Annotated in this window: 184 protein-coding genes and 6 pseudogenes; 115 read left to right on the top strand and 75 right to left on the bottom strand. The window is 58.1% G+C overall.

Annotation, left to right across the window (positions count from 1 at the left end):
- Positions 1-241: 241 nt before the first annotated feature.
- From ACWKV9_RS13655 to ACWKV9_RS13645, 3 genes are all read right to left on the bottom strand, one after another.
- Entirely contained in the window at positions 242-1,090 is an 849-nt protein-coding gene (locus ACWKV9_RS13655; protein WP_483836641.1) for a sugar phosphate isomerase/epimerase family protein, read from the bottom strand.
- Positions 1,091-1,172: 82 nt separating this feature from the next.
- The gene (locus ACWKV9_RS13650) at positions 1,173-2,594 is read right to left on the bottom strand and encodes a sugar porter family MFS transporter (protein ID WP_483836640.1); all 1,422 of its coding nucleotides are present in this window, start codon (positions 2,592-2,594) and stop codon (positions 1,173-1,175) included.
- A 318-nt stretch (positions 2,595-2,912) separates the two neighbouring features.
- Positions 2,913-3,155 carry a hypothetical protein gene (locus ACWKV9_RS13645; protein ID WP_483836639.1) on the bottom strand — a complete coding sequence of 81 codons (243 nt, stop codon included), beginning with the start codon at positions 3,153-3,155 and terminating at the stop codon, positions 2,913-2,915.
- A gap of 109 nt (positions 3,156-3,264) precedes the next feature.
- Between ACWKV9_RS13645 and ACWKV9_RS13640 the strand changes: the two genes are divergently transcribed.
- Both ACWKV9_RS13640 and ACWKV9_RS13635 read left to right on the top strand, forming a co-directional pair.
- Positions 3,265-4,278 (top strand): GlxA family transcriptional regulator, encoded by a 1,014-nt coding sequence (locus ACWKV9_RS13640; RefSeq protein ID WP_483836638.1) that lies wholly within the window; start codon positions 3,265-3,267, stop codon positions 4,276-4,278.
- Between the two features lie 76 nt (positions 4,279-4,354).
- Positions 4,355-5,236 (top strand): DMT family transporter, encoded by an 882-nt coding sequence (locus ACWKV9_RS13635; protein ID WP_483836637.1) that lies wholly within the window; start codon positions 4,355-4,357, stop codon positions 5,234-5,236.
- Between the two features lie 24 nt (positions 5,237-5,260).
- Here the strand turns inward: ACWKV9_RS13635 and ACWKV9_RS13630 are convergent, their stop codons facing one another.
- From ACWKV9_RS13630 to ACWKV9_RS13615, 4 genes are all read right to left on the bottom strand, one after another.
- Positions 5,261-5,692 carry a hypothetical protein gene (locus tag ACWKV9_RS13630; RefSeq protein ID WP_483836636.1) on the bottom strand — a complete coding sequence of 144 codons (432 nt, stop codon included), beginning with the start codon at positions 5,690-5,692 and terminating at the stop codon, positions 5,261-5,263.
- A gap of 112 nt (positions 5,693-5,804) precedes the next feature.
- On the bottom strand, positions 5,805-7,109 hold the full coding sequence (locus ACWKV9_RS13625; protein WP_483836635.1) for a CitMHS family transporter: 1,305 nt from the start codon (positions 7,107-7,109) through the stop codon (positions 5,805-5,807).
- Between the two features lie 103 nt (positions 7,110-7,212).
- Positions 7,213-7,926, bottom strand: coding sequence for an ABC transporter substrate-binding protein (locus ACWKV9_RS13620; protein WP_483836634.1), 714 nt, complete (start codon positions 7,924-7,926; stop codon positions 7,213-7,215).
- Between the two features lie 13 nt (positions 7,927-7,939).
- On the bottom strand, positions 7,940-8,986 hold the full coding sequence (locus ACWKV9_RS13615) for an Ldh family oxidoreductase (RefSeq protein ID WP_483836633.1): 1,047 nt from the start codon (positions 8,984-8,986) through the stop codon (positions 7,940-7,942).
- Between the two features lie 188 nt (positions 8,987-9,174).
- Between ACWKV9_RS13615 and ACWKV9_RS13610 the strand changes: the two genes are divergently transcribed.
- Together ACWKV9_RS13610 and ACWKV9_RS13605 are read left to right on the top strand one after the other, a co-directional pair.
- Complete coding sequence (locus ACWKV9_RS13610) at positions 9,175-10,062, top strand: LysR family transcriptional regulator (protein WP_483836632.1); 888 nt, start codon at positions 9,175-9,177, stop codon at positions 10,060-10,062.
- A 136-nt stretch (positions 10,063-10,198) separates the two neighbouring features.
- On the top strand, positions 10,199-10,354 hold the full coding sequence (locus tag ACWKV9_RS13605; RefSeq protein ID WP_483836631.1) for a hypothetical protein: 156 nt from the start codon (positions 10,199-10,201) through the stop codon (positions 10,352-10,354).
- A 129-nt stretch (positions 10,355-10,483) separates the two neighbouring features.
- Here the strand turns inward: ACWKV9_RS13605 and ACWKV9_RS13600 are convergent, their stop codons facing one another.
- Entirely contained in the window at positions 10,484-11,971 is a 1,488-nt protein-coding gene (locus ACWKV9_RS13600; RefSeq protein ID WP_483836630.1) for an MmgE/PrpD family protein, read from the bottom strand.
- A gap of 108 nt (positions 11,972-12,079) precedes the next feature.
- Between ACWKV9_RS13600 and ACWKV9_RS13595 the strand changes: the two genes are divergently transcribed.
- The gene (locus ACWKV9_RS13595) at positions 12,080-12,991 is read left to right on the top strand and encodes a LysR family transcriptional regulator (RefSeq protein ID WP_483836629.1); all 912 of its coding nucleotides are present in this window, start codon (positions 12,080-12,082) and stop codon (positions 12,989-12,991) included.
- Between the two features lie 167 nt (positions 12,992-13,158).
- Here the strand turns inward: ACWKV9_RS13595 and ACWKV9_RS13590 are convergent, their stop codons facing one another.
- The 8 genes from ACWKV9_RS13590 to ACWKV9_RS13555 form a co-directional block, all read right to left on the bottom strand.
- Positions 13,159-14,529, bottom strand: a complete 1,371-nt coding sequence (locus tag ACWKV9_RS13590) for an LLM class flavin-dependent oxidoreductase (protein ID WP_483836628.1) — start codon at positions 14,527-14,529, stop codon at positions 13,159-13,161.
- A gap of 48 nt (positions 14,530-14,577) precedes the next feature.
- Positions 14,578-15,546, bottom strand: coding sequence for an ABC transporter substrate-binding protein (locus ACWKV9_RS13585; protein WP_483836627.1), 969 nt, complete (start codon positions 15,544-15,546; stop codon positions 14,578-14,580).
- Positions 15,547-15,554: 8 nt separating this feature from the next.
- Positions 15,555-16,388 (bottom strand): ABC transporter permease, encoded by an 834-nt coding sequence (locus ACWKV9_RS13580; protein ID WP_483836626.1) that lies wholly within the window; start codon positions 16,386-16,388, stop codon positions 15,555-15,557.
- Positions 16,385-17,167, bottom strand: coding sequence for an ABC transporter ATP-binding protein (locus ACWKV9_RS13575; RefSeq protein ID WP_483836625.1), 783 nt, complete (start codon positions 17,165-17,167; stop codon positions 16,385-16,387). Before ACWKV9_RS13575 ends, ACWKV9_RS13580 begins: the two co-directional genes overlap by 4 nt.
- Positions 17,164-17,724 (bottom strand): carboxymuconolactone decarboxylase family protein, encoded by a 561-nt coding sequence (locus ACWKV9_RS13570; RefSeq protein ID WP_483836624.1) that lies wholly within the window; start codon positions 17,722-17,724, stop codon positions 17,164-17,166. Before ACWKV9_RS13570 ends, ACWKV9_RS13575 begins: the two co-directional genes overlap by 4 nt.
- Positions 17,725-17,885: 161 nt before the next feature.
- A complete protein-coding gene (locus ACWKV9_RS13565) occupies positions 17,886-19,484 on the bottom strand; it encodes an ABC transporter substrate-binding protein (RefSeq protein ID WP_483836623.1) in 1,599 nt (532 codons plus the stop codon).
- 26 nt (positions 19,485-19,510) lie between these two features.
- On the bottom strand, positions 19,511-20,362 hold the full coding sequence (locus tag ACWKV9_RS13560) for an ABC transporter permease (RefSeq protein WP_483836622.1): 852 nt from the start codon (positions 20,360-20,362) through the stop codon (positions 19,511-19,513).
- Positions 20,359-21,348: an ABC transporter permease gene (locus ACWKV9_RS13555; protein ID WP_483836621.1), complete on the bottom strand. Its 990-nt coding sequence runs from the start codon at positions 21,346-21,348 to the stop codon at positions 20,359-20,361. The genes ACWKV9_RS13560 and ACWKV9_RS13555 overlap by 4 nt, the downstream gene beginning before the upstream one ends.
- Positions 21,349-21,624: 276 nt before the next feature.
- Between ACWKV9_RS13555 and ACWKV9_RS13550 the strand changes: the two genes are divergently transcribed.
- From ACWKV9_RS13550 to ACWKV9_RS13530, 5 genes are all read left to right on the top strand, one after another.
- Positions 21,625-22,866: an acyl-CoA dehydrogenase family protein gene (locus tag ACWKV9_RS13550; protein WP_483836620.1), complete on the top strand. Its 1,242-nt coding sequence runs from the start codon at positions 21,625-21,627 to the stop codon at positions 22,864-22,866.
- Between the two features lie 188 nt (positions 22,867-23,054).
- Positions 23,055-25,592, top strand: coding sequence for a TonB-dependent receptor plug domain-containing protein (locus ACWKV9_RS13545; protein WP_483836619.1), 2,538 nt, complete (start codon positions 23,055-23,057; stop codon positions 25,590-25,592).
- Positions 25,593-25,678: 86 nt separating this feature from the next.
- Complete coding sequence (locus ACWKV9_RS13540; protein ID WP_483836618.1) at positions 25,679-26,845, top strand: LLM class flavin-dependent oxidoreductase; 1,167 nt, start codon at positions 25,679-25,681, stop codon at positions 26,843-26,845.
- 170 nt (positions 26,846-27,015) lie between these two features.
- On the top strand, positions 27,016-28,077 hold the full coding sequence (locus ACWKV9_RS13535) for an LLM class flavin-dependent oxidoreductase (RefSeq protein WP_483836617.1): 1,062 nt from the start codon (positions 27,016-27,018) through the stop codon (positions 28,075-28,077).
- Positions 28,070-29,254 carry a JmjC domain-containing protein gene (locus ACWKV9_RS13530; protein WP_483836616.1) on the top strand — a complete coding sequence of 395 codons (1,185 nt, stop codon included), beginning with the start codon at positions 28,070-28,072 and terminating at the stop codon, positions 29,252-29,254. Before ACWKV9_RS13535 ends, ACWKV9_RS13530 begins: the two co-directional genes overlap by 8 nt.
- Here the strand turns inward: ACWKV9_RS13530 and ACWKV9_RS13525 are convergent.
- The 3 genes from ACWKV9_RS13525 to ACWKV9_RS13515 all read right to left on the bottom strand — a co-directional run bounded on the left by ACWKV9_RS13525 (position 29,251) and on the right by ACWKV9_RS13515 (position 34,033).
- Positions 29,251-30,843 (bottom strand): ABC transporter substrate-binding protein, encoded by a 1,593-nt coding sequence (locus ACWKV9_RS13525; protein WP_483836615.1) that lies wholly within the window; start codon positions 30,841-30,843, stop codon positions 29,251-29,253. The genes ACWKV9_RS13530 and ACWKV9_RS13525 overlap by 4 nt on opposite strands.
- Positions 30,844-31,162: 319 nt before the next feature.
- Complete coding sequence (locus ACWKV9_RS13520) at positions 31,163-32,395, bottom strand: SfnB family sulfur acquisition oxidoreductase (protein WP_483836614.1); 1,233 nt, start codon at positions 32,393-32,395, stop codon at positions 31,163-31,165.
- 48 nt (positions 32,396-32,443) lie between these two features.
- The gene (locus tag ACWKV9_RS13515) at positions 32,444-34,033 is read right to left on the bottom strand and encodes an ABC transporter substrate-binding protein (RefSeq protein WP_483836613.1); all 1,590 of its coding nucleotides are present in this window, start codon (positions 34,031-34,033) and stop codon (positions 32,444-32,446) included.
- A 308-nt stretch (positions 34,034-34,341) separates the two neighbouring features.
- On the opposite strand from ACWKV9_RS13515, the gene ACWKV9_RS13510 reads away from it, so the two are divergent.
- Genes ACWKV9_RS13510 through ACWKV9_RS13495 form a run of 4 tightly spaced genes read left to right on the top strand, consistent with a single transcriptional unit; the run spans position 34,342 to position 39,240 of the window.
- Positions 34,342-35,361, top strand: a complete 1,020-nt coding sequence (locus tag ACWKV9_RS13510; protein ID WP_483836612.1) for an ABC transporter permease — start codon at positions 34,342-34,344, stop codon at positions 35,359-35,361.
- A gap of 3 nt (positions 35,362-35,364) precedes the next feature.
- The gene (locus ACWKV9_RS13505) at positions 35,365-36,384 is read left to right on the top strand and encodes an ABC transporter permease (RefSeq protein WP_483836611.1); all 1,020 of its coding nucleotides are present in this window, start codon (positions 35,365-35,367) and stop codon (positions 36,382-36,384) included.
- Positions 36,381-38,171 carry an ABC transporter ATP-binding protein gene (locus ACWKV9_RS13500; RefSeq protein WP_483836610.1) on the top strand — a complete coding sequence of 597 codons (1,791 nt, stop codon included), beginning with the start codon at positions 36,381-36,383 and terminating at the stop codon, positions 38,169-38,171. The genes ACWKV9_RS13505 and ACWKV9_RS13500 overlap by 4 nt, the downstream gene beginning before the upstream one ends.
- 46 nt (positions 38,172-38,217) lie before the next feature.
- Positions 38,218-39,240, top strand: a complete 1,023-nt coding sequence (locus ACWKV9_RS13495; RefSeq protein ID WP_483836609.1) for an aldo/keto reductase — start codon at positions 38,218-38,220, stop codon at positions 39,238-39,240.
- Positions 39,241-39,417: 177 nt separating this feature from the next.
- Here ACWKV9_RS13495 and ACWKV9_RS13490 read toward each other — a convergent pair whose 3' ends face one another.
- Positions 39,418-40,641, bottom strand: a complete 1,224-nt coding sequence (locus ACWKV9_RS13490) for an MFS transporter (protein ID WP_483836608.1) — start codon at positions 40,639-40,641, stop codon at positions 39,418-39,420.
- Positions 40,642-41,035: 394 nt separating this feature from the next.
- Here ACWKV9_RS13490 and ACWKV9_RS13485 point away from each other — a divergent pair, with 394 nt between their 5' ends.
- The 28 genes and pseudogenes from ACWKV9_RS13485 to ACWKV9_RS13350 all read left to right on the top strand — a co-directional run bounded on the left by ACWKV9_RS13485 (position 41,036) and on the right by ACWKV9_RS13350 (position 67,101).
- Positions 41,036-42,028: an ABC transporter substrate-binding protein gene (locus ACWKV9_RS13485; RefSeq protein ID WP_483836607.1), complete on the top strand. Its 993-nt coding sequence runs from the start codon at positions 41,036-41,038 to the stop codon at positions 42,026-42,028.
- Complete coding sequence (locus ACWKV9_RS13480) at positions 42,021-43,745, top strand: FAD-dependent oxidoreductase (RefSeq protein ID WP_483836606.1); 1,725 nt, start codon at positions 42,021-42,023, stop codon at positions 43,743-43,745. The genes ACWKV9_RS13485 and ACWKV9_RS13480 overlap by 8 nt, the downstream gene beginning before the upstream one ends.
- Positions 43,746-43,770: 25 nt before the next feature.
- Positions 43,771-44,193 carry a 2Fe-2S iron-sulfur cluster-binding protein gene (locus tag ACWKV9_RS13475; protein WP_483836605.1) on the top strand — a complete coding sequence of 141 codons (423 nt, stop codon included), beginning with the start codon at positions 43,771-43,773 and terminating at the stop codon, positions 44,191-44,193.
- Positions 44,194-44,254: 61 nt separating this feature from the next.
- A complete protein-coding gene (locus ACWKV9_RS13470) occupies positions 44,255-45,322 on the top strand; it encodes an ABC transporter substrate-binding protein (protein ID WP_483836604.1) in 1,068 nt (355 codons plus the stop codon).
- A 106-nt stretch (positions 45,323-45,428) separates the two neighbouring features.
- A complete protein-coding gene (locus ACWKV9_RS13465; protein WP_483836603.1) occupies positions 45,429-46,250 on the top strand; it encodes an energy transducer TonB in 822 nt (273 codons plus the stop codon).
- A gap of 84 nt (positions 46,251-46,334) precedes the next feature.
- Positions 46,335-47,054, top strand: a complete 720-nt coding sequence (locus tag ACWKV9_RS13460) for a MotA/TolQ/ExbB proton channel family protein (protein WP_483836602.1) — start codon at positions 46,335-46,337, stop codon at positions 47,052-47,054.
- Between the two features lies 1 nt (position 47,055).
- Positions 47,056-47,457 carry an ExbD/TolR family protein gene (locus ACWKV9_RS13455; protein ID WP_483836601.1) on the top strand — a complete coding sequence of 134 codons (402 nt, stop codon included), beginning with the start codon at positions 47,056-47,058 and terminating at the stop codon, positions 47,455-47,457.
- Positions 47,458-47,957: 500 nt separating this feature from the next.
- A pseudogene (locus tag ACWKV9_RS13450) lies at positions 47,958-48,077 on the top strand (homocysteine S-methyltransferase family protein); the annotation flags it as partial.
- A 1-nt stretch (position 48,078) separates the two neighbouring features.
- Positions 48,079-48,744 carry an amino acid ABC transporter permease gene (locus ACWKV9_RS13445; protein WP_483836600.1) on the top strand — a complete coding sequence of 222 codons (666 nt, stop codon included), beginning with the start codon at positions 48,079-48,081 and terminating at the stop codon, positions 48,742-48,744.
- Positions 48,725-49,384 (top strand): amino acid ABC transporter permease, encoded by a 660-nt coding sequence (locus ACWKV9_RS13440; RefSeq protein ID WP_349797238.1) that lies wholly within the window; start codon positions 48,725-48,727, stop codon positions 49,382-49,384. Before ACWKV9_RS13445 ends, ACWKV9_RS13440 begins: the two co-directional genes overlap by 20 nt.
- On the top strand, positions 49,381-50,142 hold the full coding sequence (locus ACWKV9_RS13435) for an amino acid ABC transporter ATP-binding protein (RefSeq protein WP_483836599.1): 762 nt from the start codon (positions 49,381-49,383) through the stop codon (positions 50,140-50,142). The genes ACWKV9_RS13440 and ACWKV9_RS13435 overlap by 4 nt, the downstream gene beginning before the upstream one ends.
- Positions 50,139-50,975 (top strand): transporter substrate-binding domain-containing protein, encoded by an 837-nt coding sequence (locus ACWKV9_RS13430; RefSeq protein WP_483836598.1) that lies wholly within the window; start codon positions 50,139-50,141, stop codon positions 50,973-50,975. Before ACWKV9_RS13435 ends, ACWKV9_RS13430 begins: the two co-directional genes overlap by 4 nt.
- Before the next feature lie 505 nt (positions 50,976-51,480).
- On the top strand, positions 51,481-51,846 hold the full coding sequence (locus ACWKV9_RS13425; RefSeq protein WP_483836597.1) for an avidin-fold protein: 366 nt from the start codon (positions 51,481-51,483) through the stop codon (positions 51,844-51,846).
- 150 nt (positions 51,847-51,996) lie between these two features.
- Positions 51,997-52,077, top strand: a pseudogene (locus tag ACWKV9_RS13420) (hypothetical protein); the annotation flags it as partial.
- Positions 52,078-52,336: 259 nt separating this feature from the next.
- Positions 52,337-52,725, top strand: a pseudogene (locus ACWKV9_RS13415) (DUF4113 domain-containing protein); the annotation flags it as partial.
- Between the two features lie 55 nt (positions 52,726-52,780).
- Positions 52,781-53,068 (top strand): hypothetical protein, encoded by a 288-nt coding sequence (locus ACWKV9_RS13410; RefSeq protein WP_483836596.1) that lies wholly within the window; start codon positions 52,781-52,783, stop codon positions 53,066-53,068.
- A gap of 90 nt (positions 53,069-53,158) precedes the next feature.
- Positions 53,159-53,761: pseudogene (locus tag ACWKV9_RS13405) on the top strand (acyl-CoA dehydrogenase family protein); the annotation flags it as partial.
- Positions 53,762-53,976: 215 nt separating this feature from the next.
- On the top strand, positions 53,977-54,963 hold the full coding sequence (locus ACWKV9_RS13400) for a nitrilase-related carbon-nitrogen hydrolase (protein WP_483836595.1): 987 nt from the start codon (positions 53,977-53,979) through the stop codon (positions 54,961-54,963).
- A 92-nt stretch (positions 54,964-55,055) separates the two neighbouring features.
- Positions 55,056-55,574 carry a carboxymuconolactone decarboxylase family protein gene (locus ACWKV9_RS13395; protein WP_483836594.1) on the top strand — a complete coding sequence of 173 codons (519 nt, stop codon included), beginning with the start codon at positions 55,056-55,058 and terminating at the stop codon, positions 55,572-55,574.
- A 152-nt stretch (positions 55,575-55,726) separates the two neighbouring features.
- Positions 55,727-56,230, top strand: a complete 504-nt coding sequence (locus ACWKV9_RS13390) for a DUF1993 domain-containing protein (RefSeq protein WP_483836593.1) — start codon at positions 55,727-55,729, stop codon at positions 56,228-56,230.
- Positions 56,231-56,561: 331 nt separating this feature from the next.
- Positions 56,562-57,143, top strand: coding sequence for a Rossmann-fold NAD(P)-binding domain-containing protein (locus ACWKV9_RS13385; RefSeq protein ID WP_483836592.1), 582 nt, complete (start codon positions 56,562-56,564; stop codon positions 57,141-57,143).
- A gap of 211 nt (positions 57,144-57,354) precedes the next feature.
- Positions 57,355-58,332 (top strand): nitrilase-related carbon-nitrogen hydrolase, encoded by a 978-nt coding sequence (locus ACWKV9_RS13380; protein WP_483836591.1) that lies wholly within the window; start codon positions 57,355-57,357, stop codon positions 58,330-58,332.
- A 155-nt stretch (positions 58,333-58,487) separates the two neighbouring features.
- The gene (locus ACWKV9_RS13375) at positions 58,488-58,775 is read left to right on the top strand and encodes a helix-turn-helix domain-containing protein (protein WP_483836590.1); all 288 of its coding nucleotides are present in this window, start codon (positions 58,488-58,490) and stop codon (positions 58,773-58,775) included.
- 74 nt (positions 58,776-58,849) lie between these two features.
- On the top strand, positions 58,850-59,785 hold the full coding sequence (locus tag ACWKV9_RS13370) for a GlxA family transcriptional regulator (RefSeq protein ID WP_483836589.1): 936 nt from the start codon (positions 58,850-58,852) through the stop codon (positions 59,783-59,785).
- Positions 59,786-59,978: 193 nt separating this feature from the next.
- Positions 59,979-61,223: pseudogene (locus tag ACWKV9_RS13365) on the top strand (efflux RND transporter periplasmic adaptor subunit).
- Positions 61,224-61,235: 12 nt separating this feature from the next.
- Positions 61,236-64,427 (top strand): efflux RND transporter permease subunit, encoded by a 3,192-nt coding sequence (locus ACWKV9_RS13360; protein WP_483836588.1) that lies wholly within the window; start codon positions 61,236-61,238, stop codon positions 64,425-64,427.
- Positions 64,427-65,845 carry an efflux transporter outer membrane subunit gene (locus ACWKV9_RS13355; protein ID WP_483836587.1) on the top strand — a complete coding sequence of 473 codons (1,419 nt, stop codon included), beginning with the start codon at positions 64,427-64,429 and terminating at the stop codon, positions 65,843-65,845. The genes ACWKV9_RS13360 and ACWKV9_RS13355 overlap by 1 nt, the downstream gene beginning before the upstream one ends.
- A gap of 323 nt (positions 65,846-66,168) precedes the next feature.
- A complete protein-coding gene (locus ACWKV9_RS13350) occupies positions 66,169-67,101 on the top strand; it encodes a GlxA family transcriptional regulator (RefSeq protein WP_483836586.1) in 933 nt (310 codons plus the stop codon).
- A gap of 113 nt (positions 67,102-67,214) precedes the next feature.
- On the opposite strand, the gene ACWKV9_RS13345 is transcribed toward ACWKV9_RS13350, so the two are convergent.
- Positions 67,215-67,943: a cysteine hydrolase family protein gene (locus tag ACWKV9_RS13345; RefSeq protein ID WP_483836585.1), complete on the bottom strand. Its 729-nt coding sequence runs from the start codon at positions 67,941-67,943 to the stop codon at positions 67,215-67,217.
- A 140-nt stretch (positions 67,944-68,083) separates the two neighbouring features.
- Between ACWKV9_RS13345 and ACWKV9_RS13340 the strand changes: the two genes are divergently transcribed.
- The 4 genes from ACWKV9_RS13340 (at position 68,084) to ACWKV9_RS13325 (ending at position 71,405) form a co-directional block, all read left to right on the top strand.
- A complete protein-coding gene (locus ACWKV9_RS13340; RefSeq protein WP_483836584.1) occupies positions 68,084-68,905 on the top strand; it encodes a helix-turn-helix domain-containing protein in 822 nt (273 codons plus the stop codon).
- A gap of 517 nt (positions 68,906-69,422) precedes the next feature.
- On the top strand, positions 69,423-69,971 hold the full coding sequence (locus ACWKV9_RS13335; protein WP_483836583.1) for a carbonic anhydrase: 549 nt from the start codon (positions 69,423-69,425) through the stop codon (positions 69,969-69,971).
- A 33-nt stretch (positions 69,972-70,004) separates the two neighbouring features.
- A complete protein-coding gene (locus ACWKV9_RS13330) occupies positions 70,005-70,511 on the top strand; it encodes a hypothetical protein (RefSeq protein WP_483836582.1) in 507 nt (168 codons plus the stop codon).
- 54 nt (positions 70,512-70,565) lie between these two features.
- On the top strand, positions 70,566-71,405 hold the full coding sequence (locus ACWKV9_RS13325; protein ID WP_483836581.1) for a class I SAM-dependent methyltransferase: 840 nt from the start codon (positions 70,566-70,568) through the stop codon (positions 71,403-71,405).
- An 85-nt stretch (positions 71,406-71,490) separates the two neighbouring features.
- On the opposite strand, the gene ACWKV9_RS13320 is transcribed toward ACWKV9_RS13325, so the two are convergent.
- Positions 71,491-72,456 (bottom strand): GlxA family transcriptional regulator, encoded by a 966-nt coding sequence (locus ACWKV9_RS13320; RefSeq protein ID WP_483836580.1) that lies wholly within the window; start codon positions 72,454-72,456, stop codon positions 71,491-71,493.
- A 121-nt stretch (positions 72,457-72,577) separates the two neighbouring features.
- Positions 72,578-73,450, bottom strand: coding sequence for a LysR family transcriptional regulator (locus tag ACWKV9_RS13315; RefSeq protein ID WP_483836649.1), 873 nt, complete (start codon positions 73,448-73,450; stop codon positions 72,578-72,580).
- Between the two features lie 335 nt (positions 73,451-73,785).
- Here ACWKV9_RS13315 and ACWKV9_RS13310 point away from each other — a divergent pair, with 335 nt between their 5' ends.
- The 10 genes from ACWKV9_RS13310 (at position 73,786) to cynS (ending at position 84,019) form a co-directional block, all read left to right on the top strand.
- Positions 73,786-74,529, top strand: a complete 744-nt coding sequence (locus tag ACWKV9_RS13310; protein ID WP_483836579.1) for an SDR family NAD(P)-dependent oxidoreductase — start codon at positions 73,786-73,788, stop codon at positions 74,527-74,529.
- Positions 74,530-74,557: 28 nt separating this feature from the next.
- A complete protein-coding gene (locus ACWKV9_RS13305; RefSeq protein WP_483836578.1) occupies positions 74,558-75,097 on the top strand; it encodes a carbonic anhydrase in 540 nt (179 codons plus the stop codon).
- 301 nt (positions 75,098-75,398) lie between these two features.
- Entirely contained in the window at positions 75,399-76,991 is a 1,593-nt protein-coding gene (locus tag ACWKV9_RS13300) for a sigma-54 interaction domain-containing protein (protein WP_483836577.1), read from the top strand.
- Between the two features lie 245 nt (positions 76,992-77,236).
- Positions 77,237-77,785: an OsmC family protein gene (locus tag ACWKV9_RS13295; RefSeq protein ID WP_483836576.1), complete on the top strand. Its 549-nt coding sequence runs from the start codon at positions 77,237-77,239 to the stop codon at positions 77,783-77,785.
- A 60-nt stretch (positions 77,786-77,845) separates the two neighbouring features.
- Positions 77,846-78,991, top strand: coding sequence for an acyl-CoA dehydrogenase (locus ACWKV9_RS13290; protein WP_483836575.1), 1,146 nt, complete (start codon positions 77,846-77,848; stop codon positions 78,989-78,991).
- Entirely contained in the window at positions 78,988-80,319 is a 1,332-nt protein-coding gene (locus tag ACWKV9_RS13285; RefSeq protein ID WP_483836574.1) for an FAD-dependent oxidoreductase, read from the top strand. The genes ACWKV9_RS13290 and ACWKV9_RS13285 overlap by 4 nt, the downstream gene beginning before the upstream one ends.
- Positions 80,320-80,346: 27 nt before the next feature.
- Positions 80,347-81,744: a CmpA/NrtA family ABC transporter substrate-binding protein gene (locus tag ACWKV9_RS13280; protein WP_483836573.1), complete on the top strand. Its 1,398-nt coding sequence runs from the start codon at positions 80,347-80,349 to the stop codon at positions 81,742-81,744.
- Between the two features lie 12 nt (positions 81,745-81,756).
- Positions 81,757-82,608: a nitrate ABC transporter permease gene (gene ntrB, locus ACWKV9_RS13275; RefSeq protein WP_483836572.1), complete on the top strand. Its 852-nt coding sequence runs from the start codon at positions 81,757-81,759 to the stop codon at positions 82,606-82,608.
- Complete coding sequence (locus tag ACWKV9_RS13270; RefSeq protein ID WP_483836571.1) at positions 82,598-83,521, top strand: ABC transporter ATP-binding protein; 924 nt, start codon at positions 82,598-82,600, stop codon at positions 83,519-83,521. The genes ntrB and ACWKV9_RS13270 overlap by 11 nt, the downstream gene beginning before the upstream one ends.
- A 48-nt stretch (positions 83,522-83,569) precedes the next feature.
- Entirely contained in the window at positions 83,570-84,019 is a 450-nt protein-coding gene (gene cynS, locus ACWKV9_RS13265; RefSeq protein WP_483836570.1) for a cyanase, read from the top strand.
- Positions 84,020-84,084: 65 nt separating this feature from the next.
- Here the strand turns inward: cynS and ACWKV9_RS13260 are convergent, their stop codons facing one another.
- Entirely contained in the window at positions 84,085-84,702 is a 618-nt protein-coding gene (locus tag ACWKV9_RS13260; protein WP_483836569.1) for a glutathione S-transferase family protein, read from the bottom strand.
- An 85-nt stretch (positions 84,703-84,787) separates the two neighbouring features.
- On the opposite strand from ACWKV9_RS13260, the gene ACWKV9_RS13255 reads away from it, so the two are divergent.
- Together ACWKV9_RS13255 and ACWKV9_RS13250 are read left to right on the top strand one after the other, a co-directional pair.
- Positions 84,788-85,672: an MBL fold metallo-hydrolase gene (locus tag ACWKV9_RS13255; protein ID WP_483836568.1), complete on the top strand. Its 885-nt coding sequence runs from the start codon at positions 84,788-84,790 to the stop codon at positions 85,670-85,672.
- 99 nt (positions 85,673-85,771) lie between these two features.
- Positions 85,772-86,590 carry a sulfite exporter TauE/SafE family protein gene (locus tag ACWKV9_RS13250; RefSeq protein ID WP_483836567.1) on the top strand — a complete coding sequence of 273 codons (819 nt, stop codon included), beginning with the start codon at positions 85,772-85,774 and terminating at the stop codon, positions 86,588-86,590.
- 67 nt (positions 86,591-86,657) lie between these two features.
- Here ACWKV9_RS13250 and ACWKV9_RS13245 read toward each other — a convergent pair whose 3' ends face one another.
- Entirely contained in the window at positions 86,658-87,566 is a 909-nt protein-coding gene (locus ACWKV9_RS13245; RefSeq protein WP_483836566.1) for an NmrA family NAD(P)-binding protein, read from the bottom strand.
- A gap of 314 nt (positions 87,567-87,880) precedes the next feature.
- Between ACWKV9_RS13245 and ACWKV9_RS13240 the strand changes: the two genes are divergently transcribed.
- The 5 genes from ACWKV9_RS13240 (at position 87,881) to ACWKV9_RS13220 (ending at position 91,916) form a co-directional block, all read left to right on the top strand.
- Positions 87,881-88,765, top strand: coding sequence for an NmrA family NAD(P)-binding protein (locus ACWKV9_RS13240; protein ID WP_483836565.1), 885 nt, complete (start codon positions 87,881-87,883; stop codon positions 88,763-88,765).
- A gap of 87 nt (positions 88,766-88,852) precedes the next feature.
- Positions 88,853-89,482, top strand: coding sequence for a cysteine hydrolase family protein (locus ACWKV9_RS13235; protein WP_483836564.1), 630 nt, complete (start codon positions 88,853-88,855; stop codon positions 89,480-89,482).
- Between the two features lie 413 nt (positions 89,483-89,895).
- Positions 89,896-90,231 (top strand): hypothetical protein, encoded by a 336-nt coding sequence (locus tag ACWKV9_RS13230; RefSeq protein ID WP_483836563.1) that lies wholly within the window; start codon positions 89,896-89,898, stop codon positions 90,229-90,231.
- Positions 90,232-90,777: 546 nt separating this feature from the next.
- Positions 90,778-91,203, top strand: a complete 426-nt coding sequence (locus tag ACWKV9_RS13225) for a hypothetical protein (RefSeq protein ID WP_483836562.1) — start codon at positions 90,778-90,780, stop codon at positions 91,201-91,203.
- A 221-nt stretch (positions 91,204-91,424) separates the two neighbouring features.
- Positions 91,425-91,916, top strand: coding sequence for a hypothetical protein (locus tag ACWKV9_RS13220; protein ID WP_483836561.1), 492 nt, complete (start codon positions 91,425-91,427; stop codon positions 91,914-91,916).
- A gap of 510 nt (positions 91,917-92,426) precedes the next feature.
- Here the strand turns inward: ACWKV9_RS13220 and ACWKV9_RS13215 are convergent.
- From ACWKV9_RS13215 to ACWKV9_RS13205, 3 genes are all read right to left on the bottom strand, one after another.
- A complete protein-coding gene (locus ACWKV9_RS13215) occupies positions 92,427-92,966 on the bottom strand; it encodes a hypothetical protein (RefSeq protein ID WP_483836560.1) in 540 nt (179 codons plus the stop codon).
- 224 nt (positions 92,967-93,190) lie between these two features.
- Positions 93,191-93,493, bottom strand: a complete 303-nt coding sequence (locus tag ACWKV9_RS13210; protein WP_483836559.1) for a DUF1883 domain-containing protein — start codon at positions 93,491-93,493, stop codon at positions 93,191-93,193.
- 103 nt (positions 93,494-93,596) lie between these two features.
- Positions 93,597-94,187, bottom strand: a complete 591-nt coding sequence (locus ACWKV9_RS13205) for a cupin (RefSeq protein WP_483836558.1) — start codon at positions 94,185-94,187, stop codon at positions 93,597-93,599.
- 205 nt (positions 94,188-94,392) lie between these two features.
- On the opposite strand from ACWKV9_RS13205, the gene ACWKV9_RS13200 reads away from it, so the two are divergent.
- From ACWKV9_RS13200 to ACWKV9_RS13185, 4 genes are all read left to right on the top strand, one after another.
- On the top strand, positions 94,393-96,939 hold the full coding sequence (locus tag ACWKV9_RS13200; protein WP_483836557.1) for an HWE histidine kinase domain-containing protein: 2,547 nt from the start codon (positions 94,393-94,395) through the stop codon (positions 96,937-96,939).
- 114 nt (positions 96,940-97,053) lie between these two features.
- On the top strand, positions 97,054-98,907 hold the full coding sequence (locus ACWKV9_RS13195) for an ABC transporter ATP-binding protein (RefSeq protein ID WP_483836556.1): 1,854 nt from the start codon (positions 97,054-97,056) through the stop codon (positions 98,905-98,907).
- Between the two features lie 76 nt (positions 98,908-98,983).
- Positions 98,984-101,386 carry a DUF3772 domain-containing protein gene (locus tag ACWKV9_RS13190; protein ID WP_483836555.1) on the top strand — a complete coding sequence of 801 codons (2,403 nt, stop codon included), beginning with the start codon at positions 98,984-98,986 and terminating at the stop codon, positions 101,384-101,386.
- Positions 101,387-101,640: 254 nt separating this feature from the next.
- A complete protein-coding gene (locus ACWKV9_RS13185; RefSeq protein WP_483836554.1) occupies positions 101,641-102,867 on the top strand; it encodes an MFS transporter in 1,227 nt (408 codons plus the stop codon).
- Between the two features lie 135 nt (positions 102,868-103,002).
- Here the strand turns inward: ACWKV9_RS13185 and ACWKV9_RS13180 are convergent, their stop codons facing one another.
- The 3 genes from ACWKV9_RS13180 to ACWKV9_RS13170 form a co-directional block, all read right to left on the bottom strand.
- Positions 103,003-103,308 (bottom strand): antibiotic biosynthesis monooxygenase family protein, encoded by a 306-nt coding sequence (locus ACWKV9_RS13180; RefSeq protein WP_483836553.1) that lies wholly within the window; start codon positions 103,306-103,308, stop codon positions 103,003-103,005.
- A gap of 19 nt (positions 103,309-103,327) precedes the next feature.
- Entirely contained in the window at positions 103,328-104,323 is a 996-nt protein-coding gene (locus ACWKV9_RS13175; protein WP_483836552.1) for a zinc-dependent alcohol dehydrogenase family protein, read from the bottom strand.
- A gap of 62 nt (positions 104,324-104,385) precedes the next feature.
- Positions 104,386-104,688 (bottom strand): ArsR/SmtB family transcription factor, encoded by a 303-nt coding sequence (locus ACWKV9_RS13170; RefSeq protein WP_483836551.1) that lies wholly within the window; start codon positions 104,686-104,688, stop codon positions 104,386-104,388.
- A gap of 162 nt (positions 104,689-104,850) precedes the next feature.
- On the opposite strand from ACWKV9_RS13170, the gene ACWKV9_RS13165 reads away from it, so the two are divergent.
- Positions 104,851-105,099, top strand: coding sequence for a hypothetical protein (locus tag ACWKV9_RS13165; protein WP_483836550.1), 249 nt, complete (start codon positions 104,851-104,853; stop codon positions 105,097-105,099).
- 110 nt (positions 105,100-105,209) lie between these two features.
- On the opposite strand, the gene ACWKV9_RS13160 is transcribed toward ACWKV9_RS13165, so the two are convergent.
- The 3 genes from ACWKV9_RS13160 to ACWKV9_RS13150 form a co-directional block, all read right to left on the bottom strand.
- Positions 105,210-106,445 carry a type II toxin-antitoxin system HipA family toxin gene (locus ACWKV9_RS13160; protein ID WP_483836549.1) on the bottom strand — a complete coding sequence of 412 codons (1,236 nt, stop codon included), beginning with the start codon at positions 106,443-106,445 and terminating at the stop codon, positions 105,210-105,212.
- Positions 106,438-106,683 (bottom strand): helix-turn-helix domain-containing protein, encoded by a 246-nt coding sequence (locus ACWKV9_RS13155; RefSeq protein ID WP_483836548.1) that lies wholly within the window; start codon positions 106,681-106,683, stop codon positions 106,438-106,440. Before ACWKV9_RS13155 ends, ACWKV9_RS13160 begins: the two co-directional genes overlap by 8 nt.
- Before the next feature lie 113 nt (positions 106,684-106,796).
- The gene (locus ACWKV9_RS13150; protein ID WP_483836547.1) at positions 106,797-107,708 is read right to left on the bottom strand and encodes a LysR family transcriptional regulator; all 912 of its coding nucleotides are present in this window, start codon (positions 107,706-107,708) and stop codon (positions 106,797-106,799) included.
- Positions 107,709-107,915: 207 nt separating this feature from the next.
- Here ACWKV9_RS13150 and ACWKV9_RS13145 point away from each other — a divergent pair, with 207 nt between their 5' ends.
- The 4 genes from ACWKV9_RS13145 (at position 107,916) to paoC (ending at position 112,826) form a co-directional block, all read left to right on the top strand.
- Positions 107,916-108,752, top strand: coding sequence for an SDR family oxidoreductase (locus ACWKV9_RS13145; RefSeq protein WP_483836546.1), 837 nt, complete (start codon positions 107,916-107,918; stop codon positions 108,750-108,752).
- Between the two features lie 284 nt (positions 108,753-109,036).
- A complete protein-coding gene (gene paoA / locus ACWKV9_RS13140; RefSeq protein WP_483836545.1) occupies positions 109,037-109,678 on the top strand; it encodes an aldehyde dehydrogenase iron-sulfur subunit PaoA in 642 nt (213 codons plus the stop codon).
- Positions 109,675-110,631, top strand: a complete 957-nt coding sequence (locus tag ACWKV9_RS13135) for an FAD binding domain-containing protein (protein WP_483836544.1) — start codon at positions 109,675-109,677, stop codon at positions 110,629-110,631. Before paoA ends, ACWKV9_RS13135 begins: the two co-directional genes overlap by 4 nt.
- Positions 110,628-112,826, top strand: coding sequence for an aldehyde oxidoreductase molybdenum-binding subunit PaoC (gene paoC, locus ACWKV9_RS13130; protein ID WP_483836543.1), 2,199 nt, complete (start codon positions 110,628-110,630; stop codon positions 112,824-112,826). Before ACWKV9_RS13135 ends, paoC begins: the two co-directional genes overlap by 4 nt.
- A gap of 82 nt (positions 112,827-112,908) precedes the next feature.
- Here the strand turns inward: paoC and ACWKV9_RS13125 are convergent, their stop codons facing one another.
- Entirely contained in the window at positions 112,909-113,313 is a 405-nt protein-coding gene (locus ACWKV9_RS13125; protein ID WP_483836648.1) for a (R)-mandelonitrile lyase, read from the bottom strand.
- Positions 113,314-113,569: 256 nt separating this feature from the next.
- Here ACWKV9_RS13125 and ACWKV9_RS13120 point away from each other — a divergent pair, with 256 nt between their 5' ends.
- Positions 113,570-114,463: a LysR family transcriptional regulator gene (locus ACWKV9_RS13120; protein ID WP_483836542.1), complete on the top strand. Its 894-nt coding sequence runs from the start codon at positions 113,570-113,572 to the stop codon at positions 114,461-114,463.
- A gap of 444 nt (positions 114,464-114,907) precedes the next feature.
- The gene (locus ACWKV9_RS13115; RefSeq protein ID WP_483836541.1) at positions 114,908-115,786 is read left to right on the top strand and encodes a hypothetical protein; all 879 of its coding nucleotides are present in this window, start codon (positions 114,908-114,910) and stop codon (positions 115,784-115,786) included.
- Positions 115,787-115,865: 79 nt separating this feature from the next.
- Here the strand turns inward: ACWKV9_RS13115 and ACWKV9_RS13110 are convergent, their stop codons facing one another.
- On the bottom strand, positions 115,866-116,876 hold the full coding sequence (locus tag ACWKV9_RS13110) for a zinc-dependent alcohol dehydrogenase family protein (RefSeq protein ID WP_483836540.1): 1,011 nt from the start codon (positions 116,874-116,876) through the stop codon (positions 115,866-115,868).
- Between the two features lie 178 nt (positions 116,877-117,054).
- On the opposite strand from ACWKV9_RS13110, the gene ACWKV9_RS13105 reads away from it, so the two are divergent.
- Positions 117,055-117,954 (top strand): LysR family transcriptional regulator, encoded by a 900-nt coding sequence (locus tag ACWKV9_RS13105; RefSeq protein WP_483836647.1) that lies wholly within the window; start codon positions 117,055-117,057, stop codon positions 117,952-117,954.
- Between the two features lie 30 nt (positions 117,955-117,984).
- Here the strand turns inward: ACWKV9_RS13105 and ACWKV9_RS13100 are convergent, their stop codons facing one another.
- Complete coding sequence (locus ACWKV9_RS13100) at positions 117,985-119,004, bottom strand: DNA-binding protein (RefSeq protein WP_483836539.1); 1,020 nt, start codon at positions 119,002-119,004, stop codon at positions 117,985-117,987.
- 177 nt (positions 119,005-119,181) lie between these two features.
- Between ACWKV9_RS13100 and ACWKV9_RS13095 the strand changes: the two genes are divergently transcribed.
- Entirely contained in the window at positions 119,182-120,153 is a 972-nt protein-coding gene (locus tag ACWKV9_RS13095) for a site-specific integrase (RefSeq protein ID WP_483836538.1), read from the top strand.
- A gap of 4 nt (positions 120,154-120,157) precedes the next feature.
- On the opposite strand, the gene ACWKV9_RS13090 is transcribed toward ACWKV9_RS13095, so the two are convergent.
- A complete protein-coding gene (locus tag ACWKV9_RS13090; RefSeq protein ID WP_483836537.1) occupies positions 120,158-120,931 on the bottom strand; it encodes an SDR family oxidoreductase in 774 nt (257 codons plus the stop codon).
- A 213-nt stretch (positions 120,932-121,144) separates the two neighbouring features.
- Here ACWKV9_RS13090 and ACWKV9_RS13085 point away from each other — a divergent pair, with 213 nt between their 5' ends.
- The gene (locus ACWKV9_RS13085) at positions 121,145-121,537 is read left to right on the top strand and encodes a glyoxalase superfamily protein (RefSeq protein ID WP_483836536.1); all 393 of its coding nucleotides are present in this window, start codon (positions 121,145-121,147) and stop codon (positions 121,535-121,537) included.
- Between the two features lie 195 nt (positions 121,538-121,732).
- Positions 121,733-122,911 carry a GGDEF domain-containing protein gene (locus ACWKV9_RS13080; protein ID WP_483836535.1) on the top strand — a complete coding sequence of 393 codons (1,179 nt, stop codon included), beginning with the start codon at positions 121,733-121,735 and terminating at the stop codon, positions 122,909-122,911.
- Between the two features lie 50 nt (positions 122,912-122,961).
- Here ACWKV9_RS13080 and ACWKV9_RS13075 read toward each other — a convergent pair whose 3' ends face one another.
- On the bottom strand, positions 122,962-123,507 hold the full coding sequence (locus ACWKV9_RS13075) for a glutathione peroxidase (protein ID WP_483836534.1): 546 nt from the start codon (positions 123,505-123,507) through the stop codon (positions 122,962-122,964).
- 253 nt (positions 123,508-123,760) lie between these two features.
- Between ACWKV9_RS13075 and ACWKV9_RS13070 the strand changes: the two genes are divergently transcribed.
- Positions 123,761-124,114 (top strand): hypothetical protein, encoded by a 354-nt coding sequence (locus tag ACWKV9_RS13070; protein ID WP_483836533.1) that lies wholly within the window; start codon positions 123,761-123,763, stop codon positions 124,112-124,114.
- An 89-nt stretch (positions 124,115-124,203) separates the two neighbouring features.
- Here the strand turns inward: ACWKV9_RS13070 and ACWKV9_RS13065 are convergent, their stop codons facing one another.
- Entirely contained in the window at positions 124,204-124,536 is a 333-nt protein-coding gene (locus ACWKV9_RS13065) for a hypothetical protein (RefSeq protein WP_483836532.1), read from the bottom strand.
- 392 nt (positions 124,537-124,928) lie between these two features.
- On the opposite strand from ACWKV9_RS13065, the gene ACWKV9_RS13060 reads away from it, so the two are divergent.
- The 3 genes from ACWKV9_RS13060 to ACWKV9_RS13050 all read left to right on the top strand — a co-directional run bounded on the left by ACWKV9_RS13060 (position 124,929) and on the right by ACWKV9_RS13050 (position 128,826).
- Entirely contained in the window at positions 124,929-127,925 is a 2,997-nt protein-coding gene (locus ACWKV9_RS13060) for an ATP-binding protein (RefSeq protein WP_483836531.1), read from the top strand.
- Positions 127,922-128,335, top strand: coding sequence for a response regulator (locus tag ACWKV9_RS13055; protein WP_483836530.1), 414 nt, complete (start codon positions 127,922-127,924; stop codon positions 128,333-128,335). The genes ACWKV9_RS13060 and ACWKV9_RS13055 overlap by 4 nt, the downstream gene beginning before the upstream one ends.
- 122 nt (positions 128,336-128,457) lie before the next feature.
- Positions 128,458-128,826: a hypothetical protein gene (locus ACWKV9_RS13050; protein ID WP_483836529.1), complete on the top strand. Its 369-nt coding sequence runs from the start codon at positions 128,458-128,460 to the stop codon at positions 128,824-128,826.
- A 97-nt stretch (positions 128,827-128,923) separates the two neighbouring features.
- On the opposite strand, the gene ACWKV9_RS13045 is transcribed toward ACWKV9_RS13050, so the two are convergent.
- From ACWKV9_RS13045 to ACWKV9_RS13035, 3 genes are all read right to left on the bottom strand, one after another.
- Positions 128,924-129,133: a hypothetical protein gene (locus tag ACWKV9_RS13045; protein WP_483836528.1), complete on the bottom strand. Its 210-nt coding sequence runs from the start codon at positions 129,131-129,133 to the stop codon at positions 128,924-128,926.
- A 71-nt stretch (positions 129,134-129,204) separates the two neighbouring features.
- Positions 129,205-130,107, bottom strand: coding sequence for a manganese catalase family protein (locus tag ACWKV9_RS13040; RefSeq protein WP_483836527.1), 903 nt, complete (start codon positions 130,105-130,107; stop codon positions 129,205-129,207).
- A gap of 327 nt (positions 130,108-130,434) precedes the next feature.
- Entirely contained in the window at positions 130,435-131,457 is a 1,023-nt protein-coding gene (locus ACWKV9_RS13035; RefSeq protein ID WP_483836526.1) for a hypothetical protein, read from the bottom strand.
- 376 nt (positions 131,458-131,833) lie between these two features.
- Here ACWKV9_RS13035 and ACWKV9_RS13030 point away from each other — a divergent pair, with 376 nt between their 5' ends.
- Complete coding sequence (locus tag ACWKV9_RS13030; RefSeq protein ID WP_483836525.1) at positions 131,834-132,760, top strand: glycosyltransferase family 2 protein; 927 nt, start codon at positions 131,834-131,836, stop codon at positions 132,758-132,760.
- Here ACWKV9_RS13030 and ACWKV9_RS13025 read toward each other — a convergent pair.
- From ACWKV9_RS13025 to ACWKV9_RS13010, 4 genes are all read right to left on the bottom strand, one after another.
- Positions 132,741-133,781 carry a hypothetical protein gene (locus ACWKV9_RS13025; protein ID WP_483836524.1) on the bottom strand — a complete coding sequence of 347 codons (1,041 nt, stop codon included), beginning with the start codon at positions 133,779-133,781 and terminating at the stop codon, positions 132,741-132,743. The two genes, ACWKV9_RS13030 and ACWKV9_RS13025, sit on opposite strands and share 20 nt — an antisense overlap.
- Positions 133,774-134,871 (bottom strand): glycosyltransferase, encoded by a 1,098-nt coding sequence (locus ACWKV9_RS13020; RefSeq protein ID WP_483836523.1) that lies wholly within the window; start codon positions 134,869-134,871, stop codon positions 133,774-133,776. Before ACWKV9_RS13020 ends, ACWKV9_RS13025 begins: the two co-directional genes overlap by 8 nt.
- A gap of 58 nt (positions 134,872-134,929) precedes the next feature.
- Positions 134,930-135,466 (bottom strand): cytochrome b, encoded by a 537-nt coding sequence (locus tag ACWKV9_RS13015; protein ID WP_483836522.1) that lies wholly within the window; start codon positions 135,464-135,466, stop codon positions 134,930-134,932.
- Positions 135,467-135,576: 110 nt separating this feature from the next.
- On the bottom strand, positions 135,577-136,782 hold the full coding sequence (locus ACWKV9_RS13010; RefSeq protein WP_483836521.1) for an MFS transporter: 1,206 nt from the start codon (positions 136,780-136,782) through the stop codon (positions 135,577-135,579).
- A gap of 110 nt (positions 136,783-136,892) precedes the next feature.
- Between ACWKV9_RS13010 and ACWKV9_RS13005 the strand changes: the two genes are divergently transcribed.
- A complete protein-coding gene (locus tag ACWKV9_RS13005) occupies positions 136,893-137,504 on the top strand; it encodes a TetR/AcrR family transcriptional regulator (protein WP_483836520.1) in 612 nt (203 codons plus the stop codon).
- A gap of 101 nt (positions 137,505-137,605) precedes the next feature.
- Here the strand turns inward: ACWKV9_RS13005 and ACWKV9_RS13000 are convergent, their stop codons facing one another.
- Positions 137,606-138,355, bottom strand: a complete 750-nt coding sequence (locus tag ACWKV9_RS13000; protein ID WP_483836519.1) for an IclR family transcriptional regulator — start codon at positions 138,353-138,355, stop codon at positions 137,606-137,608.
- A gap of 107 nt (positions 138,356-138,462) precedes the next feature.
- Between ACWKV9_RS13000 and ACWKV9_RS12995 the strand changes: the two genes are divergently transcribed.
- The 4 genes from ACWKV9_RS12995 (at position 138,463) to ACWKV9_RS12980 (ending at position 142,438) form a co-directional block, all read left to right on the top strand.
- Entirely contained in the window at positions 138,463-139,611 is a 1,149-nt protein-coding gene (locus ACWKV9_RS12995; protein ID WP_483836518.1) for an MFS transporter, read from the top strand.
- Between the two features lie 335 nt (positions 139,612-139,946).
- Complete coding sequence (locus ACWKV9_RS12990) at positions 139,947-140,573, top strand: hydrolase (protein ID WP_483836517.1); 627 nt, start codon at positions 139,947-139,949, stop codon at positions 140,571-140,573.
- 205 nt (positions 140,574-140,778) lie between these two features.
- Positions 140,779-141,693 carry a LysR family transcriptional regulator gene (locus tag ACWKV9_RS12985; protein WP_483836516.1) on the top strand — a complete coding sequence of 305 codons (915 nt, stop codon included), beginning with the start codon at positions 140,779-140,781 and terminating at the stop codon, positions 141,691-141,693.
- A gap of 157 nt (positions 141,694-141,850) precedes the next feature.
- Positions 141,851-142,438, top strand: coding sequence for a LysE family translocator (locus ACWKV9_RS12980; protein ID WP_483836515.1), 588 nt, complete (start codon positions 141,851-141,853; stop codon positions 142,436-142,438).
- On the opposite strand, the gene ACWKV9_RS12975 is transcribed toward ACWKV9_RS12980, so the two are convergent.
- Positions 142,380-143,240, bottom strand: a complete 861-nt coding sequence (locus tag ACWKV9_RS12975; protein ID WP_483836514.1) for a helix-turn-helix transcriptional regulator — start codon at positions 143,238-143,240, stop codon at positions 142,380-142,382. The genes ACWKV9_RS12980 and ACWKV9_RS12975 overlap by 59 nt on opposite strands.
- A 194-nt stretch (positions 143,241-143,434) precedes the next feature.
- Positions 143,435-144,958 carry a nucleobase:cation symporter-2 family protein gene (locus tag ACWKV9_RS12970; RefSeq protein WP_483836513.1) on the bottom strand — a complete coding sequence of 508 codons (1,524 nt, stop codon included), beginning with the start codon at positions 144,956-144,958 and terminating at the stop codon, positions 143,435-143,437.
- Between the two features lie 372 nt (positions 144,959-145,330).
- On the opposite strand from ACWKV9_RS12970, the gene ACWKV9_RS12965 reads away from it, so the two are divergent.
- Both ACWKV9_RS12965 and ACWKV9_RS12960 read left to right on the top strand, forming a co-directional pair.
- A complete protein-coding gene (locus ACWKV9_RS12965; protein ID WP_483836512.1) occupies positions 145,331-145,555 on the top strand; it encodes a hypothetical protein in 225 nt (74 codons plus the stop codon).
- Positions 145,556-145,617: 62 nt separating this feature from the next.
- A complete protein-coding gene (locus ACWKV9_RS12960; protein ID WP_483836511.1) occupies positions 145,618-146,229 on the top strand; it encodes a M15 family metallopeptidase in 612 nt (203 codons plus the stop codon).
- Between the two features lie 226 nt (positions 146,230-146,455).
- Here the strand turns inward: ACWKV9_RS12960 and ACWKV9_RS12955 are convergent, their stop codons facing one another.
- Both ACWKV9_RS12955 and ACWKV9_RS12950 read right to left on the bottom strand, forming a co-directional pair.
- Positions 146,456-147,781 carry an APC family permease gene (locus ACWKV9_RS12955; protein WP_483836510.1) on the bottom strand — a complete coding sequence of 442 codons (1,326 nt, stop codon included), beginning with the start codon at positions 147,779-147,781 and terminating at the stop codon, positions 146,456-146,458.
- A 154-nt stretch (positions 147,782-147,935) separates the two neighbouring features.
- Complete coding sequence (locus tag ACWKV9_RS12950; RefSeq protein WP_483836509.1) at positions 147,936-148,754, bottom strand: carbon-nitrogen hydrolase family protein; 819 nt, start codon at positions 148,752-148,754, stop codon at positions 147,936-147,938.
- Between the two features lie 111 nt (positions 148,755-148,865).
- Between ACWKV9_RS12950 and ACWKV9_RS12945 the strand changes: the two genes are divergently transcribed.
- Positions 148,866-149,624 carry a helix-turn-helix transcriptional regulator gene (locus ACWKV9_RS12945; RefSeq protein WP_483836508.1) on the top strand — a complete coding sequence of 253 codons (759 nt, stop codon included), beginning with the start codon at positions 148,866-148,868 and terminating at the stop codon, positions 149,622-149,624.
- A 157-nt stretch (positions 149,625-149,781) separates the two neighbouring features.
- Positions 149,782-151,440 carry a sensor domain-containing diguanylate cyclase gene (locus ACWKV9_RS12940; protein ID WP_483836507.1) on the top strand — a complete coding sequence of 553 codons (1,659 nt, stop codon included), beginning with the start codon at positions 149,782-149,784 and terminating at the stop codon, positions 151,438-151,440.
- 148 nt (positions 151,441-151,588) lie between these two features.
- On the opposite strand, the gene ACWKV9_RS12935 is transcribed toward ACWKV9_RS12940, so the two are convergent.
- Both ACWKV9_RS12935 and ACWKV9_RS12930 read right to left on the bottom strand, forming a co-directional pair.
- Positions 151,589-152,272, bottom strand: coding sequence for an HAD hydrolase-like protein (locus ACWKV9_RS12935; RefSeq protein ID WP_483836506.1), 684 nt, complete (start codon positions 152,270-152,272; stop codon positions 151,589-151,591).
- Between the two features lie 271 nt (positions 152,273-152,543).
- Positions 152,544-153,032 carry a GlcG/HbpS family heme-binding protein gene (locus ACWKV9_RS12930; protein ID WP_483836505.1) on the bottom strand — a complete coding sequence of 163 codons (489 nt, stop codon included), beginning with the start codon at positions 153,030-153,032 and terminating at the stop codon, positions 152,544-152,546.
- Between the two features lie 111 nt (positions 153,033-153,143).
- Here ACWKV9_RS12930 and ACWKV9_RS12925 point away from each other — a divergent pair, with 111 nt between their 5' ends.
- Complete coding sequence (locus ACWKV9_RS12925) at positions 153,144-154,025, top strand: LysR family transcriptional regulator (protein ID WP_483836504.1); 882 nt, start codon at positions 153,144-153,146, stop codon at positions 154,023-154,025.
- A gap of 252 nt (positions 154,026-154,277) precedes the next feature.
- Here ACWKV9_RS12925 and ACWKV9_RS12920 read toward each other — a convergent pair whose 3' ends face one another.
- Entirely contained in the window at positions 154,278-156,209 is a 1,932-nt protein-coding gene (locus tag ACWKV9_RS12920) for a UvrD-helicase domain-containing protein (RefSeq protein ID WP_483836503.1), read from the bottom strand.
- The gene (locus ACWKV9_RS12915; protein ID WP_483836502.1) at positions 156,206-158,608 is read right to left on the bottom strand and encodes an AAA family ATPase; all 2,403 of its coding nucleotides are present in this window, start codon (positions 158,606-158,608) and stop codon (positions 156,206-156,208) included. Before ACWKV9_RS12915 ends, ACWKV9_RS12920 begins: the two co-directional genes overlap by 4 nt.
- Positions 158,609-158,868: 260 nt before the next feature.
- Between ACWKV9_RS12915 and ACWKV9_RS12910 the strand changes: the two genes are divergently transcribed.
- Positions 158,869-159,177: a hypothetical protein gene (locus ACWKV9_RS12910; RefSeq protein WP_483836501.1), complete on the top strand. Its 309-nt coding sequence runs from the start codon at positions 158,869-158,871 to the stop codon at positions 159,175-159,177.
- A 457-nt stretch (positions 159,178-159,634) separates the two neighbouring features.
- Here ACWKV9_RS12910 and ACWKV9_RS12905 read toward each other — a convergent pair whose 3' ends face one another.
- The 5 genes from ACWKV9_RS12905 to ACWKV9_RS12885 form a co-directional block, all read right to left on the bottom strand.
- Positions 159,635-160,510 (bottom strand): substrate-binding periplasmic protein, encoded by an 876-nt coding sequence (locus tag ACWKV9_RS12905; protein ID WP_483836500.1) that lies wholly within the window; start codon positions 160,508-160,510, stop codon positions 159,635-159,637.
- Positions 160,500-161,279, bottom strand: coding sequence for an ABC transporter permease (locus ACWKV9_RS12900; protein ID WP_483836499.1), 780 nt, complete (start codon positions 161,277-161,279; stop codon positions 160,500-160,502). The genes ACWKV9_RS12905 and ACWKV9_RS12900 overlap by 11 nt, the downstream gene beginning before the upstream one ends.
- Positions 161,280-161,281: 2 nt before the next feature.
- Positions 161,282-162,163 carry an ABC transporter ATP-binding protein gene (locus ACWKV9_RS12895; protein WP_483836498.1) on the bottom strand — a complete coding sequence of 294 codons (882 nt, stop codon included), beginning with the start codon at positions 162,161-162,163 and terminating at the stop codon, positions 161,282-161,284.
- Positions 162,164-162,227: 64 nt separating this feature from the next.
- Positions 162,228-163,262, bottom strand: a complete 1,035-nt coding sequence (locus ACWKV9_RS12890; protein ID WP_483836497.1) for an ABC transporter substrate-binding protein — start codon at positions 163,260-163,262, stop codon at positions 162,228-162,230.
- Between the two features lie 66 nt (positions 163,263-163,328).
- Entirely contained in the window at positions 163,329-164,351 is a 1,023-nt protein-coding gene (locus ACWKV9_RS12885) for an aldo/keto reductase (protein WP_483836496.1), read from the bottom strand.
- 388 nt (positions 164,352-164,739) lie between these two features.
- Here ACWKV9_RS12885 and ACWKV9_RS12880 point away from each other — a divergent pair, with 388 nt between their 5' ends.
- The 7 genes from ACWKV9_RS12880 to ACWKV9_RS12850 all read left to right on the top strand — a co-directional run bounded on the left by ACWKV9_RS12880 (position 164,740) and on the right by ACWKV9_RS12850 (position 173,845).
- Complete coding sequence (locus tag ACWKV9_RS12880) at positions 164,740-165,888, top strand: LLM class flavin-dependent oxidoreductase (RefSeq protein ID WP_483836495.1); 1,149 nt, start codon at positions 164,740-164,742, stop codon at positions 165,886-165,888.
- A gap of 22 nt (positions 165,889-165,910) precedes the next feature.
- A complete protein-coding gene (locus tag ACWKV9_RS12875) occupies positions 165,911-167,539 on the top strand; it encodes an ABC transporter substrate-binding protein (protein ID WP_483836494.1) in 1,629 nt (542 codons plus the stop codon).
- Positions 167,532-168,518: an ABC transporter permease gene (locus ACWKV9_RS12870; RefSeq protein ID WP_483836493.1), complete on the top strand. Its 987-nt coding sequence runs from the start codon at positions 167,532-167,534 to the stop codon at positions 168,516-168,518. The genes ACWKV9_RS12875 and ACWKV9_RS12870 overlap by 8 nt, the downstream gene beginning before the upstream one ends.
- 24 nt (positions 168,519-168,542) lie before the next feature.
- On the top strand, positions 168,543-169,421 hold the full coding sequence (locus ACWKV9_RS12865) for an ABC transporter permease (protein ID WP_483836492.1): 879 nt from the start codon (positions 168,543-168,545) through the stop codon (positions 169,419-169,421).
- Positions 169,418-171,121 carry a dipeptide ABC transporter ATP-binding protein gene (locus ACWKV9_RS12860; RefSeq protein ID WP_483836491.1) on the top strand — a complete coding sequence of 568 codons (1,704 nt, stop codon included), beginning with the start codon at positions 169,418-169,420 and terminating at the stop codon, positions 171,119-171,121. Before ACWKV9_RS12865 ends, ACWKV9_RS12860 begins: the two co-directional genes overlap by 4 nt.
- 27 nt (positions 171,122-171,148) lie before the next feature.
- Positions 171,149-172,522: an LLM class flavin-dependent oxidoreductase gene (locus ACWKV9_RS12855; protein WP_483836490.1), complete on the top strand. Its 1,374-nt coding sequence runs from the start codon at positions 171,149-171,151 to the stop codon at positions 172,520-172,522.
- Between the two features lie 96 nt (positions 172,523-172,618).
- On the top strand, positions 172,619-173,845 hold the full coding sequence (locus ACWKV9_RS12850) for an acyl-CoA dehydrogenase family protein (RefSeq protein ID WP_483836646.1): 1,227 nt from the start codon (positions 172,619-172,621) through the stop codon (positions 173,843-173,845).
- A 131-nt stretch (positions 173,846-173,976) separates the two neighbouring features.
- Here the strand turns inward: ACWKV9_RS12850 and ACWKV9_RS12845 are convergent, their stop codons facing one another.
- On the bottom strand, positions 173,977-174,459 hold the full coding sequence (locus ACWKV9_RS12845) for an N-acetyltransferase family protein (RefSeq protein ID WP_483836489.1): 483 nt from the start codon (positions 174,457-174,459) through the stop codon (positions 173,977-173,979).
- Between the two features lie 196 nt (positions 174,460-174,655).
- On the opposite strand from ACWKV9_RS12845, the gene ACWKV9_RS12840 reads away from it, so the two are divergent.
- Both ACWKV9_RS12840 and ACWKV9_RS12835 read left to right on the top strand, forming a co-directional pair.
- Positions 174,656-175,102, top strand: a complete 447-nt coding sequence (locus ACWKV9_RS12840) for a GNAT family N-acetyltransferase (protein WP_483836488.1) — start codon at positions 174,656-174,658, stop codon at positions 175,100-175,102.
- A gap of 34 nt (positions 175,103-175,136) precedes the next feature.
- Positions 175,137-175,326 (top strand): annotated as a pseudogene (locus tag ACWKV9_RS12835) (nucleotidyltransferase family protein); the annotation flags it as partial.
- 797 nt (positions 175,327-176,123) lie between these two features.
- Here ACWKV9_RS12835 and ACWKV9_RS12830 read toward each other — a convergent pair.
- The 8 genes from ACWKV9_RS12830 to ACWKV9_RS12795 all read right to left on the bottom strand — a co-directional run bounded on the left by ACWKV9_RS12830 (position 176,124) and on the right by ACWKV9_RS12795 (position 185,280).
- Entirely contained in the window at positions 176,124-176,936 is an 813-nt protein-coding gene (locus tag ACWKV9_RS12830) for a DUF1206 domain-containing protein (RefSeq protein WP_483836487.1), read from the bottom strand.
- Positions 176,937-177,069: 133 nt separating this feature from the next.
- The gene (locus tag ACWKV9_RS12825) at positions 177,070-178,338 is read right to left on the bottom strand and encodes a Zn-dependent hydrolase (RefSeq protein ID WP_483836486.1); all 1,269 of its coding nucleotides are present in this window, start codon (positions 178,336-178,338) and stop codon (positions 177,070-177,072) included.
- A gap of 39 nt (positions 178,339-178,377) precedes the next feature.
- Positions 178,378-179,559 carry an amidase gene (locus ACWKV9_RS12820; RefSeq protein WP_483836485.1) on the bottom strand — a complete coding sequence of 394 codons (1,182 nt, stop codon included), beginning with the start codon at positions 179,557-179,559 and terminating at the stop codon, positions 178,378-178,380.
- Complete coding sequence (locus ACWKV9_RS12815; RefSeq protein WP_483836484.1) at positions 179,556-180,563, bottom strand: ABC transporter ATP-binding protein; 1,008 nt, start codon at positions 180,561-180,563, stop codon at positions 179,556-179,558. The genes ACWKV9_RS12820 and ACWKV9_RS12815 overlap by 4 nt, the downstream gene beginning before the upstream one ends.
- Entirely contained in the window at positions 180,560-181,603 is a 1,044-nt protein-coding gene (locus tag ACWKV9_RS12810; RefSeq protein WP_483836483.1) for an ABC transporter ATP-binding protein, read from the bottom strand. The genes ACWKV9_RS12815 and ACWKV9_RS12810 overlap by 4 nt, the downstream gene beginning before the upstream one ends.
- Before the next feature lie 2 nt (positions 181,604-181,605).
- Positions 181,606-182,499 (bottom strand): ABC transporter permease, encoded by an 894-nt coding sequence (locus ACWKV9_RS12805; protein WP_483836482.1) that lies wholly within the window; start codon positions 182,497-182,499, stop codon positions 181,606-181,608.
- Positions 182,500-182,501: 2 nt separating this feature from the next.
- On the bottom strand, positions 182,502-183,455 hold the full coding sequence (locus ACWKV9_RS12800; protein WP_483836481.1) for an ABC transporter permease: 954 nt from the start codon (positions 183,453-183,455) through the stop codon (positions 182,502-182,504).
- Between the two features lie 151 nt (positions 183,456-183,606).
- A complete protein-coding gene (locus ACWKV9_RS12795; protein ID WP_483836480.1) occupies positions 183,607-185,280 on the bottom strand; it encodes an ABC transporter substrate-binding protein in 1,674 nt (557 codons plus the stop codon).
- A gap of 324 nt (positions 185,281-185,604) precedes the next feature.
- Between ACWKV9_RS12795 and ACWKV9_RS12790 the strand changes: the two genes are divergently transcribed.
- Positions 185,605-186,624 carry a LacI family DNA-binding transcriptional regulator gene (locus ACWKV9_RS12790; protein ID WP_483836479.1) on the top strand — a complete coding sequence of 340 codons (1,020 nt, stop codon included), beginning with the start codon at positions 185,605-185,607 and terminating at the stop codon, positions 186,622-186,624.
- A gap of 28 nt (positions 186,625-186,652) precedes the next feature.
- Here the strand turns inward: ACWKV9_RS12790 and ACWKV9_RS12785 are convergent, their stop codons facing one another.
- Positions 186,653-187,051 (bottom strand): nuclear transport factor 2 family protein, encoded by a 399-nt coding sequence (locus ACWKV9_RS12785; protein WP_483836478.1) that lies wholly within the window; start codon positions 187,049-187,051, stop codon positions 186,653-186,655.
- A 185-nt stretch (positions 187,052-187,236) separates the two neighbouring features.
- Here ACWKV9_RS12785 and ACWKV9_RS12780 point away from each other — a divergent pair, with 185 nt between their 5' ends.
- From ACWKV9_RS12780 to ACWKV9_RS12765, 4 genes are read left to right on the top strand one after another with little or no spacing between them, the layout of a single operon-like run.
- Entirely contained in the window at positions 187,237-188,430 is a 1,194-nt protein-coding gene (locus ACWKV9_RS12780) for an ABC transporter substrate-binding protein (protein ID WP_483836477.1), read from the top strand.
- Between the two features lie 3 nt (positions 188,431-188,433).
- Positions 188,434-189,303: a branched-chain amino acid ABC transporter permease gene (locus tag ACWKV9_RS12775; RefSeq protein ID WP_483836476.1), complete on the top strand. Its 870-nt coding sequence runs from the start codon at positions 188,434-188,436 to the stop codon at positions 189,301-189,303.
- Complete coding sequence (locus ACWKV9_RS12770) at positions 189,300-191,792, top strand: branched-chain amino acid ABC transporter ATP-binding protein/permease (RefSeq protein WP_483836475.1); 2,493 nt, start codon at positions 189,300-189,302, stop codon at positions 191,790-191,792. Before ACWKV9_RS12775 ends, ACWKV9_RS12770 begins: the two co-directional genes overlap by 4 nt.
- Positions 191,789-193,012, top strand: a complete 1,224-nt coding sequence (locus tag ACWKV9_RS12765) for an amidohydrolase family protein (protein WP_483836474.1) — start codon at positions 191,789-191,791, stop codon at positions 193,010-193,012. Before ACWKV9_RS12770 ends, ACWKV9_RS12765 begins: the two co-directional genes overlap by 4 nt.
- 266 nt (positions 193,013-193,278) lie before the next feature.
- Here the strand turns inward: ACWKV9_RS12765 and ACWKV9_RS12760 are convergent, their stop codons facing one another.
- Positions 193,279-193,971 (bottom strand): GntR family transcriptional regulator, encoded by a 693-nt coding sequence (locus ACWKV9_RS12760; RefSeq protein ID WP_483836473.1) that lies wholly within the window; start codon positions 193,969-193,971, stop codon positions 193,279-193,281.
- A 105-nt stretch (positions 193,972-194,076) separates the two neighbouring features.
- On the bottom strand, positions 194,077-195,654 hold the full coding sequence (locus ACWKV9_RS12755; RefSeq protein ID WP_483836472.1) for a gamma-glutamyltransferase family protein: 1,578 nt from the start codon (positions 195,652-195,654) through the stop codon (positions 194,077-194,079).
- 120 nt (positions 195,655-195,774) lie between these two features.
- On the opposite strand from ACWKV9_RS12755, the gene ACWKV9_RS12750 reads away from it, so the two are divergent.
- Together ACWKV9_RS12750 and ACWKV9_RS12745 are read left to right on the top strand one after the other, a co-directional pair.
- Positions 195,775-196,047, top strand: a complete 273-nt coding sequence (locus ACWKV9_RS12750; protein WP_483836471.1) for a type 2 periplasmic-binding domain-containing protein — start codon at positions 195,775-195,777, stop codon at positions 196,045-196,047.
- 104 nt (positions 196,048-196,151) lie between these two features.
- Positions 196,152-196,535: a GFA family protein gene (locus tag ACWKV9_RS12745; RefSeq protein ID WP_483836470.1), complete on the top strand. Its 384-nt coding sequence runs from the start codon at positions 196,152-196,154 to the stop codon at positions 196,533-196,535.
- A gap of 69 nt (positions 196,536-196,604) precedes the next feature.
- On the opposite strand, the gene ACWKV9_RS12740 is transcribed toward ACWKV9_RS12745, so the two are convergent.
- On the bottom strand, positions 196,605-197,519 hold the full coding sequence (locus ACWKV9_RS12740) for a LysR family transcriptional regulator (RefSeq protein WP_483836469.1): 915 nt from the start codon (positions 197,517-197,519) through the stop codon (positions 196,605-196,607).
- 219 nt (positions 197,520-197,738) lie between these two features.
- Here ACWKV9_RS12740 and ACWKV9_RS12735 point away from each other — a divergent pair, with 219 nt between their 5' ends.
- Genes ACWKV9_RS12735 through ACWKV9_RS12725 form a run of 3 tightly spaced genes read left to right on the top strand, consistent with a single transcriptional unit; the run spans position 197,739 to position 200,596 of the window.
- Positions 197,739-198,917 (top strand): M20 aminoacylase family protein, encoded by a 1,179-nt coding sequence (locus ACWKV9_RS12735; protein WP_483836468.1) that lies wholly within the window; start codon positions 197,739-197,741, stop codon positions 198,915-198,917.
- A gap of 34 nt (positions 198,918-198,951) precedes the next feature.
- Positions 198,952-199,731 carry an ABC transporter substrate-binding protein gene (locus tag ACWKV9_RS12730; RefSeq protein WP_483836467.1) on the top strand — a complete coding sequence of 260 codons (780 nt, stop codon included), beginning with the start codon at positions 198,952-198,954 and terminating at the stop codon, positions 199,729-199,731.
- A 4-nt stretch (positions 199,732-199,735) separates the two neighbouring features.
- Complete coding sequence (locus ACWKV9_RS12725) at positions 199,736-200,596, top strand: phytanoyl-CoA dioxygenase family protein (RefSeq protein WP_483836466.1); 861 nt, start codon at positions 199,736-199,738, stop codon at positions 200,594-200,596.
- A 120-nt stretch (positions 200,597-200,716) separates the two neighbouring features.
- Here ACWKV9_RS12725 and ACWKV9_RS12720 read toward each other — a convergent pair whose 3' ends face one another.
- Complete coding sequence (locus ACWKV9_RS12720; protein WP_483836465.1) at positions 200,717-201,505, bottom strand: transporter substrate-binding domain-containing protein; 789 nt, start codon at positions 201,503-201,505, stop codon at positions 200,717-200,719.
- A gap of 502 nt (positions 201,506-202,007) precedes the next feature.
- Here ACWKV9_RS12720 and ACWKV9_RS12715 point away from each other — a divergent pair.
- Together ACWKV9_RS12715 and ACWKV9_RS12710 are read left to right on the top strand one after the other, a co-directional pair.
- The gene (locus ACWKV9_RS12715) at positions 202,008-203,135 is read left to right on the top strand and encodes a metallophosphoesterase (protein WP_483836464.1); all 1,128 of its coding nucleotides are present in this window, start codon (positions 202,008-202,010) and stop codon (positions 203,133-203,135) included.
- A gap of 267 nt (positions 203,136-203,402) precedes the next feature.
- Positions 203,403-204,161, top strand: a complete 759-nt coding sequence (locus ACWKV9_RS12710; RefSeq protein ID WP_483836463.1) for an aspartyl/asparaginyl beta-hydroxylase domain-containing protein — start codon at positions 203,403-203,405, stop codon at positions 204,159-204,161.
- The last annotated feature ends 197 nt before the right edge of the window (positions 204,162-204,358 follow it).

Here is a 204,358-nt window from a genome sequence, read left to right as displayed (position 1 = left end):
GCGCGCTTGCCCGCGAATGATGTCGGCCAGTCTGCCCGCCGGGGACTGAAGGAATGCTTTCGCGGGCAAGCGCGCTCCTACAGGATTTGGGTCGGATCGAAAACTCAGCAGCGCCGCAGATCCAGTGTGGGAGCTAGCCTGTTCGCGAAGGCGATGTTCGGTGGGAAGGCTCATAGGCTGCGGAGATCTCTTCGCGGGCCGGTCCGCTCCCAAAGTTTTTTGTAGACCAGAGCATAAAACCTCAGGCGTGGAGTTTCGTGCGGATGTGGTCATACGTCTTGATGCTTCGCTCCACCGCATCAATAACCGTGGCCTTGCTTTCCCACAAAGAGTCGGGCACCGATTCGGAAAATATCTCCAGCACGCAATCGCCGGTATAGCCTGTGTCCGCGATGTGTTGCAGCAGGCTTTGTAGCGCAATTTCGCCATCCCCCAGTACTCCACGGTCGTGGAGGGAGCGTGGTCTGTGCCAATCGGCCAACTGCACGATGAACAGCTTTTTGCAGCGTTCGATGGCGAGCGGGAGAGCGGGGTCCTGCCAGCTGTTGTATAGATCCAGGCACAGGCCAAAGGCTTGGTGATCGACTTCGTTGACCATTTCCTGTGCCTGACCAAAGGTGAACAATATGGAATTCCTGTTCATCAGCGAGGGACCCAAGGCTTCCAGCGCAATGCGCATACCGCACTCGTGAGCATGTGCTGCCAGTGTCCTATAGTGCTCGACGCAGCCCGACCACACCCGCGCTTCGTTGCCGCTGGCATCGGCACCAGTGTTGGTCACCAGTGGCAGGCCCGGCCAAAACTCGCTGAACACGTCCACCGAGGCCATCACCTGCGCCAGGCGTGATTCAGGAGATGACGGCTCGGGCGCGGACGCCGAGGGGAATATCGTCAGCGTGCGCGGCTGGATCGAAGTGATCCGCACGCCGCTGTCCCTGATCCGCGCCAGTTGATCCCGCGCCTGGAAAGGGTCGGCCGACAGTTTTTTCTCCGCGATTTCCATTGCGCAGCCAAGACGTTGACATAGCGCCAGATCGTCCTCGATCGACAGCGGCGAAGTGGTGATTTGACTGATGGCCAGTGCTTGCATGGATACCTCTCATTTCGTCGTGGATCGATCGTTCCCACTCTCGTGGGAACGCAAGCCCCTGACGTTCCGTGTCCCTAGGGCTTCAAAGCTCCTTCTTCATGTGCTTTTCGATTTCTTCCAGGGATTTGCCTTTTGTTTCCGGCAAGCAGAAAAACACAAACAGCAGCGAGCCGACGTTGATCACTGCAAACGCGAAAAACGTGGGGTTGCCCAAGTATTCCAGGGCGATCGGGAAGGTGAACGCTACGGTGGCGTTGAAGATCCACTGCATCGACACCGCGGTGCCGGTCAACAAACCACGGGCCTGCATCGGGAACAGTTCGGACATCAACAGCCAGTACACTGGCGAAATGCACATCTGCATAAACAGCAGAAACAGCAGGATGCAGGCGAGGGCTGCGTAGCTCTGGACCAGGTTCTGCGGCATGAATTCAAGTACGCAACCCAGTGCCAGCTGCGCCAGTACCACAGCAACCAGCCCGGTCATCAACAGGTGACGACGGCCGTAACGGCCGATGGCCCAGATCCCCAGCAGCGTAGCGACCACTGAAACTACGCCATTGCCGATAGTGGCGGTCAGCGCGGCGTTGGTGCCCATGCCAGTGTTCTTGAGAATGATCGGGGTGTAATACATGAACGCATTGACCCCAGTGAACTGCGCGGTGAAGCCCAGCCCGATGCCAATCAACAGCAGCTTGAGCACCCAGCTCTGGCGCAACAGTTCTTTGACCGACGGACGCTCACGGTTCTTTTTGTCCTGAGCCTTCATTTCCTCGATTTCACGCTGGGCGTCGGCCTTGGTGTCGCGCAGTTGCTCAAGAACTTCCTCGGCCTCATCAAAGCGGCCTTTGGACGCCAGCCAGCGCGGCGAAGCGGGGACAAAGAACGTCCCGACCAGCAGCAAGATGCCCGGCACCATGGCAATCGCCAGCATGTAGCGCCAGATGCCGGGCGTGTGCAGCAAGGCCGCCATCAGGGCGCTCAGCACATACGCGAGCAATTGGCCGCTGACGATCATCAGCTCGTTACGGCTGACCAGTCGGCCCCGTCGCGATGGGCCGGCGATCTCGGCGATGAACACTGGAACGGTGGCCGAGCCGCCGCCCACCGCGATGCCCAGCAGAAACCGCGCAGCGATCATGAACGGAATCGTCGGCGCAGTGGCGGTGCCCAGCGCGCCAATGATGAACAGCAAGGACAGCATGCGCAGGGTCAGGCGACGGCCGAAGCGATCGGAAATATAGCCGCTGGCAAGGGACCCGACCGCTGCACCGAGAATCAACGAGGCTGTGACCAGCCCTTCGCTGAAGGCATTAAGCCCTAATCCGCCCTGATCGACGGGCAGTGTCATGAAGGGCAGGGCACCAGCGATTATTCCGGTGTCGTAGCCAAAGGCCAGAGCGCCCATTGTGGCGACCAGCACGGAGATGAAGACCAGACGGCCCGCTGAGGCGGGTTTGGCATCCTGACGAGCCGGGTTTGCCGACGGGGAAATCGAAGACATGAAATGCAGATCCTAGATGAGCGCAATGGTGGGTAAAACGCAGGAGCGGGTGTTGGCGATAACGCTTTTGCCAGGAGCGTGCGAGTCGCGAGAAGCGGGGAGAAGCGTGATGCCATTACGCCAACGTGGCTTAGGGCGATGTTGCGCGGTCTAGTTCCGTAGCAAGGGGAAAATTGATACAGATGATTACATCAATCCTGTCTGATGCAGAATGAAAAAAGCCAGGGACGCGACAAGGTTCGCGTCTCTGGCGTTGGGATTACAGCGCGGATCGGCTTCAAGCGCGGCATTCAGCCAGCTCAAATACCATTAGCCAGCTCAGTTACCATCGGCCACCTTGCGCTCGATCTCCGCAGTTTTCTGCTTGAGGGTTTCGACATCCTGCTCTTTGGCGCGGGTCGAGCTCGGTGTGATGACTTCATCGACCGCCCGAGTGTCGTCGTCAGTGTCTTCGATGTCGCGCTCGACTACGTTGACCGGCTTGCCGGATGAGTCAATTGCCACGCCTGCGCGCGCATCTTCTGCAGGTGTTGTATTGCGAGTGCTTTCGTTGGTGCTCATGTTGTTTTCCTCGGTTGACCTGAGGTTTGGATAACGCTGCCATGGCCAAGTTCGAGGTTTTTTTGCTCCACAGCTTTATCACTTCCCGAAACAGATCCCTGAGGCAGACATGATCGAACGGCGGCAATTCAGCGGTGGCATGAAGGGCAAGAATCTTCGTTACGTGGACGATGATCGCAAACAGCCCAGCACCCATGGACGCGCCGGATTTCTGTTGCTCGAACATTTCTCCCTGCCCGCATTCACTCAGGCGCTGGATACGATTGTCACGGCCAACCTGCTGCGGCCTGGCTTGTTTTCGACACGCACCTTCGGATTGCACGACGGCGAGGTGGTCAGCGACCTGGGGCTGGTCATTCGCCCGGACTCACGGATTGACCTTGCGGCGATCAATGATCTGCACCTGTTGGTGATCTGCGGCGGATACCGGACAGAACTCAAAGCCAGCGAGCAACTGACCCAGCTGCTACAGGCCGCCGCGCAAAACGGTACTGCTCTTGCCGGGCTGTGGAACGGCTCATGGTTTTTGGGAATGGCCGGGTTGCTCGATGGCTATCGCTGCGCGATTCATCCTGAGCATCGTCCGGCGCTGGCGGAGATTTCCAAAGTGACGCGAGTGACCAGCGAGGCGTTCGTGATCGACCGTGACCGACTCACCGCTTCGAGCCCTGCGGGTGCATTCCATATGGCGCTGGAGTGGATCAAAGGCCTGCACGACAAAGCTCTGGTGGAAGGCATTGAGGACATTTTGTCCTTTGAAGAGTCACGCTATCGCCGCATCAAGACGTCAGCGCATCTGTCCCTCAGCGCGCCGCTGCGCGAAGTCGTCAACCTCATGGAGGCCAACCTTGAGGAACCGCTGGAAATGGATCAACTAGCCACGTATGCCGGTCGCTCGCGGCGTCAGATCGAACGCCTGTTCAGAGAACAACTGGGCACGACGCCGCAGCGTTATTACCTGGAGCTGCGCATCACTGAGGCCCGCCGACTCTTGCAGCACACCGAGATGTCCCAAGTGGAAGTGCTGGTGGCGTGCGGTTTCGTATCACCGAGCCATTTCAGCAAGTGCTACAGCGCATTCTTCGGCTATCGGCCGTCCAGGGAAAAAAGACTCGCCTGCTGACAAGCGCTGGATCAGCGATAGCGCTGTGATAACTTCGCCGTCCGTTTTGTTGAAACTCTAAATGCCAGGGCCCGCAATGACCGCTTCCAGTCTTTCTCACCGTCATGTCATCGGTATGTGGTTGATGGCAAGCGTGGCGCTGGTATTTGCCAGCCATGATGCAATTTCCAAAACGCTGATTTTTGCGCTGCCGGTGATTTTCGTCGCGTGGGTGCGGTATCTGGTTCACACCCTGCTGGTCACAGCGGTCATCCTGCGCAGTAAAGGCACCAGGATTTTTCATACACGGCGGCCGTGGCTGCATGTGCTCCGTGCGGTTTGTTTGCTGGGGGATAGCCTGACTTTTCTATTTGGTCTGACCCATGTGCCGCTGGCTGAATCAACCGCGCTGGTGTTTCTGGCACCGGCCTTCGTGACGATACTGTCCCCACTGTTGTTCGGCATCAAAGCCGACCGCATGCAATGGCTGTCAGTGGTGGTGGGCTTTATCGGCGTGCTGGTGATCATCAACCCGGCGAGCGAGGCGTTTTCGCTGTGGATGTTGTTCCCGCTGGCTTCCGCCTTCTTCTTCGCTATCTATCAACTGTTGACCCAACTGGCTGGTGAGTCCGACAGCCCGTCGGTCTGCAGTTTTTACGTGGGGGTTTTCTGTACGGCGATTCTGAGCGTGGTGGTGCCTTTTTATTGGGCCGCGCCCACAGGGTTTCAGTGGTGCCTGCTGCTGGTGCTGGGGTGTTTCGGGCTGTCGGCGCATTTTCTGTTGGCAAAATCCTACACCTACGCGTCGTCGACGGTGTTGGCCCCGCTGGGCTATCTGCAAATCATCTTCGCGACGGCGTTCGGCGTATTGCTGTTCGGCGGCTACCCCGTGGTTTCGTCGGTGTTCGGCATGGCGCTGATCGTGCTGAGTGGGTTGCTGGTGTATGGCAAGCGACGCTCGCAAGTGATTGCTGGTTAGTTCGCCTGGCTGACAGATGCGATCTCAGTCCGGCAGTTTTCTGATCACCGGCCATCGGTCGTGTATCCCGGCATATTCAGCAGGCGGGGCCGCTGTCACGACATAGGCCCGACGTTCATCGCCTTCGCCGATCACCAGGCATTCCAGACCGTAGCTGTCATTGACGTCGAACCAGTGGGAAACACGTTCAGCGTCCTTTTCCATGTACCGGCTGACTAATGCCAACGCCCGTTGCGGGTGGTACTGCGCCCAGCCGCCACGCTCCACCGTTTCGCGTTTGGCCCAGCCACCCTGCGGACTGTTGCCAGGTTGTTCCTTTCTGCGGCCCCAAGGCACCCAACCCAGGTCCGTGCCGTCTTCAAGCATCACCGGAAAGGCTGCTTTGGGATTGGGAAAGTAGATTTTGAACGCTTCATACGCCCGCTCTTTGTCTTTGGCTTCAACACCGCCGCACATACAGATCACCCACCGAATTGACTGAAATACCCCGCGTGATGAAAGCTCGGGCTCCAATACTGTATATAAATACAGTAATGACCGGCAAGGTGGTATAGGCCCCGTTCATCGATCAGGTGATAAGCGTTATGGCCCCCGTCAGCAACGAGATGCAGGTCATCAGCAGCGAAAGCAAAACCGCCCATTTGATGGTGGTCTTCTGAAAGTCACCAAGGTCGCGGTCGATCATACCGACCAGCAACAACGTGGAAGCCACCAGCGGACTGATCTGGTGAACCGGCTGGCCGAGGACCGAGGCCCGGGCTATTTCTATTGGGCTTATGCCATAAGCCGCTGCTGCGTTCGCCAGGATGGGTACTACGCCGAAATAGTAGGCGTCGTTCGAGAGTAAGAACGTCAGCGGCATGCTGGTGATCGCGACCACGAGCGGGAACAAGTGGCCCCAGGATGGAGGAATGGTATTCACCAATAACTGGGCAATCGCATCGACCATCTTGGTGCCGGAAAAAATGCCCGCAAACACCCCCGCCGCAAACACCAAAAGCACTACGACCATGGCGTTGCCTGCGTGGGCGAGCATTCGCTCTTTCTGCAGGTTCAGGCGCGGATAATTCATCACCAGCGCGATGACGAACCCCAGCAGGAAGCTGATCACCGAATGCAGCGCGCCGGTCACCAGGCACACCATCACCGTCAGCACCAGGATCAGGTTGGGGATCACCATTTTCGGTTTCTTGTTTTCACCGTGGCCGACGATGGATTCGATATAGCAGTTGTCGCCACCGCTGGACAGGTTCACCACACCAATGCGTCTGCGCTCACGCCGGCCCAACAGGTACGCGGTATACAACACGCCCAGCGCGCCGAAAGCCATGGTCGGCAGCAATGGAATGAAATACTCCGCTGCATCCAGTCCCAGCACTGCGATCACGCGCGTCGCCGGGCCGCCCCAGGGTGTCATTCCGCCCATGACGCTCAGCGACAGCACACAAATGCTCGCCAGGATCATCGGGTTCATACCGATGCGTTTGTAGAGTGGGAGCATGGCCGCGCAGGTGATCATGTAGGTGGTGGTGCCGTCGCCATCCAGAGCGGTGGTCAGTGAAAGAAGCGCCGAACCGATGGCGATCTTGACGGGATCGCCGTTGACCTTTTTCAGGATCATTTTGATCATCGGATCGAACAGGCCGGCATCGAACAGCACGCCGAAGAACAGGATCGCGAACAGCAGCAGGGCGGCCGATGGCGCAACCATTTTGATGCCGTCGAGCATCATCTTGTCGGTGGTCAGGGCGAAGCCTGCGATGACCGAAAACGCCACCGGCACCACGATCAACGCAACGATGGGCGAAAGCCGTTTCGCCATGATCAGGTACGTAAATACCACGACCATTGATAAGCCGAGAAATGCCAACATGTCAGTTACTCTTGTTTTTATTGGGTTTGTCGCTGGCCTGCAGCCGCCGCGCTAGAGGCAGCGTTGCCGCAGGGGATTGAAGATCAGTTGACGGGCAGGGCGTTTAGCTGGCGACAGTGGCGCCGACAATGCCGTGACGTTCGAGGGCGTTTGCGACAAAGCCGCTGGCCTTTGACCGCTCGACGAATTGCCGTAATTGTTCGGCGGCGTCGTTACCGTAGCTATGAGGCACGCCCATCGCCTGGCGGATCTCCATGAAGCGGCCTGGCAATAACCGCAGACCGCCAAACCGGGCCGCGTCGAACTCAAGCTGCTGCTTCACACCCGCCGCGACGTCGGCGGACTCGGCCAGGAATGTGTCGACGACGGTGGGCGAAGTCGGGGAGCGAATGATCGTGGCAGCCGTCAATTCGCGTGTCAGGTACAAGTCATAGGCGCTGCCTTTGCCGACCACGACTCGGTTTCCTGCCTGATCAACCTCGGCGTTGTGGTGCAGAGGCGACTCGTCGCGCACCAGGTAGCAGCCTTCGATCAACACGTAGGGCTCGGTGAAGGCCAGGTGCTCCCCTCGAACCGGATCAATGGCGAAGAACCCGAAATCGGCCTGGCCTTCCGATACCGCCGCAACCGACTCCCCCGCGCTTTTGAAGACGCGCAACTGCAGCGGCAATCCGAGCTCGGCCGCAAACGCATACGCCAGATCCACAGAGACACCCACCGCAGTGCCGGTCTCGTCCAGTCGGGCGAGGATCGGATTGCCGACGTTGATGGAGGCCCGCAGTGCGCCTGTGGGCGCGAAGTTATTCAGTACAGTCATGTTTTTATTCCCCTCACGCCGTCCGGCTTGCGTAGTGATCCAGCAGCAGTTTTGTGGCAGAGTCAACAGGCACGCCTTCCTGCAAATAACGCTGCATCTTCTTGAGTTCTATTTCGCCCGGCACAATCACGGGCGATGCACTGACCACGGGCGGACTCTGATGCAGAATGGCCGCGAAGTCGCTCATCCGCTCTTTTAACCACTCACCTGAGCCGAGGCGTGAGGTGTCGATCAGGATAAAGAAGTGGCCGAGATTCTGCGGCTCATCCGGTGCATCGACCCACGACTTTACATGGGTGAGATAGGCCGCATTGGACAGAAGTCCTGCCAACAGATCCACGACCAGTGCGAGGCCGTAACCCTTGTGGCCGCCGATGGGCAGGAGGAAGCCGTCCAATGCAGCGCGGGGGTCCGTGGTGGGTTTGCCACTCGCATCGGTCGCCCAGCTGTCCGGGATGCTTTCTCCACCCTTGAGCGCATTACGAATTTTGGCTCGGGCTACCACGCTCATCGCCATGTCCAGCATGAAGTGGCTGCCGTCAGGGTTGGGTACACCGAAGCCCAACGGGCTGTTTCCCAAACGGGCGTCACTGCCACCGGAGGGCGCAATCGTCGTGGTTGCGTTGCTGCCGATGATGCTGGCAAAACCCTGTTCAGCGGCGATATAGGAATACGGTGAAATCGGCCCGAAATGGTTGCTACCCCGAGCCAGTACCAGACTGATGCCGAACTGCCTGGCAAGCTCCATACCGGCTTGCAGCGCAGCCATGCCTACCAGCGGGCCGACCGCATTGCGCCCATCGATGCAAGCGATGGCAGGTGCGACTGTTTCCAGCGATGGCTCGGCCGAGGCGCTGATGCCGCCGGATTCAAGCCGCTCGCCATAGGATTCGATACGGCTCAAACCATGGGTGGTCAAGCCAAATAGATCCGCCAGCACTAGCACGCTGGCAACCTTTTCGGCAGCGCCAAGGGTCAGCCCAAGGCCCTGAAAAGCCCGGCGTCCGAGTTGACGAAGGTCATCAACTGCGACGGTGTGTAGTTCTTTTTTATTGTTCATTTAATACGCTCGTGTTCATCCGGACAGGCAGGTACCTGCGCAATGACCTGCCTCGATGATTGAAAATTGTGACCGTGGGGCATGGCACTTTCGGAGAAGTAGCTGCGAGGTGCCTGCGAGTTGACAGAGTGGAGAGCGTCGATTAAAAAGTAAATTGCAAATAAAAGTTGGATCTATGAGTAAAGCGCATGAATTTTGATTTGGCTGATTTGCGTGGTTTTCTTGCCGTGGCTGACCTTGGCAGTTTCAGCGCAGCGGCAAAGGCGTTGCATCTTTCCCAGTCGGCGTTATCTCGACGGGTCGATAAACTTGAGCAAGCGCTGGGCGTGCAGCTGTTCGAGCGCACCACGCGCCGGGTGGAGCTTTCAACGATCGGGCGGGGGTTCGTTCCCAGGGCCAGAAACGTACTGAATGAGCTTGAAAACGCGTTGATCGGTTTCCATGACTTGTCACATCGGCTGTCCGGAGAAGTGACGATCGCCTGTGTGCCTTCGGCGGTGGCATACTTTCTGCCCGACGTCATCCGGCAATACCACGCTAAATATCCCGGCATCCGCCTCCGGGTTATCGATGAGTCGTCGTCCGCCATCCTTACCGTCGTGGCCAGAGGGGAAGCTGACTTCGGGCTGACCTACATTGGCACCCAAGACTCGGAGGTGGTGTTCCAGCCGTTATTGGAAGAAGCGTTCGTCGTGGCGCTCAAAGTCGGTCATCCCCTCGCCGAGCGCGCATCGCTGACGTGGGACGACCTGTCGAATACGGATTACATCAGCCTGGCGCAGGGTAGCGGCAACCGGTTCCTGATTGATCAGGCGCTTGCCCATCGCGATGTCCGGCCCCGATCGTTCTGTGAAGTGAAACACGTGCCGGCATTGGTCAGTCTGGTTGAAGCAGGGCTGGGAATCGGCGTCGTACCTAAATTGGCGATGCCTGCAAATGGGCATGCCACGTTGGTAACCCGGCCGCTGACTGATCCTTCGATCAGCAGAACATTGGGGCTGATATCACGCAGGGGCAGGGCGTTGTCACCGGTGGCGCAGCTTCTCTTCGAGCTGTTGATGGATGTCCGTACTTAGCGCCGGGCGAAAACCGCAGGTCAAGAATCACTGAACGCCTAAGCCCAGGGCGACTCCAAATCTTGCCCCGACGCTCACATTCAACCTATCGAGCGTCGGGGAGTATTCGAATCATCTGCCAATTCAAGGAAATCCCATGACCGATCCACGTAACGTCGCCCACGACAAAAAAGTTCAGCAAGAGAAAAAGAATCACGGCGAGGAAATCGCACCCAATGCCGAGCACGCTCCTCAGCCAGGCCTGAAGCCTGCACTCAAGCACGACGATGAGGAGCACGACGAGCAAGCGTGACCCAGGCGCCGTCTTGGCCTGAAGTTTGCCATTTGGCGGCGCTGGCTGAAGTCAGTCGCCGCCAAATCCTCTGGTCTGGTTGATCCGAGCTGTGTCGACTATCGCAATGAACAGCTCACATTGGCGAGGTCAGGCGCCTGAAGTGGCCGCCTTCGCAATATCGCCTGCCGACGCCAACGTCTCCACGTCCCGGCAAAGCTGAATCAGTTGTTTAGCCTTACTGTCTGGCAAAATTCCCTTGGCCAGATCGAGAAATTTTGCCTCCAGCTGCGCATCGGTCATGGGCACTTCGACGCTGCCGATGGCGTGCTCGATAAACTTGTGAAGCGTGCGGCCGTCATTGAGCGTAATGGTCATATCGACTTGTTCAGGCTTGATGGCAGGGTCGATCGTTGCTACTACATGATCACGCAGTTTCACGACTGTAGGATCGAGCACCGCCTGATCGCTGTATTGCCGTTCGCCCGCAGCCCCTTGAATGATCGCCACTGCGACAGAGTGGTAAATGCTGAACTTGCCCTCCAGACCTATTTTCGGGGTTTTCTTGCCGGTCAGCTCGATCACCAGCGGATGCACCTTCAACTCCACCTTGGCGATCTGGTCAGGGGTCAGCTTGTATTCATTGCGTAACTGAATGGCCGCATCGATTGCCGGGTGAATCACGATGCCGCAGGCGAAAGGCTTGTAGGTGTTGAGCGCGGACTCGTAGTGGCTGCCCAAGCCATCGGTGATTTGGCTGAAGTCCTGCTTGGTACTGATGGTATGGGCCCAGCCTCGCTTGGCTTCGATCATTGCGTCTGAGCTAGTGTAATCCTGAGCCGCGAGCAAGGCGGCAAACAAGCCATTGCTGGCCGCGCGGCCTGGGTTGAAGCTTTTGTTCATCGATCCGAATGACTCTCGCAGGCCTACCGGTTGCGAGGCCGCCAAGCCCAGTGCCCAAACCATCTGCTGTTCGGTCAATCCGAGCAATTTGCCGGCTGCCGCAGCCGCGCCAAATACACCGGCGGTCCCCGTGATGTGCCAGCCGACATCGTAATGATTGGGATAAACGGAGTTGCCGATCCGGCACTCGGTTTCAACTCCAAGGATCAACGCGTTGAGAAAGTCTTTGCCGGAGACCGGACGGTACTCCGACAGTGCCAGAATCGCCGAAACCACTGGGCCGGCGGGATGGATGATGGTCTTTAAGTGAGTGTCGTCGAAATCAAAGATATGGCTTGAAACACCATTCAAAAAAGCGGCATTCATGATGTCGAAGCGGTCGGTTCGCCCAAGCAGACTCGCCTGGCCCGGCCCGGAAAAAGGCTTGAGTGCGACGATAGCTCTCTCAACCGTTTCATGATGGGAGCCGCCTACCGCGACGCCCACCCAGTTCAGCAGAGTGCGGCAACCTTCCTTGCGAACGTTGGCTGGCAGATCCTCGTATCGGGCTTTCACCAGATAGGCAGCAAGCGTGCGTGTTACGCCTTTGCCGTCGGCTTCAGTTGAAGCAGTGGCAAGATTGGAAGTTGTGGCCTGTGTGCCAGGCTCAGCCGAAAACACCAGGCCGGGTGCGGCAGCAGCAACGGTAGTAACAGCGCCGGCTTTGAGCAATGTGCGGCGGTTGAATGAAGACATGGGTGCCCCTGTGTTTTTAGTTGTATGGATGCACGTGCTGGTACGCACCGAGTGATCATGAAGCACAATGTCTGCTAAGTTAATTGCAATAATATTTGGTACTTATGCATGGCTAACATGAATGTCGAGATGGGCGATCTGCGCGCGTTGGTGGCAGTTGCAGAACTGGGCAGCTTCAGTGCAGCAGCCAAAGAGCTGCACCTTTCACAGCCAGCGTTATCCAGACGGATATCGAAACTGGAAGCCAGCCTGGGTGTTCGGTTGGTGGAACGTACGACTCGCCGCGTTGAGCTCACGGCAACGGGGCGAGACTTCTCGCGCAAGGCGCGGCAGGTGGTGAACACCTTTGAAGAGTCTTTGTTCGGGATCAGCGAAGGCGCTGGAAAAATCAGGGGCGAGGTGACCGTAGCTTGCGTACCGACGGCGGTTAATCATTGTCTGCTGGATATATTGAAAGAATATCAACGTCTGTACCCGCGCATTTTGGTACGGGTTCTCGACGACGGCGCAAGTGACGTCCTGTCGACTGTGGTACGCAATGAGGCCGACTTTGGTATCAATTACATTGGTGTGCAGGAAGCCAATCTAGAATTCATACCGATCTTCAAAGAGCATTTTGTCGTGGTTTGTCGTCCCGACCATGCCTTGGCTTCGCGCCAGTCTGTCGCTTGGTCGGAGTTGAACAAGTACGACTACATCGCGGTGGCCAAAGCCAGTGGTAATCGCCTGTTACTTGACCTTGCCTTAGCTGATGTAGCAGGTCTGCCCGAGCCTGTTTTCGAAGCGCGGCACGTCCGAACCGTAGTGGACATGGTAGCCGCCGGGCTTGGAATAGCAGCAGTTCCCCAACTGGCCGTGCCCAGTCACGGTGCTCAGAAACATTTGTGTGTCGTGCCGCTGACAAGGCCAGTGGTTAACCGCACGATTGGATTGATCAAACGCCGGGGCAGGGTGCTTTCGCCGGCTGCGCAACGCTTGTATCAAATGATCGTGGAATCGAACAACGATACGAATGGCTAGCATGTTGGCGCGGCATGGCATTTCCTTGCAGGAAGCGATGATAGGGCCTCAAAGCATCGACGATGACTCATGTCCGTTGCTACCAGAATGAAAGCATCAGGCTATGCCCAACGGTTATTTTCGCCGCGAGGGTTAAACCGATCCGCAAAGCCCGTTGCGACTACCGCTCACGGCCTGCCGGCGCGGTACTGGTAGCCCGAATGGGTTGTTGCCAATCTTGGCCCTTTTCCCAATAGCTTTTCACGCAGGGTGCCCGGCGTATAGGCAGCCTTGTAAGCGCCACGTTTCTGCAGTTCGGGTACGAGCAGTTCAACGATGTTTTTGAAAGTCCGGGTGGACTCGACATAGGCCAGATTGAAGCCATCGATGCCGGTGTCGTCCATCCAGCTCTGCAACGCATCGGCGACTTCCTGCGGATTGCCCGCGACGACAGGGCCTCGCCCGCCTAGCGCGACAAACTCCACAGCATCTTTGACGGTCCAGACGTGTGTAGGGTCGAGCTTGCTGAAGGAGGCGAGGGCTGATTGTCCGGCTTCGGTGTCGACATAGGTCAGCGTGTCCCCCGGCGCATAGCGAGACAGATCGATGCCTGTCCAGCCGGACAGCAACGCCCGGGCACCTTCGTAACTGATCCGGCCTTGCAGCTGGGCCAGACGTTGCGCCGCAAGAAGGCTGGTGGGTTCAACGATGACCGTAAACATGGCGAAGAAGCGAACGCTGTCGGCAGGTCGGCCCTGCGCTGCAAGCGCCAGACGCAATTGGTCGACACTGCGCTTGAGGCCATTGCGCGTTGGCGCGCCGACGAAGATGCATTCGGCGTGCGTCGCCGCGAAGGCTTGCCCTCTGCGTGACCCTCCCGCCTGAAACAACAGCGGTGTGCGCTGCGGCGACGGTTCGCACTGGTAGATGCCTTCGCTTCGGTAGTAAGGGCCGTTGTGCTGGATGCGATGGACTTTTCCAGGGTCTGCATACTGTCCCGCGTCGCGGTCGATCTGCACGGCGCTGTCTTCCCAGCTGCCTTCCCACAGTTTGTAGCACAGCGTCAGGTAGTCCTCGGCGCGCTCGTAACGATCGTCGTGGCCGACCTGCGCATCAAGCCCCAGGCTGCGTGCGCCACTCTCCAGATAAGACGTCACGATGTTCCACGCCACGCGGCCACGTGTCAGGTGATCGAGGGTGGTCAATCGCCGCGCGAGCAAGTAGGGCGGCTCATAGGTCGCTGACGCGGTGATGCCAAACCCTAGATGAGTGGTGACCTGCGACATCAGCGGGATCAAAGGAAACGGATCATTCATCGGCACCTGCGCGGCATTGCGCAGCGCAGGATCGGCCGATTGCGAATCTACGTCGTAAACCCCCAGCACATCCCCCAGGAACAGCGCGTCAAACAGACCGCGCTCCAGCAAACGAGCCAGCTCAGCCCAGTAATCGGGGTCCAGATAACGAACCGAGTCGTCGCCGTCGGCGGTCCATTGACCGGGAGCCAGGTGTCCGACGCAGTTCATCATGAACGCATTGAAGCGGATCTCTTTGCTCATGGATTTTCCCTGGCGCCTGACACCGGCAATCGTGGCAGGCGCGTTCACTCAGTAGTGCTTGGCGGCCTGCTGGTCCGCCCACTGCAGATCGATCCAGCTTTGGTCTTTCGGCACCTCAGGCAGATTGCCCAGGTCGACCTGGGTTTGCAGCGCGTCTTGCAACGCCTTGGGGTCGACCGCAACCGATTCTGCGAACACGTCGTCGCTGATCAGGCGCAGCACCGAGGCGCGCACCACGGCAGCGTCCAGATTGGGGAACAGTTTCAGGCCGCTGGCGACTGCCGCCTCAGGATCGTTATGAATGGCTTTGAGCGCGCGATCGATGCCGCTGACCAATTTGTGCGATACGGCCGGATCGATGTCCTTGCGGGTGGAAATCGCCGAGAAGGTGTAGGGACCCATCTGTTTGGAAAAGGCGGCCACGACCTTGTAACCCTGGGCCTCGGCCTGGGACGCGCCAGGTTCATAGAGCACGGCGCAGTCGGCCTGACCGGAACTGAGCGGGCCGATCTCGTTACCCATCGGGACTTCCAGCAGTTTGATGTCTTTCTTCGGGTTCAACCCGGCCTGCTGCACCAGCCGCAGGAATGCCGAGGTGCTGGTGGTGGGCATGGTGCCGGTGGAGATGGTCTTGCCCGCCAGGCTGGCAAAGCCGTTGAACGGCACGTCGGCCTTACAGGTCAGCCAAACGCCCAGACGATTGAGGGTGCCGCCAACGATTTTCACTGGAGCGCCCCGGCTAAAGGAAATGGCTGTCCACTCAGGGCCGTGCAGGGAAAAGTCGGCGCTGCGCGAGATCACGGAGGCCAGTGCATTGGTCGAAGACGATGCGACATCGATGCGCACATTCAGACCTTCGTCCTTGAAGTAACCGTGCTCCTCGGCGAAATACACCGGCAGGTAAAACACGGATTTGAATGCTGCGGAGACCACGGTCTGGTCTTCGGCGAGGGCGCTCAAGGACAGTGAAGAGGCCAGGGCCAGAGTTGCCAGTTGAGCAGGCAGGGACAATTTCATGCTGATTCCTAGAGTTTGAAATGAGTGGCGTAGGTCTGGTCTTTCCAGCGCAGCAACTTGCGCTCGGCGAGTTCAACACCGGCGTAGAGCACAAACCCCAGCGCCATCAGGCTGAAAATCCCGACCCAGACGGTGTTCAGGTCGTACAGCGAAGACGCGACGAAAATCACATGGCCGATGCCGTAGCTGGACGAAATGAACTCGCCGACCACGGTGCCGACCAGCGCGAAACCAATGTTGATGCGGAAGGTACTGATCACGTAGGGCAGCGACGAAGGCACGACCACTTTGGTGAATATCTGCCACTTGCTCGCCCCCAGCGAGATCAGCATTTTCTGCAGGTCCGGGTCTGTGTCTTTGGCCGCCTGAAACGCCGCCAGCAAAGCCACGATCGAGGTCAATGAAATCGACAGCGCGATCTTGGAGATCAGGCCGGTGCCGAACCAGAGAATCACCAACGGCGCGAAGGCTATTTTTGGCACACTGTTGATGGCCACCAGGAAGGGCTCGATTACCCTGGCTACGTACGGGGAATACCACAGCAGCAAACCTGGCGCGGTGCCCAGCACAGTGCCCGCGACGAAGCCGACAATCGAAGCCCACAGCGTGTAGTAGGCGTGTTCCCACAGTTCGCCCGATTGAATCAGCTTCCAGCCCGCCAACACGGTGCCGCTGGGGGAGCCGAACAGGAATGCAGAAATGAATCCCGCCCGTACGCCGTACTCCCATGTACCCACGACGATCAGCAGAATCGCCAGTTGCACCAGTCCCACGGGGATACGTCGAGGCGGCGATGGTGGGGCCTTGATCGGCAGGGTCGCGGTCGAAGATGACTGGCTCATGAGGCGTGGGTCCTGGCAGCGGTCTGGATGTCCAGCTCTCGACACAGCAGGTCGAAGTAACCGGCAAAGCGGGGATCGTGGCGCGCTTCCAGCGGGGAACGGGTTTGCAGATCGATACGTTGCTCGCTTTTGACCCGGCCGGGGCGCGCGCTGAGCACGTAGATGCGCTGGGAAAGGGCGATGGCCTCATCGATGTCGTGAGTGACCAGCACCACCGTTTTACCTTGCTGGCTGGCGGTCTCCACCAACATGGCTTCCAGATAGAGACGGGTCTGGTAATCCAGCGCCGAGAACGGTTCGTCCAGCAGCAGGATGTCGGGATCGGGCAACAAGGTTCTCGCCAGCGCCACCCGCTGACGCATGCCGCCGGACAGCTCTTTGGGGTAGCTGTTCTGAAAGGGCAGCAGACCGAAACTCTGCAGATACTGACGGGCCCGCTCGACGGACTCCGCTCGTGGCGTGCCTTTGACTTCCAGACCTACGATTACGTTTTCCAGCACCGTGCGCCACGGCATCAACAGGTCGCGCTGCAGCATATAGCCGACGCGTCCGCGTAGATGCGGCACCTCTTGACCGTCCAGTGCGATACGTCCGCTGTCGTGTTCAAGCAGGCCAGCGAGGATGTTGAACAAGGTTGACTTCCCGCAGCCGGAAGGGCCGATGATGCTCACGAACTCGCCGGCCTGGACCTGCAGGTTGATGTCGTCGAGCACCGGTACGGCCTGAGCGTTAGTGTTGAAGGTTTTGCATAACTGACTGATCGCCAGTTTGGCGGTCATGCCGAGTGATCCTCATGCAGTTCGGCGGCGACGATGTCCTCGTTCGGCACTTCCAGGGCTTCGTTGAAGCGCTTGAAAAAACTGCACAGCGCGATGCGGATGGTCAATTCCACAACCTGTTCTTCGCTGTAGTACTCGCGCAGTCGGCGATGCACATCATCGCTGATACGGTCAGGCGTCAGCGTGACAAGCCGCGAGTAGTCGCGCACCAGCAGGTCCTGTGCGTCCAGGCCGGGTACATGCTCATCGAGCAAGTGCTCGATCGCCTCAAGGCTGATGCCCTGCGCCGCAAGCTTGGGTTCATGCAGAGTGATGCAGTAATGGCAGGCGTGGGCCTTGGACGCGGTGAGCAGGGCGATTTCCAGGTGCCGGGGTGAAATCAGCCCATCGTGCTTGGACTGAACCAAATAGCCGAACAGATGCTCCAGCGCCGGAGGGCGATGGGCGAATGCGCCGAGCAGACTGGCATATGGGCCATAGTCTTGCAGCAGGCGATCAAGGGTGTTGGCAGTGGTGGGTTCAAGGTTCTGGCGATCCAGGACGGTAAGGCGAGACATCGTGACGTCAATCCGCGAACAATAGGGGAGGCGATTTTAGGTAGAGCATGGCCAAGTGCTAAATACCGAGTTGGAATGAGCTTATACGTTTGATTTCAACCCCATCGACGCAGTGCAAAGCCAACGTTCGCCAATTTAAACGACCCATTAGACCGCAGCTGTCACGCCTTGAAGTATATCTGCGCGGCATTACCACCCAGCCCCTCGGCCCCGACAAAGAAGTCGCTCACGCGTTTGTCGTAGACGATGGGGTTGACCACGGTCGAAATGCCCAGATCGGGCAAGTCCTCGACGATGGTTTTCTGGAACTCGGCAAACAGCGCAAAACGTTTGGGCACATCGGTCTCCACCGCAGCCGCTTCCAGCAGCTGGTCGACCTTTGGATTGCTGTAGTGAGCGCCGTTGGAGAACGGCACGCCGGGCTGGAAGTTCTTCGACCAATACAGCCGCTGCACGCCCACGGTCGGGTCAAACAGGTTGCTCATGCCGTTGAGGGTGAAATCGAAATCGCGGTCGGTGTAGACGCGTTTCACGTAGGTCGCAAAATCCTGTGAGCGCAGGGTCACCTGAATGCCGATCTTCGCCAGCGCCTGCTTGATGTAGTCGGCGGTGCGTCGATAGGTTTCAGGGCCAGGCAATGGGTCCAGCGTAAGCTTGAAGCGTACGCCGCTGCCATCGCGGGCAAATCCTGCGTCGTCGAGCAGCTGATTAGCCTTGGCCACGTCGAACGCGTAACGCGGCAAGTCCGGTGCATAGAACGCTTTCATGTCCGGACTGATCGGCCCGTAAAGCGGCTGTCCGTAGCCGAGGAAAATGGTCTTGCGGATGAACTCAAGGTTGATCGCGTGGGCAATGGCGGTGCGCACCTCATGTTTTTGCAGGTACTGATTGTCGAAGTTGAATTCCACGCGGGTGATGCCGTTGATGTACGGCTCGCCGCGGTCCTCGATGCTCAGGCGCGTATTGCTTTTGATCCGGTCGATATCACTGAGCGGCACGCCGCCGGTTGAGATATCGATTTCACCGGCCTCCAGCGCAGCGACGGTGGCCGCCGAGTCGGCAATGAAACGCACAATAATGCGATCCAGATACGGTTTGGGCGCGTCCCAATAGTTGGGGTTGCGCTCCAGAATCACGTGGCTGCCGCGCACCCATTCCTTGAACACGAAAGGCCCGGTGCCGATAGGTGCGGTGGCGTTGGCGTGGGTTTCCGGGCGCGCGTCGCCGTACACATGTTTGGCCACGATCGGTGATTCGCATGCAGCGAGTGCCGTGAGCAGATACGGCGCGGGCTTGCTCAGCTTGAGCTGCACCAGATGCGGGTTGATTGCCGTGACGCTCGCGACGTTGGCGAAGGTCGCGCGGCCTCGCGGGTTGGAGGCCTTGAGGGTTTGCAGCGAATACACCACGTCGTCAGCGGTAAAATCCTGACCGTCGTGCCACTTCACCCCTTCGCGCAATTTGAAGCTGTATTCCAGGCCGTCATCGCTCACGGTCCAGGCGGTGGCGAGTTGCGGCAGCGGCTTGAGGTCCAGATCGTAGGTCAACAAGCCTTCGGTGACCTTACCGGTGATGTACACCGCAGCACCCGCCGTGTGAGTCAGGTTCACCAGAATCGGCGGTTCGATGGCGATGTGCATTTTCAGGGTGCCGCCGCGCACGGGGGTGCCGTCGGCGAACGAGAAGCGCGGCGTCAGTTGCAGGAGGGTGCCGCTGGCGCAGGCGTAGACCAGCAGTTGGCGTCGAGTCAGGGTCATCATGGGTTTCCGTCAGGGCTGGGCCGAAGTCATTTACGGCCTTGAGCGTGAGTGGGATTGAACGCGTCGGTGAGGCCGTCGCCGATCAGATTGAAAGCCAGCACCGTGAGAAAGATCGCAAGGCCGGGGATCGCCGTGAGGTACCAGGCGGTACGAATCTGTTCGCGACCGCTGCCGATCATGCTGCCCCAGCTCACCTGATTCGGATCGCCCAGGCCCATGAACGACAGTGCCGATTCCATGAGTACTGCCGAGGCGACCATGATCGAAGCGGTGACGATCAGCGTCGGCAAGATGTTCGGCAGGACCTCCAGCACGATGATTCGCAGATGCGTGTAACCAACGCTGCGAGCGGCGAGGATGTACTCGCGTTCGCGGATCGAGCGCACTTCGGCGCGCACGAGACGAGCGACCGTCGGCCAGGAAATGATGCCGATGGCGAAGATCAGGGTCGGCACCGAAGGCTGCGCAATGGCGACCAGCGCCACCAGCAATACGAAGCTGGGCATGGTCTGGAAGATCTCGATCAGGCGTTGCAGGCTGTAGTCGATCCGGCCACCAAAATAGCCGGCGAGGGCGCCAATGCTCAGCCCCAGCGAAACGCCGAACAGGCTCGCCAGAATCCCCACTTGCAGCGACACGCGCCCGCCGTGAACCACGCCGGCCATCACGTCGCGGCCCAGAGCGTCGGTCCCCAGCGGGTAATGCCAATCCTGTCCCGGCCAGAGCAAGGCGTCGGCTTCCATACCCAGCGGATCACCGGGATAGAGCAGGGGCGCAAACACGGCGAGGGCGGTGATGGCGATCAAGAAAATCAGTCCGGCCAGCGCGGTGGGGTTACGCATAAAGCGCTTTAAGGCAGGGCTGCGGCGCGTACTCATCGACGGCTCCGGATGCGCGGGTCGAGCCAGGTTTGCAGCAGATCCACCAGCACGTTGGTGATGATCACCAGCAGTGAGGAGATCAACAGAATGCCCAGCAGCACGTTGTAGTCACGCGCCATCACCGCATCGTAGGCCAGGCGTCCGAGACCGGGGAGGCTGAACACGGTTTCGATCACTACCGCGCCCCCCAGCATGCCGCCAAAATGCAGCCCGGCCATGGTGGTGATCGGCAACAGCGCGTTGCGCAGTACATGCTTGAACGTGATGACCCAGGGCGACAGGCCCTTGGCGGCAGCAGTGCGCACGTAGTCTTGAGCGCCTGCTTCGAGCATTGAAGCGCGTGTTAGCCGCGCGTAGATCGCGATGTAAATCAGCGCCAGGGAGCTGGCCGGGAGCGCCATGTAGCGCAAGGTGTCGAGGATGCCCGCCCAGCCGTGCAGGTCTGCGCCGATCGTGCCGGCTCCACCTGTGGGCAACCAGCCCAATTTGACCGAGAACACCACGATCAGCATCAGGCCGATCCAGAAACCGGGCACTGAATAAAAGAACTGCGAACACACCGACAGCACGCGATCGGGCCAGCGCCCGTGCCAGTGGGCCATGAGCATGCCCAGCGCGATGCCCAGCACCAGCGAGAAAAACAGCGCCAGCAGCATCAAGGTCAGGGTGGTACCCAGACGCTGGGAGATCAGGGCTTCGACGGTTGAGCCGTAGCGTGGCGAATAACCCAGGTTCAAGTGCGCCAGATTGTTCAGGTAATGCCAGAGTTGCACGGGGATCGACTGGTCCAGACCAAACTGGGAGCGCAGTGCGGCGAGACTTTCTTTGGTCGCTGATCCGGATTCGCCAGCCATGACGTCGGCTGCATCGCCGGGGGCCAGTTGCAACAGAAGAAAGTTGATCAACAGAATACCGAGCATGGTCGGCAGGGTGTGCAGCAAAGTGCGCCAGACGGCGTTGCTTAATGTCAGCAATATCTTCATCGAATGATCCCGGGAGGTGCGGCGCTATTAACTATTTGCTTATAACCTTTGTCAATGAAGGAAAAAGTAATAACGTTATGCTTTTGCACTTATCTAAGCATAGATAAAAAGGATATACCTTGGTCAATGCCCGGAGATTGACGGGCCGCAGTTGGATCATTACTGTCAGCCTCCAACCTGTTACATGCGCTGTACATTTTTTGCATATTCCGAAAAGTTATAGGGGCCACCAAAGTGGGTGGAACGCTTGTCCCTGCTTAATTAAATGAGGCTAGTGTGGCGCTTAATCATTCTATTGATGTTGACTCGACCCGTTTCGACACTTCGCCCGCCGACCGTTTGCAGCGCTTGCTGGCAAAAGTACCCGCATTGGTCGAAGAAATAGCCAAAGACGCTTCCCGGCGTGATCTGGAGCGGGAACTGCCGTTTGCAGCTTTCAAACTTATCAGCGCTGCCGGGCTTGGCGCGTTACGGGTGCCTAAAGATTTGGGTGGCCCAGGCGGCAGTGTCAGTCAGTACATTGAGCTGATCGCCACTCTGGCAAGCGCCGACCCTAATGTTGCACACGCGCTGCGCTCACACTTCAATTTCAGCGAAGCTGTGATCCATAGCGCTGACAGCCCGGAAAAACGCGATTACATCAGCAAGATTCTTGACGGCAAGCTTTTCGCCGGCGCACACACTGAAGTGGGGGCGCCGCTGGGGACAATTCTGACGAGGCTGACTCAGGACGGCGCCAGTTACCGTCTGAACGGCAAGAAGTGGTACGCCACGGGCTCTGCGTACGCGGACTTTCTGTCTTTTTCCGCCACCGACGACAGCGGCAAATTGATCTCAGTCCTGCTCCCCGCTGACCGGGCTGGCATTCATGTGTTGGACGACTGGGACGGCATGGGCCAGCGCCTGACGGCCAGTGGCGGTGTGCTGCTCGACAACGTCGAGGTGTTCGCCAGCGAGATCAAGACCCGCAGCCACAACGCCGACGTCGGACGCCATTGCTCAAGCCTGCGCCAGCTGCACCTGGCGGCCTGCGCTGCGGGGGTGGTGCGCAACATTCGCGCGGACGCGGTCAGTTATGTGCGCAAACAGGCGCGGGCCGCGATGCACAGCCCGGCGGATATCGCCCGTGACGATCAGTTCGTGCAACAAGTGGTCGGCGAAATAGCCGCTAATACCTATGCTGTGGATGCATTGATTGCCAATACCGCGCGCATTCTTGATCAAAGTTCGGTTGCGTTGTTTGTTGCTCCAGCAACACTTGATCAACAGTTGATAAATGCATCGATCAGCAATGCTCAAATGCAAGTGGTCGTCGCCAAACTTGCCCTGCGTTCGGCTGAAGTGTTGTTTGAAGTGGGCGGCGGGTCCGCCACGTCACGTAAATACAATTTTGACCGGCACTGGCGAAACATCAGGACAGTGCTCAATCACAACCCGTTATTGCACAAAGCCCGTGTCGTGGGTGATTACTATTTGAATGACAACACCACACACTTGCGTGAAGGACTGGTCTTTTAGTCGTGATCGGTAGTCCAAGTGTGCAACACAGTTCAATGTTTCAACCCGGTTCACCGTTTCAACACCGTGTCAGCTAACACCTATAAACGCGCAAGACCCCGCCAGGTACCGCTCTTTTAATAATCCTTGTTCGATGGCCAGGAACGTCCACCACGCCAGCAATAAATTGATTTTTTGCAGGTAGTCGCATGAATGCTCGTTTGAATACCCCACGCTCGCCCCTTGGACTGATGGTGTCCATCGGCGTCATGACGCTGTGCGGCAGCGCCGCCGTGTTTGCCGATGACGCCAGTGCCCCCCGCAACTCCGCCCAGTCCGGTAAAGGCGACGATGCCCTGGAAACTGTCGTGGTCACCGGGTCCCGCGCCGAGAAGCGCACTGTGGCGCAAAGTCTGGCGCCGATCGATGTGATCAGTGCCGACGACCTGGCGCGCTCTGGCAAACAGAACTTGCGCGATGCCTTGGCTGCGCAAGTGCCGTCGTACACCAACGACGCAGGTTTTACCGGTGCCAGCGGCATCGCAGTGAAGTCAGCGACCCTGCGTGGGCTGGGTGGTAACGCGGTGTTGGTGCTGGTCAACGGCAAACGCCGGCACAACACCGCGCAGATTTTTCACCAGTCTTCGGCGACCTCCAACGGCCAGTCGCCGGTGGATCTGGACCTGATTCCGATCAGCGCAGTCGATCACATTGAAGTGCTGCGCGACGGTGCCGCCGCCCAGTACGGTTCCGATGCGATCGCAGGGGTGATCAACATCATCCTCAAGCGCAACAAAAGTGGCGGGCAGGCCACCGCGCTCTACGGCCAGTACGGCGAGCGGGAAGGGCACAAGGGCTTTTACGGCGCCACCGGTCAGACCTCGCTCAATCAGGGTTTCGAGCTGCCCAACGATGGTTTCTTCAGCTTGAGCGGCGACGTCAAAATCCAGGAGACCAGCAACGCCGCGGGCTCAGTACCCGATCGCACCAAGATCTACGCTGGCAACGACCCGCGCGAATACGGTGAAAGTCGCTACCGGCAGACCATGGGTCAGCCGAGGGTTCAGACCTATAACGCCGCTTACAACATGGAACTGCCGCTCAACGACGAGCTGGACTTCTACTCGTTCTCGACCTTCAGCCACCGTGATTCAACAGGCTTTGGCACATTCCGTACTGCGGTCTCGGCCCAGAACGTTCCAGAAATTTATCCCGATGGTTTCCAGCCCAAATTTCGTTCGGTAGAAGACGACTTCCAGGGCGCGTTCGGCCTCAAGGGCAAGGACGTTCTGGGGTGGGACTGGGACGCTTCGACCAACTGGGGCCGCAACGACGTCAACCTGCGCAACGACGATTCGCTCAACGCCTCTTTCGGCCCCGCCAGCAAAACAGATTTCGATAACGGCGATGCCATCTTCAGCCAATGGACCAATAACCTCGACATCAATCGTGGCTTCGATACGGGCCTGTTCAAAGATCCGTTGCGCGTTGCGGCAGGCGTCGAGTACCGGGTCGACAGTTATCAGATCCGCAAAGGGGAATTCCAGTCCTATGCCGATGGCGGTTACGTCTACCCGGTTGGATCGCCAAATGCAGGTAAGCGTCCCAACTCGGGCTCCGCAGGATGGGGCGGCTTCAGTCCCGCCGCCGAAGGCAGCTGGGATCGCAGCAACACCGCAGGTTACGTCGACTTTACGCAGAAGCTCACCGACAAATGGGAGGCGAGTCTGGCCGGGCGCTTCGAGCATTACAGCGATGTGGGCGACACCACCAGCGGCAAGCTGTCCACGCGCTATCAGCTCACACCTGAGTTCGCCTTGCGCGGTGCGGTCAACAACGGCTTCCGCGCACCGTCCCTGCAGCAGCAGCACTTTTCGTCCAGCACCTCGGCTTGGGGCGTCAGCCCGATTACCGGCCAGTTGCAGCAGCAGGTCACCAACTACGCCGTGCCGGGTTCAGTGGCCGCCTCGGCGCTGGGTTCCAAGGAACTCAAGCCGGAGAAGTCACGTAACTACAGCGTCGGCTTCGTCGCGACCCCAACCAAGAACCTGGACCTGTCGGTGGACTTTTACCAGATCGACATCAAGGACCGCATCCTCCAGACCAGTTCCCTGAGCGGCCTGAACGACCCCAACGTCGCCAGTCTTCTCGCCGCCGCCGGTTTGAGCACCAGCCAGGCAGTCTCCTACTACGGCAACCTGGCCGACACCCGCACCCGCGGTATCGATCTGGTGGGGGATTACCGTATTGATTACGGGCCATACGGTCGCGGCAAGTGGACCCTGACCAGCACCCAGAGTCTTCAGGAAATACGTGGCATCAATGAGCCCGACTCATTGGCGGGTACCGGCGTGAGCGTGCTCGGTCGCGACAAGCAGGGCAACCTGACCAGCGCGTTCCCGAAGAACAAGACGGCATTGCAGCACACCTGGTTCATCGATGACTTCGAGGTCACCCTCAAGGAAACCCGCTATTCGGCGGTGACTGGCAAGAACTACTACAACGAAAACCGCGACGAGAAGATTCGGCCCGCGTTCATCACCGATCTGGACGTTGGTTTCAATGTCAGCGACCAGATGAAGGTATCGATTGGCGGCCTGAACATTTTCAACAAACGGCCCGAGCAGCTCTCCGAACAGGCCAAGCTTTACTACCTTTTTCCAGTCGATAACCCGGCCTACAGCTGGTACTCGCCCTACGGCGTGGACGGCGGCTACTACTACGCGCGACTCGACTATTTCTGGTAATCGCGGCGGCGGTCGGGTCTATCCAGACCTGGCCGCCTCAGCCTTTCATTCGCGCTCTTTCAACCGATCCAGAACAGGACACCGAAATGGCTCAGCCACAACTCAACCCATCGTTTGAACGGTCGGCCTTTCCTGCACCGCTGGACCATGCCGACAGCCCGTTGAGCAAAGCCCTCAAGCAACCGTTGTTGCTGGGGGTGTTTCTCAACATGCAGGACATCCGCCTGACCAATCACCCGACGTCCAACACCTGGACGTTCGACTACAACGCCAAAATCGTTCAGCAGGCGGAAGCGCTCGGGTTCGAGCTGGCGTTCAGTCGCACGCAGTGGCTGCCCAAGGGCGGTTATGACGGCGAAGCGTCGCTGGACTCGTTCATTGCTCTCGGGGCCATGGCGGCGATCACCAAAAGCATCATGCTGGTCTCGACCATTCATGTGCTGTACGGACCGCTGCATCCGCTGCACATCGCCAAATACGGCGCGACGCTGGACCACATCGCCAAGGGCCGCTGGGGCATCAACATTGTTACCGGGCACCGGCCTGTGGAGCATGAGATGTTCGGTCGTCCGCAAATCGAGCACGACCAGCGCTATCAGCTGGCGGGTGAGCTGTTCGACGTGTTGAACACGTTGTGGAGCAGCAACGAGAATTTCACCTACGAGGGGCAGCACGGCTGGAAAATCAAGGACGGGTTCATCACGCCCAAGCCGTTGTATGGCCGACCGATACTAGTCACCGCCACCGGTTCCGAGGCGGGCATTGATTTCGCTACCAGCCAGTCCGACCTGATCTTCATCACCAATTCATCGGGTTCGGGCATTCGCGAAACCTTGGAAGACATCCCGGCCCACGTGCAGAAGATCAAGGCCCGCGCCCGTCATTTTGGACGTGAAGTGCGCACGATCATCAATCCGATCATCGTCAGCCGCGACACCGAACAGGAGACCCGGGAGTACCTGGAAGGCATCGTCGGCAACAAAGTACCCGGCGCGTTCGGCAACCACAAGGCGTACGCCAGCGACGCCCACGCCTGGCGCGGCCGCGCGGAAGGCTCGCGCAATACCGGGTTGGGGCTGGGCGGCAACATCGAAATCGTCGGCACCCCGGAGCAGGTGGTCGAGCAACTGGTGGCGCTCAAAGCGGCAGGGATCGACGGCGTGCAGTTGAATTTCCACGACTTCGCGGTGGACCTGAAGCACTTCGGCGAACGCATCTTGCCGCTGCTCAAGGAAGCGGGTTTGAGGGTGTGATCGTACGGGTCACAGCGGCGCAGCTGAACTGTAGGAGCGAACTTGTTCGCGAGGCGGTTTTGGCTGAATGACCATTTCCAGTCGCCTCGCCAACGAGTTGGCTCTACAGAAGATGCGGCGGCGGTGATCCACTGAAAAATGGTCAATCATCTATTCATCAGGAGCACATCATGAGTCTGGAGTTCATCGGCCATACCAGCAGCCGCAGCGGTGCCGAGGTGATCGAGGCCAGCGGCCCGATCATCGACAAGGCGTATATCAAGAACCTGGCGCAGATTGCCGAAGCCAACGGTTTTGATCGCTTGCTGATCGGCAGTTTCGCGACCTGGCCGGACAACAACCAGATCGCCGCCTACGTGCTGCACAACACCGAACGGCTGGGGGTGATGCTTGCCCATCGGCCGGGCTTCGTCGCCCCGACCGTGGCCGCGCGGCAATTGGCAACGCTGGATCAGTTCAGCGACGGTCGGCTGGCGGTGCATGTCATCAGCGGCGGCACCGATGCCGATCAACAGCGCGACGGTGATTTCCTCGCCCACGACGAACGTTATGCGCGCACCGCTGAGTACCTGACGGTGGTGAAAAAGGTCTGGCACAGCGATCAGCCCTTTGATCATCAGGGCGATTACTACCGCGTGAAAGGCGCGCTGTCGACCGTCAAACCGGTGCGTCCAGAGGGCGTGCCAATCTTCTTCGGCGGTTCATCGGCAGCCGCGTTCGAGGTCGCAGGCCAGCATGCCGAGGTGTATGCGTTGTGGGGCGAGTCTCTGGCGCAAACGGCGGAAACCATCGCCAACGTGCGTAGGGCGGCCGCCAAATACGGACGCGAGGATCAGATCAAATTCCTGCTGGCGTTTCGGCCGCTGGTGGCCGACACCGAAGAGGCCGCTTGGGCCCGCAGCCGCGAGCTGTTAGCTGCGGCGAAGGCCAAATATCCACCGGCGCCGACGCTGAATGAAAACGTCGGCTCCCAGCGATTGCGCGACGCCGCAGCCCAAGGCGCGGTACTGGATCAACGCCTGTGGACCGAATTTGCCGCTGCCACCGGCGCTCACGGCAACTCGACCGCACTGGTCGGCACCCCGCAACAGGTGGCCGATGCGTTGCTCGAATACCACAAGATCGGCGTCGATAAATTCCTGATTCGCGGTTTCGATCCGGTGCCGGACACGCTGATTTTCGGCCTTGACGTGATTCCTCTGGTGCGCTCCGCTGTGGCCAGACATGCCTGAATCAAGCCTCATTGGGCAGATGTTCGGCGTTAACACCTTGATACCGGAAGGCGCGGCGTGGCCATCGGCGATTCGGGTCGAGCACGGGCCGTTGAGCCGATTGCCTGCGCTGTTTCAACAGCCGCTGTTGAACAGCCTTGAGTCGTTGGCCGACCGCTATCGAGGCCCGCTGTCGTTTGGTCGTGGCTTACGCTCGCCGCAGACCTTTGACAGTCATGCCAACGCCGCCAGCCTGGTGCACTTGGGGCTCACCGTGTACCTGCAGGACGTGGCTGGCACCCTCAATGGCGCGCCGGCTTTTCTGCGTCAACTGGAGCGTGAACTCGGGGTCGCGACCGGCAGCGCCAGGCTCAGCGCGTTCGCCTCTGCCGGTGACGACGGCGTGTCTTGTCACTACGACGCCGAAGAAGTGATTTCCATCCAGCTGCTGGGCCGCAAGACCTTTCACTTCGCGCCCATGACCGAGATCCCGCTGCCCTATGGCGCCCAGTTCGGGCCGGACATGGTGGCCGTGGAAAACCTCTACGAACAGGCGCGTGACGGCTTTCCCGATCCAGCGCATGCGACCTTTGAAACCCAAGAGATGCAGCCAGGCTCGGTGCTGTATCTGCCGCGCGGGACCTGGCATAAAACCGAGGCTCAGGCGCCATCACTGTCGCTGAGTATCGTGATCCGCCCGCCCGTGGTGGCTGAGGTACTGCTGGGCTGGTTAAAGCCGTGGCTGATTGGAGATCCGCGCTGGCGTCTGCCGCTGTATGGCGACGTCGACAAAGCTGACGTGCAAGCGCTGTTCTCGGAGCTGGCAGGGCGATTGAGCGAGAACGCCGTCACCCCTGTTTTGCGCTGGAACGCAGAGCCTTCGGCCGAGGAGTCGGAATTACTGCGAGTGCCTGGCTCGCATCTCACGTGGACCGACAGCCCGCAGGCGTCAAATGGGTTGTTGCGACCGCGATTGCAGGTCAATGCCCTTGATCAGGACTGGCGCCCGCGCGTCACGCTGGACAGTGAAATGCCTGATGTGCTGCGGCCTGCCATCGTTTGGCTGCAGCAACGACAAACCGTGTTCAATCTGCACTGCCTCAGTGACGCGTTGCCGCAGATTGCCGGTCGCGATCTGCGTCAGTTGCTGGACCTGCTGGTCAAGGCCCACGCGCTGAGGCCATTGGTGCCGCGTTAGGCCAGACGCACTTCAGACAGATTGCCAATGAAGCCGCCGCCTGTGGAGTCCGTCAGGTTGAGCACGGTGCTGCGCGCCAGCAATGCGTCTTCGCTTGAGATGATCGGAATGCGCGGCAGGTCCTCCAGTACTTTGGTCTGCACCTGGTGATAGAGATCCCAGCGGCGTTTCGGATCATTGTCGACTTGCGCCTGCTCCAGCAAGCCATCGACTTCGGCGCTGGAATAGTGGGTGGCGTTGGAATATGCAACGCCTGACTGGATGTTTTTGGACCAGTAAAAACGCTGCAGGCCGATGGCTGGGTCCGGCGCGGTGGAGGCGGGGGACAGGTTGGTGTCGAAATCGTACCGGCCGTACACGCGGTCGATGAACTGGGCGTAATCCTGATTGCGGATCTCCAGCTTGATGCCGATCTTGGCGAAGGTGCTGCGCAGGAAGTTCGCGGTCTGTTGATACACCGCTGAAGGACTGGGGTCATTCTTGATGCGCAAGCGAATGCCGTCCTTGTCCTTTGTCAGGCCGGCGGCTTCCAGCAGCGCTTCGGCACGTTTCAGATCGAAGGGGTATTGCGGCACATCGGCGCTGTAGAACTGCGGAAAGTTCTTCGGGATCGGCGAGTCAGCGGTGGTGCCTTGCCCCAGCAGGATATTTTTCAGAATAAACTCCTTGTCGATGGCGTGGGCGAAGGCCTGACGGACGCGAATGTCCTGGAATTCCGGCCGTTGCAGGTTGAATTCCAGCGCCATGATGCCGGTGCCGCCGTAGGTGTTCAAACGGTCGTAAACAGTCAGTACCGGGTTGGTTTTCAGGCGTTTTATTTCGCTATTGGACAGGGTGTCGGCGTAGGCCACCTGCACGGCGCCGGTTTCCAGCGCCGCCGATACCGAAGACGGGTCGGCGATGAAGCGATAGATCACCTGATCCAGCAGCGGTTTGCCTGACTGCCAGTAATGGGGGTTACGCTCCAGGGTCAGGTAGTTGCCGCGCACCCACTCTTTGACCCGAAACGGTCCGGTGCCGATGGGTGCGGTGTTGGCCGGATTGTTGAGGATGTCGGTGTCAGCGTAGAGATGTTTGGGCAGCACTTGCGAGTCGCGGGCGTTGAGAGCACTGAGCAAATATGGCGTGGGTTTGGACAGGTTCCAGACGGCGGTGAGCGGGTCCGGGGTGTCGACGCTTTGCACGTTGGGGAACGCCGAGCGGCCCCGGGAGCTGTATTTCTTCCACACCTCCATGACCGAAAACGCGACGTCCGCCGAGGTGAACGGCTTGCCGTCGTGCCACAGCACGCCGGGGCGCAGCTTGAAGGTCACCTGCAAGCCATCGGGGCTGAAACTCCAGCTTTCGGCGAGCTGGGGCTGCGGGCCGTTGGTGGGACTGAGGTAGAGCAGGCCGTCGAAAATCTTCGGCGAAATCAGCTGAGTTGCCGGCGCCGTGGTCAGGCCGGTCGTCAACACCGTGGGTTCAGGGTTTTGCGCAATAATCAGTGTGCCGCCTGCGCTGTCTGCGAAAGCCAGGCGCTGTCCGAGCAAACCGACCGCAGCGGTGGAAGCCAGCGAATAGCCGAGAAATGTACGTCGCGTCACCATGTGGGTTGATTCCTTATTGATCGTTAGTCATGACGTTTCTGCCCGGAAGGCGTAGGAGTCCAGCTGTAGACGATCTGCTGGGTACCGGCAGCAACACCTGAGAACACGGTATGTCTGAAGTACCGAGGTGCCAGGATTTGGGGCCGCTGCGCAGCCCATCGTCGGCAAGCCAGACTCCTACGCCCTCCGGGCAGAAGCGGCATCGCGACGCGCGCAAACTCCGTTGGAGCGAGGCTTGCCCGCGAAGCTGAGCGTCCGGTGTGTCAGGCATACCGAGGAGTCAGCTTCGCGGACAAGCCTCCAACATGAATACAGGCCGTCAACCCTGCCCAAGCAAATGGTATTTGCCGATCAAATTGAATTTCCACGCCACTGGGTCGTGAACGGTGTGAGTACGGGCGTTGCGCCAGTGGCGATCGAAGCCGTATTCAAGGCGCGTAGAGCTGGCGCCGCCGAGCTGGAACAGTTTGTTGCTGGCCAGCAACGCGGCTTCGGTGGTGAGGATTTTTGCCGCCGCCAATGCCGAGGACACCTTCGCCGACGGCCCCGGTCCTTGCTCGGCCGTGACCTGATCGAACAACGCCGCCGCCCGTTCCAGCACGGCTTCTCCGGCATGAATCCGGGTGTGCAGGTCACCGATGATTTCCAGCACATACGGATCTTGAGCCACATCGGTCACGCCAGTGCGCGCATAAGGCCTGGCATGCTCGCGGACGTAACTCAGGGTGTCGGCAAACGCAGCGCGGGCGATACCCAGGTCCAGCGCGCTGTGAAACAAGTCAGGAATGCCGTAGGTATTGGCTTGGGTTTTACCCAGTTCGGTGTTCAGTACATGGCTGTGCTCGACGCGTACGTTGTCCAGCAGCAGTGTGCCGCTGGCAGTGGTGCGCTGACCGAAACCATCCCAGTCATCGATGATGGTCAGGCCAGGGGCATAACGGTCCAGCACGGCAGTTTTCGACAGACCGTCCTCGTCCACACAACCGATGGAAATCAGCTGCGAAAACAGCGCCCCTGTGGAATACGCCTTCGAGCCGTTGACCCGGTAGTGATCGCCTTCGCGAGTGATCTGAGTGCGCGTGGTGCCCGCCGGCAGACTGCCGCCCTCCGCATGGCCGTTGCCCCAGCGATAGCCCTGGAGAATCTTGCCAAAGAACAGCTGCTTCTGTTCTTCGCGGCCCACCGCTTCGATTACGCTGCACGCCAGAATAATGCTCAGCAACAACTGGCCAATGGAGGCGTCGGCCTCGCCGATGATCGCCACCACTTTGGTCAACGTCAGGTACGACACTTCAACGCCGCCATAGGCACGCGGCACGCGGATCGCCAGCAAACCGCTGCGCGCGCAGTCTTCCAATTCCTGCCACGGCAATTGGCGCTCGATGTCACGCAGCTGCGCAGTGTTTTTGAATCGCGCCGCCAGTCGCTGGGCGATTTCCACCGCCTCATTCTCACTGGCAATCACGTGCGCCGCCGTTGTCGGTGCAACCACCGGTCGGTGCTGCGGTTCGGAGGATATAAAGCGTGGTGCGGCAAATCCGGTATCGGTCATGGGTGAGTCCTGTTCCTTGGGAGCATCAACGGTTCAGCCGCAGGTCATTCAGGCCTGATAGCTTGCGTCGGCGAAATTTCCGTACAGCGCTTCCGATGAGTTGAAAAAATCCTTCAACTGCTTCTGCGTAACCACCACTACGGTGGGGGATACGAGCGGGATCTTCGGCAGGTCGGTGAGCACGATCTGCTGAAATTCGCCGTACCAGGCTTTGCGCTTGACCGGGTCCAGCTCTCCCTGGCCCAGATCGAGTAATTGATCGACCCTGGGGTTGGCATAACGCGCGCCGTTGGAGAACGCGATACCGGGTTTGAAGTTCGAGGAGTGATAAAACCGTTGCGTGCCCATCACCGGATCGGGCCCGGCGGTGGCGCTGATCAGCGTGGTGTCGAAGTCGCGGCGGGTGTAGACGCGATTGACGTACTCGGGGAAGTCCTGGGAGCGAATCACCAGCTTGACTCCAATCTTCGCCAGATTGCTGCGCAGGTAATGGGCGATCTGCTGGGTTTCATTGGCTGGGTTGGGGTCGTTGAACACGGTCAGGCGTATGCCGTCGGCGCCTTTCTTCAGGCCTGCTTCTTCAAGCAGGGCTTCGGCTTTGGCCAGGTCGAAGGGGTAACGCGGCACACTGTCGTCGTAGAAGTCGCTCATGCTGGCGGGGATCGCGCTGACCGCTGGCTGGGCAAAACCGAAGTAGATGTTTTTGACGATGAAATCGCGGTCCACGGCGTGGGCGAACGCCTGACGCACCCGCACGTCCTGGAATACCGGCTTTTCCAGATTGAATTCGAAGCCCACCAGGCCGGGTGAGTAGGGCGCGCTGATTTCGCTGACCTGCAATTGCGGCACGCCGCGCAGGCGCTTGACGTTGCTCAGCGCCACCGACGCCAGTTGTACGGCTTGGGTTTCCAGTGCCGCCGACGCCGCCGTCAGGTCGGGAATGATGCGAAAAATAAGCGCGTCCAGATGCGGTTTGCCGGTGTCCCAATAGTTCTCGTTTTTCACCAGATTGATCGACACGCCACGGTCCCAGCGCTCGAACTTGAACGGGCCGGTGCCCACGGGTTTGATGTTGTTGGGGTTCGCCAGCGGGTTGCCGCTGTCGTAGAGGTGTTTGGGCAAGACTTGTGCATCGGTGGATGACAGCGCGCTCAGCAGATAGGGCGCAGGTGTCGACAGCGTCAGGACCACCTGCAATGGCGTCGGCGTTTCCACCTTGCTCACCGGGGCAAACGTGGTGATGCCTCGGGAGTTGAATTTGCGCCAGATATTTTGCAGGGAGAACGCGACGTCCTCGGCACCGAAGGGCTGGCCGTCGTGCCATTTGACGCCCTGACGCAGATTGAAGGTGTAGACCAGGCCGTCGGCACTGACCTGCCAGTCGGTGGCCAGTCGCGGTACGGGCTGGCGTTGTGCGTCGTAGGACAGCAGGCCGTCAAACAGCTTACTGGTCACGGTGTAAATGGTTCCGTCGGTGGTCAGCGCGTTGGTCAGGACAGTGGGTTCGGGGTATTGCGATACCACCAGCGTCTGTTTGCCATCGACGGCGGCGAACACCCCTGACACATGCCCCGACATTCCGATACCGGCCGCGAGGATCATCGAGTCCTTGATAAACGTCCTTCTGGTTAACGACATGCTGCACCTTTGGTAAAACGAGTCAGTAAGAAGCGCACGGCTATTGAGTTCTATGTTTAGAACCGAACCGGCGTTTTATAAAAAGGAGGGTAGGGCGATGTTCTGTTGGGCGTCAGAACAGAATCGCGAGCCTAGCGGATAGTTTCGGCGTTATTCAAGTGCGGTCTTATAACGTTAAGTGCAGTTTCAATACCTGAGGAGATAATAAGTTTAGAACTTTTTTGCTGGTGTTCGGTTTATCAAATTCCTGTATTAGTGTTCGCCGTTAAAACAGTACCCGCTCAATGCGATTGTTTGTAGAGAACCCGATGCCGGCCAGTATTTTCTATCAGCGTATTAATCACATCCTTCATTCAGGATTTCGCGGACCATTGTTTCGGGCTGTTCCAACCGCGGTCGGGGTGATTGTTCTGAACTTCATCCTGCTCCAGATGGTGCCGGGCGATGCGGTAGATGCACTGGTCGCGGAAGCTGGGTCGGCGACGGCGGAAACCACCGCCTTGCTGCGCCAGCAATACGGGCTGGACAAGTCTTCGCTGGCGCAATTTGGCGATTACCTCAACCAACTCGGCCATTTGAGCCTCGGTGATTCGCCGCGCTATGGCATCCCGGTGATGGACGTGATTACCCAGCGACTGCCCAACACCCTGTTGTTGATGGGGCTGGCGCTGGTGATCTCGTTGGTGGTCGGTGTCAGCCTGGGAGTGGTCATGGCCCTGTGGAAGGGCAAATGGCCGGATCGGGTGCTGTCGTCGATCGCATTTGTACTGTATTCGACCCCGGGCTTCTGGATCGGCCTGATGGCGATCGTGTTGTTCGCGGTCAAGCTTGAGTGGCTGCCAAGCGGCGGCGACGGCACTATCGGCGCGGGCCTGACCGGCGTGGACAAGTTCGTGGACAAGTTGCAGTACGCGATTCTCCCGGCTTTGACCCTTGCCAGTTTCTTCGTCGCCATTTACGCCCGTCTGACCCGCGCCTCGGTGCTTGAAGTACTGACGCAGGATTACGTGCGTACCGCGCGGGCCAAGGGGTTGTCGCCGTGGCGTATCACTTGGCGGCACGTGTTGCGCAATGCCCTGTTGCCCTTGACCACCATCGCCGGCGCGCACCTTGGCGGGCTGTTGGGCGGGGCGGCGGTGGCGGAAACGGTATTTGGCTGGCCGGGTATCGGGCGGCTGACGCTCGAAGCCGTGCAGGCACGCGAATACAAGGTGCTGCTGGGTATTCTGCTGATGTCGTCGTTCATTGTGATCGTCGCCAATATTCTGGTGGACCTGCTCCACGCCCGGCTCGATCCGCGCATCGCCGCCCGCACAAAGGGGGCCTGATCGATGAGCGCCCACACCCCCAACCCGATTCTCGACCGCGCGCCTTCTGCACCGGTCAGCCTGCCGGACAGCTCATGGCGCCAACAGCTGAGTGTGGCGTTGCTCGGACGTTTCGCGCCGGCTGGCAAAGGTTCGTCGGCCGAAGATGATTCCCTGGCCCAGGAACAGCGTTCGCCCCAGAGCCGCTGGCCCATCACCTATGCATTGTTGCATTCCCCTGGCGCGGTGGCGGGCATCAGCGTCCTGACCCTGATCGTGCTGGTGGCGCTGGCGGCAGGCTATCTCTACCCCGGCGATCCGCTGGACATGGCCGCGCAACCGCTGTTGGCACCCGGCGAAGACTGGCAGTTTCCACTGGGCACCGACGCATTGGGACGAGATCTGGCGGCAGGCCTGGCCCACGGTGCGCGTGTTTCGCTGCTGGTTGGCGTGACGGCGGCGCTGGTCAGCGTGTTGATAGGCACCCTGATCGGCGCGCTCGCCGGTTATTTCGGCGGACGGGTCGACCGCGCGCTGACCTGGCTGATCGAGCTGTTCCAGACCACCCCCTCGTTTTTGCTGGTCGTGGTGGTGGTTTCGATTACCCAGTCGACCGTCAGCATCATCGCGGTGGTGATTGGTCTGACGTCCTGGGACACCGTCGCCCGACTGGTCAGGGCAGAGTTTCGTGCGCTGCTCAGTGCCGATTTCGTCCTGGCGGCGCGCACGGTGGGTTACAGCACCCGCTGGATCATCTTTCGTGAAGTCCTGCCCAACGCATTGCCGCCGATCATCATCACCGCTTCGGTGATCGTGGCGTCTGCGATTCTCACGGAATCCTCGCTGTCGTTCCTGGGCGTGGGCGATCCGAACAAAATCAGCTGGGGCAGCATGATCGGCAGCGGTCGGGACATGCTGCGCAGCGCGCTGTACCTCACCGCGATCCCCGGCCTGACGCTGGTAATCACTGTTTTTAGTTTGAATCTGGTGGGTGACGCCCTGATCAGCGCCCTGAACCCAAGACTGCGCGGGAGAACAGCATGAACGCTGTAGCCAATATCGATGACCACAGTCAGCCGTTGCTGAGCGTTTCCAATCTGCGCGTCAGTTACGGCGACTATCAGGCCGTCAAAGGCGTGAGTTTTACGGTGGCGCGCGGTGAAACTCTGGCGCTGGTGGGCGAGTCCGGTTGCGGTAAATCCACAACGGCCATGGCCATCATGCGCCTGCTGGGCGGGCGCGCCGGGATCTCGGGCAAGGTCGATTTCGACGGGCTGGACTTGTCGGTGATCAGCGATCCGGTGATGCGCGGGCTGCGCGGCAACGACATTTCCATGGTCTTTCAGGACCCGATGACCTCGCTCAATCCGGTGCTCAGCGTGGGCGAGCAGATCGGCGAAGTGTTGCGTCGCCATCGTGGTCTTTCGCGTAAAGACGCACGCATCGAAGCCCTGAGCCTGTTAAGGAAAGTGCGCATTCCCAACGCGGCGGCGCGTCTGGATGACTTCCCGCACAATCTGTCGGGCGGGCAGCGCCAGCGGGTGATGATCGCCATTGCCGTGGCGTGTAACCCGCGCCTGCTGATCGCCGACGAACCGACCACCGCGCTGGACGTCACGGTGCAGGCGCACATTCTGCAATTACTCAAGGACCTGAGCGAAGAGTACGCCATGGGCCTGCTGCTGATTACCCATGACCTGGGCGTCGTCGGCCAGTGGGCGGATCGGGTGGCGGTGATGTACGACGGCCTGATCGTCGAGTCCGGCACCACGGAAGCGATCTTCACCGCGCCGCAGCACCCGTACACCAAAGGATTGCTGGGTGCGTCCCTGCGGCTCGACACCGACTCGCACTACGCCAATGCCTCGCTGCCGGAAATCAACGTGCGCAAGGGTAACAGCGGCATCATCGAGTTCGATCTGCACAGCCATCCGCGCTATTTCACTACCCGTGACGCCCACACCGGGGCGCTCGACCGGCCAATTCTGGAGGTGCGCAACTTGCGCACCGAATACAAGAGCAGTCAGGGCGTCGTGACGGCGGTCGATGATGTGTCGTTCCAGATACGGCCCGGCGAGACGCTTGGCCTGGTGGGTGAGTCAGGCTGCGGCAAGTCGACGCTGAGCAAAACCATTTTGGGCCTGATCCGCTCAAGTGCCGGGCAGATCCTGCTCAATGGCACCGATATCGCTCATTTATCCGAGAAACAGCTGCGTACACACAGGCCATTTGTGCAAATGGTGTTTCAGGACCCCTATGGATCGCTCAACCCCAAGCACAGCGTGTACCGCATCCTCGACGGCGTGCTGAGAAACCACGGCGAAAAAGAGGCGCAGACTCGCAGTCAGCGCATCTTCGACATCATTCATCGAGTGGGGCTGCCAGCCTCAGCGGTGTGGAAATACCCCCACGAATTTTCCGGCGGCCAACGGCAGCGCATCGGCGTGGCGCGGGCATTGATCCTGCGGCCATCGCTGGTGATTCTCGACGAAGCGGTGTCTTCGCTGGATGTGTCGGTGCGCGCGCAGATTCTCAATCTTCTCGCCGACCTCAAGCAGGAATTCGGACTGTCGTACCTGTTCATTTCCCACGATCTGTCGGTGGTCAAGTACATGGCCGATCGCGTGCTGGTGATGCACGACGGCAAGATTGTCGAGGAGGGCGCCCATGACGCGATCTGGAAAAACGCCCGCCATGCTTACACTCAAAAACTGATTGGCTCGGTGCCCGTGCCCCGTTACTCGGTGGCTGACGAAGAAACCGTGCCCTATGCCGATTCGGCCTGGCAGGAACTGCCGGTGGCCATGTTGCTGTCGCGTTTTGCGATTTAGTTGTGTTGCTTTCAATAAACGATGAAAAACCATTAAGGGAGTGAATATGAGCGCTATCGAGTACCGAAATCTGGGCCGCAACGGCATCAAGGTCTCGCCCATTACCCTGGGCACCATGATGTTCGGCGGGCAGACCGACGACAGCGTTGCCAAACGCATTGTCGACAAGGCGTATGAGCAGGGCATCAACTTCATCGACACTGCCAACGGTTACAACGGCGGGGCCTCCGAGGAAACAGTCGGCCGCCTGATTGCCGACCGCCGTTCGCAGTGGGTGTTGTCGACCAAGTTCGTCAACCCCAACCCTGGCGCTTTGGGCCCGAATGATCGCGGCGCCTCGCGCAACAACGTGATCCAGTCGGTGGATGCCAGCCTCAAACGGCTGAACACCGATTACATCGACCTGTTTTATCTGCACCGCGAAGACCACAGCACGCCGGTTGAAGAAACCTTGCGCGCGTTGTCGGACCTGATCCGCGCGGGCAAGATCCGCTCCTATGGCCTGTCTAACCACCGTGGCTGGAAGCTGGCCGAGTTCAGCCGCACTGCGGATTTGCTGGGGATCGAGCGTCCGGCGGCGAGCCAGCCGTTGTATAACCTGGCCAACCGTCAGATTGAAAACGAGCATTTGCCGGCCGCCGAGTACTACGGCATTGGAGTGGTGTCCTACAGCCCGCTGGCCCGTGGCGTACTGACCGCCAAATACGACCCGAACCAGCCGCCGTCCGAGGGCACACGTGCCGGTCGCAACGACAAGCGTCTGCAGCAGACCGAATGGCGTCCGGAGTCGTTGAACCTGGCGCAGCGCGTCAAGGATCACGCCGAGGCCCGTGGCATTACGCCGGGTCAGTTTGCGCTGGCTTGGGTGCTCAACAATCAGCTGATCACCTCAGCCATCGCCGGGCCGCGTACCGAAGAGCAATGGAATGACTACGTACCGGCGCTGAATTACGCGTTCACCGCAGAAGATGAAGCGTTCATCGACGATCTGGTCATCACCGGGCATTCATCGACACCGGGTTACAACGACCCAAGCCACCCGTTTGCCGGCCGTAAATCGCGGGTTTAATGCGCCGATCACAATCGTTCCCGCGCGTTTGGGAACGGTCCCTCTGTAGGAGCCAACTTGTTGGCGAGCGCTTGATGCGGTGTGTCAGGCATGACGCTTCGCGAACAAGTTCGCTCCTACTGGGGTTTGCGCTTGCAGCGAACATGAGGACCGGGCAGGCGGCGACGCAACCCGCACTCAGGTTTTTGCCAAGTTCCAGCTGCGCCACTGCGGTTGTGCCAGAAGCAAGCTGGCAATTGTGACTGCCACCAGACCCCACAAGGAAATGGTGGTGGCCACTCCCAGGCGATCGGCCATGTAGCCACCGATCAGCGTTGCCAACGGCTGCAAACCAAAGCCAATGATGCTGAACAACCCCATTAATCGTCCGCGCATGGCCGGCGGCGAGAGAATTTGCACCATGCTGGTACAGGTCACCATGGCCTGCGACGTTGCAAGCCCGAACATGAACAGCGCGATCAACTGCAAAAACAGCCACTGCGTCAGCGCTGACACCACCAGCCACGCGCCCATCCAGATCAGCGTCAACGACAGCGTCAGGCCCATGCGCTTGATGTGGCTGATCACCGGCGACAGAAAAAACGCGTACACCAATGAACCGGACGCAGCCGCCCCCAGCAACAGGCCGGTGCGTTGCGGATCTCCATGCGCCACGGCGGGCAGCAGTGCCAGGCTCCCTAGGCCAAACATGGTCAGCGCCGCGCAGCAGATGTAGATATTGCGCAAGGTCAGGGTGTCGCGAATGTGCCTGATGGCTTCGCCCAAAGTCGCCTGCTCGCTGGCATTGGGGCGGGTCTGCTGGATGGCATGCAGCGACAGCAGAGAAATAATCACCACCCAGTATGAAAAGCCGTTGGCCCAGAACGCTGCAGACATTCCCACCTGGGCCACCAGATAACCGGCCAGGGTCGGCCCCAGCGTGCGGCAGACATTGAGGATCATCGAGTTGAGGCTGATCAGCTTGCGGATATTGTTCAGGCCCGCCAGATCGAACAGAAAGGCTTGCTGCGTCGGGAAGTACACCGAGTTGACGCACCCCATCAGAAAGGCGAACACGAACAGATGGCTCAGTTGTACCTGCTCGGTGTGAATCATCGCGGCAATGATGAAGGTCAGCACGATCTCCAGCAGATGACAGCCAATCAACAGTTTGCGGCGGTCGTAGCGATCCGCCAGGCCGCCGGTGAACATGCTGAACAACAGGATTGGTACGCTCGAACAGAGCGCGCTGATCCCAAGCGCAAAAGCCTGCCCGCCGGACAGTTGATAGACCAGTAGCGCCATGGCGGTCTGCTGCAACCAGATGCCGATCATGGAAATCGCCTGTCCCGACAGATAAATGCGGGTCGGTGCAGATCGCAAGGGGGCGAAGTTATCCAACCACAGCGTGAGGGCAGACATTTAATCAATATATCCGGCAGGCGATACGAGACAATAAGAGTTGCGGTATTAACCACTATTGTTGAACTGCTGTTGAGCCAGCAACACTTTCGGGTTTCGTTGTCCGCGGTGTTTGATTTCGGCGCACAGGCTGCTCAATCAACTGTGTACTGTCAATCAGCGCCCCGTCATAAACTCAGAACGTAACGATCTATGTGGACGAAATTAGTTTCCATTACACTCGCTGCACCTCGCGCGGGGCGTTGGATTATTAGTTGAAACGTTATTAAGTCTCTCATCAATGTCGTGCGACCACGTCCGCCATTAATAATAGTTTGATAGTTGCAGTTCAGGCCGCTTTAGCGGGACCTGCCGTGACTGTTTACGCACTCATTTTATTGAATGGCGCCTACCCATGACGGACCTTAGTCTCTGGTACACCCGCTGTCCGACGCCGACACCTCTTGGTCTGGCGGTGAAGTTGGGATTTCTGGAAACGGCACTCTCCCGGCATTCGGTCGGGCTGCAGTCACTGCAAAGCTCGACCGACGAAAAGGTCCGGGCCAGTCATTTCGATCATTCGCAACCCTGGTCATTTCGCCAGGGCGGCAACATTCCGCCGATTCATGCCCGCGCCAGTGGACGCGACACGCGCCTGGTCGGGATCAACTGGATCGACGAATTCCAGGCCGTGATCACCTTGCCGTCATCAGGGCTGCGTGATGCATCGGATCTGGCTGGCAAGCGTCTGGGTCTGCCTCGACAACCGCCCGGCATCATCGACTTCCAGCGTGCGACGTCACTCAAGGGTTTGCTGTCGACGCTCGAGGCGGCGGGTATCCCTCGTGAGCGTGTGACCTTCGTCGATATCGTTATCCAGGCCCCGCAGTTAGCCGCCTTAACCCCGGGGTATCCCGCCGAACTCAAGCGCCGGTTGCCCTATGCCGCAGAGATCACTCAGCTGATCAAAGGCGAGATCGATGCGTTCTTCGTCAAGGGCGCGGAAGGCCTGAGCGTCGCTCACCAGTTTGGCGCGATCATCCTCAGCGAAACCGGTAATCACAGTGACGCCGCCATCCGCATCAACAATGGCACCCCGCGCTTGTTGACGGTGGACGGTACGCTGTCCCGCGAACGGCCGGACCTGGTGCAGGCACTGCTGGCGTCGGTGCGTGAAGCCGGGCAATGGGCAGCGCAAAACCCTGATCAGACCCGACGCTTCGTCGCACAGGAAATCGGCGTCTCTGAAGAGTCCGTCGAGGCCGCCTTCGGACCTGAGCTGCACCTGAAATTCGGCACCTCCCTGGAAGCACCCGGTGTCGAAGCCATCGACACGTTCAAGCACTTCCTGCTGCGAGAAGGTTTCATCGATCATGACTTTTCGGTCGAGGGCTGGCTGCATGTCTGAGTTGTCCACCCCGTGGGACGTGATAGTGCTGGGCGGTGGCGCGGCGGGTCTAGTGGCGGCGTTTCATGCTCGGCAGGCCGGGGCCTCGGTGCTGGTTGTCAACAAAGGGTTGGTCGGTCGCAGCGGCGCGACGATTACCTCCGGTGGCGGGGTATCGATTGCCGGTGAAAGCCTGCGGGCGATGGGGCTTGAGGCCGACGCCAGCGATACCGAAGAACGGTTTTTGCAGGACACCATCACCGCTGGTTCATGGCTCAACGATCAGCGCCTGGTCGAAAGTATGGTCACCGGCATTGGTCCGGAGCTGAATCGCCTGGTGGACTGGGGTATCAAATTTACCGTCAATCGCCGCGCGCCCGGTCACAGCAGTGGGCGAGGCGTGCACATTAGCGGTGTCGACATGCAGCGCGCGTTGACGCGGATTGCGGTGCAGGCAGGCGTCAGCTTTCGTGAGGACTTTCAGTCCACCCAATTGCTGCGTCGCGACGGTGCGGTGATTGGCGTCCTCGGGCTGGATAGGCGTAGCGGGGTGGTTGAAAGCCTGTTTGGCCACAGCACGGTGCTCGCCACCGGCGGCGCGACGTCCAACTGGAGCCTGCGCACCGCGCCCGAGGAATTGTCGGGGGAGGGACAGCGCATGGCGGTGGAGGCGGGCGCTACGCTGATCGACATGGAGATGATGCAGTTTTTGCCGTGCTGCCTGGCCGCCCCGGCGATTTGGCGCGGCCTGCAATTCCCCTGGATTCTCGGCCCGCAGAGTGGCGTACATGCCTGGCTGATGAATCGCTTCGGCGAACGCTTCATGGCGCGCTGGGACCCGGCGCGCATGGAGTTGGCAACCCGCGACATGGTGTCGGCGGCCTGCGCCACTGAAGTCTACGAAGGACGGGGCAGTCCCAATGGCGGCGTGTACCTGTCCTGGAAACACCTGCCCAACGACATCATCGACAACTTCCCGGCCTCGTCGCGTTCCATCAGCGCCGGTTGGCAGTGGGAAGGTTTTGATATGACGCCATTGGTGGAGCGCATCAAGCAGGGCTATGCCATCGAAGTCGCGCCTGCCGCGCATTTTTCCCTGGGCGGCGTGCGCGTTGATCCGGGCGCCTGGACCGGTGTGCCGGGATTGTTCGCCTGCGGTGAAGTGACTGGGGGGCTACACGGCGCGAACCGGCTATCCGGCAACGCCGGGGCGCAGGTGTTGGTGCAAGGGCGGATTGCCGGTCAGGCGGCAGCGCTGGATGCATTGCAGCGCAGGTCTCAGGATCGTCTGGCCGACAACGCTGACGCGGCGTTCGCCGTCACCGTTTCGCCCTTCGAACGCACGCACGGGATCGCGCCGTTCGAGCTCAAGGAAACGCTGTCTCAGCTCGCCGAAAAATCCCTCGGTCCGATACGCACTGCCCAAGCTCTGGACGAGGGGCTAACAACGCTGGCCACGCTGAAAAACGATGTGCTGCCGAAATTGGCGTGTCGCACCCGGAACCGCATGTGGAACCGTGACTGGAGCGATGCGCTTGAGTGTCAGGCTGCTTTTACCGTTATCGAATCGGCGCTGCTCGGCGCTTCCGGGCGCGATCATTCTATCGGCGCGCACCAACGCCACGACCACAAAGGCGTACATAGCGGGGTATTGAGCCATTCATTGGTGAGCCTGAATGCAGGTGCGCTGGCACGTCATACGGTGCCAGTCGCTTTTCCTTTTCTGGCGCGGCCATGAGCGATTTTTCTTTCAGGAGTTTTAAATGCTGATGCACCTGACGCTGTTCCGCGAAGGCCAATTCCGGCAACTGGATGTGCAACTGCCGCCCCCGGCAGGTTTGGGCCTGGGCATCGATAGTTGGGAAGGCGCGTCGGTCAGCACCGCGCTGCAATACGCGCAGCGGGTGTTCGAACCGAATCTGGGTTACTCGCTGTCCTGCCGGCGCGGGCTGTGCAAGCTGTGTGCGATGCGCATCGACGGCGAAGTCAAACTCGCCTGCACCGTGCCGCTGCACGACGGCATCCGCATCGAACCGGCCAAGCCCAAGCTTGCGCTACATGACACGGTGGTCGAGCTGAGTCTGGTCCGCGTCAAGCCGCCCCGGGAAAAGCCTGCGGCCCCTGTTTTCCGGTCGGCCAGCGACACCGGCACGCCGACGATTGCCTTTATCCCAACAACCACCTGACTGCGTGTCGGGCTTTGCCTTTTTTTTATCGCCAAGCGAACCCATTCAGGAGTGTGACCCCATGTCCGAAGCACTGCTTAAAGAAATATCACAGACCTCAAACGAAACCGCACCTACCACCATCTGGTACACCCGCTGCCCAGTGCCGACCACGTCCGGCATCGCTCAGCACAAACACTGGCTGCAAAACGAGTTTGCACGTCACGGCATTACCCTGGATTCGATCCGTGCCTCACAGGATCGCGCCGTGCGTGAATCCCATTTTCGCCACAGTCTGGCGGGCAGCTTCCGTGAGGGCGGTAACGTGCCGCCGATCTGGGCGCGGGCGCAAGGCCAGGACACCGTAGTGGTCGGCATCACGTGGGTCGATGAGGAGCAACTCGTGTTCGTGCGCGGCGACAGCGATATCAAGACTGTCGCTGACCTGCGCGGTCGCAAGCTCGGCGTGGTGCGCAAGGCCGCCAGCGATCTGGTGGACGTCGGGCGCGCGGAAGGTCTGCGCGGGCTGTTGACCGCGTTGCACCTGGGCGGCGTGTCCCGGGATGACGTCGAGTTCGTCGATATTGCGGCACCGGAGTGGGACCTCAAAGAAGTCACGAAACCCCGTGAAGACCACCACGCCATTCCGACCCTGGCGTTGCTCAAAGGGACTGTGGACGCAATTTTCATCAAAGGTGCGGGCAGCGCCCGGGCGCTGGCTCAAGGCTTGCGGCCGATCATCAATATCAACGAGCAGGAAGATCCGCTGCTGCGCCTGAGCGCCGGTTCTCCACGGCCGATCACAGTGGATCGCCAGACCCTGATCGACTCGCCAGAAATCGTGGCGCGATACCTCGCCGTGCTATTGAAGACGTACGAGTGGGCCAGCGAGCATCCACAAGAAGTCGTGACCACCATCGCCGCTGAAACCGCAACGGATGAAGAAAGCGTTCTGCTGGCGTTCGGTAGTCAGCTGCATTTGTCATTCGAACCCAAGCTGTCCGAGGTGTATGTCGAAGGCCTGCGTCGGCAAAAGGATTTTCTGCTGGCCGAAGGATTCATCGACAAGGACTTCGACATCGACAGCTGGATCGATCCGCTCCCACTGCAACAGGCGTGGGCGATCAAGGACGAAATCGAGTTGCGTTGACGTTATCTGGCAGCGGGGGCTCGCTGGCACAAAGGCGTGTCGGCGATCAGCCCCGTTGCGATGCCGGGACTTGAATACTGAATATGACGTTGCGCAGGAGCATTCGATGAATAACGCCAAGGCCGCACCTAAGGTGCGCTGGCAGCCAACGCCGGGCGAGTTGCTCGATCTCGGCCAGGTGTTTCATGCGCCGCTTGGGGTTTTGCGCTTGCACACTACCCCCAAAGGCGTACTGAGCCGTCGTGAAGCCGTGTTGTTGGGCGTCTTCGCGCTGGTGCTGCATGGCGCGGTGATCTACTGGGTCAACAGCTCGCCGACCCCGGCATTGCCCATCGTGCCGCCGGAAATTCCTCCGATGACCATCGAGTTTTCGCAGCCCGCGCCGCCCGTAGTGCCGGTGGTGGAACCGCCACCGCCACCGCCTGAGCCGACCCCCGAGCCAGTGGTCGAGCCCCCGCCGCCCGTGGAGGACGAACTGGCGACCAAACCGCCACCGCCCAAGCCGATTCCCAAGCCCAAACCCAAACCCGTCGTGAAACCGGTGCCCAAGCCTGTCGCCAAACCGGTCGAACAACCGCCGGCGCCGCCCGTTGCGCCGCAACCGGTGGCCGCTCCGGCAGCGCCCGCACCTCCTGCACCGTCGCCCGTGACACCCGCTTCGGCCAACGCCGGTTACCTGCACAACCCGGCCCCGGAATACCCGGCGCTGGCGATGCGCCGCAATTGGGAAGGGACGGTATTGCTGCGGGTGCATGTGCTGGCCAGTGGCAAACCCGGCGAGGTGCAGGTCCAGAAGAGCAGCGGCCATGAACAGCTCGATGACGCTGCATTGGCGGCGGTCAAGCGCTGGAGTTTCGCCCCGGCCAAACAGGGTAATAACCCGATTGATGGCTGGGTCAGCGTGCCGATCGATTTCAAGATCCAGTAATGCTCAACCTATCGATACACCGCGGGCCACCTGACAAAAGGCGCATCGCTCCAAAACATTTTGACGCCCTGTTGGAGAGCTCACATGAACCTCATCGCTTCCCCCTTTGATTCCATCGAACACGCGGTCATCTGGCTGCTGATTGTTTTCTCCGTCGCGACCTGGGGCCTGGCCCTGCTCAAGGGCGTGCAGTTCACCCGCCTGAAGACGCAGGATCGGCGTTTTCATAAGCAGTTCTGGGCCGCTTCGAGCCTTGATTCCGCCGCCGAGCTCGCCCAAAGCAAACCGGGTGCGGCAGCTCGTGTGGCGCTGGCCGGATATGCCGCGATTCAAGTGCCGGACGGTACGCATGCCAACGATTTGAGCCAGTCGATCAATCATCAGGATCGCCTTGAGCGTTCTCTGCGTCAGCAGATCGTGCGCGAACGCCGCTCGCTGGAAACCGGCCTGGCGATCCTCGCCAGTATCGGCAGCACCTCGCCGTTCATTGGTTTGTTCGGCACGGTGTGGGGGATCATGTCGGCGCTCAAGGGCATCAGCGCGGCAGGTTCCGCAAGCCTTGAAACCGTGGCTGGGCCGATCGGTGCAGCACTGGTCGCGACCGGTGTCGGTATCGCCGTCGCGGTCCCGGCGGTGCTGGTTTACAACTACTTTTTGCGTCGCCTGAAACTCACCGCCGCTGATCTGGATGACTTCGCCCACGACTTCTACAGCCTGGCGCAGAAGAGTTCGTTCCGCGTGCTGCTGCACCCGGTGCTGAACAAAACCGCCGCGACCGGCCAGAAAGTGAAGGAGGCATCCTGATATGGCTTTCTCGACCCAGGACAGCGACGAAGTCATGAGTGAAATCAACGTCACGCCGCTGGTGGACGTGATGCTGGTGCTGCTCGTGGTGTTTATCGTCACCGCGCCGCTGCTGACCAACTCAATCCCGATCAACCTGCCCAAGACCGAAGCGGTCGCGCCGCTGGAGCAAAAAGACCCGCTGGTGGTGAGCATCGACGACAAGGGCAAGTTGTTCATCAACAAGGACGAAGTACAGCCTGATCTGCTGGAAACCAACCTCAAGGCTGCCAAAGACAAAAACGCCGACGTACGCGTGCAATTGCAGGCCGACAACGGCGTGAACTACGGCGAAGTCGCCAGGGCCATGGCCTCGATCGAGCGGGCGGGGATTACCAAATTGTCGGTAGTGACCGCCAAGTAAACTGGGCCAATGGTCCTGTGTGTGGGCGCCCGAACGCTGTGGTGCCCGATTCACTGTGACTGCAAAGTGCGCCCTGAAAGCCGTCGCGGAATACGTTGCCCGTACAGATCAACAGCCAGTCCCAACACAATAAGCACGACGGCGACAACTTTGTTGAGTGACAGGTTCTCATCGAAAAAACGATGGCAGAACCAATGAGTTCTGGTGGACAGCATGAAACTCGGTGACGGCCTGGCCGATCACCGATCGGCCAGCTCACGGACTTCACTGTTGCTGGAGCAACACCGGGTTAGCAGCTTTCATTAAAAACAAACAGTTACGAGAAGTTTGTGCTGCCGCCAGGCGCGTTTCAGCGGCTTTTGCCGAGTGGCATAAAGCCTGCAATCACTGCTGATGAACCAATGCTGACGTTGCGATCTTTTGTCGGGCGTTACAGCAATTTGTCAGGAGTCATCGTGTCCACAGCCATTTCACCTCAACCCCGAAACGTCCCTCAGGCGGTAGAGCAGGGCGCGAGCATCGTCGGCGGCTGCTGCGGCATCGGTCCCGAGCACATCGCCCGGCTACACCGCGACCTTCTACCAGCCGCCAACGCCACGCTGTCGCAAGGCAACGGATGACATGAATTTCGATGTTGATTTCGCCTTGTCCACGCTACCAGCGTTCCTCGTTGCAGTCGGCGTCACGCTGCAGGTTGGTCTGATCGCGATCGCCGCCTCGCTGTGCGTGGCGCTGATCAACGCAGCGATTGCGACGTTTCGCGTTCCGTTCCTGCAACCGCTGGTGCGTGTCTACGTTGAGCTGGCACGCAACACGCCGCTGTTGATTCAGCTGTTTTTCATCTACTTCGCGCTGCCTGTGCTAGGCATCAGGATCTCCGGGTTCGCATCGGCGATTATCGCCATGACCTTTCTAGGCGGCGCGTACCTGACCGAGATCCTGCGTGCCGGGATCGAGGCCGTGCCCAAATCGCAGATCGAGTCGGGGCTGTCGATTGGCTTGTCGCGCTGGCAGCTGCTGCGTCACGTGATCCTGCCTCAGGCCGGGATTCTCAGCCTGCCGGCGCTGTTCGCCAACTTCGTGTTCCTGCTCAAGGAAACCACGATTGTATCGGCTGTGGCGGTGCCGGAAATTCTCTACACCACCAAGAGTTACATCGCTCTCTATTACAAGACCTACGAGATGCTCACGGTCATGACGGCGCTGTGCGTCCTGCTGTTCGTGCCTCTGTCGTTGCTGCTGCGGGTAGTGGAAAGGAGGCTCCAGCATGGCCAGTTCGGGTCTTGAGTTGTTATGGGTGTCGGCGCCGCAACTGGCGCAGGGCATCGGTCGCACGTTAGGCATCTCCTTGCTGGCGATTGCGTTCAGCAGCGTCGGCGGTCTGATCTACGGCGTGTTGCGCAATCTGGGGATCCGCTGGATCGACTGGGTGCTGCTGGTGTACCTGGAGTTGTTCAGGGCGATCCCGGTGCTGGTCTGGCTGTACCTGTTCTTTTTCGGTCTGCCGATTTTCTTCGGCTGGAGCATTCCGGGTTTCTGGTGCGCGGTGCTGGTGCTGTCGCTGTGGGGCGCCAGCGAAACCGGCGAAGTCGTGCGTGGCGCTTTGCGTTCGATACCCCGTGGCCAGCGCGAGGCGGGTCTTTCAATCGGTCTGGGGCTGGTGCAGCTCTACAGTCGCGTGTTGCTGCCCCAGGCGTTGCGGCGGATGACGCCGCCCATGATCAACGTCTTCACCCGGCTGATCAAAACCAGCTCGCTGGCGGTGCTGATCGGCGTGGTCGACGTGATCAAGATCGGCCAGCAAATCATCGAACGGACCTACGAGTCGGTATTGATCTACGGCTTCCTGTTTGTGTTTTTCTTTCTTGCCTGCTACCCGCTATCGGCGGCGTCGCGGGTGCTTGAGCGGCGTTGGAATCATTCATGAGCGCATTGATAGAACTGTCCGGTTTCAGCAAGAGCTTCGGCTCGGTGCCGGTCTTGCTGGACGTCGACCTGAGTGTCCGCGAGGGCGAAGTGGTGGTTATTCTTGGCCCCAGCGGCTGCGGCAAAAGTACCTTGCTGCGCTGCCTCAACGGGCTAGAGCTGGGGCAGGCCGGGCATTACCGTTTTGCCGGTCGCGAGCTACCGGCCAATGCCGACTGGCGCCTGATTCGCCAGCAAATCGGAATGGTCTTTCAGAGCTATCACCTGTTCCCGCACATGACCGTGCTGGACAACATTCTGCTAGGGCCAGTGAGCGTGCAGAAGCGCTCCCGCGCCGATGCGCTGTTGCAGGCCGAAGCGCTGCTGACGCGGGTCGGCCTACTGGACAAACGCGACGCGTATCCCCGCGAACTCTCCGGCGGCCAGCAGCAACGCATCGCCATTGTTCGTTCGTTATGCATGAACCCCAAAGTCATGCTGTTCGACGAAGTCACTGCCGCCCTTGACCCGGAAATGGTCAAGGAGGTGCTGGAAGTCATTCTGGATCTGGCGCGCACTGGCATGACCCTCTTGATCGTTACCCACGAAATGGCCTTTGCCCGTGCGGTGGCGGATCGAATCCTGTTCATGGACGGCGGCCGAATCGCCGAACAGAGCGACCCTGAAACATTCTTCAGCTCCCCGCAGACCGCACGCGCGCAGCAGTTCCTGGAGAAGTTCTCCTACGTAGAAAACATGCCAAAAAGGAAAGCATCGTGACGTTTAAATCTGCCCTCGTTCTACCTCTGCTTGCCCTCGGATTGCTGGCCGGCACTGCCGCCGCCCATGCCGAAGGCTACCTGGACAAAATCAAGGCCCGTGACAAGCTGATCGTCGGGGTCTTCAGCGATAAGCCTCCATTTGGTTTCGTCAATGAAAAAGGTGACTACGTCGGCTTCGACACTGACCTGGGTCGTCGTTTCGCCAAGGACCTGCTGGGCGACGAGAAGAAAATCGAGTTCGTCGTTGTCGAACCGGCAAGCCGCATCCCGTTCCTGCAAAGCGACAAGGTCGACCTGATCCTGGCCAACATGACCGTGACCCCGGAGCGTGCTCAGGTAGTCGACTTCACTCACCCGAACCTGCGCGTCGCCGTGCAGGCGCTGGTGCCTGAAAAGAGCGACGTGAAAAGCCTCGACGACCTGGCGAAAAAAACCACCATCGTCACCACCGGCACTACCGCTGATATCTGGCTGACCAAGAATCACCCGGACTGGAAGCTGCTCAAGTTCGAGAAGAACTCCGAGTCGCTCCAAGCGCTGGCCAACGGTCGTGGCGATGCCTACGCCCAAGACAACCTAGTGCTGTTCAGCTGGGCGAAACAGAACCCGGGCTACCGCGTGCTGGCGCAGAAACTGGGCGACGAAGCGCCGATTGCTCCGGCAGTCAAAAAGGGCAATACCGAACTGCGTGACTGGGTGAACACCGAGCTGGAGACCCTAGGTCAGGAGAAATACCTGCTCAAGCTCTACGACCAGTACGTGCGTAGCCAACTGGCTGAAGGCACCGATCCTGCGGCAGTGATTGTTGAGGGTGGCGCCTGGAAGCCGTAATCGGTATTAGCGTTTGATCCCGTCCCAGGACGCGTGACAAAACGGCCTGTCGGTAATGGCGCTTTCAACGGCGCCATTGTCGGCAGGCCGTTTTCATGACGGCTTGTCCGGAGCGCGCCACGCATCGCGACAACATTTCCATTCAGGCATCTTCGGTTCAGATAGCCGTATCCTGCTTCCTGTGTTTGAAACGATGACTGCATCGCTTGCACCAGAAGGGAGTCAAGGCGCTTGCTTGGGCGTATTGAACGCGGCGGGAGAACTGGGAGGCAGTGCGGGGTACTACGTCGGAAGCTGGCTGGTGTTAAATCGAAGTCCTGTTGAGACATGGTTATCTTTCGGGGCAGTAGGTCTGCCGGATTATTGCTGTCCTTCTTTCTACTGCGCTCGTACGACGTGTTGGATGCCCGAACGAGTCTTGCAGAAAGCCGAGAGCGGAGCTAAAGGAATGGTCTCGATGTAGCGATCCGCAGTTACCGAATATAGAGCGAAGGACACAACATTCATGGAAATTCCTTGTTCGCCAATCAACGAGCGTTTGAACAATCGCCGATTCACCGTAGCGGACAACACCCACGGTCTATCCAGCGCCGGTACCGTCTTCCATTACCAGGTCGAGGATGATGCCGTTTGGGGCACTTACCAAGGCGGCCGCATCCGCATGGGTCATCAAGTCGGACGTGTAACAGGGCCCGATACCATCGAGCTTCTTTATCACTGCTTGACCATGGACGGTCAGATTCTTGCGGGCTGGTCTCGCGGTCCGGTAGGTATTGACCCCGACGGACGTACTACTTTGAGCTTCGTATGGGGTTGGTTGTCCGGCTCATCTGGAGGTGGGGAATCGAGCTACGTCGAGCTGATCGTCTAGCCGGTCGGATCCACAGTCCAAGGCAGCTGTCCACAACAGGCAGTTATTGGCCGCTAGCTGCCGTTTCCCGGCGTCAGATCCTGTCGTAAGAGTTTGCGCAGCTTTTCGGCTACCGAATCTGCAAAGCGACTCCAAATTCCGCAACAGGAATCGGGCTTGGGTCGAGAAGGCTCGAAGTACGGGCTGGATGACTACCTGGAAATCAAATACCTGTTGATGGGCGGTTTGTAACAGCGCCCTCTGCAAGAGCTATCTGGCGCGCGATGGACGTCAACGATTACGCCGGTAACCTGACTCAGCCGGCGTCTTAAGTTCTTCGCGAGCAAGCTCCCTCCCACGGACCCCGTTCGATGCGCAACGGCGCGGCGTCTGCACGACGAGAAATCTCCTGCAGAAGATGGCAAACGCAACGATTTCATTTCTCCGTCAATAACAACAATTGGAGACGAACATGCCCACTCAATCGATCCAGATCGACGACCTGCCCATGGGGATGTTTAACCCTGAAGAAGCAAATATGCGAATGGCGTCCTGGTGGATCTGCCATATCCAACTGACGACGTGCGTTTGATGACAAAAGTCGCTGTGGAAGCTGTCGATCAAGTTTTTCGACCCGCCTTTAACTACAGCAAAGCGGAGGTCCTTCTGCTCAATCTCTGTCAGCGCAATGAGTACACCGAGGATCTATTCACCGTTTCGCAGCCCGATGCGGCCGAGAAGGTCATGGACGTTCTGGACGAAATCAACGCCAAGTGGGGCAGGGGAACGCTGAGGGTGGCGAGCGTGCCGACGAATCCTGATTGGGGAATGCGGCGGGAAATGAAAAGCCCCAGCTTTACCACACGGATGGATGAGCTATGGACTGTGTACTGCAAATAGAAAAACCATCATCAGAATGGCGAAAGATCGTTTTTGTCGCAGGAGGCATGAACAAATGATGGCAACAGACACTAGCGCTCAAACGCGGCGCGACTTGCAGGGCATCAGCTCTGACTTGAAGTGGTCAGCGGTTGAGCTCGCTCGAATCGCCGACCGCCTTGAAGCTGCTGGAAACTCACCTGACGCGCAGGCGGTACTTCCGATGATCCAGACTTTCCAGCAGGGAGAAAAGCGGCTGAACATGATCGCTAACCTGATAAGCGATGCTTTGGCGACATCAAGGTGCGACCAGAATGGAAGCGCCAGCAAGATATGTCGGCTTTCGAAGCCTCCTGAAGGGTGACGGGTATGACCGTCTTGCCGAATTCCTGCACAAGGGGCGCTACCGTCTGCGGCCCGCGAGTATTGGCAATGCCTATGGTGATGCCGCTGCGCCAAAGAGCTGACACTAATCTGCGTTGAAGAACAGACCCCCGGATTCTCCAAGGGCCGGTTGCTGGAAAAGATCGGCCTCAAGGGCCAGGACACCTCTGAGCTGTTCTTCGATCAGGTCCGCGTCCCGGTGGACAACCGGTTGGGCGAGGAGGGCATGGGTTTCAAATACCTCACCCACCAACTGGCCTGGGAGCGCCTGATTATCGCGATCCGTGCAGCGCAGTCCATCGACACGCTGCTCGAAGAAACCATCGCCTACACACGCGAGCGCAAAGTGTTCGGCAAGCCGGTCCTGGATTTTCAGAACACCCGTTTCAAGCTGGCTGAAGCCAAAGCCCAGGCGACCATGCTGCGAGTATTTGTCGATGATTGCCTGGACAAAGTCATGCGCGGCGAGCTGACCCCGGAAATCGCTGCAATGGCCAAACTGCTGGGCTCCGAGATGCAAGGCAAGCTGCTGGACGAGTTTCTGCAGCTGCACGGCGGCTACGGTTTCATGAGCGAGTACAAGATCAGCCGAGCCTGGGTCGATGCCCGTGTAGCGCGGATTTATGGCGGCACGTCGGAAATCATGAAGGAAATTATCGGCCGCACGCTTTGAGGTGTTACCGGATAACAACCGTTGACGACCGACTACCCGTTGGACAAATCACTTCCCGTAGGCGGGGGAGTGGTCGGTGTCAATTTTCGGATTCAGAAATGTCGTAGAAACTCAAGATGACCGAAAAGGAGGGAGCTTCGACATACCGTCATAGAATTTCGTCTGTAATCTCAACCTCACTGAATCACCAACCCCCCATCAGTGAGGAACTAGATATGACCATTGTCAAAGCAGCAGCCGTTCAGATCGCCCCGGTGCTTTACAGCCGTGAAGGTACCGTGGCCAAGATCGTCGACAAGATCAAAGAACTCGGTGAAAAGGGCGTTGAGTTCGCAGTTTTTCCGGAAACCATCGTTCCGTACTATCCCTACTTTTCGTTCGTGCAGACCCCGTTCGAAATGGGCCGCGAGCACTACAAATTGCTAGAGAACGCGGTCGTTGTGCCATCGGCGACCACCGATGAAATCGGCAAGGCTGCCAAGGCCGCTAACATGGTCGTTTCCATTGGCGTCAATGAGCGCGATGGCAGCACCTTGTACAACACACAGCTGCTGTTTGATGCCGACGGCACTCTGATCCAGGCGCGCCGCAAGCTCAACCCTACCTACCACGAACGCATGATCTGGGGCATGGGCGACGCATCTGGCCTGCGAGCCGTTGATAGTAAGGTCGGTCGCATTGGCCAATTGGCTTGCTGGGAGCACTACAACCCGCTGATCCGCTATGCGCTGATCGAAGACGGCGAGCAGATTCACGCGTCTATGTACCCAGGTTCGTTCGCGGGTGACCTGTTCACCCGTCAGATGGAAGTGAGCATCCGCATGCACGCCCTGGAATCGGCTTGCTTCGTGGTCAACTCCACCGCCTGGCTGTACCCAGAGCAGCAAGCACAGATCATCGCTGACACCGGCTGTGACATTGGCCCGATTTCGGGTGGCTGCTACACCGCGATCATCGACCCACAGGGCGAAGTCTTGGGCGAGCTCACTGAAGGCGAAGGCGAAGTCATCGTCGATATCGACCTGTTCCAGATCGAAATTCGGAAGCGCCAGATGGATTCGCGCGGTCACTACAGCCGTCCGGAACTGTTGAGCCTGAACATCGACCGCACTGCTCACCGTCACGTTCACGAGCGTAATTCGCATCCAAAAGTAGCGGAAGCCGCGAAATTGGCTGACAACAAATCAGCCTCTGAGGCCTAACCCTTATTACACCTTTGTCGCGACGGCCCTTCGGGAAGTTTTTATCGAGGAGCTGTTTCGATGCCATTGCCAACCCCATAGGAGTTACATGTATGTCACGTATTGAAGTGCTTACCGATGAAAAAACCCCAGAGGCCTCTCGCCCGATGCTTGATGGTGTGAAAAAGGCATTTGGCATGGTGCCGAACGTATTCAAAGTACTGGCTCACTCGCCTGCGTCGTTGAATACCTATTTGCAATTCAATCAAGCCAACGAAGCCAGTTCGCTGACCGCTCAGCAACGTGAGGTTGTGGCATTGGCCACCTCGCAGTTCAACGCCTGTGAGTACTGTACCGCCGTCCACTCCATGATGGGTGGCAAAGTAGGCCTGACGCCTGAGCAAGTCCATGCCGCTCGCGATGGCAGCCTTAATGCATATGCGAAGCTTGCTCGGGAAGTTACTGCAACCCGCGGCCAGGTGAGCGATGGAGTACTTGCTACGGCCCGTGCAGATGGTCTGTCCGATGCGGCGATTGTGGACGTCATTACTCAAGTCACTCTGTTGACCTTTACCAACCTGTTGAACAATGTGGCGCAGACCACTCTGGATTTTCCGCCAGTAAAAATGTAGGCGACAACGGCACAAAAACTGTGATTGAGGCGCCACGACCGTCTCGATCACGGGCTTTCAACTATGCCTTTCTTGCGCCCATGCCTATGAATTCGCAGGCGATGGGTCTACAGACGCTGGTGTTATCTGCCCACATGCCCGGAAGTGACCCCATGAACATTTACGACTTGTCTGTACCTCTTTTCCTGAAGGGCTTCAACAACATGCTTAAGTGGCTGGATAAAGCCGAAGTATTCGCCGCGTCCGACGCCGATATTTCTGGTTTGATTTCGGCACGTTTAGCTCCTGATATGTTTACCCTTGCTGGGCAAATCCAGGTCGCCAGCGACATGGCCAAATCCTGTGCTGCACGCCTTAGCGGAGCAGGTGCACCCCGCTTTGAGGATAACGAAGAAACGTTATCGGACCTGAGGCTTCGGATCACAAAAACCATAGACTTCTTGAATTCGCTAACGGCCGAGCAGTTCGAAGCAAACGCCAACGCCGAGATCACGATCGTCCTGAAGCAGGGGGTACTGAAATTCTCGACACTTGAATTTTTAACTCAATTTGCTTTGCCCAATTTCTACTTCCACCTCACCACGGCATACGATATTTTGCGCCATAAGGGCGTGCCGTTGGGCAAGATGGATTATCTCGGCGTCTTTGACAACTGAGGACGGGTGACTGGTTTAAAGGGCACTCAACCGCGAAGCTGAATCCCCTAACTCACATAAATGAAGGCGCTAGGTTGAAATGCTGCCACGTGCTTTTTGATGAACGCCTCAGAACTTATTCGTTGGGTACCCGTTAGCTTGCCAAAGTCATCCGTTGCGCGCGCTTATCGTCCTGCGCGACGTAGATTTTCCATAGTTGATAATGATCAAGCACGAGTTTTGAAAGCACCAGGTCTGCCACCCCAAATCGTCTACGACGTCGAAACTTAGCGTAATCCACATCGTGGTGCCAACGGACGACTTACGGCATAAGCCCTCGGCGAGAGAAAACGTGCTCGAACTGATTGTAAATATGTCGCATAAACAGTCGCGCCCACATGCGCGGAGTTTGGCGACGCTGAAACGTTGGCTCACCGAGCAGATGTTCAATCAATCCGGAATCACTTCGATTCATTTGAGGGTGACGTTTTTTGCCGAGTGGATTCTCTACATTTCCCATTTAATCCGTGAAGGTCGCTACGTTACTCCGTTTGACGGGGACAGCCGCTTTGCGCCGATCGCTAGCAGTGACATTGGAGCTATTATCGCAGGAATTCTTTTAAACCCTCGGCTGCACGGCGGCATGACTTACCCCATCCACGGGCCTGTCGAGTACAGCCATACCGAGCTTGCCGCATTAATTGGCAAGACATTGGGTAAAGAGCTGAAATTTGAAAACGTCAGCGTGGATGACTTCCTCGCATTGCTAGGAATTCCAGGCCATGTGGAACGACGAGATCATCTCAAGTCAGTAATGATTGACCAGCGAGAAGGTCTCCTGCGTGGATTGGACAGCACTGGCTCCTCGATCATCGGTCGACCGCTCATGACTATGGAAGAGTATGTGATCAAGCACCGCAGTCTCTTGAATTGATTTGATGATATTTCGATATTAATCATATGGTTGGAGCTGATTACCGGACAATAGGGGGCGAGGGAGTTTCAGCAAAAAATTTAGCCCGGATCGGCGTCCCCTTAGGACCAAGATGACCGAAAAGGAGGGAGCTTCGACATACCGTCATAGAATTTCGTCTGTAATCTCAACCTCACTGAATCACCAACCCCCCATCAGTGAGGAACTAGATATGACCATTGTCAAAGCAGCAGCCGTTCAGATCGCCCCGGTGCTTTACAGCCGTGAAGGTACCGTGGCCAAGATCGTCGACAAGATCAAAGAACTCGGTGAAAAGGGCGTTGAGTTCGCAGTTTTTCCGGAAACCATCGTTCCGTACTATCCCTACTTTTCGTTCGTGCAGACCCCGTTCGAAATGGGCCGCGAGCACTACAAATTGCTAGAGAACGCGGTCGTTGTGCCATCGGCGACCACCGATGAAATCGGCAAGGCTGCCAAGGCCGCTAACATGGTCGTTTCCATTGGCGTCAATGAGCGCGATGGCAGCACCTTGTACAACACACAGCTGCTGTTTGATGCCGACGGCACTCTGATCCAGGCGCGCCGCAAGCTCAACCCTACCTACCACGAACGCATGATCTGGGGCATGGGCGACGCATCTGGCCTGCGAGCCGTTGATAGTAAGGTCGGTCGCATTGGCCAATTGGCTTGCTGGGAGCACTACAACCCGCTGATCCGCTATGCGCTGATCGAAGACGGCGAGCAGATTCACGCGTCTATGTACCCAGGTTCGTTCGCGGGTGACCTGTTCACCCGTCAGATGGAAGTGAGCATCCGCATGCACGCCCTGGAATCGGCTTGCTTCGTGGTCAACTCCACCGCCTGGCTGTACCCAGAGCAGCAAGCACAGATCATCGCTGACACCGGCTGTGACATTGGCCCGATTTCGGGTGGCTGCTACACCGCGATCATCGACCCACAGGGCGAAGTCTTGGGCGAGCTCACTGAAGGCGAAGGCGAAGTCATCGTCGATATCGACCTGTTCCAGATCGAAATTCGGAAGCGCCAGATGGATTCGCGCGGTCACTACAGCCGTCCGGAACTGTTGAGTCTGAACATCGATCGCACTGCTCACCGTCACGTTCACGAGCGCAACGACCGTCCAGTTGTTGAATCCCGCGAGTCAACTGAAAACACAAGCTCTAAGTAAGCCGTGCGGGCTGCCGGGTCTCACTTCTGTTAATTGCCGAGAGTGAGATCCATGCCCAGTGGTTGGCTTGAAACCAAATATTAGTGATACGACGATCTGGATCGCTGTGATAGATGTCGCTCGTGTCAGCAGCTTTTAGTTGGCGGTTTTTTATAATGAATATTGACGAGCGTAAGTTTATCGGAACAAATCTCAATCTGTTTCTGGTGTTTATGGTTGTCTACAGAGAGCGTAGCTTCTCGAAAGCCGCAGCATGTCTTTACGTTCAGCAACCCGCCATCAGCGGTTCGCTGGTGCGGCTAAGGAGCCACTTCGAGGACCAACTCTTTGTAAGTGCCGGGCCTAAAGGTGTTCGGCCTACACCAAAAGCTCGAAGGATTGCGGAGTTGTTGTTACCAGCAATGAGCACCATTCAGGATGTAATTGATTGGAAAGTGTTGTGATTGTTGGACTTCTGCTAACTCATTTATTTTTGGCTCGCCCGTCGTTGGGAGTGCCTTACTGACGGTATTTCGAAATGCAACATATCGGTTTGATTTTATACCCAGATTTTCAGGTTCTAGGATTGTCGATGAGCACGGCCTTTGAGCTGGCTAACGCGGTTGTTGGACGAGGCGTTTATCAGATCAGTTTACTCTCAGAGACGGGTGGCGTTGTAACAGCCTCAGCGGGATTTGGTGTGCAAACTGAGCCTTTGAACACTCATCAATTCGATACTTTGATCGTCATGGGAGACAACACCGTTACTCGAACCACGCCTGCACTGGTGGAGTTTGTGAAGCAGGCTGATGCTACGACGCGCCGTATCGGCTCTATCTGCACCGGTGCATACGTTCTAGCGGAGGCGGGCCTTCTTGACGGGCGACGTGCAACCACCCATTGGTACCGTGCACGCGATTTTCAACGGGCTTATCCAAACATCAAGGTCGAGGAAGATCGGATTTTCATCAACGACGGGAAGGTCTGGACGTCCGCGGGTATGAGTGCTTGTGTAGACCTGGCGCTAGCGCTGGTCGAAAAAGACTTGGGTATTGAGGTTGCACGCTTAGTCGCGAAGCAATTGGTTATCTACCATCGACGCGCAGGTGGACAGTCGCAGTTCTCAGTCATGCAGGATCTAGAGCCGCAGTCTGATCGCATCCATGCAGCGCTGGTTTATGCCAAAGAAAATTTAAAGACTGATTTATCCGTCAATAGTCTTGCAGATATTGCGAATCTGAGTCCTCGCCAGTTCAGTCGGGTTTTTCAAACTGAGACTGGACAGTCACCCGCAAAGGCTATTGAAAACCTCAGGGTTGAAGCTGCGCGAATCATGATGGAAGAGGGGCGTATATCGGTAGACAACGTGGCGATAGATGCCGGGTTTGGAGACAGCGAGAGAATGCGTCGCGCGTTCATAAGAGCATTCGGGCATCCGCCGCTTACCATCCGCCGTGCAAGCCGGGTGTCGTGACCAGTTCAAAGTAGGTTAGTTAGTTTTTGAGTTGTTAAAGCCGCACTGATCAAATGGATTCCTATGAAGCTATTAGATGGGTGCGGTACTTAGCGTTATGCGCTCGTAATAAGTTTTCGCTTTTACTTATTTGAAATCAAACGTGCTGTCAGTTTCTGGCAGTGAAGCATTTTATTATCTGGCGAATATGACCATGAAGCATTCCTTGAGCAAGTTACGTTATCCACTAGCTGCGCTATCACTAGCGGTCTTGGCTGCTTGTGGTTAATCCCCTAATGCTGCCGCTCCCGCCGCCGCCGCTCCGAAAGTCACCGTTGCCGCAGTGCTGGAGCAACCGGTGAACGAGTGGGACGAAGTCACCGCGCGCCTTGAAGCGCCAGAGACCGTTCAGATCCGGCCGCGCGTCACCGGGCAGATCGACTCGGTTGCCTTTGTCGATGGACAACTGGTGAAGAAGGGCGATCTGCTGTTCCAGATCGACCCACGTCCGTTCGATGCGGAGGTGCATCGCCTGGAAGCACAGCTTCAACAGGTGAAGGCCACCGTGGTGCGCACTGATGCTGAAGCACAGCGTGGCGAACGCCTGCGTACCAATAACGCTATTTCCGCTGAGATTGCAGAGTCCCGCAATACCACGGCCCAAGAGAGCCGCGCTGCGGTGGCAGCTGTTCAAGCACAGCTGGATCTTGCTCGCCTTAACCTGAGCTTTACCCACGTTACCGCACCGATCACTGGTCGCGTCAGCCGCGCGGAAATCACCGCCGGCAACATCGTGACAGCCAATGACACCTACCTCACCAGCGTCGTTTCTACCGACAAGGTTTACGCATACTTCGATGCGGATGAGCGTGTGTTCCTCAAGTACGGTCAGTTGTCTCGCGACGGCAAACGCAGCCAGACCACGCCGGTGTACATGGGCCTCTCTGACGAAGACGGAAACCAGCATCTGGGCCAGATGAACTTCGTGGACAACCAGGTCAACCCTCGCACCGGCACAATCCGTGGTCGCGCTGTATTCGATAACAGCAAGGGTGAATACACCCCTGGCCTTTACGCCCGATTGAAGTTGGTAGGTAGCGGTACTTATTCGGCAGTCCTGATCAAGGATGAGGCCGTAGGCACGGACCTGGGCAAGAAGTTCGTGCTCGTCCTGGATCAGGACAGCAAAGCGGTTTATCGCAGCGTCGAGCTGGGGCCAAAAATTGAAGGCCTGCGCATCGTGCGCAGTGGCCTGGCCAAGGACGACCGAATCGTCGTGAACGGATTGCAGCGCGTTCGCCCAGGCGCACTGGTCGACGCACAAGACTCACCGATGGCTAGCCAGGAAACCTTGGCTGCACTGGCGGAACAGTTGAAAGCCCTTGAGGCGAGCAACCCACCTAAACAGATCACCGCAACAGTCGCGAAAACGGCCAGCGGTTCATCCGCCCGCGGCTAATGGAGAGTGGTGATGAAATTTTCTCAGTTCTTTATCAAGCGGCCAATCTTCGCCGCCGTTCTCTCGCTACTGATTCTGATTGCCGGTGCCATCTCGCTGTTCCAGTTGCCGATCAGCGAATACCCGGACGTCGTTCCCCCAACCGTTGTGGTACGAGCCAGCTTCCCGGGTGCCAACCCTAAAGTCATCGGAGAAACGGTAGCTGCTCCGCTGGAGCAGGCAATCACTGGCGTGGAGAACATGCTTTACATGTCATCGCAGTCGACCGCCGATGGCAAGCTGACTCTGACCATCACCTTTGCATTGGGTACCGACCTGGATAACGCCCAGGTGCAGGTGCAAAACCGGGTGACACGTACTGAGCCGAAGTTGCCGGAGGAGGTAACGCGTATTGGTATTACCGTCGACAAAGCCTCTCCAGAGCTGACGCTGTTCATTCACCTGATTTCACCCGACCATCGCTACGACATGCTGTATCTGTCTAACTACGCGACCCTCAACGTGAAGGACGAATTGTCTCGTCTGAAAGGTGTCGGTGATGCGCAAATCTGGGGTTTGGGCGAGTACTCGCTACGCGTTTGGCTCGACCCGAATAAAACCGCTTCTCGTAACCTGACTGCTACCGATGTGATCAATGCAATTCGTGACCAGAACCGTCAGGTTGCAGCTGGCCAATTAGGTTCGCCCCCATCGCCAAGCGACAACAGTTTCCAGATGTCCATCAACGCTCAAGGGCGTCTGGTGAGCGAGGAAGAGTTCCAGAACATCGTTATTCGTTCCAGTGCGAACGGTGAGATAACTCGTCTGCGGGACATCGCAAGGATAGAACTGGGCTCCACTCAATATGCATTGAGAGCACGCCTGCATAACGAGGAGGCAGTTGCACTGCCAATCTTCCAGCGGCCGGGCTCCAACGCGATTGAAGTATCCAATCTTGTCCGTGCAAAAATGGAGGAGCTGAAAAAGAGTTTCCCCGAGGGAATGGATTACAGCATCGTCTACGACCCAACTGTTTTCGTACGTAGCTCTATCGAGGCTGTTGTACATACACTTTTTGAAGCGCTGATCCTGGTTGTGCTGGTGGTGATCCTGTTCCTCCAGACCTGGCGCGCGTCGATCATTCCGCTCGTAGCTGTGCCGGTATCGCTTATCGGTACCTTTGCCGTCATGCACCTGTTTGGCTTCTCACTCAACGCGTTGTCGCTTTTCGGATTGGTGCTCGCCATCGGGATTGTGGTCGATGATGCGATCGTGGTGGTGGAGAACGTTGAGCGAAATATCGAATTGGGGCTGAACCCGGTCGATGCCACCAAAAAGGCCATGGGAGAGGTGACAGGACCCATCATCGCAACAGCCTTGGTGCTCTGTGCGGTGTTCGTTCCTGCCGCATTCATTTCGGGTCTGACGGGGCAGTTTTACAAGCAGTTTGCACTGACCATTGCGATCTCGACCATCATCTCCGCTTTCAACTCGTTGACACTTTCTCCAGCGCTTGCAGCGCTGCTGCTGAGGGGCCATGACGCACCGAAGGATCGCTTCTCCAAGGTGCTGGACAAACTGTTTGGAGGCTGGCTTTTCCGTCCATTCAACCGTCTATTCGAACGAGCCAGCCAGGGCTATGTCGGCACCATCGCTCGTGTCATTCGCGGCAGCGGTATTGCGCTGTTTGTGTACGCAGGTTTGATCGTATTGACTTGGGCAGGTTTCTCCACCACACCAACTGGCTTCGTTCCCGTACAAGACAAGCAGTATCTGGTGGCTTTTGCGCAGTTGCCGGACGCAGCTAGCCTCGATCGTACTGAAAGCGTCATCAAGCGCATGGGAGAGATTGCCCTTACTCAGCCAGGTGCTGAAAACGCTGTGGCGTTCCCTGGCCTTTCGATCAATGGGTTTACTAACAGTCCAAACAGCGGTGTGTTGTTCATCAAACTCAAGCCGTTCGAGGAACGTACAGATCCTGGCCAGTCTGCCGGCGCGATTGCTGCCGCGGTGAATGCCAAGTTTGGTGCAATTCAGGATGCAAGGATGGCCATTTTCCCACCGCCGCCGGTACTGGGTTTAGGGACAATCGGCGGCTTTCGTCTGCAAGTTGAAGACCGTGGCAACCTGGGTTACGAAGAGCTTTACAAAGAAACGCAGAACATCATCACCAAGAGCCAATCCATCCCCGCGCTGGCAGGCTTGTTCACCAGCTACACCGTTAACGTGCCGCAAGTGGATGCAGCCATCGACCGTGAAAAAGCCAAGACCCATGGCGTGGCCGTCAGCGATATTTTCGACACCTTGCAGATCTACTTGGGGTCGCTGTATGCCAACGACTTCAACCGCTTTGGTCGCACCTATCAGGTCAACGTTCAGGCAGAGCAGAAGTTCCGCCAGACAGGTGATCAAATCGGTCAACTGAAGGTGCGTAATAACCAGGGTGAGATGATTCCGCTGGCAACTTTTGTGAAGGTCACCGATGTCTCGGGGCCGGATCGCGTCATGCACTACAACGGCTTCATCACCGCAGAAATCAACGGTGGCCCAGCGCCGGGCTACAGCTCTGGTCAAGCGCAAGCAGCGATGGAGAAATTGCTTGCTGAAGAGCTGCCGCACGGTATGACCTACGAGTGGACTGACCTGACCTACCAGCAGATTCTGTCCGGCAATACCGCTCTGCTTGTGTTCCCTCTGTGTGTGCTTTTGGCATTCCTGGTATTAGCAGCACTTTACGAAAGCTGGAGCTTGCCGCTGGCGGTGATCCTGATCGTGCCGATGACTTTGCTGTCGGCTATCGCCGGCGTGATTATCGCGGGCAGTGACAACAACATTTTCACCCAGATTGGCTTGATTGTTCTGGTAGGGCTTGCGTGTAAAAACGCGATCCTGATCGTTGAGTTTGCGAAGGACAAACAGGATGAAGGCATGAGCCCGCTGGATGCTGTGCTGGAAGCTTGCCGCATGCGTCTGCGGCCGATCCTGATGACGTCGTTCGCGTTCATCATGGGTGTGGTTCCACTGGTGACTTCAACCGGCGCTGGTTCCGAAATGCGCCACGCCATGGGTGTGACCGTGTTCTCAGGGATGTTGGGAGTAACGTTCTTCGGATTGCTGCTGACGCCGGTATTCTTTGTTCTGATCCGTCGTTATGTGGAACGCAGTGAAGCTCGTAAAGCAGCGAAGTTCGCAGCCAAACATGGCGTTTCGCAGGAGACGCACTGATGAGAGCCTTTAAATTTTTTGCGCCAGGTCTGCTGCTTATGGCATTGGCAGCGTGCACCGTGGGGCCTGACTACAAGGCTCCTGATACTCCGCCGGCACAGCTCACGTTGGAAGCTGCCGGTAGCTACGACCGCAGCCATTTTGAAAGCGTGTGGTGGCAGCAATTCGATGATCCGACCTTGAACAAGCTAGTCAGCAAGTCGCTCGAAGGTAACCGCGATCTGAAAGTTGCTTTCGCTCGTTGGAAGTCGGCTCGCGCCATTCGTGATGACATCAGCAATGATGCCCTGCCGGTAGTCACCAGCCGTGCGAGCAGTGAGATTGGTCGGGCCCAAGTGCCTGGCAGTTCGGACCATCGAGTCAATATCGAACGTTACGATCTGGGCTTGGATATGGCATGGGAGATCGACCTGTTTGGTCGTATCTCTCGGGAGCTGGAAGCCAGCGAAGCTCAGCAAGATGCCGCCGCCGCTGATTTCTATCAGTTGCGCGTCAGCATGATCGCAGAGCTGGCTGATGCCTACGGTCAGCTGCGTGGAGCGCAACTGCGCGAGAAGATCGCCCGCGATAACTTGAAGAACCAGACTGACTCAAGGGCTGTCACGGTCAGTCGCCGCGATGAAGGCATTGGCAACGAGCTGGACGTCATGCGCGCTGATGCCCGCTTTGCAGCAGTCGAGGCGACCATTCCGCAGCTTCAGGCTGATCAGGTGCACCAGCGCAATCGTATTGCGACCCTGCTGGGCGAGCGCCCTGATCAGATGAGCGTGGATTTGAGCCCGGCGTCGCTGCCGGCAATCTCCAAAGCATTGCCGATTGGCGACTTGGGTGAACTGTTGCGCCGTCGTCCAGACATCATCGCAGCTGATCGACGTCTTGCAGCGGCAACGGCCAGTGTTGGTGTTGCCACGGCGGATCTGTTCCCGCGTGTGAGTTTGAGCGGTTTTCTTGGCTTCACAGCAGCTCGCGGTTCGCAGATTGGCTCTGGTGCAGCACAAGCTTGGGGCCTTGGCCCAAGTATTACGTGGGCAGCATTTGATCTAGGCAGCGTGCGTGCGCAGATACGCGGCGCGAAGGCCGACGCCGATGGCGCTCTGAATGGATACGAGCAGCATGTGCTGCTGGCCTTGGAAGAATCCTCAAACGCCTTCAGCGATTACAGCAAGCGTCAGCAACGCTTGGTATCGTTGATCAAGCAGAGTGAGTCGAGCCGGGCGGCCGCAGGCCTCGCAGCTTTGCAGTACAAGGAAGGGACTGCTGACTACCTGGTGCTCCTCGATGCCGAGCGTGAACGCCTGAGCGCCGAGGATTCTCAAGCCGCTGGTGAGACCGATCAGTACCGCTCGATCGTGGCGATCTACAAGGCGCTGGGAGGAGGGTGGGTCAGTCAGGCGGGTGCCAAAAAGCCTAACGGTTGATGTAGATGGTCTGATGCGAATCCCTGGGGCTATTGACCAGGGATTTTTTATATTCAAACAGTCTTGAAAGAGGGTACCAGGTGGCACCCGAAGACATGATCTGGCACGTAGTGGACCACTAGGCGGGAATCAAGATTGATGATGACTGAAGCAATTTACACTCAAAGCAGGAGCAGCAGCCGCTGCATACCACCAGGTGGGGTATAGGTAGAGGTATGTAAGATGGTCGGCCTTTATGTGCTTTGGATTTAAGATTAGAGTACAAACGACATAAAAGACCCGTATGTCATATAACCCCTCCCTTGCAGCCAGGTGTTGCCGTCATGCTGAATGTAGGAATGATCCTTTACCCTGGTTTCCAGGTACTCGGCCTCTCCATGTCCGCGACATTCGAGGTAGCGAATCTATTTGCAGATGAGTCTGTGTATGGAATCACGCTGCTTTCGGATCGAGGTGGGATGATCCAGACCTCCGCCGGATTCTGTGTGGAGACCGAAGCATTCGATGATCGTCGCTTTGACACGCTGCTTGTTCTTGGCGATAACGTAGTTAGACCGGCCTCCACTGGCTTAATCGATTATCTCATCCACTCCAGTCCGGTCACCAGGCGTGTGTGTTCTATCTGCACTGGCTCTGCGGCTTTAGCGCAAGCAGGGTTACTCGATGGTCGGAGAGTGACGACGCATTGGGATCATGCGAAAAATTTGCAGGAAACGTACCCCGGTCTACGAGTGGATTCAGATCGTATTTTTATCAACGACGGTCCGATCTGGACCGCGGCAGGGATGAGTGCATGCGTCGACCTTTCCCTCGCATTGGTGGAAAACGATCTGGGTCGTGAGTTGGCTCGAAAAGTGTCAAAGCATTTGGTGGTTTACCACAGACGGGCAGGGGGACAGTCGCAGTTCTCGGTGATGAATGACCTTGATGCCAAAACGGACCGGATCCAAGAGGCTCTGACTTTCGCCCGCCAGCACCTCAAGACTGATCTCTCTGTCGACAACCTGGCCAATGTTGCGAACATGAGTCCAAGACAGTTCAGCCGCGTTTTTCAGGCTGAGACAGGTGAGAGTCCAGCGAAAGCTGTCGAGCGGCTCCGCGTGGAGTCAGCACGCTTAATGATGGAAACAGGCAATCATACGATCGACGTTGTCTCCAACGAAATTGGTTTCGGAGATCAGGAGCGCATGCGGCGTGCTTTCATCAGAATCACCGGCCAGCCACCTCAGGCATTTCGAAGAGCCTCGCGAAGCTGAACGCCGAAACGCCCTGCGCTTTTGGTGCAGGGCGAGCTTTCAACGGTCGAGTATCGCCAACAAATCGCGTGGCGCACCCATTTCAAACGAAAAAGATAACGCTTTGATGGCTGTTACTGACCCAGTTTTTTCACTACTTGGTCGGTTGTCCACAACGCGTTGGCAATGAAGCGATAGTTGATCAGCGCTGCATGGTAACCGTCACCCTCAGGGATTTGCGGCGCTGCGGTGGCGTCGCGAACCACAACCACTTCGAAACCTTGTTCGACCAGGTCGCGCAGGTGTGACTCGACGCACAGGTTCGCTGCCATACCGGCGAGGATCACCTGAGAAACGCCTTTCTTGCGCAGCTGTAATGTCAGATCATTAGTTTGGGGGCCATACACCTTGTGTGGTGAACAAATGATGGTTTTACCGTCAAGAATGTAAGGCTTGAACTGCGGCATGAAGTCGGCGCCAGAGCCATCGAAACCAGTCAGATCCAGCGGCGAGCTTCGGTCAAACATGCCAATGTCATGCATCATTTTTTCAAGCGGACCACCATGCTCCCATTCGTGATCACACGGATAGTAGTAGTGCGGAGAAACGGCGACTTCAATCCCGGCTTTCTTCGCCGCCTCGAACAGTTGGCCAAGGTGATCGACCACACCGTTCTCAGTGACGCTGTTACCTACAAACGGCCAAGTCACACCTTTTTCACTCAGAAAGTCTACTTGCGGATCGATGATGACCAGCGCTGCGCGTGAAAGGTCCAGCTGGAACCCTGTGCTCGGCAGAGCGCCGTTTTCAGGATCTTGATACTTGGGGTTTGTGCTACCGGTTTTGCGTGATTCAGTGCTCATTGTGAGGCTCCTCAGATTGGAATAACCTCTTGCGGGCGCTGTCGACACGGCGCCGGAGTGGCCTGCAAGTAGGGCTATCTTCCCCCTTTGCGCCGTCCTGGTTTTTCCCCGGCGTCCTACTTCTTTGCCTGAGTGACTCAATGGACGCCTTATCCGAGTTTTTTGACCGCATCCAGATGACTGGCCGGCTGTTTTACGCCGGCAAGGTCTACGACACTCTGGACATCAATAAGCCCGATGGCACTGCATTCGTGCACATTGTCGAGAAAGGCGGGCTAGACCTAATCCGTCCCGGTCATCCACGTATCGTGCTTGATGGCCCCACCGTTCTGCTTTGTCCAAGCACCTGCCGTTACAAGCTGGAGCCCACTACGGAGATGGGGGCGGATATCATTTGTGCCACCTTCGAATTCGGCGTGAGCATGGGACGGTCATTCCCTCTCGGGGTGACCGACACCCTGGTTTTCCCATTCGAAGATATTGATCCGGTGGTGCCAGTGATAGAGGCGCTGCTAGCAGAATATAGGGGGCGGGGGGCAGGGCACCGCAAAGGGCTGAGTGTTCTCTTCGAGTACATCCTGATTGTGCTAGTGCGACGGGCCATCGGCGAAGGGATGATTGCTAGAGGTGGGCTGTCCGCCATCCTTGATCCACACCTCGGAAAGGCCATTAGCGAAATTCATCTCAAGCCTGAGCAGGACTGGAGCGTTAAGCAACTGGCGGACCTGGCTTGCATGTCGCGCTCTAAATTTTCTGCGAAATTTCTCAAAGTGGTGGGGGTATCGCCAATCGCTTATCTCGCAGCCTGGCGTCTAAAATTGGCGCGGGATTTGATGAAGCAGGGCGTGAAGCTAAAGATCGTCGCGGCGTCCGTAGGCTACAGCTCGCAGGCCGCCCTAACGCGGGCGTTTGTTCACGAGATGGGCTTACCGCCAGGGGAATGGTTGAAGCGACATGACTAGGGAGCTGAGGCCCGGGGTATCAGTTTGAAAACACGCATGAAGATTTTGTAAACGGTGGGTTCTCCACAAACAAAAGCAGAATAGGGTATTTCAAGACCTTCACGTGGCCTGCACGACGAATAAAGAAGGGAAGTTCGACATGGCAGCCTCAATAGCTTCATGGCTCAGGGTGAAAGCGTCGCTGGCTATCACCGGGCGAAACATCCTGAACTGCAACGCCGAGGTTAGTAGAGTCTCCCTCAGAGCAGAGTTCGACCGAAGAGGGAACTCTGCCGCGGTGATTGCAATGCGCTTGATCTCTCAGCCGCCGCCCCACCTCCTAGGGCTCATCTGCCTCCTACCTCTCCCTAAGTCACCTGACTCCAAGTCAGTTTGACGTAATCCATTCCAATTCTGTCGTTTCCCACGGTAGGCGATGGATTAGATGCCATCCATAATCCATCCCGTAAGCAAATTCCATTTTTGCAAGCAGGCGCAGCCCCTTCGGTCACTGCACTGCCCACTGAGAGACAATTTTATGAACGTAATTGATGACTTGGTGCAACGAAACAAGAGCTTTGCAGACGGTGATTTTAATGCCGGGCTTAAAATGATGCCTTCAATGAAGACTGTCGTAATCGGTTGCGTTGACCCGAGGGTCGATCCTGCTGATGTATTGGGGTTGAAACATGGTGAGGCGGCAGTTATCCGGAACGTCGGCGGTCGGGTCAATCCAGCCGCGCTTCAAAACATGGCGATCGTGCGTGCCGTGGCCAATGCCCAGGGGAAAGAGGTGGGCCCTGGCTGGAATCTCATCGTGCTGCATCATACGGATTGCGGCATCACACCTTGCCTCCATCACTCCCCGGAGCTGCTAGCGAAAAACCTCGGCGTGACTTTGGCCGAATTAGACAATCTGGCAATTGCCGATCCCTATGCAGCCGTCGCGATTGACGTCGCAGCGCTCAAGGCCAACCAGCAACTGCCTGCTACTTTCACTGTGACGGGGATGGTTTATGACGTCGCTACAGGGCTGGTTAAGACAGTCGTGCCCCCATCCCAGCTTCGCCCCGAAGCGAACACTTGAGACGAGGCGCTTTGCTTCGCACTCGACGAATCGATGCTGAATTACCTGAACCGTCCTGAGCTTGATCTGCGAAAGATCAAGTTCATTCATCCCGCCAAGGCCAAGAAAATGAACATCAAAACGCTCTTCCATTTCCGTACGCCATCTTTGCGCAACGCAGTTCTGGCCGTAGTGTCATCCCTAACGTTTGCTGTTGGCAGTCATGCTTTTGCAGCACAGCAGCTTCCAAAAGTACCGACCACCAAGATCATTGCGATTGGCTCATTGACGCCGAAGGCCACCCCCGAGGCAGTTGCGGCAGTCCTGCCAGAAGAAGTTCGCGAAACGGTCAAGCTGAGCCTGGCTGGCAAGATTGAGCAGTGGAACGTGCGCAACGACCAGAGCGGTGTGGTGTTTGTGCTCAACTTAACCGACGTCGCAGAGGCACGCGATATGTTTGCCAAAATGCCGCTGGACAAGGCTGGCCTCATGTCCTTTGAGTTTATCCCGGTCGGCCCACTGTCTCCATTGGCCCTGTTGCTTGATCAACCAAATCACTGATAGCAGGCTAATGCCACGGGCGCACTTCACTCGTTGCTATACGGAGGAAACGTTATGACTGATAAATCCGAAGTTGCTCGCGAGCACTATGAGGGCAGCTCGACCGAATTCGATCTCGTCGGGCAGGTTAGAGGTTTACTCCAGGCGTTCGGCGACGCGCCCATAACCCCTGAGCAACTTGCCGGGTTTGACCAGTTTCACAGCGGAGGGCTTAAAACTACGGCTGATTTTATCGACCTGTTCGAATTGAAAGCTGGCATGCAGGTTCTGGACGCTGGGTCAGGATTAGGTGGGCCCTCTCGTTATGTCGCGCAACAAAAAGGCTGCGTCGTCACGGGGGTTGATCTGACTGCTTCATTTGTAGCGGTCGCCAGGCTCCTTGCTGAGCGGACAGGCTTGACCGAGACGGTTCGATACGAAGTCGGGAATCTATTGAGCCTGCCATTCGAAGACGAACGTTTTGACGTTGCCTACACACAGCATGTTTTGATGAATATCCATGATCGGGCAAAGGTATACAGCGAGTTTTACCGCGTGCTTAAGCCAAATGGCAAATTTGGGTTCTTCGATGTGCTGGCCGCCGACGACAAGGCAATGCCGTTGTACCCCCTGCCTTGGGCTGAGCAGGTCCAGAACAGCGTGCTTCTCACTGAGGATGAAACGCGTGCAGCGATGAGCGCCGCTGGCCTGAAGCTTGAGGTCTGGAAGGACGTGACGCAGGAAATAATCGATTGGTTCACCAACGTTCAGTTGCCGGCAATGCAGCGCGGTAATCAAGGCCCAAGCCTGAAGCTGGTAATGGGCGAGCGCTTTGACTTGATGTCTGAGAACTTTGCCCAAAATCTCAGACAGCAGAAGGTGCGACTCGTCATGGCAACTGCCGTACGCGAGTGATGGAATGCCGATCAGCCCTTCTTATACGAGATACGGCATCAATGCTGTCTCTTAGGGCTGAGGATTTGCTAGATAGGTGTATGCATCAACGTAGATCGGCTCTCAGCTCTCGAATTCCTCGGCCTAGATGTTTTCGTAGCAGCGTACGTAGTGTCGCGCCATCCACGTAGCCGACTTCTGACGCGATTGCTTCCAGATCCATGCTTGTCGTGCGTAGTAAGTGTTGCGCCCGCTCGATGCGCATGTCCTGAAAGAACGCAAGTGGCGACTTACCCAGTACCGACTCTGTGCGGCGCTGAAGCGTTCTCGGTGTCGTTGCGAGCGCGCTGGCAACTGCTTGCAGCGAAAACCCTTCTTTAAGGTGGTCCCTCGCCCAGCGCTCGAACTGCTCCATCAGCGGATCCGCGTGAGCCATATGTTCAGGGATGATGTAAGGAGCCTGTAGGGACCGGTAGTCCGCCAGCATGTAGCGGGCAACGAGGGCCGCGAGTTCGGGACTGGATTTTCTGATAATCCACAGCGCAAGATCCAGATGTCCCATCGCCGCTCCTGCAGTGGCGACCCTACCGTTGGCAACCAACATTCGGGATTCGTCCAGATGGATGCTTGGATAGCGTTGTCGGAAGAAAGGGCCGAGCCACCAACTCGTGGTTGCCTCCTGATTATCGAGAAGTCCTGTTTCTGCAAGCAGAAACGTACCAATGCACGAGGCGGCGATGCCCGCGCCTGAAGCGTGCCACGCTAGTAGCTGGGCCTTTGCATCGACCATGTCGTCACGACTGAGCGCGATAGCCAGTGGCTCTGGCATCCGAGTGTTAAGCGCTGGAATCAGCACCCACTCAGGTCTGGATGCCGGATCTATTGGGCCCACTGGCACTTCGAGTCCACACGCTGTTCGGACCGTATCCCTGACTCCGACGATGCTCACGTCAAAATGAGGAGCTGTCTCCAACAGAACCGCCCCTAGATCGTTAGCTGCGGAAAAGGCGTCGAGGAAGACCGTCAGGCCTGTGTCGAAAACGCCCTCAATGGCAAGAATAGTCAGCTGCATAAACGTTGGTCCCTTCTGTGGGTAGGCGAATCGGGTCCACTAGAGCACGGTGGTTGCCGGAGGAAATTCTAGTGGCTCACGGATGCAGTTTTGGCGGAACTGATGCTGGCCGACCGCCTGGCTAACAAGTCCCTGATCCGCTTTCCAGAACTGATGCGATGAAGTCTACAAATACACGTGCCGCCATTCGCGTCGCACGTCCCATAGGGAAGTAAGCATGAACCGGCAGTAGTGCCATCTCCCAGTCAGGCAGCAGTTGCACCAGCGCTCCATTCCCAAGCTCTGCATGGCAGGCCCAAGATGTGGTTGAGGTGATCCCAAGGCCACCGGCCGCGGCGGCGAGCGCCCCGGCAGTGTTATTGGTAGATATCTGAGGCGAGACATTAATGGAGGTCTTCTTCCCCTCACGCTCAAATTGCCAAGAAGAGATCTGGGCACTGGCCGGTCCGCCGACGATACGGTGATGCACAAGGTCATCTGGTTGTGTAGGCGTGTTGTGTCTTGCCAGATATGAAGGTGCAGCGACTATTACACGCCGCATTGTTCCGATCTGTCTCGCGGTACCCGCCAGATCAGGAAGCGGACCGACGCGAATTCCTACGTCCACAGCCTCTTTCACCATGTCCTGCGACTGATCTTCGAGCAGCAGTTCTAGACGAAGCTCAGGGTGGCGTTGCGTAAACGCTGACAGCCTCGGGATGATTACACGTATACCCATGGTCGCAGGCATCCCGACCCGCAGCTGGCCACGCAGCTCCCCACTTTCCCGAACGCTGTTCTCAGCATCGTCCACCGCTGCAAGAATGGGCTCCATCCGAGCAAGGAACTCCATCCCTGCTTCAGTTGGAACCACGGCTCTTGTCGTTCGAGAAAGCAAGCGAGTGCCAAGGTTCGCTTCAAGCTCGGCAACCATTCGCGACACCTGAGACTGAGCTATTCCACTTTCTCGAGCGGCGGCGGAGAAGCTCCCAAGCCGAGCTACTCGGGTATACATCCTCAACGCCACAAAGTCCTTAAGCGCCATCGTCCAGCCTCGTTATGGGAAGAGAACCAACCTACGTAACCAAGCGCAGTAGCGCCTTTAGTAAGCGTGTTGGATTTCTGAAAACCTTGCCGGCCGTTCGCGAGAAGCCGCCTTTTGGAGGCCTAACCAGTTTTTGACAGGAGAGAAGGAAGCTATGCCAAGCGCCTATGCAGATCTGTTATAAATCTTAGACGGTTTCGACGACTACCGGGTGTATTTGAAAGGGCAGATATTTGATCCATCGAAGGCGAGGCAGCCGCTTCTCCTAGCAGATATCAATTTCTAATCTCCTTGAGGAATACCCCATGAAAATCGAAAACTCTGTAGTACTGGTTACCGGCGCCAACCGTGGTATCGGCCGTACGTTCGTCGAAGAGCTGCTTAAGCGTGGCGCTGCAAAAATCTACGTTGCTGCTCGTGATACCGCCGCTCTCGCTGACTTGCTGAAAAGTGGTGATAGCCGTCTGGTTCCCCTGCCTTTGGATGTCACCGATCCGTATCAGGTAGCTGCTGCCGCTACTGTCGCCACTGACGTGACTCTTTTGATCAACAACGCTGGCTTCGCCGCGTTCGACGGTGCGATCTGCGCACCAACCATGGACGACGCGCGCACTGAGATGGAAGTGAACTACTTCGGTCCATTGGCCCTGACTCGTACTTTCGCACCAATCCTTGCTAAAACCGGTGGCGGCATTATCAACATGCTGTCGATGCTGTCCTTGATCAGTCTCCCGATGGCAGGCACCTACGCCGCATCGAAAGCAGCTGGCCTTTCGCTCAATCGCAGCATTCGTGCCGAGCTGGGTGCACAGGGTACTCAGGTCATCGGTGTTCTCGCTGTTCAGACTGACACCGCCATGGGCGCCAAGCTGCCAGAACCACGCCTCAGCCCGGTTGAAGTTGTGACCGACACGTTGGACGCGCTGGAAGCTGGGACCAACGACGAAGTCGTCGCAGGTGGCCAGTCCCGCGGCATCCATCAGGCCTTCACTGCTGATCCTCAGAAGATTCAAGCAATGATGCTGACCCGTCTGCCAAAACGCGCTTGATCTCTAGCTACTGACGATCGAGGTAATTATGAACTTTATCGAGACGCTGACTCAGCGCAATGCAAAGTTCGCAAAGGACGGATATTCAGCTGATCTGAAAATCATTCCTTTGCGCAAGACGATGATCATCGCTTGTGTCGACCCTCGGGTCGATCCGATGGATGTGCTTAAGTTGGAGCCTGGTGAGGCCGCGATCATCCGCAACGTTGGTGGTCGCGTGAATCCAGCCCTGTTTGAGACGCTGGCCGTACTTCGCACGGTTTCGCGTTTGGGTGGTTCAGAGTTAGGGCAAGGCTGGAACCTGGTCGTATTGCAGCATACTGAATGCGGTATCAAAGGCTGCTTCCACAATGATCCAGGGTTGTTGGCAAAATACCTGGGAGTGCCGACCGAAGATCTGGATGCATTGGCGATCAATGATCCATATGAAGCCGTAGCGATCGATGTGATGGCGCTGCGCGCTAATCCGGACGTCTGCGCAGGGTTTACAGTGACAGGTCTCGTTTACGACATGGCGACAGGTCTTATCAAAACTGTAGTTCCTACGAGTCTGTTGATACCAGAGTAAACACGACTACTAGACAGATTCCTCCGCTCGACGAGAGCGGAGGTTTTTTGCACTTTATGAGAACGTGCCGCGCTTTCTGGCACCAATGATGCTTTCGTTTATGAAATTTGAGGAAGGCTGATAATTGCAATACCGGCACCAGCATACACAGAGGTTGTGCAACTGGCGCCCGATTGGAGCTGGTGACGTAGGGATTGATCCGCGCTGAGCAATACTACAATGAATGCTGACTCTATTTGCAGCAGCGTTGAAACGACGCCATGGATGATCTACAGGATAGTGTCTGAAGAGGAGACAACGATTGGACAGCGCGAATGCCGACCAGGATTTCGAAGCGACACCGGCATTCTGGCGGTCTCAGGAAATGCTGCTATTGCAGCAGGTCACCGGCCTCATGGGGAAAGATCTCACATCCGATAACGTACTCAATGAGATGCTGCATTTACTGTCCGAGCTGCTGGGGTTGAACCGGGGGCGTATCGTCTTGTTCGACGAAAGTTCGAAAGTCGCAAACATTCGTTATGCGTATGGCCTGACGCGTGAAGAAATCAAGCGCGGCGTTTACGCACCTGAAGAAGGGATCACGGGAAGAGTATTGGCGCGCGGTCAATTGATCATCGTGCAGGACATCGACAAGGAACCATCCTTTCTAGGCCGAGTTGTCGAGCGGTCCAAGCTCCCTGCGGGCCCGGTTTCGTTCATCGCGCTGCCGATCATGATCGGGCAGAAGGTAATTGGTGTATTGGCAACTCACCGCATTCGCATGCGTGCACGACCGCTGACGGACGACCTCAGTATTCTGCGAATCCTGGCAACCATGGCGGGGCAGATCCTGCACCTGAGGACCTACGTCAGAGAGAAGACCCAAGCGCTGGAGTTACGTAATCAGCAGCTGGCGCGCGCGCTAGAAACTCGTACCAACAATTACGGAATTGTGGGCACTTCGCCACAGCTGCTCCAAGCCATATCGGAACTTGAGCGAGTTTCAAATTCCACCGCGAGTGTTCTCCTCCTGGGAGAGTCCGGCACAGGTAAAGAGCTGTTCGCACGGGCGCTGCATCTGGCGAGTCCAAGACAAGACAAACCTTTTATCAAGATCAACTGTGCTGCAATCCCGGACACGCTGTTTGAGTCTGAGCTATTTGGATACGAGCGAGGTGCTTTCACGGGTGCGAACAGTGCGAGAGCAGGGTGGTTCGAGCAAGCAGACGGCGGGAGGATATTCCTCGATGAGATTGGCGAGTTACCGCTGTCTATGCAGACCAAGCTACTGCGTACTTTGCAGGAGGGAACGATCACCCGGTTAGGCGGCAAGCGTGAATTGAAAGTTGACGTTCGACTGGTGGCTGCCACGAACCGGGATCTTGCCATCGAAGTGAGCCAAGGGTTATTTCGTCAGGATCTGTACTACCGCTTGAACGTCATCCCGATTCATTTGCCGACGCTGGCAAGCCGCCGCAGCGATATTCCAGCGTTGGCATTACAGTTTCTGAACCGAATCAATCAGGCGAACCAGCGCAATGTCAGTTTCGACGCCTCTGCGATGGAACGTCTGCAACAACACAGCTGGCCCGGAAACATACGAGAGTTGTCGAACCTTATCGAACGTATGGTGCTCTTGGCTGACCAGCCAGTGCTGGACAGTTCAGACATCGAGCGTTTTCTGCCTATCGTCCACGAGGCAACTATCCCTACTGTCGTTTCTACCCCATCGGACTCTTCATTCAACCACGATCTTGTACGGCCCTACGTAGCGGCCAGCTCTCATTCACTTGAACAGCTTCGGCAAGCTGTGCAGCGATGTGGAGGGAATAAATCCCGCGCCGCTCAGATGCTGGGAATGACCGCTCGCCAGTTCAATTATCGATGGAAGAAGATCGCCTTAGGGGATTAAGTGTGGCTCTCAGAATGTCGACATTGTTTACATTGTCGACATTGTTTCAGACGCCACACCGCGACGAATACTATGACCGCAGGCTGGTTACGAATAAATATGCTTGCGCAACCATATGATTTTATTAACTAATAAATTATCTCTATCTCATCGATTCAAATTGGCACATCCGTTGCGATAGTCCATTGGCGAAAGAGCACTGCGTTTTAAGCAGGCTCACTGCTCAAGTCCAATGGAGATCAAACATGTCCACTGCAATCGCCCACACTGTCACCACCTACCTGAAGCCAATCGACCGTGCAGGCCTGGAAGGATTCGCCGAGAAGGGCCGCAACAACCCTCAGATGCGTGGCACCAACAAAGTCCACACCGTCACCCAAGGCATGTTCCGCACCCTGAGCTACGTGGGCGATCACACTCCAGTCGTGGTCGATGAGCCGCTGCACCTGTTCGGCGAAAACACGGCGCCGGCGCCTGGCGAAATCATCTTGTCCGGCCTCGGCGGTTGCCTCGCCGTAGGCATCACCGCTGTCGCCACCTGGATGAACGTCAAACTCAGCAAACTCGAAGTGTTTCTGGAAGGAGACATCGGCAACCCCTCCGCGTGGGGTGCCGGTGGTGCGGAAAAACAGCCGCTGGAAATGGGCTTCCAGGACATCCGCGTGAAAGTGCTGGTGGAAGGCGATGCTTCCCGCGAAACGCTCGATGAAATTGTCCGCCTGGCGAACTTCGCCTCGCCAATGGCCAACACCTTGCGCAATCCGATTCCGTTCAGCATCAGCCTGGCTGAGTGATCGACGGCTATTGGATCAAGCGCACCACAGCTGACGTACACCACTGAGGGAGGAGTTGCCATGAACAACATTGCTGTTGCTTTCGCCGCTGCGGGACGCACCGCAGACTGGAGCGACGACGCCCAAGTGCTTAGCGAAGTAAGTCGCATTGCGACCGGCCCGCTGGCGCAGGCGGCACACCGGATCGATGAAGGTCATTACCCGCTGGATATCATGGCAACCCTCGCACAGGCAGGCGCGTTTGCGGCGCATCTGAAGCAGCAAGGCAATCGCTTCGATGTCGCCATTGGCAGCATGCACGAGGCCAGTCGCAGCTGCGGCTCGACTGGTTTTTTGATGTGGTGCCATGACGTGTGTGGCCTGTACATGGATCAGTCGGACAACACCGCGCTTCTTGGCCGCCTGGAGGCACATACCGAAGGCCTGACGTTCGGCGGTACAGCGCTCTCCAATCCGATGAAGGCCTTGGCAGGTATTGAGACACTCATTCTTCGGGCCCGCAAAGTTGCCGGGGGATATGTGGTCAATGGCGCGTTGCCCTGGGTCAGTCACATCAACCGTGGGCAATACTGCGGCGCTATAGCGGGTGTGGAGCGAGATGACGGTTCGATCTCTCACGAGATCATGTTCATGCTCGACATCGATGAGCGTGTCGAACTCAAGACCTGCCCTGAGTTTTCCGGCATGGAAGGCACCAGCACTTTTGGTATCCGCCTGGTCGATTTTTTTGTCGCGCAGGACAACTTGATTGCCGACCCTGCGCGACCTTTTATTCAACGCATTCGTGCCGCTTTCATCCTGCTTCAGTCGGGGATGGCCACCGGCGTCACACAAGGCAGCATCGACTCGATACGTGAAGTCGAGTCGACGCTTGGCCACGTGAATCAGTTCCTGCACAACGGCCCGGACGAGTTGCAGTTTGAACTCGACGATCTGAATAGCCGGGTTCTGAAGCTGTGCCGAACCCCGTACGAAACCAGTAAGGACTACTTGCTCGACGTCCTCGATGCAAGGGTGCAGGGCGCCGAACTGGCACTCAAGGCATCGCAATCGGCGTTACTGCACCAAGGCGCTCGTGGCTATCGGATGAGTGCCGCTCCACAGCGCAGGATCCGTGAGGCGCACTTCGTTGCCATCGTGACGCCCGCCATCAAACACCTGCGTTGGGAAATGGCGCGATTGATGAAAGAGGAGATGCCAGCATGAGCGCGCTGACCAAACCCTGGCTGCAATTCATTTGCCGAGCGTGCGGCTTGATCTACGACGAAGAGCTGGGTGATCCAGACAGCGGCCTGCCGCCGGGCACCCGTTTTGAAGACATTCCGGATGATTGGGAATGTCCGCTTTGCGGGGTGACCAAGACCGATTTCGAGTTGTTCATCAAACGTGATGTCGAGGCGGTGAGCCACGTGCCGAGCGCCCATCGCGGCACCGGGATTGTCGTGGTCGGCGGCGGTCTGTCAGGCTGGGCGATGGTCGAGGCCATTCGTGAACTGGACGGCTTGGTGCCTATTACTCTGGTCAGCGCCTGCAACGGAAACCGCTACCACAAACCTGAATTGTCGCTGGCGGTCAGTCGCGGACAAACCGCGCATTCACTGGTGCGTGAAACCGCGAAAGATGCTGCCGCACGCCTAGGCGTGCGGTTGTACGCCGAGACGTCGGTGGTAGGGCTGACCCCCGCGTTGCATCAGCTGCGCACCACCCGTGGCACCCTCAATTACACCAGGTTGGTATTGGCTCAGGGCGCTCGCCCGGCTCTGCCCGCTGCGTTGCCGCCAGGCTTGTGCTGGCGCGTCAACAACCTCAACGAATGGTCGGGATTGCAAGATCGTTTGAGCCAGGGCCCGCAACGTATCGCCATCGTCGGCGCAGGGATGGTCGGCTGTGAACTGGCCGAGGATTTCGCCCGGGCCGGACACAGTGTCACCTTGATTGATCGCAATCCTCTGCCACTGACCGGCCTGTTGCCTGACCTGGCCGCAGAGCTTTTGCTGAGCAGCCAGCAGCGTCTCGGCATCGCATTCGTTGGTAGCGTGCAGGTCGCAGGAATTAAGGGCGTTTCCAACGGCGTAAAGACCCTGGCAACCGAATGCGGCCGGCAATTGGAGTTCGATCAAGTAGTCGCTGCTACCGGCCTGATTACCGATGGCCGATTGGCCCGCAACGCCGGACTGGCATTCGATCGAGGCATTCAGGTCGATCCAGCCACGTTGATGACCAGCGACCCTGACATTCACGCCTTGGGCGATTGCATCAGCCTTGCGGGCATGCCGTGCCGATTCGTCGAGCCGATCTCGTTGCAGGCTAACGTGATAGCTCATGCGTTGCTCGGTAAGGCACACGAAGGCTACGTCCATGTGCAGCCGGTCATTCGTTTGAAAACCAGGTCGCTGCCTATTGTGTTGCGCGGGCTGCCATCAGCGGCCGGCACTTGGCGTGTCGTCGAACAAGGGGAGGGGCATCTTCGGATGGAGCAGGACCTCGATGGCCTCATGGCCTCTACATTGCAGGTTGGACAGGCTGCGGCCTGACCCTCACTTTCCAAAAGGACACTGGGCATGAGCGACGAAAACTTTTACCGCCCGTACAGCACCGATTCGACGTTGTCGGGCTGCACCTGCGGACAGCACGCCAGCCAGCAGGCGCATGATGCTGGTGCCGAAAGCTCTCGCACAGCGCGCGGGCAAGACGCAGACGTGCTGTCCCGGGATTTCGTCGAAGCTGCTGCGATCCGCGCGTTGTTTCCCAACGACAACACCCGTCGCCGCTTTCTGAAGGCCGTAGGTATCGGCGCGGCCATTGCGGCCATCAATAGCCTTCTGCCGATTCAAGCGATGCAGGCCATGGCTGAAGACAAGCCCGGCGCACTGGAAAAGAAAAACCTGAAGATCGGTTTTATCCCGATCAACTGTGCCACGCCGCTGATCATGGCTGACCCGCTGGGCTTGTATAAGGCGCAGGGTCTGAATGTCACGCTGCAAAAAACGGCAGGCTGGGCGCTGGTTCGCGACAACATGCTTAACGGCGAGCTGGATGCCTCGCACTTTCTCGCGCCGATGCCGCTAACCATCTCACTGGGTCTTGGCTCCAATGCTCAGCCGATGCGTGTTGCGAGCATTCAGAACACTAACGGTCAGGCCATCACCCTGGCGCTCAAGCACAAGGACAACCGCGATCCCCGCAACTGGAAGGGCTTCAAATTCGCCATCCCGTTCGAGTTCTCGATGCACAACTTCCTGTTGCGCTATTACCTGGCCGAGCATGGCGTTGATCCGGACCGCGACGTGCAGCTTCGAGTGACGCCCCCCGCAGAAATGATCGCCAACCTGCGCGCGGGCAACATCGATGGCTTCCTTGGCCCCGATCCTTTCAACCAGCGGGCTGTTTACGACGAAATCGGCTTCATCCACATCCTCTCGAAGGAAATCTGGGACGGTCACCCATGCTGCTCGTTCGGCACGTCACAGAAATTCATCGAAGAAAACCCGAACACCTTTGCCGCCTTGTACCGGGCCATTCTCAACGCCGCCGCGATGGCCCGCGACCCGGCCAACCGGACGATGATCGCGCAGACCATCTCAACCCCGAATTACCTGAACCAGCCGGAGATTGTCATTCGCCAAGGGCTCACCGGGCGTTTCGCCGACGGATTGGGCGTGGTTCAGGACGATCCTCGGCGCTCGGACTTCGACCCTATGCCTTGGTATTCGATGGCGACCTGGATGCTCACTCAGCTCAAACGCTGGGGCTACATCAAGGGCGACATGGATTTTAACGGCATTGCCGAGCAGGTGTTCCTGATGACCGATGCGCGTCGCCAGATGCATGAGCTGGACATGCGTGAGGCCAGCGCCGAACCGCTATCGGGCTACAAAGCGTTTTCAGTCATGGGCCGCCCGTTCGACCCGACTCAACCCAAGGCCTATCTCGATGGGTTCGCGATCAAGCGCGCGTAAAAGGAGCTTTCGATGAAATCACTAAGATTCAGGGCGGCTCTGCTGTCACTGGCGATGCTCTCGGGCTTGCTGCTGGTATGGCAGATGGCAACGTTACCGGCGGCTAAATCGGCGAAGGTGGCGATGGACGAGGAATACGCGATGCTGATGGGCAAGAGTCTCACCAGCGAGCAGCGCAAAGTCAGCGGTTTTCCGACGCCTGCGCAGTTTTCGACACTGGCGTTCAAGCAACTGAGCGACCCGTTTTATGACCGAGGCCCGAACGAGAAGGGCATTGGTATTCAGTTGGCGTACTCGCTCGCAAGGGTGGCCGTCGGTTACCTAATCGCCTTACTTGTCGCCATACCGCTGGGCTTTGCCATCGGCATGTCGCCGCTGCTGTACCGCGCCCTCGATCCGTTCATCCAGGTGTTGAAACCGATCTCGCCCTTGGCCTGGATGCCGATTGCGCTTTACACCATCAAGGACTCATCGATCTCGGCCATCTTCGTGATCTTCATTTGCTCGGTATGGCCGATGTTGATCAATACCGCATTCGGCGTGGCAGCGGTGCGCAAGGACTGGCTCAACGTGGCGCGTACTCTGGAAGTCAGCCCGCTGAGGAAGGCATTCATGGTGGTGTTGCCCGCGGCCGCGCCGACGATCATCACCGGCATGCGGATTTCCATGGGCATTGCCTGGCTGGTCATCGTCGCCGCCGAGATGCTCATCGGGGGTACGGGCATTGGATATTTTGTCTGGAACGAGTGGAACAACCTGTCGTTGTCCAACGTGATCTTCGCGGTCCTCATGATTGGTGTGATGGGCATGCTCCTGGATTTGCTGTTCGCCGCCCTGCAAAAAAAGGTGACTTATGCTGAATGAAACCACCAGCCGCACACCTGCGTTCGTCAAGGTAGAAGGGCTTACCAAGCGTTATCGGCCGGACCTCCCGCCGGTGTTCGAAGACATTAGTTTCTCAATCCAGCGTGGCGAGTTCGTATGTGTGATCGGCCACTCCGGTTGCGGCAAGAGCACCATCCTGAACATCCTCGCCGGTCTTGATGAGGCCAGCAGCGGCACAGTGGTTATGGGTGGTCGCGAGATTTCCGGCCCCAGTTTGGACCGTGGCGTAGTGTTTCAAAATCACGCGCTGCTGCCCTGGATGACAGTGGATCAGAACATTGCGTTCGCCGTGCGCTCCCGTTATCCCGATTGGTCCAAGGCCCAAGTGGCTGAACATGGCAAACGCTTCCTGGAGATGGTCGGGCTTAAAGGGGCAGGGCAGAAGAAGCCCAGCGAACTGTCCGGTGGTATGAAGCAGCGTGTCGGTATCGCACGTGCGTTCTCGGTCGAACCCCAGATGCTGCTGCTCGATGAGCCCTTCGGCGCACTCGATGCACTGACTCGCGGGGTGATTCAGGATGAACTGCTGAGCATTTGTTCAGCCACCCAGCAGACCGTTTACATGATCACCCATGATGTCGATGAAGCCATTCTGCTGGCCGACAAGATCATGCTCATGAGCAATGGCCCTCACGCCCGTATCGCCGAGATAGTGGTCAACACCTTACCGCGTGATCGCTCACGCGAAACCATCCACCATGACCCGCAGTTCTATCGCATCCGTAACCACCTGGTGGATTTCCTGGTCCGTCGTTCCAAGACGATTCAGGAGCAAACCGCGCAGTCCGGCACGTTGACTGACCCACTGATCGTTTATCCCGGCTTACCCGACGACAGTCCGCCCCCAGGGCCTGATAACCCGTCTGATTCGAAGCTGCGAATTGTCGCCTGAGTCACCGTTTAATCTTTTAGCTGCACAACTCAATCAGAGAGGTTTTCCATGATTTCCAATCGCGACCAAGTAACCCAGTTGATCCTCGCTGCCAAGGTTCGTAAGGACCTGAAGTGGTGTGACGTTGCGGCAACCATCGGCCTGTCCAAAGAATGGACGACTGCCGGCTGCCTGGGGCAGATGAAGTTCGATAAGGTGCAGGCCGAGACGCTCGGTAAGGTGTTCGAACTATCGGATGAGGCAGTGGCGTGGTTGCAGGTCGTTCCCTACAAAGGCTCTCTGCCGACCGCAGTGCCGACCGACCCACTGATCTATCGCTGGTACGAAATGGTCAACGTCTACGGCACCACGATCAAGGAACTGATCCATGAGGAGTTCGGCGACGGCATCATGAGTGCCATCGATTTTTCGATGGATATTCAGCGCGAATCGGACCCTAAGGGTGATCGCGTCAACGTTGTGCTGTCAGGCAAATTCCTGCCGTACAAGAGTTATTGATCTCGGACAGGCGGGTGCAGTCTCTTGCAGCCAGCCAACTGTAAGCGTGTTGAGTGGCTGACAGATTAGATCTCGAAAGCACTCATCCCCGCCAGAATGCTTGGTCTTGCACGCATACGTTCAAACCATTGCTGGAGTTTTGGCAGCTTGTCCCATGGCAAACGGTCTTCAATGGTTGCCGCGAGAGTGAAGGCTGATATGTCTGCCATTGAGAACGACCCACCGGCCATATAGGCCTCGGTCAGAAAATCTTCCGCCAGTAGGAGGTGCTGCACCGCTCGATAGTCGAGTGGTGCAGCAGCGTCTCTAAGTCCGACACGTCTGAGAAAAAATGCAGCATGACTGTTAGCAATTACATCTGTGACAAAGAAGAAATAGCGGTCAAGCACCCTGAAACGATCTGGCCCGGTCTCTATAGGGGAAAGCATCCCCGGCGCCTTGGCGTCGGCATATTGGATGATGGCGTTCGACTGGTTGATGACTAGCGAGGGTGTGAAGTTATGGTCTACCAGCGTAGGTACCTTGCCTGCCGGATTAAGCGCTGTGAACGGCGGCTGCATGTGCGCTCCGGCGCGAAGATCGACGTGCTGCACAGTGAAGGGGATACCTGCTTCTATCAATGCGATGGCGGCACGAAAACAGTTACCGGTCTGCGCGCCATAGAGTTCGATCATGTCATGCATGGAAGCGCCTCTCATGAAAGTGTGGGGGAAACGGTCACGGCAACTACGTCATTCGAAACTGGCACAGCGAAGTGGGGGCAGTCATATGCTTATAGGCAATAACGTCATGGTCGAACCATTCCTGGACGAGGATACGTCCACGTTCAGCTATTTGTTGCTGGATCAGATGGCAGGTCGTTGCGCAATTATAGATAGCGTTCTGAATTTCGACCCCAAGTCGGGTCACACGCATACTCGATCGGCCGACGCTATTATTTCGAGAGTGCTGCAATTGGGCGTGTCGGTGGAATGGATACTCGAAACCCATGTGCACGCCGACCACTTCTCCGCCGCGGCCTATTTGAAGGACCGCCTCGGAGGAAATATTGCAATAGGGAGTCGGATCACAGAGGTTCAAGAGACGTTTGGAACGCTATTTAACGAGGGGGATGACTTCAAGCGAGACGGTAGCCAGTTTGATGTCCTGTTTGAAGATGGGGAGGCATTCTCTGTAGGAACGCTTAGTGCCAGCGCGATGCATACCCCAGGGCATACGCCAGCCTGTATGACCTATGTGATTCATGTTGAGGGTGAGGTCTTGGCTTTTGTCGGTGACACCCTATTCATGCCGGACTACGGGACTGCCCGTTGTGATTTTCCCGGAGGTGATGCTCGGACCTTATTTCGCTCCGTTGAAAAGATCCTGACCCTGCCTGCCACCACGCGGATTTTCATGTGCCACGATTACTGCCCAAATGGTCGCCCCATTAAGTGCATGACGACGGTGGAAGCTCAGCACCTCACCAATATCCATATCCATGGGAGTGGGAGCGAAGACGACTTCGTGGCGATGCGGGAAGCCCGCGACGCAACGCTTGCTATGCCGACTCTTATCTTGCCATCGGTGCAGGTCAACATGAGAGGTGGCCATTTTCCAGAGCCTGAAGCGAATGGCATTAGATACCTGAAAATACCGATGAACACACTCTGAATCCATGGCTGCGACAGGCACGTTTATGGCGTTGACCAAATACGGTTGGCTTTTCGGATTCGCAAGCCTTGAAGCGCTTGTCCGCTGTAGGGAATCGGAATGATTGGACACGATGCATTGAGCGTTTTGCTGGGTGTTTTCATCGGTGCCATTCTTGCCTTGACGGGTGCGGGCGGAGGAATTCTCGCAGTACCCGTTCTGATTTTTGGACTTGGTTTATCGATGAACCAAGCCGCTCCCATTGCCTTGCTAGCCGTTGGACTCTCGGCTTCAGTTGGCGCGTTATTAGGTTTGCGACAAAGGGTAGTCCGCTATCGCGCCGCGGTCGTTATTGCTGCGGCTGGAGTCGCTGTAGCGCCGCTGGGGATTTACATCGCCCAACGAGTTCCAAACGCGCCATTGGCGTTGGCGTTCGCCGTCGTTTTGATGGGGACGTGTTTACGCATGTTGCACAAAGCGATGCGAGGTTCTGGCAATTCGCAACAGTCACAAAGGCGCGAGTCTATGGCTTGTGTTCTTAATCCGGTCGGGGGTCGTTTGCGCTGGACGCTACCCTGTGTTCGAGCACTCACATTCACCGGGCTTCTGTCAGGCATGTTGTCTGGACTGTTAGGCGTCGGGGGAGGTTTTGTCATCGTTCCTGCGCTGACACGCTGCACTAACCTGGATACCAAAAGCATCACTGCAACGTCGCTAGCGGTTATTGCCCTAGTCTCGAGCGGCAGTGTAGTGGGCGCGGCCCTGACGGGTACGTTGAATTGGCTGATCGGAATACCGTTTGCGGCGGGCGCCGTCCTTGGCTTGATTGGCGGTCGACACGTTGCAGATCACTTGGCTGGGCCGCGCTTGCAACAGGCTTTTTCAGTGACCGGCATATTCGCTGCCGCGTTGCTCGCTCATCATGCGTTGTCTCAATAAGCACGACTCAGACGACTCAGCTATCGATGCCGTTTCATAGCGTCGATGCTCGCCAGATCCGGCTGGGTCATTTGTCGAAGCTGCGCGCGTGTTTCGTAACGAATTCTTTTACAGTCATCGGCTGACTGCCTGTCAATGACGAGAAGTCATCTGTCATACGCGCGTAACGACCGGCTCGGTGGAGGTTGCCCATAGTCGCGAGATGATCGAGAACATGCTCCGAAAGGCCCGCATCCTTAATTCCCTCTCGCCATTTATCGACAGGCACATCCACATAGTCGATCTGTCGTCCAAGGGACTGCGTGAACATCTGCGCGTAGTAATCCATGTCCTTGCATTCCGGCCCCGTGAGGTGATACGTCGAGCCGATGTGGGGTGAGGGATCAGCGAGAAGCACTGCGACTGCTGCGGCCACATCGGCAGCAGCAATAGGGGAAGTTTCACCTTTGCCAAACGGTACTCGAATCTGATCATGATTCTTGATAGAGGGTGAGGAAAATTTAAGGAAGAAACCGTCCATGAAAACCGTTGGGCGCACTGTGATTACCGGAAGTCCCGACCAGTTGAGCAACTGCTCAGCCAACCAGTGGAACTTCTGCTGGGGGCTATCAGTGGTCTCGGTAATGCTCATTTGAGAGACGGTCATCTGGGACATGTTCACAAATGCTTCCACGCCAAGGTGCTTGGCGACCGCCGCTGCATTAACCGTCGCTTGGAGGTAGTCCTGTGAAACGGACATCCCGAAATACATAGCACCGCATCCTTTGATAATGCGATGCATATCTTCCAGATTCAACAGATCGCCCACCACGACCTCCGCACCTTGATCCCTAAGAGCCTGGGCTCGCTCATCATCGCGATGAACCATGGCACGTACTGCTCGCCCTTTTTCGAGCAGCAGCGAGGTCACAGTATTGCCCACTGCGCCGATGCTGCCGGCGGCTCCAGTCACGAGAATAGGCTTTTGATTGCTCATGATTTCATCTCCAAAGTGATACGTATGCCGAGGGGCACACGAGGTATATTTCGATCATCATGCTAAGTTTAGGTTTCAACTAAAAATCGCGCTTATGAATACGCGGCAGTAACGGGTGAGTTCAGTGAAGGTATGACTTAAAAGGAGGGATCAATGACATTGCAGAGGGTGGGGCTTGAATCCATGATGGGTTTGCTGGACATGAAAATGATCCCACCTAGGCCATCCCTGCGTCGGTAACTGAGCTTGCAGGCTGGTTACCGCTCCACGGGATCAAACATCGCTACTCGTGTTGCATCCTTTGAGAGGTTCGTATGAGCAAGCCCTTGATTTTGGTTACCGGAGCCACAGGTTCTACCGGCCGTTTCACAATTGACGACCTGTTGCTACACGACGCCAATGTCCGAGCCCTGGTTCATAGTGACGACGATCGGGCGGCGGCATTACGAGCGCGAGGCGTCGAAGTGGTCATCGGCGATTTGCTCGACCCAGAGTCCTTGCGCCCGGCGCTTGCGGGCGTGGATCGAGCCTACTTTGTCTACCCGGTCAGAGCACAATTGATGGAGGCCACCGCTTATTTCGCCTATACGGCTGCCGAGGCCGGTGTGGGATCAATCGTCAACATGTCCCAAATATCCGCCAGACGTGACGCTGCCAGTGATGCTGCACGCCAGCATTGGTTTGCTGAAAAAGTATTTGATCGTTGTGGCGTACCGGTCACCCACCTTCGCCCCACGTTCTTTATGGAATGGCTGAAGTACCCGTTCCAGCTTCCACTGATTCGCGAAAAAAATATTTTGAGCGTCCCCGCAGGAGAAGGGCGCCATGCTCCGATTGCCGCCGTTGATCAGGGTCGGGTGATTTCTGCCATTCTTCGAAACCCAGAACCGCATGCAGGCCAGACGTATCGCCTCTATGGCGCTGTCGAAATGAATCACGCTGAGGTAGCTGGCGTGCTTAGCGAAGTACTCGGAAGAAAGATCGAGTACGTCAACGAAACGATGGAGCATTTTGAAACTCGGTTGAAAAATGTCGGCTCGATCCAACCGCACAGAATTCAGCATTTTCTAGGCGTTTATGTTGATTACCAGAATGGGATCTTTGCTGGCACCAACGATGTTGTGCAGCGACTCACAGGCCAGGCGCCTATCACCGTTGAGGAGTACGTAGACCACAATCGAAAGGATTTTGAACCTTAGGCCCCTGTTGAGTTGCGCGGCTGTTACTGAAGGACGCGAGGTCGCACCGCAATGCCAGGAATAATCCAACTACCCAGAGAACCCATTATGAGCAGCCCTAATTACCCCGCAAATCAATCGGCATTGATCTTCGTGGATGTGCTGAATGAGTTTCTGGCAGAAGATGGAAAACTTCATGGCGCGATTCGGCCGATGCTGGAGAAAACCGAATTAATCGCCAACCTGCAACGCCTGTTGGATGGCGCTAGGGCCACAGGGGTAAAGATATTCTTCTCACCGCACGGCCTGGATGAACATAGCTTCGACGACATACGCCATCTGCATCCGCGCTTTCAGATGGCCATGGATAATCAGATGTTCTGGAAGGGAAGTCGGGGTGCGCAGTTCTTTGAGCCTCTTCGTCCCCGTCCGCACGAATTTGTCGTGAGTCACCATAGGATATTCAGCTCATTTCAGGGGACTGACTTGCAAGTCCAACTGCAGCGAGAGGGCATCGAGAAAGTGGTGATTGCAGGTCTCACGTCTCAGACCTGTGTTGAAGGAACCGGACGCGATGCCCTTGAGGCCGGATACCACGTAACCTTCCTCACGGATGCCGTCGCCGATTTTTCTGAGCAAGCTCACCGGGCTGCTCTTGACGTTTCGTATCCTACGTTTGGTCATGAAACGCTCACCGTGAGCCAATTTCTTGCAGCTGTTGAGCCTTCCAAAGCATGAACTCGCTTTAACCATATCCACTCATCACTCGTTCTAGATCAGCACCAGAAAAGGCGGGTGTAGCGCTGGCATCTCACGGGTGTAGCACCAACAGCTTTGCCTCCATTCGCTGAACGGCGTGCGCGTCTTGATTTAGGGTTTCGCTTTGGACGATAACAACCCCACGATCTTTAAACGCTTCTATCGGCGTAAAACTATACCTTCAGATAGCTGTTTCAACGCTTGAAGCGAGCCTACACTAGGCATCGGTGGGAGCATGCGCACGGCCGCAACGCCCTAATGCTTAAGCGAACTCTCCGATTTTCCATGCACACCTTAAGCCTGTCGCAGTTTAAGGTCGTGGGAAGCAAGTGTCCTCCAGCCTATCTTGGTTTGGTGACTGGAGCAGTAATCACTTCAGAGGCTGTCCAGAAATGACTACTCCATCGCCCCAAGCGCTCCCTCCAGTACCGACCACCCATATTTTAGCGATCGGGAAGTTTTCGTCCCCACCCACGCTGGAAACGATTAAGTCTTTGATGCCACGGGAGGTGTCTGAAACAGCGCAACTCTATCTCGAAGGCAAGATTGTTCAATGGTTTTCCAGGCAGGATGAAAGCGGAGTTGTTTTTCTGCTGAATGTCGTAGATTTGGAAGAAGCGCATAATCTGCTTGAAGCTCTTCCGTTGGGCCAGGCAGGACTAATGACGTTCGATCTGATACCGCTAGGTCCACTAAAACCGCTTCGCTTCCTCTTGAAAACTTTTTAATCCCAGTCCCGTACAGCTTCTTGCGCAGGGACCAGATTCACGTATATCGGTACCTGGCTGGTGGTATCGATTCAAGGTCTATAACTGTCAATAGTAGCGAGGAGACTGTGACGGTTGTCTGCTATGACAGATAGAAAAGAATCTACTTTGGACGCATAGCCGGGCGGTGGCGCTACCCAGCGCCAAGCAGTTCTCGCTTCTAGTTGACGCGAGTTACCCCACTGGAATATCCCCCTGGATGTGGAGCACGCTCATCTTCTTATGCGGAGTGTGCGTGCTGATACTGTTGAGTGAGTGGCAGTAAAGGAGGGAACTACGTCATGGCGTCAAAAGGCGCGCAGACGCAACATATGCCTACCAGCTCATGTGAGCGCCGAGCGACCATCGTTCTGAAAGATTGAGGAGAATGCTGCTCTGCGTTCTTAAAGGGTGAAAGGGTGAAAGGGTGAAAGGGTGAAAGGGTGAACCCTAACTGTGTAGCTCTTTCTTTAAAAAAAGCTTCCACTAAACCCGCCTATGTGGCGGAACAACTTGTGAGGATAGATGATGAAAAATGTACAACGATTTTTCGCTTCATTGGCCAGCATGTTTGCAGTTGCGATCGCGTTAACCGTAGTGCCGGCGTTTTCTCTGTTTGCTAATGCTGCGCCGCTTCCCAAGGTACCAACCACCAAGATTATTGCTATCGGAACGGTCACTCCTGGGGCAACTCAAGAGGCGATTAGCAAGGTACTGCCACAAGAGGTTCGCGAAACTGTTCAGCTCCACCTTGATGGGAAAATTGAACAGTGGAATGTCCGTAATGACCGACTCGGTGTCGTTTTCGTTCTGAACATGACTGACGTTGAGGAGGCACGGACCATCTTTGCAAAAATGCCGCTGGACAGAGCAGGGCTGATTTCGTTTGAATTTATTCCGGTGGGACCTTTGTCACCACTGTCATTGCTGCTGAGTACACCCCCTAAGCAATGATAGCGCCCTATTTACTTAAATAGTTAGCCGACAGTTGGCAATCGAGATAAGCGTCAGCATGGATATGCTTGCAGACTCGTTGCAACCTTTCCGCTCTGTTCTTAGGACTACTTAAAGTAATTGCACTGCTGGGTTTATTCGCCATCAGCCAAATTAGCTAGCTCGATCAACTATGCTTTCCATATCTGGAGGCATCACTTTAAATTTCACTGGAGATTAAAATGGACAGTCGTTTATTGTTTTTATCGAGTGTTGTTCTTAGCTCTGCCGCATGGATATTTGTTTCAATCAATTATATCTGGCCACGCATCAAGAGTGTTCAGCTGATCGATGCTGCACGCCTACTACTGACATTTCATCTGTTTAGATTTGTGGGCGCATCATTTCTAATACCAGGTGTCGCCGGAACTTCACTATCGATCGACTTCGCAAAACCAGCCGCCTTCGGCGATCTGATCGCCACTGTGCTGGCCTGGGTCGCGTTGGCACTCCTGAATCGGAAGGGTGGGGCTGCCGCATTGTGGGTATTCAACATATGGGGCTTTGGTGATCTGATATATGCGTTCTACAAGGGGGCATTTGGGCCCGGCTTTGATGCAGGATTCTTAGGTGCAACCTTCTACGTTCCTACCGTTTACGTACCGCTGCTCGTTTGCTCTCACCTTATGATCTTCCTACTACTTTTGGGAAAAGTGCGAGCGAAAACAGCTTGAGTTTGAAAGAAGGCTCGACCTCTCGTTGAAAACGTGATGGCAAGGCTGCGGCAAAAGAGCCGCAACCTGTAACCACGTTTTGGACGCTGATTCCCGCGCTGCGAACTCAAGCCGTGAGTAGTGCAAGCGCAGCGCTAAGATTGCAAATCGACGTCAACCGCGCAGGCCTTTAGTCGCCAGCGCAGGGAGAGATGAGGCTGGTCGCATTGCTAGCTGGCCGGGTAATTTTTTACTACAGACGGCCGAGCAGACTCGAAATTTGTGTGTGATGCCAATCCGCGTCATGGTTTTTTCGTACTACCACTGAAAGACATTTCTGATATTCACCAAGCGTAATCGAAGAGGTTCCTGGCAAAGGAGGCCTTTAGGCGAAGCCTGGAAGGTCTTTGGCGTTGTATGGAGCAACAGTAGCCTGAAACATAATTTAACATAATATACGTTATGCGAACCTTGACTATCAGTGCTCAGGGCACTGGGTGACGAGATTTGATGGCATGCAATGCCTCTCACTCATCCCCCCAGACCAGCTCGCTGCTTGGCGATGTAACTCATAACAGATGCGTCCTGTGATCCACGCTCCTTGTGATATCCAACCGCGTTGGCCAACGTCCAGCGCAGCATCCCTATCAGAACCGGATCAAAAAATTTCGCGCTGTCGGACTCATACGGATATCGGCTGTTTGTGAATACATTGCGGTACCTCTCGAAGCAATCCGCTTGACTGTCCAAGTCAAGGCTGCGGCGGATCTGATCAGGAACGGAATAAAACAGTGTTAGCAAATCATGTTTGTCGGGGCTATTTCGCTTGGATTTGCCGATGCTCAGCAGCTGCTGGTTGGCCTTGGCAAGCGCCGCCATTTCCAGCTTGTATGTTTCGCCAGATGTCCCTTGATTTTGATCAGGCAATGAGATGAAGCTTTTGAGCAGGATTCCCAGGCCAATTGCCGCATTGACTTGTGCAACCTGGGGCAAGTGTTGAGCGTCCAGTAACTCGGCCGCTTTCAGGTAACTATGAGCACATTCAAGGATCCAGCCTGGGAAGTGATCCATGGATGTTATTCCCAATTCATTGGCGCCATAGCTGATACCGGCCCTCTTTGGAGAAGGCCGTTTAAGGGTAAGTTACAACTATTTAATCTGGTGCCCTTTTTTCTTTTCTTATGCCATATGGTTATAACTAAACTAAATGTCCGTTTAGTAGAGCTATTGTAACTTTCAGGCAAATTTAATAATTAACAGTGATGCTGGACCGCGTGCGCGACTTGGCTAGCGCCCTAAACAACTCCCCCGCCGGAGCGCCTTACAATCTTGATCGTGTACTTGAGATTGGGTTTGCGCGTTACGCTGATCGCCCTGCGCGTCACCGTATCGAGGGTGATATTCCAGAAGCCGCTGCTGGGGACGACGATTCTGGCCGGAAACTTCTCGAAGGCGCCGCCGTGATAAACGTGACGCCCAGCATTCTTGAAACTGCGAAAACTGGAGTCGGTCATCAGCCTGATGTTGCAAGGGTTCGAGCACTCGATGATGACGATGTCACCTTCGTTCAAGTGCTCGCGCTGGTGAATGAATTTCATGGAATCTCGAACCGCCTAAGCGAAAAATTGATGATGATAACTCCGGCGCTCAAAGGTACCCAGTATCGTTTTAGGCAGACGTGACCGTCTGCCGATCTATCTGTCAGCTATGCCAATGCTCCACTACCCCGCCTCTGTCGCCCATCACAGGATCGGTGTGAGGAAATTGCAGTTGGGCAATCTGTTGGATCTGTGCGGGCGTGGCTGGATCACGATTGATATCGCCCTCCTGTCCCGGCGGGTAGGCGCCGACTACCATGAAGTCGTCGCTGGAACCGAGATTGCAATGCCCGGTCCCGGCAGGCAGCAGCAACACATCCCCGGCCTTGACTTCGACCACGTGGCCGTTCGGTCCACCCAGCATCAGCCGCGCATGGCCAGCATAGACACCAAGCACCTCATGCCCGCGTGTGTGGTAGTGGTGATAGGTGAACACTCCGTAGCGCCATTGCGGCGGCCAGCCGTTGGCCATAAACGTGCGCTCCAGCAACGATGCGAAGTCGCTGCCGCTCACGCCCGATGCGGCGGGATAAATCAGCACGGGTAGCGTCGGGTTGTTAGGAATGCCGCCGTTGGCCTTCAGCATCAGAGTCTGTACAGCGGAGAAGGCTAGCGCCTGTTTCATCGTCAATGCTCCAATGCCCAGCAGGCTCAGTAAAGTGAGGGTATTGAACTGACGTCGTGCCAGCGCCATGGTTCGAACTCCTGTCGGGTAAAAGTAAATCTGTACGATGCGGATGCGAGGTGAACGTCAGAGCGCCAGGTAGCAATCGTTGTACAGTGGGTTGGCGTGACGAACCCTGGTTCGCCGGATAGACTGTCGCTGTGGCTGTCCCTTAATTGGAAGATGTGTCGGCTGTCATCAGAACGCCCGCTCTTTTCGTCAACTGGCAGAGCCAATGACCCCTGAACTTCGCGTTAACCTGACCAACTGCGATCGCGAGGCGATCCACATACCGGGCAGCATCCAGCCACACGGGTGTCTGCTGGCCTGCGACGCGTCAGCGAGCATTGTCTTGCGCCATTCGGCCAATGCCCCGCCCATGTTGGGATCGTCGAGCGATTTGAACGGACAGCGACTGGAGTCAGTTCTCGGCGTAGAACTTGCCCACACAGTACGCAACTCTCTGGCGCGCACCAAAGAGGCGTCTCGTCCGGTGCTCACGTTCGGGGCGACACTCGCATCAGGCAGAGCATTCGATATCTCGGCGCACGTGTTCAAGGGCATGGCCATCATCGAGTTCGAGCCATGGGGTCCGAGTGTCGCAGAACCCATTGAACTTGCGCGCATCATCATCGCTCAGGTGCGCGAGATCGACCAGACCGACAGGCTCTTTCGGGACGCAGCAAAACTTGTACGTGCCATGCTCGGCTACGACCGAGTCATGATCTACCAGCTGGGCACTGACGGTGCTGGAAAGGTAATCGCCGAAGCAAAGCGCAGTGATCTCGAAAGCTTCAGGGGTCAGTACTTCCCTTCTTCAGATATACCCCAGCAGGCACGCGCCCTTTATCTGCGCAATCCCATACGTATCATCTCCGATGCCAAGGGTGAAACCGTCTCCCTCGTGCCGGTGCTGGACCTGTCGGGTGAGCCCATTGATCTGTCATACGCCCACCTGCGCAGTGTCTCGCCTATCCACTGTGAGTACCTGTGCAACATGGGCGTGGGCGCTTCGATGTCGATCTCGATCATTGTCGACGGCGCCCTTTGGGGTCTGATCGCTTGCCACCATTACGCGCCGCGGTCTTTGGCAATGGGCCAGAGAGTGGCGGCTGAAATGTTCGGCGAATTCCTGTCCATGCACGTCGAGACGTTACGAGCCAGGCAAAAACTTGAAGCTGCCGCCCATGCTCGCCAACTTCTGGACACGCTGCTTCGCGACGCCAACCGCGCCACGGAGATAGACGATTTCCTGCGTTCTCGCATGTCTGATTTCAAGGCATTGATACCCTGCGACGGCATCGGAATGTCGCTCGCCGGCCAGTGGGTTGCTGATGGCTTGACCCCTACCCACTTGCACGTCCCGGCATTGCTGCGTTTCGTTGAAGGTGTCGCGGAAGGCCGGACCTGGGCCTCCAACCGACTTTCAATGGCGCACGCTATTGCCCAAGATTACGCCGCGGACGTTTCCGGTGTGCTGGTGATTCCGATGTCGCAGCACCCCAGGGACTATCTGATCCTGTTCAGAAAGGAGGTGGTGGAGACGCTTGACTGGGCCGGTGATCCGAACAAAACCTACGAGACCGGTCCGCTGGGCGAGCGACTGACCCCGCGCAAGAGCTTCGCCGTCTGGAAAGAAACAGTGCATCAGCAATCTATTCCCTGGAGTGAACAGGATCGCCAGTTCGGAGAAGCCATACGCGTGGCGATTGTCGAGGTCGTGCTCCACAACAGCGAGCTTCTCTCCGTCGAGCGCTCGAAGGCGGACGTCCGTCAACGGATGCTTAATGAAGAGCTGAACCACAGGGTCAAGAACATACTCGCCCTGATCGGGGCACTTGTAGCTCATCCTGCAACGGAGGGACAGACCCTAAACGGCTACGTTGCGACGCTTAAAGGTCGGATTCACGCGCTGTCGCTGGCCCACGATCAGGTCGTGCGTGGCGACGGCGGCGGAAGCCTGCGGGCGTTGCTCAACGCGGAGCTTTCGCCGTATCGCATCTCCGCGGACGCCATCGAGCTTACTGGGCCCAATGTCGTACTCGATGCACGCGCTTATTCCGTCATGGCGCTTGTTCTCCACGAATTGGCAACGAATGCTGCGAAGTACGGCGCGCTATCGCGGGCAGCCGGGGCGCTGGCGGTGACCTGGTCGATTGATGCCGCAGGCGCTTGCGACATCACATGGCGCGAAAGTGGCGGCCCAACTGTCATTACGCCCAGCCGCATCGGCTTCGGCTCAGTGCTGATTGACCGTAGCATCCCGTTTGACCTGGGTGGAACGAGCACCATTGAGTTCCTGCCCAAGGGTCTTCAGGGCCATTTCAGGATACCGGCGAAACATCTTACCCTTGCCGACCTCGTCGAGACCCCGCACCCCACGGCGGTAAGCCCGTTACCGGGCATGGACTTCGGCAATCTGGTCAATACCTGCGTCCTGATACTTGAAGACCAACTGGTGATTGCGGTTGGGCTCGAACAAATCCTGGCCGATGCCAATATAGAAGATGTGATCACGACCGGCTCTGAAGCCGAAACGATGCAACTGCTCGCTCACAGAAAACCAGATGTCGCGGTGCTGGACATCAATTTGGGCACCGGAACCTCCATAGCAGTCGCCGAAGAGCTGACACGGCTGAACATCCCTTTCCTCTTCGCAACGGGCTACGGCGACAGCATCATCATCCCCGAGCACCTGAAACAGGTACCCGTGGTACGCAAACCCTACGATGGCATCTCGATCCTCATGAACCTGCAAAACCTGATTCATCCCCAGTTTTGATCGGCCAGGACTCCTGCGAAAGGCGCTTGGCGAATCAAGATGGCGTCCCTGCAAAACCCTCAAAGCAACCATTAAATGCCAGAATCCGCTTACTGGATTGTTTTGGAGATCATCATGCTTCGCGCGTTTGAACAATGGCTCGACCCCTTCCCGCCCGATGAGGCACCGCCGCCACCCGATGGGTTGGCTCGGTTTCTGTGGGCCTGCACCCGGGGCGCCCGTGGCTATATTCTCGCGCTGGCGCTGCTCAGTGCAGGTATGTCGATTTATGAAGCGTGGCTGTTTTCTTTCCTTGGACAGGTTGTTGACCTGCTATCGACCTGGCAGGCCGGCGGCGAGGCAGGCCTGCAGGAAACCCGCGTGCTGTGGGGCATCGGCATCGTGCTGCTAACCAGCATCGGGCTGGTGGCGTTGCGCACCATGGTTCAGCACCAGATCCTGGCGATCAACCTGCCATTGAGACTGCGCTGGGATTTCCACCGCCTGATGCTGCGCCAAAGCCTTTCGTTCTTCTCCGACGAGTTTTCCGGCCGTGTCACCACCAAGGTGATGCAGACCGCGTTGTCCGTGCGTGAAGTGCTATTCACCATTATCGAGATCGCACCCGGCATCGGGGTGTATTTCATCGCGATCATCGCACTGGCAGGCGGCTTCGACCTCAAGCTCATGCTGCCTTTCATTGCCTGGGTGGCGTTGTTTGGGCTGGCAATGCTGTACTTCGTGCCCCGCTTGGGCAAAGTCGGCCAGGAACAGGCCAACGCGCGGTCATCGATGACCGGGCGAATCTCGGATGCCTACACCAACATCACCACCGTGAAGCTGTTCTCCCACTCCAAACGTGAGGCCCACTTCGCCCGTGCGGCAATGGAAGACTTCAAACTCACCGGCCTGCGCCAGATGCGTCTGGTCAGCCAATTCGAGATCGTTAACCAGGCACTGGTAGTCGGGTTGATCATGGGTGCTGGAGGCTATGCCCTTTGGCTGTGGCATCAGGGTGAAGTCGGGACCGGTGCCGTGGCGGCGATTACCGCGATGGCGCTGCGCATCAACGGCATGTCGCACTGGATCATGTGGCAAATGACCTCGCTGTTCGAGAACATCGGCACCGTGCAGGACGGCATGGCAACCCTGACCCGTGGCCCCAAGGTTCAAGATGCACCGGAAGCCGGTGTGCTGGTGACTACTGGCGGCGCCGTGACGTTCGACAATGTGAGCTTCAACTACAACGGTGAACGCCAGGTGCTCGACGCCCTGAGCCTGACTATCCGCCCGGGGGAAAAAATCGGCCTGGTGGGCCGTTCCGGAGCTGGGAAATCCACGCTCATCAATCTGCTATTGCGCTTCTATGACGTCGACAAGGGCGAGATTCGCATCGACGGGCAAAACATTGCGCAGGTCACCCAGGACAGTCTGCGCAGTGCCATTGGCATGGTCACTCAGGACACGTCCCTGCTGCACCGCTCCATTCGCGACAACATTGCTTATGGCCGACCCGATGCCACCGACGCGCAAGTCCGTAACGCCGCAGCCAATGCCCAGGCCGATGGTTTCATCAGCCAACTGAGCGACAAGCAAGGACACTCCGGCTACGACACATTGGTCGGTGAGCGCGGTATCAAGCTGTCGGGTGGCCAGCGTCAGCGCGTCGCCATTGCCCGGGTGATGCTCAAGAATGCCCCCATCCTGTTACTCGACGAGGCGACCAGCGCGCTGGACTCGGAAGTCGAAGTCGCCATTCAGGAAAGCCTGGATGAGATGATGCAGGGCAAGACTGTGATTGCCATCGCCCATCGTTTGTCCACGATTGCGGCTATGGACAGGCTGATTGTCATGGATGACGGACGCATCATCGAACAAGGCACTCATAGCGAGTTGCTTGCGAAGAACGGCACCTACGCGCGGCTGTGGCACCACCAAAGCGGCGGGTTTCTGGGTGAGGACCAGGGTGTGGTCGAGGCCGTGGAGTAGAAGCGCTTACACGCCAAAGTTTGGGAAGCAAGCGCACACAATTTGCAACGCCGGTTAACGCAAAGAAGGAAAGAGAATGCAGCACGCTACGTTGAACCGTTTTTATTCTGGACTGCTCGCCCTGTTGCTGCTGTGCATCACCTTGCCAGCTTCAGCCCAGGCCGCGCCTGCTGCCCAAGACAGTAGCGCCAGCAGCGAATCGCCAGAAGTTCAAGCGCCAAGTCTGGATGATCTAAATGAACAGCTCGATCAGATCCGCCAAAAAGTAACCGTCAGCGCCAATGACGACTTGCTGTCAAGCCTGCGCCAGGCTGCGTTGCAGGTGCAAAAACAAGCTGATGATCTGATCGCCCGGCAAGCTGTTGACATCGAACACCTGAACGATCAGCTCAACATTCTCGGGCCGGTGCAACCTGACGAGGCGCAAAGCCTGACCAGCCAGCGAAAAGCGCTGACCGCTCAGAAGAACGCCCTTGTCAGCGATGAGCGCCAGACCAACACCTTAAGCCAGTCGGCCCGGGATCTTGCGACCCAGATTTTCAGTTTGCGCCGCAGTCTCTTCGACTCCCAGATCAGCACCCGCACGGCGAGTCCGCTCAGCTCTGCGTTCTGGTCGACCCTGATTCGTCCGACCGACGATGACCTAGGCCGCCTGAACGGACTGTTGGTCGACGTGCGCAGCCTGTTCAAAAGTGCGCTCGCCGAGGGTAACCGTACGCTGTTCATCAGCGTTGTCTTTGGCGCGTTTTTGATATGGGTCGTGCTCCGACGTGTGCTCGAACGCTTACTGATCTGGGTGATGATCCGTTGGCTGCCAGAGGGTCGCCTGCGTCGCAGCGCCTTGGCGTTGGCGGTCGGGCTCTCGACCGTCCTCACCATTAGCGCTGCTACCTCGTTGCTGCGCTGGGGTGTCGTCAGCAATGCGGTGCTCAGTAACGATGTGGTCAATCTGCTTGATCAGTTGCAGACACTGATCACCTTCTGCGCATTCATTCTTGGCCTGGGCCGAGCGCTGTTGATGCTGCCCCACCCCTCGTGGCGCTTACCAGTGATTCCCGATGAGATTGCCACTGCCATGGGTCGCTTCCCGGCCATATTGGCGCTGGCGCTGATGATCATCGGCACCCAGGAGCGGATCAACAGCGTAATAGCCAGCAGTCTGGCACTGACAGTGGCGGTCAATGGCCTGACGGCGCTGGCGGTTTCGCTGGTGTTCTTCTTTGCCCTGTTGCGCTACCGCCGGACCCGCCGCCGATTCGAGCTGGAGCGTGCGGGCGGCTTCGCAGGATTGATTCCTTTTGTCGTCGCGGTCTGGGTCGGGCTCAGCCTGCTGGCGTTGCTGAGCGGTTACCTGACACTGGCTTATTTTCTGTCGGTGAAACTGCTCTGGATGAGCGTAGTGGCATCGACCGCTTACTTGCTGATCGCATTCTTTGGGGACGTCTGCGAAACCCTTCTGTCCCCCAAACAGCCTGGCGGTATGGCACTGGGTTCGGCGCTGGGTTTGTCCCCCCGGCACCAGGCGCAGGCCAGCACCGTACTGGCAGGCATTGGCCGTACCTTGCTGCTGCTCGCTGCAGTCTTGCTGGCGTTTTTGCCGTCGGGCTCAAGCCCTGGCGAGCTGCTTGAAAGTTTCACCCGCCTGGAGGTCACCAATAAATCCCTGGGCAACCTGAATATTGTCCCTGGCGATATCCTGATGGCATTGGGTTGTCTGGTCATCGGCGTGCTGGCGGTGCGGTCACTCAAGGAGTGGTTTGCCGAGCGCCTGCTGCCCGAGACCAACATGGATGCTGGCATGCAGGCATCGCTGGTGACATTGATCGGTTACATCGGCTTTGTGCTGGTGGTGGCCGTGGTGATGTCCACCCTCCACATCAGTCTGACCAATTTGACCTGGGTAGTCAGTGCCCTGTCGGTGGGGATCGGCTTTGGCCTGCAAGCCATTGTGCAGAATTTCATCTCCGGTCTGATTTTGCTGACCGAGCGCCCGGTCAAGGTGGGTGACTGGGTGAGCCTTGCCGGGGTCGAGGGTGATATTCGCCGGATTAACGTCCGTGCGACCGAAATCCAGATGTCCGACCGCTCCACGGTGATCGTGCCCAACTCGCAGTTCATTACTCAAAACGTGCGTAACGTGACCATGGGCAATGCGCTGGGGGTTGTAGGAATCACCCTCACATTGCCTCTGGAAACAGACGTATTGCGAATCCGCGAACTGCTGTTACAAGCCTTCACCGAGCACGAAGCCGTGCTTGACGCGCCAGCACCCTCGGTGACTTTCAAAGACCTGACCAACACCGGTTTGATCATCAGCGCCAGCGGCTACGTGAACAGCCCACGGTCTGTGGGCGGCGCGCGCAGCGATCTGTTGTTTACCGTGCTGGGGCGTCTGCGAGAGCTGGGCATTGCCCTGTCCGCGCCACAAAGCATGGTGTTGATCAATGAAGGTCTAGAAAAACAGGTTGCGCCGGAGTAAAGCGCGCATGAGGCAGGAATAAGCTTTGCAGCAGGATTTTGTGCCTGCTGCAAAGTTAGACGGGCTTAACGCAGTCAGCGTGCGAACCGGCAGCGGCTGTTCTTCATGCGCCGTCGTATCGATGGCACTGATGTTTACTATCGAAACGCTCGCCTGAAGGGCTGACGAAACCGACACCTATAATCGCCCCGAAATTTCTCCCCGCTCCGCGCGCCTGTCTCCAGGCGAAATTCCCCCCCTTGGAACCCAGTATTATGCCAAGCGCCAGCCAGGCCCCTAGCGGCCTCCCCGAACATTCTCAACAAAGCGTCAAACAACAGTGGTTGGCAATTCTTTCCGTCGCTGTCGGCGCCTTTGCCCTAGTGACCAGTGAGTTCCTCCCGGTGGGCGTACTCAACGATGTCGCCAGCGACCTGGGCATCAGTGCCGGCCACGCCGGTCTTATGGTGACCCTGCCCGGTATCATGGCCGCCCTCGCCGCCCCGCTGCTGTCCGTGGGGATCGGTGCGATGGACCGTCGCTATCTGCTGATCGGCCTGACGCTGATCATGATCATCGCCAACTCGGTCGTGGCCTACGCCAGCGACTTCAACCTGCTGCTGTTCGGTCGCGTGCTGCTGGGGATCAGCATCGGCGGCTTCTGGGCCACTGCCATTGCCCTCAGCGGACGACTGGCCCCAAAAGGAGTCGGCGTAGCTCAGGCCACCTCGATCATCATGGTCGGCGTGACCCTTGCCACCGTGCTGGGCGTGCCCGTTGGCACCTGGCTAAGTGGTTTGATGGGCTGGCGCATGACTTTCCTGGTCACCGCGCTGGTCGGCATACCGGTGCTGTTGGCGCAGATCTTCCTGCTGCCGCGGCTCAATCCGGACAAGGCCATTCGCATCAGTGACCTGCCGGCCTTGTTCATCAACCCACAAGCCCGGGTTGGGTTGATCGCTGTATTGCTGATTGGCCTGGCGCACTTTGCTGCGTACACCTACGTCGCACCCTTCTTCAAGCAGAATGCCGGCTTCGATGGACCGACCATTGGCTCACTGTTGCTGCTCTATGGCGTGGCCGGGGTCATTGGCAATATTTTCGCCGGTTTTGCTGCCAACCGCAGCGTGCGCAACACCCTGTTGCTGGTCGCGCTCATGATCGGCATCAGCACCGCCCTGTTCCCTTACTTCGCCACCGGTATGACGGGCGCGGCAATGCTGATCGCGCTCTGGGGTTTCGCCTTCGGCGCCTTTCCGGCCTGCGCCAGTATCTGGATGTTTGTCGTAGCGCCCAAGGACGTCGAACGCGGCATGCCACTGTTCGTCGCCTTGTTTCAGGTGATCATTGCCTTGGGTTCGTTCTTCGGCGGGCAAATCGTCGACCAACTGGGCAGCTCGGTGCTGTTGAGTCTGGCCACGGCCTTGGTCGGCTGCGGGTTTGTCACGGTGCTGGTGCTTGGGCGTAACGTCAGTAATAACCTGATGGCCCAACCTTGCTAGACAGATCGATCCAGATAAGCCGGTCACGGAGTACCCGACCGGCTTCGCCTGTTCCTCTCCGACAACTGCTATTCGCCTAAGAGCCACATGTCTCTTAACGCACTAGAGACCTGTGCCTGCGATGCTGTTCCAGTCTTAAGACCCAGTAGAAAAAGCTGGCCCCTCAATGTGGTAGACCTTCGGTTCTTCCGAAAGATATTCCTCCAAACCGCTCATGAATATCCGATGGTCTTCACTCTCTTCAAAACCCGGCGTGTGATCCTCCAGTGAAGCCCAGCGCACGATCAGATTGAATTGCTCGGGGTTTTCAATTCCTTTCGCCAGCACGTGGCCGCCATAACCCTTTGCGCGAGCGAGCAACGGAGCGACGTCGGCAAAGGCATCTCTGAACTCATCAATACGTTCTTTGTGAACAGGGAGCGAAGCGATCTCATAGATCATAGTATTTCTCCAGAATGATTTAAACGGTTGAACTGCGCACTGACGAGATGAGGGAAGGCTCGACGGCAATTACGATTTTGCCTTGAACACCGTTGTTGGGACTTTCCAGCCGGGCATGGGCCAGCGCAATGTCGGCAAGCGAATAGACGGCGCCAACATGTGGCCGCAGTTGACCGCGCTCTACCAGAGCGCTCAACTCATCGAGCTTTCCTCGGTTCTGTCTGGTGAAAACGAAGTGATAACTCGCGTTCTTGCCCCAGGCCTGCACAACGTTTTGTGGCTGTGCAATGTCCACAATCGTGACCACGCGGCCAAGTTGCGCGAGGACGTCGGGGCTGCGGGTCAGTGCATTGCCGCCGATGGTATCGAACACAACATCGACTCCCCTGCCGCCCGTTTCCCGCAGGATGGCGTCGACGTAATCCTCCTTTTCGTAGTCAATGACCACGTCGGCCCCTACGCTTCGTGCGAACTCAAAGTTTGCCTCGCGCACGGTCGTGTAGACCTTGGCACCGATGGCCTTCGCCAGTTGGATCGCCACGTGACCGACTCCCCCTGCGCCGCCATGTATGAGGATGCTTTCCCCCACTCTGAGTGCTGCACGCACGACCAGTGCTTCCCACGCTGTCCCGCCAACCAGAGTCAGACTTGCCGCCTCAAGGTGACTCAGGGACGACGGCTTCTTGCCAATGATGCTTTCGTCAGCAACGTGGTATTCGGCATAACTGCCCGGGCCGTCGAATATTTGCGGGGTGTACCAGACTTCGTCTCCCGGTGCGAAGGCCGTCACCCCCGGGCCAACCTCTTCAACAACGCCTGATACATCGTGTCCGGTAATGGCCGGCAGTTGCACCAGATCAGGATAGTCGCCACGTCGAACCTGATAATCCAGTGGGTTGATGGAGGTCGCGTACACCCGGACCAGGACTTGTCCCGCATGCGGCACCGGCTTGGGCACGTCGCAGAGTTCGAACGATTCCGGGCCGCCAAATGAGTTAAGCATCATCGCTTTCATGGTGAATCCTCGTATCGATAAAAGGGGATATCGAGATATATCGATATGCTTGGGTAAAAAATTTAGAGATCTTTCCCTATGATCTCGGCAAGCGCACTGATGGTTGCTTCATTGCGCTTGTAGTAGGTCCACTGACCTATGCGCCGGACTTCGACCAGGCCCACTCGATGCAGCGTGGCAAGATAACCAGACACCGTTGACTGCGACAGTCCGATACCTTCTTGGATACAGCTGACGCAGACTCCCACCGTGAGAACGTCTCCTTCATCCTGGGGAGGAAAGTTCTTCACGGGGTCCTTCAGGCCTTTCAGGATTTCAAGGCGTGTAGGGTTCGAGAGGGCTTTGAATATTTCGAGTAATTCCATGAGCGGAGAATATCGAGATTTACCGATATGTCAATGCGAGATTCGAATGCAGGGGGTCATTCACTTACCAAAAAGATTGAACCGCCCTTAAACGCTTTCGCCTAATGATCAGCCTGTGGATATTCCCGCAGGCCATGTGCCAATACCGGCACTCTCCGAGAGGTGGTTAACGTGGCTAAAGACGACAAAAAAAGCAAAGGCGAAGCTTCGAAGGCCAGCAAAGACTTGAAAGACAAGAAGTCATCACCGGAAAAGAAATCTGCAGCGGCCTCCGCTCTTTCGAAATCTTCCGATAAGAAAGACAAGAAGAAAGAGGCTGAGCCAAAGAAATCCGCTAAAAAGGCTGATAGCAAGCCAGAAAAGGCTAAAAAATCAGAGAAGGCAGAAAAGCCTGCAAAAAAGAAAAAGTGACATCCGCTATCCGCTAGGGCGTTACGCCCTAGCTTCTCCCGTTTTGTCGGGTCCCTTGGTTGTCAGCTCCGCCCTCAAACAAGGCAGTTGAGACAATACCAATGCAGGGCTCAGTCTGGCGTTATGCATCTGGCGAGACCTGCGGTCCACGCGGCGATCATCTTTTCCCCTATCGCATCGAACTCTGGATGGGTGACGCGATACTCCGAAAGCTCTGCCATCCCCTGTTTCATTCCTGCGCCCACTTTCGCGAGCAATTCATTGCATCGAGCCTCGGTCAGATTGCAGGCGCTGCGTGCGAACTGGACTAGCATTTTGCGCTTTGGCCAAGCCTTTGAACCCCCGAGGAGCAGCCCCATGATGTCGTTGCCGTTGTAAACGGTAGTCGTCACGATGTCATAAGCAGGCGCAAGCCAGATTTGCGCATCCTCGGCACAGCTTTCATAGAGCAGGCCGAAATTCTTGAGATGGCCATCACCATTTTGTACGCCGGCGCAGAGCGCTACCATCGTGAAGAAATCTTCCAGTGCCTTGGTTACTCGTCCAGGTGTGACGTATGACTTGATCAGCTTGGCGCACCCCTGATAGCTGCCGTCATACTTGCGTGCCGTTCCCCACCCGGACAGAACGCACATGTCCTCAAAGCCAAGGTAGGCAGCAGCACCGATGTCGAACCGTTTCACCACCAATAATTTGCCCTGCTGGCCAAGCTGGATCTCAGGCACTTCCAGCCCGGAATGAAGCGCCGCGCGCATGCAGAAATACTCGTTGGCCGCCAGTTGAGGAAAGTCCGAGTCGCTGAACGTCTTCACCAGATGCGTGGCCCCACGGTGGGTGAGACGGCCCATATCGGGCTCTTTATTATCAGCGTCGCGCACCAGTACCTTGGGTTGCACGCCGGACACTCCCGAGTAGGCCGCGTACGTTTTCATAAGGTCATCGAACAGGCCTTTCGCGCCGTCGTGAAACAGGAGGTCAGAGAGCTTGATCTCAGGCAACTTCGCGTCATCAGCCTGGTGGGTGATGCTGATTCGACCCAATTGATGGGGCCCGACAATGCCCAACAAAGCAAAATCATCAAAGCCACGCACCGACTTGCTGAAACGCCGCACGAGTTCTTCTTTGAGCGGGCCTTCGGGAATATGCATCTCGAACAACGGATGAATTCCGTACTCCCAGTTGTAGCTCTCCAGACGCACGGGCATGGTTAAGGAGATCGCGTTTTCTTCAGACACTGCCTCGTTGTACGAAAACACAGAATCGCGCTGTTTCTCTTCGCTGCGACCCAGGGTTCCGGCCGCTACGCCGCCAACGCCGATATACAGTCGATCACCGGTTTTACTCATGTATGTTTCCCGCTTTCAGCTCGTCGAGAGTTTTACGCCGACGTGTGGGTGTCGCAGTAAGCTCGTATCCCAATCCCTCAAGGATCGCTGCGACCTTGCGAATCCCCACTTCTGCAATGGTGTTGTTCTCGATTCCCGAGATAGTTGCGCGACTCATGCCGTGCCGCTCTGCAAGTCTGGCCTGAGAAAGACCAGCGGACTTACGCAGATTTTTGATAAGTAGCCCGAGCTCATGCATCGAAATTGCATCCTATAGGGTGCATTTATGGGAAATAAGCAATTTGTGCATCGTATTTAATGCGCCGGGATTTGAACAGCTCTATTTTGGGGAGGCTGGATTTGACAATACCGTCACCCACCTCCCCCTTCGCCACCCACCCACTCCCGCACTGCCTGAACAAACAGACGCAACGCCGTCGGCGGATGCCGGTTCGCCGGGTAATACAGGCAAAGACCTGAATAGTTGGGGCTCCACTGCGGCAGCAATTGCACAAGGCGGCCCGCTGTCAGGTGGTCGGCGATGACGGAGTCAGGCACCCACGCCACGCCGATCCCTGCCAGCGCGGCGTCGACCATCAGATTAATGTTATCGAGCGTCAGATGACCGTCTACATCCAGGCTGGCGCTCTGCTCACCAAAGCTGAAGTCCCAGCGAAATATTGCGCCACTGGTGAAACGAAAGCGGATACAGCGGTGGTCTTTCAAGTCCTGCGGCACTTGAGGTGCGGGATGCTGCGCCAGGTAAGCGGGCGATGCGACCGCCGCGAAACGAAGGTCTTGGCCGAATCGCACAGCGATCATGTCTCGGGGTACGTCATCGAGCAGGCGTATGCCGGCATCGAAGCCATCGCCCACGATGTCCTGCAACTTGCTGTCGACCACGAACTCGATGTGGATGTTCGGATAGCGCGCGGTGAAGTCCGGCAGCACATGGCGGATCAACGGACGAAGCGAGGCTTCTGAAGCACTGATGCGAATTGACCCGGATGGCGCGGTGCGCGAGGAGGTCACTTCATTGATGACGTTGGCAAGGTCTGTGATCAAGGGCCGCACGCCATTGAGCAACTGCTCGCCCGCCTCGGTCAGGGCAACTGACCGGGTGGTGCGGTTGAACAGACGCATTTCCAGGCGCGCCTCCAGATTTCGCATCGAGTGGCTCAGCGCCGAAGGAGAAACTCCAAGAATGCGCGCCGCGGCGCTGAAGCTACGTTGCTCGGCAATCGCGATGAAGAACGTAAGTTCAGGTAAATCTGCACGCATCATTTGTGAAAAACCCTCAATAGCTCATGAACCGGACTCTATATTGTTGAGTTAGCTACAGCAATATAGGGTGATCCCAGACTTTATTGAAAAAGAAAACCTCGCGAACAACTTCGCTCCTAAAGGGATCGCGGCGGCTCGGCGCGTTGCCTGTAGGAGCCAACGTGTTAGCGAGGAAGAGATGCGAACAAATTTTTGAGAGATTCGATTATGAAAAACACCCAAAACGTCACGGTCGTCATCGGTGCGGGCTCGATCGGTCAGGCGATTGCGCGCAGGGTCAGTGCCGGCAAACACGTGGTGCTTGCCGATTTGCGTCAAGAGAATGCTGAAGCAGCGGCCAAAGTGCTGGCTGATGCAGGTTTTGAAATCACCACCACTGTTGTCGATGTTTCTTCCCGGGAATCGGTGCAGGCACTCGTCAAACTGTCCACCGATCTAGGAGAAATCACCGGCGTGATCCATGCGGCAGGTGTCTCCCCTTCCCAGGCACCGGTTGCCACCATCTTGCGTGTCGATCTATATGGCACCGCGCTGGTGCTGGAAGAGTTCGGCAAGGTCATTGCCAAAGGTGGCTCCGGTATCGTCATCGCCTCCCAGTCCGGACATCGATTGCCCGCGTTAACGCCTGAGCAAAACAAGGCGCTGGCGACCACGCCCGTTGAAGAACTGCTCGCACTGCCGATGCTGCAGGACGATCAGGTGACCGACCCCTTGCACGCCTACCAGATCTCCAAGCGCTGTAACTCGCTGCGAGTCATGGCGCAAGCAGTGCGTTGGGGCAGACGCGGGGCGCGGGTCAATACCATCAGCCCCGGCATCATTTACACGCCCCTGGCCCGCGACGAATTGAACGGACCGCGCGGTGCAGGCTATCGGCGCATGCTCGAGCTCAGCCCTGCCGGTCGTGGCGGCACACCGGATGAGGTTGGCGCGGTAGGCGCGTTGCTCATGGGACCGGAAGGTACGTTCATCACTGGCAGCGATTTCTTAATGGATGGCGGCGTGACCGCGTCCTACTGGTACGGCGAGCTCGCACCTGAGTAACCGCAGTGACCCTTTGACGAGTTAAACGCAGCAGCCCGGACACATCTTGAAATATATCGCTGCAGTCCGGTAATCAACCGGTTTTGATGGGCCGCCAGGCGGGGCGGCGCGTCCGTGGATTAATGAACCAGGCTCATAAGGTTATGGCCGCCAGTAGCAAAAACATTTCGCATTCAAGCGGGTCACTCTTTGTGACGCGTACTGGCACGGCGCTATAGCGCCATTGCATCTACGAACACATCTGGCTTTCAAGACCAGTGCCACCGAACCGTAGGAAGCTCCCCATGAACGACCGTGACCTGATGCCGATCACTCGCCGCAAATTCCTGATCGTGGGGGGCGTCACTGCAACGGCTGTGGCACTCCCCCCTTTTATCTGTGCGCAGGCCTCAGCGGCCAACACGCACCGCTCCATCTGCTCGAAGGTTTCACTGTCCGTCAACGGCTCGCAACAGGATCTCCTCCTTGATTGCCGCACAACCCTGCTCGATGCGCTGCGCGAGCATCTGCTGCTGACCGGCACCAAGAAAGGCTGCGACCACGGTCAATGCGGCGCCTGCACGGTGATTGTCGATGGTCGGCGGGTGAACTCCTGCCTGACCCTGGCCGTCATGCACCAGGACGCTGAAATCACCACCATTGAAGGACTCGGCACTCCCGACAGGCTGCACCCGATGCAAGCGGCGTTCATCAAGCACGATGGCTATCAGTGCGGCTATTGCACCCCGGGGCAAATCTGCTCGGCGGTCGCCGTGCTGGACGAAATACGCGATGGCATTCCCAGTCATGTCAGCGAAAGCCTGACCGATCAGCCGCAACTGATTGCGCGGGAATTCCAGGAGCGCATGAGCGGCAATATCTGCCGCTGCGGCGCTTACTCCAACATCATTGAAGCGATTACCGAAGTGGCGGAGGTGCGCGCATGAGACCTTTCAATTATCTGCGTGCCGAGTCGCCCGCCCATGCCGCTTCCCAGGCCGCGACGGTTGACGGCGCAAGGTTCATCGCCGGCGGAACTAACCTGCTGGACCTGATGAAACTTGACATCGAAACCCCGCTGCACCTTATCGACGTCAGCGGCCTGGGGCTGGACAAGATCGAAACTACGTCACAGGGCGGCCTGAAAATCGGGGCGCTGGTGCGCAATACCGATCTGGCGGCGGACTCGCTTGTGCGTCGGGACTACGGATTGCTCTCCCGTGCCCTGCTGGCGGGTGCCTCCGGCCAACTGCGCAATATGGCGACCACTGCTGGCAACTTGCTACAGCGCACCCGCTGCGCCTATTTTTACGACACCAACCAAAGCTGCAACAAGCGCAAGCCAGGCAGCGGGTGTGCGGCGATAGGCGGTGTCAGTCGTCAGCTAGGGATCATCGGCGTAAGCGATGCCTGCATCGCGACCCACCCCAGTGACATGGCCGTCGCCATGCGCGTGCTGGATGCGCAGATCGAAACCATAAAACCCGACGGCAGCGTACGCGTCATCCCTATAGCCGACTTTCATAGACTGCCGGGCAATACGCCGAACATTGAAACGGCCCTGGGCGCAGGTGAGTTGATCACCGCCGTGACCTTGCCCGCGCCGCTGGGCGGCACGCACATTTATCAGAAAGTTCGCGACCGGGCGTCCTACGCGTTTGCGCTGATATCAGTGGCGGCGGTGATTCAATCCGATGGTAGCGGGCGTGTGGCGCTCGGTGGTGTGGCGCACAAACCATGGCGCGTCGAAGTTGCCGAATCCTTGATGCCACAGGGCGCCAAAGTGGTGACCGAGCGTTTGCTGGCAGGCGCCACACCGACCCATGACAACGCATTCAAAATCACGCTGGTCGAGCGCACGCTCGCATCGGTCATGGCGCAAGCGAGGGTTCAAGCATGAAGTTCGACACGCCTGCAGGCACCAACCCCATTGACCAGCAAAAAGTGATCGGCAAGCCTTTTGATCGGATCGACGGCCCGCTGAAAACCACGGGCCTTGCGCCTTACGCCTATGAGCATCACCACGCAGTGCCGAATCAGGCCTATGGCTTTGTGGTGGGCGCCGCCATTGCAAAGGGGCGCATTGCGTCGATAAGCCTGGCCGACGCCAAAGCCGCGCCAGGCGTGATCGCCATTGTTACCGCCGCCAATGCCGGCAAACTGGGCAAGGGCAAATACAACACCGCCAAACTGTTGGCCGGACCGGACATCGATCATTACCATCAGGCCGTCGCTTTGGTGGTGGCCGAAACATTTGAGCAGGCACGGGCGGCGGCGCAGTTGATCAGCATCGCGTATACGCGGACCGAAGGCGCTTTCGACCTGGCCAAAGCGCAGGGCTCCGGTGTGGAGTCCAGATCCGACATGCCCGATTTGCAGCATGGTGACTTTGCCAGTGCGTATGCGACAGCGCCGGTGCAACTTGACGCCACCTACAGCACGCCAGATCAGTCCCACGCGATGATGGAGCCCTTCTCCTCGATGGCTGCCTGGGAAGGCAATCGCCTGACGCTGTGGACCTCCAATCAGATGATCGATTGGGCGGTCACGGACGTCGCCACAACGCTGGGCATACCCAAGCAGAATGTGCGATTGATCTCGCCCTATATCGGCGGCGGCTTCGGCGGCAAGCTGTTCGTGCGCTCGGACGCGCTGCTTGCGGCATTGGGCGCGCGCATGGCCGGCAGACCAGTAAAGGTGGCCCTCGCCCGCCCATTGATGATCAATAACTCAACCCACCGCCCCGCAACCATTCAGCGCCTGCGCATTGGCACTGATCGCGACGGCAAAATCAGCGCCATCGCCCATGAAGGCTCGTCGGGCAATCTGCCGGAGGGCAAAGTCGAACGGGCAGTAATGCCGACCAAATTGCTGTACGCGGCAGAAAACCGGCTCACCGCGATGCGCCTGTGTACCCTCGACTTGCCCGAGGGTAATGCGATGCGCGCGCCCGGCGAAACCCCGGGGCTGATGGCGCTGGAAATCGCCATGGATGAAATGGCCGTGAAGCTGAACATGGACCCGGTGCAATTTCGCATCATCAACGACACTCAGGTCGACCCGACCAACCCGGCACGGCCATTTTCCAAGCGCCAACTGGTGGAGTGCCTGCGCACCGGTGCCCAGCAGTTCGGCTGGGACAAACGTCATGCGACGCCAGGCACGCAGCGCGACGGTCGCTGGTTGATCGGCATGGGCGTGGGCGTGGCTTTTCGCAACAATAACCTCGTCAAGTCAGGGGCCCGGGTTCGGCTCAATGATCAGGGCATCGTCACGGTGGAAACCGACATGACCGACATCGGCACTGGCAGCTACACCATCATCGGCCAGACTGCGGCTGAAATGATGGGCGTGACCCTGGACAAAGTGGTTGTGCGGCTGGGCGATTCTTCCTTTCCGGTATCAGCAGGTTCCGGCGGGCAATTCGGCGCCAACTGCTCGACGGCCGGGGTCTACGCAGCCTGCGTCAAACTGCGTGAAGCTGTCACTCAACGGCTAGGGATGAGCGCAGAGGATGTGGCGTTCAGCGATGGTGAGGTGCGTTCTGGCGGCAAAAGCGTGCCGTTGCGCAACGCTGCACAAGCTGGAGAATTGGTCGCCGAAGACACCATTGAGTTCGAGCAGCTGAGCAAGAAATATCAGCAGTCCACTTTCGGCGCGCATTTTGTCGAAGTCGCGGTGGACAGCGCCACCGGCGAAACCCGCGTGCGGCGCATGCTGGCGGTGTGCGCTGCCGGACGCATCCTCAACCCCAAATCGGCTCGCAGTCAGGTGATCGGCGCGATGACCATGGGCGTCGGCGCAGCATTGATGGAGGAGCTGGCCGTGGACAAACGGCTCGGCTTTTTCGTCAATCATGACCTGGCCGGATACGAAGTGCCGGTGCATGCCGACATCCCCCATCAAGAGGTGATCTTTCTTGATGAAACCGATCCGATGTCTTCACCCATGAAGGCCAAAGGCGTGGGCGAGCTGGGTCTGTGCGGGGTCAGTGCCGCCATCGCCAACGCCATTTTCAACGCTACTGGCGCGCGTCTGCGCGACTACCCCATGACCCTCGACAAAATTCTGCACGCGCTGCCGCCGATGGCTTGAAAAGCCAATGGCCCGAATCAATATCGATTCGGGCCATATGGGATTCGCAGGCGTTTTGAGTTACCACCACTGCCGGGAAAAACTATAGCGGTTGTGCGTACTGCTCATCGCTGACTTTTTCCATCCACTCAACCACATTGCCGTCCAGTACCTCGGCAATCGCGATGTGCGTCATTGCCGTGGTGGCTGTCGCCCCGTGCCAGTGTTTGACGTTCGGGGGTATCCAGACAGTGTCGCCGGGCTTGATCGAACGCGCTGGCTGACCCAACTCCTGCACAAGTCCTGAGCCTGCCGTGACGATCAATGTCTGGCCCAGAGGATGGGTGTGCCAGGCCGTTCTGGCACCAGGTTCGAACGTAACGGTTGCGCCGCTGACCCGAGCATCTTCGGTGCCTTTGAACGGCGCATCGACGCGCACGGTGCCGGTGAAATAATCGGCCGGTCCCTTGGCCGATGGTTGTGATCCATTGGTGTTGATGACGAGCATGGACTTCTCCTCTGCGGGTAAATCAAAAGCCAGCAATGAGAGTGAAAGCGCGGTGATAGCGAGGCTTTTCATGAAGGTCTCAATTGGGACGTGGTGTTCACATTTAAGGAGCGGCTGAATCCATGACAGCGCGAAACAAGTGTTAAACCCCATCACCTAATCAGCACAAAACCGTATATGAAATTCAAAGATACCAGCTACGCATTGCATTGATTAGCCGATATTATCCTCAAATACTTATGCAGAGCGCTCATCAATGCTTCGCCAAAACGCCAGTGATTTGCTCGCTTTCCTTGCGGTCGCAAGGGAGCGAAGTTTCACCAAAGCTGCCGCCAAGCTTGGGGTATCCCAATCCGCGCTGAGCCACACCATCCGTGGTCTGGAGGCGCGATTGGGTTTACGCCTTTTGACCCGGACCACACGCAGCGTGTCGCCTACCGAGGCCGGCGAAAGGCTGATAAACAAAGTGGGTCCTCATTTCGAGGAAATAGAAATCGAACTCGCAGGTTTGAGCGACCTTCGCGACACTCCCACCGGCAGCATTCGCATCAGCGCTACCGATTACTCGCTGGACTTCATCATCCGCCCCCGGCTCAATCAATTTCTGCCCCGGTACCCGGATATCTCGGTCGAGGTCTGCTGCGACTACAGCTTCGTCGACATCGCGGCACACGGATTCGATGCAGGCGTGCGGCTGGGTGAGGACGTCGCGGAAGGCATGATCGCCACCCGGATCGGTCCGGACATGCGCATGTCGGTGGTGGGTTCTCCTGAGTATTTCGCCAACCGTGGGCTGCCGGAAACCCCTCGGGACCTCACCGATCATCGCTGTAACAACCTGCGGTTACCCACTAACGGCGGACTCTACGCTTGGGAATTCGCCAAGAACGGCGAAAGCATCAAAGCCCGCGTCACAGGCCAAGTGACTTACAACGGCGTTTATCCATTGCGCCAGGCGGCCTTGGACGGGTTCGGCTTGAGCTACATTCCCCATGACGTCGTCGAACCCTTCATTGCTGCCGGCCAGTTGATTCATGTACTGGAAGACTGGTCCCCGCTGTTCGCCGGATTCCACCTCTACTACCCCAGCCGCCGCCAGGCATCTCCTGCGTTTGCGTTGCTGGTTGATGCGTTGCGTTTGCGCTGCTGATCGGTGAGCTGCGTTTCAGAGTGTGATGGCCGGATGCAAACCCCGTGGAGCGGACCTGTCCGCGAAGACGACGGTACATTCAACACAGCGGCAACGACTTATGCCGAGCTGCATCACCGCTTCTGCCGAAGGCGTAGGAGTTCGGCTTGCCGACGATTGGCCGCGCAGCGGTCATAAAACCTCAAGCCGCAGTCTGTCTGACCCACCTCGCGCTCAGGTTTTACTGCCGGTGCCCGGCAGATCGCCTGCAAGCAAGGCTCCTACGCCTTCGGCAGAATCAAAAACCTGGTCGCCTTTTCATGATCAATCTGCTGCGCAGGCTTATTAGCGAGTAGCGCAGCTCGCCGATTTTCCGCGTTGCCGTTGGGGCGAAAAACCTGAACGACTCGGCGGCGATGTCCTCTCTACTACCTGCATTCTCTTTCCGACTGAAAAGGCATCCCTGTGATCCAGATCAACAGTTACACCACCGTCAAACGTCGCGAGCGAGTCCCCCATGAGATTTTCGCCACCTACTGGCGCGATGTGCACGGCCCCCTTTGCTCCCGTCTGCCCGGCCTCGGTCTTTATATCCAGCATCATTTTTCCCGCACTCAAGATGCACATCTATGGCCGCTGCCCGAGGGCGTAAAGGAGATTGCGGACTATGAACTCGATGGCGGCGTAGAGATCGGCTTCAGTTCCGCCCGTCAGCAAAAGCAGTTTCAGGATGCCTGCTCGATACTGTTCAGCGATGAGCAAAACATGTTCGAAGCAACCCTGGCTTATGACCTGCCCGAGGGCTCGGTGACGCTAGTCAATCGCTTGAAGGACGAACTGCACAACGGCCCGGATCGCTACGACCGTATCCATGTGCACTTCAGTCCTCGCAACAGCCTTGAGCAGCTTCATGACTACCTGCTCAATGAACTGGGCGAAGTATTGGCCGGTGCAGACGATGTCCTGAAGCTAACCCTGCATCTGAATCAGCCGTTCAATAACGATGGGATGCACCCGCCTGCTCCCCATGTCGAGCACCATGCCAACCCGGTTCGGGAAGAGCTGGCGATGATGGAAATCGCTTTTGAATCGCCGCTTACCCGCCGCCGCTTCTTCGACAGCCCGGCATTTCAATCGACGCTCGCAGGGCAAGGCAAACATATCGCGCAGGTCAAGGCCTTTGCGGTGTCGGGGCTTTATACCTACGTGCGCGATGACCAGATCACCACCGCAGGACTGCGTGGCAGCAGAGCCGCCGAGCTGATCGACTACCTAGGGGCGGTCAATCAACGCAGCCCCGAAGTGGAGCACCTGCTGTTCACGGGTACGTTGAAGGCTGAGTGAAGCGGGAAACGTTATGGCCCCGGCAGTTATAACCGACGCAACCAAAGATAGGCGCTGCGGCGCCATGTTGATTCGCGCTTTAGCTCACCCTGATAACCACTTTGCCAAAGGGACCACGGGCCAGGTGTTCATAGGCTTCGCGCGCCTGTTCAAACGGGTAGACATGATCGATCACCGGGCGGATCTGGTGGGTGTTGAGGAACTCGTTCATGCGGTCGAACGAAGAGCGCGGCGCGACGGCGATGCCACGGATCGTGGTTTGACGGAAGATCATCGGCATCAGGTTCAGGGTGGTGCTTTGACCGGTCAGGAACCCGATTTGGGCGATACGGCCACCCACCTTGGTCGCCATGACCGAATCATTGACTCCGTCGCCCCCCGCCACATCCAGTAGCAGATCCACGCCTTTGCCATCCGTAAGTTTCATGACTTCTGCCGCCCAGTCCGGGGTCTTGCGATAGTTGATGCCCGCCATCGCCCCGAGTTTGATAACCGCGTCCAGGTTTTCGTCGCGGCTGGATGTCACGATGACTTTCGCACCCAGCGCCATCGCGATTTGCGCGGCGAAGATCGATACACCTCCGGTGCCCTGTACCAGCACGATCTGGCCAGCTTCAATCTGACCGTAGTCCACCAGCGAATACCAGGCTGTCAATGCCGCGATCGGCAGGGTTGAAGCCTGCTCGTCAGTCATGTTGTCCGGCGCACGCACAGCGCTGTCCTGGTGAATGATCATGAACTCGGCCAGCCCCCCCGGCAGTGGCGAGCCAAAACAGTAGTCGGGTTCATCGTGGGACGGCATGCCGTCTAGCCAGCGGGAATAGAGGTGTGAGTTGACGCGATCGCCTACTTTGAACCGGCTAACGCTCTCTCCCACTGCCACCACCGTACCGGCTGCATCGCTGACCGGGATCAGAGGCTTGGGCACCATGTGCGGCTCGTAAATGCCGTCGACGATGGCTTTGTCCCGGAAGTTGAGGGACACCGCACCAACCTTGACCAACAGCTCGCCGGCCTTCGGCGTTGGGGTTTGGGTCTCACCCAGATGCAGGTTGTCGAGTCCGAAATCATTCAGAAGCCAGGCTTTCATGTTCTTCTCCAATCGAGTGACGCCAGGCGGCCGGGACGACCACCTGTGTGCTGAGCGGCATTGTTTCGCGCTCGGGCTCACTGGATAAATGCCGGGGGATGTACAGGATTGTTATTCTTTCGGATAACAATCACCCTTCATCTTTTCCCGGAGACACCGTATGGAGCTTTTGCAGGCAATGCAGGTGTTCGCAAGGCTCGCCGAACTTGGCAGCTTCACCAAAGTGGCTGAGGCCACTGAGTCAGGCCGTCCGTACATCACCCGATCCATTCAGGAGCTTGAAGCTTCCTTGGGAGTGCGCCTGTTTCATCGCACCACGCGCAAGGTCCGGCTGACAGCCGAGGGTGAGCAATTTTATGAGCGAGTCAAAAGTATCCTCGCGGAAATCGCGGACACCACGGCTATGTTTGACCGCAGCGGCGTCACCCTCCAGGGGCGTCTGCGAGTAGACATTCCTACGGCATTTTCCCAGCGCAGCTTCATCGAGAGTCTGCGCTCGTTCACAGCAGTGTTTCCTGACATCGAGCTGGTTGTGGGGGTTACCGACAGGACTGTCGATCTTGTGGCAGAGGGTGTTGACTGCGTGTTGCGAATTGGCGAGCTGCCGGATTCGAGTATGGTCGCCCGTCAGATCGGAACAGTGGAGATGGTCACTTGCGCGGCGCCGCGGTATTTGAAGGAATGGGGAGAGCCCGAGGCATTGAGCGACTTGATCAACCATCGGGGCGTGAATTTCCTCTCCGGACAAAGCAACCGGCACCTGCCGTGGTATTTCCGGGATGACGATGAAGATCAGGCCCATCCCAGCCGCGGTTCGATCACCGTCAACGAATCCAATGCCTATGTGCATTGCGGTGTGGCCGGTTTCGGCATCATCCAGGCGCCCGGCATCACGGTCGACGCCTTCCTGGCCAGCGGCGAACTGGTTGAGGTGCTGCAGCCCTTCCGTCCGACCCAGCGCAAGGTCTCAGTGCTGTATCCCAGCAGAACCCATCTTGCGCCCCAAGTGAACGCGTTCGCGGACTGGCTGCGAGAGCATTTCCCGCAGTTACACCCGAGATGGTTCAAAGCTGATTGATCGTTAATAGGCGGCAAGCAGGCCACGTGTCTACGTCCTACGGTCAGCATCAATAGCGCTGGAAGTTTCGTCCGGCAAATCGGTGACGGCCTTCAACGCCTCAAGCTCGTCACGCAGGGCGTGCATCTGTCGATTCGTCTCACTGTTCTGAGCGTCAGCCTGAATGACAGCGCTGCTCAAGCGTTTGGCTTCATCGCGCAATGCGACGACTTGCTCGCGCAGCATCTCCTTGGCGCCATCGGCCTTGGCTACTGCGGTTTTCATTGCATTGAGCTCGCCATTCAGGCGCTCGATGACGTCATCGCGGGTGGTTACAGCTTTTGCCGACTGCCGGGCTTCGCTGAGCAAGCGCTCGTTGTCACGGTTCAGGCGGGTGAGTTCGTCCTGCTTGATGATCTGTATCTGCTGCAGTTGGCGCAACTCGACCTGTACCTGTTGCAGCTGGCCTTCGTGGCGCGCTTGTTCCTGCTCGCGCTGCTCCTTGATCGCGTTGCGATAGTGTTCAAGGGCGTCACGAGCATGCAGGTGTTTTTCTTCCAGCGAGCGGATCTGCTCGTCCTTTTCCTGCACGCGCACCTCTAGATCCGCGCAGTTCTGGCTCAGACGAGCGTTACGAGTGATCTCGGCCTGAAGACTGGTGTGGGTGGTCTGCAGTTCTGACGCCTGGCCTTCGATTGTGACCTTCTGAATTTCGTACTGCCGTTGCAAAGAGGCCAGTTCGGACTGGGTATCTTCCAGCACTGATTCCAGCTGGGCGCGCTGCTCATCGAAAGCAATCTGTGCCTGTCTCGTCGCCTCAGAGCCCTCCTCCACCAGCCGTGCCAACAGGCCCGCAATCAGCTGCGACAGCTCATCACTGAGCCGATCCCGCGCCCCGTCCGGACGAGGGTCAACCGCCTCAATCTCCTTTAGATACCGGTGAATAGTGGTTTTGGAGCCGGTATTCCCAAGCTCTACGCGCACTGCATCAATGCTTGGGTTTTCTCCACGAGCCAATAGCGCCTCGCGGGCTTTTTGAACGATGACCTTGTTAATTCCGCCGCGCGCCATGTCGTGTCTCCTACGATTTCGTACCGTTATACGTACTACGTACAATCATACTAAATGTGTCCGGTAAAAATGACTAAATGTTTCTTTTGCTCTGATAAGATAATTGAACGTTATCGCATGTGATCGACAGAAAACGTCCATAGCGGCGCTGGAAAAGTACGATTCGGAGGGAATGGGGTGATTAACAAGGCTGAACGGTATTTGCAGGCCGGTACGCGGGAAAACACGCGCAAGAGCTACCGGGCGGCGGTCGAGCACTTTGAGGTGATCTGGGGCGGGTTTCTGCCGGCCACCGGCGACAGCATCGTGCGCTACCTGGCGCAGTACGCCGACCAGCACGCGATCAGCACGTTGAAACAGCGGCTGGCTGCGCTGGCTCAGTGGCATATCACTCAGGGTTTTCCCGACCCCACCAAAACGCCCACGGTGCGGCAGATGATCAAGGGTATTCGCGCCGTTCACCCTGCCCGGGAGAAACAAGCCGAGCCATTGCTGTTACGCCACCTGGAACAAGCAGTGGGATGGCTGGAGCGCGAGGCCGGATTGGCAGCCGAGCGTGGCGATCACCCATGCGTCATGAGGCATCGCCGCGACATCGCGCTGGTGTTGATCGGCTTCTGGCGCGGGTTTCGGGGCGATGAGCTGGCGCGGCTGGAGGTGGAGAACATCCAGGCTGAATCCGCTGTGGGGATCAGTTTTTATCTGCCCCATACAAAAGGTGATCGACAAAATGTCGGTACCACTTTCCGCACGCCAGCACTGAACACGCTGTGCCCGGTCGATGCTTACATCAACTGGATAACAGTGGCCGGTATCGCCCGCGGGCCGGTATTCAGGCGTCTTGATCGGTGGGGCAATCTGGCGGAAGAAGGCATCAATCAAAACAGCCTGATCCCTATGCTGCGGCGGATCTTTGCGCAGGCCGGTGTTCCAGCCGAGCTGTACAGCAGCCATTCGTTGCGCAGAGGGTTTGCCACCTGGGCCTCGGCCAACGGCTGGGACATCAAATCGCTGATGAGCTACGTCGGCTGGAAAGATGTGAAATCAGCAGTGCGCTATGTCGACGCCGTCACCCCGTTCGGAACACTGGCGCGGCCACAACAATTACCGCAGCCGCCGCGCGCCGTTATCGGCAACGAACAGACTTAAACTGCTACACCACTGTCGGAGTTTCCGCGCCGTCCATAGTGATGGTCGTGCCAGTGAGGTAGCTGGCTTTGTCCGACGCCAGAAACATCACCAGATTGGCAACCTCTTCGGGCTTGGCCATGCGCCCCATGGGGATTTTTTCGACGCTGCGTTTTACCGCTGCTTCAATTGAAATGCCTGAATGCTGCGCGTCCGCCGCCATACCTTCAGCCACGCGCCCGGTTTCGGTCAGGCCCGGATTGATGCCCACCACCCTCACCCCTGACGCAGCGTAGGCATTGCCCAGCCCTGCCGTAGCGAGCATCAACGCAGCATTGGCCGAACCGCCGGCGAGATGGATAGGCTTTGCCACTTTGCCACCCGCGCCGATGATATTGACGATCACGCCCTGACCCCGCGCCGCCATGAGCTTGACCACAGGATCGACAACATTGATCGTCGAAAAGAACTTGGCATCCATCGCTGCGCGCCAGAAAGCCGGTGTAAGGTCCTCGGGCGGGGAACGTTTCGCTGCACCCGCCGAACTGACCAGCACCGCAATGGGGCCGACCTCCTGCTCCACTCGCTGAACCAATGCTGCAGCGGCCGCAGCATCTGACACATCCGCAGCAAACCCCACAGCGCCCGGCAATTCAGCCAGCGCGCTGTCGATATTGGCCTGTGACCGCGAGCTGATCACCACCCGAGCTCCTTCTGCGGCGAAATGCTGAGCGCACGCCAGGCCGATGCCCTTGGACCCGCCCGTGACCAACACAACCTTTGCGTCGAAGCTCTTCATGAAGAATCCCTTTGATTGAGGAATGACTGATCGGCAGCCACCTTACGCCATCGCGCCCCTGCTTGTTTAGGGGTGCTTCGACGCTGCGTACGGTGTGCTGCGCGAGTTCAGTCGCAGAATCTTCAAAACTTCCGGGCTTTTGGCCGCGTGTGTATGATCGGCCCCATCCGGCGCCGCCCATCGCGCCGAGCCGCTCGTACTCCAGGAGGAACAATGTCTTCGATCTCGCACGACACCACCCCACCCAGCGTTACTTTTGACTCACCCATCCCGATCCTGCGCATGTTCGACGAGGCCAAAGCCCGCGAGTTCTATCTGGACTTCCTGGGTTTCAGCGTCGAGTTCGAGCACCGTTTCGAGTCCGATCTGCCGCTGTATCTGGGGATTAGCCGCAACGGTCTGCAGCTGCATCTTTCCGAGCATCACGGCGACGCAACACCCGGTTCCGCGGTGTTCATCCCGACCCACAACATCGAGCAACTGAGAGACGAATTGCTCGCCAAACGCTATGGCTATGGTCGGCCGGACATCGTCGAGCAAGGATGGGGCAAGGTGCTGGAAGTCTGCGATCCGTTTGGCAACCGAATCCGTTTCTGCCAAAGCTGACCGGTTTGACGTACTCCGGCGAGGGCCTGGGCCATGAGTTGGAAGGATCATCTGGCACGAAGGCTGCTATGCCGAGGTGACGATTGAGGCGTGACGGATTACAGGCGCAGCACGGAGTCGATGACACGCTGTGAAAATAGTCGCCACCCCTTACAATCGCGCCCTTTTTTTGTTGCTCAGAAGGCTCGTCAGAATATGGCGCTCGATCCTCCCACTCTTTTAATTCTCAGCATCGCCCATGCCGCGGCCGCCGCGCTGTATCTGGCGGTCGAGTGGCGCAGCGTCCGGGAGCCTTCGCTGCTGTTCTGGAGCGCCGGGTTTGCGACCATCACCCTCGGCTCGACGCTGGCACTGCTGCGCGCAAGCGGGTTTTTGCTGATCGGTATCTGGTTCGCCAATGGCTTGCTGATCACTGCGCACTGGCTGTTCCTGGCGGGCGTTGCCCGCTTCACCCAGACGCGACTTTCCCCAGCCTGGTATCTGGTCTTCGTGGCCTGGCTGGCCATGTTGTTACTGCCGGACGAGGCGTCGTGGTCCAAGGTCATGCTACTGGTCAATTCGCTGCTGGTGGCGATCTTGACGCTGCGTGCCAGTTTGCTTCTGCGTCCACATGGCAAGTCCTTGAGTGTGGGTGCCGGGCAGTTGCGTTATGTGCTGCTGGTTCACGGAGTGTTCTATGTGGCCAAGGCGATTACCGCGCTAATCTCCGGAACGCTGATCGATCTGGCGGCGTTTCGTGGCGTAATCATTCAGATTTCTCTGGTGGAAGGCGCAATGGCGATCATGCTCATCGCGCTGTCGATGACCGGCACCGAGCGCTATCGGCGTGAGAAGCAGATCGCGCGACTGGCCGAACGCGATCCGCTGACAGCCCTCTACAACCGCCGCGCCCTTGAAATGCGCGCACCGCGCTTGCTGAACAACGTCTCAACAGAGCGGCCTGGTGCCCTGCTGCTGATCGACATCGATAATTTCAAATTGGTCAACGACTCGTACGGCCATACCGCCGGCGATCGCTTGCTGGTCGCGATGAGCGAAATGGTCCGTGCCGTGCTGCCCCAAGGAGCACTGGCCGCGCGATTGGGCGGCGACGAGTTCATCATTCTGCTTAATCATGCATCCAGCGATCGGGTCGATGCGCTGGGCAGCGCGCTATGTGAGCGGTTTCACCTCTACGCCGCACAGACTTTCGCCACATCCAGGGAAGTGACACTGAGCATTGGTGCCACTTTGTTCGACCAGCCCCCCGCCAGTCTGACGGCGTTGGTGGAGACGGGCGACGCAGCGCTTTACGAATCCAAGCGGGGCGGACGCAACCGTATCAGCCTGGTGGACCGCACGGGCCTTAATGCCGAGTCGCTTCACACGCCTTGATCCACCGCTGCTTTTGAGCGATGGACAGGCGTGCATCCAGGCTGGCTGTGTCAGGCGCTGAGCGCCTGATCGATAGCGGCGGTCAAGCGCGGATCATCCGCCGCAACATCCGGCGCGAACCGGCCGATCACTTTGCCGTCTCGCCCGATCAGGAATTTCTCGAAATTCCACAGCACCTCGGTGCCTGCTCCGCTTTCGATGCCATAGCCCTTCAGGCGCTCACGAAAGGGACCGTCGCCGGTAGCGGCTGGCTGGGCGTGGATCAGTTCTTTGTACAGTGGGTGCTTGTCGACGCCGGCGACCGAGATTTTGGAGAACAGCGGGAAATGCACGTCGTAAGTCGTCGAGCAGAACGACTGGATCTCGCTGTCGCTGCCAGGCTCCTGTTCCTTGAAGTTGTTGGCGGGGAAACCCAGCACCTCAAGCCCCGCGCCTTTCTTGCTCTGATAAAGGCTTTCAAGGCCCTCGTATTGCGGTGTCAAACCGCATTTGGACGCCACGTTGACTACCAGCAATACCTTGCCCTTGTACTGGCCAAGATTGCTGGAAGTGCCGTCGATTTGCTTCAGCGGGATGTCGTACAGAGAATCGCTCATGCCTGTCTCCTGTGTTCAGTGTGATGTCGTGGTTGGTGAAATATCACTGGTTTGCATCCAGGGACACCTTAAAGCGTGTGCCCGATAATTTCTGCCCCCATTTGCAAACCGCCAGCGTAAATGCGCGGCACGCAGTGCGAATTTCTGAACTGTTTGGCCGCCAGCGCCTCTATTTTTTGCGCAGCACGCGGCTGATGCCCGCATCGTTGCGTGCATCTGGACAGCGCAATGAACCAACTGACAAGGCGAACCCATGAACACATTCATCCCACTCGAAAAGCTGGCAGACACCAATCTTGGTGATTTTCACGAAGTCTGGCTGACTTCCCAGGAGACCCATCCGCAAGATCCGTCTCTGGAACACAGCGTGTGCCTGTGGCGCGTGGACCGGGTGCTGACCGATGACGTCAAGATTGACGACGAGTATTTCCAGGACCTTCCCTGCCTTTGGTTGAAAGTAGACGCGTTGACCGACAAAAAGGCCATCGGCCTGGTGGAAAACACCCTGAAAGACTGTCTTGCCCAGCAGGGTCTGAAGGGTGAGTTTTTCCCGGCGGAAATGCCCGATGCTGAAGTTGAAAGCGATGCGCGTGACCTGAGAAGCTGATTGGTTTTGCACGTTGAAAGAAGTCATCGATCTGCCGGCATTCCGGCAGATCGAACACGTCTTACAGAGTCGTCGCCAACAGCCAGTCGCTAGAGAGAATCCTGCGCGTCGACGGATTCGAACCACTGGGCATAAGGGCTGTTCTGCACCTTGTGCTGATTGAAGTCCGGCGCACCATCAGTCCACCACACCTCTCCTCGTTCCCCTAACGCTACCTTTGCTGCCTGAACCTGCGCGCGCGCTGATTGCAAGGCATCGGGGTTTTGCGAAGACTTCGCCTGCCGCACGCCTCTGCGCGCTGCCATCAAGTCGTGTACATAGCGCTGACGATCTTCCTCGGCTAGCGCCGGGTTAGAGCAACGCCATAATTGACCCTTCACGATGAAGTAGCGGCCATCGGGTGTTCGCGGATAGGTCGCCATTCAGGTCGCTTCCTTTAAATCGATTTCGCGGAGGGTTCTGACGCCAGATGGATTCATAGAATAAAACACGCTTAAAAAGCCATCCAAACGAATACTTTACGGACACTAAAAAACCTTTACGGAAGTATCTTTCGCTGTCGCCTCCTCATATCCGCATTAACCCGTACCCGCTGCGTTATCTACTGTAAGGTGGCCTCGTTACGCAGGCAGTCATGTATCCGACACCTCTCCGGTACAAGCAGTGCTACCTGATTCAAGCCTCCGGGCCGCATTTTCGCGGCAACATCGCACAACGTGCTGCGACTGATTCAAAGCTCCCATCGCTACACCTTACTGCGACACCGTGAGCAGCGTTTGGCTGTTCCTGTTTGCAACACCCCCGGAGCGGCACCATGGACCAATACACACAAGACGCCACGGACAGTGCAGCCCTGGAAACAGCACTTGCCGACTGCGCGCGCGAGCCGATCCGTGTGCCCGGCGCCATTCAGCCCCATGGAGTTTTGTTGAGCCTGGGCGGCGAGCCACTGTGTATCGAGCAAGTCAGCGCCAATTGCGCTCGGGACCTGGGCATGGACAGCAGCGAGTTGCTGGGCAAGCCCTTGTCGACGTTGGTGCCAGCGCAACAGTTTTCGCTGATCGCGCTGGCGTACGCCAGTCCTCGGGGTGCTGACAGCGACCCCCTTCGCTTGCGCTTCGGCAACAAGGATTACACCGCGTCGCTGAACCGCGTCGACGACGCACTGATCATGGAACTTGAGCCCTATGTCGAACCGGCTCAGGACCAGTCCCGGATAATCACCCGGGTGTTGCGCAACCTGCAGGCCGCCACCACGCTGGAGACACTGTTCGACATCAGCGTCCATGAGATACAGGCGCTGACCGGGCACGAGCGAGTGATCATTTACCGTTTCGAGCCTGAAGGTCATGGCAAGGTTGTCGCCCAGGCTTTGAGCGGCAGCCTGCCGAGCTACAGCGGTTTGAATTTTCCGAGCTCCGATATTCCTGCGCAGGCGCGGGAGCTGTACCGCTTGAACTGGATTCGTGTGATCCCCGACGCGACTTATGTGCCTGTGCCGATGGTGCCATTGCTCAGGCCGTCCACCGGTTTACCGCTGGATCTGGGATTTTCGACGCTGCGCAGCGTGTCTCCGGTTCATTGCGAATACTTGAAGAACATGGGCGTGCGCTCCTCGATGAGCATTTCGCTACTGGACAGCGGGGAGCTATGGGGCCTGATTGCGTGCGGCCATCCTGAGCCTATGCTGGTGCCCCGCGAAATCCGCGATGCCTGCGCCCTGATAGGGCAATTGCTGTCGGCTAAGATCGTCGCCATTGTTGCCAATCAGATTCAACGCGAGCGCGAAGACAAAGTGGTCTTGCTTGGGGAATTGGCGTTGGCCATGAGCCGTGCTGATCGCGACATTCTGGACGGGCTGGTGAACCGCCCCGAACTGCTTCAGTCCCTGACCGTGGCGCAAGGTGCTGCGGTACTGATCGAAGATCAGCTTCATTTGTTTGGGCAATGTCCTACCCCAGAGCAGGTGCGAGACTTGCATTTCTGGATTCGTGACGTGGGTCTGACCCGCAAGAAATTCAGGCAGCAAGCCGTTGGGCTGCAAGGCTTGGGGCTGTTCCACAGCGATTCGATGCAGCAGGAATATCCGGCGAGTGCGGCCTACCGTGACGTCGCCAGCGGAGTCATTGCTTTCATTTTGCCCAAACCCGTCGCCAATGCGGTGATGTGGTTCCGCCCGCAACTCACCTCGACCATGAACTGGAGCGGTAATCCCTCTCAGCATCTAAGCCCCGGCACCAAGGGCTCGGCCAGCCACCGCCTGCATCCGCGCCAGTCTTTCGATTTGTGGGAAGAACAGGTGACAGGCATCGCGCAGCCATGGTCTCGCGCCGATTTGTACGCCGCCGAAGATATCCGCCGTTCCGCGCTGGAAAACGATCTTGAGCGTCAGGTCCATCGCGAGCAGGAAGCGGTGCGACTGCGCGATGAACTGGTGGCCGTGGTCTCCCATGATCTGCGCAATCCGATGTCGATCATCATCATGCAGTGCGGAATGATGCAGCGCTGGGCGGGCAATGACGCGGTGCTCGAAAACCACCAGATCCGGCGCGCGCTGGGTACTATCGAAAAAGCCACCACGCGCATGAACAGTCTTCTGGAAGATCTGCTGGACACCGCCAAAATCGATGCGGGCCGTTACCAGTTGTCGTGCGTGGGGCTGGATGTCACGAGTCTGCTGCAAGAGGCTTGCAGCCTGCTCGTGACACTCACCACCGACAAAAACATCGAACTCAACTGCACGGCCGCCCATGGGCTGGTGGTGAATGCCGATCCCGAGCGTATTTTTCAGGTGCTCTCCAACCTGGTCGGCAATGCCATCAAATTCACCCCTGCTGGCGGACAGATAAATATCGACGCGGCCAGCCACGGCAGCGACGTGCTGATCAATGTCCGCGATAACGGCGTTGGCATTCCGGCCGAGCACCTCCCGTATATCTTCCAGCGGTACTGGTCGATCAAGGAAGGCAATCCCAGCGGCAACGGCCTGGGACTGTACATTTCTCAAGGCATCATCGCCGCACATGGCGGCCATCTGTGGGCGAGCAGCCAACCGGGAGCGGGTGCCACTTTCACCTTCAGCCTGCCTGCATACGACGGGCCTTCTAGCGCGGGCGAGACCACGCTTTTCAAGCAAAACGGCGCTACCCACCGGCTTGCCCAGTCAATTTCTGTGAAACTTGAGCGTCAGCAACTGGAAGATCGGGTCGCCCGCACCGTATTGCTCAATGAGCTTAATCACCGGGTAAAAAATACCTTGTCGACAGTGCAGGCCATCGCCTCGCTCACCGCCAGTCATTCGGATTCGCTGGAATCATTCCGCAAGGGTTTTGATGCGCGGATATTCGCCCTCAGCAGGGCACACGACGCGTTGGCCCGTGGCGAGTGGATATCTGTGGAGCTGGCAGAGCTTGTCGATCAGATCCGCGTCTCAAGTGGCGGTCTGGACCGGATCACGCTCAATGGCGATGCCGTAGCGCTTGAGCCTAGAATCTCGCTCACGCTGGCGATGGTGCTCCACGAACTGACGGTCAACGCGCAGCAGCACGGCGCGTTGTCGCAGCCCGATGGACACGTCACCATCACCGCGGCGCTTAATCTGACCGATACGCCAGGCGCCCTGACAATCAATTGGGTTGAAACGGGCGGCTGCGCGGTGAGCGGGAGCCCGGTGAAAGGATTTGGCATGCGGCTGTTACAGCGCAGTATCGAACGTGAACTCAATGGCAAGGCAGAGGTTCGTTTCGAACCCTGCGGGCTGAGGTGCTTGATGACCATCCCCTGGATCGAACCTTCTGAAGGAAGTCTGTGACCTTGACGATAGCGCAGTCCATATCGTCGCCTCAGGTGTTCATTGTCGAAGACGAGACAATGCTGGCAATGCTCATTGAGTTAATGCTGGAAGACTTCGGATACGCCACCGCTTTCCACGCCAGTCGGCTGGAAGACGGGGTTGAGTTTGCCCTGACCGGCAGCTATGACGTTGCGATCCTGGACATCAATATCATCGGGGGCACGTCTTTCCCGATAGCCGCCGCGATCGCCCATCGGGGTATCCCGTTCATGTTCTGCTCAGGCTATGGCCAGATGGGTATCCCGCCAGCGTGGTCAGATCACCGGTGCCTGGCCAAACCGTTCAGCGCCGAGCAGTTGGAGAGCGCGCTGAACGACTTGCTCAACCCATTCACTGAAAGCGCCCACAAACCTGGGCTTGAGCCGTAGCAATCAAGCCCGGCGCCACTGAGCGCTTTACCCAACCTTTACCCACTCTAGACGCAGCTTTACACGGATTCGGTGTTTCATACGTTCATGGCGAACCCACACATGCCGCCAGAGGAGACACCATGTTTTCGAAGATGATCCAAGCCGTTGTGCTGTCAGGCAGCCTGGCCGCAGCCGGTGCCGCGAGCGCCAATGATCGCAACGTGATCGTGCCCGTCATCGCAGGCGCAGCAGTGGGCGCGGTGTTGGCCACCATCATCAGCAACTCCGGTCATGATAATTACCAGCGGCCGCAATACCAGGGTTACCAACCGCAGCCACGCTATCAACCGCAATACCAACCGGTCGCGTACGTGCCGGTAAGGCAGCGAGTTGAATACCGCAGATTCGATGCGCCGCATCGCGGTTATTACGATCGTGGTCCGAGCCGCTTTGATGATCGCGGCTATGGCAACGGTCACTATCAGGGTCGCGGCGACGGACGCTGGTAAGCCATGTCGTTGATAACTGACCCGCAGGCATGAAAAAGGCCGCTGACGTTGCTGTCAGCGGCCGTTTTTTTTAATGCACAAATACTCAAACGGTGTATTACTGGATACGTAAATTCTTGCGGTTATCAGCACGTAATAACCCGGACTTAAACTGCTGAATAAATAAGGCCGTTTTAAATCCGCGACTCAGCGTTGTCGCCTCCGCCTCATAACTTTTGACGCAGCGGCCAAAATTGATCAATACAACACTGTCGTCGTTGGATTCAATCGCATCTAAGGATGAACTTGCAGGCATCGGATTGGCCATCTTTTGAGTCTCCCACACAAGGTCAATAAAATCCGGTTGCGGCCCATGGCGACTGCAACCGGATCGAACGGTTACTGCAACGCGGGATCAAGCTCGGCTTTACCCTGCGCCAGACCTGAGCCTAGATCAGCTCCGGTCATCGGGTCAGCCGACAGATCCGATTTGGTACGTTCTTTCATCATGGTCAGGGTGACCGAGTCTTCTTCACTCAAAGTGACTGACGCCGTACCGTCCCCGCCATCCACCGCTGGATGTGGATTTTCGACGTACTCGAACTCCGCATCATCGTTCCACGGGCCACGTACGTTCGGCTCGCCATTGGACATGCTGAAGTAAGTACGGCTGAACTCCGGCATCCCTGGCAATTTGCCCTGAGGGAAATTAGGCTGGATGGAATGCAGTGCTTTCTCGAACGACAACTGGTGAGCGATTTCCCGAGTCATCAAAAAGCCGAGAGCGTCTTTGATACCTGGGTCGGTGGTCACGTTCATGAGGCGTTCGTAGACGATTTTCGCCCGGGCTTCAGCTGCAATGTTTGAGCGAAAGTCCGCTGTAGGCTCGCCAATGGTGTCGATGTAAGCAGCCGTCCACGGAATGCCTGCCGAGTTACACAGCGGTGCCCCGCCGCCGTACAGCAAGCTGGTGATGTGCGAGTCGTTCCCTGCGCCGTTGATCTCGCGATACAACTCGCCTTCCGCCTGCACGCCTTCGGCCATCTTGCCTTTGGCGCCCTTGTTCAGCATCACGATGATCGAGCCAATGATTTCCAGGTGGCTGAGCTCTTCAGTGGCGATGTCGAGCAGCAGATCCTTGCGGCCTGGATCTTCCTCGGCCAACGCTTGGGTGAAATAACGAGTTGCTGCAGCCAGCTCGCCCTGCGCGCCGCCGAACTGTTCAAGTAACAAGTTCGCCAGGCCCGGGTTAGGTTCGGCAACGCGTACAGTGTATTGAAGTCGTTTGTTATGAAGAAACATGGTGTATCTCCTAATTCAGGCTTTTGCTGGTTATAAGGCGAAAGCGAACTAACGATTCAAAATCGCTGACTGCAGGTTTCCGCTAGTGGAGCTGTAACGCTCAGTAAGTAGGAGCAATAGGGCGCGGGCTTAATTCGAGTATTTATTCGAAAGCGCGACAGGCGGTTAAAGAAAATTAGTTCTGTCTAATTGAATTTTCGCGACCGGCGGAATTACATTTTCACTTTTTCATTCATATGGATTAGGAGTCAGTGAAAACCATTCAAAATCGTGACCCCGCGGATACAAAAACGCCGCTTTTCAGCGGCGCCTTTTGTCACTGTAAGTTTAAACGGTACCGGCAACTACTTTAGCGGCTGGCTGAGTGCGACGACCCAGAGTACCCGCGCCGGCAGCAACCAGGCCCGAGATCACCAGAGTGATCAACAGAATCCAGCTTGCCTGGGAAACACGCTTGGCTGCTACATCTGCAGCTTCACGGGCTTTCTGCTCGGCATCGGCTTTCAACTGCTGATACTTGGCGTAGGCCTCACGGTAGCTCTGCTGAACCTGATCAACCATCTGGTTAGCTTCGGCGTCGGATTTACCAGTGCGCGCCTTGATCAGATTGACCATCGCTTCGCGGTCAGCTGCATCCCACGCTTTGTCGCCCTTGGCTTTGACACGATCAAGCAGACCGCTCAATTGGGTGTCGGCCTGTTGCGGCGCGGACATGCTGTTTTGCGCAGTGTTTTTTGCATCCTGCTGTACGTTCTGCGCATCTTGTTTGGCCGCATCCGGGTTCAGCTCAGGCTTGCCAGTCTGGCGCATGGCTTGCTCAAGTTCGCCCTGAATGTCGTTCAGGTTGAAATCAATGCCCTGCTGCTTGAGTTGATCCTGAATCTTGCCACCTACCGACGGCGCGACTTGTGCAATGCCGCTGCCGATTGCAGAGAGGCCGCTGCCTGCCAGATTCAAGCCACCGCGCACAACGCCGGTCACTGCGCTCGATACCAGGTAAACAGTGAGCAGAGAAACAGTTGCCCACACCAGCAGCCCGTGCAGGCCGCCTTCGCGATGAGCGAGTCGGCCCGCAGCCCAACCGCCTACAAACAGCGAGATCACTGCACTAACAATGACCCAGATGCCAGCACTGGTACCCATGCCTTCTACAGGGTTGCCTTCACGCAACGGCTCAATTGCCGATGTTCCGATGGCAGTACCCAGCAGGCTCAGGATCAGCGAAACAATCATGGCCAGAACAACACCCGCGATCACAGCGCTCCAGGAAATGCGCTTGAGTAGCGGCGCGTAGGTTTCGACTCGATCATAAACAGGTTGGGAGCGATAAACAGGTTCGTCTTGGATCATTTTTTTATTCCTTTAGCGGCAGTTACTGCGCAGTAAAAAGCTCAGTTGTCATGCCCGAATGATGTAGATCAATTGCGGGACATGACGTTTTTTGGTTTCGGTTTTTAGCTGCTGGAATGTGGTGCATCCCAGCCCGCTAATCTCTGGACCGCTGGGATTCGAAAACTGTTCATTCGAATATTTTCCACGCCGACGAAATGCACGAATGCGTTGTTGATGGCGTTAATTGTCGGTAGCGAGAGTGACTGTCGGTCGGATTGACGAAACCGTTGGCGCTGCAAGCCAGTCAGTCTTTTGCCATGGCGCTTTGCATGGATATTAGGCAGATCCGCCGTGGACGTTCGGTCGGAGCTTTGATTGATTGCGAGGATTACCCATGATTGATGTCGTCATTGCGGCTCATGCCCCAGAAGCGCTGCCCGACAGTGAGTCTGCAAAGCGTTCCGGCAAGGGGCGGCATATGAACGTCATTACTTTGGTGCATGGCCGCAGTCATCACCTGACCAACCTGATTCAGGGGTTGGAGTCCTCCAGCCTGACCCCACAAGGGTTGTGGATCGTGCACATGAATGAGCCACCTGGGGATTTCACCCGCCAGGCATTTCCGATTCATACGCTGCGAGTGGACCAGCCTGCGGGCTTGCCTTTGGCCAGAGCGCGCAACTGCGTGACTGCGGTCGACCCGCTGGCGCCATGGGTTTTTCTCGACGTGGACTGCATTCCCACGCGCGATCTGCTTGCCCGTTACCGCGACGGTTTGCAGGCGCAGCCTGATGCGCTGCACATGGGCCAGGTTCGTTACTTGCCCGAGGGCGCCAATCGCACCGGCTGGGACGAAACGTCGCTGTACGCGCAGGGCGTTGAGCACCCGCTGGCAAAGTATCGCAGCGGACCTGGCAACCCCCTGCCCCATCATCTGTTCTGGTCACTCAACTTCGCCTGCACAGGCAGCACGTTTGCCCGCATTGGCGGGTTCGATGACGGCTATCAGGGGTATGGCGGCGAAGATACCGACTTCGCGTTTCGGGCGCGGCACCAGGGCGTGAGCCTGATCGACAATTCGGCGATGGCGTTCCACCAGTACCACGCCACTTACGATCCGCCGTTGAACCACTTCGCTGACATCGTCACTAATGCGCGCCGCTTTCACAGCCGCTGGGGTGTCTGGCCCATGGAAGGCTGGTTACGTGGATTTTGCGAGCAGGGCTTGCTGGACTGGACTGACGATCGCCTGGAAATCATTCAGCCGCCGTCCAGCGAACAGGTGGCGCAGGCGCTGAATACTAATCGCCTGGGCTTTTGATCACCTGCGCCATGGCGTCTTCGATAAATTGTGCGGCACGCGCTGCGGCTCCAGGGTCGGCCCAGCGACACCAACGATCAGGGTCGAGCCCAAGCGCTGCATCCAATAGCGCGGGCCATTGTGGCGATGCTGGCCAGCCATCCTCTAGCCCTATGGCCACGTTCAACTCATTGAGTCGTCGCGCCTGCAGTCGCTGCTCGTCAAAGGGTCGGTCTTCGCCCACGGCGATGTAGCGGCAACCGAGGGAAGCGGCCTCGCCCACCAGACTATCGCTGGCACTGCCAACCACCACTTCAGCACTGAGCATTTCATCCAGCGGATTGTCCAGGCGGCCTAGCCAGTGCAGGTTGGGCATCGCCGCACCGGGAGCCAACCCACCGACGATGCGAAACTCCCACTCAGGGCATTGCTGCGCTACTGCTTCGATCAACGTGGCCGATAAACCTGTCCCGCCCTGCCCGGTGATGATCAGTGCCTGTCTGGTTTTGATGACGGCGGCAGGCGCGTCGGCGAAACGCGAGAGCCAGCCGCTGTAAGAAGTCTTGGCGCGTATCCATTTTGGCGTGTCGGGCGATTCCATTTCGGCGGGATACGGCGCCAGCAGTGCACTGGCGCTCTCATACGCCAAGCGGTGCGCTGCATCATCGCGCAGGCCATGCTGACGCACATACACCACCGGCACCGAACAAAGCCGCGCAAACAATGCGACTTCGACCGACACGTCGACCACCAGAACACAGGGCCAGTGCTCGGCAAACCACTGAGCAAGCATCGCCATGCGCTCGCGCAAGCCGTCCACCGCCAAGGGCGCATAGTGCAACACCTCGAAGTGTTCGACTTTCATGTCCGGCGCCGTATCCCCCGGCAGTTGCAACCTGTTCACGCCCGCAGGCAGCTCATCCGGCAACTGCGAGCCAATCAGGGTGACCGGCACGCGTAACGCCCGGGCGATGCGTGCTGCGCGTACGCCGTGACCAGCGCCATGGTGATGAACGTAGTAGCCGACGTGGGGCTCAGACATGTTGCGCTGCCACTTCGGCCAACAGGGCTTCGTACCGGTCGAGCATCAGGCTGTGACTCCACAAGGCTTCAGCTCGCGCCTGGCAGGCTTGCCGCGATTTGCCGCGAGCCACCACAAGGGCGGCGGCAAGCGCTGTCACATCATTGGGTGCCACCAGACAACCGACGTCGTCGCTGATCAAGTCACCCATGGCGCCGCGATCGAAAGCCGCCACCGGGGTACCACAGGCCAGTGCTTCAGCGACCACTAGACCGAAGGGTTCATCCCAGCAAGGAGTCACCACGGCCACCGCAGCGCTCGCCAATTGAGCAGCAAGTTCTGCTCGCTGCAAGTGGCCCAGATAGTCGACGCCCGGCCCCAGCCGTGGCGCGATCTGATCCCTGAAATAAGCCTCGTCCACCATCTGCCCCGCTAATCGCAGAGGGATGCCAGCCAGGCGCGCAGCGTCGATCGCCAGATGCGCGCCCTTTTCCGGCACCAGTCGGCCAGACCACAGTGCGTATTCTCCTACGGTCGCGGCGGGCTGCCAACCGTGCAGCTCTATTCCGTTTGGGATCACCTCGCAATGGGGGACCCAGTCGCTCCAGTTGCGCGCGTTGGCAGTCGAGGGAGTGGAGAAACGCCCGCTCTGGCGATCAGCGCGCAGCGCATTGGTCATTTCGAAGAACGGCGGCGTGTGCAGCACGGTCAGCATCGGAGTGCGGATCAATGAGGCCATGGTCACCGGGACGTAATGCAGACTGTTATTGAAGATCACGTCGAAGCCGTAATCATCAATGCCCTGCATGAGCTTGAGGTAAGCATGATGCTCGGCGACATAGGCGCTGCTCAGGCTGGAATGGCGACAGGCATCTTCATCCGGAACCGCCACAGCCTGCAACTGGGCAGCGCTTCCGCCCTTGGCAAATAGTGTCACGGCGTGGCCGCGCGCACGCAAACCAAGGGTCACGTCATGGGTGAACGCTTCCAGGCCACCTGCAAAGGGCTGGCACACTGGAAATTTGATATGGGTGAGGATGCCGATGCGCAGTGGATGATGTCCGCCTGCAAAGGGTGTTCGGGGAATCTCTTCTTGGTAGCTGCGCCACATGCCCTGCCTCCTTATCGTTATTGATTCAGGCGGCGGGGAACGGCATTGGTTCCGCGAATCAGTCGTCAAGCCGACGCTGGGGCGGCAGCATCCGGTCAAGCATGCCATCGCGGCGTACCGCCACATGCCAGACAGTCGCGGCGACGTGAAGCACGATCAGCCCATAGACCGCAAACTGGCACCACACATGCACCGTGTCGGCGAAGACCCCCAAGGGTTCATTCTTGGCAAACCCTGGCAACGCAATGATCCTGAAAAACGGCACGTCCTGGCCATTGCCTGCCATGAGGTATCCCGTGACAGGCATCACCAGCAGCACGGCGTAAAGCAAGCCATGAACCAGGCTTGCCAGCACCGTATTCACCCGGCCGGTATCAGGCGGATACGCTGGAGCACGATGACGCCAGCGCCAGGTCAGGCGTATCAGCACCATCAACAGCACGCTGATCCCCATGGACTCATGGGCCATGTACCAGAAGACCCGCACCGGGCCCGGCGGAAAATTTTCGGCCACCCAGACAAAAGGCAACAGCAAGCACAGCGCTGCGACGGTCAGCCAGTGCAACGCCTGAGCAACGCCGGTGTAACGTTCCATGGAAATCCTCTACTCAACCGATCCCGCTATCAGAATCTGGAGGGTAGCGCAGAAGGCGAGGATTACGTCCTGACATCTCTTATCCGTATGCGTTTATGGGGCAAATCGCGTCAATGCCCGATGACCAGTTCACTGGCCTGCCGGTCGCCTTTTGCAAAGCCATGGACTTGCGCGCGCGACGCAATGATCAGGCTTATCAGTAACAAGATGAGTAAGACCCAAGGGAAGGAACTGACTCCCCATTGACCGAGCAAAACACCCCCCAGTAACCCGCCGCCTGCGATAGCGCTGTTCCAGACCACAACGTTCATCGAAAGCGCCACATCAGCTCCCTCACCTGCCGAGTCGGCCAGCGCGGTTTGCAGAAGCGTCGCGGCACCCCCGAAAGTCAGGCCCCAGATGAAAACCCCAAGATAAATCGCCACGGGAGAGCCTGAAAACAAGCCGAAGAACACCGAGACCGCTGCGAAGGTCGCTAGGCTGGCGAGTACCGTCTTGCGCAGATGACGATCAACCAATTGTCCGGTTATCCAGATGCCCGCCAGCGCCGCGACACCAAATGCCAGCAATACCAGATCAACGTCACTCGCAAGCCCGGCCTTGGAAACGAAGGGTGCGACGTAGGTATAAAGAATGTTGTGCGCGAGCATCCAGGTGAAGACGACTCCCAGCACCGAACGTACGCCGGGTGTGAAAAAGACCTGACGCAACGCCATGCGCTGTGAAGAGGATTGTCCGGGGTAGTCCGGCACCGTGAGCAGTACCCAGGCGATCAACAGCAGGGTCATGCCGGACATCAGTCCAAACGCCATGCGCCAGCCCATGAATCCGCCCAGCCAGGTTCCCAAAGGCACCCCCAATGACAACGCGATGGGTGTTCCCACCATCGCCACGGCCAACGCACGACCCTGCAAGTGCGGGACGACCATGCGTCGTGCGTAACCTGCGATAAGGCTCCAGGCCAGACCTGCGGAGACGCCAGCAAAAAACCTCGCAATCAGGGTCAGCCAGTAACTGGAAGACAGCGCGGTGACGGAATTGAATATCAGGAAGCCGACAATCGTCAGCAGCAGGACTGTCCTGCGGCGCCAGCTTTGCGTGGCGATGGTCAGCGGAATCGCCGCCAGCAGTGAACCCAACGCATACACAGTGACCATCTGCCCGGCAAAGGATGGCGAGACCCCCAAGCCACTGCCGATTTCGGGCAGCAACCCCGCTGGTAGCGTCTCGGTCACGATGCAGATAAATCCCGTCATGGCTAACGCCAGTAATGCCCCAAGTGGAAGTTTTTCGGCCTGTCGCTCATCTGTAATCATTGGATTCGCTCTACTAATGTACTGGTCGATACAAATATAGGAACCAGGCACTCGCTAGTCAATGACTTATGTATCGATTAGTATTTAAATAACTCTGGAGGGGACCCGACATGGCACAGATGGGACGTCCGCGCACGTTTGACCGCGACGAAGCAATCACTCAGTCACTGCATTTATTTTGGGAGCATGGATACGATGCAACATCGCTCAACCTGCTCAAGGCCAATATCGGGCAAGGCATCACCGCGCCGAGTTTCTACGCCGCCTTTGGCTCCAAGCAGGCCCTGTTCAACGAGGTAATGCAGCATTACCTCAACACCCACGGTCGGGTCACCGACAGCCTTTTTGATACCACCCTGCCACCCAGAGAGGCAATTGAACTCACCCTCCGCCGTTCAGCAAAAATGCAATGTGAGCCCGGTCATCCCAAGGGGTGCCTGGTGTCCCTGGGGCTGATGAGTGCTTGTTCGGAAGAGAGCAAGGCGATCTCTGAGCCGCTTGCTCGGGCAAGGAACCTCAACCGTGCGGGGCTGGTGGCTTGTGTCGAGCGTGCCATTGGCACAGGTGAATTGCCTGCGACCGTTGTGCCGGAGGCGCTGGCCACCGTGTTCGACGGTTTTCTGCTGGGGATCTCGGTGTTGGCCCGGGACGGGATACCTTACGAGCAGATAGACGAAGCGGTGACGCACATCATGACGTTGTGGGACGCATCGCGTACCTAAAGCGCGTAGTCAATGTGCTATCAGCTGTTCGGTTCTGCAAAGACAATTTGCGCCAGGATCAGGCGTTGATCGACCGAGAGCGCATGCAGTCTTACCCCCAGCTAATTTCCGATCACGGACTCTACTTCCGCCTTGCATTGAAGCAGTGCTGCTTTTAGTTTTTTCAGATCTTCATGGAAGCGAAGCGCGGGCACAGCCAGCGAAATGGCGTAATGCTCGGCCAAACCGCTGCGCACACAGACACCGATACCGCAGACGCCTCTGGCGTGTTCTTCATGATCGATCGCGAAACCTTGCTCTCGAGCGGTACGCACCTCTTGGATAACAGCCTCAACTGCGAAAATAGTCGAGGGCGTTCGACGCTCCAACGGGTCAGCCAGCAATTGGATCACGAATTCGTCGGAAAACGCGCTGAGCAGTGCTTTTCCATGCGCGGTGCAGTGGATGGGAAACGCCGTACCCACAGGCGATACAACGCGTAACTCTTGATCAGATACGTATTGATCGACTGATACCGCATGAAGGCCCCGATAAACCGATACATCGACCGTCTCCCTCGTTCTGCGCCCAAGGCTTTCGACATAAGGCCGTGCGATAGCCACAACGTCTGTATGTGCCGAGGCCGCAAGCCGAACCAAAGCAGGGCCAAGCCGGACGCCGGTGCTGCCTGTGAGCACCATTTGCTGCGCCTCCAACGCTGTGACGATTCTATGAACCGTTGTGCGCGGCAACCCGGATGCTTTGGCAATCTGGCTCAAACTCAGTCCTTGGCGCTGATTCTCCAGGGACTTCAATACGGCGGCCGCTCGCGCGATCACCTGCTTTCCCCCGCTATCGACTTCTGATGCCATCACTCACCCCAGCGTTATTCATCGATATCCCGTTGACAGGGTCATCGTATCTCAAGACTATCCGTACCGCCTAATGGTTAACTATTCCGCTGAACGGACAGCTATATATGATGCAGACACTTTCCAAAGCTGGATCCCTCACACTGCTTGCCGTCGCATGTCTGACCATCATGGTGGGATGTGTGATTGTCCCAGGGCTTCCCACCATCGCTCGCCAGTTGGGTGTCGAGCATGCGGCGAGTTGGCTGGTCACAGTCCCCTCCCTTGGGGTAATCGTATTTGGAGCCTTTGCCGGAAAACTCATCCAACGCCTCGGTCTATACACGGCGCTATGCCTGGGATTGTTCAGCTACGGATTGCTGGGCGCCGCAGGGTTCATGCTGCACGGCGCACTTGCTGTGTTCACGGACCGGCTCATGCTTGGGGGTTCTACAGCACTGATCATGGCGGCCGGGACAGGCCTGATCTCCGAGTTTTATGAGGGCAAAATGCGGCTGACCATGATCGCCCGGCAAGGTATGGCCATCGAACTGGGCGGCGTCATTTTTCTTTTCGTGGGCGGGGTACTGGCGAGCGCGGGATGGCAGTGGCCGTTTGCGCTTTACCTCACCGCCTGGATATTTCTCGCCCTGGTTCTGACTTTCGTGCCACGACCTGTGAGTGATCATCAGGCAGAAAGTGTTGGAGAACGCCAGACTCGCCTATCCATCACGCTCAAAGTCGTGTTTGCGCTGGCGCTGCTCTCAATGATGGTGTTCTTTACCGCCGTCATCATGCTGCCATCAAGGCTTCACGATCTGAATTTCAATGAAGCGCAGGTCGGATACTTCCTGTCGTTTACCTCTCTTGTCGCTGTGGGCGCCGCTGCTCTCATGCCTAGAACCGCACACAAACTGGGCGAACATGGAACGCAAGCAGTCGCGTTTATGTTTTACGCCTTGGCTCATCTGGCCTTCTCCACCGCTGACGGATTAATGCTCATGATCGGGGGCAGTCTCTGCCTGGGGATTGGATTTGGGCTGTCCATACCGCTGGTAAACCACATGACGATAGAACAAAGCAAAGCGGATCAGCGAGGTCGCAATCTTGCGTATTTGTCGGTGGCGATCTTTGCCGGCCAATTCCTGTCTTCGTTCATGGAGTTCATGCCTGGAAGCCAGTTGCGGGTGTTTGGGTGTGCTTGCGTCATCGCTTTGGGGGTGGCTCTGATACTCATGCTTGCTCTCAAAAAAAGCTGGATAAGCCTTAATGTTTGAGCAGCCTTGCGGGCGAGACAGGTAGTGAGAACGCCCACCCACGCTGTGCGGGGAAAATCGGTTTTTTCGGACTGCAAATCAGCCACCGCTATATAGGGCTGTAGCGCTTCACTTCCACTTCATGTTCCCGTTTTGGCGACACAGCTTACCCAGAAGTGGCACTACCGCCTCGCAGAACAGCCACGTACTGTTCGTCGGCATCTTCAGTGAAGATGTCTGCCGGAAAGCCGACGGATCAACGACGATTCAACAGCGGGCGTATCGTCGCAACCGCTGCGTCATTGAGAGCGTCGACCATAACAGTGCAACTATCCACTCCAGGAAGAGATCAGCCGATGGCCAGCGAAATAATCCGCAATCCCCAGACCGACCAACTTCTCACCCCTGAGAATTCGGTTTTGATCATCATTGATTATCAACCGGTTCAGGTCTCCTCGATCCGCTCGATGCCTCGGGACGAGCTAGTCTTCAACATCACCAGCGTCGCCAAGGCAGCGATCAACTACAACCTCCCCATCATCCACTCCACCGTCAACGTCCAGACAGGTCGCAACAAGCCACCGATTCAAGAACTTCAGGAAGTGCTGGGCCATCTGCCAACCTATGACCGTACTTCGATAAACAGCTGGGAAGACACTGAGTTCAAGCAGGCGGTCAAAGCGCTCGGCCGCCGCAAGTTGATCATGACCGCGCTCTGGACCGAGGCCTGCCTAACCTTCCCTGCTCTGGACGCGATCCAGGAAGGCTACGACGTATACGTGCCGGTCGATGCGGTCGGCGGCACGTCCGTCGCCGCGCACGAGGCAGCGCTGCGCCGCATGGAACAGGCCGGCGTAAAACTGATCAGCCGTGTGCAAATGTACTGCGAGCTTCAGCGCGACTGGGCACGGGAGACGACTGTTCCTGGTTTCATGGGCGTCTTCGATAATTTCGACGGTTTCAATCCCGAGAAGGGTCAGTGAGCAGCCAAAATTAACTGCACAACTGTCGTCTGATCACCGCGGCGCTCGCCAGTGCTTGCGCTGCAACTCTGAAGGGAACGATAAGAATGAGTGAATTGTTTATCGTTGTCGGGCTTAAGGCCAAGACAGATAGGGATGTAAGTTTTTCAGATATCAGCAGCCTTTTGCTTCTAACGGCTACTGCAATGAAATGAGGAACACATAGATGGACATGGAAGAGTTACAGACGTTTGTTGAAGTCGCTGATTCCGGGGGCGTTTCATCTGCTGCGCTCAGGCTAGGCGTGTCCAAATCGATCGTCAGTCGCAGGCTTGTTCGGCTCGAAACGGAACTTGGCGTCCAGCTTCTTTCACGGTCCACCCGCGGTGCTGCGCTAACTGAGGCAGGCGCTACATTTCGCGACTATGCAGCCAGGGTATGCGCCGAGATAGAGTTAGCCAGGGAAACGATTCTACCAACCGGGGCCCTTCGCGGCCGCTTGCGAGTTGCCATGCCGCTCTCTTTCAGCCCGACTCATTTTGCTCCCGTACTCGCAGAAATGGCCCGACGGCATCCTCAGCTATATATCCATACCTGCTACACCGACCGCTTCGTTGACATCATCGCGGATGGTTACGATTGTGCGATACGAATTGGCTATCTTCAGGATTCAAGCTTAATCGCAAGACGTATCAGCCCCATTTCCGTGAAGCTTGTCGCCAGTCCTGGCTATATCAAGGCGCATGGTTCGCCTGAGGTGATCGAGGAGCTTGGCGCCCACCACGCTCTCATGCAAGGCACCGAGGCTTGGCAATTCATGGATGGGGAAAACATTGTTTCGGTTCGTCCGCAGGGGCGTTTCAAGGCCGACAACGGCACTGCATTAGTCTCTGCCGCAGCAGCAGGACTGGGGATCGCTTACCTGCCTGATTGCCTCACTTACGAATATCTGAAGTCAGGGGCGCTCGTGCCGATCATGACACGCCATCCACCTCCCCCAGCCGGTGCTTATGTCATTCGACCGCCAGGCCAGCATCCCGCACGTAAAATCAGTGTCCTCACCGAGCTTCTGATCGAGTATTTCGGCACCGCTCCGTACCTTTCGGCGATGCCGCCGTCTGCTGGTGATTCTTGCTCCTGAAAGTTGTGCAACACGGCTGCTGATCTCTGCCGAAATGACGCGACTTTTTAATCGGGCTCTCGGCCGATCACCGTTGTCTGCAGGTCAATTTTCTTCAATACCGTTCTATCGCTTGGCTCTACTTTCTGGACTCACTTACGAGTACTGAAGGTTTCTCATGAACGTTGTTTTTTCCATGGCCGCTTTTGCTCTCGCCTGCTCCATCAGCCCTGGTCCGGTCAATATTGTCTCTTTGGGCTGCGGAGCGCGCTACGGCCTGCGCGCCGCGCTGCCCCATGTCACCGGCGCTACATTAGGATTTATCCTGCTGTTTTTGCTGATCGGGCTGGGGCTCAATGAAGTGCTGCGCCAGTGGCCGCTGTTGACCCAGGTGATTCGTATCGCTGGCGTGGTCTTTCTGTTGTATCTGGCGTATCAATTGGCTGGCGACGACGGCCGACTGAACACCGAGCAGGAGCAGCCCATACCTTCTGCACTTAACGGGGCACTGATGCAGTGGCTTAACCCCAAGGCCTGGCTCGCCTCCTTGGCCGGGATGGGCGCTTTTGTGGCCGATGGCGACGTACTGATGGTGTGGCTGTTCTCCCTGCTGTATCTGGTGATTTGCTGGCTGTCACTTGCTTGCTGGGCGTTGGCCGGCGCCTCACTGCGCGGCTATCTGAAGCACACCGCCGCGGTCCGCTGGTTTAATCGGGGCATGGCCGCATTGCTGGCGGGTTGCGCCGTTTATCTGTTGCTAGAGTGACCAAACCCCGGTATTGCCCGGGCGTGGCTGCTAGCGTGCGTTTGAAAAGGCGCTGCAGGTGGGCCTGATCCGCAAAGCCAACGTGGGCCGCCACTTGGGCGATGTCGTCGCCACGGCGCAAGCAATCGCGAGCCAATTGCAGGCGACAGTTGATCAAAAACGCATGGGGCGTCAGCCCGTAGTGAGCCTTGAAAGTACGAATCAGGTAGGACTGCGAAAGCTGCACCGCCGCAGCGATTTCCTCCACGCTAAGAGACTGTATGCAGTGCTCGCGGATAAAGTCTGCAGCATCGGAAACCTTGCGCTGGCTACTGGCATCATGACTGCTGGTCGGCGTCAGTCGTGCAACCAGTCGCTGAAAGAAATCCTGCGTTGCATCCTGCATGTTTTCCGGTGTCGTGTTGATTCCGGTCAGGGTGCAGTAGAGCGTGTCCAGTTCGGCAAACAAAGTGGAATCATTGCTGTAATTCTCTTCAAAAGGGACAAACCCGCCCCCCGCGTCGATACCTGTTTGCTGTTGTAACGAACCCAGCCAGTTCGTATCGACATAGAACATCCGATAACCCCATGGCTGGTCGTGCAACGGGTTACACGCATGCACCACGCCCGGGTTGATGATGACCACGCTTCCACTGGCGATTGGACGGCTGCTGTGGCCATGCAGATAGGTGCTTTGCCCCGTCATGATCGCGCCGATGGAAAAGGTCGTGTGGGAATGTCGCCCATGGGTGAAGGTGCGACCGTCCTCGACGTTACGGATCTCGATATGAGGGACGACGGGGTGGCGCCAGTAGTGAGACATAAATGCTCGGATCGTCGGAATGCTTCTGGTTGTAGCTTGAAATGATCAAGGCTCGCAACCCCGCTTTGCTCCATCCTTCGGCGCTGCGATAGTCAGGAGCGCTGCGACATACGGCTTGTGGCCGGTCGCAAGCATTGCCAACGCCGATCCGCTGGCAATGCGCGCCTTAGCCGCTGTCGGCGGCGACAACTTTCTCAGGAATGCTCCGAAGCGGGCGACAGTGCCTCGCGCTGCGCAGTGGCATGCGCGCCGTGGGGTTCGCCCACCAGCGGAATCTCCTTGTTGTCAGCGTTATACAGCTTACCGCCTCTGAAGTAGTCACCATCACGCAACGCTGCCACGTCGCGGTACTGCAAGCTGCGCTCGGTACCGGCGACGAACACTGACTGCTGGTCGGAGTTGCCGACGGTGAAGTGGTTGTACGTCAGATTGAGGACGATGGCCATGATCGCCGACGAGCTAATGCCGGAATGGAAGATGGTGGCGAACCAGGTCGGGAAGTGATCGTAGAAGTTCGGTGCCGCGATAGGGATCATGCCGAAACCGATGGAGGTGGCGACGATGATCAGGTTCATGTTGTTGCGATAGTCGACCTTCGACAGCGTGCGAATACCGCTGGCGGCTACGGTGCCGAATAGCACGATGCCAGCCCCCCCCAGCACCGAGGTGGGGACAGCGGCGATGACCCTGCCCATCACCGGCAGCAAGCCCAGAATCACCAGGAACACACCGCCGGTGGCAACCACATAGCGGCTTTTCACCCCGGTGACGGCCACCAGACCGACGTTCTGGGCGAAGGCACTCTGGGTGAACGAACCGAAGATCGGTGCCAGCAGGCTGGAAAGCATGTCGGCGCGCAGGCCGTTGCCCAGCCGCTTGGCGTCCACCTTGGTGTCGATGATTTCACCCACGGCCAGGATATCGGCCGAGGTTTCTACCAGCGTCACCATGATCACGATGCACATGGAAAGGATCGCTGCCAAATGAAAGGTCGGCACCCCGAAATGGAAGGGACTCGGCAAGCCAAAGATCGGCCCTTGGCTGACTGTAGTGAAGTCAGCCATGCCCAGTAAGGTAGCGATTACCGTGCCGATCACCATGGCCAGAAGTATGGACAGACGCGAGACGGTAGCGCTGCCCACTTTGCTCAACACCAGCACCAAGACCAGGGTGAGCGCCGCCAGGCCGATGTTGCCCATGCTGCCGAAGTCTTCGGCGTGGCTGTTGCCGCCCATGGCCCAGCGCGCGGCTACCGGCATCAGCGTCAGGCCGATGGTGGTAATGACAATGCCGGTGACCAGAGGTGGGAAGAAACGGGTAATGCGCGAGAACACCGGGGTAATCAACAGGCCGATCAGCGAAGCGGCCATCACTGCACCGAGGATCGATGGGATACCGCCGCCTTCCTGACTCCCGACAATCGCCACCATGGTGGCAACGCCAGAAAACGACACACCCTGAACCAGGGGCAGTTGGCAGCCGAAGAACGGCACGCCCAGTGTTTGCAGCAGTGTCGCCAGGCCTCCAGCGAAAAGCGACGCGGCTACTAGCAGCCCGATCTCGGCATGAGAAAGCCCCGCCGCCTGGCCGATGATCAGCGGCACCGCGACGATGCCTCCGTACATGGTCAACACATGCTGCAGCCCGTACGCCATGTTGGCGAATAGGCCGAGGTTCTTATCTTCGCAGCGGACAGCGGTAGTCGGGGACTCGATCATGATAGTGGTACCCACATTTTTGTTGTGAGGCACTGTATTCAATATCTTCGAATAATGTCTATTACTTTGTATACAATAATTCTGCTGACGTCGATTCCAAACGCTGGACTCGGGGCACATGGGCTATCAGTTTTTTGCAACCAAACGCCTCAACCGGCCCATGGTCACTTCAGCTCCCGTCGCCATTGGACAGAACCCGTCACCCCGACTAACGTCAATTAAACATCCATGTCAGATGACGCTTCCTCAGCCTGTGCGTTCCTTCCGGACGCGATTCGAGAAGCCTTAGTGCCTGCAGTCGACAGTCACTCATGCGCGCCCCGCCATTCCTATCATCCAATGAGTGGGGCCTTGAATTTACAGGGGTCCGTCATGCGATTCATGGCTCTGCTTGCCTGCCTGTTTGCCTCGATGCTCAGCGGCTGCGTCACCACTGAAGCGGTCCAACAATTCGCCCAATCCTCACGCGAGACCTTGTCCGGCGCCTCGTCCATCGACAAGGATTTCTACCAGACCTGCGCCCGCGCCAACCAATACAAACCTGCCGGTATGTGGGCCGACTGCAAGAGCCAGATCCTTGAGCAGGCCGTCGTCTAACGCTGGCAGACCTGTCAACGCGTCGGTGCCCTGCAGCCGACATTTTCCCGGAGCGCACAGCAATGAAAATCCAAGAAATGATCGCAGCGGTACAAACAGCACTGAACATTGACAGCGATGGCCGGGCCGGGCCGCAGACCTGGGAAGCCATTCACAAGCATGTCGTCGGGCCGGTCCCGGTGGCGGCCGATGCATTGGTTATTTCCACCGTGGACCCGCGCAGCGAGAAATGCATCGCCACATTGCTGCCAGAAGTGCGGCCCTTCGCCCGGGCGCTGGTTCAAAACGCCGCAGCCGCGGGCATCACCATCAAGATCATCAGCGGGCTGCGTACCTATGAAGAACAGCATCACTTGTATGCTCAAGGTCGTACCGTCGTGCCCCCCGACAATCGCGTTACCAACGCCAAAGGCGGATTCTCCAACCATAATTTCGGCATCGCCTTCGACGTCGGCGTGTTCGAAGGCCGCGACTATCTCGGTGAATCGCCCAAGTACGCAGCAGTTGGCGTACTTGGCCAGGAACTGGGCCTGGACTGGGGCGGCAAATGGAAGACGTTCAAAGACATGCCGCACTTCCAGCTGCGACCCACCTGGGCCCTGGCAATGCCGGAGCGTGAGATGCTCGCCAACCTTCGCGAGCGCAAGTCGGGTAATAAGGAAGTATTTGTCTGAACTGCGCCCCAGGATTCCAGCAAAGCGCCCTTGCCCGCGAACGTGTCGTAGCTAGTGACGGCATACGGTGAAAGCTCAAGCCCGTGCCGCCGTTGGCATTAATGCCAAATGAACTTCGAAAATCCACCTCATTCGCCCAAGGCTGATTTCAACACCCAAAAAAATGCCAGTCGGTTGCGCCGACTGGCATTTTTCGTTTCAGGGCAACCCGCGTTTGAAAGAAGATTTAGATCGCATCCTCCATCGTCAGCTCAGGGGGTTGCCGACGCAAACCGCCTGTCAGGTACATCAGGTACACGAAACCAATCGCCAGCCAGGACAGCCCCAACTCGACAGCATTGGAGTCCAGGCTGAACATCAGCCAGAGATCGGCCGCCATGCCGGCCAGCGGCAACAGAACATATAGAATCATCGCCTTCAAACCGCGCCGTTTCTGCCCGATCCAGTAATGGAAGATGACCGACAGATTGACCATGATGAACGTTAGAAACGCGCCGAAATTGATGAATGAAGTCGAGGTGGTCACGTCCATTTTCAGCGCGAGTAATGCCACTACAGCGCTGAGCAAAATGCAGCCCACCGGCGTTCCGAAACGCGGCGACAGATAGCCGAAAAAGCCTTTGGGCAACACCGAATCTCGCCCCAGTACATAGAGCAGTCGCGAGCCGCTGGCCTGTGCAGCGATGCCCGAGGTGAACTGTCCGATCACCAGTCCGATCAGGAAGATCGACACGAAAAGATCGCCACCGATGTTCTTGGCAATCTCGTAGGCGGCCGAGTCGACATTGGCAAATTGCAACGAAGGCTCGGCCAGTTGTACTACATAGGAGGTGCCCACAAAGATAAGACCGCCGATTAGGGTCACCCAGAGAATCGCCCGCGGCATATTGCGCTCGGGGTCGTGGGTCTCTTCGGTCAGGGTGCTCACCGCATCGAATCCCAGATAGGAATAACAGGCGATCGCAGCACCGCTCATGATCATCGACCAGTGCGCCCCACCTGTGGCAAACGGTGCCAGGGTAAACAGCGGCTTGGAGGGATCACCCAGCGTGTAATGAACGCAGAGCACGATAAACGCGGCCAGAATCAGCACCTGAAGCAACAGCAACAGGATGTTCACTGCTGTCGCCAGCTTGAGCCCGTAGATGTTGATCAGGGTGGTCAGCGCAATGAACGCCAACAGCCAGACGAATTGCGGGATCTCGGGGAACGCCGAGTTGAGATAGGCGGTGCCGATCAACCAGATCGCCATCGGCAGAAACAAGTAATCCAGCAGAATCGCCCAGCCTGTCATGAACCCCAGCCGTGCATCGATGGCTTTCCTCACATATGTATACGAGGAGCCCGATACCGGGAACGCCTTGGCCATATGGGCGTAGCTGATCGCGGTCAACAGCATCGCCACCAGCGCGGCGAGGTACGCCATGGGCACATGGCCGCCGCTTGCTTGAGCAAGAATGCCGAAGGTGCCGAGGACGATGATCGGGGTCATCAGCCCTACCCCGAAAATGACCAATGTGCTGAGCGATAAAGTGCGTTTTAAGTGAGCCATTAACGTCTCCGATAATATTTTTAGTCGTCCGCGCGAGGCGAGCCGGATGTATGGCAGTGGCAAGAAAATCAACAGCTATTATTTTTTGGGGGGGTAGCGGTAAGCGCATTCAATCCATCGCCAGGGCCTAGGGTTGAATGAGTTTGCGGTCAGGTCATTGGCTGATGATCAGTTCGCGGCGCTCCCCGACTTCGACGATCTCGCCGTTCAGTCGCATGCGCTGGTGATGGTCGTAAACGTAGGGTTCGCGTGCCTTGCCCAGCAGCTGCATATCAAGGGAGAGCCGCAGGGTCGCTTCGTCACGCCCGGCCTCGACCAGCAAATCGCCAAACGGGTCGACAACAGCGCTGCCTCCAGCGAACACCAGACCGTCGTCACCCTGCCCCACGCGGTTAACCATGACCGCAAAGGCCTGATTTTCCAGTGCACGGGCCATGACACAAGTGCGGTGTGTCGGGCCATAGGGATCAAAATTGCCGTTGGTGACAATCAGCAACTGCGCGCCCAGTTGACCGAGTGCGCGGGCGGGTTCAGGGAATTCGATGTCGTAGCAGATCATCAGCCCCACGCGTATTCCCTTCCACATCACCGTCGACATCCGGTCACCCGCTTGGAATACATCACGCTCGCCCGACCACAGATGAGTCTTGCGGTAGTAGAGCGCGATGCCGTGTTCAGGGGTGATGAGCACTGTCGTATTAAAGAACCGGCCGTCATGAACTTCTGCGATGCCGACCGCGACCGCAATATTTCGCGCCTTCGCCGCCTGATGAACGCGGGCAAGCGTAGGCCCGTCGAGCGGTTCGGCAATGAACGCGACGTTGGCTTTGGTGGGAAAGCCGGTCAGGTAAGTTTCCGGCAACACCAAAAGCTCGGTATCCGATGCGCATGCGTCGATCAGGGCGAGGGTGCGGTTCAGGTTGTACTCGACATCCCCATCGCGACCGGTAACTTGGGCAAGTTCGACATTCATGTGTGGTTTCTCCCCATAACTCCGGCCGACGCCGGTTACATTTCGTAGGGTATTATCAACGCCCGCTGGCGAAGGGGAATCACACGTCGTGGGTAATCCCTAGGAGTGACAATGACACCGACACTGCATGAGATCGCCTGGCATAGAACGTTCGGCATCCTGATTGGCGCCATCGGCCAGCCGAATTTCTGGCAGACGGTGGTTCGAAGGGTCAGCGACGTGCTGCAATTCGATAACTGGGTCGCCCTGCTCTTTCTCGACGCACGCCCTTGCCTGCTCGATGAATCACCGGCCGAGGATGGCGGCCCCGACCCGCTGTTTCAGGACTACTTGCGCGGCATTTATCTGGTCGACCCGTTTTACCGGGTCAACTGCGAACAGGCGCAAAGCGGGCTATTCCAACTACGGGACGTAGCGCCCGACTGTTTCGAACAGACCGAGTACTACCAGCGGTACTTCCGGCTGAACGTGGTAGCCGACGAAATCCAGTTCAACTGCCGCATAGACGACCGGCAACTCGTCTGCCTGTCGTTCGGCTCACGCACGCCCATCAGCAACGATGAAATCGCACAGCTGACGCTATTCCAGGGGTGGATGGATGCTCTGATCCGCCAACACATGGCGCACAGCCCGCCCGATCCGCAGCCGCTTAGATCGCAGTCGCATCAGGGGCTTGAAAATTTGCGAGCATTGCTGACACCAAGAGAGTTCGATATCTGTCAGTTGATGCTCAGCGGCCATTCGAGCAAACGCATCGCGGACCTGTCAGACATCTCGGTCGATACGGTAAAAACTCACCGTCGGCACATCTACAGCAAGCTGGGCATTAACACTCAGTCAGAACTGTTTTGTTCGTTTTTGTCGCCGTGATGGTGAGGAAAGTATTGAGTGTCGGTAATTGAAAGGCGATTTTTGGCCAACGTCTGCTATGGGTCGAAAAGCTCCTTAAGAAAACCGTGATGCTCGCCGATAGCCTTCTTAAGAATGCCAGGGATCGAAGGCGTTTGACCCTGCCAGGCGATTGATCATGCAGCTGCTCCCCTTCCAAAGCCTGCGAACGAAATTCGCGGTCGTTGTCGCGCTCGCCGTGCTGGTCATCACCTGTATCTTCGGCAGTGTCATCGGCGCGTCGGCGATTTCCAGGCAAAAAGAGCAGACCGGGCATCAGCTGGCGGAATACGCAGCTTCGATGATTGACCGTCTCGATCGTGACATGAACAGCCGTGCCAAGGAGCTCAGCGTGCTGAGCGCACTGGAGGCACTGCGCAACCCGCAGAACGTCGCAGAAGCCCGGAGCCTGCTCAACCACCTCAACGCTCAGTTCCCCAGCTATTCATGGATCGGCCTCACAGACGCCCAAGGTATGGTTGTCGCCTCGACAGGCCGTCTGCTTGAAGGGGTCAGCATCGCGCACCGGCCCGTGTTCATGGAGGGGCAGGATAAGACGTTCGTAGGCGACGTGCATGAAGCAGTGATGCTCGCAAAGCTCTTGCCCAACCCATCGGGTGAAGCCATGAAGTTCGTCGATATCAGCATGCCGGTGCGGGACAAGGCAGGAAACTTCATCGGCGTACTAGGTACTCACCTGTCTTGGCAGTGGGCGGCAGAAATAGGCCGAACCATGTTCGAGCCGTTGAAGAAAAGTCTTCCGGGTGTGGAGTTTTTGGTCATTAGCAAAGACGGCGTTGTCTTGCTCGGCCCAAAACAACTGATCGGCAAACCCAGTGAGGCCAGCATTGACCAAAACAGCAACATCCGCTGGACGGTCAGCGAATGGCAGGATGGCAACACCTACGTGGTGGGGGCTGCCCAAAGCATGGGTATCGATGGGTACCCTGGGCTGGGCTGGACCGTTGTGACGCGTCAGCCCGCAAAAGTCGCCTTTGCTGAGGCAAACGGACTGCGCGCTGAAATCCTTCTGTGGGGCAGTCTATTGTCCATCGCCTTCGCCGTGCTGGGATGGTTCGTGGCAGGGGTCATCACTCGACCACTCAACCAGATCGCCGAGGCGGCCGCAGGCCTCTCCGAGGGCGCTGACGTCGACATTCCGCTGGTAAAAGGCAGTCTGGAAGTTGAAAAGCTGAGCATGGTCATTCGGCATCTGGTCGAGAATCTGACGCAAAAGAAGGGTCAGTTGGCGCTCATCAAGGGCGTTGCCTATCGCGACACCGTGACGGGTTTGCCCAACCGTGCTGCGTTGGAAAACTACGTCAAGAGTCTACGAGATGAACCCGGCCAACACCCTGCCTTCGGCGTGTTATGCCTGGACCTCGATGGCTTCAAACCCGTGAACGATCGCTTTGGTCATGCTGTTGGGGATGCACTGCTTCATTCAGTGGGGCTGCGTTTGTCGGCCACCGTACGCGATGGCGATATTGCAGTCCGCCACGGCGGTGACGAGTTCGTTCTACTGCTGCGACTGAAAGCGGGCGAGTCACTGGAAAATGTGCAGAGCGCTGCGCAACGCATCATCAAAACGATTGCAGAGCCGGTCACGCTCGCGGGCGCGGTGATCAGGATTGGCTGTAGCGTTGGTGGCGCAGTGTGGTCCGAGGGTGATTTTGCTGACGCCCTGGCACAGGCCGATGAAGCACTGTATCGGGCCAAACGGGCCGGCAAATCCCAAGCGCAGTTTTACCCGGCGGGCGGACTGGCAGATACCTTGGCCAGCGAGACCAGACCCTAGGCACTATAGAGCCGCGCCTGGCGAGTCGGCTATGTAGGAGCGTGCTGACTGGCCGGTAACGGCCAAAAGCGGACGGTCGCCCCCAACCGCTCGCGACATGCAGCGGGCCGGCAGCGTCGAAATGGAACCAGCAATTAGCAGGCGGTATTCAATGCGCAGGTAATCCAACGATGCCGAGAATATTTCTGAATTTTAAGAGATTAACGGCTTTGCAATCGTCAGGCAGAGCACCATAGCCCCAACTGGCAAAAGCAAAGGGTATTCCGTATGCACGGGCGGCTTCGAAATCGTTCCTGTTGTCTCCAATCATTATCTTGGGAAGCTTCCTGTAATCGGCACGCGCAACTAATGCACCTAGATGTCTGGGGTCAGGCTTCTTGAAATCCACGGTATCTCCTCCGCAAACCACATCCATAAACTTCAACAGATTGGTTTGCTTGAGAATATCGATGGCAATCGACTCGTCTTTATTCGTACAGACAGATAGTTGCCACCCCGCTTCTCGCAACGCCTGAAGGCCTTCGATTACCCCGTCATAGGGTGCTGTCATTGGGTGGTCAGTGTGTTCGTAGCGCCAGATAAAGGTATCGATCGCGTCTTCCATATCAGTCATTCCCCGTAAGGAAAACGCCCGCCTGGCAAATGAGCGCATTCCGTCACCCAGGAAGACCGAAGCTGTTGCGACCTGGAGGGGCTCAAGACCCCTCTCGATCAGAATGGCGTTCAGTTGCGCTGTCATGTCGCCTGCGGAATCGACAAGCGTGCCATCCAGGTCAAAAATAATTGCGTCTGTCTCTGTCGGATGTCCAATTTTCAGCTGGTTTGTCGACATGGAATTTTACTCACGTGTGGCAGGGTTCCAGCTAGATTGCGGGGCTCTGGACGTCGCTTCGTTTTCCGCGCAACAGTCCATAGCTGAACGGCGGTAAACATCGGAATTAGGCTACCCAGTGCAACGGTCAAGAGGCCCAGTGCCAAGGTGCCCGCGCGCTCAAGGTAAGGCGACAGTCGCCAGCCTGCTTACGGAAAAATCAGCATCGCGATGGCAAAGGGAGCCTCTTTCGATAGCGAGAGCAATTACTACATTTCTTGGAAAAAGGCGTTTAGTTGAATGCAGCTAGACCGGCTTGAGCGATCTCCTCATCGTGCTGTGGTGTGTCCGCAGATACCCCAACAGCCCCAACGGTGTGTCCGTTGACGATGATCGGAAAACCTCCACGCATCAGCACAAAGCCTTGGGCGGTGATCGCGGCAGGTCGGGTGCCGTTGATGGCATCTTCCAACGCGCCGCTGGGGCGTCGGAATAGAGCGGCGGTGCGCGCTTTTCCGGGAGCCAGTTCGACACCTGCCGGCACAGCGGCATTGTCCATGCGAGCGAGGAGAATAGGCAAACCGGCGTTATCGACAACTGCGATCACACACGGCCACCCCGCCGTTTGCGCTTTTGTCTGCGCTGCCGTGAGGATCTGTTGAGCGGCGGCAAGCGTCAGAACTGGCTGACTGGGCAAATCTGTTGCTGCTGCTGGCACAGAGAACAGCGCAAGGGATCCAGCAAGACCCAAGGCGATTGCGATGGGAGGAAGACGGAACATAGTGAACTCCTGGTGTATTGAGTGCACTGATTGGAACAGGGGTGACAATTCGGAACAACAAAGCAGAACAGCTTTATAATTCAGAAAATCTGAATACTAGGTTGTACTGTCATGGATATTCGCCACCTCCGCTCCTTTGTCACCGTTGCGGAAAATCTGCATTTTTCACGCTCGGCCGAGCACTTGGGCATATCTGCCCCAACGCTGACTGCGCAGATTCAGGAAGTAGAGAGCTTGTTGGAGGCTCGGCTTTTCAATAGAACAAAGCGGTCTGTCGCATTGACGCCAGCTGGGGAAGCGTTCCTGACAGAAGCGCGCTCTGCTTTGGAACAATTTGAGAGAGCTGTTAGCGTGGGCCAACGTGCAGGCCGAGGCCAAGTCGGCCGAGTAGAAATCGGCTACGTGGGTTCAGCCGCTTTTTTCGGGGTACTTCAGAACCAGGTTCAGCGCTTTCGCAATCGGTGGCCAGACGTCATGGTGAACACCAAAGAGCTCCCTACCGAGCAGCTCACTGCACTTCTCGAGGATGGTCGGATTGATGTGGCCTTTGTACGGATGCCGGTGCATCTACCCGACGCAATCTCCAGTCGTATTTTGGCCCGGGACCGATTCTGCCTTGCGTTGCCGGCTAATCATATCCTCGCAAAGACAGATGATGACATTCCCCCAAGCGCGCTGGCGGGTGAGGTGTTTGTGTTACCTGAACAAGAGTTGGGATTGCGTGAGGTGGCCAAGCGCGGGAGATTCGATCCATGCGTTGGTTCAGTTCCAGGAAGTCTGGTCGCAGTGTTGACACAGGTGGCACTGGGCATGGGCTTAGCGGTGATTCCCAGCGTTCTGGTTCAAACTGTCCGACTGCCCAATGTGGTTTTCAGGGAGATAGCCGGGCCTCCTATTTTTTCAGAGGTAGGGGCTTTGTTTCGACGTCATGAAAAATTGCCAATTGTTTGCAACCTGATTAGCCAGATTCTTGAGACCGATGAATGCTTGTAGAAAAAGCGCTGCTCGGCGACGTGCACAGGAAGAAATGCCACGGAAGGTTGCCAGACAATCCGCGTTTTTTGGTGGGCGAACTCTGCCGCGACTGACCGGCAGCTTTGGGTCGTTTTCTGACTCTCACGACGGGCAGAAAACGGCCAATCGCGGTCGATGACACCCGCAGAGTTACCACCCGGTAGCTACCACTTGCCACGGCGGGAGCCTACCGCTCGGCTCTTGCTTCAAGTAGGTCAGGCAATCATTTGTCTATGGCCATCCAGCTAACACTTCCTGTGTAAAGACGGCGCTTCGCGGCAAGATCCCGCTAGCCACGACATTTTCCAAGGTGGTCGTCGGATCGGCGACAAAGAACGTTAGTACCAGCCCCCGCTGGGCGCGAGTGCAGCAGACGTAAAGCAATCGCAGCGTTCGGCTCCAAGTGTTTTCATCACCGCCTAGTGCTCGTGCACGATCTGCATCACGGGCCTCAGCGCTCGCGAAGACACGTTCGTAGTTGTACGTTCGGTAGTCGCTTTCTTCCTCGTCCATCACCACCATGACGCGTTCGAACTGCGCTCCCTTCACACCGTGCTGTGTAGCATAGGGAGACCCTTCTGAGACATAGCGCTCATAGGGCCAAAGCTCTTGTGCAGAGCACTTGAAGAACTTGGCCATTGCCGCATCTGAGGATAGTCCTTCGGCCGGAACTGCATCAGCAGCCTCGGGCTCCTGGGCAGCGTCGGCAACATCCCTGACAAATCCGAGAACACGCGCATAGCGATCGTCGAACTCGAAAAGCCCCGTGTCACAGAGATGGAGTGCTATGTCACCAATGGTGGTCCCTGCCTCGTCCAGCATGGCGACAAGTCTAGACATAGCAGCGTGCAGCTCTCGCAATACAGCCGCGGCACGTCGGCCGGTAAGAGCCCCTGGCGCCAGACGCGGGCTGAACTTCCGGAGCAGGTTCATCGCCGCGAACTCGTTGCCGGCTTTCACGGCAGCAACGATCGGTAGCGCAAAACTTAGGAACGGTCGAACGGGCCAGCCGGTGCCATCCTGCATTCCCTGCTTCATGCCCTCCGATGTCTTATCGTTCAGCGCCGAGTAGATGCCACCGAAGCCGAGCCGGTTTGCAGCCATGCGGTGCACGATGACAAGAATCTTGAGCGCGATGTCTGGGGTCGTCCACCCCCCGTCGTTGTTCGTCGCCGCGCTCCACGCCCGGATTCTCGCCAGGGTCTCAATTCGGTTCAGCGTGTTCGGCAGGACGAACATCCGGGCCGAGCCCTCCACCGGCTTGAGTTCTCCATCAACCCTTTCGTGCAGCCCGCGGACTTGCTCCATGCCGTCGCCCTGCGCGCGCACGGCGTTGGCAACGTCAAGGATCTGCTTCGCACAGCGAAAATTCTCTGGTTTCGTGATAGCCCGCCAATGGTCCTCAAGCGGGATGTCCCCCGACCCTCTCATGAAAATCGCCTGCATCGGGTCGCCAAAAAAACCGAGACAGAACTTGCGCCGCATCTGGGCTTCCACTTCCTTGAAGGACTTCACTACGCTCGGAAACGTGTCCTGACTCTCGTCAATGAACACAAACGGGAAGTTCAGCGCTACGACCCGTCGGAACAGCGGGCGATTTTGCAGCAGGAAATCGGCGAGCTGAAGGATGTCCTCGTGGCCGAGGACGCCCTTCGCGTAGTCACTGCCCACGCCGTAGTTGAATGTCTTGACGCCAGCAATAGCCTCAAGGCTTCGGGCATAACGCTCTTGGTCAGCCTTGTTCCTGTCGCGTGTAGTCTGCCGGACACGCGAGCTGTAGTTTTTGAATTCTTCTTCCAGTTCGGTGATCCGCCTGCGGATGTCGTTCTGTAGCCAAACCTTAATGTCTGCCTGAAACGTCTTGGTAATAGACCAGTAGAAGCTGTGGATGGTCGAGACATGAACCAGCGGGTCGTCGTTGACATCCGCCAAGATTTCTTTGGCGGCGAGGTCCGTATATGTGATGCAGGCGACCTTCTGCTTCTTCGCCCGCATGCTGGCGCCGTGCTCTGAGATCACCCAGTCCAGCGCCTTGATAAGGGAGGTGGTCTTGCCGGAACCTGCGCCGGCGCGGACCACGAACGGCTGCGGGGGAGTCTCAGCAATACACGCGTGGATCTCGCGGTCGGCGTCGGTGTCTGGGCTATCAATTCGTCTGCTCATGTCGTCTGCCCCGCGCCTGCAATAACGGCGACGACACCGGCTGCAGTCGGCTCAATTGTCGCGACCTCGTTGGCAATAGCCGCGTCTGCCTCAATCTCGTGGGCCACTTTGGTTTCGAGCCAGGCTAAGCCCTCGGCGATGTACGTGGGGACTTTCCAGCAGTTGAGCGGCCCGCTTGCGAGGACCTCCAGCGCAAAGCGAGTCTTGTCGAAGTTCTTGCCGATCACCCTTTGGTGCAACTTCTCAGCCAGTTCTTCAGGGCTGTTTGGTGCGCGCTTCAGCTTGAGTCCGACCGAGCGGTTAGCCTCAGCCTGACACCAGTCGGAGTTCTCAAGACCGAAGGCCTCCTCAAGCGTGCGGCCGCAGAGCTGCGATGTCGTGGCACCCACCGTCACCAAAACCTTGGTTTGATAGGCCACCCGAACCTCAGCGCTGGTCCCCTCGGCAAGCGACAGCGTTTTTTGCTCCGCCGTGACTTCCCAGAGTTCGGCAACCAACCGTTTCTTAGGGATCCAACTGATAAGGGTTTGGTTGGACGTGAACGCACCCTCCACGTGAGCATGGCAGGTGCTGCCACGCTTCTTGGACTTCTTCTTGCCGCCCGGTGCTGCTTCGTCGTCGTCTTCGAGCTCGAAGGGCTTCAGGTCGTCTTCCTCGTTATTTCCGTCGACGGCACCGGCTCCTGTGTCTTGCTCGGCGGCATTCTCGGCATCCGTCTTGACCGCTACGCTGTCCAGATCCGTGATGACCAGCGTAGTAAGTCCAACGAAGGCAATCAATTCCTGGAACCGATGCGCGAACGCGCCACCGACTTCAAGGATGGTTAGGGCGGAGGAACGCAGGCGCTTGGCCGCCGTCTCGATCATGGCTGGCAAGAGCAGGCGCTCGACATTGCCCTCCACCAGGATGACAGCATCGGAAAAGAAGAGATCGCAGTGTGTCAGTTTCAGATACCGCTGCAAGAATTCGCGCGCTGGAGCGTCGGCCGCGCACGTCTTGAAGAGCGAGAGATTCCTTACCTCGGTGTTATGGTCCAACTGGTCGCTAACACGGCGAAAGTACCTAATGGGAGAGAACCCGCGCTCATAGAGAATGTGCGGGGAGTGCGTGGTGACAACGAGCTGCGTGTGGAAAAACGTTGCGTGATCATTGGCATCCTCAAGGAGGCGCAAAACATTCCTGATGAAGACCTGCTGGATCTGAGCGTGCAGATGCGCCTCAGGCTCCTCGATGAAGACCAGATGCAGTGGCGCCCGCTTGTCTTCCTCGGCTTTCCACTGCTCGTGCAGGTCGAGGAGTTCAACCACCATATAGACTAGGTTCTTGAACCCCAGACCATTGTAGCTGTCGGGCAGTTGCGCGGTGATCGCACCAGGAACCACGTAGTGAACCTTGGAATCCTGCCCCAGGACGGTGGTCGGATCCAAGGCCGCCCGAATCACGATCTCGGGGTTGTTGACGCCTGGATAGCCGAGTTTGGCGAGACGCTTGAGAGTGTCGCTGAAGACTTCCTTCAGGTGGAAGTTCAGTTCTTTCTCCGAGGTATCGAGCGCTTTGAGCGCTGCATGGTCGTCGCCACGCTTCTCCAGATTGCGGTGATAGAAACGGCTCAGACGCCGCGACAAGCTCTCTGCGCGGTCGGAGCTGCCAGCATCCGGGTCATCGAGGTGCCGCTGCGCGCGTAAGAAGTCCACCCTCACCAGAGACTTGAGAATCGCCGCGCCACCCGGCTCCTTGCCTAGGGGCAGCGGCGCATAATCAACTTCCTTTGGCTGATAGCCGACAAATGCGCGCTCATCGAGCACGTAGTAGCGAAACGTATATTCTTTGCTCAGTTCCTTGGTGAGGTACTTCGTCAGACTTTCCGGCCAGGGCTTGTATTCGCCGGGATCCGCTACCACCGCCGCCGCATTTTCCGCACCTGCCTCCGCGCCTACACTGCGTCTGGCCACCAGTGCGTTCGCAGCGTTGTTAGCCTTTTCATGCAGTTCGTGGAACTTCCGGACGAGTGCATGGGCGTCCTGAGGCTCGAACGCCACCCGGATCCCGACGCACTTACCGTCCCACTCCGTGCTCGGAAGAAGCGACATTGCAGTGGCGAGGTCGTCTTCACCGACCCGGAACCAGAGATCCAAAAGAATGGACGGCAACTGCTTGGGCGCGTCCTCATCGCCTGGAGGCGTCCTGCCGATGGCGTCGATCTCGGCCCACAACGCCGCGCTGAAGTCGAAGAGTTCGAACTTCTTCGCTTCGCCACGGAGCATCGAGTACAGGCCTTGGACGGCAGACGTCTTGCCGCTGTTGTTGGCGCCAACGAAGATGGAAATCTCATCGTCAAGCTCAATGACGACGTCGCGCAGTCGGCGATAGTTCTGCAGCCGATATGCCTGTAGCTTCATGATCACCTCTTCCTAAGTGTGGCCGGGACAACTTGGTGCTGAGCACACAGGCCGGCTGCTTTCCTTTGAGCGTTCGTGAATCTAACAGCATCTATGTGCGGATGCCGAGAGGAGACTTATATAGCGCACGCCATGCTAAACCTCCAGTCAGCACATCAACGTCTAAATAACGACGTCCTTACTCATACATACATCACTTCACGTATCGTAGCAGCGGCGATTTTGAGGCCATGCCAATCAAGAAGAAGTAGGAGACAATGATGAAAAACAACGAGTTACCAACAGAAATATCTTGCGAGGTCTACCTTACGCTGACCTATGGTATCGCCCCTGGTCTCGGCCGTCAGGCGAAGTACTCGGCCCAGCCGATTTTGATCTGTCGAGAACTAGCCAAAAAAACGAGCGTCCAAGTGGCTAACTTAGGTGTGGATTTGCTGAAATCGCCTGCTATCAGTTATGCGCAAATTATTCTACCAGACGGAACATTGCTGTCTGGAGCTGTAACCAAAATCAGCCCCTGCGGCACCTACTTTGAGATGATTGAGGATAAGGGTGTGAATCGCCCCTAGTTTCGTAGACGCCATCAAGCTTAAAGGAAGGGTTGCTAACTTTGCGTAACTGTCCGCTTATGCCCGATAACTGCCTGCCCACGTTAGGCAGAAATCGGCCAAAAACGGTCAATGCTGCTAACGGGGGAGTTGAGTTAGCTATCCTGGTAGAAAATCAGGATCGCAGTGAACAGACGCCCTCCCAGGGAGGTCCGCGCATCATTGAAATCGTAGGACAGATAGTGCAAGGGCCGTGAAGCTTGCGCTCCATCAACCCCCAACCAAAGATAGGCGCGGGCCAGGATTGGAGCATGTAAGCGAAGTCTTCCGCAGCCATCGAGGCTGTCTCGTCCCAATGCACATTCTCAATACCCGAGACTGTCGCAACAACGTCACGAACGCGCTGAGCGCAGGCCGGGTCATTCTGAAAACTGCTAACCCGGTGCTCCCGCAACAGTGAAATCCGTGAGTTGGCCGATCAGTGACAGACCAGCCCGTCACCGACCTTGATGCTGTCCACCAGAAACGCGTTGCTGTGCAGATCCCATGCCCGAACCTGGCCGCCTCGGGACTGCCAGTCGCGCAGCCCGGCTTGCAGCACGCGCAGGCTTTTCTGGTCAGGCCTCGCGAGGTAGATCCTGGCGTCGGTGCTGGCTTGGAGGGTGTCCGGCAGCATTCGATAGAAACGCCAGTCGGGGGTTTGCAGCAGGCTGGTCAGCACCGTGCGTTCATCGGCCAGCAGACGACAGTCCCCCGCCAGAAATGCCGAGGCCGCGCGGATGTTCGAAGGGAACGTCAGCAATCGAGCGCCCTGATGCTCCAGCGTCCTGGCCCAGGGGCTGCCGAATGCGACGCAGACGCTCTGGCCTTTCAGCCCGGAACCCGCAGGCGACGACGCATTGCGCAGGCTGAGCAAGGCGCCCTGGCTATAAGGCCGTGGCAGTTCATTCAATCCGGCCCGCTGCTGATTCAGCGACGGTACGTCGAGACTGCCGACGAGGACGGCGTCCACTTCACCTTTTTGCAGGTAGTCCGACAGGTCTTCGTTGGGAATGGCGCTCAGGCGCACACTGATACCCAAGTAACGACCCAGCGCAGCGGCGAGTTCGGCGTCCATTTCGTCGGGTTCGGCCACCAGCGCTTCCGTGCTGTAGGTCGGTCGCGGGTAACTGCGCACGCCAATGCGCAGCACCTGATTGCTGCGCGCAGCCTGCAACAGCGGACCGCCCTTGAGGTCTGGCTCGTCGAGCATCGGCAGCAACCACAGCCAGCAGACCGCTGCAGCGCTGACCAGCAAGGCCAGAGCGTAATGCAGGCTCTGCCGGGCCCGTCCTGCCTCTCGTCTACCCGGCATGTTTCAGCCCACGGCGCCAGCGGGTGAAGCGTCGTTCCAGCAGCGCCAACAGAAAATTGAGCAGCAATCCGACGACAGCCAGCAGCAGAATGCCGGCGTACATGCTTGGAATCTGGAACACCTCTTGGGAATTGAGCGTGAGGAAGCCCAGCCCGGAATGCGCGCCGATCATCTCGGCCGCGACCAGCGCAGTGATGCAATAGGCGCCAGCCAGACGCACGCCCGTGAATATCGAAGGTGACGCCGAAGGCAGGACGATTTTCAGGAACAGAAACCGTCGGTTGGCGCCCATAGACAATGCCGAGTTGATCAGCAACGTGTCGACCTGCTTCACGCCACTGATGGTGCTCAACAGGATCGGCCAGAACGACGCCCAGAAGATGATCGCGACCTTGGACATCTCGCCGATGCCCAGAAACAGGATGAACACCGGAAACAGCGCCAGCGCGGAGGTCTGCCGGAAGAACTGCAATAGCGGGTCGAGAATCCGTTCCAGTCGGGCGAACCAGCCCATGAGCAAACCCAGTGTCACGCCAGTGACGATGGCGAGGGCAAGACCGGCCAGAGAGCGGATCAGACTGGCTTGCAAGTGCTTGACCAGTTGACCGTTGCCGGCCATGTCGAAAATTGCCTGAAACACTTGCGACGGCGGGCTCAGATAGCCGGGATTGACCACGCCCAGACGCGGCAACGCCTCCCACAAAGCCAGAAACGCAATGATGCCGATCGAACTGTCGAGCACCCTGCGCGAGGTTTTATTCCATGCCATATTCACACCCCGATCCGATAGCCGCTGCGTTGCGCAACCTGTTGCCAGCTTTGGTGCCGGGCCAATTCATCCTGTCCGGAACTGTCACCGGAACTGTCATCCACTGCCCCGCCCATGGCTTCGCGCAACGAGGTCCACGCCTGCTGACGCAACTGCACGAAAGCGTGGCTGTTGCGCAGTTGCGGCAGTCGCGGTCGTTCGAGGTTTATGTCGATGATCTCCTTGATCCGGCCCGGACGCGGGGTCATTACAGCGACGCGATCCGAAAGAAAGATCGCCTCGTCCAGACTGTGAGTGATGAACACGATGGTTTTCTTGTGCAGATCCCAGATCCGTAGCAGTTCGTCCTGCAGGCTTTCCCGGGTTTGCGCATCAAGGGCGGCGAAAGGCTCGTCCATCAGCAGCACGTCCGGCTCGTAGACCAGCGAGCGGGCAATCGCCACGCGCTGACGCATGCCGCCAGACAGCTCATGGGGATAGCGTGAGGCAAAGCCGCTCAAGCCCACCAGATCAATGTATTGGCGAGCCTTTTCCAGCCGTTCGGCCTTGCCAACGCCACGAATCTCCAGGCCCACGGCAACGTTGTCGAGCACGGTACGCCAAGGCAGCAAGGCGTAACCCTGGAACACAACGCCTTGATTACGGTTGATGCCCTTTAAAGGTTTGCCGTCGACTTCCAGGGTGCCGCCAGTCTTGTTCGCCAACCCCGCGAGGATGTTCAGGAAGGTCGATTTCCCGCAGCCGGACGGGCCAAGAATTGACAGAAATTCACCTTCACGAACCTGCAGGTCAAAGCCCTTCAGCACCTGGACCCGTTCACTGCGCCCTGCCTCGTCCTGCGCCTGGTACTCCATGTGTACATCTGATGCGAAAATTTTGTGCACTGCCACTCCTGATAGAACTTGAACATCTCAATTGTCTGGGAACAGGTTCAGATCGGGCCTGCTCTTACGCGCGTGCCTTGGCAAACGGGTTGAATTCGTTGGTGTACACGTCCTTGACCGACACGGCGCCCGACTGGATTTTTTTCTCGTTCTGCAGAATGTCGATGTAGTACTGGATCGGCGGTTCGGTGACGATCAGGTCGTCGATGTAGGCATAACGCTCCACCAGTTCAAGCTTGGTGCCGATGCGCTGGGAGACGATCTTGCGTGCGTCATCCGGGTTGGCGTTTACCCAGTTTGCGGCCTTGGCGATGGCGGCGACGAAGTCTTGCGTTGCCTCGGGATTGGCGCGAATGAACTTGCCGAAACCGCTGTAAGGCGCCATGCCGCCGAGGCCCTGGTCCAGATCGTAATCGCTCCAGAGCTTGCGCAGTTCGGGGTTGTGCTCGGCACCGCCCGAGGCTGGCGGGTGGATGATCGCGATGTCGATGTTGCGGGTCACCAGCGTCTGCTCACCCTGGTTGTCCGGGATCACGACCCAGTTGATCTTGTCGACGTCCACCTGATGCTCGCGCAGGTATTTCTTGGTCACGAACTCAGCGCAGGCACCGAAGCTGTTGAAGCCGACAGTTTTACCTTCCATGTCCTTGGGCGTGAAGATCCCCGAATCGGCACGCACGAAGTACTTCATGTGCGGCGCCTCCTGCAGGGTCTTGCCGCCTGCCGCCACCACTTTAAGATCCATTCCGCTGGCGATGGCCGAGATCACCAACGGCACCATCCGCGAACCGAAATCGATCTCGCCGGTGCCAACCAGCGGGATGATCTGAGGCGCAGCGATCTTGCCGATGTAGTTGGGCCGCGTGCGCGTCCCTTCGAAGTAGCCCAGCGAGTCGGCCAGATACACCAGATCGAAGGACGGGTTGTCCGGATACTTGAAGCTTGCGACCTGATCGGAGCGCTGCTTGATCACTGCTGGGGCGCCATCGACGACTTTGGCCGGTTTGTCGCAGCCCGGCAGAATCAAGCCTGCCGCACCGGCAGCGCTGAGCAGCGCAACCTGTTTGATGAAGACCCTGCGGCTGTTGTGCTCTTGCATGTTGGTGTTTCCCGTGCCCGAAGGCGGCTGGCTGATGGCGTTGTTTATATCCGCGACTGCTGATGTTTAAACCCGCGACTGGCGGCCGTTGAAAGGATGACTCGGGTCGTTGTAGCCCGGCGTCGATGAGTGACCGGTGACCACCAGATCATCAACGAAGGCTTCGTCTTCTGCGCTGAAGCGGAATTCCAGCGCAGGCAGGTAGTCGTCCCACTGCTCCTCGGTGCGCGGACCTGCAATCGCCGAAGTGATAAGGCGGTTGTTCAGCACCCAGGCCAGGGCGAACTGGCCGCTGGTGATGCCCCGAGCCTGAGCGTAGTCCTTGATGCGTTGGGCCAGATTGAGGGATTCAGGACGCCATTCGGTCTGCTTGAGCCGCGCATCGTTGCGCCCGGCCCGGGTGCCCTCCGGCGCCGGTTGGTCCGGCAGGTATTTGCCGGTCAGCACGCCTCGCGCCAGCGGGCTGTAAGACACAACGCCGATGCCGTAGTACTCGGCGGCAGGCAGGTGCTCGACCTCGATCTGCCGGTTGGCCAGGTTGTACAGCGGCTGGCTGGCGACTGGACGTTCGACGCCCAACAGATCGGCGGCACGGCTGAACTCGGCAAGCTTCCAGCCGCGATGGTTGGACAGGCCGTAGGAGCGGATCTTGCCTGCACGAATCAGGTCCGACAGCGCACGCACTGTTTCCTCGACCGGTGTTACCGGGTCTTCGCGGTGCAGATAGACCAGATCAATGTAATCGGTATTCAGGCGCTTGAGGCTGGCGTCCACGGACTGAATGACGTTGTTGCGCGACGCGCCAAGGTTGTTCGGGCCAGCACCGCCAGGGTTGGGATTGACGAACTTGGTCGCCAGCACCCATTGCTGACGACGCGCCGCGATCAGGCGGCCGACCGCTTCTTCGGAAGCGCCGGCGTTGTAGCCGTTGGCGGTATCGATGAAGTTGACGCCCTGCTCGAACGCCTTGTCGGTGATGCGGCGGGAGACGTTTTCGTCCGTCTGTCCACCGAACATCATGGTACCCAGGGTCAACGGTGAAACCTTAATACCGTGACGGCCCAGTGGCCGATAATCGATAGCGCTCATGTCTACTCCATTCAACAAAGATAATTAACGATAGGCACGTGCAAACTCTGCAACTTGCAGAATTCACCTCAGCACAGTGATGACGCAGCAAACATGCCAATAAACAAATCGAGGCGACAATAATGACGCACAGGATTAACCGTCAATAATATCCGCCTCCCTGGCTATAACTTTTTCAGCTAATGTTATTCCCGCGACGACTTACTAAATACTCAAGTGTTGCTCCACCAACAGCAGTCAGGCAGAAGACATCAAACCGGCGCAACGCCCGGCGCAGCAGGCTTTTCAGCATTTTTGCAAACAAGCCTTTGTTTTCGGGAAATAAACACGAAACTTCCACCGACGGCATATTGTTTGCAAAAGCCTGCTTACAACATTCACCGCCGGAGTGTTTCTATTGTCCTCTTACTCTTCACCGCTCGATTTTCCTGACAGCCCTTTATCCCGCGCTTTTTCTCAGCCGCTCATACTTGGTTTATTTCTTCCCGTTCAATCGGGTGGCTGGAGTGCCTCAGCATTGCCACGAGAAACCGACTGGACTTTCGAATACAACAAGCAACTAACATTGCGCGCCGAAGCCTTGGGCTTTGATCTGGTATTCGCCCTCGCCGAATGGCTGGGCAAAGGCGGCTATGGTGGCGACATCCGCTATCACGACGAATCTCTGGACGCCTTCATCACTCAGGCGGCGCTTGCGTCGGTGACTGAACGCATCATGCTGATCTCTACCCTCCATGTGCTTTACGGCCCCTGGCACCCGCTGCATCTGGCCAAGTTCGGCGCCACCCTGGACCACATCAGCAACGGCCGCTGGGGCCTGAATCTGGTGACTGGCCATCGTCATCGCGAGCATCGTCGGTTCGGCCATGAGCCCATCGAGCATGATCAGCGCTATCAGCAGGCGGACGAGTTCATTCGCGTCGTGCAGCAGTTGTGGGCGAGCAATGAAAATGTCGATTTCAGTGGCGATTACTACCGCCTTGAAGAGGCTTACAGCAGCGTCCAGCCACGCTTCGGTCGCCCGGTGCTGGTCAACGCCACGGGCTCCAGCGCGGGTATCGATTTTGCCGCGCGGCACTCGGACATCGTGTTCACCACCAGCCCCGGCAGCGCCGAAATCGAAGACGCCCTGAGCAAGCTGCCCGACCACCTCTCACGTATCAAACAAGCGGCGCTGAGCCATGGCCGGCAGGTTCGCACGCTGATCAACCCGCTGGTGATCTGCCGCGACAGCGATGCCGAGGCCTGGGAGCACCACGCCGCGATCACCGCCGCAGGCGACGCCGGAACCCTGGCCGGACACGCCCGTGAAGCCAGCGACGCCCACGCCTGGCGCGGACACAAGGCCGACCATCGTTATGTCGGCGGCAACATCCAGTTGGTCGGCAGTCCCGAGACGGTGGTGCGCGACATCCTGCGCCTCAAGCAGGCTGGCATCGACGGCATCCAGTTGAGCTTCTTCGACTTCGCCCCGGACCTTGAACAGTTTGCCGAACGCGTACTGCCGCTGCTCTATCAAGCCGGTTTGCGCCACTGAATCCCTGCAAGGAAGAACGTCAATGCCCTTCTCACGTCGTCAATTCATCGCTGGTTTATCCGCCCTGCCGCTGCTGGGCGCAAGCGTACCTTTCTTGCCCAGCGCGCTGGCGTCAGCCACCGCCGAAGCCGTCACAGGTCGACGCATCTTCAGCCTGCTGGTAAACCCCGAGCCGCCATCGTTGAGCTCCTTCAACACCACCGCCGGCACCACCATCACGGCCAGCAGCAAGGTCCTCGAAGGCCTGCTGCGTTACGACGAAAGCCTGACGCCGCAAGCGGGTCTGGCCGTGGCCTGGGAAGCTGCTGCCGATGGCCTGAGCTACCACTTCAAGCTGCGTCAGGGCGTGAAATGGCACGACGGCCAGCCGTTCACCGCTCAGGACGTGGCTTTCTCCCTAGACCTGAACAAGCGTTATCACCCACGCGGCGGCAGCACCTTCGCCAACCTTGTGACCGTGGAGACGCCCGACGACTACACCGCCATCGTCAAACTGGCCAAGCCTGCGCCGTATCTGATTCGCGCCTTCGCCGGCAGCGAAACGCCGATCCTGCCCAGGCATCTGTATGCCTCAGGCGATCCCCTGAGCAACCCGCACAACAATGCCCCAGTGGGCACCGGTCCTTATCGCTTCAAGCAGTGGCAGCGCGGCAGTTTCATCGAGTACGAGCGCAACCCCGACTATTGGGATGCCAGCCTGCCAAGCGTCGATACGCTGTTCCTCAAGGTCTTGCCGGACTCTGCCGCTCGCCTGGCGGCGTTCGAAAACGGCAGCCTCGATGCCGGTGGCCAGAGCCCTGTGCCGCTCAGCGATCTGAAGCGCATCACCCAGTCGGGGAAACTGCAATTCACCACCCGCGGCTACGCCTACAGCATCACGCCGACGATGCTTGAGTTCAATCTGGACAACCCGCTGCTGGCTCGTCACGAAGTACGCAAGGCCATCGCACACGCCATCGACCGCGAGGTGATCAAGAAGGTCGTCTATTACGGCTACGCCGACGTCAGCGTGTCACCGATTCCGAAGAATTTCCCGCAGTATGTCTACGAAGGGCCTGATCCTTACCCGTTCGACGTGGCCAAGGCCAACGCGCTGCTGGATGAGGCCGGCTTCCCGAAAAAAGGCACCTCGCGCTTCACACTGACCCTCGACCCGCTGCCCTACGGCGACAGTTATGCCCGCACCGCCGCCTATATCCGCACGGCCCTGGCGCGGATCGGCATCGACGTACAACTGCGCTCCCAGGACTTCCCGACCTACACCAAGCGCATCTACACCGACCGCGACTTCGATTTCGCGGTCGTCGGCATGGGCACGATGTTCGACCCCACTGTCGGCGTGCAGCGCCTGTTCTGGTCGAAGAACTTCCGCAAGGGCCTGCCGTTCTCCAATGGCTCGCACTACAACAACCCGGAAGTCGACCGGCTGCTGGAAAGCGCGGCGGTGGAAACCGACGAGCAAAAACGCGGCGAGCTGTTCAAGGCGTTTCAGAAGATCGTCATCGAGGAGCTGCCCAACATCACGCTGGTCATGCAGCAACAGGTGACGGTCTTCAACACACGGGTTTCGGGGTTCGAGTCCGATGGCAACGGGCTGGATGGCAGCCTGGCTGACGTGCGCGTGGCTGGGGAAGCGGTTGCCCATGGTTGATCGTCTGCGGATCTTGCGTCTGGCCCGACGCACGCTGTGGCAAGCGGTGCCGACGGTGTTCGGAATTCTACTGCTCAACTTTCTGTTGCTGCGGCTGATTCCCGGCGATGCCGTTGACGTGCTCGCCAGTGAGTCGGGGGGCGCCACCGAAGCCACCCTGGCGCAGTGGCGCTCGCACTACGGGCTGGACCTGAATCTGGGCCAGCAACTGCTCGCCTACCTCAATCACCTGGCGCATCTGGATCTGGGGATTTCGCCGCGCTTCAACGTACCGGTGATTCAACTGGTGTTCGAGCGTTTGCCCAACACCTTGGTGCTGATGGTCAGCGCGCTGGTATTGGCGCTGATCATCGGCATCGCGGCGGGTGCGGTCATGGCCAGCAAGGCCGGTCGATGGCCGGACCGGGTGCTGTCGCTCACCGTTTTGTTGCTGTATTCGACGCCCGGCTTCTGGATCGGCTTGATGGCCGTGGTGCTGTTCTCCATCACTCTAGGCTGGCTGCCCAGCGATGGCAGCGAAACCCTTGGCCTGGATCTGCAAGGCGTGGATTGGCTGTTCGACCGGTTCAAACACGCCGTGCTGCCGGTGCTGACGCTCTCGACCTTTTACATCGCCCTGTACGCACGCCTGACCCGCGCTTCGATGCTTGAAGTGTCGCGTCAGGATTTCGTCCGCACCGCGCGGGCCAAGGGGCTGAGTCCGGCGCGGGTCGCCATCCGTCATGTGCTGCGTAACGCCTTGCTGCCAGTCACCACCCTCGCCGGCCTGCATTTCGCCGCGCTGCTGGGTGGCGCTGCGGTCACCGAAACCCTGTTCGGCTGGCCGGGGCTTGGCCGTCTGACCCTCGATGCCGTTTTGTCCCGGGACTACAACCTGCTGCTGGGAATCCTGCTGCTGTCTTCGATGCTGGTGGTCGTGGCCAACGTGTCCATGGACCTGCTGCAAGCGTGGCTAGACCCGCGAATCCAGGTGGATTAACCCCTTTTCAAAAGTGAGTGTTCGATGTCGTTGATGGCTATTCAATCGATCCGGTCCGGTCACAGTGAAACACTCTGGGCCGCGTTACGCCGCAGCCCTGCCGCGCTGACCGGCACCGGCATTTTGGTGCTGACCCTGGCCATGGCGCTGACCGCCGGTTATTTCTTTCCCGGCGATCCGTCGGAGATGGTTGCCGAGCCGCTGCTCTGGCCCGGCAGCGACCCGGCCTACCCGCTGGGCACCGATTCACTGGGCCGCAACGTCGCCGCCGGGATTGCCTACGGCGCACGCGCCTCGCTGATGATCGCGCTGTACGGCACGTTGATCAGCGTGGTCATCGGCGTTGTGGTGGGCGCGCTGGCCGGTTATCACGGTGGCCGTCTGGGCGATCTGCTGATGCGCGTCACCGAAGTGTTCCAGACCGTGCCATCGTTTCTGCTGGTGATCGTCATTGTCGCCATCGGCAACCCCACGGTGAACATCATTGCCCTGGCCATCGGCATCTCGTCGTGGCCGACCATTGCGCGGCTGATACGGGCCGAATTTCGCACCCTGCGCGAAGCTGATTTCGTCACCGCTGCACGTAGCCAGGGCTTCAGCAATCGCTCGATCATTCTTCACGAAATCCTGCCCAACGCCTTGGCGCCGCTGGTGGTAACGGCCTCGATTCTCGTGGCCTCGGCGATCCTGATCGAAGCCGGCCTGGCCTTCCTCGGCATGAGCGATCCGAACAAACCGAGTTGGGGCGGCATGATCGGCGCCGGCCGCGAACAGATCGCCAGCGCCTGGTACCTCACTGCCCTGCCGGGTGTGGCGATCATCGCCGTGGTGCTGGCCTTCAACATGCTCGGCGACGGCCTCAACGATGCGCTCAATCCACGCCTGCGCCGGTACATCCCATGAGCCTGCTCGATGTGCGCGGACTGCGCGTAAGTTACGAAGGCGTCGAGGCGGTACAGGGACTGGACTTCACTCTGGAGGCCGGGGAAACCCTGGCACTGGTGGGCGAATCCGGCTGCGGAAAATCCACCACGGCGTTGGCGCTGCTCAGGCTGTTGCCGGGCAATGCGAAGTTGAGCGGCCAGGTGCTGTTCGAAGGCCGTGACCTGTTGCAGCTGTCGCCAAGGCACATGCGCCAGTTACAGGGCAATGCACTGGGCATGGTTTTTCAGGAACCGCTATCGAGCCTGAATCCGGTGCTGACGCTCGGCGAGCAACTGAACGAAACCTTGCTGACCCACACCGATTTGACCCGGCGCCAGGCTTACACGCGCGCCGAAGAGCTGTTCGGTCTGGTGCAGTTGCCGCGCCCCGCCGCCCACCTCAAGGAATACCCGCAGCACCTGTCCGGCGGGCAGCGCCAGCGCGTGATGATCGCCATGGCCATCGCTTGCGAACCGCGCCTGCTGATCGCCGATGAGCCGACCACTGCGCTGGATGTGTGTGTTCAGGCGCAAATCCTCGAACTGCTCGACAGCCTGCGCAAGGAGCTGCGCATGGGCCTGCTGCTGATCACCCACGATCTGGGCGTGGTCAGGCAACAGGCCGATCGGGTGATCATCATGCATGACGGCCAGGCACTGGAGCATCTCCCCACTGCCGAACTGTTCCGCAGCCCGGCGCATCCTTACAGCAAGGGCCTGCTCAACGCTTCGCTGGGGCGTGACCACAGCCAGCATTACCTCGACAACCGCCTGCCCGAAATTCAGGTCACGCGCACGCCGGGTCAGGCCAACAGCTACAAGGTCAGCAGCACCCTGTACCTGCCGGGGAAGGCCCCGCGCCCTTCCAGCCAGCACACGCCGCCGTTGCTGCACGTGGAAAACCTGAGCCTGGGTTATGGCGAAAAGGACGTGCTCAGTGGTTTGTCCTTCGACATCGGTGCGCGGGAGACCGTAGGGTTGGTGGGCGAGTCAGGCTGCGGCAAATCGACCTTGAGCAAGTCGCTGCTGGGCCTGCTGAAACCACGCCAGGGTCATGTCGCATTCAATGGCCGCAACATCGCCAGCTTCAGTCCTGCCGAACAATTGGCATGGCGCGGACAGCTGCAGATGATCTTTCAGGATCCCTATGCCGCGCTCAATCCGCGCCACAGTGTCGAGACCATTCTCGACCGGGTTCAGCGCCTGCACGGCCTGGACGATGCGGGTCAACGAGCCAGGGCGCGGGAAGCCATGCTCGATGCCGTGGGCCTTGCCCGCAACAGCCTCAATCGCCTGCCCCACCAGTTTTCCGGTGGCCAGCGCCAGCGCATCGGCATCGCCCGGGCGCTGATCGTCAAACCGAAACTGGTGATCTGTGACGAGCCGGTTTCGGCGCTCGACGTGTCCACTCAGGCCCAGATTCTTAACCTGCTGGTGGAGCTGCGCGAGGCCTTCGATCTCTCGTACCTGTTCATCTCCCACGACCTTTCGGTGGTGCGCTACTTCTCGGATCGGGTGCTGGTCATGCACGACGCCCGCATCGTCGAACAGGCCACGCCGCAGACCCTCTGGCAGCAACCGCAACATGCTTACACCCAACGCCTGTTGGCTGCGATCCCCGGCAGCCGGCCGGTTTCTCTACCTCTGAGCAGCAGCCTGTCCTTTGCGGTCGCCTGCTAGTTCTGGACTAAAACCAGGAGCCATCTCATGACCCAACGTACTGACACGCTCAAACTCGGCCTCTTCTTGCGAGCCACTGGGCACCACATCGCCGCCTGGCGCGACACAGGCTCCGAAGCCAACGCCGGCACGCGTCTGGATCACTTCGTCGATCTGGCACGCAAGGCCGAAGCAGCTGGCTTCGACACCCTGTTCCTCGCCGACAGCGTTTCCGTGCGCGGAATCGATGCGCCGACCTTCGACCGAGTCATCGCGCCGAGCCTGAGCTTCGAGCCGCTGACGCTGTTGTCGGCTCTGGCCGCCGTGACCTCGCGCATAGGTCTGGTAGCCACGGCCAGCACCAGTTACAGCGAACCGTTCAACCTGGCCCGGCAGTTCGCCTCGCTGGACCAGATCAGCGGCGGCCGCGTTGGCTGGAACCTGGTCACCAGCAGCGACCCGGACGCCGCGAAGAACTTCGGCGGGGCCAGTCAGGGCGCCCAGGCGGCCCACGCCGACCGCTACAGCCGCGCGCGGGAATTCCATGAAGTGGTCGACAAACTGTGGGACAGCTGGGAGGACGACACTCTGCTGCTGGACAAGGAAAGCGGGATATTCCTCGACCGCAACAAGCTGCACGTGGCCGATCACCAGGGCGAGCACTTCCACGTGCGCGGCCCGTTGAATGTATTGCGCTCCCCTCAGGGCAAGCCGGTATTGGTGCAGGCTGGCGCCTCCGATGATGGTCGTGCCTTGGCGGCGGCCACGGCGGAAGCGATTTTCGCTGCGCACCAGAGCCTCGCCGATGCTCAGGCGTTCTACAGCGACATCAAATCCCGCGCTGCGGTGCTGGGGCGCAAACCCGAGCACATCAAGATCCTGCCGGGGGTGACGATCTTTACCGCGCCGACTTCGGCCGAGGCCCACGCCAAACATCAGCGCCTGCAGGATCTGGTGCACCCGCAAGTGGGCCTGAGCCTGCTCTCGGGCTTGCTCGGCGGGGTCGATCTGTCTCACCTGCCACTGGACGGCCCGCTGCCGCAGGACCTGCCTGCCACCAACGCCTCGAAAAGCCGTCAGCAACTGATCCTGCAACTGGCCGCCGAAGGCCTGACCATCCGCCAGCTGTACCTGCGTCTGGCTGGCGCACGGGGGCACTGGACGCTGGTGGGTTCCCCGGAAGAAGTGGTCGATCAGTTGCAAGCGTGGTTCGAAGGCTACGGCGCCGATGGCTTCAACATCCTGCCGCCGACTTACCCCGAAGGCCTCGACGATTTCATCGCGCTGATCCTGCCGGAGCTGAAACGTCGCGGCTTGGTGCCTGCCGATGGCCCCACCGGCAAGACCCTGCGCGAGCGACTCGGGCTGCCTTATCCGCAGCACCCGGCGACGCTCAAGCGGGAGCTTTCAGTCGCCGTTTGAAAAAGAGCCACTCGAGTGACTGACATACGGCAGACGCCAATCCCGGCGTCCGTCGACTTCTTGCCCCACCGCACCGACTGCAAAGAGAAAACCGCCATGACCCATCAAATCAACGCCGCATGGGGTGCAGGCCCCGGCCCTGCCTACGAACAACTGGCCGAGCGCTTCCGGCCCCTGTTCGCCCGGCTGCGTGAAGGCGCCATCGACCGCGAGCTGCAACGCCGCCTGCCGGTGGAAGAAATCCAGCAGCTCAAGGCCGCAGGCTTCACCGCCCTCCGCGTGCCCAAGGCCTACGGCGGGTCTGGGGTGAGCATTCCCGAGCTGACCAACCTGCTGATCGAGCTGGGCGAAGCCGATTCCAATCTCGTGCAGGCACTGCGCGGCCATCTGGGCTTCACCGAAAGCGTGCTCAGCAGCCCCAACGAGGAACGCCGCACTCTGTGGCTGGAACGACTCGGCCGGGGTGAAACGGTCGGCCCTGCTACGGGCGAAATCGGCCAGACGACCCAGGCGCAACTGAACTCGCGGCTGTACCTGGACGGCGAGCAATGGCGCATCGATGGGACCAAGTTCTACACCACCGGCAGTCTGTACAGCGACTGGATCGACGTTGCCGTCAGCGATCACGATGGCAAGCGCGTGTTCGTCACCGTACGTCGTGAGTCCGAAGGTGTTGAGGTGGTCGATGACTGGAGCGGCTTCGGCCAGACCCTCACCGCCAGCGGCACGGCGCATTTCCGGGCCGTTGTGGTGGACCCGCGCAACATCGTCAGCAACGAGGAGCGCTTCCAGTACTCGCCAGCGTTTTTCCAGATCATCCACCTCGCCAATCTGGCCGGCATCGGCCGCGCCCTGAGCGGTGAAGTGGCAGACGCCGTGGCCAGGCGCACCCGCAGTTTCAGCAACGGCAACGCGCCTCGGGTCGCTCAGGACCCGCAGGTGCTGCAAGTGGTCGGCAGTCTGCGCGCGGCGGCCTACAGCGCTGGCGCCATCGTGCTGAAGAACGCCGAGGCTATCCAGCGTGCCTATGAAGCGGGCCTGACCGGCGACCCCGACGCGCTGAAGCAGGCGGTCGATATCGCCGAACTGGAAATCGCCCAGTCGCAAACCATCGTCAGCGATCTGATCATCGACGCCAGCTCCAGGGCCTTTGATGCCGTCAGCGCCTCGGCGACATTAAGATTGAACGGTCTGGACCGATTCTGGCGCAATGCGCGCACTTTGGCTTCGCATAACCCCCGCATCTACAAGGACCGCATCGTCGGCGACTTCGCGGTCAATGGCACCCCACCGCCAGCGCAATGGAAAATCGGCATCGCCTGATTTTTAAAGCGCAACTTAGAAAAAGCCGACGTCTGTCGGCTTTTTCCGTTTCACAATCATTATCGTATCTGAACGGCAGTTTTGGCTCGAAAGCGGTCAGACTGCGCGCGGGTTGCCATGTTAAGGCGAGATCAAAGTGGCATCCCCATCTCAAAAGCACGCGTCTCGAAGCCCATCTCTTCATACAACCGAACGGCAGGGGCATTGAAAGTCCACACGGCTAATCTGATGTCTTGAGCACCTTGTTGAGTCCCCCACTGTTGAACCAAATTCACCAGCTTGCGACCGATACCGTTGCCCCAAAAGCGCTCCGCTACACATACCGAGCCAATTCGAACGAATTTCATCGGCTGCATGAGTGGACCGCTGCCTGACGATAGGCTGGCCGTGATAAACCCCGCAGCTATCCCATCGACATGGGCGATGAAGACAATCTGCCCCGGTCCCTCGAAGAAGCTCATCCAATGAGGAGCATCCCGAGAGAAATCATGGCTCGCAGCGGTATAGATTTCGGGCCGTGCGGCATGGTGGATCGCGTTGAGCAACTGACCCAACTCACAAATGGCAGGCACATCAACTGCGGTGGCATGACGACAAGTGATCGATTTATCCATTCTCTGAAACGCTCCTGGTTACGATAATGCAGACAACTCTGCTGCTGCGCGGTGAGCCAATCTCAATACCTTTCCCATCATCAAAGTCCTATGCGGTTGTCATGCTTTGCATGTTGTGTACCGCCCGAGCATTCTCAGTCTGATTGGCCCTTCGATTGCTTGTATGCGAGATACCAAGCAGACAGGGAGATACAACATGCAAGAATGGATCACGAATGAGCACGTAGACGCAAACGTCCTGCAAGCGATCAGAAGCGGTGTGATCGATACAGGCCGTGAATTGGCCCGGACTCATGGAGGGTACGCTCAACCTATTGCATGCGCCGTTACCGAGGACTCGGCTTTGATCGGAGGCGCCACAGGCCGCACGGAGTTCAATCGTCTGTTCATCGACTATCTATGGACCGACCCACAGTGGCGTCTCCGTGGGCTGGCAGCCGAGGCATTGCACAAGATAGAGGCACTTGCCGCCCAACGAGGTTGCAGAGACGCCATCATTGAGACCTTGGATGACGACATCGCCAAGTGGTATCAACGGGCGGGCTATGTACCGATCGCGCAAGTGCCTGGCTACTGTGGTCCGTGGAGCCGACATACACTGATGAAATCACTCACCTCCCCAAACCCGATGGCATCGGTATAGATCATTCAAGATGACGCGCAATCCAGATACCTTCATGGCACTACAACGCTGGACAAGGCAGCACCTTGCGGGGGATCCAGCCCGAATGCGGATTCTCAGGCACGTTCGTGCGCTGAATGCTCCGGACTGCTGGGTGGCGGCAGGTTTCGTACGCAGCTTGGCGTGGGACAGACTTCACCAGCGGGCATATTCCCCCACTGCCTGACGACATTGACGTCATCTGGTAAGACGCTGAACAGGCTGAATGTCCGCTATCGGCCAAAAAGCGGTCGTTTAACCCTGCTCTGATATGCTTCCATCCGTTTCAGAAATCCGTTGATTCCTCCAGCCCGCCACCGTGCGGGCCAAGCCCGTAAGAGAGGGACGTTTCTTGCTCCTCAAGGACGAGTCTGAAATGTATGAAAGCTGATATTAGCGATGCTCCAGAGCGAGTCATTCGAAGACATCACAAGCATGGGGTTTTCTCCCTGGTTGTCTGTCTGATCCTCGGAAGCACAGCCGCGATAGGTACACTCCAGGCGATAAACCGAGCCTCAAGCATTGACGCAGCACACAAACATGCGATGAGCCCGAACGGCGTAGAAGGTGAACTGATACGCAACAGTGGAATGGCGCCGATGCAAGATCTAGCTGGCTCGCAGACTCAAGCATCATCGGACATACATCCATCAGCCAACGCAGTTCGGCAAAACGTCTTCAATGATCAGAACTTCATTGCCAGAGGTGCTGACAACGTACTTACCTTTCCCGCCAGGTCTGATCCTCCTGCACGAAAGGAGCGTTATAAGCCGATAAAGCTAACGATCGTCGGGCAACCGCCTCGTATGAAAGAGCAAGCGTGCCGGACTTTGAAGCAGGGCAGTATCGAATCCCGAAACTGTCGTGCCTGGATCGGCCTCAGGCATCGAAATTAGTCGTTGTCCGTTTTGGAACGCTAGCCGCCAGTAACCTGCGAAGCCCTCAAACGACAGGCTTCGATTGAACGCTCAGGCTACTTATGACCTGCCATTCCTGCCTCGCACTACGCTCTCGACACTCCCGGTATTTCCATATTTATCTTGCGCCAGAACGCTTCAGAGAAGCTGTAAACCGAGAATGCAATCAACCCGAAGGCCATTACCATTAAAGCCAGCCATCCACCCGGTAGATTCTGGAGTGCATCAAGGGCTTCTTTCATACCGGGCGGGTCCATGGCTTGATAGGCAGAGCCGCTAACAACCAACAGTAATGCAATCTCTATAAAAACGATGCCACGGGCAATCAGGCCAAACCGGGACACCGGGCGCACGTACCGCATGACGTCTTCGTCGGCCTCGAAATACTTCTCAAACGACGCCTTCCATCCCTTGATGATGTGAGCGATTCCAACACCAAGCGGAATGAGCGCGATCAGGTACACCAATAAGTTGGAATGCTCCCAGGACAACAGATGCGCCAGCCAATCTTTGGTTTGCCCACCTGAACTACTGGAGCTACCCATTCCGCTCATGAGTAGGCCTAACGCAAAAAATGCCAGCGCACCATTAACCACACCTCCCGCGAACAGACCGGTGCGAATTATCAGTCCTTTTAAATTCTTGCCGTGATGGTCGACATCACGCGTGGCTTGCAGCACACGCCAAGCTGCAAATACGAGCAGACCCGCCACCACCAGTCCCACTAAAAAATAGCCAAACGGCTGGGCTAATAAGGCTTCCAGGCTTTTGTGGCTGTCTTTTGCTTTTGTCGAATCCTTTGCCGCGAGCAATGCGAAGACACCGATGATCAGGTAAAGCACGCCTCGCGCGGCGTACCCTCCGCGTGCAAGGACAACAAGGCTGTGGTGCGCTGACATGAATGCTTTCCCGAAAGTAATACAGGAACAGACTCGTCTGACAGGCAGGGGTTCTATCAGCAAGCCCAAGACTGCAAGAGTCTTTGGAATGCGCGGGTTAATCGCCTTCCTCTGCCTTCTCTCGCTGGACGTATCAGCCCAATTGCGCGGCGCTCACCATGGCCCTCAGCAATACCGCGCATCCGGCTGCCAGATCTGCCGGGGTGGCATTTTCGATTTCGTTGTGGCTGATGCCGCCTTCGCACGGTACGAAAATCATGCCGGCTGGCCCCAGTTCAGCGATGAAAATCGCGTCGTGTCCCGCACCGCTGACGATGTCCATGTGGCTCAGGCCTAAACGCTGTGCGCCCTCGCGCACGGCATTGACACAGTCGCTGGCAAAGTCCAGCGGTGGGAAATCCGCAGTGGGCGTCAGTTCGTAAGTCAGGCCATTGTCGGCACACGCCTGTTCGATGGCCTGGCGCAGATCGTCGACCATCGCCTGCAATTTATCGCTGTGCAGATGCCGGAAATCGATGGTCATTTTCACCTCGCCCGGGATCACATTGCGCGAGCCGGGATGCACGCTCAGGCAACCCACCGTGCCGCAGGCATGGGGCTGACTGGCATGAGCGATCTGATTGACGGCGGTCACCACGCGGGCGGCGCCAACCAGCGCGTCCTTGCGCAGAGACATGGGCGTGGGGCCGGCGTGGGCTTCGACACCGCTCAGGGTCAGGTCGAACCACTTCTGGCCCAGACAGCCCATGACGACGCCGATGGTCTTGCGTTGGTCCTCAAGAATCGGCCCCTGCTCGATGTGCGCTTCGAAATAAGCGCCTACGGGGTGACCCAGAACCGCGCGACTTCCGGCGTAACCGATGCGTTGCAATTCTTCACCTACGACCAGGCCTTGCTCGTCCTGTTTCGCCAGGGTTTCGTCCAGATCGAGCTTACCGGCGAACACCCCCGAGCCCATCATGCACGGCGGGAAACGTGAGCCTTCTTCATTGGTCCACACCACGACCTCCACCGACGCCTCGGTTTCTACGCCGAGATCGTTCAAGGTGCGGATCACTTCAAGCCCGGCCATGACCCCAAAGCAACCGTCGAACTTGCCGCCCGTAGGCTGCGTGTCGATGTGGCTGCCGGTCATGACCGGTGCTTTGAGCGGGTCCTTGCCGGGCCTGCGGGCGAAGATATTGCCGATGGCGTCCACGCTCACGGTACACCCGGCCTCCTTGCACCATTTCACGAACAAGTCGCGGGCCTGGCGGTCCAGGTCGGTCAACGCCAGACGGCACACGCCGCCTTTGGCCGTTGCGCCCAGTTGCGCCAGATCCATCAGCGATTGCCACAGGCGCTCGCTGTTGATCAGGGGTGCGCTGGAGGTGAAAAGGTCAGGATCGATTCGGGTATTCATGATGATCTCCCATCAGCTCAAAACAATGTTCCATCGGGTTCAGGCCGCGTGGTGCCCAGCAATCTGCACAGCGAGCCGGACCAGACTCAGGTCACTGCCACGCGGCCCCATCAGCGAAATGCCGAGCGGTGCGCCGTCCTTGTTGACCAGCGGCATGGTCAGTTGCGGTGTGCGGCACAGCACGGAGATCGCCAGCAGGTGATGGGAGATCTGCCGGGTCTGTTCGATTTCTTCGTCTTTGGCGCTCAGCAATGGCGCGATGTCCGGGACTGTCGGCATGACCAACACGCGGTCCCCCAACAGTTCGTTCCAGGCCGCTGCAAAACGCTCACGCAACCCGCAAGCGTCGTTGTATTGGTCGTCGGTGACGGCTTTGGACCAAGCGAAACGCGCGGCCACGTCGGGGCCCAGGCACAAGCCGTTCTGCTCGATGAAATCACCTTGAGCCTGCCAGGCTTCGCGGCCCTGTATGTAGCGAAACGCCCAGTAGGCATCGGTCAGCGAGGGCAACTCGCCTTGCAGTTTTGCCGTGGGCCCGCACCAAGACTGGATCTGCGCCATGGCCGGTGCCAAAGCCGTCAGAGACTCGGCGGGCAGCATCGCAAACAACGCGTCACTGATCACCAGCTCAGGCGTGTCCGACAAGGGCGCAGTGTCGGCCCCTAACAGGCACTCCCCCACCAGACCGAACAGCGTGGCATCCCGGGTGAAAAACCCTGCAGTGTCCATGCTTTCGCACAGCGCCTGGGTGTTTTGCAACGAAATACGGCCATGGCTCGGACGCAGCCCAAACAGCCCGCAATAACTGGCAGGCGTGCGCACCGATCCGCCGGTGTCGCTGCCCATGGCGAAGTCGCACACATAGTTGGAGACGGCAGACGCAGAACCCGAGGATGAGCCACCGGGAATCCGGTCGTGGGCAGCACCGTTGCGCGGCGTGCCGTAGTGAGCGTTTTTGCCGCTCATGGAAAACGCCATCTCATTGGTGTGGGCCTTGCCGATCAGTTCGGCGCCCGCATCGAGCAAGCGCTGGATCGTCGGCGCGGTGGTGGTTTTGATCCCGGACATGGCCAGGACATGAGGATTTCCGCCCCCGGTCGGGTAACCGGCGACGTCAAAAAGATCTTTGGCCGCAAAGGTGTAACCGGCCAGCGGGCCGCTGGCGGCATGGGGCACATCGACAGAGGGGTAAGGCATCAAAGCAAAGGCAGAATCGCTCATGACAAAGGCTCACAAAGGGGTTGAACAGAGGCCTCATTCCAGTGATGACAGCTCACGGAATGGTCGGGAATGACGTCTTCGATGGCGGGGACCACGCTGCGGCAGATATCGCTGGCGCGCGGACAACGGGGTGCGAAGGCGCAACCGTCCGGCAGGTTGGCGAGGTCCGGCGGCGCACCGGGAATGCTGATCAATCGCTCGCCCTTGCGCAGGCCATCCTTGGGCCGGGTGCCCAGCAGCACGCGAGTGTATGGATGCTGCGGGTTGTCCAGCAGCTCGGCCAGCGGCGCCTGTTCGACAATGCGCCCGCCGTACATCACCGCCACTCGATCGGCGACTTCCACCGCCGCGCCGATGTCATGGGTTACGAAAATGATCGACAGCCCGAGCGCCTGTTGCAGTTCGCGCAGCAGGATCAGAATCTGGATCTGCACCGTGGCGTCCAGCGCCGTGGTGGGTTCATCCGCCAGCAGGATTTGCGGCTGACACGCCAGCGCCAGGGCGATCATTGCCCGCTGACGCATCCCGCCGGACATTTCGTGCGGGTACGCATCCAGCCGTTGCTCGGGGCTGGGAATGCGCACGCTGCGCAACGCCTCCAGCGCCGCCGCCCTCGCCTGGGCCTTGGACATCGGGCGATGGCGACGCAGCGCTTCCACAATCTGCTGGCCGATGGTGTAAACCGGGTCCAGGGCAAGCAGCGGCTCCTGGAAAATCATCGCCGCCACCGGACCGCGCAACGCTTGCAACTGCGTGCGCGACAGGGCCATGAGGTCTTGCCCGGCAATTTCGATCTGGCCTTCGATCTGGGTGGAACGCTCGGAATGCAGGCGCATCAGGGCGCGCAAGGTCACGCTCTTGCCGGAACCTGATTCGCCGATCAACGCCAGCACTTCACCCCGGGCGACCGACAGGCTGACGCCGTTGACCGCCGACAGGGTTTGCCCGCCGCGTTTGAAACGCACCTTCAGGTCGCGCACGGCAACCATGGTTTGTGGATTCATGCCAGGGCTCCCGTGTGGATCAGTTGCGCCGAAGGACTTTGGCTGTGCCCTGCCCCCGGCTGCACCATCAGGCACGCCGCAAAATGCTCGGCGCCGGTCATGGTCAACTGCGGCGCGGTTTGCGCGCACACCGCTTCGGCGTGAGGGCAACGGGTGTGAAAACGGCAACCCGATGGCGGATTGATCGGGCTGGGCGGATCGCCAGAAAGCGGCGAAACCAAGGTGCGATGGGCCGGGTCCATGGACGGCATGGAGGTCAGCAGCGCCTGGGTGTACGGGTGCCGGGCTTCGGAAAACAGCGCTTCGGCCGGGCCGACTTCGACGATTTCACCCAAGTACATGACCATGATCCGGTCGGACAGATAGCGCACCACGTGCAGGTCATGGCTGATGAACACGTACGTCAGATTCAGGTTGTCCTTGAGGTCCAGCAGCAGGTTCAGCACCTGGGCTTCCACCGATTTATCCAGCGCCGAAACCGCCTCGTCGAGGATCACCAGACGCGGGTCCACGGCCAGGGCGCGGGCGATGTTCACCCGTTGACGCTGCCCGCCGGACAATTCGTGGGCATAGCGCCCGGCGAATCGTGTCGGCTCCAGCCCCACTCGCCCGAGCAGGTCCCGGGCGCGTTGCAGGGATTCACGCTGGCTGACGCCATGCACTGAAGGGCCAAACGCAACCGATTGCTCCATGGTCAGGCGCGGATTTAGAGACGAGTAGCTGTCCTGAAACACCATCTGCACCTGACGCCGGTACGTACGCAGCGGCAGTTGATGACCGCCCACGGTCATGGCGTCGAACACCAGTTCGCCGCTGTCATGCTCGATCAGTTGCATCAGCAACCGTGCGGTGGTGGATTTCCCGCAGCCCGACTCCCCCACTACGCCCAGTGTTTCGCCCTTGTGCACCACGAAGTCGATGCCGTCCACGGCACGGACCACGGCGCGTTTACCCAGAGTGCCCTTGACCGGGAAGTGCTTGACCAGTTTTTCCACCTTCATCAGTGGCTGCGCTGGACCGCCAATATCGCGCGTGGTCATCGTCAGCTCCTTATCGCCATGGCCGCTCGCAAGCGGTCGGCAAGCACGTTGAAAGAGATCGAGGTGATGAAAATCATCGCCCCTGGCAACGCCGACACCAGCGGCTGGGTATAGATGGCGGTGCGCAGGGTATTGAGCATCAAGCCCCACTCCGGCTCAGGTGGCGTGACGCCCAGGCCAAGAAACGACAGGCCGGACGCGAGGATCATCGACACCGAAATCAGGCCGGTGGTAAAGACAAAGATTGGCCCCAGCACGTTGCCCAGCACCTGGGTGCGAATGATGGTGAACGACCCGGCGCCCGACGCCCGCGCCGCTTCGATGTAATCGCGGTTGCGCACCTGAGTGGTGACGCTCTCGGCAATGCGTGCCACTTGCGGGACGAACACCAGCGTCAGCGAGATCAGTGCGTTGTTCACGCCTGCACCCAGGGCGCCCGAAAACGCGATCGCCAGCAGCACCGAAGGAAACGCATAAAACACGTCCACGGTGCGCATGATCAGGCTGTTCAACCAGCCGCCGAAGTACCCGGCGATCACACCAATGGCGCCGCCGATGAAAAAGGCGAAGATCACTGGCGTGATGCCCATGAACAGCGACAACCGCGCCCCCAGCATCAGACGAGAGAGCAAGTCACGGCCCAGCTCATCGGTGCCCAGCGGAAAGCCTTCGGTGCCGATAGGTTTCAGGCGCTTGAACATCGAGGTGGTGAACGGATCGCCCGGCACGATCCACGGGCCGAAGATCGCGAGGATCAGCAGCGCGAGAATCACTGCGGCAACCAGTAGCGCAACAGGATCACGGCGGACCCGGCCGAAAACCTCTCTCCAGTAACCCGGCGAACTTTCCACCGGTGTGATGACCGGCGTGGCCGGTCGCAACATCGACAGGTTCATGCTCAGCCCCTTTTGATACGTGGATCGAGCAGCGTCTGCAGGATGTCCACCAGCAGATTGAGCGCGACGAAAAACAAGGCCAAGACCCAAATCGTGCCCTGCAACAGAGGCAGGTCACGCTGAAAAATCGCTGAATTGAGCAACAGCCCGGTGCCGGGCCAGGCGAACACGGTTTCCACCAGAATCGAGCCGCCCATGAGGTAGCCGATCTGCAAGCCCATGACCGCCATGGCCGTGGGGGCGGCATTTTTGACCACATGCTTGAACAAGCCCCACTCACCCAGCCCTTTGGCGCGCAGGCCGATGATGAATTCCTGGGAGAGGGTTTCCGCTACCTGAGCGCGGACCGTGCGGGCGATGATGCCGGTGGGGATCACCGACAAGGTAATAGCCGGCAGGATCATGAATTGAAAATGCGCCCAGTCCCATGCCCACGCCGACTGACCCATGGGTCCGCCACCGGTGGCCGGCAGCCAGCCCAATTGCGAGGAGAAGACGATGACCATCAGCATCCCCAGCCAGTAATGGGGCACGCTGACGCCAATGGCGGAAATGGCCGACGCAATCTTGTCCAGCCAACTGTCCTGAAAATAGCCGCCGACGAACCCGAACAGGCTGCCAAGCACAAAGCCAAACAACGTCGCCAGAACCGCCAGACGCAATGAAAAGCTCACGGCGTTCAGCACTTCGCTGGTGACCGGGCGGCCGCTTGCGATCGACATGCCGAGGTCGCCGTGCACGGCGTGCCAGATCCACAGACCAAATTGCACCGGCAGCGGTTTGTCGAAGCCGTAGGCCTGAACCAGTTGTTCGCGCAGGGCTTCGGAAGCGTCCGGCGGCATCACCGACACCAGCGGATCACCGGGCGCCATGTGCACGAGCATGAAGCACACCAGCGCTACACCCAGCAGAATCGGGGTCGCCAACAGAATGCGGCGAAAGATATAGGCGAGCATCGGTTTTCCTCACTCGGGTGAATCACAAAAATGGCAAACATCGGTCTTGTAGGAGCGCGCTTGCCCGCGATGGCGTTACGTCAGACGACACATGCAGCGTCTGACCCAATGCCATCGCGGGCAAGCGCGCTCCTACAGATTCGCCACCCATTCAGTCCTTCTTGGAAACCAGCGACAAGTCGATGAACCAGCTTTGCGGCTGGACCACACCGGTGACTTTTGGCGAGATCGCGCGCGGGCCGACGTCATGGGCCACGAACAGGAACGGCACTTCATCGACGATGGCCGCATGCAGCTTGCCGGACGCTTCGTCCAGGGCTTTGGGGTCAAACGAGTTGCGCACGGTGGTGATCAGCTTCTCGACCTCAGGCGAGGCGAAATAGCCCCAGTTGTTGGAAACCGGCGGGAAGGCCTTTTCGCTGGAGAAACGCACCATGCCAAAGTACGGGTCCATGACCGCCGCGCTTACGTTGATCGCATTGGCCCCCTGGGCCGCAGGGTCCTTGGCACCCAGACGCCAGCCGCTGAACAGTGTGTTCCATTCCGTCACCGCGATGTCCACGTCGAAATAGCAGCCCTTGAGGCTTTGCTGGATGTATTCGTTCATCGGCAACGGCTGCATCTGCCCGGAGCCGGACGCCGACGTCAGCACCTTGACCTTGACCGGGTGATCCTTGCTGAAACCGGCGTCAGCCATGAGTTTCTGCGCAGCGGCCTGGTCGTACTTGATCTTGAACGCCGGATTGCCGTACCACGGCGAATCCTTCTCGTAGATGCCGGTGGCTTCCTGCATGAAGCCACCCAGATAAGCCTTCAGCTCGCTGCGGTCCAGACACAGGTTGGCAGCCTGACGCACACGCTTGTCCAGCCACGGTGAACCGGGGGCGAACGAGAACTGCCACGGCCACAGATGCGGCTGGCCATTGGCGTAGATCTTGAAGTCCTTGCTTTTCAGCTGGTCGATGGCATCCGGCGCAGGTGCTTCGATCCAGTCCACCTGACCGGACAACAGCGCCGCCGTGCGGGCGTTCGCTTCGGGCAGCGGAATCAGCACCACGTGGTCCACCCGAGGAACTCGCTTGGGGTCCCAGTAACCGGCGTTCTTATCCAGCACCAACTCCTGGCGCGGCACCATGCGGTCCATTTTGAAAGGTCCGGTGCCCACCGAGTGGCTGGCGAATGCCGTCCATGCCTGTTTCGAACGCTCGGCCGGATCGGTCGTAGTCGCTGGCACAGCAGCGAAATCCTTCTGCCAGGCCGTTGGCGACGCCATAAACAGGTTGGTCAGATTATAGGGCAGCACGGCGTCGGGTTCGCTGGTGGTCAACTCAACCGTCAGGTCATCGACTTTGCGCGCGCTGCGCAGGGTCGGCATACGGGACACCGTCACGCCGATCTGCCCGGGTGCGTATTGCGGCGCCTGCTTGTCGAGGACCTTATTCACGTTCCACACCACCGAATCTGCGTTGAACGCCGAGCCGTCATGGAATTTCACGCCGGGACGCAATTTGAAGGTCCATTTGGTGTGGTCATCGGGATTGACCGCCCATTCGGTTGCAAGTCCCGGTATCAGGGTGCTGGGTTTATCGCTCTGGGACAGGTCCCACTCCACCAGCGCATCAAACATGGTGATCCCGGTAAAACGGTTGCCCTCATACCCCTGATCCGGCTGGCCGTGAGTCAACGGGATGTCGGCGGCCGTCATGGCAACGCGCAAGGTAGTTTCGGCCATGGCGGCCAGTGGCGAAAACGCTGCGACGGCAACGGAGCAGGCCAGTGCCAGTCGGGTAAGACAACGTGCGCGGGGTTCGGAAGCATGCGTCATGGCGGATTTCCCATCAGTCAGGTAAGCAGAACTGACAAGGCCCAACGCAATGCCCATACCAACTTTTTTACTTCATCGCGCCGCCGCTTGCGGCGCGCGGCAAAGATCATTTATTTCAATAGCTTGGATCCGAGGAACAGGTAGCAAAAATTTCTACCCAAACGATTGGGTAGTGTTGCGCGCCGGTTCATGCAATCTTTTGGTACGCACTGCTTCATCGTGGCGCAAATGGCTCCGCTCATCGTCCATCCAGGGCCGGGTTTGTGGGGCGGCCCGCGTTGATGCGAGCATTGCGCCCTGCTCATCCGCATTTCAGGCACCCCCATGAACAGACGCCCGGCTACGCTTCGCGGTATCGCCCAACAGCTCAATATTCATGTCTCAACGGTGTCGCGGGTGCTCAACGGCACGCTGGATCATGCCGGTCGTGCGGCGTCCAAAGAAACTATCGAGCGTATCCGCAATCTGGCCGCCAGCCTTGATTACCAACCCAATACTCATGCCCGAACCCTAAAGACGCGTGATAGCCGGGAAATTGGTGTGCTGGTACCGAGGCTGTCGGACATCGTGCTGGCCACGATCTACGAAGGGATCGACGAAGCCGCCAGTGCCATGGGCTACACCTCATTTGTCGCCAACACACTGGACCTCCCCGAACGCCAGCGCGAGCGTGCAGAACGGGCGCTGGCGCGTAACGTTGCCGGGCTGATCATCAGTGACGTGCATGCAACCAGCGAACCCGGATTTCTCGAAGAGCTTGAAGCGCGGCAGGTGCCATTCGTGCTCGTCAGTCGCAGGCGCGGCGATCATTACTCGGTCACCTCGGACGACGAAATGGGTGGCCGACTGGTGGCAGAACACCTATTCGCCCAAGGCCATACCCGAGTGGCCGTGATTGCCGGTGAAGCCCATAGCAGCAACGCCCGTGAGCGCACGGCAAGTTTCCTCCAGTTTTACCGGGAACAAGGTATCGACATCAGCGCCGAGCGCGTTATCACGGGTCGTTTCGACACCCTGACCGGTTTCGACAGCGGTGAGATTCTGCTCGCCCACCCCGAGCCGCCAACGGCTATTTTCGCCGTCAACGATTTCCTCGCCATCGGGTTGTTTGGTGCCCTGCGCAAACGGGGTCTGGTGGTCGGACGCGACATCGCGGTAGTGGGCTATAACGACACGCCTCTCGCCGAACACCTGCAACTGACCAGCATCGCCACCAGTATGCATGCCCAGGGCGTTCGCGCCGTTGAAACACTGCTGCGACGCATTGCCGGCGAGCCGGCTCAGTCCCATCGATTCCCGGCCCGATTGAACGTGCGCGCCAGCAGCCTGTGCCGCCCAACGTGACTGACCATCATGCTGGCAGTGGTCAGACTCAGGCCTTGGCAATTTCCGGCACGAGCAACCATTCGGCACTGTCATTCCAGACATCCATGCGGGTGATCTTGCCGTCACGCACTTCGAAGCGATCCAGATAACGATTACCCGAGAAGCTGCGGCCATCCGGCCATTCGCCGTACAGCGTCCCGTTGGAATACACCACGGTGTGATCGCCCCGGTCCATCCAGTCGAAATTGCCCAGAGCCTTCTTGACCCAGGCGTAGCGTGAGCCATTGAACGCAGTGATCGCCTGTGGGTTGGCCATCGCTCGGCCGCCGGTAAACGTGATCTTCACATCGTCACTCATGAACGTCGCGGCGCGGACCGGATCCGGCGCCATGGAAGCCTCAAGAAAATTGCTAACAATCTGTACGTCTTTGTTGATATCAACCATCGCTGTAACTCCTGACTCAAGAAATATCCGTTGACCGGGAATGCCTCTGCTTGGTGCGAACCGCTTTGTTTTGGCGCGTAGAAATCAGGTTTTATCGGCGCTATTAGCCGTTTTGGGGGCGGTAACGACTGGCATCCTACTTGCTAGCAATAAATATGCAACTGCTAGCAATCAGGAGAATAAACATGGCCAACCGGCTTCCAAACCTGCAACGTCTGCTGTTCCCCGTGGCTGCGGCAGTCACACTCACTGTGGCTATGTTCGGTGCCGCACAAGCGGCCGAACCACCCATCAAAGTCGGCTTGGTGGCGGCGCTGTCGGGTCAGTCGGCCAAGTCCGGCGAAGCCCTGACGCGTGGCCTGACCATGGCCATCAATGAAGTCAACGCCAGCGGCGGCGTGCTTGGGCGCCAGCTGGAGTTGGTGCGTCGTGACGACGAAAGCAACCCGTCCAAGGGCATGCTCGCCGCCCGCGAACTGGTCCAGCGCGAAAAAGTCACCGTGCTGTTTGGTGGCCTCGACACACCGGTTTCTCTGGCCATCGTGCCGCTGGCCAATCAGATGAAAGTCCCGTTCATGGGCATCTGGGCTGCGGGTACAAAAATCACCGAAAACGGTGCAGCAGATAATTATGTGTTCCGGGTCTCGGCAGTCGATGAACTGGTGGACGAAGCGCTGGTGAAATACGGCGTCGACAACGGCATGAAAAAGCCTGGGATGATCCTCATCAATAATCCGTGGGGCGAATCCAACGAGGCAGGCTTCAAGCGCGCCTTGGAAAAACGCGGCCTGACCAACGCCGGCGTCGAACGCATCCAGGACAGCGATCTTGATGTCGTGCCGCAACTGACCCGCTTGAAAGACGCAGGTGCCGACACCCTGCTGATGGTCGGCAACGTAGGGCCTTCGGCGCAGGTCGTGAAATCTCTGGACCGTATGGGTTGGGACGTGCCGGTGGTGTCTCACTGGGGTCCGGCCGGTGGTCGATTCGGCGAGCTGGCCGGGCCGAACGCGTCTCGGGTTCACTTCATACAGACCTACGTGTTCACCGAGCACAACAGCGCCAAGGGCGATGCCCTGCTCGCGTCATTGAAAACCGCTTACCCACAGATCAAGACCCTGGCGGACGTCACCCCTGCCGTAGGCATCGCCAATGCTTACGACGCGTTGCATCTGGCTGTTCAGGCCATCGAAAAAGCCGGCAGCACTGACGGCCCGGCCGTACGCGACGGTTTCTATGCCATCAGCGACTACGACGGTTTGATCAAGCACTACAAGCAGCCGTTCAGCGCCACCAAACATGATGCGCTGGGCCCTGACGACTACATCTTCACGCACTTCGTCAACGATCAGATCGTACCGCTCAAGCCGCAGGAGTAAGCGATGTTCACCGCCGCCATCATCACCGGGCTCGGCCTGGGCAGCATGTACGCGTTACTGGCGTTGGGTTTCCACCTGACCTACGTCGTCTCGCGCACCGTCAACTTTGCCCAGGGCAGCGCCATGATGGTCGGTGCGGTGCTGGGCTACACCTTTTGCATCACCTGGGGCTGGTCGCTGTGGCTGGCCCTGCCGCTGACGTTGATCCTCTGCGCGCTCTATGGCCTGGCGATCGAGCGCTGGCTGGTGCGGCCGTTCCACAGTCGGGGCTCACAGGCCTGGCTGATGGCGACGGTGGCTGGCGGCATTCTGGTGGACAACCTGGCGTTGTTCACCTTCGGCAAGGAGCCTCGCCAGTTCGAGAGCAGCCTGCTGAACATGAACGTCGAGTTGTTCGGCAGCAACATCGGTGCCCTGCAATTGCTGATTCCCCTGGCGGGGGCGTCGATTGCACTGGCGTTGTATCTGGTGCGGCGTTACACCCGGCTGGGCAAGGTGCTCGAAGCCTGCGTGCAGAACCCACGCGCAGCGATGCTGATGGGCATCAACGTCAATCGCGTGGTCGCGATTGCCTTTGCTATTTCCACGGTATTCGCGGCGGTGGCGGGCTTGTTGATCGCGCCACTGTTCAGCGTCAACGCCGAGATGGGCATGTTGTTCGGCCTCAAAGCGTTTGCGGTGGCGATTCTCGGCGGCATCAGCAGCGCAGGCGGCGTGTTCGCTGCCGGGCTGCTGTTCGGTCTGGCTGAAGCGCTGATCACCTTGTACTTCGGCTCTGCATTCACCCAGATATTTACGTTTGCGCTGGTCATTCTGGCGCTGGCGATTCGTCCCAACGGTCTGTTCGGCCGCCAGGCATTGGTAAAAGTATGAAAAACATCAAAACCCTGGCCGCTCCGATATTCATTGCCTTGCTCGCTCTGGCCTGCGGCGTGATGGCATTCACCCTCGACAGCTACTCATTACTGGTGTTCACCCTCTGCGCCCTGGCAGCGGTGGTCGGTGTCGGCCTGAATATTCTGATTGGCTTGAGTGGACAGATCTCCTTCGGCCATATCGCCTTCTACGCCATCGGCGCCTATGTCTCTGCGCTGTTGACCCTGGCGGGCTGGCCTTTATGGCTTGCCCTGCCAGCGGCAGGTGCGGTCGCGGGGCTGATTGGCGCGCTGTTGGCGATCCCCGCACTTAGGGTCAGCGGCCCCTATCTGGCGATGATCACCATTGCTTTTGCGTTTGTGGTGCATCACAGCCTGATCGAATGGCGGGATGTGACGGGCGGGTCCAACGGGTTGATGGGTATCCCGCTGCCGGAATTCGCCGGGCTCGATCCGACGATTCTGCTCGCCCTGCTAGCCGCCGCGCTGATGATCGGCGCGCTGTTGTTCTACCAGCGCCTGAGCCACAGCAGTTGGGGAAAGGCCATGCGCGCCGTGAAAGCCTCGGAAATCGCGGCTCGCTCGCTGGGCTTCAACCCAGTCATCAGTAAAACCCTGGCGTTCGCTCTGTCGGCAGCCTTGACCGGGATGGCGGGCGGTTTGCTGGCGCCGCTGTTGATGTTCATCAACCCGGAATCCTTTCCGTTCTCCCAGTCCATTCTGTTTGTGCTCGCGGTGATTGTCGGCGGCAGCGGCATGCTGTTCGGGCCGCTGATCGGCGCGCTGTTGATCGTGCTGGTGCCGGAACTGTTGTCGGATTTTGCCGAATACCGCTTGCTGATTTTTTCCGTGCTGCTGCTCTTGGTGCTGTGGATCGCGCCCAATGGTTTGCTGGGCGCCCTCGCCCGCCGCTGGATCAAACCGGCGCGCCTGCTGCCACCGACGCAGATCAATCAGGAGCGCATCGCCGCTCACCTACGCAGCCGTGGCCCGTCGTCTGGTTTGCGGGTGACGGATATCGGCATTCGCTTCGGCGGTGTGCAGGCAGCCCAACACGTCAGCCTGCATGCACCGGCTGGCAGTATCACTAGCATCATCGGCCCTAACGGCGCGGGGAAAACCACCGTTCTGAATATGATCAGCGGGTTTTACGCGCCCGACAGCGGCCAGATTGAGTTGCAACAGCCGTTGGCGGGGCTGCCCGCCTGGAAAAGCGCCCGGGCCGGTATCGCCCGCACCTATCAAACCACCCTGCTGTTCGGCGAAATGTCGGTGCTCGACAACCTGCTGGTGGCGATGCAGAAGGGTCGCCTGGGTCAGCCGTTCAGTCTTGCGTCTGAAGCCCGGCGCACCTTGGCGCTGGACCTGCTGGCACTGGTGGGCTATCGCGGCGAAGTGAACATCGCCGCCGAAGATTTACCCCACGTGGATCGCCGCCTGGTGGAAATCGCCCGGGCTTTGGCCACCGCGCCTGCAGTGTTATTGCTGGATGAACCGGCCGCGGGCCTCAGTCGTCGCGACACCGATGATCTGGCGGTGCTGCTGCGCAAGTTGGCGGACTTTGGCCTCACAGTAATTCTGGTGGAGCACGACATGGCGCTGGTGATGTCGGTGTCCGAGCACTTGTTGGTGCTCGACGCGGGCAAGCCGATTGCGTCCGGCCCGCCGGATGAAATACGCCAGAACCCGCAGGTGATCGCGGCGTATCTGGGGGGCACCGACTATCAGGCCACGCCCCGCCCGCAGGACTGGGATGGCAGCCGCGATGCGCGTCTGTACGTTAAGGATCTGGTTATCGACTATGGCGCGTCAGCGGTGGTCGACAAGGTCAGCCTTGTGGTCAACCCCGGCGAGCTGGTGGCGATTCTTGGCGCAAACGGCGCCGGTAAATCGAGCATCCTGCAGTGCCTCGCGGGCCTGCATCGCGCCAGCAGCGGCAGCATCCTGCTGGACAACGAAAATATCGAACACGCCAACGCCAGCACCATTGCCGCAAAAGGTCTGGCGCTGGTGCCGGAAGGTCGTCAGGTGTTCCCTTACTTGAGCGTGCGCGACAACCTGTTGCTTGGAGGTTATTCGCGCCGAGAAGCCTTCGATGCCGACGCGGAAATCGAGGCCATCCTCACGCGCTTCCCGCGCCTGCGTGATCGCATCGACAACCCGGCAGGCCTGCTTTCCGGTGGCGAACAGCAAATGGTCGCGGTGGGTCGCGGCCTGATGGCCAAGCCAAAAATCTTGCTGCTGGATGAACCTTCGCTCGGCTTGTCGCCGTCCATGATCGGCGAGTTGTACGACGCACTGGCGGCGTTGCGCGATGAAGGCGTGACGATTTTGCTGGTGGATCAAATGGCCAATCTGGCGCTGCAAGTGGCCGATCGCGCATACGTGCTGGAAACCGGGACCATCGTCAAAGCTGCCAGTGCAGCCGAGTTGCGCGGCGACAAAGAACTGGCTGCGGCTTATCTGGGTGAAGGAGTCAGCGTATGAACGCCTTGAAAATCATCAATGCGCGGCTTGGCGACGACGATCATCAGGCCGAGCTGTACGTGGAGAACGGCTACTTCGTCGCTGCATTGAGTCCGGCGGTGATCCAGTGCGAGACCCTTGATCTGCAGGGCCGGCTTGTCATGCCCGGCTTGATCGAAACGCACATCCATCTCGACAAGGCTTGCATCATGCAGCGCTGCCACTTGCAGGAAGGCACGCTGGCCGAAGCGGTTGCCCAGACCCGGGCGGCGAAGGCCGAGTTCACCGAAGACGATGTTTATCGGCGCGGCGCCCAAGTGCTGGACAAGGCGATCGTGCAAGGCACTACGCACATGCGCACCCATGTCGAGCTGGACCCGCAGATCGGCTTGACCGGCTTCAATGCCATTCGCCGCTTGCAGGCTGACTATGCCTGGGCAATCAGCCTGGAAATCTGCGTCTTTCCGCAGGAGGGTCTGCTGAACAATCCGGGGACTGAAGCGCTGTTGTGTCAGGCGCTGGAAAGCGGCGCCACTGTCCTCGGCGGCTGCCCGTACATGGACAGCGACCCGCTTGGGCAGATCCAGCGCCTGTTCGAGCTGGCGGCGCGTTACGACTGCGATCTGGACCTGCACTTGGATTTCGACCTGAACCCCGAAGGCATGACCGTCATGGAGGTCGCACGCTGCACGCGGCTGCATGGCTGGGGCGGACGCGTGACCATTGGCCATGTGACCAAGCTGTCGACGTTGCCCAAGGAGGCACTGACGGAAATTGCGCTGCACCTGGCCGAAGTGGGCGTTCAGGTGACGTGCCTGCCCAGCACTGATCTGTTTTTAATGGGCCGCGAGGCGTTTCACAACAAGCCCCGGGGGCTCGCGCCACTGGCGCATCTGCAGGCGTGCGGCGTGACTTGTTCGGTGTCGACCAACAACATCGGCAATCCGTTTACGCCCTACGGCGATGCATCGCTTATCCGCCAGGCCAATCTGTTCGCCAACGTCAGTCAGATGGGCACGGCGGGGGAACTGCTGCAATGCCTGGCCTGGGTCTCAAGCGAGTCGGCACGCCTGCTGAGACTGACCGATTACGGCCTGCTGCCCGGCTGCCGCGCCGACTTCATCGTCTTCGACGCGCCCTCGCCTGCATCCGTGATCGCCGAGATTAGCGCTCCGTTGATGGGGTTCAAGGGGGGAAGGCAAACGTTCAGCCGGCCTGTGGGGAAGTTGTTCAAGCCGTAGGGTATCTCGGGGTGTCACGACGACGAGGCACCGGTCGGCAACCTAGAGAAAGGGACATTCCGCTTTTGATTCTGGCCGGAGGCCGTGGGAGTTGGCTTGCCGACGATCTACCGCGCAGCGGTAGCAAATCCTAAGAATGCTATATGTCTGACACACCGAGGCGCTAGGTTTAGGAGGGCCGCTCCGCGGCCCATCGTCGACAAGTCAACTCCCACGCCCTTCGGGCAGAAGCAGATATGCGGTGCCCATCGCATCAACGACTTGTTTCATTCACTCAACGCCTGCTTGAGGTTGAACTCCTCGGACACGCGCTCTTCCAGCGCCAGCTGGCCTTCCATTTCGTCCAGGTGTTCAAGCATGACCGCCACAGCCCTGGCGTTATCGCCTTTTTCAAGCGAGGTGATGATTTCCTGGTGTTCATCCGACGCGCAGGACGGCACGTCATTGCGCTGATACAGCGCCACGATCAATGAGCTGCGCACCATCAAGTTGGAGAGGATGTCGCTGAGCACCGCGTTGCCGCTGATGTCGCCAAGCAGCAGGTGGAACTCGCTCAGTTCCCGAACGATGGCGCGTCGATCGGTATCGCTGGTGGCTTTGCGTTCGTTGTTCATATGGGTGGCCATGCGCTGGCGGTGTTTGCGCATCGCGGCCGGGGTGATGGCGTCGACAATCGCCCGTTCAATGGCTCGACGGGCGCTGAAAATATCTCGCGCTTCCTTTGCCGTTGGCTGAGCCACCATGGCGCCGCGATTGGCTTCGATGGTCACCACTTTTTGCATCGCCAACCGCTGTAGCGCTACCTGCACATGATTGCGGTTGGCCTGCAGGGTTTCGACAATGTGGGCTTCGACCAACCGGGTTCCGGGCGGCAGACGATGCTGGGCAATAGCCTTAAACAGCGCATCGGCGATACGTTGCACCTCAAGCTGTTTGGCGGTGACAGTGCTCAAGCCCATCCTTTCCTCTGTTGTCCAGAAAGCCTCATGCCAACTCGCAAAACTGCGGATGGCGGGCAATCGGCGGCATTATCCGCCAGCCGCCTGCACCCGGCAAATACCGGTTCAATGCTCAGCCGCCTGGCCGAGACTCGTGCCCTCGCCTCGCGGGTCATGCATGGCGCTGCGCACACCCTCGGCGTCAATGGCAATGATCCCCGCGTGGCCCGTCAAAGGGCTGCGGGCAGCTATGGTCTCCACTTCATGCCCCAGCGCCGCCAGCCCCTGGACCGTCGCGGCGCTCATGTCGCCCTCCAGCTTGAGATTGTCAGTGCTGTCGAAAAAGCTGCGGCCCAACAAAAAGCGCGGGGTTTGCAGCGCCAGGTCGATTGGCTGCTGGTAGTCGATCAGCTGAGTCGCCAGGACCATCTGGGTTTGCGGTTGACCATCGCCGCCCTGAGTGCCGAAGAACCAGCGTCTGCCATCGTCTGCCAGGTAGCAGGACGGGTTGAGCGTGTGCGCCGGACGCTTGCCCGGAGCCCAGCCGTTGACGTGTTCAGGGTTGGCGTTAAAGCCCGCCGCGCGGTTCTGCCACAGCACACCGGTGTCACCCAGAATGCAGCCCGAACCGAAGTCATGAAACAGGCTCTGGATCAGGCAGGCTGTCCGGCCCTGGGCATCGGTCGCGGCCATCCAGGCGGTATCGGCGGGACGTCCCGGCTCATTCCACGGCGATGCACGCTGGTCATCGATCGCTTCGGCGTAATGCCTGATTTTTTCGTCGTCGAGATTGGCTGCAAAATCCCAGGGTTGGGTCAGGGGGTCGCACAACTGCTCATTACGCAGCAGCAGGCCCTGTTTGATGGCCTCAACCAGATAGTGGTAGTAAAGCGCGCTGCCGTTGCCGACCTGCGCCAGTGGCTTGTGTTGCAGTACGGCCATGGCCTGCAAGGTGTAAAGGCCCTGGCATGGCGGCGCCACGTTGTAGAGTCGGCCTTGACGGTAACGCACCGAAACGGGGGCAGTTTCGTGTGCTTGCGTAGCGGCCAGATCCGCTGTGGTCAAGCCGCAACCGAGCTGATCAAATGCTGCGCCGAAGGCCTGGGCCAGCTCGCCGTTGTAGAAATCCTCGACACCGTGTTTTGCCAGATGACGCAGGGTGTTGGCCAACTCTGGCTGACGCAGCGTATCGCCCTCGCGCAGCCAGCGCCCATCGGTTTTGCACAGACGATGCAGGTCGGGCAGTTGCTCGATGAGCGGCTGACGCAGGGTCTGCCAAAACAGATGGGATTGGGAAATCGCAATGCCAGCATCCGCCACGCTTGCGGCGTCTTCCAACAGATCAGCCCAACCCAGCTTTGAGCCCCATTCGTGCCGACTGATGTTCGCCGCAGTCTGCCAACTGGCCATCGCGCCCGCCGTGCTGGCGACAGACGCCGAACCTCGCAAGCTGATGGTTCCGCCCTCAGGCAAGCGCTGACCGGCGTGCCCAATCCCCACGATGGTGCGCACCTTGCGGTCGTGGATCATCCATAGGGCATCCCCGCCCAGGCCTGTCATGTGTGGAAACACAGCTGCCAGCATCGCGCTGGCGGCCAACATCGCGTCAATGGCAGTGCCGCCTGCTTCGAGAATGCGCATGCCTGCGGCACTGGCTTGGGCATGAGGCGTACAAATCACGGCACGACTGGAGGTAGCGATCATGGTTTCAGGACCCTGGCTTTGCTAGCTATCTATAAATTTATTGTTAGCAAAGCAATATGTATGCCTCCTGTTTGATGTCGCGTCCGCGATGCGCGCGCGTCGGTGTACCGGTAAACGCCCATGTTCGAGCGCGCGGGACGCAGCCGAAAGGTCATTGCCTCCTTCAGCCATTTTGCCGGTGCTTTGTCGACGCTGGCCGCCAGTCAGGTGATCGCCACGCTGCCCACCTTCGCCGCCACCACTTATGCACGCATGATGAACCTGACGGTTTGCCCGGTGCCGTTGGCGGTACCCTCATTCCGGTGCTTTACGGTCTGGGACAACATCAGGCACAACGAGGCCCACCATCTATGGCTTGGTCAGTTCATCAGTGATGTGGTGCATGTGTCGTAAAACAGCGAACCGGCGACCGGCCGGATGGGGTCGATCAAGGTCAGTCTGCGGATGATAAGCTCACCCAAAGCGGCCGCTCTGCGGGCTAAAATTCTGGAGCAGCGATGGCTGGCGAACCGAAAAGTGAAGTGTTGGAAGGCTCGTGCCACTGCGGGAAGGTACGCATCGTACTGTCCCAACCACCGAGTCACACCATCAAATGCAACTGCTCGATCTGTATTCGGCTGGGAGCGCTGTGGGCTCATTACGAGGCTGCAATGGTGAGTATTGAAGGGCATCCGCAGAACACGTCGGCGTATGTCTGGGGTCGAGAAACGCTGAAGACGATCCGATGCAAAACCTGCGGATGCGCCACTCACTGGGAAGCTCTTACGCCGCAGGCTGGCGCCGAGATTGGTGTGAACATGAATAACTTTGATCAGCAACTTATCCGGGACACCCCAGTAAGAGTCTTTGATGGTGCAAACACATGGGCTTATCTGGACTAAGTTTGCTTCAGTCCATCCTCACCTTCTGAAGAGGCCATTGCTGGTCATCTCTACTCAATAAACAGTGTCTCAGGACACCCATTCCACCGTCTGCAACATCCGCCGGTACGGAGAGTGCGGTTCGCTCATTTCTTTATGGATCGTAGCGATCAGACATTCGAGAAACTTTTCGGCGGCTGGCCGCAACGGCTGGCCACTTCTGCTGATCGCACCCACCAGGGCGTTTCCGACCGGCTCTCGCAGTGGCAGGGAGCACAGGCCTTCGCGCTGGGCACACACTTCGACCAACGGCCACGGAAAGACGCTGAGCATGTCGGTCTCGCGCAGCAGGCTGAGCATGATGGAGAGCGAATGCGCGAAATGCACATGCCCTGGTGCAACGAACTCTCCGTCATTGGGCGTCGAGAGAATCCAGTCCGCAAATGCCAACTCATCCAGTGAACGACAATCTGCCAGCGGATGCCCTCGCCTCGCTACCACGGCGCAATCGGCGGTGAACAGCGGGACATAATTGAGATCGACATTGGAGCATTGGCTGTCCAGCCGGCCAATGAACAGATCCAGACTGGCATCGCGCAGACGCGGATAAGCAATCGATGACAACCCCTCGTGCAGCTCCAGTTGCACATGCGGGAAGCGCTCACGAAAACTCACCGTCACCTGAGGAAGCAAGGTCATTGCAAGCCATGGCGTCACCGCCACCGCGAGACGGCCCGTCAGTTCGCCTTTGCAGTCAGCCACCACATGACTGGCGCTGACCATCTGCGCAACCAGCAACCGCGCCTGCACCAGCAAGCGCTTGCCTGCTTCAGTGAGGTCGATGCCGGAGGTATTGCGCACCAGCAGTTGCAGCGAGGTCTCGGTTTCCAGCTTTTGGATAGCCTTGGTCACGGCCGCCGGCGATGTATCCAGTCGTTTTGCAGCGCCTCGAATACTGCCCGCCTCGGCCACTGCCACCAACGCATTGAGCTGATAGAACTTCATGATGTCCGCCTGTTAACCCTGGGTTGCCGCGTTCAGTGCCGTTTGCCTTTGTGGCCGTTGCCCTACGGCCTATGCTCAAGCCATGCCCGTGAGGCACCCGCACCACAACGAAGCGCCCTGCTCCACGCTAAAGCGGGTGAGCAAGGCATGTGGGGCGCCGCACGCCCAACCGTTTGTTCGCCGGTCAAGCAACAGACTGACTATGGAAGATTCTTGCCAATGCCGCACGTGACCCGCCAATTACTGCCGATCGAAGCCGATATGCGTGAATTACGTCAGCGCATCCACGCCAATCCGGAACTCGGCTATCAGGAATATGCCACCAGTGAGCTGGTCGCCGAACGCCTGCTGGCATGGGGCTACGAGGTGCACCGGGGACTCGCGGAAACCGCAGTGATTGGTACCCTTAAAAAGGGTAGCAGCTCGCGGATACTAGGGCTGCGCGCGGACATGGATGCACTGCCGATTTTGGAAAAGACCGGCCTGCCCTACGCCAGCAAAGTACCTGGAAAGATGCATGCCTGCGGGCACGACGGCCACACCACTATGCTGCTCGCTGCGGCCAGAGTACTGGCCCATGACAGCGCGTTCGACGGCACCGTGAGACTGATTTTTCAACCGGCCGAAGAGGGCCTGGCCGGGGCACGCCGAATGATCAGGGAGGGAATGCTGGAGCAGTTCCCGTGCGACGCTCTGTTTGCCATGCACAACATGCCCGGCTACCCGCAAGGCAAGCTGGGGTTTCGTGCCGGTCCCTTCATGGCATCGGCGGATCAAATCACGGTGACCGTCCAGGGCCATGGCGGTCACGGCGCGATGCCCCACCAATGCGTGGATCCGGTGGTGGTCTGTGCAAGCATCATCATGGCGTTGCAGACCATCGTCTCGCGCAACGTGTCGCCGCAGGAGATGAGCGTGATTACGGTGGGCGCCATCACTGCAGGCAAGGCGTCCAACGTCATACCCGACAGCGCAGAAATGCTGATCTCGGTGCGCGCGCTGAACAATGCCGTGCGTGATCGACTTGAAGCGCAGATCAAGCGTTTGATTCACGCTCAAGCCGATGCATTCGGCGCCACTGCCGAGGTCCACTACAGTGCCGATTACCCGTTGCTGGTCAATGATCCTGCCATGACCGAATTCGCCACTCAGGTGGCAATCGACTGGCTCGGAGAAGAAGAGGTACTGACCGACATTGCGCCCTTCAACGGCAGTGAAGACTTCGCCTGGTTCCTCCGTGAACGTCCCGGCTGTTATCTGATCATCGGTAACGGCGAGGGTGAGAAGAGTTGCATGATTCATGACCCCCGTTATGACTTCAACGATGACAACCTGATGCGCGGTGCTGGCTACTGGATCAAGCTGACTGAGGCCTTTTTGTCAGTGCGTGATCAATGATTTCCCATTCCAACTGACCCTTGATGAGGCTTCTATGCTCCGACTGAACCTGCAATGTGCTGCCCTTCTCACCGGGTTGTTAATGGCCACAACGAGTCAGGCTGCCAGCGTGATCCGCTTTGGCGTCGACCCCAGCTATCCGCCCTTCGAACAAAAGGAACCCGACGGCTCGCTCAGCGGTTTCGATATCGACCTGGGCAATGCGTTGTGCGCGCAGATCAAAGTGCGCTGCGTCTGGGTCGAGCAAAATTTCGACGGCATGATTCCCGCTCTCAAGGCGCAGAAATTCGACGGAATTCTCTCGGCGTTCAGCGATACGGAGGCCCGCCGTAAACAGGTGGACTTCAGCCAGCGCCTCTACGTGGCACCCTCCTCGCTGATCGCAAAAAAAGGCTCCGGACTGTTGCCGACGGCGACTGCACTCAAGGGCAAATCGGTGGGTGTCGTTCAGGGTTCGCTTCAAGAGAGCTACGCCAAATCCGAGTGGGCGCCGTCCGGGGCAATCGTCCAGTCTTATCAGACGCAGGATCAGGTGTTCATGGATCTGATATCCGGACGTCTGGATGGATCTTTCCAGGCATCCGTACAAGGTGACATCGGCCTGTTGCAAAAAGACCAGGGCAAAGACTTTGCTTTCGCAGGCGAGCCCATCACCGACAAGAGCATCATTGGTAACGGTGTGGCGATTGGTATTCGCAAGGATGACACTGCCCTGCGCGACAAGATAAACGCGGCGATCGTCGCGCTGCGTCAATCGGGTGAGTACGACCGCATCGCCAAAAAATACTTTGCCTACGACGTATACGGTGAGTAAGGCCATGACAGCATTCGCACCCACCGACGGGGATTTCAAAGCCTGCGAATTGGGCGACGCCGCCCGGCACTTTTTCCTTGAACACGGCGCGCTGTGCATCCGTGGCGCATTGACCACTCAACAGGTTGATCAACTGAAAACTGGCATCGAGCAGAACCTTGCACACCCCAGCCCTCGGGCCAAAGTGGCGAGCAGTGCCGATGATCCGGGCTGGTTTTTTGAGGACTTTTGCAACTGGCAGGACAATGAGCAATACCGCGACGTGATCCATGAGTCAGCCTTGCCCGCGATTGCCCAGCGCCTGTTGGGCAGCAAGCAAATACGGCTTTATCACGATCACCTATTGGTCAAGGAACCCAACACGCGGCAACGCACACCCTGGCATCAGGATCAGCCGTACTACAACATCACGGGCGCTGACACGATCAGCTTCTGGATTCCGGTCGATCCCGTTGCGCAGGCCTCGACGCTTGAGTTCGTGGCCGGTTCTCACAAAGGGCCGTGGCTCATGCCCCGATCCTTCATGGACAACCAGGCCAAATGGTTCGCCGAAGGCACGCTTGCCGATCTTCCGAACATCGAGGAACACCGTGAAGATTTCCCGATTCTAGGCTGGGCCTTACAGCCGGGGGATCTGGTGTGCTTCAACATGCTCACGCTCCACGCTTCTGCGGGCGTGGGCGGTGATCAGCGACGCCGTGCGTTTTCAGTACGCATGCTCGGTGACGATGTGCGTCATGCGCCAAGGCCTTGGGTTACGTCGCCCGAATTTCCCGGATTGCGAGAAAGCCTGGCCGAAGGCGCCGTCATGGACGACCCTCGTTTCCCAGTGATCTACCCCAATCAAGCGGGCCCTGGTCGGTAGGTTCGAAGTGTGTTGGGGGCCAGGGCATTCATTTGCAATTGAAATAACACCCCGTAGATCACCGAGCACTTTGCGCAAGAACCGCTGCAAAGTTGGGGTGAAGCCATGGGGCGTTACCTATCAGAAATCGGCAGGAAGGGATTCTTTCAGCCATTTTTCCGACATCTTGTTCAACGTTCCATCAGCCTTGGCAGCTGCAACGATGCCGTTGACCTTGTCTTTGAGAGCTGTTTCGTCCTTGCCCAAACCGACGTAGCAACCGGAGTCCTTGAGCTTGAACTTGAGCAAGGGTGGACGGTGCGGGTTCTGATCAGCAATCACTGCCATGGTGGAGTTACCGCTGGCGATCAGGTCAACCTGATTGGCCAGGAATGCGGCGATGGTGGTGTTGTTGTCTTCAAACCGTTTGATCGTGGTGCCCGGTGGCGCGACCTTGGAGACTTCAATATCTTCCAGGGCGCCGCGGCTCAAACCGATGGATTTGCCGTCCAGATCGGCAGCTTTGCTGACTTCCACTTCCTTGGGTCCATAGACGCCCATGTAGAACGGCGCGTACTTGCTACTGAAGCCGATCACTTCCTCGCGCTCAGGGGTTTTGCCCAGGCTTGAGATGACCAGATCCACTTTGCCTGTGGTCAGGAATGGAATTCGGTTGGCAGACGTGACCGGCGTCAGGACCAGCTTGACGCCAAGCTTGTCGGCAATCAATTGGGCCATATCGATATCCAGACCGCGCGGCTTCATGTCCGTCCCGACGGAACCAAAGGGAGGAAAGTCCTGGGGGACCGCTACTTTCAACACACCCCTGCTGCTGATATCAGACAACCCGTCAGCGTGAGCAAATGGCATGGCTGCACAGGCAGCACTGGCGAACACGGCGCTCAGCAGACTACGACGAAATAGGTTCATGGCTTCTCTCAAAAGTATCTAAACAAAGGACGGCTTGAAGCCTGCGAACCTGGCAACGACAGAGGTCGTATACCCGGAGGCGTAGCTGCGGCAGGGATGAATCAAAGGAGGCAAAAAGGAAGGCTTCTCTTAACGGAGGTCATGCTCTTGCCGGTGATGTGGCTCAAGCTGCCTGGGCGATCCGGTGCACCGTGCATCTGTGTCGCTGCCCTCAGGGGCTGACCCTATGGCTGTTAGCGCAATGGTCATGGCGGGAATCCACCAAACCCAAGAATGTAGGTTTTGACCCGAAAGAGACAACGTTTTATTTCTTGTTCGCAGTAAAAAGCTGACGACGACGGGTGCTTGCGGTGGCGCCACGCTGCCAAATCAGGCCTGGAAAAAGCGCTCATTCGTATGAACGTTTCGCCCTGGCGATTGATCTCAACCACTCTGCCAAAGTGCTTTCAGAGCCTTTACGCAAAGCGGGCGCGCAGACCATCGCAGTCACAGGAGCCATTTGATGTTTCACGCTATGTTCAGCACACCTTGCTTATATGTGATCATTCGGTTCATCTGGCCCATGCCATGGCCCCTGCCCGCCAGGTTAGCCGGTGCGCTACTGCTGTTGGCCGCCTCGCAGTATCACCTGTATGCAAAGTTCTCCTCCGGCAGTGTGTTTTCACCGGAATTCCCGAAGGCGGTGGTGATATTTTTCAACTGGGCGTTTGGCGCAATATTGCTGATCGCCGTCCTGCAGATTGTCGTCGACCTGGGCACATTGTTGACCATGCTGGTTCGTCGACAATGGCTGACCATACCCCCCACGCTGCGTTATGCCATTGGAACCGTGGCCCTGCTGCTGGCGGCCATTGGCGTACATCAGGCGGTGCGCGTGCCGCCGGTGAAAGACATCGAAGTGGCCATCAAAAACCTGCCACCACAATTTGACGGCTACACCGTATTGCAACTGACCGACATGCACATCAGCAAACTGTTCGACGAGCCGTGGGCGCGAGCCGTGGTGGAGCGCTCGAATTCGCTGGGCGTGGATCTGATCCTGATCACCGGCGACTTGATCGACGGCCCGATCAGCGCTCGCACGAAGGATGTGGAGCCATTGCGGGACCTACACGCCCCCGATGGGGTGTATGTGATTCCAGGCAACCACGAGTACTTTTTCGACAATGAGGCGTGGATGCAGTACTTCGCCTCTCTGGGCATGAAACGCATGACTAACAGCCACTCGTTGATCGAGCGCGACGGCGCACAGTTAATCCTCGCCGGTGTCACGGACCTGAGCGCGCCGCGTGCCGGCTTGCCTGGTCCGGACCTGAAACAGGCTTTGGCCGGGGCGCCCGGCAATACGCCGATCATCTTGCTCGACCACCAACCGCGCAATGCTCGCCAAGCTGCCAGCCAAGGCGTGAGTTTGCAGTTATCCGGCCATACCCACGGCGGCATGATTCGTCCTCTGGACCTGATCATCGCCCGAGCCAACGAGGGTTTCGTTTCCGGCTTCTATGACGTCGATGGCATGCAACTTTACGTTAACAACGGCACAGCACTTTGGCCCGGTTTCGCCCTGCGTCTGGGCGTACCTTCAGAACTGACGCGAATCACGCTCAGACGGGCTGCGGAGCCGGGTTAAAGTTGAAGTCAGCCGACACTTGGTTACAGGGTGATTCTTAACACTGCGATCAGAGCCGAATTAAAAACGGGCCGTGGTTGCAGCGACATGTCTGAGGCACCCAGGCCTGTTGCGACGTGCACATTGAGTCAATCAGGCTTGTTACAACATGTTACGCCGTTGCAAAATGCGCAAAACGACAACACGGTCAGGCTCTGCCTGGGCCTTTTCAGGGTTCTCGACCTGGCTAATCAACGCCCCTGTTCAATCGATTTATGAGAAGCGTACATGGACATACAACCTCCTCAGGTGAAGAAAAAAAAGAAACGAAAACACCGTCCGAGTGTTGCTATCGGATTGTGGATCATCAAGCGACTGGAGAAATTCATCAGTCGCCACTCTGCTGTAGGCAATACCCCATTCCTGGATAACGCGTTGTTTCCCTGGACGCAGACACTTGAAGCCAAGTGGCCAGTCATCGTGGAAGAGTTAAGCGACTTGCTGAAAGACAGGGAAAGCATCCCCAACTTTCAAGACATTTCAAAAGACCAGCGCAGCCTGACTCAGGACGATCAGTGGAAGACGTTCTTTCTGCATGGCTATGGCTACAAGATGGAAGCCAATTGCTTGAAGTGCCCGCAAACCAGTCAACTGGTGGAATCGATCCCGGGCATGTTCACGGCGTTCTTCTCCATACTCAGCCCCGGAAAACACATACCTCCTCACCGTGGCCCTTACAACGGTCTGTTGCGCACGCACTTGGGACTGGTTATTCCGGAACCCCGGCAAAATTGCAGGATCATGGTGGGTGATGAAGTCCGCCATTGGGAGAAAGGCCAGTGCCTTATCTTCGATGACACTTACCGTCATCAGGTCTGGAATGACACCGACGGCATCCGTGTCGTGCTGTTTCTGGACGTTCAGCGGCCACTGGACCTACCCGGACGAGTACTTAACCGGATCGTACTTAAATTGATCCAGTGGTCGCCCTTCATCCAGGACGCCCGGAAAAACCATCGCGCGTGGGAACAGGGCTTGTTGAAGTAATGCCGGAGACGATTGTTTCATCTGGCGCAAAACAGCTTTGCATAACGGTAGCTGGCTAACCAAATAGCTGAATGCTAGTTTTCGTCAGTCGAATCCGCCGATTCGATGATGCATGTCAAGGTCGCCATCCCGTCTGAGATAACGGGATAGCGGCCTTTTTTATTGGCGCGCTATTCTGAGATCCCCTCACCGTTCAT

This window comes from Pseudomonas corni, from assembly GCF_057128765.1.
This window is presented reverse-complemented; position numbering and strand designations above follow the sequence as displayed.

Coding starts and splice junctions, on each gene's coding strand:
- ACWKV9_RS13655 (WP_483836641.1), bottom strand. CDS start 1,090: ATGCAAGCACTGGCCATCAGTCAAATCACCACTTCGCCGCTGTCGATC.
- ACWKV9_RS13650 (WP_483836640.1), bottom strand. CDS start 2,594: ATGTCTTCGATTTCCCCGTCGGCAAACCCGGCTCGTCAGGATGCCAAA.
- ACWKV9_RS13645 (WP_483836639.1), bottom strand. CDS start 3,155: ATGAGCACCAACGAAAGCACTCGCAATACAACACCTGCAGAAGATGCG.
- ACWKV9_RS13640 (WP_483836638.1), top strand. CDS start 3,265: ATGATCGAACGGCGGCAATTCAGCGGTGGCATGAAGGGCAAGAATCTT.
- ACWKV9_RS13635 (WP_483836637.1), top strand. CDS start 4,355: ATGACCGCTTCCAGTCTTTCTCACCGTCATGTCATCGGTATGTGGTTG.
- ACWKV9_RS13630 (WP_483836636.1), bottom strand. CDS start 5,692: ATGTGCGGCGGTGTTGAAGCCAAAGACAAAGAGCGGGCGTATGAAGCG.
- ACWKV9_RS13625 (WP_483836635.1), bottom strand. CDS start 7,109: ATGTTGGCATTTCTCGGCTTATCAATGGTCGTGGTATTTACGTACCTG.
- ACWKV9_RS13620 (WP_483836634.1), bottom strand. CDS start 7,926: ATGACTGTACTGAATAACTTCGCGCCCACAGGCGCACTGCGGGCCTCC.
- ACWKV9_RS13615 (WP_483836633.1), bottom strand. CDS start 8,986: ATGAACAATAAAAAAGAACTACACACCGTCGCAGTTGATGACCTTCGT.
- ACWKV9_RS13610 (WP_483836632.1), top strand. CDS start 9,175: ATGAATTTTGATTTGGCTGATTTGCGTGGTTTTCTTGCCGTGGCTGAC.
- ACWKV9_RS13605 (WP_483836631.1), top strand. CDS start 10,199: ATGACCGATCCACGTAACGTCGCCCACGACAAAAAAGTTCAGCAAGAG.
- ACWKV9_RS13600 (WP_483836630.1), bottom strand. CDS start 11,971: ATGTCTTCATTCAACCGCCGCACATTGCTCAAAGCCGGCGCTGTTACT.
- ACWKV9_RS13595 (WP_483836629.1), top strand. CDS start 12,080: ATGGCTAACATGAATGTCGAGATGGGCGATCTGCGCGCGTTGGTGGCA.
- ACWKV9_RS13590 (WP_483836628.1), bottom strand. CDS start 14,529: ATGAGCAAAGAGATCCGCTTCAATGCGTTCATGATGAACTGCGTCGGA.
- ACWKV9_RS13585 (WP_483836627.1), bottom strand. CDS start 15,546: ATGAAATTGTCCCTGCCTGCTCAACTGGCAACTCTGGCCCTGGCCTCT.
- ACWKV9_RS13580 (WP_483836626.1), bottom strand. CDS start 16,388: ATGAGCCAGTCATCTTCGACCGCGACCCTGCCGATCAAGGCCCCACCA.
- ACWKV9_RS13575 (WP_483836625.1), bottom strand. CDS start 17,167: ATGACCGCCAAACTGGCGATCAGTCAGTTATGCAAAACCTTCAACACT.
- ACWKV9_RS13570 (WP_483836624.1), bottom strand. CDS start 17,724: ATGTCTCGCCTTACCGTCCTGGATCGCCAGAACCTTGAACCCACCACT.
- ACWKV9_RS13565 (WP_483836623.1), bottom strand. CDS start 19,484: ATGATGACCCTGACTCGACGCCAACTGCTGGTCTACGCCTGCGCCAGC.
- ACWKV9_RS13560 (WP_483836622.1), bottom strand. CDS start 20,362: ATGAGTACGCGCCGCAGCCCTGCCTTAAAGCGCTTTATGCGTAACCCC.
- ACWKV9_RS13555 (WP_483836621.1), bottom strand. CDS start 21,348: ATGAAGATATTGCTGACATTAAGCAACGCCGTCTGGCGCACTTTGCTG.
- ACWKV9_RS13545 (WP_483836619.1), top strand. CDS start 23,055: ATGAATGCTCGTTTGAATACCCCACGCTCGCCCCTTGGACTGATGGTG.
- ACWKV9_RS13540 (WP_483836618.1), top strand. CDS start 25,679: ATGGCTCAGCCACAACTCAACCCATCGTTTGAACGGTCGGCCTTTCCT.
- ACWKV9_RS13535 (WP_483836617.1), top strand. CDS start 27,016: ATGAGTCTGGAGTTCATCGGCCATACCAGCAGCCGCAGCGGTGCCGAG.
- ACWKV9_RS13530 (WP_483836616.1), top strand. CDS start 28,070: ATGCCTGAATCAAGCCTCATTGGGCAGATGTTCGGCGTTAACACCTTG.
- ACWKV9_RS13525 (WP_483836615.1), bottom strand. CDS start 30,843: ATGGTGACGCGACGTACATTTCTCGGCTATTCGCTGGCTTCCACCGCT.
- ACWKV9_RS13520 (WP_483836614.1), bottom strand. CDS start 32,395: ATGACCGATACCGGATTTGCCGCACCACGCTTTATATCCTCCGAACCG.
- ACWKV9_RS13515 (WP_483836613.1), bottom strand. CDS start 34,033: ATGTCGTTAACCAGAAGGACGTTTATCAAGGACTCGATGATCCTCGCG.
- ACWKV9_RS13510 (WP_483836612.1), top strand. CDS start 34,342: ATGCCGGCCAGTATTTTCTATCAGCGTATTAATCACATCCTTCATTCA.
- ACWKV9_RS13505 (WP_483836611.1), top strand. CDS start 35,365: ATGAGCGCCCACACCCCCAACCCGATTCTCGACCGCGCGCCTTCTGCA.
- ACWKV9_RS13500 (WP_483836610.1), top strand. CDS start 36,381: ATGAACGCTGTAGCCAATATCGATGACCACAGTCAGCCGTTGCTGAGC.
- ACWKV9_RS13495 (WP_483836609.1), top strand. CDS start 38,218: ATGAGCGCTATCGAGTACCGAAATCTGGGCCGCAACGGCATCAAGGTC.
- ACWKV9_RS13490 (WP_483836608.1), bottom strand. CDS start 40,641: ATGTCTGCCCTCACGCTGTGGTTGGATAACTTCGCCCCCTTGCGATCT.
- ACWKV9_RS13485 (WP_483836607.1), top strand. CDS start 41,036: ATGACGGACCTTAGTCTCTGGTACACCCGCTGTCCGACGCCGACACCT.
- ACWKV9_RS13480 (WP_483836606.1), top strand. CDS start 42,021: ATGTCTGAGTTGTCCACCCCGTGGGACGTGATAGTGCTGGGCGGTGGC.
- ACWKV9_RS13475 (WP_483836605.1), top strand. CDS start 43,771: ATGCTGATGCACCTGACGCTGTTCCGCGAAGGCCAATTCCGGCAACTG.
- ACWKV9_RS13470 (WP_483836604.1), top strand. CDS start 44,255: ATGTCCGAAGCACTGCTTAAAGAAATATCACAGACCTCAAACGAAACC.
- ACWKV9_RS13465 (WP_483836603.1), top strand. CDS start 45,429: ATGAATAACGCCAAGGCCGCACCTAAGGTGCGCTGGCAGCCAACGCCG.
- ACWKV9_RS13460 (WP_483836602.1), top strand. CDS start 46,335: ATGAACCTCATCGCTTCCCCCTTTGATTCCATCGAACACGCGGTCATC.
- ACWKV9_RS13455 (WP_483836601.1), top strand. CDS start 47,056: ATGGCTTTCTCGACCCAGGACAGCGACGAAGTCATGAGTGAAATCAAC.
- ACWKV9_RS13445 (WP_483836600.1), top strand. CDS start 48,079: ATGAATTTCGATGTTGATTTCGCCTTGTCCACGCTACCAGCGTTCCTC.
- ACWKV9_RS13440 (WP_349797238.1), top strand. CDS start 48,725: ATGGCCAGTTCGGGTCTTGAGTTGTTATGGGTGTCGGCGCCGCAACTG.
- ACWKV9_RS13435 (WP_483836599.1), top strand. CDS start 49,381: ATGAGCGCATTGATAGAACTGTCCGGTTTCAGCAAGAGCTTCGGCTCG.
- ACWKV9_RS13425 (WP_483836597.1), top strand. CDS start 51,481: ATGGAAATTCCTTGTTCGCCAATCAACGAGCGTTTGAACAATCGCCGA.
- ACWKV9_RS13410 (WP_483836596.1), top strand. CDS start 52,781: ATGATGGCAACAGACACTAGCGCTCAAACGCGGCGCGACTTGCAGGGC.
- ACWKV9_RS13400 (WP_483836595.1), top strand. CDS start 53,977: ATGACCATTGTCAAAGCAGCAGCCGTTCAGATCGCCCCGGTGCTTTAC.
- ACWKV9_RS13395 (WP_483836594.1), top strand. CDS start 55,056: ATGTCACGTATTGAAGTGCTTACCGATGAAAAAACCCCAGAGGCCTCT.
- ACWKV9_RS13390 (WP_483836593.1), top strand. CDS start 55,727: ATGAACATTTACGACTTGTCTGTACCTCTTTTCCTGAAGGGCTTCAAC.
- ACWKV9_RS13380 (WP_483836591.1), top strand. CDS start 57,355: ATGACCATTGTCAAAGCAGCAGCCGTTCAGATCGCCCCGGTGCTTTAC.
- ACWKV9_RS13375 (WP_483836590.1), top strand. CDS start 58,488: ATGAATATTGACGAGCGTAAGTTTATCGGAACAAATCTCAATCTGTTT.
- ACWKV9_RS13370 (WP_483836589.1), top strand. CDS start 58,850: ATGCAACATATCGGTTTGATTTTATACCCAGATTTTCAGGTTCTAGGA.
- ACWKV9_RS13360 (WP_483836588.1), top strand. CDS start 61,236: ATGAAATTTTCTCAGTTCTTTATCAAGCGGCCAATCTTCGCCGCCGTT.
- ACWKV9_RS13355 (WP_483836587.1), top strand. CDS start 64,427: ATGAGAGCCTTTAAATTTTTTGCGCCAGGTCTGCTGCTTATGGCATTG.
- ACWKV9_RS13350 (WP_483836586.1), top strand. CDS start 66,169: ATGCTGAATGTAGGAATGATCCTTTACCCTGGTTTCCAGGTACTCGGC.
- ACWKV9_RS13345 (WP_483836585.1), bottom strand. CDS start 67,943: ATGAGCACTGAATCACGCAAAACCGGTAGCACAAACCCCAAGTATCAA.
- ACWKV9_RS13340 (WP_483836584.1), top strand. CDS start 68,084: ATGGACGCCTTATCCGAGTTTTTTGACCGCATCCAGATGACTGGCCGG.
- ACWKV9_RS13335 (WP_483836583.1), top strand. CDS start 69,423: ATGAACGTAATTGATGACTTGGTGCAACGAAACAAGAGCTTTGCAGAC.
- ACWKV9_RS13330 (WP_483836582.1), top strand. CDS start 70,005: ATGCTGAATTACCTGAACCGTCCTGAGCTTGATCTGCGAAAGATCAAG.
- ACWKV9_RS13325 (WP_483836581.1), top strand. CDS start 70,566: ATGACTGATAAATCCGAAGTTGCTCGCGAGCACTATGAGGGCAGCTCG.
- ACWKV9_RS13320 (WP_483836580.1), bottom strand. CDS start 72,456: ATGCAGCTGACTATTCTTGCCATTGAGGGCGTTTTCGACACAGGCCTG.
- ACWKV9_RS13315 (WP_483836649.1), bottom strand. CDS start 73,450: ATGTATACCCGAGTAGCTCGGCTTGGGAGCTTCTCCGCCGCCGCTCGA.
- ACWKV9_RS13310 (WP_483836579.1), top strand. CDS start 73,786: ATGAAAATCGAAAACTCTGTAGTACTGGTTACCGGCGCCAACCGTGGT.
- ACWKV9_RS13305 (WP_483836578.1), top strand. CDS start 74,558: ATGAACTTTATCGAGACGCTGACTCAGCGCAATGCAAAGTTCGCAAAG.
- ACWKV9_RS13295 (WP_483836576.1), top strand. CDS start 77,237: ATGTCCACTGCAATCGCCCACACTGTCACCACCTACCTGAAGCCAATC.
- ACWKV9_RS13290 (WP_483836575.1), top strand. CDS start 77,846: ATGAACAACATTGCTGTTGCTTTCGCCGCTGCGGGACGCACCGCAGAC.
- ACWKV9_RS13285 (WP_483836574.1), top strand. CDS start 78,988: ATGAGCGCGCTGACCAAACCCTGGCTGCAATTCATTTGCCGAGCGTGC.
- ACWKV9_RS13280 (WP_483836573.1), top strand. CDS start 80,347: ATGAGCGACGAAAACTTTTACCGCCCGTACAGCACCGATTCGACGTTG.
- ntrB (WP_483836572.1), top strand. CDS start 81,757: ATGAAATCACTAAGATTCAGGGCGGCTCTGCTGTCACTGGCGATGCTC.
- ACWKV9_RS13270 (WP_483836571.1), top strand. CDS start 82,598: ATGCTGAATGAAACCACCAGCCGCACACCTGCGTTCGTCAAGGTAGAA.
- cynS (WP_483836570.1), top strand. CDS start 83,570: ATGATTTCCAATCGCGACCAAGTAACCCAGTTGATCCTCGCTGCCAAG.
- ACWKV9_RS13260 (WP_483836569.1), bottom strand. CDS start 84,702: ATGCATGACATGATCGAACTCTATGGCGCGCAGACCGGTAACTGTTTT.
- ACWKV9_RS13255 (WP_483836568.1), top strand. CDS start 84,788: ATGCTTATAGGCAATAACGTCATGGTCGAACCATTCCTGGACGAGGAT.
- ACWKV9_RS13250 (WP_483836567.1), top strand. CDS start 85,772: ATGATTGGACACGATGCATTGAGCGTTTTGCTGGGTGTTTTCATCGGT.
- ACWKV9_RS13245 (WP_483836566.1), bottom strand. CDS start 87,566: ATGAGCAATCAAAAGCCTATTCTCGTGACTGGAGCCGCCGGCAGCATC.
- ACWKV9_RS13240 (WP_483836565.1), top strand. CDS start 87,881: ATGAGCAAGCCCTTGATTTTGGTTACCGGAGCCACAGGTTCTACCGGC.
- ACWKV9_RS13235 (WP_483836564.1), top strand. CDS start 88,853: ATGAGCAGCCCTAATTACCCCGCAAATCAATCGGCATTGATCTTCGTG.
- ACWKV9_RS13230 (WP_483836563.1), top strand. CDS start 89,896: ATGACTACTCCATCGCCCCAAGCGCTCCCTCCAGTACCGACCACCCAT.
- ACWKV9_RS13225 (WP_483836562.1), top strand. CDS start 90,778: ATGAAAAATGTACAACGATTTTTCGCTTCATTGGCCAGCATGTTTGCA.
- ACWKV9_RS13220 (WP_483836561.1), top strand. CDS start 91,425: ATGGACAGTCGTTTATTGTTTTTATCGAGTGTTGTTCTTAGCTCTGCC.
- ACWKV9_RS13215 (WP_483836560.1), bottom strand. CDS start 92,966: ATGGATCACTTCCCAGGCTGGATCCTTGAATGTGCTCATAGTTACCTG.
- ACWKV9_RS13210 (WP_483836559.1), bottom strand. CDS start 93,493: ATGAAATTCATTCACCAGCGCGAGCACTTGAACGAAGGTGACATCGTC.
- ACWKV9_RS13205 (WP_483836558.1), bottom strand. CDS start 94,187: ATGGCGCTGGCACGACGTCAGTTCAATACCCTCACTTTACTGAGCCTG.
- ACWKV9_RS13200 (WP_483836557.1), top strand. CDS start 94,393: ATGACCCCTGAACTTCGCGTTAACCTGACCAACTGCGATCGCGAGGCG.
- ACWKV9_RS13195 (WP_483836556.1), top strand. CDS start 97,054: ATGCTTCGCGCGTTTGAACAATGGCTCGACCCCTTCCCGCCCGATGAG.
- ACWKV9_RS13190 (WP_483836555.1), top strand. CDS start 98,984: ATGCAGCACGCTACGTTGAACCGTTTTTATTCTGGACTGCTCGCCCTG.
- ACWKV9_RS13185 (WP_483836554.1), top strand. CDS start 101,641: ATGCCAAGCGCCAGCCAGGCCCCTAGCGGCCTCCCCGAACATTCTCAA.
- ACWKV9_RS13180 (WP_483836553.1), bottom strand. CDS start 103,308: ATGATCTATGAGATCGCTTCGCTCCCTGTTCACAAAGAACGTATTGAT.
- ACWKV9_RS13175 (WP_483836552.1), bottom strand. CDS start 104,323: ATGAAAGCGATGATGCTTAACTCATTTGGCGGCCCGGAATCGTTCGAA.
- ACWKV9_RS13170 (WP_483836551.1), bottom strand. CDS start 104,688: ATGGAATTACTCGAAATATTCAAAGCCCTCTCGAACCCTACACGCCTT.
- ACWKV9_RS13160 (WP_483836549.1), bottom strand. CDS start 106,445: ATGAGTAAAACCGGTGATCGACTGTATATCGGCGTTGGCGGCGTAGCG.
- ACWKV9_RS13155 (WP_483836548.1), bottom strand. CDS start 106,683: ATGCATGAGCTCGGGCTACTTATCAAAAATCTGCGTAAGTCCGCTGGT.
- ACWKV9_RS13150 (WP_483836547.1), bottom strand. CDS start 107,708: ATGATGCGTGCAGATTTACCTGAACTTACGTTCTTCATCGCGATTGCC.
- ACWKV9_RS13145 (WP_483836546.1), top strand. CDS start 107,916: ATGAAAAACACCCAAAACGTCACGGTCGTCATCGGTGCGGGCTCGATC.
- paoA (WP_483836545.1), top strand. CDS start 109,037: ATGAACGACCGTGACCTGATGCCGATCACTCGCCGCAAATTCCTGATC.
- ACWKV9_RS13135 (WP_483836544.1), top strand. CDS start 109,675: ATGAGACCTTTCAATTATCTGCGTGCCGAGTCGCCCGCCCATGCCGCT.
- paoC (WP_483836543.1), top strand. CDS start 110,628: ATGAAGTTCGACACGCCTGCAGGCACCAACCCCATTGACCAGCAAAAA.
- ACWKV9_RS13125 (WP_483836648.1), bottom strand. CDS start 113,313: ATGCTCGTCATCAACACCAATGGATCACAACCATCGGCCAAGGGACCG.
- ACWKV9_RS13120 (WP_483836542.1), top strand. CDS start 113,570: ATGCTTCGCCAAAACGCCAGTGATTTGCTCGCTTTCCTTGCGGTCGCA.
- ACWKV9_RS13110 (WP_483836540.1), bottom strand. CDS start 116,876: ATGAAAGCCTGGCTTCTGAATGATTTCGGACTCGACAACCTGCATCTG.
- ACWKV9_RS13105 (WP_483836647.1), top strand. CDS start 117,055: ATGCAGGTGTTCGCAAGGCTCGCCGAACTTGGCAGCTTCACCAAAGTG.
- ACWKV9_RS13100 (WP_483836539.1), bottom strand. CDS start 119,004: ATGGCGCGCGGCGGAATTAACAAGGTCATCGTTCAAAAAGCCCGCGAG.
- ACWKV9_RS13090 (WP_483836537.1), bottom strand. CDS start 120,931: ATGAAGAGCTTCGACGCAAAGGTTGTGTTGGTCACGGGCGGGTCCAAG.
- ACWKV9_RS13085 (WP_483836536.1), top strand. CDS start 121,145: ATGTCTTCGATCTCGCACGACACCACCCCACCCAGCGTTACTTTTGAC.
- ACWKV9_RS13080 (WP_483836535.1), top strand. CDS start 121,733: ATGGCGCTCGATCCTCCCACTCTTTTAATTCTCAGCATCGCCCATGCC.
- ACWKV9_RS13075 (WP_483836534.1), bottom strand. CDS start 123,507: ATGAGCGATTCTCTGTACGACATCCCGCTGAAGCAAATCGACGGCACT.
- ACWKV9_RS13070 (WP_483836533.1), top strand. CDS start 123,761: ATGAACACATTCATCCCACTCGAAAAGCTGGCAGACACCAATCTTGGT.
- ACWKV9_RS13065 (WP_483836532.1), bottom strand. CDS start 124,536: ATGGCGACCTATCCGCGAACACCCGATGGCCGCTACTTCATCGTGAAG.
- ACWKV9_RS13060 (WP_483836531.1), top strand. CDS start 124,929: ATGGACCAATACACACAAGACGCCACGGACAGTGCAGCCCTGGAAACA.
- ACWKV9_RS13050 (WP_483836529.1), top strand. CDS start 128,458: ATGTTTTCGAAGATGATCCAAGCCGTTGTGCTGTCAGGCAGCCTGGCC.
- ACWKV9_RS13045 (WP_483836528.1), bottom strand. CDS start 129,133: ATGGCCAATCCGATGCCTGCAAGTTCATCCTTAGATGCGATTGAATCC.
- ACWKV9_RS13040 (WP_483836527.1), bottom strand. CDS start 130,107: ATGTTTCTTCATAACAAACGACTTCAATACACTGTACGCGTTGCCGAA.
- ACWKV9_RS13035 (WP_483836526.1), bottom strand. CDS start 131,457: ATGATCCAAGACGAACCTGTTTATCGCTCCCAACCTGTTTATGATCGA.
- ACWKV9_RS13030 (WP_483836525.1), top strand. CDS start 131,834: ATGATTGATGTCGTCATTGCGGCTCATGCCCCAGAAGCGCTGCCCGAC.
- ACWKV9_RS13025 (WP_483836524.1), bottom strand. CDS start 133,781: ATGTCTGAGCCCCACGTCGGCTACTACGTTCATCACCATGGCGCTGGT.
- ACWKV9_RS13020 (WP_483836523.1), bottom strand. CDS start 134,871: ATGTGGCGCAGCTACCAAGAAGAGATTCCCCGAACACCCTTTGCAGGC.
- ACWKV9_RS13015 (WP_483836522.1), bottom strand. CDS start 135,466: ATGGAACGTTACACCGGCGTTGCTCAGGCGTTGCACTGGCTGACCGTC.
- ACWKV9_RS13010 (WP_483836521.1), bottom strand. CDS start 136,782: ATGATTACAGATGAGCGACAGGCCGAAAAACTTCCACTTGGGGCATTA.
- ACWKV9_RS13005 (WP_483836520.1), top strand. CDS start 136,893: ATGGCACAGATGGGACGTCCGCGCACGTTTGACCGCGACGAAGCAATC.
- ACWKV9_RS13000 (WP_483836519.1), bottom strand. CDS start 138,355: ATGGCATCAGAAGTCGATAGCGGGGGAAAGCAGGTGATCGCGCGAGCG.
- ACWKV9_RS12995 (WP_483836518.1), top strand. CDS start 138,463: ATGATGCAGACACTTTCCAAAGCTGGATCCCTCACACTGCTTGCCGTC.
- ACWKV9_RS12990 (WP_483836517.1), top strand. CDS start 139,947: ATGGCCAGCGAAATAATCCGCAATCCCCAGACCGACCAACTTCTCACC.
- ACWKV9_RS12985 (WP_483836516.1), top strand. CDS start 140,779: ATGGACATGGAAGAGTTACAGACGTTTGTTGAAGTCGCTGATTCCGGG.
- ACWKV9_RS12980 (WP_483836515.1), top strand. CDS start 141,851: ATGAACGTTGTTTTTTCCATGGCCGCTTTTGCTCTCGCCTGCTCCATC.
- ACWKV9_RS12975 (WP_483836514.1), bottom strand. CDS start 143,240: ATGTCTCACTACTGGCGCCACCCCGTCGTCCCTCATATCGAGATCCGT.
- ACWKV9_RS12970 (WP_483836513.1), bottom strand. CDS start 144,958: ATGATCGAGTCCCCGACTACCGCTGTCCGCTGCGAAGATAAGAACCTC.
- ACWKV9_RS12965 (WP_483836512.1), top strand. CDS start 145,331: ATGCGATTCATGGCTCTGCTTGCCTGCCTGTTTGCCTCGATGCTCAGC.
- ACWKV9_RS12960 (WP_483836511.1), top strand. CDS start 145,618: ATGAAAATCCAAGAAATGATCGCAGCGGTACAAACAGCACTGAACATT.
- ACWKV9_RS12955 (WP_483836510.1), bottom strand. CDS start 147,781: ATGGCTCACTTAAAACGCACTTTATCGCTCAGCACATTGGTCATTTTC.
- ACWKV9_RS12950 (WP_483836509.1), bottom strand. CDS start 148,754: ATGAATGTCGAACTTGCCCAAGTTACCGGTCGCGATGGGGATGTCGAG.
- ACWKV9_RS12945 (WP_483836508.1), top strand. CDS start 148,866: ATGACACCGACACTGCATGAGATCGCCTGGCATAGAACGTTCGGCATC.
- ACWKV9_RS12940 (WP_483836507.1), top strand. CDS start 149,782: ATGCAGCTGCTCCCCTTCCAAAGCCTGCGAACGAAATTCGCGGTCGTT.
- ACWKV9_RS12935 (WP_483836506.1), bottom strand. CDS start 152,272: ATGTCGACAAACCAGCTGAAAATTGGACATCCGACAGAGACAGACGCA.
- ACWKV9_RS12930 (WP_483836505.1), bottom strand. CDS start 153,032: ATGTTCCGTCTTCCTCCCATCGCAATCGCCTTGGGTCTTGCTGGATCC.
- ACWKV9_RS12925 (WP_483836504.1), top strand. CDS start 153,144: ATGGATATTCGCCACCTCCGCTCCTTTGTCACCGTTGCGGAAAATCTG.
- ACWKV9_RS12920 (WP_483836503.1), bottom strand. CDS start 156,209: ATGAGCAGACGAATTGATAGCCCAGACACCGACGCCGACCGCGAGATC.
- ACWKV9_RS12915 (WP_483836502.1), bottom strand. CDS start 158,608: ATGAAGCTACAGGCATATCGGCTGCAGAACTATCGCCGACTGCGCGAC.
- ACWKV9_RS12910 (WP_483836501.1), top strand. CDS start 158,869: ATGAAAAACAACGAGTTACCAACAGAAATATCTTGCGAGGTCTACCTT.
- ACWKV9_RS12905 (WP_483836500.1), bottom strand. CDS start 160,510: ATGCCGGGTAGACGAGAGGCAGGACGGGCCCGGCAGAGCCTGCATTAC.
- ACWKV9_RS12900 (WP_483836499.1), bottom strand. CDS start 161,279: ATGGCATGGAATAAAACCTCGCGCAGGGTGCTCGACAGTTCGATCGGC.
- ACWKV9_RS12890 (WP_483836497.1), bottom strand. CDS start 163,262: ATGCAAGAGCACAACAGCCGCAGGGTCTTCATCAAACAGGTTGCGCTG.
- ACWKV9_RS12885 (WP_483836496.1), bottom strand. CDS start 164,351: ATGAGCGCTATCGATTATCGGCCACTGGGCCGTCACGGTATTAAGGTT.
- ACWKV9_RS12875 (WP_483836494.1), top strand. CDS start 165,911: ATGCCCTTCTCACGTCGTCAATTCATCGCTGGTTTATCCGCCCTGCCG.
- ACWKV9_RS12870 (WP_483836493.1), top strand. CDS start 167,532: ATGGTTGATCGTCTGCGGATCTTGCGTCTGGCCCGACGCACGCTGTGG.
- ACWKV9_RS12865 (WP_483836492.1), top strand. CDS start 168,543: ATGTCGTTGATGGCTATTCAATCGATCCGGTCCGGTCACAGTGAAACA.
- ACWKV9_RS12860 (WP_483836491.1), top strand. CDS start 169,418: ATGAGCCTGCTCGATGTGCGCGGACTGCGCGTAAGTTACGAAGGCGTC.
- ACWKV9_RS12855 (WP_483836490.1), top strand. CDS start 171,149: ATGACCCAACGTACTGACACGCTCAAACTCGGCCTCTTCTTGCGAGCC.
- ACWKV9_RS12850 (WP_483836646.1), top strand. CDS start 172,619: ATGACCCATCAAATCAACGCCGCATGGGGTGCAGGCCCCGGCCCTGCC.
- ACWKV9_RS12845 (WP_483836489.1), bottom strand. CDS start 174,459: ATGGATAAATCGATCACTTGTCGTCATGCCACCGCAGTTGATGTGCCT.
- ACWKV9_RS12840 (WP_483836488.1), top strand. CDS start 174,656: ATGCAAGAATGGATCACGAATGAGCACGTAGACGCAAACGTCCTGCAA.
- ACWKV9_RS12830 (WP_483836487.1), bottom strand. CDS start 176,936: ATGTCAGCGCACCACAGCCTTGTTGTCCTTGCACGCGGAGGGTACGCC.
- ACWKV9_RS12825 (WP_483836486.1), bottom strand. CDS start 178,338: ATGAATACCCGAATCGATCCTGACCTTTTCACCTCCAGCGCACCCCTG.
- ACWKV9_RS12820 (WP_483836485.1), bottom strand. CDS start 179,559: ATGAGCGATTCTGCCTTTGCTTTGATGCCTTACCCCTCTGTCGATGTG.
- ACWKV9_RS12815 (WP_483836484.1), bottom strand. CDS start 180,563: ATGAATCCACAAACCATGGTTGCCGTGCGCGACCTGAAGGTGCGTTTC.
- ACWKV9_RS12810 (WP_483836483.1), bottom strand. CDS start 181,603: ATGACCACGCGCGATATTGGCGGTCCAGCGCAGCCACTGATGAAGGTG.
- ACWKV9_RS12805 (WP_483836482.1), bottom strand. CDS start 182,499: ATGAACCTGTCGATGTTGCGACCGGCCACGCCGGTCATCACACCGGTG.
- ACWKV9_RS12800 (WP_483836481.1), bottom strand. CDS start 183,455: ATGCTCGCCTATATCTTTCGCCGCATTCTGTTGGCGACCCCGATTCTG.
- ACWKV9_RS12795 (WP_483836480.1), bottom strand. CDS start 185,280: ATGACGCATGCTTCCGAACCCCGCGCACGTTGTCTTACCCGACTGGCA.
- ACWKV9_RS12790 (WP_483836479.1), top strand. CDS start 185,605: ATGAACAGACGCCCGGCTACGCTTCGCGGTATCGCCCAACAGCTCAAT.
- ACWKV9_RS12785 (WP_483836478.1), bottom strand. CDS start 187,051: ATGGTTGATATCAACAAAGACGTACAGATTGTTAGCAATTTTCTTGAG.
- ACWKV9_RS12780 (WP_483836477.1), top strand. CDS start 187,237: ATGGCCAACCGGCTTCCAAACCTGCAACGTCTGCTGTTCCCCGTGGCT.
- ACWKV9_RS12775 (WP_483836476.1), top strand. CDS start 188,434: ATGTTCACCGCCGCCATCATCACCGGGCTCGGCCTGGGCAGCATGTAC.
- ACWKV9_RS12770 (WP_483836475.1), top strand. CDS start 189,300: ATGAAAAACATCAAAACCCTGGCCGCTCCGATATTCATTGCCTTGCTC.
- ACWKV9_RS12765 (WP_483836474.1), top strand. CDS start 191,789: ATGAACGCCTTGAAAATCATCAATGCGCGGCTTGGCGACGACGATCAT.
- ACWKV9_RS12760 (WP_483836473.1), bottom strand. CDS start 193,971: ATGGGCTTGAGCACTGTCACCGCCAAACAGCTTGAGGTGCAACGTATC.
- ACWKV9_RS12755 (WP_483836472.1), bottom strand. CDS start 195,654: ATGATCGCTACCTCCAGTCGTGCCGTGATTTGTACGCCTCATGCCCAA.
- ACWKV9_RS12750 (WP_483836471.1), top strand. CDS start 195,775: ATGTTCGAGCGCGCGGGACGCAGCCGAAAGGTCATTGCCTCCTTCAGC.
- ACWKV9_RS12745 (WP_483836470.1), top strand. CDS start 196,152: ATGGCTGGCGAACCGAAAAGTGAAGTGTTGGAAGGCTCGTGCCACTGC.
- ACWKV9_RS12740 (WP_483836469.1), bottom strand. CDS start 197,519: ATGAAGTTCTATCAGCTCAATGCGTTGGTGGCAGTGGCCGAGGCGGGC.
- ACWKV9_RS12735 (WP_483836468.1), top strand. CDS start 197,739: ATGCCGCACGTGACCCGCCAATTACTGCCGATCGAAGCCGATATGCGT.
- ACWKV9_RS12730 (WP_483836467.1), top strand. CDS start 198,952: ATGCTCCGACTGAACCTGCAATGTGCTGCCCTTCTCACCGGGTTGTTA.
- ACWKV9_RS12725 (WP_483836466.1), top strand. CDS start 199,736: ATGACAGCATTCGCACCCACCGACGGGGATTTCAAAGCCTGCGAATTG.
- ACWKV9_RS12720 (WP_483836465.1), bottom strand. CDS start 201,505: ATGAACCTATTTCGTCGTAGTCTGCTGAGCGCCGTGTTCGCCAGTGCT.
- ACWKV9_RS12715 (WP_483836464.1), top strand. CDS start 202,008: ATGTTTCACGCTATGTTCAGCACACCTTGCTTATATGTGATCATTCGG.
- ACWKV9_RS12710 (WP_483836463.1), top strand. CDS start 203,403: ATGGACATACAACCTCCTCAGGTGAAGAAAAAAAAGAAACGAAAACAC.